Source organism: Nocardioidaceae bacterium, from assembly GCA_018672315.1.
GTDB lineage: Bacteria > Actinomycetota > Actinomycetes > Propionibacteriales > Nocardioidaceae > TYQ2.
The window spans coordinates 1,834,047-2,057,679 of sequence record CP076053.1 but is presented as its reverse complement, the minus strand read 5'-3'; the positions used below and the strand labels follow the sequence as shown (position 1 = coordinate 2,057,679).

The window sequence follows — 223,633 nt, the reverse complement described above, 5'->3', positions numbered from 1 at the left end:
GGCCTGGCTGTTGAGCAGCAGCCCCATGCCGACCAGCGTCAGGGACACGAAGATCGTGACGACGAGCGAGATCGTCATCGTCAGGTTGCGCCGCAGCACGGTGCCTAGCTCGGAGAACACGTAGGAGAACTGCAACGGACCTCCTCAGCCCTGGCCGTCGGTGCCGTAGACACCGCGGGAGTGGTCACGCACCAAGCGGCCGTGGGACAGCTCGATGACGCGCTTGCGCATCTGGTCGACCACGCCGGAGTCGTGCGTGGCCATCACCACCGTCGTGCCGGTGCGGTTGATGCGGTCGAGCAGCTTCATGATGCCGACCGACGTCGTCGGGTCCAGGTTGCCGGTCGGCTCGTCGGCGATCAGGATGCGCGGCCGGTTCACGAAGGCCCTGGCGATCGCGACCCGCTGCTGCTCGCCGCCGGAGAGCTGGTCGGGCAGCGACTTCGCCTTGCCCTCCAGCCCCACCATCTCGAGTGTCTCAGGCACCAGGCGCTTGACCTCCTTGCGCGGCGTGCCGATGACCTGCAGGGCGAAGGCGACGTTGTCGCGGACGTTCTTCGTCGGCAGCAGACGGAAGTCCTGGAAGACCGTGCCGACCTCCCGGCGCAGCTTCGGCACCCGCCAGGAGGACATGCGCGCCACGTCGCGCCCGTCGACCCAGACCTTGCCGCTCGTGGGCCGGTCCTCGCGCAGGATCAGCTTCAACAGCGTCGACTTGCCCGACCCCGAGGCGCCCACGACGAAGACGAACTCACCCTCGGCGACCTCGACGTCGATGTCCTCGAGGGCAGGGCGGCTCTGGCCCTTGTAGGCCTTGGTGACCTGCTCGAATCGGATCACGGGTGTCGGTGGCTCCACCTGCTCGGGGCGTCTCGAGGCGCTCTGGACGGCCATCGATGACGGGGTGTCGACGGGCAGCCGACGGGTCGGGATCGAGGATCCGGCGGCGCTCGGAGTCTAGGCGAGCACGCCTAGGGTGTCGGGGTGCCTCGCCGTCGTACGCTCCGCCGCGGCGCCGCCGTCGCCACCGCGACCGTCGCGCTCGCCGGCTGCAGCGTGCTCGGTGGCGAGCAGGACTCATCGACGGACGCACCGCGTCCGCGCACCGAGGCGCCGACGTCGACGAGCGGCGGGGCGGACCAGGACCCGGCGGCACGTCTGACCGAGCTCGCGAGGGCCGCGGATCTCGCCCGGGTCGACTTCTGCGAGCTGCTCGAGGTGGACGAGGTGCGGCGTACGCTCGGCCTCCGCCGAGGGACGCCGCTGCCGGCGTTGCAGCGCACCGTGCCCGGCGACCCGGTCGCGATCGAGACCTCGGCCGGGACGACGTCGCAACCGGTGGCGGAGTACGGCTGCCGGTGGGAGCTGCGCGACGGCGTCGTCCCCGGCCGGGCGCCGGGCGCCCGGGCCGCAGCCGTCACCGTGTTCGCCCCCGTCGTCAGCCCCCGCCGCGGCGTGGTGCTCACGCGCGCCGTCCGTGCCCGCGAGGACTGCGAGGAGCTGGCGGACCTGCCGAGGGTCGGCGTGCAGGCCGTCACCACCACCTGCGGCGACGGGCAGCTGCGCTCCGAGGGCCGCGTCGGCGACACCTGGATCGCGTGCGAGGTCGAGCGCCAGGACCTCACCGCCGAGGAGGGACCGCAGGCGCTGGAATCCCAGCTCGTGGCGTGGTGCCTGCACGCCCTCGAGCAGCTCGACACCCGCGCCGGCTGAACGGGCACGATCAGGCGTCGGCACCTCGACGCCAGCGGATGCCCGCCTCAAGGAAGGCGTCGATCTCACCGTCGAGCACGCCCTGGGTGTTGCCCGACTCCTGCTCGGTGCGCAGGTCCTTGACCATCTGGTACGGGTGCATGACGTACGAGCGCATCTGGTCGCCCCACGAGCCCTGCACGTCGCCGCGCAGGGCGTCGATCTCGGCGCGCTCCTCGGCCCGCTTCAGCGCCAGCAGCTTGGCCTTGAGGATGACCATCGCCGAGGCCTTGTTCTGCAGCTGGGACTTCTCGTTCTGGCACGAGACCACCGTGCCGGTGGGGATGTGCGTGAGGCGTACGGCCGAGTCGGTCGTGTTGACCGACTGACCGCCCGGGCCCGAGGAGCGATAGACGTCGACGCGGATCTCCTCGTCGGGGACGTCGATCTCGTCGGTCTGCTCCAGCACCGGCACGACCTCGACCGCCGCGAAGGAGGTCTGACGGCGGCCCTGGTTGTCGAAGGGGCTGATCCGCACCAGCCGGTGGGTGCCCATCTCGACGCTGAGGGTGCCGTACGCGTACGGGGAGTGCACCGCGAAGGTCGCGGACTTCAGCCCGGCCTCCTCGGCGTAGGAGGTGTCGAAGACCTCGACCGGGTAGTCATTGCGCTCGGCCCAGCGCACGTACATGCGCATCAGCATCTCGGCGAAGTCGGCCGCGTCGACACCGCCGGCCCCGGAACGGATCGTCACGAGCGCCTCGCGCTCGTCGTACTCGCCGTTGAGCAGGGTGCGGACCTCCATCGACTCGACCAGCTTGTGCAGCCGTCGCACCTCGGCCTCGGCCTCGGCGAGGGAGTCGGCGTCACCCTCCTCGCGGGCGAGCTCGACCAGCACGTCGACGTCGTCGAGGCGGCCCTCCAGGGAGGTGAAGCGCTCGAGCTGTCCCTGCAGGGTCGACAGGCGGCCGGTGACCCGCTGCGCGTTGGCCTGGTCGTCCCACAGATCGGGCGCGGCCACCTGCTCGCCGAGCTCTGCGATCTCCTGCCGCATCTCGTCGGGGTCGAGCACCTGCTCGATCGTGCGGAGGGTCGCGCGCAGCTGCTTGATCTGGGTCTCGAGGTCGGGTGCTGCCACGAGACGGAGCGTACGCGGTGCCCGGGGTCGTCCCGGTCGGTCCCTCTGGGCGCCCGTGTGCGCCGGCATGCGCTGCCCGGCGTACGCGTGGACGCCCGGGTCGGGGGAAGAGATGCTGGGTGAGGACGTGCGCCCGGGGTACGGCCCCCGACCCCGCATCGACTGGAAGGATGGGGACGTGACCACAGCACCCGACGCCACCCTGTTCGCCGACATGGCGAGGATCCTGGAGTCCTCACCCGACGTCGCGAGCACCGCGAGCCGCATCTGCGAGATCGCCCGCGACGCGATCCGCTGCGAGCACGCGGGCATCACGCTGCTCCACGGCCGGCGCCGTCTGGAGACGATCGCGGTGACCGACGAGCTCGTCCGCACCGCCGACGCCCTGCAGCAGGAGATGAACGAGGGCCCGTGCCTGCAGGCGATCTGGGGTCACGACACCCTGGTGGCCGAGGACCTATCCACCGAGGAGCGGTGGCCTGTGTGGGGGCCCAAGGTCGCCGAGCTGGGGATCTCGGCGATCCTCAGCGTCCGTCTCTTCACCCACTCCGAGACCCACGGGGCACTGAACCTGTACGCCTCCGGCACCCGACCTTCAGCGCCGACGACGTCGAGATGGCCAAGATCTACGGGGCGCACGCCTCGGTCGCGCTCGCCGCGGCCCGGGAGGGCGAGCAGCTGCGTGCAGCGGTCGACTCCCGCCACCTGATCGGGCTGGCCCAGGGAATCCTGATGGAGCGGTTCGACATCTCCGTCGACCGCGCCTTCGAGGTGCTGCGCCGCTATTCCCAGACCCGCAACGTCAAGCTGAGGCAGATCGCTGCCGAGGTCGTCGAGCGGCGCGGACTGCAGCTCGACCACACCTGAGTCGACCGGCCCGGACCGGGTCGACCCAGGTGCACCGATCAGGTCGGTTCGGGCACCTGCAGCTCGCCGCGCAGGTCCTTGAGGATGCGCGTCAGCAGCCGTGAGACCTGCATCTGCGTGACGCCGATGTCCTGCGCGATGCGCTCCTGGGTCCACCCCAGGCCGAAGCGCAGGGTGAGGATGCGCCGATCGCGGTCACTGAGCGCCTGCATCGCACTGCCCAGCAGCAGCCTGTTCTCGGCGTGCGCCAGGTCCTGGTCGTCGCTGCGGATGTGGTCTCCGACCGTCGACTCGTCCTCACCGACCGGGAGGTCGAGGGACGCCAGCCGGAAACAGCCGTACGCGCCGAGCGCCTCGATGACCTCGTCGAGGTCGATCTCGAGCTCGGCGGCGATCTCGGTGGGCCGCGCGGCGCGACCGAGACGCTGGGACAGGTCGTTGTTGGCACGGGAGACCCGTGCCTGCAGCTCCTGGATGCGACGGGGCGGGCGTACGACCCAGCCGGAGTCACGGAAGTAGCGCTTGACCTCACCGGTGACGGTGGGGACGGCGTACTGGAGGAAGTCGCTGCCGTAGGTGGGGTCGAAGCCGGCGACGGCCTTGACCATGCCCATGTAGGCGACCTGGCGGAGGTCGTCGACGTCGACGCCCCGGTTGGAGTAGCGCGACGCGATCGCCTCGGCGACCGGCATGTTGGTCTCGACGATCTCGTGGCGCAGGCGGGAACGCTCGTGGTCCGCCTCGCTGGCCACGAGAGCGTCGAAGAGCTCGACGGTGGCCTTGGCGCGGGCGGCGTGCTGGGTGGGACTGGACATCTCGACACTCCTGGTGCGGGCTGTGCAGGCGAAGCGGAGGGCTGGACCTCGCCACTAGCCGACTGCCCTCGGTTGAACACCGCAACCCCACCGAGGGGGCCAGACTTCCGATCCGGTCGAAATGTGTCAGGTCCGTCGCACGTCAGCGGTCCTCAGGGGTGGTGGCGCGTCGTCACGGGGTCTGGACGGGGTCGCCGTCGACGTACACCCAGCGGTGGGCGCGTCGCTCGAACCGGCTGCGCTCGTGCAGGGCGCCCGCTCCCCCGTCGACGTCGTGCCACGTCGCCCGGAACTCGACGACCCCGTGGGTGTCGTCGGGTCCGCCGTCGACCACGTCGAGCACCGTCAGGCCCGTCCAGGTCGTGCCCGGGGTGGCGGTCACCCGGTCCGGACGAGTGCGGGGGTGCCAGGTGCGGAAGAGGTGGTCCTCGCGGCCCGTGGCGTACGCGGCGTAGCGCGAGCGCATCAGCTCCTCGGCCGTCGTCGCCTCCCGAGCGCGGTCGTGCAGCGGGCCGCAGCAGGCGGCGTACGCGGCGGGGCGACCGCAGGGGCACGCGCCGGCGGCGGCACCGAGAGGGGTCGAGGTCGTCATGCGGCCTTCCTACCCGCCTCCGAGGGCTCAGCCGAGAGATGCCTGCGCCGCACCGGTCGCGGTGACGCGCACGGAGTCGGCCACGCCCGGCACCCCGAGCGGCAGGTCGAGCATGCCGCTGACCTGCACGGTCACCTCGTCACCGGTCGCGGAGACGGTCCAGTCGAGCCCCTCGACGTCGGTGGCGGCGCGGGCGAGGTAGGCGCCGACCTGCTGCTGCGCCGCGGCGTCGCTGAGCGGCAGGGACTCCCCCACACCCTGGGCGTACAGGGTGTCGAGGTCGACGGCGTCGGCCGCGGCGAGCGCGGCGCCGTCAGCGAGGTTCGCGAGTCGCTGGCGCTGCAGATAGGCCGCGGAGGCGTCGACGACCACGGCGACCAGGGTGGCGACGACGAGGAAGAAGCCCACCACCAGCACCGTGACCTGGCCGCGCTCGTCAGCGGCACGACCGCGGGCGGCCGCTGGGGCGCTCATCGGCTCTCCTGGAAGTCGCCGAGCGGGGTCAGCTGGGTGCTGCTCACCGAGACGCTCGGCTGCTCACCGAACATCGCCGGCAGCAGCGGGAGCGGGACCGCGGTCGTCACCGTGACCTCGACGACCGAGCCGGGCACCAGGCACGACGGACTGCAGGAGGTCGACACCGCAGCACGATCGGAGTCGACCCCCTGATCGGCCAAGGTCAGCTCGACCGTCGCCCGCGCCCGGCTGTCCGCGGTGGCGGTGTCGGGAGCGAGCGCGAACGCACGGCCGGCGGCCTGGGAGGCGGAGGTGACGGCGTACGCGGCGCGCTGGGTCTCGAAGACGGTCAGCACCACGTACAGCAGGGGCACCAGGAGCAGGACCACGAGCCAGGTGAGCTCCACCAGACCCGAGCCCCGCTCGTCACCGGCCCGGGTCACGGCAGCACCTCCTCGATCGCGCGGGCGTTGCCCGAGACCGGGATGCCGACCGAGCCGATGCCCAGCGGCGGGACCGTGGCCGAGACCTCGACCGACCAGGCCTGTGCCCCGGCCACCGTGGTCGGGGACACCGAGATGCTCGTGCCGAGGTCTCCGCCGAGGACGCCGGAGAGGCGGCTGCGTACGCGGGCCTCGGCGTCGACGGGGCCCCGGTCGTACGCGGCGGCCACCCGGGCTCCTTCGGAGGCGGCCGAGGTGAGGGTGTTGCGTACGTGGAGCACGAGGCCCAGCTGGATCAGTCCGAGGACGAGCGGGACGAGCACCGCCGCCACGAGCACGAAGTCGACGACGGCGACCCCGCTCTCCTCGCGTCGGGGCGTCCTGCGCACCGGTCAGCCGTTGACCGAGGAGAGCGCCGCCTGCAGCATCGCGTTGAGCTGCGGACCTGCGATGGCGGTGAGACCTGCCACCAGACCGGCGGTCATCACGGTGACGAGGACCCAGCCGGGCACGTCACCGCGCTCGTCACGCCGCCGGGCAGCGGCACCGAGGGTGGCGGCGAGGACCAGACGCGCGTACGCGGTCACCACGAGTGTCGTGAAGGAGGAGTTGCGCACCGAGGTGCTCCTTTCTGCAGTGGCGGCGTCGGCCGCCGGGAGGGGTCAGGGGGTCAGCTCCAGGCCGATGAAGCCCGGCCAGAAGGCGAAGACGACGGTCACCGGCAGCACGAGGAACACGACGGGGACCATCATCAGGACCTCGCGGCGCGCGGCCGACTCGATGAGCTGTCGGCGAGCGGCCTCGCGTACGTCGTGGGCCTGGGAGTGGAGCACGTCGGCCAGCGGGGTGCCGCGCTCGACGGACACGGCGAGGGTCTGTGCGAAGCGGGAGACCGGCGGCAGGCCGGAGCGTGCGGCCATCGTCTCGAGAGCGAGCGCGAGGGGGGTGCCCGTGCGGACCTCGCGGAGCACCCAGCCGAGGTCGTCGGAGAAAGCGCCGTCGGAGCGCTCGACGACCCGCGCGAGCGCCGTGACCGGCCCCTCCCCGGCGGCGACGGCGAGAGCCATCAGCTCGGCGAGGACCGGCAGCTCGAGCAGCACCTCGCGTTCGCGACGCTTCACCTGCGAGGACAGGGCGTTCTCCCGGAGCAGCACCCCCAGCACGAAGGCGACGCCGCAGAGCACCAGCAGGGACGGCGTACGCGACGGCGCACGCAAGGCGACCAGGAGAGTGACCTGGCCGGCGACGGCGAGTCCCACCAGCCCCCACACGGCCTGGGAGACCCGGAAGTCGAGCAGGGTCATCTCGGAACCGAGCTGGTCGAGCCGACGCCGCACGGAGTGGCTGCCGCCCATGGTGCGGTCTAGCTGGACGCCGAGACGGTGCACGACGGCGCGCCACCGGGCGGTCCACGAGATCGAGGGCGGGCGGTAGTCGGGGACGACGTCGCGCACGTACGGCAGCACCCGGTCGGCCAGGCTGGGACGACGCGCGGTCAGGACGGTGGCGGCGACCAGCAGCATGCCGGCACCGGCGACGAGGCCGAGGAAGGCTCCAGTGAGGCTCATGCCAGCACCCTCCGCTCGACGGGCAGCCGCCCGATGCGGACCATCAGCCGGTACGCGGCGACGCACAGCGCGGCACCGAACGCCAGCACCGCGACACCACCCGGCGAGGCGTACCGGGCGATGACGTCGGGCTGCGCGCTCAGGAGCAGCAGGACCAGCCACGGGGCTGCGACGGCCAGGCGGGCACCGTTCACGGTCCAGGCCTGGCGGCTCTGCAGCTCGGCGCGCGTACGCACGTCCTCGCGCAGGAACGCGGACAGGTTGCGCAGGAGCCGGCCCAGGTCGCCCCCGCCGACCTCCCGGGCCAGGCGCAGCGTCTCCACCACCCGGTCGCCGACCGGGTCGGCCAGGCGGTCCTTGAGCCGCTCGAGACTCTCGTGGAACCGGCCGCTGGACTGGTGGTCCGCGGCGAAGGCCGCGAACGCGGGCCGCAGGGGCTCGGGGCCGCGCGTCGCGAGGCTCGCGACGGCCTCGGCCAAGGACATGCCGGCGCGCACCCCCGAGGCGAGGTGGTCGACCGCCTCCGGCCACACCTCCGCGAGCTCCCGGGTGCGGCTCGCCGCACGTCCGGCGAGCCACGCGTACGGGAGGTAGCCGGCAGCCGCCGCGAAGACGAGGGCGACGGGCAGGGTGCGGGAGACGAGCAGCACGACGACGAACGAGCCGGTCACGAGCAGGACCGTCAGGGCACGGAACGACGCCGGACCCAACGAGGTGACACCCGCGCGGTCCAGACGCGCGGCGAGGCGACGGGGCGACGCCGCCACGGGGTGCTCCCGAGCGGCGGCGGGGCTCGACCACGCGTGCCAGAGCACGAGGAGTCCCGTGCCGAGCATGAGTCCGACGAGCACACCCATCAGGCGCCCTCCCCCAGCAGCGCCTGGACGTCGATGCCGCGACGCGCGAACCGCTCGGGGTGCGGGGCGGTGCCGCGGCCGCGCACCAACCCGTCCGCGGAGCGGTGGAAGAGCGTCTCGGTCTCGATGGTGCCCGCCTCCACGCGGCCGGGGACGGCGACGACCTCGTTGACGCGGCGTACGCCCTGCTCGTCGACGCCGAGGTGCACGACCACGTCGACGGAGGAGGCCACGGTGGGCACGACGAAGGCGGCCGAGATGTTCTCACCGGCCAGGAGCGGCAGCGTGCACAGCTTGACCAGGGCTTCGCGCGCGGAGTTGGCGTGGAGCGTCGCCATGCCGGGGAGTCCGGAGTTCAGCGCGAGGAGCAGGTCGAGTGACTCGGCGCTGCGCACCTCTCCGACCACGACTCGGCTGGGCCTCATCCGCAACGTCTCGCGCACGAGGTCGCGCAGGGTGACCTCACCGGTGCCCTCGAGGCCGGCCTGCCGTGTCTGCAGTGCGACCCAGTCGCTGTGCCGGAAGCGGAGCTCGAAGACCTCCTCCACGCTGATGACGCGGTCACCGCCCGGGACGGCGCCCGCGAGGCAATTCAGGAAGGTGGTCTTGCCGGCCTGCGTGGCCCCGGCGACGACGATGTTGAGGCCGGCGAGCACGGCCGCGTCGAGGAACGCAGCAGCCGGCTCGGTGAGGCTGCCCATGCTCACGAGCTCGCGCAGCGAGGAGGCGCGTACGACGAACTTGCGGATGTTGACCGCGACGAAACCGCGGGCGATGCCCTCCAGGACGACGTGCAACCGGTGGCCCCCGGGAAGCAGGGCGTCGACGAACGGCTGGCTGATGTCGAGACGACGACCGCTGGTCAGCAGCATGCGCTCGACCAGCTCGAGGACCTGCTCGCGATCGAGCACGACGTCGGTCAGCTCGTGGCGACCACGGCGCGCGATGAACACGCGCGTCGGTTCGTTGATCCAGATCTCCTCGACCTCGGGGTCCTCGAGGAACCGCTGCAGCGGCCCGAGCCCGGCCACGCGGTCGATGAGCTCGGAGACGGTGCCCGCCGGGTCCGCCAACGGCCTGGCCGCACCGGTGACCGCGCGCTCGTCGTGCGCCGCGACGACCGACTCGGCAAGCCGTCGCATGCCGGCGGCGTCGCGGAGCGGGTCGACCCCGTCGCGGCGTACGGCGTGCCGGAGCTGCTCGTCGAGCTGCTCCACGACACCGGTGTCGAGGCCTGCGCTGGTCGTCACTGTTGCTCCCCCGTCTCTCTGACGGGGCAGCACTTTGCCCGGTTTAGACCGATTTGCAAAGTCGGTGTGACGCGTCTGTGGACAACGACGTCGCACCAGTATCACCGCGTCACACGAGTCTCAGACGCCTCATCCACAGGCTCCGCGCGACGGCGCGACTCAGCTGCGCCGCCGCAGGGCCCCGCTGGCGCCGAGCGCGAGGAACACCACGCCGAGTGCCACGTACGTGGTCTCGCCCGCGACCCCGAGGACCAGGAAGACGACGCCGATGATCGTGAAGGCGATCCCGGTGCGGTCTCGGCTGTCGGGTCCCATGTGGTCACCGTACGAAGGGCTCTCGCACCACTGCAAGGACCGAGCAGCTGACCTGACACGATCACCCGGTTCCACCTCTCGCCCCATCGGAGACCCTCCATGCGCACCTGGCTGCTGCTGGTCGGCGCGATCCTCAGCGAGGTGACCGCCACCCTGTCGTTGAAGGCCGCCGTCGACCGACCCGCGTTGTACGCGCTCTCAGCGCTCGGCTTCACCTCCGCCTTCGCCTTCCTCACCCTCGTGCTGCGGCGCGGCACGGGTCTCGGCGTCGCGTACGGGGTCTGGGCCGCCAGCGGCGTCGCCCTCACGGCCGTCCTCTCCGCCGTGCTCCTCGACGAACGCCTCAGCGCCCTCACCGGCGCCGGGATCGCCGTGATCATCGTCGGGGTGCTCGCCGTCGAGATCGGCTCCCAGCAGGCACACACGCGTACGGCCGCCGCCGTCGCCGCCGACACCTGGGGAGAGCCAGGATGACCGTGTGGCTGCTGCTGGGCGGTGCCATTTTCTGCGAGGTCGCCGGCACGCTCTCGCTCCGGGTCGCCGCGATGGGTCGGGCCCGCTGGTACGCGCCTGTGGTCCTCGGCTACCTCGCAGCCTTCACGTTGCTCGCCCTGACCCTCGACGCGGGCATGCCGCTGGGGGTCGCGTACGGCATCTGGGCGGCCACCGGGGTCGCGCTCACCGCGACGGCGTCACGACTGCTGTTCGATGAGCCGCTGACCCCGCTCATGGTCGGCGGGATCGGGCTCATCGTGACCGGCGTGCTGCTCGTCGAGCTCGGCGCCAGCCTCTGAGGGCCGCCACAACGACAGGCCGGATCCCGGTCGGGCAGCACTTGGAACGTTCAGATCCGCGAAGCGCCTGTCGAGATGGCGGGGTGTCGCGCCGTCTGCCTCGGAGCCGGTGACAGGAGTCGAACCCGCGACATCCTCATTACAAGTGAGGCGCTCTACCAACTGAGCTACACCGGCACACCCGTCTCGCAGCCGCACGGGCCCCGACCGGGAGGCCACATCGTACGAGGCGCACTACGCTCGGTGTCGTGCGCATCGTGGCCCGCGGCTCCGACCCGGGGCTCGTCGCGCTGCCGTGGCACCTGCCGCTGGAGGAGTGGGGCGACCCGTACGTCGTGCCCGTCGCCCGGGGCCTGAGCCGCCACGTCGTCCGCATCGTCCGCGTCGGCGGGGTCGTGTGCGCGGTGAAGGAGACCCAGGAGCGGCCGGCCTGGCGCGAGTACGACCTGCTCGGTCGTCTCGGGCGCCTCGACCTGCCGACCGTCGTCCCGCTCGCGGTCGTCACCGACCGCACGAGCGCCGACGGGGAGGACCTCGGTGCCTGCCTCGTCACCCAGTTCCTGCCGCACTCGCTGCCCTACCGCGTGATGTTCAGCCGCGGGCTGCGCAGCGAGAGCATGCCGGCGCTGGTCGACGCCATGGTGGTGCTCCTCGTGCGCCTGCACCTCGACGGGTTCTTCTGGGGCGACGTGTCGCTGTCGAACGTGCTGTTCCGTCGCAGCGCCGGCGAGTTCGCCGCCTATCTCGTCGACGCCGAGACCGGCGACCTGCAGCCGACGCTCTCCACCGGGCAGCGCGAGCACGACCTGGTCGTGGCGAGCGAGAACGTCTTCGGCGAGATGCTGGACCTGCAAGGCGCCGGCCTGATCGACGCCGACCTCGACCTGCTGCCGGTGGTCGAGAGGCTGCGCGAGCAGTACGACGCCCTGTGGGGCGAGCTGACCGCCACCGAGGAGTTCTCCACGGCCGAGATGTGGCGCATCGAGCGGCGCGCAGCCCGCCTCAACGAGCTCGGCTTCGACATCGAGGAGCTCGACATCACCACCGCCGACGCCGGTTCGACGGTGCGCGTACGCCCCCGGGTCGTCGAGGCCGGCCACCACCGCCATGAATTGCGGGGACTGACCGGCCTGGACGTCGAGGAGGCCCAGGCCCGGCGTTTGCTCAACGACCTCGCCTCGTTCACCGCCGCCACCGGCAGCAACGACGAGGACCGCCACGTGGTGGCCTCGGTCTGGCTCAGCGAGGTCTACGAGCCTGTGGTCGGCATGGTGCCGCGCGAGCTCCGCGGACGCCTCGAGCCGGCCGAGGTCTTCCACGAGATCCTCGAGCACCGCTGGTACCTCTCGGAGCGCCACGGCCGCCAGATCGACATCTTCGACACCGCTGCGGACTACGTACGCACCGTGCTCCCCTACCGCAGCACGATGGCGCCGGAGTCCGACGAGATCGACGACGGCGTCGTCCGCGAGCTGCTCTTCGGCGTCTGAGGTCCGACCCGAAGAGCAGCCCGCGTGACGTCACCGGGCCGAGCGACCACCCGGGTCGAACGGTGTCGAGCGCGGATCGGCCGGGTTCGCGCCCAGCCGGATCTCACGGCGGTCGTTGCCCGCGGTGCCGTCGGTGTCACGGTCCATCGGGTCGGTCGGCATCCGCTTGTACGCGGTGTTGCGCTTGCCGAAGATCTCGGCGGCGTCGCGGATGCCGTCGCCGTCGGAGTCCTTGCGGCGCGGGTCGGAGACGAACGTGACCTTGTAGCGCTTGTTGCGGGTGCCCCGCCACTCCCGCCCGTCCTTCAGACCGTCACGGTCGGTGTCGGCGCGCAACGGGTTCGTGCGTACGCCGCGCCGGTCCTTGACCCGGTAGCCCCGCAGCTCGACGTTGTCGCGGATGCCGTCGCGGTCGGTGTCGACCCGCAACGGGTCGGTGCGGAAGTCGAGCACCTCGGTGCCGTCGAGCAGTCGGTCGCCGTCGGTGTCCGGGTTCAGCGGGTCGCTGCCCACGCGCACCTCGCGGCCGTCGAAGAGCCCGTCGTCGTCGGTGTCGGCGTCGAGCGGGTCCGTACGCCGCTCCTGCTCGTCGCCGTCGGTCAGACCGTCGCCGTCGGTGTCGGGGTTCTTGGGGTTGGTGTCGTCGACGACGACCTCCTGACCGTCCTCGATCCCGTCGTCGTCGGTGTCCTTGTCAAACGGGTCGGTGCCGATGACCCTCTCGGTGGTGTCGGGCAGGCCGTCACCGTCGCTGTCCCTGGTGCACATGCTGGCGTCGTCGAGGGGGTCCGAGCCGCAGGCGACCTCATAGCCGTCCAGCTCACCGTCACCGTCGGTGTCGGGGTTGGTCGGGTCGGTGTCGTTCTGCTCCTCCTCGTCGAGGTCCAGGCCGTCGCGGTCGTCGTCGACGTCGGGGTCTGTCGGCGGGTTCGGGTCGGGGTCCGGCGTCGGGTCCGGGTCCGGTGTCGGGCCCGGGTCGAAGCCACCCGCCGGGGCGGTGACCGCAGCGGTCATCGGCGCGACGTCGACGGCGGCCACGGTGACCCCGCCGAGGGTCAGGTCGACCGTCAGCATGGTCGCGTCGGCCTCGGCCGAGGTGCCGTCGGCGGCGACGTCCTGCTCGAACACGCCGGGGGCTCGCAGCGTCAGGCCGAGCAGCGGGTTGTCGGGGGCGGTGAAGGTCATGGACTCCCCGGTCGGCAGACCGGTCGGCTCACCGTCGGGTCCGACGATCTCGAGCACCGCGGGCTCGTACACCACAGCGGCGCCACCGGGGAGCCCCGAGGCGTAGGTGGTGAGCGAGGGCTCCTCGAGCACCTCGACGGAGACCATGTCGGCGAAGAGCGACAGGTCGGCGAGGCCGACGGTCGAGGTCGCCTCGACCACGACGGTCTCGTCGACGGTGTTGAGCAGGTCGCCGATCTCGAGGGCCCGCGTACGGTGCGCCGCCGACGCCGTGCCCGGGAGCCCGACGAGCGAGATCTCAGGACCGCCGGCGTCACTGCCGTCACCGTCGTCACCGCCTGCGCCGGGGATCATGTCGAGCACGTTCAGCACGCCGGCGTCGGCCGTGCGGACGCTGGCGCCGGTGAGCAGACGGGGCGCGTCGGCGAAGTCCTCGTCGCCCGGCCAGCGGGCCGAGCTCATCGTGCGGGAGACGTCGAGCGTGAGCAGCGGGGCCGCCTCGCCCGGGACGCCCTGGTCGCCGTCGCGGTCGACCACCTCGCCGTCGGCCCGCTCGTCGGCCTGGCTCGAGGAGGCGGACAGGATGTCGGTCAGGCTCTGCCCCAGCAGGCCCTCGCCGGCGAGGTTGCGGGCCGAGGACTCCGCCCGCGGCGCCCCGACGGTGCTGAACCCGCCGCGCGCGTCGCCGACGACGATGTCGGCGACCGACGTCGGCAGACCCCCGGGCAGCGGGAGCACGCCGTTGTTGCGGAGTGCCGAGACCCGCAGCAGCTGCGAGGTGGAGCTGGCAGATGCCGGCAGCAGGGTCGTGGCGGCACTCGCCACTCCCGGCTGAGCAGCGGCGACGGGCGCGCCGTCGGCGTACGCGTTCGCAGCTCCCAGCGGGCCCGCGATGAGCCCCGTCACGGCGATGGCCGCCAGACCACGACGGCCGTGGCCGGTCTTCGTTCGAATCATGTCTTCTCCCCCAGTAGGCACTTGCTGACACAACGCAAGCGGGGGATGTTCGGTACGGGAAGGCGGTCCAAGATGACCCGAGCCGGCTAGATAACCAGGCCCGCATGGTGGGGGCGGACTACGCCCGAGCCGGCCCGTCCGTACGCAGGAACTGGTCAGGCCCGGTTCTCGGGAGAGAGCCGGGCCTGACCAGCGGCGTTGCCTCAGCGGCGACGACCGTCGGGGTTGCGCGGCGTGGACCGCGGGTCCGCCGGGTTCGAACCCAGCCGGATCTCGCGCTTGTCGTTGCCGGCCGACTTGTCGGTGTCCCGACGCATCGGGTCCGTGGGCTGCCGGCCGTACGCCTTGTTGCGCTTGCCGAAGATCTCCACGATGTCGCGGAGCCCGTCGCCGTCGGAGTCCTTGCGGCGCGGGTCGGAGACGAACGTGACCTTGTAGCGCTTGTTGCGGGTGCCGCGCCACTCCCGCCCGTCCTTCAGACCGTCACGGTCGGTGTCGGCGCGCAACGGGTTCGTGCGTACGCCCCGGCGGTTCTTGACCCGGAACCCCTTCACCTCGCGGAAGTCGGAGATCCGGTCGTCGTCGGTGTCGACGTCGAGAGGGTTCGTGCCGATCTCGATGACCTCGGTGCCGTCCTGGAGCCGGTCGTCGTCGCTGTCCGGGTCGAGCGGGTCGGTGCGGGTGATCTGCACCTCCTGGCCGTCGGTGAGGGCGTCGTTGTCGGTGTCGTCGCTGAGCGGGTTGGTGCCGAGCTCGGCCTCCTGCTTGTCGTCGAGACCGTCGTCGTCGGTGTCTGCCTTGGACGGGTCGGTGCCCGCGCCGAGGACCTCCTCGCCGTCGGAGATGCCGTCGCCGTCGGTGTCGGGGTTGTTCGGGTCGGTGCCCAGGCGGTCCTCGTTGCCGTCGGTGAGGCCGTCACCGTCGGAGTCGGGGTTCGGCTGGCTCTCGGCGCTCATCGGGTCGGTGCCGTTGGTGACCTCGGCACCGTCGGTGAAGCCGTCGCCGTCGGAGTCGGGGTCGAGCGGGTCGGTTCCGGCCAGCTTCTCCTCGCCGTCGGTGAGGCCGTCGTCGTCGGTGTCGACGTCGTCCGGGTCGGTGCCGTCGGTGGCCTCCTGCTCGTCGGTGACGCCGTCGCCATCGGCGTCGGTGTTGCCGCCCCCGTTGTCGCCGCCCCCGTTGTTGTCGCCGCCCCCGTTGTTGCCGCCCCCGTTGTTGTTGCCGTTGTCGGGGTCATTCGGGTCGAGCGGGTCGCTGCCGTTGGCCAGCTCGGTGCCGTCCGAGAGACCGTCACCGTCGGTGTCGGTCTTGCGGGGGTTGGTGCCGGCGGCCTTCTCGGCGCCGTCGGAGAGACCGTCGCCGTCGGTGTCGGCCTTCGTCGGGTCGGTGCCGTCGAAGCCCTCCCGCTGGTCGTCGACGCCGTCACCGTCCGTGTCGGCCTTCAGCGGGTCGGTGCCGTCGGCCAGCTCCGCGGCGTCGGAGAGACCGTCACCGTCGGTGTCGGCCTTCAACGGGTCCGTGCCCGCCGTCGCCTCGGCGCCATCCGAGAGACCGTCACCGTCGGTGTCGGCCCTCAGCGGGTCGGTGCCGTCGGTCGCCTCCTGGCCGTCCGTACGCCCGTCGCCGTCGGTATCGGCCTCCAGCGGGTCGGTGCCGTCGGCCTTCTCCTGCCCGTCCGTACGCCCGTCACCGTCGGTGTCGGCCTTCAGCGGGTCGGTGCCGTCAGCCTTCTCCTGGCCGTCGCGCACGCCGTCACCGTCGGTGTCCGCCTTGGTCGGGTCGGTGCCGTCCAGGACCTCGGTGGCGTCGTCGACGCCGTCGCCGTCGGTGTCCACCGCGGGTGCGGCCGGGTCGTCGGGGTCGAGCGGGTCGGTGCCGTTGGTCTTCTCCTCGCCGTCGCTGAAGCCGTCGCCGTCGGTGTCGGCCTTCAGCGGGTCGGTGCCGTCGGTCTTCTCCTGACCGTCGCGTACGCCGTCACCATCGGTGTCGGCCTTCAACGGGTCGGTGCCGTCGGTCTTCTCCTGACCGTCGCGTACGCCGTCACCATCGGTGTCCGCCGTCAACGGGTCGGTGCCGTCGGTGACCTCGTCGCCGTCGGAGATGCCGTCCTCGTCGGTGTCTGCCTTCAGCGGGTCGGTACCGCGAGCGACCTCGTCTCCGTCGGAGAGGCCGTCACCGTCCGTGTCCGGCTTCAGCGGGTCGGTGCCGGTCTCGTCGACCTCGCGGCCGTCGGAGAGGCCGTCCCCGTCGGTGTCGGTCTTGAGCGGGTCGGTGCCTGCGTCCTTCTCCTCGCCGTCGGTGAGCCCGTCGTCGTCGGTGTCGGGGTCCAGCGGGTCGGTGCCGTCGGTGACCTCGACACCGTCGCGTACGCCGTCGTCGTCGGTGTCGGCCTTCGCCGGGTCGGTCCCGAGGTCACGCTCGGTCGCGTCGTCGAGGCCGTCACCGTCGGTGTCGACCGGCGCGACGCCGGCTGCCGGTGCGGAGGCCGAGGCGGCCATCGGCACGGCCTGCACGTCGGCGATCGTGATGCCACCCAGGCGGAGCTCGACCCGCAGCATGACCGCGGTGGCGCTGACGGTGCCGTCCTCGGCGACCTGTGTGTCCACCTCGGTCGTGCCCGGAGAGCTGATCCGCAGCGTCAGCAGCGGGTTGTCGGGGATCCCGAAGCTCATCGAGCCACCCGCCGGCAGCGGCACCGCGCCGCCCTGGGGGCCGGTGACGGCCAGCACCGCCGGGGTGTAGGAGACCGTCGAGCCCGCCTGGGTGCCATCGGTGGCGACGAGCAGCTCGGGCTGGGAGACGACCTCGACGCCGACGAAGTCGCCGAACAGCTGCAGGTCAGCGACCTGCGCGAGGGTCTGCGCCACGACCTGGGAGGTCTTTCCCGCCCGCGGGACGACGCGCGTGGTCTGGGTGACGCTCGCCGTGCCGGGCAGGGCCACGAGCGAGTCCGTGGGCCCCGGCAGCAGCGGGTTCGTGTCGATGGTCAGCAGCGCTGCGTCGATGGAGGAGGCCGTGCTCGAGGACAGCGCCGTCTGGCTGTCACCCAGCGCCGAATCGCCCGGGAACCGAGCGCTCGCCCGGGTCGAGCCGCCTCGCAACGACAGCAGTGGCCGCAGCTCCGCGGGCAGCTCGAGACGACTGCTCTGCTGCTCGAGCGGACCGTCGCTCGTCGCGGTCGAGGTCGTCAGCAGTCCGCTGAGGTCCTGACCGAGGAGGCCCTCGCCGCCCAGGTTCCTCGCCGTGGCGTACGACCCGGGGTCGCGCTCGACACCGAACTCGCCGTCGACGTCGCCGATCGCGATGTCCGCGACACCGGTCGGGAGGCCGTCGGGCAGCGGCAGGATGCCGGCCTGGTCCGCGAGCGCGGTGACGCGCAGCAGCTGGGCGGACGCCTCGGCCGCCGGGGTGCCGAGCCCGGTGTCGCCGACCGCGGCGGACGCGGGCGCGCCGACCGAGTGGACCAGGCCGGACGCAGCCAGGGCGAGCACCGCGGACGCGGCGAGTCCGCGCTTGCGGGAGAGTGGACGGGACATCGGAGGAACTCCTGTGGCAGACGACTCAGGTCGCCACGAGTAAAGGATTCCATCCGCGTTCGCGGAGGGGTTTGAGCTGCGAGTCACCCGTTCGCACGCTCGATATCCCCCGGACGGACTACGCCACCCACCGGGCTCTCACGGCGGTCAGGGCGGCGGTCAGGGCGGCGGTCAGGCGCGGCGCTGCGAGACCGCGTACAGCGCGACCGACGCCGCGACGCCCGCGTTCAGCGACTCCAGGCCGCTGGTCATCGGGATCGACACCAGCGCGTCGCAGGTCTCTCCCACCAGCCGGCCGAGGCCCTTGCCCTCGCTGCCGACGACGACGACGAGCGGACCGTCGGCCAGGTCGAGGTCGGGCAGGGAGATCTCGCCCTCCGCGTCGAGGCCCACCACCATGCAGCCCTCGTCCTTCAGATCGCCCAGGGCACGGACGAGGTTCGTCGCCTGCGCGACGGGGATGCGCGCCGCGGCACCCGCGGAGGTCTTCCACGCCGAGGCCGTCATGCCCGCTGCCCGCCGCTCGGGGATGAGTACGCCGTGGGCGCCGAACCCGGCCGCCGAGCGGACGATCGCACCGAGGTTGCGCGGGTCGGTGACCGAGTCCAGGGCCACGATCAGCGGCGGCTCGCCCGCCGCCTTCGCGGCGGCAACGAGGTCGCGGGGGTGGGCGTACTCGTACGCCGGCACCTTCGCCGCCAGCCCCTGGTGCACCGCACCGCGGGTGAGCCGGTCGAGCTCGTTGCGGGTGACCTCCATCAGGGCGATGCCGCGGTCGGCGGCCTGGCCGAACGCCTCGCGCAGTCGACCGTCGCGCTCGGCGCCCTCGGCGACGTACAGGGTCTGCACCGGCACACCCTCACGCAGCGCCTCGACCACGGAGTTGCGACCGGCGATCCACTCGGCGTCGGAGCCCGAGCGTCGCTTGGGCTGCGGTCGACCACGGCCGGAGCCGCCCGAGCCACCGGAGCTGCCGGATGCGCCCGAGCCGCCCTCGAAGCGGTCGCCCTGGAAGTTCTTGTGAGCGGGACGGTCCTTCGCCTTCGGCGTCGGACCCTTGCCCTCGAGCCCGCGACGACGGCGGCCGCCGGAGCCGGCGGTGGGGTTGCCCTTGCCGCTCTTCTTCACCGCGCCGCGTCGTGCGGAGTTGCCGGCCATGAGGTGTCCCGTCTCGAGTCTGGATCGTGCAGGAAAGTCAGTCGCCCAGCGACCAGGTCGCCCCGTCGCGGCCGTCGGCGACCTCGATGCCCGCTGCCTTCAGGCTGTCACGGACGGCGTCGGCCGCCGCGAAGTCCTTGGCGGCCCGGGCCTCGGCGCGCTGGGTGAGCAGGGAGCCGACCAGGGAGTCCAGCGCCACGGTGAGCCGCGCGTCGTCGGCGCTCCCGCCCCACGCTGCGTCGTGCGGGTCGCACCCGAGCACGCCCAGCATCGAGCGTACGGCCGCGACGGTGTCGGCGACAGCGGCCGGGTCCTCGGTGAGCTGCCGGTTGCCCTCGCGCACCGCCGCCTGCAGCGCAGCGACGGCCGCCGACGTGCCGAGGTCGTCGTCCATCGCGTCGACGAACGCGGCCGGCAGGGCGTCGTACGCCACCCCGACGTCGGCCCGGTGACCGGCGGCCGCAGCGCGCTCGAGGAAGCCCTCGACGCGTCGGAAGCCGGCCGCGGACTCCTCGAGCGCCTCGAAGGAGAACTCCACGTGGGAGCGGTAGTGCGCGGCGACCACGTAGAAGCGCAGCTCCACACCGCGGACGCGCTGCAGCACCGCCGGCACCGTCAGGGAGTTGCCGAGCGACTTGCTCATCTTCTCGCCGGCGGTGGTGATCCAGGCGTTGTGCAGCCAGTACGACGCGAAGTCGCGGCCCGCGGCCCGGGACTGGGCGAGCTCGTTCTCGTGGTGCGGGAACCGCAGGTCGAGACCGCCGCCGTGGATGTCGAAGGCGTCGCCGAGGTACTTGCCTGCCATGGCCGAGCACTCGATGTGCCACCCCGGGCGGCCGCGACCCCATGGGGAGGACCAGGACGCGGTCTCCGGCTCGCCAGGCTTGGCGCCCTTCCACAGCGCGAAGTCGCGGGGGTCGCGCTTGCTGCCGCTGTCGGGCGACTCGGTGGGCGACTCGGTGGACTCCACGGGCGTCTCGGCGGCGCGGCCGCCGCCCTGGGCGGTGAGGGCGCCGTACGCCTCGAAGCCGGCCACGTCGAACCAGACGTCGCCGGAGCCGTCCGCGGCGGCGTACGCGTGGCCGCGCTCGACCAGCTCGGCGATGAGGTCGGTCATCTCGGTGATGTGGCCGGTGGCCAGCGGCTCGTAGGTGGGAGGCAGGACGTTGAGCGAGGCGTACGCCGCGTCGAGCTGCCGCCGCACCGCGTACGCGTGGGCCCACCACGGCACCCCGGCCGCCTCGGCCTTGGCGATGATCTTGTCGTCGATGTCGGTGACGTTGCGGACGAAGGTGACCTCGTCCCCGCGGGCGAGCAGCCAGCGGCGCAGCACGTCGAAGTTCACCGCCGACCGCACGTGCCCGACGTGCGGCTCGGACTGCACCGTCAGACCGCACACGTACACCCCGACATGGCCGGGACGCAGGGGCGTGAAGTCACGCACCTGGCGGGAGGCGGAGTCGTGGAGCCGGAGGGTCACCGGCCAAGCCTAACGAGGCCGGGCTGTGGACGGACCGGCCGCCGGGGGCGGGACCGTCGGGGGCGACCTGCATGCTTGGCGACGTGACAGGCACTCCCCCGACCGGGCGCTCCGGCGCGACGCTGGGCGAGCGCGCCGCCATCGCGCTCGTGTTCGGCACCTCCGCCGCGGTGCTCGTCGTCGAGCTCGTGGCGCTGCGGCTGCTCGCTCCGTACCTCGGGCTCACCCTGGAGACCTCGACGCTGGTCATCGGCATCGCGCTCGCCGCGATCGCGGCCGGGTCGTGGCTCGGCGGGCGGGCTGCGGACCGGTTCGCCCCGCGGCTGCTGCTGGCCCCGGCCATCGGCGTCTCCGGGGCCGCGGTCGCCCTGACACCGTTCGTCGTACGCCTCGTGGGGGTCGCTGCCCCTGGACTGCTGGTGCTGGTCTCGGCGCTGTCGATCCTGGTGCCCGGCGCGCTGCTGGCGGCGGTGACGCCGATCGTCACCAAGCTGCGCCTGACCACGTTGGAGGAGACCGGCACGGTCGTCGGGAGGCTCTCCGGCATCTCCACCGCCGGGGCGATCGTCGGCACGGTGGTGACGGGCTTCGTGCTCATCTCCGCGGTGCCGGTCAGCGTCATCCTGGTCGGGCTCGGCGTGGTGCTGCTCGCGACGGCCGTCGTGCTGGCCGGATGGCTCGGCGGCTGGGCCCGTGGCGGCCAGGCCCTGGCCGCGGGGGCCGTGGTCATCGGTGGACTCGGCTCGCTCGCGGTCGGGTCGGGCTGCGACGTGGAGACGACCTACCACTGCGCGATCGTGGTCGAGGACCCCGACCTCGCGTCGGGCCGCACGCTGGTGCTCGACGGGCTGCGGCACTCCTACGTCGACCTCGCCGACCCCACCCACCTGGAGTTCTCCTACGTCAAGGCGGTCGCCTCGGCGATCGACGCACGGCTGCCCGGCGCCGACCCGCGCACGACGCACCACCTCGGCGCCGGAGGGGTCACGATCCCCCGCTGGCTGGCGCAGACCCGGCCGGGCACCAGCTCGACCGTCTCGGAGATCGACCAGGGCGTCGTCGACCTCGACCGCCGCGCGCTCGGGCTCGAGACCGGCGGCGACACCGGCATCGAGGTGCGGGTGGAGGACGGCCGGCTCGGGCTCCGCGAGCTCGCTGACGACAGCCAGGACCTCGTGGTCGGGGACGCCTTCGGGGGTGTGTCCGTGCCCTGGCACCTGACGACGGTCGAGGCGCTGGCGCAGATCGAGCGGGTGCTCGCGGGGGACGGCACGTACGTCGTCAACATCATCGACAACCCGCCGATGGCCTTCGCCCGGGCCGAGCTCGCCACGATGCAGCGGGTCTTCGCCGACGTCGCGCTACTGGCGCCGCCGGCGACGTTGAGCCTCCTCGACGGCGGCAACGTCGTGGCCGTGGCCTCGGCCGACGGCCCGCTCGACATCCCGGCGCTGCAGGCCTCCCTGGACGAGCGTGAGGTCGGGTGGACCGCCGTGGGCGGCACCGAGCTGGAGTCCTTCATCGGGGACTCCCCGGTGCTCACCGACGACTACGCGCCGGTGGACCAGCTGCTGACGCCGTACGGCCGCTGAGGGCGGCCCCGCCTGTCGTTCCCTCGGCTCACTCGCAGGCGATGCCGTCGCCATCGCCGTCCAGTGCCGGGGCGTACGCGTCCTCGCCGCGCTGGACCGGGGTGAGTCCGCGGGCGGCGAGGTCGGCGCAGCTGGAGTCGTCGGCGTCGCCGGCGAGGAAGGGGACGCTCGTGGGGGCGCCTGAGTCGACGGGCAAGGCCCGGCCGGGGCAACCGTCGAGGACCCGTGCGATGGCCATCCGCTCCGCAGCGGTGACCCACAGCGCGTACTTCGTCTTGACCGCCACCTGACGCGCGACGTACGCGCACCGGACCGACCGTCGCGGCGGCAGCCACGTGGCCGCGTCCCCGTCCCCCTTGGAACGGTTGGCGCCCGCGTCGACCGCGAGCAGGTTGAGCGGGTCGTTGGCCAGGGCGGCGAGCTCGGACGCGTCCCGTCCCGCGGCGCCGGTGACCCACGCGTTGCCCAGCGCGACCACGTGGTCGACGTCGATGCCGGACCCGTCGCCGTCGGCGTCGTCGAAGGCGATCGGCGCGCCGGTGTAGGGGTCCTCGAGCAGACCGGTGAGCACCTTGCAGTCGCGGGTGCCGGGCTTGAAGGTCGGGTCGTCCAGCTGCTCGCCGAGGATGTCGTTGCGGGTGTCGCAGCCGTTGCGGTCGGCGTCGAGCCACGGCTGGCCGAAGGCGTCACGGTCGTAGTCGGTCGGGGACGCGTGACGCTGCACCGGCAGGTCGCCCAGCGCCGCGGCCGCCGCGCCGTCGGTGCGGCTCGGCGCCTCGGCCGGGCCCGTCGGGGGGACGCAGCCGCTGAGCGCCAGGACGACCGTGGCGGCGAGGAGGCCGGGGGTCGTACGCCGCGTCATGGCTGCACCCTCACACGCCACACCGACACGAGCGGGGCTCGCGAAGGCTCGAGAGCTCGTGCTGATCACGTCGTAGCGAGTCGATTCCGTCGAGTCCCCGACTCCTGGGACGCGTGTGACGGATGTTGTCTACCGTGACGCCGTGAACCGACACCCCGCCGGCAGCACCCTGACCGTCGCGACCATGGTCGCCGCTCTCGCCGCGACCGCAGTGATCTCCACGGCCAACGCGGCACCCGCCGAGGCCGCGGGACGGCGCATCCTGGACACCTCGTGGGACACCGCCGCCGACTTCGCCCGCGGCACCGGACAAGGCATCGAGGCGCGCGGCGACACCGTGCGGGTCGGGCAGGGCGCGCGCCGTACGCGCTTCACCGACGTCGACGGCGTGCGGCGCCAGGCGTCCGTGGCCCGCTGGACCTCACCGTGGGTCGCGACGGAATTCGGCGCCACGGAGATGATCCCGTCGTGGCGGGCCCGGACCCCGCGCGGCACCCTGGTCGTGGTGCAGGCACGGGGTCGGGACGCCACGGGCAGCCAGGGCAGCTGGGACACCGTGGCGCGCTGGGCCGCGGGCGACCACACCGTGCTGCGCCGTTCCGGCGGGTCCCAGGTCGACGACCTGACCTCGCTGGCGACCGACACCCTGCGCGCCACGTCGGCTGCGGACGGCCGCATCGCCGGGTGGCAGGTGAGGATCTCGCTGGTCAAGGCCGACGACGCCCGGCGCGGGCCCGTGCTGCAGGCCGCCTCGTTGGTCGCGACACGCGTGCCGAGCGGTCCGAACGCGCGCGCCTCGCGACCCGCGGCCCGCGGTCTCGGCGTCGACCTGGACGTACCGGCGTACTCGCAGATGATCCACCGCGGTGAGTACCCGCAGTGGGGCGGCGGCGGCGAGGTCTGGTGCTCCCCCACCACCATGTCGATGCTGATGGCGTTCTGGGACCGGCTGCCCGCAGCCAAGCGGTGGCGCTGGGTCGACGACGCGTACGCGGACCCGTGGGTCGACCACGGCGCCCGCTCCACCTACGACTACACCTACCGCGGTGCCGGCAACTGGGCCTTCACGACCGCGTACGCCGGATCACGGCTGCCGGTGGCACGCGTGACGAGGCTGCGCAACCTGCGGGCGGCGCAGCAGTACGTCGCGGCCGGCGTGCCGCTGGGCATCTCCATCGCCTTCGACCGCGGCCAGCTCGACGGATCGCCGTTGACCAGCACCGGCGGCCACCTGCTGGTCATCCGTGGGTTCACCGAGTCCGGCGACGTGATCGTCAACGACCCGGCGGCCGAGTCGAACGCCGGCGTACGCCGCGTCTACGACCGCGCCCAGCTCGAGGCGGCGTGGCAGCGACGCTCCGGCGGCCTGACGTACGTCGTCGCGCCGAAGAGCGTCACCCTCCCCTGACCGCCGAGGGGGCAGAGAATCACGTCGAGAGGGCACAAAATCACGGGACGACGCGTGATTGTGTGCCCTCTCGCGGAAGCTTTGTGCCCTCTCGCGGGGATTGTGTGCCCTCTCGTCAGGTGGCGGTGAAGGAGAGGCCGTCCCAGCCGGTGGCACCGTCGGGGAAGTTGTCCTTCATCACCCGCGTCTGGGTGTAGCCCGAGCTGTCGGTGGCGCGGACGCGTACGTCGTGCTCCCCCGGCTCGACGCTCTCCCGCGCCGACCACTGCACCCAGGTGTCCACGCCGGGCACCGCACCGAGCTCGGCCTCGCGCCAGGGGCCACCGTCGAGCTGGTACTCCACCCGCTCGATGCCCGTGCCCTGCGCCCACGCGACCCCGCCGAGACCGACCTCCCCGGCCGACACCTCCGCCCCCGACCGGGGCACGTCGATGCGCGACATGGTCTTGATCGGCCCGCGCTCGTCCCAGCCGCGCTCGGTCCAGAACGCCTCCACCGCGTCGAAGCGGGTCACCTCGATGTCGGTGATCCATTTCGTCGCCGAGACGTAGCCGTAGAGGCCCGGCACGATCATCCGCACCGGGAAGCCGTGCTCGACCGGCAACGGCTCGCCGTTCATCGCGTACGCCAGCAGCGCCGACCGGTCGTCGGTGAGCGCCTCGAGCGGGGTGGCGCAGTTCCAGCCGTCAACGGAGGTCTGCAGCACCGCGTCGGCGTCGGCGGAGACGCCGAGCTCGGCGAGGATCGGCGCGATGCGTACGCCGGACCACCAGGCGTTCCCGATCAGCTCGCCGCCGACCGGGTTGGACACGCAGGCGATGGTGACCCAGTCCTCGAACGCGTCGCCGAAGCGGCCGCTGGTGAGGTCGTCGAAGCTGAGGGTGACCTCCCGGTCGACCATGCCGTGGATGCGCAGCGACCAGTCCTCGATGCGCACCTCGGGCAGCACGATGGCGGTGTCGATGCGGTAGAAGTCCTGGTTGGGCACGCGCCACGGGCCCAGGCCCTCCAACGGCAGCTCGGCACCTGCGGGCACGGTGCCGCGGGTGACGTCGGCGGTGGCGCGGAGCGTACGCGTCAGGCTGCGCCGCACCCGGTCGACCTGGCGCCTGTCCTGCGCCGCGCTGGTCGATCCGATGCCGAGGCCGGTGGCGGCCAGCACCGCGAGGCCGGCCCGTGCCAGGAACGAGCGGCGACCGCCGTCGTGGGCGACCAGACGGCGCCGACCGCCACCGGCACCTCCGGCACCTCCGGCGCCGCCGCGACGGGCCGCCTCGGCCCGTGCCAGCGGGTTGGTGAGCACGGTCAGCGCGAAGAGCCAGGTCATCAGGCCGAGCGCCACCGGCGCCAACGCCGTCAGCGACGCCCCGTCGCGGGCGACGACCGCGATGCCGGCCAGCACGCCGAGTGCGGCCAGCAGACCGGAGGAGAGCCCGCCGGACCGGCGTCGGAGCAACCCTGCGTACGCGCACGCCCCCACCGCGACCAGCACGATCCCGCCGATCAGGAGGGGCTTGTCCAGCGACCCCGTGGCCTCCACGGCGGCAACCGCTGCCTGGCCAGGGGTCAGCTCGATGGCGAGCTCGGCCATCGCCTCGACCGGCGAGGCCCGTGCGGTCAACGCGGACGTCGCCCAGGTCGCGACGAACAGCCCGAGCACCCCGGCGAGCGCACCGGCGACCAGCCAGGGCCAGGCCGGCGCGTCAGGCTGCGCGGATCCTGGCGGCGGTGCGGGCGTCTGCTCGACGGGGGTGGAGGCTGACATGACTCGATCATGACTCCCGGGCGGTGGCACGTCGGTCATACCGGTGGTTCGTCGTACGCCCCGTCGCGGCTTGGCCGTCCCGGGCGCCCGGGGCTCCATGATGGCTCCATGACCACCGAGCGGACCACCGAGCGACCCGCCCCGCCCGCGCTCCCCCGGACGGGCATCGGCACCGACGTGCACCGCCTCGAGCCAGGGGTACCCATGCATCTCGGGTGCCTGGCCTGGCCCGAGGAGGACGCCGGCCTCGCCGGCCACTCCGACGGCGACGTCGCCGCCCACGCCGCCTGCGACGCGCTGCTCTCCGCGGCGGGCCTCGGCGACCTCGGCACCCACTTCGGCACGGCCGAGCCGCAGTGGGCCGGCGCCTCGGGGGCGAGTCTGCTGGCCGAGACGGTTCGCCGCGTCCGCGAGGCCGGCTTCGAGGTCGGCAACGTCGCCGTGCAGGTCGTGGGCAACCGGCCACGGCTGGGCGTACGCCGCGCGGAGGCGCAGGACGCGATGAGCGCGGCGGTCGGGGCGCCGGTCTCGCTCTCGGCCACCACCACCGACGGGCTCGGCCTCACCGGTCGCGGCGAGGGGGTCGCCGCCGTGGCGACGGCGCTCGTGCAGTCGGTCACGCCGGGCTGACCCTTGTGCACGCAGACACCGGCCCGGGACGGCCGTAGCCGCCCCGGGCCGGCTGAAGCGCTACGCGCGGATCGATCAGCCTGATCTGCGCGGCCGCTCAGCGCCCCCTCACCGGTCGAACGAGAATCCGTCCTCGGTGTCGAAAGCACCGGAGGGGTGACCGTCGAAGCCCTCGAAGCCGAGGTCGCGGGTGTTGTCGGACTCCTCGGCGTCGCTCGACGAGCTGGACTCGGTGCCGTCCTGGTCGGTCTCGGTGACCGTCTCCTCGCCGGAGGACTGGCTCACGTCGCGCTCGACGAGTCGGAACCCGTCGTAGACGAACGGGCCCTCGGCACCCAGGCGAGTACGGTCCTCGCCGTCGCTGTCCTCGCCGTCGTCGTCGGTCGAGAAGCCGGACTCGTTCAGCAGGAAGCCGCCGGGGGTGCCGGCCGCGTCGCCGGACTCGCCCTGCACGCCGAAGCCGGTCGCATCCTGGTCCGAGCGCTCGACGGTGGTCGAGCCGTCCTCGTCGGAGTCGGTCTCGCTGCTCTCGGTGGCCTGGCTGCGCTCCTGCACGAAGTCGAACGAGCCGCCCTCGTAGGCGAACGGGATGCCCGCAGAACCCTCGCGCTGGGAGTCGACCGAGCCCTCGCCGTCCTCGTCGGCGCTCGAGGAGTAGAAGTCCTCGAACTGGGCGAACGGCCTCAGGTCGAGCGACCCGGAGTCGAAGCCGCCGCGGGTGGAGCTGTCATCGGCGCGACGCTCGGTGCTGGAGGACGTGCCGTCCTCGTCGGTCTCCGACGAGCGGTCCTCGCTGGCCGAGGAGCGGTCGTCGGTGAACGAGCCGGACAGGCCGTCGACCTGGACCGGCGAGCGGGCGTCGCCGCTGCGGCTGCTCGAGCCGTCGACCTCGTCCTCGTCACCCTCGGTCTCGTTCTGCTGCGACAACGCGGCGCCCGGGTCGACGTCGACACCGCCGGTGCCGAGGTCGTAGGTCGACTCGCTGCTCGAGCTCTGCGAGCTGCTGTCGGACTCGGTGCCGTCCTCGTCGGTCGAGGTCGAGGAGTCGCTGGACTGCGAGCTCGAGCTCGAGCTGCCGGAGACCGAGAGGCCGCCGATGCTGGTGGGGGCCTCGGCGTCGCCGGACTGCGTGCTGGTGCCGAAGAAGTCGTCGGCCTGCGCGGATCCGGCGCCACCGAGCACGATGGTGCCGGCGACCGCGGCTGCGGCCAGGGAGCGGTACGTCGTACGAGCGTTCATCTCACACCTCCAGGTGTGTCGATCGTCGTCCTTCGTGGACCTTGTCTGCCGCCCTCTCGGGGGCTGTCGCCACCCGGTCGGGCGACGGCACCCACCACAGTTCCGAAAGGTCACGGAACGGACACGTCCAGACCGCGTGGGCCACCCCACAGGACCTGCACCAATCCGCGGCCGCCCTCGGCGACACGCCGCCTGACCTGCAGCGACGCCCTGACCGTCGAGAGGACCCGGATAGATGGCGCGGCAGTCGAAGGCGCCCGTCCGTCCACGTCGCGAGATGTTCCTGAGACGTCCTCAGCCGCTCGCTCGGCCATGCTCAGGCGCTGCGCAGCACGGGCACCTGTAGCGTCATCGACCGCGACACGACGTCACAGGCGAAAGAGGCAGACCCGTGCACGTTCACACCACGACCCACGACGGCCTCCGGCTCCACGTGGACGTCGACGGCCCGCCCGACGCCGACGTCACCCTGGTGCTGGCCCACTGCTGGGTCTTGACGCGCGAGGCGTGGAACTACCAGCTGCGCGATCTGCGCCGTCATTTCGGCGAGCGCGTCCGCGTCATCGCCTACGACCACCGTGGCCACGGCAGGAGCGAGCGGACGCGCTACCGCGACGCCACGCTGATCAACCTGGCCCGCGACCTGCACGCGGTCATCTCCGACCACGCCCCCACCGGTGAGCTCGTGCTCGCCGGGCACTCGATCGGCGGCATGACGGTGATGACGTTCGCGCGGGAGTTCCCGCACGTCGTGCGCGACCGGGTCAAGGCCGTGGCGCTGGTCAACACCTCCGCCGGCGACCTCGACACCGTCACCCTGGGGCTGCCCGAGGCCGGCAAGCTCGTGCGCGCGCAGATCCCGCTCGTGCTGGCGTTGCGGTCGAAGATGTACACCGTCTCGGCGCGGATGCGTACGCCCACCATCGAGTCCTTCGTCGTGCGCCGCTTCGTCTTCGGCACCCCGATGCGGCTGCGCGACCACGCGCAGACCGTCGAGGGCGTCATCAACTCACCGCCCGCGACGATGCGCGGCTTCTACGACTCGATGATGGACCACGACGTGTACGACGCCCTCCCGGTGCTCTCGGGCCGACCGGTCAAGGTGCTCGTCGGCGAACGGGACCTGCTCACCCCGCTGAGCCACGCCCGTCGCATCGCGGACGGCATCGACGGGGCGGTCCTCACCGTCGCGAACGGCGCCGGGCACATGCTCCCCTTCGAGCGCGAGGAGCTCGTCACCGGCGCCCTGTGCGACCTGGTCGAAGGGGTCCTCGCCCGGCAGCCGGCGCCGTGACCGAGCCGGAGCCCGCAGCAGCCGTCGTGCTCGCCGGCGGATCGGGATCGCGGGTGGGGGCGGAGCGCAACAAGGTGCTCCTGGACCTCGCCGGGACGCCCGTGCTGGCGCACTCGCTGCGTACGGTCGCCTCGCTGCCCTCGGTGGTCCGCGTCGTCGTCGTGGCGCGGGAGGCCGACGTCGCCGAGGTGCGCGAGCTCGCCGACGCGTACGCCCCCGGCGCCACCGTCGTCGTCGGCGGCGCCGACCGGCCGAGCTCCGAGCGAGCCGCCTTCGCGGTGCTGGCCGAGGACGTCGAGGCCGGTCGCGTACGCCTCGTCGCCGTGCACGACGGAGCCCGACCGCTCGCCTCGACCGCGCTGTGGACGGCCGTGCTGGACGCCGCCGCCGCCCACGGCGGCGCGCTGCCCGCCCGCTCGCTCGGGGCGACCCTCGCAGATGCCCCGGGGTCGGACGGCTCTGCCGACTCGGACGGGCCCGTGCTGCACGAGGACCTGGTCGGGGTCTCCACCCCTCAGGCGTTCCGTGCCGACGCCCTGCTCGAGGCGTACGCCAGCGCGGCCACCGCGGGGTTCGCCGGCACCGACACCGCGTCGTACCTGGAGCGCCACCCGGGCGGGTGCCGCGTCGCGACCGTGCCCGACGAAGCGACCAACCTGAAGATCACCTGGCCCGGAGACATCGAGCGGGCAGTGCGACTCAGCGGGTCCGCGACGCCCGACGAGGGCTCCGGCTGAGCGACGCCGGCTCGGGCGCTCAGGAGTCGGGCAGCTCGACCAGCACCGGCGTGCTCGAGAGGGCCTCGCGCAGACAGGTGTCGAAGTCCCCCGCCGCTGGTGTCCCGGCGGGGAGGGCCACCGCGACCGGCGTACGCAACCCCTCGCGGTCGACCGTGCCGCGGACGAACCCGTCGGCGTCGACCTGCTTGACGGTGTCGGTCACGGGACGTACGCCCACCACGGGCCCCGCCGCGTCGGCCAGGGCGACCCGCAGTCGCTCGGCGACCGCGTCGGTCAGGTGCATCCCTGGACGCGCCACCAGCGCACCGCAGTCATCGCACTCGGACCCGGGCCCCGGACGCGACGAAGCCCCCGGCCGAGGGCCGGGGGCTTCGTCACATGGAGGCGTGCTCAGGAGGCGAGAACCTCGTCGAGCAGCGTCTCGGCCTTGTCCTCGTTCGTCGACTCAGCCAGGGCCAGCTCGGAGACGAGGATCTGGCGCGCCTTGGCCAGCATCCGCTTCTCACCCGCCGACAGGCCCCGGTCGCGATCCCGGCGCCACAGGTCGCGCACGACCTCCGACACCTTCATCACGTCGCCGGAGTGCAGCTTCTCGAGGTTCGCCTTGTAGCGACGCGACCAGTTGGTCGGCTCCTCGGTGTGCTCGGCACGGAGGATGTCGAAGACGCGCTCGAGACCCTCCTTGTCGACCACGTCGCGCACTCCCACGAGGTCGAGGTTGCACGCCGGCACCCTGACCACGAGATCCTGCTGAGCGATGATGCGAAGAACCAGGTACTGCCGGTCCTCCCCCTTGATCTGCCGCATCTCGATGTCCTCGATGACAGCGGCGCCGTGATTCGGGTAAACGACAGTCTCACCCACGGTAAATGTCATGCATGATCCCCTTTCGCGTGACTAGTCTAACACGCCGGTCGGCGTCATGCATCCCCATCCGTGCAGGTCAGAGGGCTGATCCGGGCTTGACAGCGGGGTCTCGCACGTGCTCCGCGCGGGTCGGTGTCAGGGGCTCGGACCAGGCCGTACGACCCGTCAGGACCATGCGCGGATGACCCGTCCGGGTCATCCGCACCGTGCTGTCTCCATTGTCGCTCACAACCACAACGAGTGCACGAGGCGCAGGTCACGTCCGGTCGGCGTGATCGTCTGCACGAGGGGCACAATCGCGCCATGAGCACTACCGCGACGGGTTCGCACGCCGCCGAGCACACCGGCGAGAAGTCCCCCGAGGACCACAGCCAGCTGCTCGGCCTGCTCTGGGTGGCCAGGCCGGTGCCCGCGGCCGCCTTCGCCGCCGCGATCGCGCTGGTCGCCGCCATTAGCGGTCGGACGGCACTCGGGGTGCTCCTCGCCGCAGCAGCCGCCTTCACCGGTCAGCTGCTGCTCGCGGTGCTCAACGACGTCGCGGACCGGCGTACGGACCGCGAGGTGGGCCGCCCCGGCAAGCCCGTCGCCGACGGGCGGCTCATCAAGGGCAACGCGACGTTCATGATCGCCCTGCTGGTGCTGCTCGTGGTGCCGCTGTCGCTGACCAACGGCACGCTGGCCGGCCTCTTCCACCTGGGCTTCCTCGCCGTCGCGGCGGTGGGCACGTTCGCGCTGCGGGCCTCGGTGCTCTCGCCGCTGCCGTGGGCGGCGTCGTACGCGCTGCTGCCGTTCTTCCTCTCCTACGGCGGCGTGGGCGGCGGCACCCACGGGTCCGTCCCCACGACCGCCGCGGTGGTGCTGGCCGCGCTGCTGGGCGTGGGCGTCCACTTCCTGCGCGCCCTGCCCGACCTGGTCGCGGACCACCGCGGCGACGTCACCCACCTCCCCCTGCGCCTGGGGCTGAGGATCGGCGCCACCCGCCTTCTCGCAGCGACCGTCGTGTACGTCGCCCTCGTGACCGCCGGGCTCGCGTACGTGCTGCTGGGTCCTGGGCTGGGCCGATGAGGTCCGGGCCGGGACGCTAGGCTGCTGCCGCTCGTGACGACTGCGCGGACCGCGCGCCGAAAGGACCTGACCGTGGCCCAGCCCTCCCGTCGAGCCGTGCGCGGCATCGCCGCCGCCGCCCTTCTCGCGATCAGCCCGTCACTGGTCGGCTGCGGGTTCGACCCGCAGACCAACCAGGTGTACCAGCCCGCCGTCGGCACCAACTTCCGCTCCTCGACCGTCGACGTGCTCAACGCCGTCGTGGTCGTCGGGGAGGACTCCGGCGAGGGCCGTCTGGTGGTGACCTTCGTGAACAACACCCAGACCCAGCCCGACGCCGTCACCGACATCTCCGGTGCGGGCGACGACAGCAACCTCGAGGTGGGCTTCGAGAACCAGATCGACCTGGCGCCCGGCTCACTGGTCAACCTCGCCTCGGTGGACCCGATCCTGGTCAGCGGCCGCGAGCTGGTCGCCGGGGCGCTGGTGAACCTGCGCTACACCTTCTCCGAGGCGGAGGCGGTCTCCTTCGCCGCGGTGGTCGTCTCCACCGAGGACGCGACGTACGCCAACCTCGGCCCCGACTCCGGGGACTCCGCGGTGGAGATCGAGATCCCGCCCGGTGAGGGCGAGGTCTTCGAGCTCGGCGCCGGCGGTGACGGCGGCACGCCGCCTCTGGAGACCGAGGAGAGCGCCGGCCAGGGTGGTCAGAACGGGCAGGGCGGGGAAGGCTGAGCGTCATGAGCGCTCCGTACACGCTGGTCCTGCTCCGTCACGGCGAGAGCGAGTGGAACGCAGCCAACCTGTTCACCGGCTGGGTCGACGTGCCGCTGACCGACACGGGGCGCCAGGAGGCGGCCCGCGGCGGCGAGCTGCTCGCCGAGGAGGGCCTGCTGCCCGACGTGCTGCACACCTCGGTGCTGCGGCGCGCCATCGTCACCGCCCAGCTCGCGCTCGACGCGTGCGACCGGCACTGGATCCCCGTACGCCGCCACTGGCGCCTCAACGAGCGCCACTACGGCGCGCTGCAGGGCAACGACAAGGCGCGGATCCGCGAGAAGTACGGCGAGGAGCAGTTCATGACCTGGCGCCGGTCGTACTCCACGCCCCCGCCGGAGATCGAGCGTGACGACGAGTACGCGCAGTACGGCGACCCGCGCTACGCCGACCTGCCGCCGGAGCTGATGCCCGCCACGGAGTGCCTGGCCGACGTCGTGGACCGGATGCTGCCGTACTGGTACGACGCGGTCGTGCCCGACCTGCGCGCCGGCAAGGTCGTCTGCGTCGCCGCGCACGGCAACTCGCTGCGGGCGCTGGTGAAGCACCTGGACGACATGGCCGAGGACGACGTCGTGGGCCTCAACATCCCCACGGGCATCCCGCTGGTCTACGAGCTCGACGAGCAGATGAAGCCCGTGGAGAAGGGCGGCCGCTACCTCGACCCCGAGGCCGCGAAGGACGCGATCGAGCAGGTCAAGAACCAGGGCAAGTAGACCCCGGTCCGGCTTGCTCGACGGCCCGGGCGCCGCTCAGCCGCTGAGGCCCTCGGGCACCAGCTCGCCGCGGGGGGTCTGCTCCCCGGTGACCAGGAAGATGACCCGGCGCGCGATCGAGGTGGCGTGGTCGGCGATGCGCTCGTAGTAACGGCCCAGCAGCGCGATGTCGATGGCCGGCTCGACGCCGTGGTCCCACGAGGAGTCCAGCACCTCGCGGAAGGTACGACGGCGCAGCTTGTCCATCTCCTCGTCGATCTCGATGAGGTCGCGCGCCGCCTCGACGTCGCGCCGCTCGATGACGATCCCGACGCGCGCGACCATCAGCTCCGCGATGGTGCCCATGCGCTCGACGACGGGCACGAGGTCCTCGGGCACCGCCGACTCCGGCACCCGCAGCCGGGCGATCTTCGCCAGGTGCACGGCGAGATCTCCCATGCGCTCCAGCTCGGCGACCATGCGGAGCGCGGCGACGAGCGTACGCAGGTCGGTGGCGACGGGCTGCTGCAGGCTCATCAGCTCGAAGCACGTCTGCTCGATCTGCTCGCGCCACTGGTCGACGGCCGCGTCGCCGGAGATGACCTCCTCGGCGATCGTGGCGTCGCCGTCGAGGAGGGCTCGGGTGCCCTGGTCGACCGCCTTGCGGACGAGTTCGGCCATCGTCACCAGGCCGTCGGTGACGGAATCGAGCTGATCGTGGAAGATGTCGCGCATGGTGCCGAGCATACGGTGAGGGCGCACCGGCACCTGTCGCCTGCGTGAACGCGTGGTGAACACGCCTCGGTGCCCCGGCCTCGGCGCGCAGGGGGTCGTCGGATCTGCGTACGCTGCGGTCACGTGACCACGTCCCTCGCCCTGCTCCTCGCCGGTCTCGTCGCCGGCGCACTGCTGGGCGCCCTCGTCACGGTGCTCGTGACGGGCGGACGCCGCCCGGACCCCGACGCGGAGGACCGGACGCGCCAGGCGACCGACCACGCCCGCGAGGAGGGCGTCGGGTCCGTGCTCGAGGTGCTTCGATCCGCGCCGGTCGTCCTCGACGCCGAGGGCGTGGTCGTCAGCGCGCCGGCCTCGGCGTACGGCACGGGGATCGTCAGCGGGCGACGGCTCGCACTGCCCCAGCTGGCGTCGCTGGTGCAGGACGTCCGCCGCGACGGGCGCGTCCGCGAGACCGAGGTCTCGATCACCGCGAACGGTGGGCCGGACCGTGTCGTCGGGGCCCGCGTGGGGCGCCTCGGTCGGCGGCGGGTGCTGGTGCTGCTCGACGACCGTACGCAGCAGCGCCGCGTCGAGGCGGTGCGCCGTGACTTCGTCGCGAACGTCTCCCACGAGCTGAAGACGCCCGTCGGGGCGATCCGGCTGCTGTCGGAGGCCGTGCAGGACGCCGCCGAGGACCCCGAGGCCGTGCAGCGGTTCGCGCAGCGGATGCACCGGGAGTCCGACCGGCTGACCGCGCTCGTGCAGCGCATCATCGACCTCTCCCGGCTGCAGTCCGACGACCCGCTGTCCGAGCCGACGCTGGTCGAGCTCGACGCCGTCGTCGCGAGCGTCATCGACGCCCACTCCACGGACGCCTCCGCCCGCGGCATCGACCTGGTGCACGGGGGCACCCCGGGGCTCGCGGTGTACGGCGACGCCGAGCAGCTCGGCCTCGCGGTGGGCAACCTCGTCTCGAACGCGATCGCGTACTCCCCCGACCGCTCCCGCGTCGCCATCGCGGCCCGCGAACGCGGCGACCGGATCCAGGTCACGGTGACCGACCAGGGCATCGGGATCGGTCCGGAGGACCAGGACCGCATCTTCGAGCGCTTCTACCGCTGCGACCCCGCGCGGCAGCGTACGACCGGCGGGTCGGGGCTCGGCCTGTCGATCGTCAAGCACGTGGTGGCGAGCCACGGGGGCGACGTACGCGTCTGGTCCGAGGTCGACGCCGGGTCCACCTTCACCCTGTCCTTCCCGCGCCACCACGCGGGCGAGCCCGACGGTGACGCCGAGGTCACCGACGACGGCGCCTCCGACGGCGCCTCCCCGGTCGCTGTGACCCCCGAGGTCCTGCCGACCCTCACCTCCCAGGAGAAGTCATGACGCGTGTGCTCGTCGTCGAGGACGAGGAGTCCTACTCCGACGCCCTGTCCTACATGCTCGGCAAGGAGGGCTTCGACGTCGCCGTCGCCGAGACCGGCACCGACGCGATCGCCCAGTTCGACCGCGACGGCGCCGACATCGTGCTGCTGGACCTGATGCTGCCCGGCCTGCCCGGCACCGAGGTGTGCCGCCACATCCGGGCGACGTCCAGCACGCCGGTGATCATGGTGAGCGCGAAGGACGACGAGGTCGACAAGATCGTCGGGCTCGAGCTGGGCGCGGACGACTACGTCACCAAGCCGTACTCCCCCCGCGAGCTCGCCGCCCGCATCCGCGCGGTGCTGCGTCGCGGTGGGGAGCCGGACCTGGTGCCGGACCTGCTCGAGGTCGGCCCGGTGCGCATGGACGTGGAGCGGCACACCGTGCACGTCCGCGGGGAGGAGACGCGTCTGCCGCTGAAGGAGTTCGAGCTGCTGGAGTTCTTCCTGCGCAATCAGGGCCGCGTGCTCACCCGTGGGCAGCTCATCGACCGCATCTGGGGCAGCGACTACGTCGGCGACACCAAGACCCTCGACGTGCACGTGAAGCGGCTGCGCTCGAAGATCGAGTCCGGTGACGGCGCGCCGGTGCACCTGATCACCGTGCGGGGGCTGGGCTACAAATACGAGGGGTGAGGTCGGCCTCCCCGCGCACACCCCTCCGGCTGGCGGGCGCACTGACCCGTGCGTGCGTCAGGTTCGTCGGGGCGTACGCCTGACTGGTGCACGGGTCAACGGCCAGCTGTCCACAGAGCGCGCCCGACCAGGAGCGTCGATGGCACGGGCAGCCCCACGACGGGCGGATGGATCAGCCGTTCACGCCACGTCTCGATCAGCTCGACGTGCGCCTGCCGTGCGGCATCGGCGACGTCGACGGCCCGACTCGGGGCGCTGCGTACGGGCCACGCTGGACTCCCACCGGCGGAGGACTGTTCGTGCCGACGGACCGGCCGGACACGCCCGAGCAGAGGGTGGTCGAGCGTGCGCCCGCCATGCCCCCGCACGGAGCGGTCACCGGTTGGGGCGCCTTGCGACTCAGAGGCGCGACGTACTTCACCGGCTCCGGGCGACCGGTCGACGTCACGGTTCCGGCCCACGCGAACCCGCGGTCGCGGCCAGGTGTCAGATGGCTGCGACGGGACCTCGACGGCGAGCTGCATCAGGTAGCAGGTCTGGCTGTCGTCGACGCGTCGATGACCCTGCTCGACCACGTCTCGAGCGAGCTTCGTGCCGGCCGTCGCCGTGAGGCCGTGGTGGCCGTCGACATGGCGATGGCCGCACAGCTCTGCTCCCTGGCAGGGGTCATCGCCCACGTCCGTTCGAGACGCCGGCTGCCGCGGCGGGAGCAGGTCGAGCGCGTCATGACGCTGGCCGCTGCCGGCAGCGCTTCCCCGCCGGAGTCGCGGCTGCGGCTGCTCTGGGTGCTCGACACGGCGCTGCCACCTCCGCTGGTGAACGTGTGGATCCTCGATGCGGACGGACGACACGTCGCGGTGCCCGATCTGCTGGAGCCCGTGTCCGGCCTGGTCGCCGAGTACGACGGCCTCGTGCACGCAGGCGCCCGTCGCCGGTCCCGGGACGCGGAGAAGGACGACCTCTATCGGGAGCTCGGTCTGGAGCCCGTCCGCGTGACGGCACCCGACATGACGAGACCGCTCGATGTCGCGGACAGGCTGTCTCGCGCGTACGCCCGAGCGCACGAGGCGTCGCGACCGCGGCGGTGGCAGCTCGGCCGGCCCTTCACCCGTGCGCCAGTCATGGGGCGAGAGTCCTGGGCCTGACAGGCGTACGGATCAGTGCGCGTCGTCCCGGGGCGCCTGGTCGTCCTTCTCGAGCCAGCCCCGGAAGGCCTCGAGGTTCTTCGTGGACTCGCCGCGCAGGTTGCGCCACTCCCACTCCTTGCGGATCGAGCTGGCGAACCCCAGCTCGAGGAGGGTGTTGAAGGAGCCGTCGGAGTACTCCAGCACCGACCCGAGCACCCGGTCGAGCTCGTCCGCGGTCACGCTCGAGAGGGGCACGCGACCGTCGAGGTAGATGTCGCCGGTGTGGTCGAGGGCGAAGGAGACCGCGTACGTGCGCAGGTTCTTCTCCAGCATCCAGCGGTAGACGCCCTCGTGGTTCTCGTCGGGCTGGCGGCACACGAAGGCGTGCACGGCCAGGGCGTGCGCGCCGACGTCGAGGCGTACGGGGGTCGTCAGCTTGCGCGTGCCCGGCAGGTCGACGGTGAAGACGCCGAGCGCGATCTCCTGCCACTCCACCTCGGCGTCCTCGAGGTAGGTGCGCAACGTGGCGGCGGCCTCCTCGGCCTGCGGCGGCAGCTCGTCACGGGGGGTCTCGCGGGTCATCTCCGACTCGGTCACGGGCTGGGTCGCTCCTCGGATCCGGTGGGGTGCGGTGGCGGTGCGGGCTCAGCAGCCGGCGACGGAACTCGCCAGCGGGTGGCGGGCGTCGTCGCGCCAGAGGTGCTCCTGGGCCCGGCGGTACGCATCGAGCGTCTCGCCGGCGGTGCGTTCCCAGGCGAACTCTGCCGCGTACGCCGTTCCTTCCCTGCCGAGCTGGGCCCGCAACGCGGGAGCGTCGACGAGTCGCTCGAAGGCGGCCGCGTACGCCTCGGGCTCGTGGCCCTCGACGAGGATGCCGGTGCGCCCGTCGCGGACGGCGGTGGTCAGGCCGCCGACCGCGGAGGCGACGACCGGCGTGCCGGTGGCCTGGGCCTCGACCGCGACGAGCCCGAAGGACTCGTTGTAGGACGGCACGCAGACCAGGGTGGCGGCGGCGTACCAGTCGACGAGCTCGAGGCGTCCGGCCGGCGGCTCGAAGCAGACCAGGTCGGAGATGCCGAGGCTCACCGCGAGCTCACGCAGCCGCCGCGGGTGCTCCAGCGAGGTGCCCGAGGCGCCGCCGACGACCGGGATGACGAGTCGGTCGCGCAGCTCGGGGCGACGCTCGAGGAGCCGGGCGGCGGCGCGCAGCAGCACGTCGGGGCCCTTCAGCGGCTGGATGCGTCCGACGAAGAGCAGCACGATCGCGTCCTGCGCCAGGCCGAGGCGCGCGCGGGCCTGCTCGGCCGGCCGCGGTCGGAAGCGCAGCAGGTCCACGCCCGGGTGCACGGTCTCGACGCGGCCGGGATCGGCGTCGTAGAGGTCGATCAGCTGCTTGGCCTCGGCGTCGGTGTTGGCGACGAGCACGTCGGCGGCGCGTACGACCTGCTCCTCCCCGATCACCCGCGACCACGGCTCGGGGGTGTCGCCCTCGGCGAGCGCCTCGTTCTTCACCTTCGCCATCGTGTGCATCGCGTGCACCAGCGGCACGCCCCACCGGTCGCGGGCCAGGGTGCCGACCTGGCCGGAGAGCCAGTAGTGGGAGTGGACGACGTCGTACCAGCCCGGCGGGCGGACGGCCTCGGCGCGCAGCAGCTCGCGCGAGAACGCACAAAGCTGCGCGGGCAGCTCGGACTTGGTCAACCCCTCGTACGGGCCCGCCACGAGGTGCCGCACGGTCACCCCGGGCGCAGCGCGCTCGGCGGCGGGCAGGTCCGAGGACGTGGCCCGCGTGAAGATGTCGACCTCGACGTCGGCCTGCGCGAGGCGCTTGGCCAGCTCCAGCACGTAGACGTTCATGCCGCCGGCGTCACCGGTGCCCGGCTGCTCCAGCGGGCTGGTGTGCAGGCTGACCATCGCGACGCGGCGCACATCGCGGCTCATCCCGCCCACGATCGGGTGCGGGTCGTTGCTGGTGTCCACGTGTGCCGCTGTGCCCATGTCGGTCGCCTCGCGCACGTACCCACCTGATGTTCCTCGACTGCCCTGTGCTCCGGCCGACCCAACACAGCGGGCGAACGGGATGTTCCCGAGTCTGCCCGGTCGCCCTCAGAGGTTCGGCGTCAGGCCCTGCACGCCGCGACGCTGGCTGAGGCCGAGGACGCCGAACACCAGGCCGAGGGCACCGGGGATGGCGTACGCGATGAAGATCTGCGACGGGGTGGAGTTGGTGCTGCCGCCGCCCTGGGTGACGTTCGTCGTCTGGATGGCGTAGAACGCCCAGAGGAACGAGAACAGGATCGCGAGGCCCGCGCCGAGGCCCCAGCTGGGCCAGTAGTCGAGATCGGTCTTGAGGTCCTTGCCGAAGATCGCCAGCGCCAGCGCCAGGCCGAGCGCTCCGAGCACCTTCAGCGGGATCAGCAGCACGGAGTTGTCCTGAAAGATCAGGTTCAGCAGCGCCAGCCCCACCCAGGCGCTGCCGCCACCCACGGCGAGCCAGGCTCCGATGCGGCCCAAGTGGATCGAGAACGTCATGGCCCCATCCTGTCCCCCGCGAGGCCGGTCCATACACCGAACACTCCGATTGGACCCGGCGGCCCCGCGGGCGCGTCGGACGGGTCAGCGACGGCGCGGGCGGACCGGGTTGCCCTCGATACCGAGGCGGGTGCGTACGCCACGGTTCGTCGCGACCTCGACCCAGGCGCCGGCGTCGGTGTAGGAGCGCGTACGCCGCAGCTGAGACTCGGTGGCGGCGGCGAGCTGCTCGGGATCACGCTGGAACGCCCCCGGCATCGGGGTGTTGCAGCCCTCGCCCCAGCAGTCGCGGTAGTCGACCGCGAGGCCGCGGAGACGGTCCTTCACGCCCGCGAACTCCGGGACGTCGGCGAGGTTGCGCAGCTGGTCGGGGTCGTTGTCGAGGTCGTAGAACGCCTCGGAGCCGTCGCGGAACCAGGCGTAGCTCCACCGCGGCGTACGCACCCCGATGCCGTCGCGCTCGGTGTCGAAGACGGTGTCGAGGCCGGCGGCGGTGGCGTCCATGTCGGGGATGTGGCCGGAGTAGAGCACCGGACGCGTCCACCCCTGGTCGCCCTGCTCGATCAGCGGTCGCAGCGACCGGCCGTCGATCGGGTAGGTGAAGTTGCCCGTGGCGTCGGCGTAGTCCGCCAGGGTGGCGGTGAGGTCGGCGGTGGTCACCGGGTCGAAGCGCAGCTGGCCGCGCGGGATGCCGGGACCGGCGATGAGCAGCGGCACCCGCAGCGAGGGCTCCTGCGGCTTGATCTTGCCGGGCATCTCACGGTGCTCGCCCATGAAGTAGCCGTTGTCGGAGGTGAACGCGACGATCGTGTTCTCGAGCTCGCCCGCGTCGCGCAGCTGGTCGACGGTGCGCTTGAGCTCGCGGTCGAGGATCAGCAGCGCCTCGCCGCGCTGCCGGCTGAGCTCGGTGTAGGCCTCGAGCTGCTCGTCGGTGCGTACGGGCTCCTGCAGCCACTCGGGCTGGTCGGAGATGTCGGGCTCGGGGTCGGACCCGTCGGCGGGGATGCCGGGAGCCTTCGGCGTGAGGTCGTCGACCTGGCCGCGGATGAAGCCGGGGCGGGCGGGGGTGAGGAAGATCTGCTTCTGCCCGTCGGCGTTGAGGATGCCGCAGGGGTCGTCCTTCTCGCAGTACGGCAGACCCCAGTGCGGCGCCGAGGGCGCGAGCACCGTGAACCACGGCTGCGCCTCGCGGGAGTAGCGCTCGAGGATCCCGCGGGTCTCGGTGCCGAGGAGGTTGGTCTGGTACTCCCGCGGGTGCGGCCGCAGCTCGCCGTCGACGTTGAGGGTGGTGTCGAAGTACTGGAACGGCCCACCCGCCAGCGGGTCCGCCCCCGCGAGGTTCAGGCCCGGCATCGCCCGCCACTGGTCCCAGCCCGCGGGCACGTAGCGCGCGGAGTTTCCGCCGGTGACGAACGAGGGCTGCTTGCCGTAGCCGTTGAGGTAGCGCCCGACGAACGCGTTGTTGTAGCCCGCCTCGCGCAGCGCGGTGGCGATGGTGCGGGAGTCGTCGAAGACGCCGAAGCCGAAGTCGCCGTTCGAGGTCAGCACACCGTGGTTCTGGGCGAGCTGGCCGGAGATGAACGACGCCCGCGCCGGGCAGCACCACGGGAAGGGGCTGAAGGAGTTGACGAAGGTGATGCCCGCGCGGTCGAAGAACCGCTGCGTGAACGGCATGTAGCGCAGGTCGTCGTAGCGCATGTCGTCGGTCATCACCACGAGCATGTTCGGGGCGTCCGCGTCGGCCTGGCCGAGCGCGACCTGCGGCACCTCGCGCTTGGGCTGCGGCTGGTTGATGCCGGTGCGGTCGAACCCGCTGCGGGTCTCCGCCCCGTCGTCGGGTCGGATGCCGAAGCCGTCGGCGAACCAGACCACGAGCGCCAGCGCCGCGATGGCGGCCAGGACCGTCAGGGGGCCGCGCGCGCGGCCCCTGCGTGTCGCCATCAGCCGGCGCTCGGGGAGGCCGCGCGTGCCGCGTCGGCAGGAGAGGTCGGAGAGGGCACAGCGACACGGGCCAGCTCGTCGGCGAGCCCGGTCAGGGCGGTGTCGAGGAGGGCGGCCACCTCGGCGTACACCTCGTCGGAGCGGCCGATCGGGTCGGGCACGTCGGCCTCCTCGCCGAGGGTCACAGCGGTGCGGTGGGCGGCGGCGAGGCGTACGAGGTCAGCCGGGCTCTGCGCGGCGGCGAGCTGCTCGGGCGCCTGGTCGGCCAGGTGCGCGAGCACGGCGGCGATCTCGCGGATCGTGAAGGTGCGCTTCATCAGCCCGGGGAAGGACTCCAGCACCTTGCTGCGCAGCTCGCGCGTCGCCACCAGCACCAGGTCGCTGCCCTTGTGCTCCCTCCCGAGCTGGGTGGCGGTGAAGTCGTCGGCGCTGCCGCCGCGGGCCTCCAGCTCGACCGCGGACTGGGGCGACATCGCCCTGCCCTCGAGCGCGCGGACGCCCGCGGAGCGCACGGCGTACGCGTCCGCGACGTCGCGCTCGGCCAGACGGTGCGTCAGCAGGCGCTCGCCGAGCGGGGAGCGGCACACGTTCGCCAGGCAGACCACCAGGACGGAGAAGGGCACCGAGACAGGGTACGGGCCCGCACCCACGTAGACTCCCCAGGTCGCGGCGGCCCGACGAGCGTCGGCGCCCGCCTCTGGACCGGCCGGTCCGCTGACTCATCCTCTTCTCGATTGGTTCTGTCGTGTCCGAGACCACCACCCGCACCGACCTGCGCAACGTCGCGATCGTCGCCCACGTCGACCACGGCAAGACGACTCTCGTCGACGCGATGCTCCACCAGGCGGGCGCCTTCACCGAGCACCAGGCCGAGGGGGTCGCCGAGCGGGTCATGGACTCCGGCGACCTCGAGCGCGAGAAGGGCATCACGATCCTCGCGAAGAACACCGCCGTGCGCTACGCCGGTCCGGCCGCCGGCGGTGAGCCGATGACGATCAACATCATCGACACCCCCGGCCACGCCGACTTCGGCGGCGAGGTCGAGCGCGGCCTCTCGATGGTGGACGGCATCGTGCTGCTCGTCGACGCTTCCGAGGGCCCCCTGCCGCAGACGCGCTTCGTGCTGCGCAAGGCGCTGAACGCGAAGATGCCCGTGGTGCTCGTCGTCAACAAGGTCGACCGCTCCGACGCGCGCATCAGCGAGGTCGTCGACGAGACGTACGAGCTGTTCATGGACCTGCTCGACGACAGCCACGACCAGGACGCGCTGGACTTCCCGGTGGTGTACGCCTCCGCCAAGGCCGGGCGCGCCTCGACCGAGCAGCCTGAGGACGGTGGCCTGCCGGACTCCCCCGACCTCGAGCCGCTGTTCTCGACGATCCTCGGGACGATCCCCGCGCCGGTCCACCACGAGGGTGCGCCGCTGCAGGCCCACGTGACGAACCTGGACGCCTCCCCCTTCCTCGGCCGGCTCGCGCTGGTGCGGGTGAAGGAGGGCACCCTGAAGAAGGGGCAGCAGGTCGCGTGGATGAAGCGCGACGGCTCCTCGCAGAACGTCCGCGTCACCGAGCTCCTGGTGACCGAGGCACTGGAGCGCAAGCCCGGCACGTCGGCCGGTCCCGGCGACATCGTCGCGATCGCGGGCATCCCCGACATCATGATCGGCGAGACGCTGGCCGACCCGGAGAACCCGGTGGCGCTCCCGCTCATCACCGTCGACGAGCCGGCCATCTCGATGACGATCGGCACCAACAACTCGCCGCTGGCGGGACGCGGACCGACGAAGAACACCAAGGTCACCGCGCGGCTGGTCAAGGACCGGCTCGACGCCGAGCTCGTCGGCAACGTGTCGTTGAAGATCCTGCCGACCGAGCGGCCCGACGCGTGGGAGGTGCAGGGCCGCGGCGAGCTGGCGCTGGCCATCCTCGTCGAGCAGATGCGGCGCGAGGGCTACGAGCTCACCGTCGGCAAGCCGCAGGTGGTCATCCGGGAGATCGACGGCAAGCGCCACGAGCCCGTGGAGCGGCTGACGATCGACGCCCCCGAGGAGTATCTCGGTGCGATCACCCAGCTGCTGGCGGTGCGCAAGGGCCGCATGGAGCAGATGACGAACCACGGCACCGGGTGGGTGCGCATGGAGTTCCTGGTGCCTGCTCGCGGACTGATCGGGTTCCGCACCGAGTTCCTCACCGAGACCCGCGGCACCGGCATCGCCAACCACGTCTTCGAGTCCTACGAGCCGTGGGCCGGCGAGATCCGCTCCCGCCACAACGGCTCGCTGGTGGCCGACAGGGCGGGTGCCGCCACGGCGTACGCGATGACCAACCTGCAGGAGCGGGGCATCATGTTCGTCGAGCCGACCACCGAGGTCTACGAGGGCATGATCGTCGGCGAGAACTCCCGTGAGGACGACATGGACGTCAACATCACCAAGGAGAAGAAGCAGACCAACGTGCGCTCCTCCACCTCCGACAACTTCGAGAAGCTGATCCCGCCGAAGAAGCTGTCGCTGGAGCAGTGCCTGGAGTTCTGCCGCGAGGACGAGTGCGTCGAGGTCACCCCCGACGCGGTGCGCATCCGCAAGGTGCACCTGGACGCCAACGAGCGCGGGCGCGCGGCGGCGCGGGCCAAGCGCGCCTGACCTCCTCATCGGGAGCACGAACCACAAGGACAGGTGCGATCGGCCGGATGCCGCGTCAGGCGGCCTCTCGGCGTGATCGCACCTGTTCTTGTGGTTCCGGATGCAGTGCCCCGGCCAGAGTCGCCTGGATGTAGGCGGGTTGGTGCGCATGCTCGTAGCCGAATCGCACGAGAGTGAGCGCCAGGCCGGCGGCCCGGTTGTAGCGCTCGATGTCGTTGAGCAGCGAGCCGCGGGAGCTGTGGAATCCGAAGCTGTCGCACTCGACGATCAGAGCCGTATCGACGTCGGCGAGATCTGCTCGACCGTATCCGGGGATGAACACCTGCGGCACCAGGTGCAGCCCTGGTACTTCCATCGCGTGGGCTCGCACCACCGACTCGAAGGGATTGTCCGCGAGCGGACTGGCTGCTCTCACAACCTCGAGCGCACGGCGCCGCCATGACTTGCCGAGACCGGAGGCAGCCTCGATGAGTTCGTGCTCTCCCACGGCGCCCGCACGAAGCGCTGAGTCGGCGATGGCCAGCGCCTCGTGGAGAGGTAGGCGGGACGCGCAGTCGAGCACGGTCTGGAGCGGTGTCGTGGCAAGTCCGTGCGCCTCGACGTCCTGCCAGATCACGTTCACCCCTTGCCGCCGGCGCGGGTCGACGTTGCGCTTGGAGGGAACGGTCACTGTCGGCCTCCGTGAGGGCTCTCAGGTCGGCCAACCGAGAGCCGTGGCCGCGGACGCCGCGGACGCCACCCCGTGCAGTCGGGCCGCGTGGGCGAACACGTCGTCACGACCGGGGAGTGCGTAGATGCCGCGACCCAGGCGGTCGATACGTCCGGCTTCGGCGGCTGCCCGCACGTGACCACGTGAGGTCGCCGCGATCAGCGCACGGTGACTGGCCACCCCACCGAGGCGGTAGAGCGCATCGACGACGTCCACGCGACCAGTGTCGGGCCCGGCACCGGTCAGCGGCCGGCCTCATCCACAGGGCTGAGATCCGCACCGGGGTGGGGCCGGGGCTAGCGTGCAGCCATGGAGCGCGCGGAGATCGATGGACGGACAGCAGTGGTCACCGGAGCCTCGTCCGGCATCGGTGAGGCCTCGGCCCGGGCGCTGGCGTCCGCGGGGTTCCGCGTGATCTGCGTGGCCCGCCGCACCGAGCGCATCGAGGCGCTCGCCGCCGACATCGGCGGCGTTGCCCTCGCGTGCGACATCACCTCGGACGACGACGTCGTGGCACTGGCAGCCGAGGTCGGTGACGAGCTCTCCGTGCTGGTCAACAACGCCGGTGGGGCACGCGGCCTGGACCCGGTGGCGCAGGCCGACCTCGACGACTGGCAGTGGATGTACGAGGTGAACGTGCTCGGCCTCGTGCGTGTCACCCGCGCCCTGCTGTCCGCCCTGGTCGCCTCGGGGGACGGGCTGATCGTCAACGTCGGCTCCACCGCAGGGCGGGTCGCGTACGAGGGCGGCGCCGGCTACACCGCCGCCAAGCACGCCGTGAAGGTCGTCACCGAGACGCTGCGCCTCGAGCTGTGCGGTCAGCCGGTGCGGGTCAGCGAGGTCGCCCCCGGGATGGTCGAGACCGAAGAGTTCAGCCTCAACCGCTTCGACGGTGACGCCGACAAGGCGGCCGGGGTGTACGCCGGCGTACCCGATCCGCTGGTCGCTCCCGACGTCGCCGACGCGGTCGCGTGGATCGCCACCCGTCCCGCGCACGTGAACATCGACGAGCTGGTCATCAAGCCACGCGCGCAGGCGGCCCAGCACAAGGTGCACCGGGTGGGGCAGTAGACGGGTCCGCGAGAAGTGACCCCTCGCGAGAAGTGACCCCTCGCGGGAAGTGACCCCTCGCGAGAAGTGACCCCTCACGGGAAGTGACCCCTCGGCGTCAGTAGGCGCCGCGGCCCGCAGCGACCGCACGCACGGTGCGGAGCATGATCATCAGGTCACCGGCGAGGGACCAGTTGTCGACGTAGTAGAGGTCCAGGCGCACCGACTCGTCCCACGACAGGTCCGAGCGTCCGGAGACCTGCCACAGGCCGGTCATGCCGGGGCGTACGAGCAGGCGCCGGTGGTGGTCGTCGGCGTACTGCGCGACCTCGCTGCCCAGCGGCGGCCGCGGGCCCACCAGCGACATGTCGCCCATGACCACATTCAGCAGCTGCGGCAGCTCGTCGAGGCTGAACTTGCGCAGCACCGACCCGACCCGGGTGATGCGGTGGTCCTGCTTGGACTTGAAGAGCACCCCGCCCTCGACCTCGTTGCCGGCGCTGACCTCGCCCAGCCGGTCCTCGGCGTCGGGCACCATCGAGCGGAACTTGATCATGCCGAAGTCCTCGCCGTCGCGACCCGCGCGCTGCTGGCGGAAGAAGACCGGGCCGCGGTCCTCGAGCTTGATGAGGAGGGCGACCAGCGCGAAGACGGGCGCGCCGAGCACGAGCAGGGTCGAGGCGACGGTGACGTCGAAGGCCCGCTTGCGCAGACCGGACGCGGCGCCCGCCTGCGGCTCCTCCACGTGCACCAGGGGCAGGCCGGCGACCATCCGCATGTGGATGCGCGTACCGGCCACCTCCGTCAGCGACGGCGTGACGACGAGGTCGACGTCGAGCCCCTCCAGCGCCCAGCCGACCCGGCGGAGCGAGGCGGCGGAGTCGAGCCCGCCGGTCACCAGCACGGTGTCGATGCGGTGCTCGGAGACGAGCTCGCGTACGTCCCGGGCGCGGCCCAGCACGGGCACCGACAGGCCGTCGACCGTCTGCGGGACGCAGGCACCGACGAGCTCGTACGCCGAGGCCTGGTTGCGGCGGACGACGCCCACGATCTCCTCGACGGCCGCGGGGGCGCCGAGCACGAGGGTGCGGTGGCGCAGGCGGCCGGCGGCGCGGACGCGGTTGAGCAGGCGGCGTACGAGCCAGCGACCCAGCAGCAGCGCGGGGAAGCCGACGGCGAAGGAGATCAGGTACAGCCCGCGCGAGAGCGTCGCCTGGAACAGGAACAGGATGACCCCGATGCCGGCGGCGGCCATCCACGAGGCGCGGGTGACGGCGGCGTACTCGGCCATGCCGGACCCGACCTGGCGCACGTCGTACGCCCCGCGGAAGAACAGCGCGACCAGCCACACCACCGCGAACGAGATTGCGGAGCCGACGATGAGGGCGTCGGAGAACTCCACGCCGTAGAAGAAGTCGAAGACCTCGCGCAGCCGGGCGGCCACGAGCACCGACAGGGCGATCATGATCGCGTCGACCACGACCATCAGCGCCACGAACGGCTGCAGCTTGCGCTGCAGCGCGCGTCGCGCTCCGCGGGCCGTGCGGCGGGTCGGTCGTCGCTCGGGCATCGACGGAGTCTGGCTCACGTCGAGATCGCCCCAATGGGTGAACGGGTGGCTGAGTGGCGCACCGGGAGGTGGAAGAAGCTGCGGTGCAGGCTGCTGCGTCTGCTTCTGGCCGACCTGTCCCGAGAAGGTCGTCGACATTCCGCCAGTATCGACCGATTCGGTCGCCTAGTCCAGATGAGCCGGGTCATACGTAGTCAGAACGGGCCATTGGTCCCCCGTCGATTCCCCGGTCGACTCAGCGCCGCAGCCGGGCGAGGGCGGGGCGCACGTCGAGCAGGTAGACGAACGCGGCGACCGTGCCGACCACGTTCAGCAGGCCGACGGGCTGCATGTCGATGAGGTGGGCGACCAGGGCGAGACCGAGGATCAGCAGCCACGCGGGCTTGGTGAGCTTGCCCGCGGCCTCGTACGCCTCGCTGGGGCGGGTCACGGCGTCGATGAGGGCCCACAGCTTCACAGCGAGCAGCGCGTACGCCGCGAGCAGGGTGATGCCGGTGATCAGCTCCATGGCTCGATCCTAGGCGAGAGGGCCCGCGAGGCGGGGGTGAGCGGACAGAACAGAGCCCCCGGGTCCGAGGGAGGGATGGACCCGAGGGCTCTGCGTGGTGCCGACCTGCCCGAGGAACGTCCTGGGAGAGGGACCGGGCGGTCAGGCACGACCGGCGCGAGGCGTCAGCGCCGGGGGAACTGGATCAGGAGCCGGCCTTGTCAGCGGCCGAGGAGGCAGCCTTCGAGGTCTTCGACGCGGTCTTCTTCGCCGAGGTGGTGGTGCGCTTGGCTCCGGACTTGGCGGTCGAGGTCGTCTTCGACGCGGTGGTCTTGGCGGTCTTGGCGGTCTTCTCCGCCTTCTCGGCCACCGTGCCCTCGGACTTCGCAGCCGCCTGGGTCTTCTTGACCGCGGTCTTGGCCTGGTTCTTCGTGGCGGTCGCCGCACCCTTGGCCTGCGCCTTGGTCTGCTTCGCGCCCTCGACGGCCTGCTCGGTGGCCTTGTCGCCGCGGATCTTCTCGACCAGCTTCTCGCCGCGGGTGGCGAGGTCGCCGTACACGGTCACGGTCTCGTTGAACCGCTTCTCGACCTCGCTGCGCGCGGTGGTCGGGAACGCCTCGGCCTGCTTCTGCAGGTCGGTGACGCGCTTCTCGATGTCCTTACGGCGGGTCTCGGCGGTGTCGCGGACCTCCTCGACGCGGGTCTTGACCAGGCCGCGGGCCTGCTCGACCAGCTTGTCGGCGTCGAACTCGACGTCGTTGATGCGGGTCTGCACGTCGGTGGAGACGGTGCGTACGCGCTCGACGACGACGTCGAAGGCGCCGACGGCGGCGAAGGGGAGCTTCGCGGCCTCGTCCTTGAGGTTGAAGTTCTTGGTGGCGTTCTTGGTGGCCATGTGAGTTCCTTCCGTGCCGCGGCTGCGGCTCGTGGCTGTCTGGGTGGTCCGGGTGGTCTGGGTGGTCTGGGTGGTCTGGGTGCCGGCGGCCGCTCAGGCGGTCAGCGGCTCGTCTACCGGCTGCGTGTCCGGCTCTGTGTCCGGCTGCGTGTCCGGCTCGTCCTGCTGGGCGGCCTCGCGCTCGGCTCGGGCCGGGGCGGTGAAGGCGGCGTACACCTCGAGCAGCGCGTGACGCTGCGCGGCGGTGAGGTCGGGGTCGGCGAGCACGGCGTCCTCGACGGTGACCGACGGGGTGCCGCGTACGTCGGCGCCGAGCTCGCCCAACTGGTCCGCGGAGATGCGCAGCACCTTCGCGAGCTGCTGCACGACATCTGCCGAGGGCCGCCGCAGACCGCGCTCGATCTGGCTGAGGTACGGATTGGAGATGCCCGTCTGCTCAGCCAGCTGACGCAGGGAGAGCTGAGCAGCCTGACGCTGCTCGCGCAGGTGGTCGCCGAGCGACTGCACCGCGTTGCTCACCTTCGTCTTCGCCATGACCACCACTATGCTTGCAACTGCTAGCAGATGCAAACCTGATACACGTGACTGCCATTACATATAACGCTCAAACCCCGCTTGCACAGTTAGCACCCACCGATGTGGGTGGCGTCTGTCACGGCAGCGGGGTGGCAGCGCGGCGGCACGGGGCGGGGTCGACCCGCTCACGCGGCTGGGGCCACAGCGCCGCGGTCTGGATCAGCGGCTCCTGCTGGTGCGAGGGGCGGGTGGTGGCGGTGGTGCGTACGACCACCTCCTCGCCGGCCGCGACGCTCACCTGGACGCGGATGAGCCGCCGTCCGGCCAGCACCGTCGTCTCCGCGTCGACGGCGACGCCGTCGACCTCGGGGCGTGAGGACAGGTCCCCGCCGGCCGACCCCAGCAGCAGGAGCGCACCGTCGGCGACCTCCGCCGTGCCGAGGGTGCCGCCGAGACCGACCTCGGACGCCGGCCCGGCCACCACCGCGGAGACGACCAGCTCGCGGCCCTCGGGAGCGCACGAGAGGGTGCGTACGCGGATGCTGCGGAGCCCGAGACGCGTCGCGGGCCCACCCTCGGGGGCGCCCAGATAGGCGCCGATCAGGGGTGCGCCGTCGCGGTCGCCCGTCGGCACGCCGGCGAGGCTCGACCGGGGAAGGCTGCGCTCGACCTGCGGATCGGCGGTCCACAGGTGCAGGCGGTCGACGACGCCCTCGGCGGCGAACGTGTCGAGGAGCGCGCCGGAGTCACCCGTTCCGGCGAGGACCTGCTCGAGAGTGCTGCGCAGGCTCGCGGCGAGGGTGGCGCGCTGCTCGGGCGAGTCCGCGGTCAGCAGGGGCTCGAGGGGTGGCTCGTCGGCGGTGTCGTCGAGCACGGCTGCCACGTCGGACAGGGCGACGCGGTCCAGGGCGACGACCCCGTCGACCTCGCCGGGTGCGGCCTGCTGCCACAGGGTGCGTACGAGCTGCGCGGTGCGGCGGAAGTCCGGCGTACGGAAGGCGTCGCCGAGCGTGTCGACACGGCGTACGCCCGCCACGGCCACCTCGGACGCCTCCAACCGGACGCCGGCCCCGCCTGCGAGCGTCGACGCCTCGACCGGTCCGCTGTCGGCGATCGTGAGCCGGCCCTCGTCGGCCTCGAGGAGGGCGTACGCGACCGGCTCCCCGCCGCCGGGGCGGGCGACCGTGGGGTCGAGGAGCAGCACGAGGTAGCGGCGGACGTCGGCGGCCCCGAGCGCCGGACCCATCGCCTGCGCGGCGTCCCGGACCTGAGAGACCAGGCCGCCGACCTCGGTGAGGGTGAACTGGAGCAGCCGCACCGAGTCCTGGATCTGGGGCACCACCTCGGCCAGCTCGACCTGCTCGAGCTCGATCGTGAGGCGCTGCAGGTCGGCCCCGGCCTCGGCGAGGGCCTCCCCCTGCTCGGCCAGCAGCTGCAGGTCGACGGCGCCGTCGACGGGTCGGAGCCGGTCGGGGGTCAGCTCGCGGGCGACCTCGAGCAGCGGGGGCCCGAGCGTGCCCGCCGCACGCGCGGCGAGGGCGGAGCTGCGGCGGACGGCCGCGATGTCGTCGCCGATGCCGGGCAGCCGCTCGGTCAGGCGCCACGTGGGGCCCTCGAGCCGCTCGGCCGCTGCGCTGCTGAACGCCTCCACCGCGGCGAGCTGCTGCCCGGCGGCGTCGACGTCACCGGCCTGGAGGGCCGCGCGCAGGGCGACGGCCGCGGTGCCGGCGGCGCGGATGTCGCGGACGGCCTGGGTCGCCTGCCAGCCGTTGCGCCCGATGAGCACGACGCCGACGACGATCGCGATGACCAGGGGAGGCAGCAGCAGTGCTCGCAGCACCCGCACGTGCAGCACCCCCCAGGGCTCGTGGAGCGCGACGCTCCCGAGGCGTCGTCGCGAAACGGTTCTACCTCATCGGTCCGACAGAACGCATCGCTCGATCCGCGGACCGGCCGCAGACCGCCTGGGACGCGACCTCAGACCAGGGGGCGCAGGCGACCGATGGGGCGTCCCCCGCCGAGCACCGGCGCGTCACCGAGCTGCAGCACGCGCTCGCGCACGGTGGGGTCGTCGAGGGCCACAGCCAGGTCGTCGAGAGCCCCCGAGGCGCGCAGCGTGGCGACGGCGGCAGGCGTACGCGCCCGATCGCCCCCGTCGTCGATCTTCAGCGCCAGCGCACCGCCGCCCGGCAGCGCCATGGCGTAGCAGGCGTCGGCGCCGGACTTCGCGATCAGCCGCGGCACCGCCTGCATCAGCGCGAGCTCGTCGCGGGTGGTGCCGCAGGTCATCAGCGGGTGCGTACGGAAGGCATGTGCCACCGACGCCGCCGCCGCGTCGGTCTCGGGTGTCGCGGAGCCGAGGGTGGCGTACGCCCGGGCGAGCCCGGTCAGTGAGCACCCCGGCAGCGGGGCGCCGCAGCCGTCGACGGAGGAGGCTTCGACGGGTTCGCCGACGTACGCCTCGAAGGTCCCCCGCACCGCGACCTGCAACGGGTGGGCCGGGTCGAGGTAGGTGCCGGTGTCCCACCCGGCCACGACGCACGTGGCGAGGAAGGCGGCGTGCTTGCCCGAGCAGTCCATGAACGCAGGCGCCTCGGGTCGCCCGTCGCGGACGGCCGCGTCGGCGGCGGCGGTGTCCATCGGCCGCACGGCGGGGGTCTGCAGGGCGTCGAGGTCGAGGCCGACGGTGGCGAGGATGCGGCGTACGCCCTCGACGTGGACGGGCTCCGCGGAGTGCGACGCGGTGGCCAGCGCGAGGAGCTCCGCGGGCAGGTCGAGGCGCTCGAGACCGTGACGCAGGCACGCGATGACCTGCATCGGCTTGTTGCACGAGCGCGGGAGCACCGGGCGGGTGACGTCCCCGACCGACCACCGCACCTGCCCCGCGGCGTCCAGCACGACCGCTGCCCCCCGGTGGGTTCCCTCGACGACGTCGCCCCGGACGACCTGCACGAGCGGCACCACCGCGTCGTCGCCGTAGGTGAGGAGGGCTTGCTCGGTGGGGGTCGGCACGCCCCGAACCTAGCGGCGGGTGAGTACCTCGCGGACCTTCCCAACGCGGGTGCCACGAGACCGGTACGACGGTAAAGTGCGTCACATGGGACGTACGCCGGCGCATCGGGCGCCGCGGCCTCGCCGGCTCACGCCCACCGCGGCCGGCGCTGCTGCCGCGGGCGCCGTCGCGTTCGTCGTGCTCGCCCAGACCGTGCTGCTGCCCGCCGGGGACTCCTCGGTGGCCACCGCCGCGACCGCGGCGACACCGGAGGGCGCCACTGACCGTTCCGCGGGCAGCGCGGGCAGCGAGGGCAGCGAGGGCGACACCGAGATGGCCTCCGTACGCGCCTCGGGGCTCGCCGGCCTGACGGGTCCGGTGCGCATGGCGCTGGTGGGCGACTCCTACCTCAACGGCAAGGGCGCCCCCGACGGCAAGGGCATGGGCGACGGTCTCGCCAAGCGCCTGGACGCCGAGCTGGTGAACTTCGCCGAGGGCGGCACCGGGTGGGCCGACGACGGCCCCGAGCCGACCGAGACCAGCAGCTACGACGAGCACGCCCCCGCCGTGGTGGCTGCCGACCCCGACCTCGTGGTGGTCGCGGGCGGCTACAACGACCACGCCGCGATCAACGCAGGCCTGGAGACCTACGACGAGGTCGCGGTCAACGCCCGCAGGCTGCTCGCGGACCTGGCGGACGCTGACGTACGCACCGTGGTGTTCGGCCCGTTCTGGGTCAACGGCGACCCGCCGGACTCGCTGCTGCAGCTGCGCGACGTGCTGCGCCGCGAGGCCGACCGGGCCGAGGTCGCGTGGGTCGACCCGATCGCCGAGGGGTGGATCGACGGCGACCGCCGCGACATGACGGGCAACGCGGCACGGTTCATCCGGGTGGACCGCATCCACCCCACGGGCTCGGGCCACCGCTACTTCGCCAAGCGCATGGCCGCGTCGATCCGCGCGCTCGGATAGCAGCGGGACGGCCGCGACCGGGCGCAACCCGGGCGATCCGACCGGATCCTCCCCGTCTGCGTGGCCGGGGCGCCTACGATGCCTGACGTGAATCTCGCGAAGGGCGCGCAGCTCGCCGGCCTCACCGCACTGTCGGTGCTGACGGTCGTGCTCGTGGTGCTCGCGATGACGCGGTCTGTCGCGACGACGGCCGAGGCGAGTGCGCCCCTGACCCCCGTCGCCGAGGAGGACACGGCGACCGTGGTCAGCGTGCTCGGCGACGGGCACGTGCTCGCCGAGGGGTCGTGGTTCTACCGGGCGATCCCGGCCGAGGACGGCGGTCCCGTCGAGCGCGGCGTCGTGCTCGCCGAGGAGGACGCCCGCGCCAGGTCGCTCGAGTCCCGCCTCGACCAGGTCGTCGCCGGCGACATCGTGATGATCGCGGCCGGGGCGGTCGACGTGAGCCTCGGGGAGCCCGCGCCGGAGATCGTCGCCGACATCAAGGTGCTGGTGCGTGGCGTACGCGAGCGGGACGCGACCCCCGTGCTGGTGCTGGTGCCGCCATCGAACGAGCGCGGCTTCCTCACCAAGCTGGTCAACCGCAAGCTCTCGGCGTACGGGGAGCGGCGCGACATCGCCGTGCTCGACATCTTCTCCCCCGTCGCGACGACGCCCGGCCGGTGGCTGAAGCGCTACACCGACGACGGTGAGTACGCGAACCCGGAGGGCGCCGCCCGGCAGGCGCAGGTCGTCATCGACCGGCTGGACTGGCTGATGCTCGCCCAGCAGCAGGCCGCCTGAGCCTCACGGCGCCGTGGTCGGGCGCTCGACCTGCTCGGGGGCCTCGCAGTCGCCGCACCACCCGAAGACGGTGAGGTGCCCGGTGTCGACGCGGAACCCGCGCTCCTCACGCAGCCGGGTCGCGAGGTCCTCGATCTCCTCGGCGTCGACGGAGATCACGTCCCCGCAGCCGCGGCAGACCAGGTGGAAGTGCTCGTGGCGGCCGCTCAGATCGATGGCGTGGTAGGTCGGGGCACGGTCGGTGAGGTGGGCGTGGCGTACGAGCCCGAGCGACTCCAGCAGCTCGAGCGTGCGGTAGACGGTCGAGATGTTCAGCGAGGCCGAGTCGCGGCGCACGTGGGCGAGGACCTCGTCGGGGGTGGCGTGACGCAGCTCGTCGACCGCGCGCAGCACCAGCTCGCGCTGGGGGGTGAGACGGCGGCCGGTGGCGCGCAGGCGCGTACGCCAGTCGTCCTCGCGGCCCGGGTCGGTCATGGCGTACGCGCCCTGCTCACTGTCCGGTGACGCGCTGCAGGCGCGCCCACAGGTGGGGCTGGAGCTCCTGGCCGACGGCGGCCATGTCGTAGGCGTACATCAGCTCGCCCTCGACGTTGCCGTAGAGCCGGTGTCCGCCGGTGACCTCCTTGGCGGACTCGGTGAAGCTCACGCCGGCGGTGCGGAGCTCGACCTTGCCGTCGGCCGCGGCGCCGTACCAGACCTCGCTGATCCCCGTGGAGTGGCTGAGCAGCAGCTCGAGCTTGCCCTGGGGCCGGGCCCGCAGGACTCCGGTCTCCAGCGCGCCCGGGCGCAGCCGGTTGCCCTCGGCGTCGGTGACCCACGACCGCGCCAGGTAGTGGAAGAAGGGGCGCCCGTCGTGGGTGAAGTGCAGGTGCTGCTCGAAGCCGAACGCGTCGATCGTGGGGTAGTCGCCGTGGCCGTTGCCGTGCCACTCCCCCAGCATCCACGCGATGGGACCGCAGTCGGGGTGCAGGTTGTCGGGGAGCTCGAAGGTGCCCATGGGACCGATCCTGCCAGGGCGCACGCCCCTACCGCTTCGACGGGCGCAGATCGTCGACCTTGCTCTTGAGCCGGCTCGGGTTGAGCAGCCCGAGCACGATCGCGACCATCAGGGCGATGCCGCCGACGAAGGCGAAGGCCCCCAGCAGGACGACGATCACGAGCTCCATGAGCTGACAGTACGCCGCCACAAGAACAGGAGGGATCAGCTTCGGATCGTGCCGATCGGGCGATTTTCGAGATCCCACCTGTTCTTGTGGTTCGGGAGGCCGCTTGCGAGCGTCACCCGGTGGTTGAGGAGCGAGCTTGCGAGCGTCTCGAAACCCCGCCAGGCTCATGCGATGCGTCCCCTCGTCGTCAAGGTCACCTGCGGGCTCGACTCCCCCGAGCGCGCCAACCAGGCGTTCACCGTCGCGGCCACCGCGATCGCCGCCGGGGCGGAGGTGAGCCTGTGGCTGACGGGGGAGGCCGTGTGGCTCGCGGTGCCGAACCGGGCGGAAGACCTGCAGCTCGACCACGCCACCCCACTGCCCGACCTGCTCGAGACGCTGCTGCAGGCGGGACGCGTGACGATGTGTACGCAGTGCGCCGCCCGCCGGTCGCTCGACGAGTCCAACCTGCTGCCGGGCGTGCGGATCGCGGGCGCGGCGGTGTTCGTGGAGGAGTCGCTCGCCGACGGGGTGCAGGCGCTCGTCTACTGAGCGAGGTCTACTGAGTGACGTGGGTGCGGGGGTCTCGCGGCTCGGGTAGCCCCTCGCTCCTCGACCACCGACGCGGCTGGGGTGGTTGCGAGACGCCCTCGCCTAGCGGCTCGAGCTCCTCAACCACCGGGGGACCTTCGGTCAGCTTCGCGGCCACGAGGGCGCCGATGACGGTGAGCAGCACCGCCCAGATGATGAGCTCTGGTTCGGTGCGCAGGGCGAGGAAGAAGCCGTGGTCGGTCCAGCGACTCTCCTCGCGCACAAGCCACGCCTTCTGCACCGCCCCCACCGAGATCTGCGCGACCTGCCACCCCACGAGGGCCCCCAGCAGCACCTGCCAGCGACGCGCGAGCATCGGCACCACCAGCAGGCACGCGGGCAGGAAGCAGGCCATGGGCTCGAGCATCAGCCGGTAGCCGTAGAAGCCCGACCCACCCGTGAAGCCGTTGATCTGGCCCTGCACGATCCCGTACGCGACGCCGCCCAGCGCGAGCCACAGCGTCCAGTCCGGCAGACGACGACGACAGGCGACGACGGCGGGCAGCAGCACGAGCAGGGCGGGTGACCAGGGCAGCAGTCCGACGATGGGTGAGACCCACAGGCCGACCTGGTCGAGCAGCTGGTCGACCGTGAACGCCCCCGACCCCAGGGTCTGCGACGTGACCTCGCGTCCGGAGTAGCCACCCTCGGCCGACCAGACGCCGTAGAGCCACCGGTTCCACACCAGCAGCACCACGAGCCACGCGCCGGACGCGAGCCCCATCTTCACCGCGATCATCGGCTCACGACGACGCACGGCGAGCCCGACGCCGAGGATCGCGACGACGAACGCGACGTGGGGGCGGCCGAGCAGTCCGATACCGCCGGCGAACCCGGTGGCCCACCAGCGGCCGCGGGAGGTGGCGTACGCCATGGCCAGGATGCCGAGCACCGTGAACCCGTGGGTCCAGAGCATGTCGGCGACCACGGACCAGATCGGGGTGGAGACGCCGACGACGGCGGTGACGAGGGCGGCGCGGGCGTCGCCCCACCACTGCCGGGTCAGCAGGTAGAGGAACCACAGGGCGAGCAGGGCGATGACGGAGCCGGTCCAGGAGCCGGGCGCGGTCTCGAAGTCGGCGGGGTCGGTGGAGCGGTTCAGGAGCGCGTACGCCGGGACGGCCGGCAGCACGGCGCCCATGGTGCGGGCGACGACGATGCGTCCGTCTTCACGGGTCTGCACAGAGAAGTCGGGGAACCGCACCTGGTCCGAGGGCAGCGCGTCGAGGTCGACCCCGTCGAGCCACGGCTCACCGGTGGAGGCGATCCGCCACGCGGCGATGCTCGCGGCGGAGGCGTCGGTGTTGGGGACGCTGCGCTCGGCGGTGAGCAGGAACAGCGGTGCGAGCGCGACGAGCACGAGGAGCCCGAGGCGGTACGGGCGCAGGCGTGCGAGCAGGGCGTCCACCGCTCGATGGTCACACGGGGAAGGGCCGCGTCGTGGCGGAATGTCCGAACCCGTGAACGTCTAGAGTGTGGCGACCCCGCACCCCCACCTGGGAGCTTTCCTCATGGAGCTGCGCGACTATCTGCGCATCGTCCGCCGCCGCTGGCTGATGATCGTCACGACCTTCTTGATCGTGGTCTCGGCTGCGGCGCTGGTGACGTACCAGCAGACGCCGCAGTACCAGTCCCAGACGAACCTGTTCGTCTCCACGCAGGCCAGCGACGTCTCCGAGGCGAGCGCGGGTGGCACGTTCTCCACGCAGCGGGTGGCGTCGTACGCCGACGTGGCGACCTACCCCGCGACCGCGGCGCTGGTGCTCGACCAGCTCGCGCTCGACGGTGTGAGCGCCGACGAGCTCGCCGGTCAGATCGAGGCGACGGTGCTGCCGCAGACCGTGAGCCTGCAGCTGACCGTCACCGACGAGGACCCGGTGGTCGCCCAGCGCATCGCCGCGACCCTCGCGACCGTGATGGTCGACCTGGTGGCCGAGCTGGAGACCCCGCCGAACCAGCGCCAGCCGCTGCTGAAGGCGACGATCACGCAGCCGGCGACGCTCGAGGTCGGCCCGGTCTCGCCGGTGCCGCTGCGCAACATCGGCCTCGGCATCGTGCTGGGCGCCCTGCTGGGTCTGGGCCTGGCGGTGCTGCGCGAGACGCTGGACACGAGCGTGAAGTCGGGTGAGGTCGCCTCCGAGGCCGCGGACGCGCCGCTGGTGGGCGGCATCGCGTTCGACGCGAACACCGCCGAGAAGCCGCTGGTCACCTCGTTGGACTCCCATGCGCCGCGGCTCGAGGCGTTCCGGGTGCTGCGCACGAACATGCAGTTCATCGACGTGGACTCCGCCCACAAGGTCTTCGCGGTCTCCTCCTCCTTGCCCGGCGAGGGCAAGTCGACGACCTCGACGAACCTCGCGATCACCCTCGCCCAGGCCGACCAGAAGGTGCTGCTCGTCGACGGCGACCTGCGCCGCCCGCAGGTGGCGCGCATGCTCGACCTGGAGCCCGCGGTCGGCATGACCACGGTGCTCACCGGCCAGGTCGACCTCGAGGACGCGGTGCAGCAGTGGAAGGTGCCGGGCCTGGACGTGCTCACCTCCGGTGCGCTGCCGCCGAACCCGGCCGAGCTGCTGCAGTCGACCTCGATGCGTGAGCTGATCACGCAGGTGCGGGAGGCGTACGACGTGGTCGTCATCGACTCCCCGCCGCTGCTGCCGGTCACCGACGCGGCACTGCTCGCGACGCACGCGGACGGGGCGATCCTCGTCGTACGCCACGGCAAGACCACGCGCGACCAGGTCGCCGGCTCCCGGGCCCGCCTGGACAACGTCGGCGGCCGCATCCTCGGCGTCGTGCTGAACATGACGCCGTCGGGCAAGCGGGGCGGCAAGTACGGCTACGGGTACGGCTATGGCTACGGGTACGGCTACGCCCCCACCGAGGCGGCGACCGACCACAAGGCGGCCAGGGCCGAGCGCAAGGCCCAGCGGGCGGCCGGCAAGCGCGCCTCGCGCGAGGAGAAGAAGAGCGAGCTCGGCAAGAAGCTCGACGACCAGTAGCTAGGGCGTCTCAAGCACCAACGTCACCGGCCCGTCGTTGACGAGCGACACGGCCATGTCGGCCCCGAAGACCCCGCGCGCCACGTGCAGCCCGACGCCCTCCAGGCCGTCACACACAGCCTCGTAGAGAGGCTCCGAGACCGCCCCGGGCGCCGCCTTCGACCACGAGGGCTTGCGCCCCTTCTTCACGTCGGCGTAGAGCGTGAACTGGCTGACCACCAGCACCGGTGCGGACGCCTCGAGCAGGCTCTGCTCCTCGCGGAGCAGCTTGAGCTCGGAGATCTTGCGGACCATCCAGGCGACCTGGTCCGCACCGTCGTCGTGGGTGACGCCGAGGAGCACGACGAGGCCGGGCTCGGCGATCTCACCGACGACGTCCCCGTCGACCGTCACGGACGCCTCGCTCACCCTCTGCACCACTGCTCTCACCCCGGAAGGCTGCCACAGCACGCGCTTTCCGATCCATCGAGTACGGAGACGCACGCGCTCGCGGAAAACGCTTGCAGCTGTGACTGCGCGCGACCTACCGTCGAGGAGAAGGCAGGCGACCACCCCCCCTCGGCGCCCCTTCACCTCCGAGCGTCACCCCTCCCCCCAACCTCTTCACAGGGTGGCCCTCGATGAGGCTCCCGTCCCGCACGCCTACCCCCCTTGTGCGGGACGGGAGCCGCCCATCGCCGCGCCTGAGAACGAGCGAAGAACTCCCCCAATCTGACTGCACCGGCCTTCGCACCCCGGGGTCCGCGACGCACCATGGAAGCCAGGGTCGACCTCCCAGCGACCCGCGAGCGCGGACCGTTCCGGCCCCGCGCTCGTGCCGCCACCCCCCTCAGGCGGCGCAGGGCTCGCGGTCCCGGTGTACTTCCTCGTCATCGGGACCGCGGGTCCGCTTGTCTGCCGCATTGGTCTGCGACCCCGCACGTGGGCACGATGGGGGCATGAGCGCCACCGACGACCGCACCGAGTCCGCGTACGCCTCGCCCCTGCTGTCCCTGCCCGACGCCGTCGCCGCGATGGGTGTCGACGCCGGCGTGCCGGCGCACTTCGGGTCGTTCACGACCGAGCAGCGGCGTCTGGTGGCCGGGGAGGGCTTCGTCGATCTCTCGCACCGCGGGGTGCTGCGGGTGACCGGTCCGGACCGTCTGAGCTGGCTGCACTCCCTGACCAGCCAGCACCTCGAGCAGCTCGGCCCCGAGACCTGGACAGGCGCCCTGATCCTCAGCCCGCAGGGCCACACCGAGCACGCGTTCTACGGCTACGACGACGGTGAGTCCTTCACCGCGCACACCGAGCCCGGCCGCGTGGGCGACCTGGTCGCGTGGCTGGACCGGATGCGTTTCATGACCCGCGTCGAGGTCACCGACGTCACCGACGAGCTCGCCACGGTGTGGCGGCCGGCGAAGGTCGTCGAGGGCGTCCCGTTCTCCGGGTTCGTCTTCGTGCCGCGCGCCGACCTCGGCACGTTCGGCGAGGCCGCAGGACCGGCGGCGGGGCTGTGGGCGTACGAGGCCCTGCGCATCGAGCGCGGCGAGGCCCGCCTGGGACTCGACACCGACGAGCGGACGATCCCCAACGAGGCCGGCTGGATCGACGCCGCCGTGCACCTCGACAAGGGCTGCTACCGCGGCCAGGAGACCGTCGCACGCGTGCACACCTTGGGCCGGCCCCCGCGCCGCCTGACGCTGCTGCACCTCGACGGCACGGAGAACAGGCTGCCCCCGGTCGGCTCCGATGTGCTCGTCGGCGACAAGCGCGTCGGCCGCATGGGCACCTCCGCGCGCCACCACGAGCTCGGACCCATCGGGCTGGCCCTGCTCAAGCGCAACACCGCCGTCGACGCCGAGGTCGTCGTCGACGGGGTGCCGGCGCAGCAGGAGGTCGTCGTGGACCCCGAGGTGGGCCTGCACGTACGCCCGCGGCTGCGCTGACGCGATCGCCACCGGTCTGGACGGGTTCGCCGCATCCCGCCCGAAGTGGTGCGTACGGTCGTGCCGGGGTAGTCGGCTAGGGACCGAACCCGACAGGAACCGAGGAGCAGACATGCAGGACGACCCGCGCCGCCAGGCCCGCCGGATGCTGCTGGCGACGATGCTCCGCAAGGTGCGCGACGACCGCTACCCCTCCTCGACGCAGATGGACATGATCGAGGACCTGCTCGAGCCCGACGACGTCCCCCTCTACGCCGAGATCCTGCTCGAGCACGTCGCCGACGAGCGCTTCCCGAGCGTCCCGATGATGCAGCGGCTGCAGCGGGTCACCGCCTGAGGCGTACGCGCCACTGACGCTGCCCGCCGGACGCTGTCCGCCGGACGCTGCCCCGTCACCTAGTCCGGCGGCGGCAGCAGCGTGCCCAGGGGTCCCAGGTCGAGGTTGAGGTCCTCGGCCTCCAGACCGAACTGGTCCTTGAGCTGCTCCATCGCGTCCTCGAGGTGCATCAGCCCCGTGCCCAGCTCCTCGATCTGCTCCTCGGTGAGGTCATCGCTGTCGACGCGGCGCAGCGCCTGCTTCTCCATGAGCTGGCGTACGAGCTCGATGATGGTGAGCACGAGCTTCATCAGGTCGCGCTGCACGGACTCGGCGTCGGTCTCGAGCCGCCGCTTGAACTCGCTCACGGTCGCTCCCCTCTCTCCCCTGGCTTCTCGACGTCCGGCGAGACCTGCCACAGCGGCCCGTCGGTGGACCCGCGGGAGAGCTCCGAGCGCACCGAGGTGATGAGGGCGTGCAGCCGCACCTCCACCAGGTCGACACCGGCCAGGGAGATGACCAGGTCGCCGGACAGCACCACGCCGGCTCCGAGGAGCCGGTCCAGCAGGTCGACCAGGGCGATCTGCCGCCCGCCGTCGGACGGTGTCGCCATCCCGTTGGCGGCGGTCACGTGCCGTCCAGCGTGACGAAGGAGTACGGCGGCCACGGCCCCGCCACGCTCACCTCGTCGGCGCCGGACTCCCCCGCGCGGTCCTGCACGGCCTTCAGCGCCTCGGCGAACCCGTTGCTGCTCTCCCGGCGTACGAGGTAGGCCGCATTGAGGGTCATCACCCCGTCGAGCGCGGACAGGCGCGGGTCCTGCGGCGCCAGCCTGCGCGAGGCGGCGGCCTCGGCCGCGAGAGCGTCGTGGACGGCGACGGCGAAGTCCGCGGCCGCCTGCTCGGCTCTGACCCGGTGGGCGGCGGCCTCGCGCTTGCGGCGCAGGTAGTCCGCCCCCGACGCCGGCCGGCTCTCCGCGCTGCTCGCCGCGGTCCCGGTCGACGAGGCGCGACGCAGCACCTTCACGCTGAACTCGTCGCAGCCCTCGACGGCGTCCAGCGCCGCCCCGAGCCGTGCACCGTCGGCGAGGAGCCGGTCGCGTACGCCGTCGTCGTCGTGGAAGATCGTCGCCAGGCTCAGCGGGGCCACGACCGCGGCGCCGTGGGCGGCGCGTACGACGTCGTCGTGGGCGCGCGCGACCTGCTCGACCCAGCGCAGGTCCTCCAGGTGGCGGCGCAGCGGCTCCTCGTCGAACTCCTCCAGCGGCACGTCGCTGACCAGCGCCTGCAGCTCACCGCGGGTGACGACCTCGACGGGGGCGCCGTGGATGCCGGTCGTGCCGGCGAGCGCTCCCTCGGCGGCACCTCGGGTGACGGCGTACGCGTAGCGGGCGGTGGCGGCCTCAGTCATCCTCACCCTCGCCCTCGCCCTTGCCCTCACCCTCACCCTCATCCGAGGACGGCCCGAGGCGCCGCTCCAACGCGGCGAGGCGCTCGCGCAGCTGCCGGTTCTCCTCCGCGACGTCCTCCGCGCCGGCCGAGAGCATCGGGTCACGACGCCACCAGTCGATGCCCATCTCCGCGGCCTTGTCGACCGAGGCGACGAGCAGCCGGATCTTGATGGTCAGCAGCTCGATGTCGAGCAGGTTCACGCGGATGTCGCCAGCGATGACGACGCCCTTGTCGAGCACGCGCTCGAGCACGTCGGCGAGGTTCGCCGGTCCTCCGCCTCCGCTGCGGTCGAGCTCGCTGCTGCGGCGTGGGGACATCTCACTCATCGCGACTCCCCGGAGACCTGGCCGCGGCCGAAGCGACGCGTACGCCGGTAGCCCATCAGCTCACCGTCGCCATCGACCTCGACCTCGTAGGTGGCGAGCACGTCGGTGGAGGTGGGCGTACGCCGCAGCTCGACGACGTCGATCTCGACGACCCAGCCGTCCTCGCTGCGCTCGACACCCACCACGCCCTCGATCTCGCGGCCGGTGAGCCCGGCGAGCTCGTCGACGGCCGTGCGGGCCACGGCACCGGCGCCGAGGCGGCGTCCGGACTCGGAGCCCTTGTCGGAAGTCTTGTCTGAGGTCTTGTCAGAGGTCTTGCCTGATGCCATCGTCATCTCCGCCTTCGGCGTCGGTCGTGGGCAGTGGTGAGCCGCTCGACGAGCTCGTCCTCGAGGTCGTCGGCCTCGTCGTCGGTGAGGGTGCCGGCCTGCCGGGCGGCGTCGACGGCCTCGAGCTCGCGGCGGATGCGGGCGGGGTCGTACAGCTCGTCCTCCGCGACCCTCATCACCTGCTCGGCGACGAGGACCGTGCCGCGCAGGGGCGCGGCGGGCAGCAGCAGCAGCTCCTTCATCAGGCCCACGTGTCACCACCGACGAACTCGTACGGCGCCATGGGTCCGGTCAGCTGCAGGCGGATGCGCGGGTGCAGGGCGGCGGCGAGCTCCTCGAGCCCGCCCTCGAAGTCCCCGCGCGCGGTGTTCTCGACGAGCACGAACACGTCGAGCACGTGGTCGATCTCGCCGCGCTCGTGCTCGGCACGGTCGACGACGAGAGGCTCGATCGCGTCGAGCACGCGAGCCCGGTCCTCGGCCCGGTGACGGCCGAGCGCGACCGAGACGAGCTCGCCGAGGCGTACGCGGTCGCCGTGGCCCACCTCCGGCGGCAGGTCCTGGGTGGCCTCGCGGAGCGCCGCGATGCGGGGGTCCTCGGTGACGATCTCGCGGAGCACGCGCTCCTCGTCGTAGAGAGCGCGGACGCGGAACTGGCGGCGTCCCTGCACCCGGTCGAGCTCGGCGGCCCACCGGTCGCGCTCCTCGCGCAGCACGGCGCGTACGTCCTGCTCACCCTCCAGCACCGTGCCGAAGCGGGCGGGCACCACGGCGCCGGCCGCGGCGAGCGCGTCGAGCACGGACCGGTGGCGGCGCGCCTGCCGCGAGGGGCGGACGGGCTCGTCGCCGTGTGATGAGACCACGGCGGCGAGACCGTCCTCCTCCACGACCGTGACGTCGAGGTCGGCCAGGGACGAGTGGTCCTCGCCCGCGCGGACGACGCCGTAGAAGTGGACCGGGTGGTCCCCGGCCGCCTGGGCTGTCTCGGACCCGGTGGCGGTCACGACTTCCTGCGGCTGCGCGAGCTCGAGGACGTCTCCTTCTCCTCCTCGTCGTCCTCGTCCTCGTCGTCGCTGTCGGAGCTGGTCAGGGCGTTCTTCGCGCCCTCGACGGCGCCGCCGATCTTGCCGCGGGCACCCTTCTGCTGGAGGCTCTCGACGGCGTCGGTGAGGCTCTCGCCGCCCTGCTCGTTGAGGTTCAGCCGGCTGGTCGCCTCGGCGAAGCGCAGGTAGGTGTCGACGCTGGCGATGACGATGCGGGCGTCGATGGTGAGCAGCTCGATGCCGACCAGCGAGACGCGTACGTAGGCGTCGATGACGATGCCCTTGTCGAGGATGACCTCGACGACGTCGGCGAGGCCGCTCGGCGCGGGACGCTCCAGGTAGCCGCCTGACTGACGACTGGTGGTGACTGTCATGCCGTTCCTCCTGCTGTCGGTGCGTGCGGCGGTCCGGACGGATCTGCCGGTCGTGCTCGACCCGGTGGTCGACTAGGTGCCGAGCTCCTCGGCGAGGTGCGCGACGGGGTCGTCGGAGTCGTTCTCGCGCGACAGCTCGGCCGGTCCCGGGTCCTCGTCGGCGAACGCTGCGGCGACGGGGTCCTCGGCGGCATCGGACTCGCTCGCATCGCCCGAGGAGTCGCTCGCGTCACTGGACATCTGGACCGTCGGATCCGCCGCGCTCTCGCTGCCTCGGTCCTGGTCGGGAGCCGCCTCATCGGCGTCCCTCGGCAGGTCGGGATCGACGCGTCGCCCGACCTCGGCGGCCACCCGACGTACGGGACGCGCAACCGGGTTGTCCCAGACCAGAGAGGTCGCGCGTACGCCCCGGGTCGCCACCCCTCGGGCGGCGGATGCGACAGCAGCGCTCACGCGAGCGGCGGCTGCTGCGCCGGCGCGGTCTGGTCGGAAGGCGATGACGACTCCTCTGTCGCGATCGATGGTCCCGAACCGTCTAGCCGTCCAGCCGTCATCACAAACCGGCAACAGGTCGCGAGAGGAGGCGTAGGCGTGGAGAGGGCTAGCCCTCCCCGCCCTGAGGGTGGTCGGGCCTCACTGTTCGTGCCGCCCGTGGGGGTGGTGCGCAGGTCCCCGCAGTCGTGATCGCCGACCACACGGGCCGAGGCACGAGCTGGCCCGTTTCGCACCGTTCGCGGTCATTGCGACACCGTGTCGCATCACGGTCCGATGTCCTAGGTGTGTCGTGACTTCCGGCCCTGTGATCCGGACTAAGCCGGACGTACGATTGACCCAGCAGCCGCCGCTCGCGTCATCCGGGTGTTCCTAGTCAGTCGCACGAGGACGCGGGCGGCGGCTCTTTCTGTGCTCAGGCGTCCGCACCAGCGCGCGACGCCTCGCGCCGACGCGGCGACCCGCGGTGGTACGTCGCCGCGTGCGGGCACACCGATCCGTGGCGCAGACGGCAGCGGAGTCGTCGGTAGTAGAACTTGGCCTTCATGATCCCGACGGTATGTAGAAGCCGGTCTGGACGGCAGGGCCGAAAGTCACATCTGCGCCGATTGTCACGTGAGTCTCACCTGGTCGACACACAGCGGCGACCGCCCAGCCACCGACCAGCCGCCGCGCCGCCCATCAATGCCGATCGACTCACTGCACTATGGGAGCATCGGGCGCATGTCTGAGGCTCCACCCGTCCCCCAGCACTGCCCGTCCCCGCGCGAGCTGGACGACCTCGAGCTGATCCTCAACGGCGCCCTGGGCCTCGACGGCTTCGAGGGTCCCAGCGGGTCGGTCACGCTCACCGTCCCCGCGGACGTCGCCGGGCAGGTCAACGCCGTTGGCGCGATCGAGCTCGTCGACCCCGAGGGCCTCCCGTTGGCGCACGTCGACGTCACCGCCACGCACCTGACCGACGCCGGCCCGGCCGGCGGCGTGCTGGTCGAGGGCCCGGCCACCAAGCGGGCGAAGGCGGCGTACGGACCCTTCCGGCGCCTCTACCTGACCCCCGGCCAGACGACGGGCCAGTACGCCGGTCGCACCATCGTCCCCGTTGCCGGCGCCCTGACCGAGAGCGACCTCGCCACCATCTGCCGCGAACGCTCCGACAAGGGCGTGCTGCTGCTCGCCCTCGCCGGCCACGGCACCCCCGAGGGCCTCTCCCCCGTCGGCCTGATCCGCGCGACGCGCACCGCTGCTGACCTGCTGGCCCGCGACGGCGTCACCGTCGACGTCGTCGTCGCTCCCCTGGCTTCGCGCGGTCCCGGACACCCCGAGGCCGACCGCATGCTCGGCGAGCGGGTCGTCGACGCGTACGCCGAAGGGCCCGTGCTCGCGGTGCCCGGCCGCGGCGCGCTGCCCGACGCGATCGCCGACGTCGTGGACGCCGATGCCCCCGCCCCCGGCGAGCAGGGCCTTGTCGTGTTCTTCACGGGCCTCAGCGGCTCGGGAAAGTCCACGATCGCCCGGGCGCTGCTCGACCACGTGCTCGAGCGCGGCGAGCGCACCGTGACCTCGCTGGACGGCGACGTCGTGCGCCGCAACCTCTCGGCCGGACTGACGTTCTCCAAGGCCGACCGCGAGACCAACATCCGCCGCATCGGGTGGGTGGCCGCGGAGATCGCGCGCCACCACGGGCTCGCGATCGTCTCGCCGATCGCGCCCTTCGCGGAGACCCGCGAGGCCGTACGCCAGATGGTCACCGAGGCCGGCGGCGCGTTCGTGTTGATCCACGTGGCGACGCCGCTGGAGGAGTGCGAGCGGCGGGACCGCAAGGGCCTGTACGCCAAGGCGCGACGCGGGGAGATCCCTGAGTTCACGGGCATCTCCAGCCCGTACGAGGAGCCGGACGCCCCCACCCTGCGTCTGGACACCACCGACCGCACCATCGAGGACTGCCTCGACGAGGTGCTCACCGTGCTGCGCCGAGAAGGGCACCTGAGCTGATGGACATCTCCGAGCTGTTGACCCAGGCCTCCCTGGGCATCGTGATCGCCGGGTTCCTCGTCGGCATCGTCGTCGGGCTGACCGGCATGGGCGGCGGCGCGCTGATGACCCCGGCGCTGATCTTCCTCGGCGTCGGCGACGCCGCCACTGTTGTGACGGCCGACCTCACCGCCGCGGCGGTGAGCAAGTCCGGCGGCGCGATCGTGCACGCCCGCCAGGGCTCCCCGAACCTGCAGATCGCCAAGTGGCTGATGCTCGGGTCGATCCCGATGGCGCTGATCGGACCGTTCCTCGTGCGCGCCCTGACCGACGACACCGACGCGGTCAACACCGTGCTGCAGTACGCCATCGGCTTCGCGCTTTTCTTCGCCGCCGGCACCTACGCCCTGCGGCTCTACATCAACCTGCGCCGCGTACGCCGCGGCAACCCCGACACCGACGAGAACCCGCCCGTCCGCCCCATCCCCACCCTGCTCGTCGGGATGCTCGGCGGACTGCTCGTCGGCATCACCAGCGTCGGCTCCGGGTCAGTCATCATGATCGCGCTGCTCACGCTCTACCCCGGCCTCAACGCCGTGCGGCTCGTCGGCACCGACCTCGTGCAGGCCGTGCCGCTCGTGCTGGCCGCGGCGATCAGCAACATCTACCTCACCGGACTCGACTTCGGCGTGCTCATCCCGCTGCTCATCGGATCGATCCCCGGCACCCTGCTCGGCGCGAAGATCGCCCCCAAGGTGCCCCAGTCGATCATCCGCCGCGGCATCGTCGTCGTGCTGACCGCCTCCGGCGTCGCCCTGCTCGGCAAGGCAGGCTTCCCGCCCCTGGTCGACGAGGCCGGGGACTTCGACCCCTTCATCGCCGCGTACGTCGGCATCGCCATGGTCATCCTCGTGCCGCTCGTGTGGGGGTTCATCCGCAAGAGCGAGGGGCTGCCCATGATGGGCGCGCCGTATGTCTATGAGCTCGAGAACGACCAGTGGCACAAGAAACGAGCCCGGTCGCACCACTGAGGCACCGTGGCGTTGGAGCGGCGCTACTTCGCGGTGACGGCGTGCCCTTGGCCGTCCTCGGCCTGACGACCGTAGTCGTCCTCGAGCCGACAGATGTCGTCCTCGCCGGTGTACGCACCGTGCTGGACCTCGAGGATGACGAGCTCCTCGGCGTGGTTGTTCATGATGCGGTGAGCCTGGCCCGTGGCGACATCGATGGACTCACCGGGACCCGCGACGACTTCTTCGCCGTCGATCACCGCGGTGCAGATGCCGAAGATGATTACCCAGTGCTCTGACCGGTGCTTGTGCGTCTGGTAACTGAGCCGATGGCCGGAGTGCACATGGATGCGCTTGACCTTGTAGCCCTGTCCGTCGTCGATGACGTGCCAGGAGCCCCAGGGGCGGTCTTCCGAGTAGAGCGACATGAGGCGTTTTCCTTCGAGTTCGAGGGTCGGCAAGAACAGTGATCTACGGACGGCCGAGCGCGCGGTATGTCCAGCCCGCCCCGCGCCAACGATCGGCGTCGAGGCAGTTGCGTCCGTCCAGCACGGCAGGTCGAGCCACCAGCGTCTTAAGTGCATGCGGGTCGGCGTCGACGAACTGCGGCCATTCGGTCAGCACGAGCACGACCTCAGCGTCTTGGACGGCTTCCTCTGCGCTGTCGACGAACGTCAGGTCCGGCCACTTCGCCGCCGCATTGGCGTTCGCCTCCGGGTCGGTGACGACGACATCGGCGCCTTGAAGCTGAAGCTGGGCGGCGACACTGAGGGCGGGTGAGTCCCTGACATCGTCGCTGTGCGGCTTGAACGCGGCTCCGAGCACGGCGAGCCGACGCTTCGCGATGGAGCCCCCGCACATCTCTCGCGCCAGGTCGACCATGCGCACACGGCGCCGCATGTTGATGGCGTCTACCTCACGAAGGAACGTGAGCGTCTGGTCGGCGCCGAGCTCGCCTGCGCGCGCCATGAAAGCGCGGATGTCCTTGGGCAGGCATCCGCCGCCGAACCCGAGACCGGCGTTGAGAAACTTTCGTCCGATGCGGTCGTCGTGCCCGATGGCGTTAGCCAGCGCGACGACGTCTCCGCCGGAGACCTCACATAGCTCAGCCATGGCGTTGATAAAGGAGATCTTCGTGGCGAGGAACGAATTAGCGGCGACCTTCACCAGCTGGGCCGTCGCGTAGTCGGTCTCGATCTTGGGGGTCTCTCGCTCCAGCATCGTCGAGTAGACCTCGTCGAGTTTAGTCGCGGCGGTGGGACCGGCATCACCTTCGGGGAGGCCGTAGACCAGTCGATCGGGTCGCAGTGTGTCGTTCACGGCATGACCTTCTCGCAGGAACTCGGGGTTCCAGATCAAGGTGGCCTCTGGATTCGACACATGGATCTGCCCGAGCAGGCGCTCGGCGGTGCCGACGGGCACAGTCGACTTGCCGACGACCACGTCGCCGGCACGCAGCAGAGGGCCGATGGCCTCCACCGCAGCGTCGACGTACTGCATGTCTGCTGCGTTCTCGCCCTTACGCTGGGGAGTGCCGACGCAGACGAAGTGGATGTCGCAGCCCTTTGCCTCGGCGGCGTCGGTCGTGAACGCTAGGCGCCCTGTAGCCTGAGCCTCAAGCAAGAGTTCCGGTAGACCGGGCTCGAAGAACGGCGCCTCCCCTCTACTGAGGGCTTCCACATGAGCCGGCAGAACATCGACGCCGACGACCTCGTGGCCGAGGCTCGCCATGGACGCTGCATGCACGGCACCGAGGTAGCCGCAGCCGAACACCGAGATTCGCATGTGGCGAGAGTAAGCGAACCCAGGCCCGACGTGCTGAGACCGTGGGCCATCCCACGGCTCAGGCGACGCTAGAGTGGCGCGCGGCAACCACCGAGGAGAGGCCGATCAGTTCCATGACGGACACCCACGCCGACTACCGGCTATCCCAGCTCGACCAGCTGGAGGCGGAGTCGATCTTCATCTTCCGCGAGGTCGCGGCCGAGTTCGAGAAGCCGGTGCTGATGTTCTCCGGCGGCAAGGACTCGATCTGCATGCTCGAGCTCGCGCGTAAGGCCTTCTATCCCGCGAAGATCCCGTTCCCGGTCCTGCAGGTGGACACGGGATACGACTTCCCGGAGGTGCTGGCCTGCCGCGACCGCTGGGTCGACCGATTGGGCCTGAACCTGCACATCGCCTCCGTCGAGCAGGCGATCGCCGACGGCATCGTCGTCGACGACGGCAAGACGCCGCGCAACCGGCTCCAGATCGGCACCCTGCTCAACGCCATCGAGACCCAGGGCTACACCGCTGCCTTCGGCGGTGGCCGGCGCGACGAGGAGAAGGCCCGGGCCAAGGAGCGGGTCTACTCACACCGTGACGACTTCGGCCAGTGGGACCCGAAGAATCAACGACCCGAACTGTGGAACCTCTACAACGGCCGCCTGCACGAGGGTGAGCACATGCGTATCTTCCCGCTGAGCAACTGGACCGAGCTCGACATCTGGGACTACATCGCCCGCGAGGAGATCGACATCCCGGAGATCTACTTTGCCCACCAGCGCACCGTCTTCCAGCGCAGCGGCATGTGGCTCTCGGTCAGTGAGTACCTCCAGCCGAAGGAGGGCGAGGAGCCCGTCACCAAGACGATGCGCTTCCGCACCGTCGGCGACATGACCCTCACTGGTTGTGTCGAGTCCGACGCCGACACCTACGACAAGATCCGCGACGAGGTCGCGGTCGCCACGATCACCGAGCGCGGCGCGACCCGCGGTGACGACAAGTTCTCCGAGTCCGCCATGGAGGACCGGAAGAAGGAAGGCTACTTCTAATGGACCTCCTCCGCTTCGCCACCGCCGGCTCCGTCGACGACGGCAAGTCCACCCTCATCGGTCGGCTTCTCATCGACTCCAAGGCCGTCATGGCCGACCAGCTCGAGTCCGTGGAGACCTCATCGAAGGCCAAGGGCTTCGACTACACCGATCTCTCCCTACTGACCGACGGACTGCGCTCCGAGCGCGAGCAGGGCATCACGATCGACGTCGCATACCGCTACTTTGCGACCCCCAAGCGCAAGTTCATCATCGCGGACACCCCCGGCCACGTGCAGTACACGCGCAACATGGTCACCGGCGCCTCCACCGCCGACCTTGGCTTGGTGCTCGTCGACGCGCGTCAGGGCCTCACCGAGCAGTCGCGTCGCCACGCGGTGCTGCTGAGCCTGCTGCGCGTGCCGCACCTGGTGCTTGCCGTAAACAAGATGGATCTCGTCGGCTACTCCGAGGATTCCTACCGCAAGATCGCGGACGAGTTCACCCAGTTCGCCACCAAGCTGTCGATCCCAGACCTTGAGATCATCCCGATCTCGGCATTGAAGGGCGACAACGTCGTCAACCGCAGTGAGAACATGGACTGGTACCAGGGCACCTCGCTCCTGCACCACCTCGAGAACGTGCACGTCGCCTCAGACCGTGAGCTGATTGATTCGCGCTTTCCCGTGCAGTACGTCATCCGTCCGCACAGCGACGAGTATCACGACTATCGCGGCTACGCAGGCCAAGTGGCCGGCGGCGTGATGAAGCCCGGTGACGAAGTGCAGGTGCTGCCGAGCGGCATGACCAGCACGATCAGCAAGATAGAGCTCGACGGCAAAGAGATCAGCGAGGCGTTCCCGCCCATGTCGGTCACTGTCAGCCTCGCTGACGACGTCGACGTCTCTCGCGGCGACATGATCTGCCGAGAGAAGAATGCCCCGACGCCGACGCAAGACATTGACGCCATGGTCTGCTGGATGCACAAGGACGCTATGAAGGTGCGCGACAAGCTCGCGATCAAGCACACAACGCGCACGGGCCGCGCACTCATCAAGAACCTGCAGTACCGCCTAGACGTCAACAGCCTTCACCGCGACCAGGATGCAAACAATCTCGGCCTGAACGAGATCGGACGGGTGCAGCTTCGGACGACTGCGCCACTGCTCGCAGACGAGTACGCCAAGAATCGAACCACGGGCTCCTTCATCCTGATTAATGAAGCCACAGGAGTAACGGTCGGCGCCGGAATGATTTTGTAGCGAACGCCTTCTTCGTAATTGGAACGTAATCAGTAGCAAAGATCTGACACAAGGAGAGCCGCATGAAGGCAGTAGTAACAGGCGCGGCAGGCTTTATTGGTAGTGCGCTTTGCCATCGACTACTGCACCTCGGGTGGGACGTCCAAGGGATAGATAACTTCGCGGATTACTACAACCCCGAACTCAAGCGCAGCCGAATTCAGGAACTTTCGACGCTAGAACACTTTGACTTCAGTGATGTAGACGTCAGTCGACTTACCGAGAAAGACCTGACATCGGGGGTGACACACATCTTCCATCTGGCGGGCCAGCCGGGCGTCAGACTCTCCTGGGGAAAGTCATTCCTCCCGTACGTCAACGACAACATCAGGGCTACGCAGAATCTCCTCGAACTAGCCATGTCTCTGCCTCAACTTCAAAGATTCGTGAATTCATCTAGTTCCTCTGTCTACGGTGAGCGAGCCTCTTTCCCAGCGCTAGAGACAGATTACACAGCGCCCCACAGCCCCTATGGAGTGACAAAACTAGCCGCCGAACACTTAGCATCGCTTTATGGCTCGAACTTTCAGTTGCCTACCGTTTCTCTCCGATACTTTACGGTCTACGGACCTGGACAAAGGCCCGACATGGCATTTTCTAGGTTTGTACGCGCCGCACTTTATGGTGAAACCATAGATATTTACGGATCCGGGAAACAAGTTCGTGACTTCACTTATGTTGATGATGCGGTCGAGGCGAACATACTGGCTGCAACTCGAGAGAACGTCGAAGCTGGGTCAGTATTCAATATCTGCGGCGCGACTTCCATCTCAGTCAACGACACCCTCGACATCATCGCCGCCATCACGGGAGAAACACTTCGCGTTAACCGCGTCGATCCTGTCCCCGGTGATGTAAGCCGAACTGGGGGTAGTAACAGCAGAGCTCAGGACATGCTTCTCTGGTCTCCCCAGATAGGCATAGAGCTCGGTTTGCGCCAACAGATCGAAGCCGCGCGGCGCTCGTGTTGACGTCCTCGCGACAACCGGGCAGTCGTTCCGTCGAAACACTCTTCGTCTCGTCGTCGGAACAGATGTGGGGCGGAGAACATAGTCTCCTGGCTCTCGCCGAAGAAATTACGCCACATCAAATTGATCCGCTCTTGTTGACCTGCAATCAGCGACTTGCGGACATGTGGCGTAACCGCGTGGGTCGCGAAGCGCGCATCTATCGTCGCCCCACAGGTCACTTGCGCATGAATTTGATCTTATTGCTGCAACTGCTCACGCATCGGCGAGCCAATACAATAGTCGCGTTCGACTTGTTCGTGCTGCCGGCCCTCGTTCTAAACAAACTATTGAGGCCTACATCAAATCAGGTCCTCATTATCGATCTGCATGACGCACCCCACCCCTCTCAAAGACTTGGAAAGATTGTTCGCCTGAGTCGATTTTGCGACCTATCTATATGTGTCAGCGAGTTCGTCGCCATGAACATCTCTCATTCGAGGAGTCGAACCGTCGTCTATCGCCCGATACCCCTGCCTGCCGCAAGGCCACTTTTCCATTCTCACGAGTGCCTCACCATAGGCGTGCTCGGTCGAATCGACCCTGAGAAGCGCATTGAGGACGCGATCCGAGGGGTGGCCGCTGCGAGCGAAGCCCACACTCTGGTTGTTCGCGGCACGCCTTCATACGGTGACTCAGGGTATTACAGGCAGGTCCTTGAAATGGGCGAAAGTCTCTTAGGAGATAGGTTCAAAATTCAGTCTCGCGTTCCCAGCGATAGAGTTTTTGATGGGATAGACGCTGTTATCGTCTGCAATCCTCGTGAACCTTCAGGCAGGATTGTGGCCGAGGCTCAGGCCGCTGGCGTCCCGGTGATCGTGCCTGACGAAGGTGGCGCTGCGGAGTTTGTCACAAATGGGGAAGACGGTCTCAAATACATCTCAGGCGACGTTATTAGCTTAGCCGAGACTCTCAAATTTATGACGTCTGAGTCAACGCGGATTCAGCTATCCTCCAGAGGCCGAGAGAAGGCTAGATCGGATTACGACCCGGCAGCACAAGCAAAAAAGTACGCCGACCAGATCCTTGGCGCAGTCAGACGGTCAGAACAATGACGAATAGCGAGAGCGTCGTATTTCCTGCCGTCACTGTACCTTTTGGTGGCCTGAAGGTTAGCTTAACAAACCTTCAAGAGTGTCAAACCGCGTTCAACGACCTCAATCTGATTCGGCGGTCACCTCCCCAGTTGGTGGTCACACCCAATATTGCGCACTTCCATCAAGCGCGACGAAGCCCAGATCTTCGCGCCGCATATGCTCGTGCCGACCTCGCCACTCCAGACGGGTGGCCGGTTGTGCTCGCGATGCAGCTGTTGCATCGAGATAGATGCGCTCGCCGAGCAGTATCACGGACGACGGGTGCCGACATGATCTACCGGTTACCGCGCGGTGCTCGCGTTCTGGTAGTCGGCGGCAAGAAAGATGCAGCGCATCTTGCAGCACGACACCTCAGTATGGCCATCGGTGTAGAAGCTCTACCTTCTGAGCCGGCTCCCCGCGAGGAACTCGTGGATAGACAGCGAGTGGCTGCTCTGTGCGAACGGGTTGCAGACGCGAGGCCCGACTTCATAATCGTTGGACTGGGCGTGCCACAACAAGAGCGCTTCGCCTTGCGGTTATTGCCCGCAATCGAGCATGGTGTGGTTCTCCTCGTCGGGGCATCAGTCGAATTTGCAGCCGGCTACGATCGTCGTGCTCCCAAAATCTTTCGTCACCTCGGCTTAGAGTGGCTCTTCCGTCTTGTTCGCGCGCCGCGACGCCTAGTGGGCCGCTACGCCCGCTCGGCGCCTTACTTTCTTTTGCTAGTATTTCGAGGATTGATACGGGGGTCCGGGTGACAGTCTCTGTGCTTCTCGATTGTCGTTCCGTAACTCTGCAGAGAACTACGGGTTGGGAGCGCTACGCACGAAACCTCCGACTGGCGGTTGAACAGATGGACTCGGTCACTTGTTTCTCGGCTTCTGCGTCCTCCGTTGCGCAGCGCTTGAAGAGCGACTTGTGGTCACTCCCCCTCGCTGCGCGTGATTACGATGCCGTCCATTATCCGACCTATCCTCCGATCATCGATCGTCCACAACGACGGCGCTGCGTGACAATACATGATTTGACATGGTGGAAGTTTCCCGAAACTGCGTCAAGGCTAGGCCTCCGCTACTATAAGCCGCGCGTTGAGGCGGCCATTAGACGCGAAGACCGGTTGGTTACAGTATCTCGAACCATGCAAGCGGAAGTGGCCGACTTCTTTCACTGCGATGTAGAACTCGTTCGGAATAGCGTCTTAATCGACAGTGTCCAGCCTGAACCGGTTCAGACGGCCCGGCCGTTCTTTCTGACCGTGGGAACACTTGAGCCGCGTAAAAATCTTTCGTCGCTAGTGAAAGCCTATGACGAGTCGGGGCTTTCCAAAGAGATTGATCTTGTGGTCGTGGGCAGAAAAGCGTGGGATGGCCCTCCGCCCGTAGGAGTAGTCTGGATGCATGGTCTGTCTGATGGACAACTCCGGTGGATGTTCGAATCAGCTCTTGCTTTTTTTTCGGCGTCGCTCTACGAGGGATTCGGTCTCCCAGTTGCTGAAGCTGCCGCGCTGGGAGTGCCGGCTTTCGTGTCTAACATTCCCGCTTACCGCGAGGTCGGCGGAGAGATCGTGAAGGCGTTCTTTGAGCCGCAAGACACAGCGACCATGGTCGACTGTCTTCGCTCTGCGGCCAGCGAGGGGCCGCAGAGACTGCCAAAAGTCAACAATTACTCGATCTGGCACATGAGGCAGGACTTCCAAGCACTTCACACCACTGTCTCATGAAACTCATCAGCAATGCGCCTGGCGTCAATAATGAGAGCGCACCTGACGGAGCCTATGCGGGAGATAGGCCCCCTAAACTTCTCATTGTATCCGTCGCGCTGGTTCCTCTCGACGCCTTGGGCGTGGATGTGGCGGGTCAGCAGATTCGGCTATACATGCTGTTCGCCGCAGCGGGCATTTTTCTTCACTGGATGAAGATCTTCCGAGGCGGCCGCTCGAACGTGTCGCGCCAACCAGTGATCTGGCTAGGTCTCTTGACAATAATGAGTCTGGCCAGTGCCGGTTGGTCCGAGGCGCGCGACGTCACGCTAGTAGTTGCGTTCGGCCAAATTTTTCTATTCGTCTGGATGCTAGTCACAATCTCTTGCTTTGCAGACCTCAAACGCGCTCGGCTTCCGTACCTCGCTCTATTGACGGGTCTACAGATCTCCGTCTCGATCAGCTGCATGCAAGTTCTCCTCTCCCTAGGAGGTTACGACTTCGGTGTCTGGCGAAACGTAGGTATCCCGTGGGCAAGACCCACTGGACTCACTGCCGAGCCGGTTTGGGCCGCTTTGAATGCATCAATCTTATTTTTGATGATGTCTTTTAGTAGTCAACATCTCCGGCGCCGCAGAGTTTGGGTGCTGTTGAGCTTATTTGTTTTAGTCATGACGTTTTCACGAGCCGCTATCGTGGCGACCCTCGTCGCTTACTTTGCCGCGATGCTTTTCTCTTTTTTCACATCCAAAAATGAGGAGCAGTTTCGTAGGAACATTGCGCGCCTCCTGTTGGCAACCGTGACACTCTTCTCTGCCATAGTCGTTGCCTATCCCTTCGTGCCAGAGTCGATCAAATCTCGTTTCGCCTTGATCCTGCAATTGTCGAACCCATCTTCACTGGCGGATGGGGGGTCGTATGCCTCTCGTAACGGCATCCAACGCTACGTTTTTGACAATTGGTCGGACAGTGCTTGGGTCGGTCACGGCGTCGGTAGTCTTGAGCCGGTGTCGCAAGACCCGTCCGTTCGACAACTCTATGCTGGGGGCGGCGAACTTAACTCAGGCGCTGGCTCCACAAACTTTTTCTTCACGCATCTGTATGATTTGGGCCTGATCGGCCTAGCATTCAGCATTTTGTTCGCACTTTCGCTGTTCGTCGCCGCGGTTGCGCTTCGCGGTGCTGGAACAGTCCCTTTTGCCATCACAATGAGTCTGGTGGTCCAATTCTCCGCCAGCAATGGCTTCCGTCTGGGCGTTGCGTGGATAGCAGTTGCGGTGGCTTTTAACCTGGCTCGCCACGATTATGCGGCCGGCCCCGACTCTCCTAACGTACTGACGAAGCATTCTGTCCGCTAGGCCTGACTATGAGGGCCGTCCTTACGCGTGGTTTTAGAGTACTCGTTGTCGTTGTTTCCAGCTTGCCGGGCTTCGCGCTTGCGCCGGCTTTGCTGCTAGTAGATCGACCGTCGGTTTCAGACCAGTTTTTCCTTCTGCTGTCGGCCGCTCAGCTTGGTGCTGCAATAACCGCGCATCCGTACGAGGGGCTTACCCTCGCTAACCTTTCGTTCCACATCGGTAGGTTCGGGGACTTCTCCAGCGACTTCTACAAAAGGTCGTTGCGTATCTCGCTGGTGCTCGGCTCTGTTGTGGCCCTGCCCACGGCTGCAATCGCGGCAGTCGTGCATTTATCCCTATACGACGCCACCTTCACGGCGTCTCTTGCGTTCGGTTCGACGCTCCTTCTAACAGTACCGGTCGTAGCTTGCGTCGCTAGTAGCTACGGCGCTGTACTAATTGCGTCGGAAGCGTACAATGTAGTGCTGTTCTCGAATTTTTTTCGAGGGGTATTTTCCGTAGCCGTTGCATTGCTAGTCCCCTCATATGTCGCGCTGTGTGGCGCCTACTTAGCTGGCGAAGTTGTGCGACTCTTTTTTCTTCTCGGTGCGAGCAGGCGACTGCACGTTGGCAAGAGTTTAGATGCAGTGCCTATGTTCATCGAGCTTCACAGCCTGCCCTCCCAAGTAGCTAGCGGTCTTATCGGACAGAGCCCGTTCACCTTAATTCGATCTCTACTGGCCCTAGGTCCACCTGGCCTGGTGTCGATCGGCGAGTTTGCGCTCCGCATCTTCATAGCTGTAAACCAGGTTGTCAGTGCCGCCGTCACGATGCCTTCCGTGGGGCGATTCCCGAAGATGGTGGCTCAAACTTTTGGAGGCAGTATTTCGTCGTTGTTTCGGGAAGAGCGTCGGAAATTGTTTTGGGAGTCGGCTGCGTGGACCTGCCTCGCTATGACAGCACTCTGGGTAACTTTGCTTTTCTCACCAGACGGCCTTCCGGATAACCTGAGGCGGGGCTCTGTTCTCGGGCTCTTCGCCCTTCTTGCGGTGCCGGTCAATAGCCTAGTTTTCTGGCAATCGCGGATTACTCTTTTTGCCGGATGGACACGAGGGCTTATAGTCGTTCCCTCGGTCTTTCTCATTGGCACAGCTGCTGCAGGCTTCTTTCTTCTCGCCTACAACGATGCAGCAGTCGTCCTGTCTTTCGTGTTTGGTCAGATTCTTGCAGTCGTCGCCAGCAGCGTCGCCGTGTCGCGCTTTGCGTTGCTGCAGATTCGGGTTAAACATCCCGAGTTGTTGCCGTAGACGCCAATGGAGACCGCGGGCCTCTACTAGTGTCGCATTCCTGATTTCCGCAGTCGGCGATTGGGGCCTGCCGCTGCGAAAGCGGCGCTTTCCCGATCGTGCCAAGATATGCCGCGAAAGTGCCGACTGTTCGAAAGACTTGCGAGTTTTGCGTCTCTAGCTCCTTTGACGACGAAGCAAGAGACAGTGGTACTCGCACACGAGTCCAGAGCTTGCCATCTATTTGCTCCGCCCGACCTTCCGGTATGCGTCAAAGGAGTACTGACAGCAGATCTCGGGCGACCTGCGACGCATCGACGGCGCCCCCTCGCACGAGACCAGTTGGGCGGCGTTTGCGAGGAGAAGTGGGTAGGCAGGACCTACCTCGACATCAGCCAGTTGTGGCGCGACGCCTAGCTGCAGTCACGCCGTTCTTCGACTACGACCCCTGGATCCGCAAGGTGCTGTGCTCGACGAACGCGATCGAGTCGCTGAACTCGCTTCCGCCGAGCGGCGAACGCCCGCCGGCACTTCCCGACCGAGGCGGCCACTATGGAGTGCCTTTCACATGGCGACAAGGACTACGGACCCTAGGGGCGCCGGTGGGACACGATGGACCGTGCGCTGAGAGAATGCCTCAACGCGTTGGCGATCACCTTTGCCGACCGCATGCCAGCCAACGACTGACCACTGCACGACCATGATGGTGCCTGCTGCTCACACCGAAGATGGGACAGTCCAAGGTGCGGCTGGTGATCTCCGATCAACACGCCCGCCTCGTTGTTGCGCTGAGCCGGTCGTGTCAGGGTGCCCGGTGCCGCCGGAGCAGACTTTCGATGAGTTCGCGTCCGCTTTCCCACGCTCAAGTCGCTACTGGACGCTGCGAAGCCCGAGTTGCGGCCCTCCACCGCCGCCTAATGGGAGCACAGCCGCACGACCTGATCGACCAAGTTCATCGAGCGGGCCTAGAAGACGATAGAGCGTCACACACCCGTAATGAATATTCCCTTCTCTGGAACTAGGCGCTGCGCTGCGACTTGTCGGGGCGGGACTGCCGCCGCTGTCTTCCGAGAGGGCGCCCCGACCGAGGTCGCCGCCCTAGGCGATACTGCGGAGGTCGTCACCATCCACGGCGGCGGGAGGGCACCAACGATCATCCCAGGACCCACTACCCAGCGCGTCTTTTTCACGGCTGTCGCGTCATCAACGTCCTACGCGGACTTGAAACCGGTCCGCCCGCGTGACGGGAGAGTATGTCGCGGCGCGGCGGCTGTGCTCAGGCTACGGATGCCTCCTCTTTAGGCACGCGATCCTGCTAGCGCATCGCGAGTCTACGTGAAAGAATTCTCGGTATGAGAGCAAACGAGCGGCCAGAGGTTGGGCAGCCGATCGATTTAGGCGCTAGCGGCGTCTACAAACGACTCGCTGCCTTCGAGCGGCATTGGGATCTTTCCGGAGGCGCACTTCTCGACCTCGGCTGCGGCAATGGGGCCTACACCGTCGAGCTGGCCAAGCGATACAACCACGTGGATGCGGTCGATCCGACGGCCGAGCACCTCGAGTTGTTCCGACGATCCATGCCCGAAAAGTCGCGAGAGAAGATCACACTCCACGAGGGCGTCGGCGAGAGTCTTCCATTCCCGGACGATCACTTCGATGCGGTGACGTGCATCGAGGTCCTTGAACACGTTTCAGACGTCGGAGCGACCGTTCGCGAGGTTCTGCGTGTCCTTCGGCCGGGCGGAGTCTTTCTCGTTACCGTTCCCAATAGAGGCTTTCCCTTCGAGACTCACATGGTGCACGTCGCAGGTAAGAGGTTTCCCGGCCGCAGGCTCCCCGGTCTACCTTGGGTCCCACCGCTGCATAGGAAGTGGGCTCAAGCGCGAATTTACACGGCGCGGACGTTGAGGCGCGAGGTCTTGTCGGAGGGCTTCATCGAGATCGGAATAGATTTCGTTATGCCCCCGTTCGATCGCTGGAAGAATGGCCGTCGGTATATCAAGCCAGTAGTTGATCGTCTAGAGCAGACGCGAGTCCGGCGGCTCGGTGTTTCCGTAGCCGGAATCTTCCAGAAGCCCCGCCTGTCGCATTGAATTTCGTGTCGAAGCATGCCTGAGAAGGGACGCTTTATTTGCGCCGTTTCTCAGGCTGGCTCATGAGCTAGAATGTTTGGTTTGTATTCAACAGTAACTCGATGGCAGCATCATGAAGCTGCGGGCAAAGACTTTCGGAGAATTTGTCCTTTCTAGCGCCGCCCTACGCGGCCCTTCCTCGCGGGATTAACAGCGTTTGGTAGGTCAAGCCATGTCCCCCACTCTTTGTCAGTTTCTGGCGGGCAAAAAGGTACGAAACCCGCGAAATGGTAGAATGTCAACTCGCCGAAATAGACTCTACCGTCGATTTCGTACAAATCAACTCTTATGTGCGGATGGCCGGCGGACAACTTCTCAGATATCATCAGCATCTGGTCAAATGCCAGCGGCTTTGGCGGCGCAGTCTGCGATCTCGGATAGGCTTGCCTTATATCGAGCGAATTGAAGTCCCGGTCGAAGTAATCAAACTTTGTATCTCCAGACAATCGGTCTGACGCAACGAACATCGCTTTGACTTCTCCATCGAAACAAAAGAACTTGTAGTCGCGCAGTTGCCCCTGTCGGCTATCCTCCAGGAACGGTTCCGCGATTATACGAGGCTCGACGTCCATATATTCTGGCTCCCGTGCAACGCGGTAGAAATCCTGACGCAAAGCCGCGGCCATCCTGCGTCGAATCGCCTTCACATCCGCTTCATTCTTCTCTCGGACAGCAATCACTCCACCCGAGTCATGGGTGCACTTAAGAACAAACGAACTTGGTAGCATCTGAAAATCTATATCGGCCGCAGACGCGAACACGGCCAACGTCGGAATCACATGTTCTTGCCCTACGATACGTGCGACCTTCTCCTTGACGGCGTATTTGTCGACCCAAGTAGCTCTTCCCGGGGGTCGATAATTCAACTTCAGCCACTGAAGTTTCTCATTGTAAGTCTCTGGCTTCTCCAGATCAGGCATCTTTCCGAACCTTCTGAAATAGTGGAGCCGGATATAATTCTCATCCGAGAGATACTGGAGTACGCGATTCAGAGATCGGAAGCGCTTCTGAGAGGCCATGCATCGTCCTTTGCTCTTCGTGACCAACAAGATAGGTGGTGGCCGCAGCAGCACACTCTACGGAATCAGATCCGACATAGAAGGTTCCAAGCTCTCACGATGGAGGTCATCACGCCAGGTTGGCGTTCGGGCGAAGCTCAACCGTAGGGACTTCGACCACGAAGCTCGCCGATGACGAAACCTCGACGCTCGATCCTCGCAATGGGCCGCTCGCTGGACAACGAAGATCAGCTTTTTGGTGCCAACAAGGAGGGGGCAGGTGGCGGTGCAACTCGCCGATCCCGGTGCACAGGGGGAGGCCGCTGGAAGATCCGTACGAGGTCGACTCCTCATGACCTCCCCACCGACGGGTCGGGAAGACCGCGAGGCGTCGGGACTGATCGGTGCGGCCGTCTCTTAAGAGCAGCCGCGTGGTCTCCCCCGGTTAAGTCGCCGGACGGATCGCCAGCAGCGCAGCGTCGGTTGTGCCTCCCGTGCGGCCGGAGTCTACTCAGGCAACGGCCGCGCTGGGCCCCGGGAGGCGACGAGGTGCTCGTCCAGCACACGACCTCCACAAGCAGGGGACGCGGCAAGCACGACCGCTGGCGCGTTTCAGCCTTTCGGACGAGAGCACACCACCCGACGTACGGGAACTTGTCGTACGCAAGCATTCCCGTACGAGAGACAGATCCCATGAGTCCCAGCACGCTCGTCAGCGCCGCGGCACCACCGGAGACGCAGGCGCTCACGCCCGGTCAGTACGACCTCATCACCTACGCCGTCGTCGTCGCGGGCTTCGCGCTCGTCGCCGGCTTCCTCTACTCCGCCAGCAGCCGCGGGGAGGTCGCGACGAAGTACCGCCCCGCCGTCACCGCCAGCATGATCATCTGCGGCGTCGCCGCGCTGTCGTACCTCGTGCTGTTCACGAAGGTCGACAGGGGCTACACGCTCACCGACGGCCTCTACCGTCCCAACGCCGACGCCGCGTTCTCGATCTCGGCGCGCTACATGGACTGGACGGTCACCGTCCCGATCCTCGTCGCCGAGCTGCTCGCCGTGTCCACCCTGGTCGGACGCAAGCTCAGCGCCGTCCGCGCCACCTCCATCGGTGCCGCCATCGCCATGATCGTCACCGGCTACCTCGGCACCCAGGTCTTCGACCAGGGCGGCAGCACCGCCTACCTGTGGCTGTGGTGGGGCATCAGCATGGTCTTCTTCGTCTACCTCTACGTGGCGCTGCTGCCGGCCGTACGCACCTCGATGGCGTCGATGGGCGCCGAGGCCGGGCGTACGTACGGGCTCGCGACCGCGGTGCTGCTGGTGACGTTCCTCGTCTACCCGATCGTCTACCTGATCCCGGTGTTCTTCGCCTCCGGTGCGTGGACCACCACGATGCAGTTCGCCTTCTCCACCGCCGACGTCATCGCGAAGGTCGGCTTCGGGATGCTGATCCACAAGGTCGCCAAGCTGCGTACGGCTGACGACCTCGCTGCCGGCACGTCCTCCTTCGACGGACCGGTGTGGATTAACTTCGAGCTGGCCACGCCCGCGGAGCTGCTCGGTGCGGGTGCGCGTGGTGCGGCTGCGGAGGCCAACGGGCACGGGCGCGTCGGTCAGACCACCTCCGGTCGGCGCTGACGGATCGTGACTGTCACGACGTCAGGTCGGGGTCTCGCGGCTCGGCTAGCGCCTCGCACCTCGACCACCGGCTTGGCGTCCGTGACGTGGCTGTCACGGGCCGCGGTGGGCGCCACGGCGCTCGCCGCGGCCCTCAGCCACCTCTTTCTCGACGGCGGCACCGCCGGCTGGGCACCCCTCGAGCTCCCGCTCGTGCTGCTCGCCCTGCTGGTCACGCTGCCGCACGGCGCGGCCGACGCGGCGGCGCCGTACCTGCGTTCGCTGCGGCTGACCTGGGGCACGTACGCCGGGCTCGGCCTCGCGTATGCCACCCTCGCCGCCCTGATCTGGACCGTCTCCCGCAGCGTCCCCCTGCTCGGGCTCACCCTGCTGGTGGTGCTGTCGGTCGCGCACTTCGGGGCCGGGGAGGTCACCTTCCACCGGGAGACCGGCGCCCCGCTCCCCCGCGCCTGGGGCGCTAGCGCTGGACTGATCAGCGGACTCGTCGTCGTGGTGCTGCCGTTGGTCGCGCACCCGGGACAGTCCGCGTCGTGGATCCTCCAGGTCGTCCCCGCGTGGCGGGACTCCCCTCCCCTGGGCGCCGACGGTCGACTTCTGATGATCGCGGCGGGTGGGGCTGCCGTGCTGATCGCAGTCGCCGGCGCAGGGCTGGCCGCGTACGCCTGGCGTACGGGACGCCGAGGGCCGGCCACCGAGCTCGCGCTGCTCACTGCGTGCGCGCTGCTCGCGCCACCGGTCGTGACGATCGCGGTGTACCTGGCGGCGTGGCACTCGCCGCGCCACCTGGCGTTGCTGAGGCGCGACGCGGCGTACGCGAGACGCCCCCTGCTGCCGCTGTGCCTCGCGGCGGCCGCGGCCACCGCCGGGGCGGTCGTCGCGCTGGTCGTGCTGGTGCGGCTGGCCGGGGACGCCGGACTCGCCTCCGTGCTGCGCGAGCAGATCTGGCTCGTCACCGCGCTGACCGTGCCGCACGGGCTCGTGGTGGCGTGGCTGGACCGGACGAGAGTCTCGCGGCTCAGCTAGCGCTTCGCTCCTCGACCACCCGTGGTCAGCGACTCGTGGCCTGGCCGCCGGTCGCGACCTGCTTCGCGCCCTTCTTGATCGTGAACCGCTGGTGCTTCGGTGAGAAGCCGTGCTTGATGCCCCACAGCACGGCCTGCGTACGGCTGGTGAAGCCCATCTTCTGGTACGCCTGCCGCAGGTAGGTCTTCACCGTGCTCTCGCCGAGGTAGACGCAGTGCGCGATGTCGGCGTTGCTGAGTCCCTGCACCACCAGGGCGATGACCTCGGACTCGCGCTCGGTCAGCCCGAACTGGCGTCCGGGCCAGTCGCTCTCGGCGGCCGAGTCCTCCTGACCGGTCACGAAGACCTCGGCGCCGCGGGCCGCCTTCTCCAGCGCCTCGACGAGCTCCTCGGCCTCCAGGTGCTTGCCGACACACCCCCGGGCGCCCGCCTCGCGGCTCGCCGCGACCATCTCGTCGTCGACGTGCCAGCTGTAGACGAGCAGGTTCCGGCAGTCGGCGTGGTCGAGCAGGCTCGAGACGATGTCCCAGTCGAACGCCTGACCCCGCGGCTGGGCGAACGTGTCGTAGAGGATCACGTCGACCGCCGCGTCCACCTCGCGCAGCCCGGCGTCGAGCTCGACGACGCGTACGCGGTCACCGAACGGCTCCAGCAGCGAGGCCAGACCGCGGATGACGACCTCGTAGTCGTCGACCAGGGCGACGCGTACGGGACCCGACCCGGTGTCATCCCGCGCGTGGTCGGTGTCGGCGGTGGGTGCCATGTCGTCCTCCTGTGGCTGCTCACGGGATCCGGAAGTCATCTCCCCCGAATCGTGGCGAGGCAAGCGACGGGCGTGACCGGACGGTTGCCTAGTGGCCGGCGAGGGCCTGACACCCCCGCCGGGTGACCTCGTCGGCGGGGAACCACTGCTCGATGCGCAGCTCGTCGAGCGCGACCTCGAGCGGTGCGAGCAGCGCGCTGAGCACGATGCGGAACGACCAGACCTCCTCACCGACCCGCAGATGCAGGTCCAGCGTGGGGTCGGACGGGGCGGTGGGGTCGGGGCGGCGCCAGTCCTCGGGGATGCCCGGGGTCGCGAGCAGGTCCTCGGCCACCGTACGCAGCCGCTCGTCGTCGGGGTCGGTGAGCAGCTCGCGCTGGACGCGCCAGAGCAGGTCGCGCGCGACCGCGTCGTGGTTGAGCACGATCTGCCCGCCGAGGGCCGGGTCGAGGGTGAGGCGGGCGAGGTTGAGCCGCTGCTGGTCGGGGGCGTCGGCGTCCGCGGTCGTGGCGAGGCCACCGGGCAGCACGCTGGAGAGCACGCCCGACAGCAGCCGGGCGGCGGCGTCGTTGAGGTCCAGCACGTCGTAGGCGCGGTCGAGCACGATGAGCGGGTACGGCTCGTGGTGCTCCTTCATCGTCTGCAGCGTCGCCGCCACGGCCGGGGGCAGGGCGCCGGTGTCCTCGAAGCGTGCCGGGTGACCGGCGGCGCGGAGCAGCACGTTGGTCTGGCGCAGCGGCACCTCCAGCGCCGCGGCGAGGCGCAGCACCATCTCCGCGCTCGGCTGGGACCGGCCGGTCTCGACGAAGCTGACGTGGCGGCTCGAGACGTCCGCCGCGATCGCCAGGTCGAGCTGGCTCATGCCGCGACGGCCACGCCAGTGACGCAGGAGCGCGCCGACGTGGGTGTCGGGTCTCGTCATGTCGTGAGCGTAGGGACGCCGGCGCCGGACGGCACCTACCTCGTGACGTCATTGCGAGCGCCCGCGTACGCACGAAGGCTGGCGGCGAGCCACTCATCACCCCGACCCAGGAGGACCCCGTGACCACGTTGACCGCTGCCGAGGCGAGCGAGATGTTCCGTGAGACCCCCGACCAGTTCGTCGACGTGGGGAACGGTGAGGTCGCCGTACGCTCCGTCGGCACCGGACCCGACGTGCTCCTCGTGCACGGCTGGCCGGTCTCCGGCGCCACCTGGCGCACCCTGCTCCCCCACCTCGCGGCGCACGTGCGCTGCCACGTGGTCGACCTGGTGGGCGCCGGGCAGAGCCGCTTCGACCGCGGCGCGCGCTTCGGGATCCTCGAGCACGCCGAGGCCGTACGCCGCGTCCTCGACGCCCTCGGGCTGCTCGAGCCCGGGTCGGTCGCGGTGGTCGGGCACGACTCCGGCGGCCTGATCGCCCGGCACGCGCTCGCCGACGACCCGCGCGTACGCGGATGGGGGCTGCTCGACACCGAGCTGTCGACGGGGATGGGGTGGCGGTTCCGGTCCTTCGTGTCCGCCCGGCACGTGCCTGGGGTCGAGCACGTGTTGGCGCGGCTGCTGAACGCGCCGAGGCTTCGGCGTACGCCGCTGCTGCTCGGTGGCGCGTTCGCCGACGCCGACCTGCTGGACGGCGAGTTCGCCGAATTCTTCCTGCAGCCCCTGCGCGAGGACCCCGAGCGGCGGTGGGCGGCCGGGGAGCTGCTGCGCGCCTTCGACCTCGATCTCGTGCGCCGGCTCGGCGAGGTGCACGCGCGGATGAGCGCACCGGTGCAGCTGGTCTACGGAGCCGAGGACCCGTTCTTCCCCGCGGAGGAGGCGCGGGCGATGCTGCCGAGCTTCGCGGGGCCGGCGCAGCTGCACGTCGTACGCCGGGGAGGGCTGTTCGCCCACGAGGAGTTCGGGGCTGAGGTGGCGGAGGTGCTGGTGCCGACGTTGAAGGGATAGATCGATCCCTGGACCATCGCAAGTGTTCGATGAATTGCTAGTGTTCGATAAGACCGAACATCGAGTCCTCATCGAAAGGGATCCTCGCGTGAGCGTGACCCCGTGGCTGACCGTCCTGCATCAGCTCGGACTCTCGACCGCAGACGAAGCCGATGGTGGCGATCGGGTCGTCCGTCTCGCGCGCTCGGGCTCAGGACAGGCGTTCCGTCTGCTCCAAGCGACCTCGCCGCCGGCGGGTGCATCGGTCGCGGAACAGCGCCCGCCGATCCTGCTGCTCCTCCGCCGCGTCAACGCGAAGCAGGCGGAGCGTCTGCGCGAGCAGCAGGCACAGTTCGTTGACCTCTCCGGCAACGCCTACATCAGTTTCGGCAACGTCCTCATCGACGTCCGCGGGGCGTCCCGGCCTGACGGCGACGCATCACGGGGTCGTCCCGCGAACCTCTTCAGCGGACGTAGATCTCAGATCGTGGCGGCCCTTCTCACCTGGCCGTTTCTCGTGGACGCACCCCTGCGCGACCTCGCCGGAGTATCAGGCACGTCGCTGAGCCTCGTGCATCAGACCAAGAACGCTCTAGGTCAACTCAGCTACGACCCCGCCGGGTCGACCCGCCACCGACTGCTCGACGCCTGGGCCGCGAACTACCCCCTCAACCTGGGACCGCAGCTCGAGATGACTGCATTCATGGCCGAGCGGCAAGAACTCGTCGTGCCCGCGGAGGTGCCGCCGGCGTACGTGAGCGGCGAGGCAGCGGCGCCGGCCATCCGCTCGCCGCTCACGCTCTCGTTGTACTCGGTCGAATTTCCCACCGCGTGGATCAGGCTCAATCGCTGGCGTCGCGACAGGAAGGCCGATGTGTTCTTGAGACGGCAGTTCTGGACCCCGCCGTCGGGCGCGGAGCCGGCGTACGAGGTCACGGTCCGGGGAGGGCGTCTGCCGGCCGCGCCCTGGCCGCTCGTGTATGGAGACCTGATGTCCTCGACCGACCCGAGGCTGATGCAAGCGGCCGTCGAGTGGCGCGAGTGCCATGCTGGGTGACCCCGCTGCTTTCCGGCCGGTGGACCTGCAACTGGTCGACACGATCGTCGCCGAGATGCTCGCGAGGGGCAGCGGTCTCGACGCGGAAAGCATCCTCCTGGTGGGCGCTGCCTACCGCGACGCGGTGCACGCGTCCCTCGGTACGCCGGTAGCGCTTCGCGCCACGAGCGACGTCGACCTTCCCTCATCGTGTCCGACCTCGAAGAGTTCGAGTCCGCCACGCGAGGCTTCGTACGCTTGGGCCACTCTGGCGTCCGTTTCGACATCGCCGGCATCCCCACCGACATCGTCCCGTTCGGCGACGTCGAGCACCCACCCGGTGTCGTCGCGCCGCCTCGTCGACCGGAAGGCCTCAATGTCTGGGGATATCGCGAGGTCTTCGCCACTTCCACCGCCTGTCAACTGCCCGGCGGAGCCGTGATCCGGGCCACGTGTCAGCGGCTACGCGGCGCTCAAACTGTCTGCCTTCATCGATCGCGCGCCGCGTGGCGACGACAAGGATGCCCAGGACCTCGCAGCCGTCCTGCTGTGGCACGAGATCGATGAAGACACTTCGGAGCGGCTCTGGGACGGAGACCTCCATGAGCTGACCGAACACGGATGGGACGTCGGCCTCGCCACGGCCCACGTCGTGGGCGAGGACGCTGCGCGAACCGTCGGAGCGACGCGGCAGGCCGAGCTCCTCGACAGAATGAACGACCAGTCCGTGCTGACGATGGCGCGAGCGCTACAGATCCCCGCGCAGCAGGGCGTCGTGCCCGACTCGGTCGATCGACGGATGGCCGTTGCGGCGGCACTGTGGCGCGGATTCTCGGTTCGTCTGTCACCGCCGTGACCGGAGCGCGTCGTGAACGTGAGACCGAGACGCAGATGGAGGCCGCCCGTCCCACCTGCCACCTGCCGCCGCTGGAGAGAACGACCGGCGGGCGCCGGGGCCACTGGCCCCGGCGCCCGCTGTGCGTCAGGCCGTCTGTCGGCTGCCGCGCAGACCGACCATGAGGTCGATCGCGAGGAACACCAGCAGGCTCACCCCCAGCACCGGGAGGAACCAGCCCACAGCGAGGGCCACCACCACGACGGCGGCTGTGCCGACCGGAGGAAGTGACCGCCACGCACCGCGGCGTACGGGCCGCCCCATTCGCAACGCGTGTCCCCGCGTGGGACGCCGCAGCCACCACGCCCGGTAGCCCGTCACGATCATCGCGACCAGCGCCAGCGCCAGTCCGAACATCGCGATCGCGCTGACCCACCCGAACAGCACACCCATGTGCAGGTCGATGCCCCACGAGGCCGCCTTCGCCATCAGCGGGATGCTGTCGAAGCGCACCGTGTCGACCACCGACCCGGTCTCCGGGTCGATCGAGGTCACGTCACCACGGGTCGGCCAGGTGGAGTCGGTCTGGGAGACGACGTACGTGCCGTTCAGCGCCGTCGGACCCGTCACCTCCACCAGACCGTCGAGCCCCTCGGCACGGGCCGAGGCGAGCGCGGCGTCGTATCCCACTCCCAGGCTGTCGACCGGGATGAATCCGCCCGCGGTGTCGCCGCCGTGGCCGCCGTGGCCGGCGTGGCCGGCGCGGCCCGCCTCCTCGCTCGAGCCGGGGCCGGTCTCGCTGATGACCGGCGGAGCCGTCCAGGACAGCGCGGAGCGGAGCTCGGAGACGTTCGCGCCCGCGTACGTCGACCACGTCAACCCGGTGACCGAGAGCATGAGGAAGCCGAGAGTGGCCCAGAGGCCGACGGTGCTATGCAGGGCGAGGGTGCGACGGCGAGGGCTTGTGCGCCGGGTCGCGCCCTGGGTCTCGCGGCTCGGGTAGCCCCTCGCTCCTCGGCCACCGAAGCGCCCTCGACCACCGGGGCGGGTCAGCCACAGGCCGAGCCCGGCGGCGACGACGACACCGAGCCAGGACGCGGCGAGCTCGGAGTAGAGCCGCCCGGGCTCACCGAGGTGCAGGTGGCGGTGCAGCTCGCCGACCCAGGTGCGCAGGGGCAGGGCGCCGGAGGAGCCGTACGAGGTGGACTCGCCGGTCACCTCCGCGGTGACCGGGTCGACGAAGACCGCGAGGCGACGGAACTCCTCAGTGCGGCCGTCGTCGAAGAGCAGGCGGGTCGTCTGCCCGACCTCCTCCGCGGGACGGATCGCCAGCAGCGGCAGCGTCGGCTCGACCTCGCGGGCGGAGGCGACCTGGTCGGCCAACGGCAGCGCCGGACCGCGGGAGTCGGTGGTGAGCTCGTCGGCGTACACGACCTGCTCGATCTGCGGCGCGAGGGCGTACAGGCCGCCGCTGAGCGCGGCGACGAGCAGGAACGGCGCGGCGAGGATCGCCGCGTAGAAGTGCAGGCGGAGGAGCAGCGGGCGCATCGAGCGGGACCGGGGTCTCGCGGCTCGGCTATCGCCTCGCTCCTCGACCACCGGTCGGGCTTTCGCACCTCGATCAGCGGGGTGTGGAGGTTGGACAGGGGTGGTCGTCATGACGGCCTCTCGAGAGGGCGTGGCCGCGTCCGGGCGCGGCTGCACGCAGGGGCCCGACAGGCCCCGGTCGAGGTCCGTCAGGTGAGGGAGATGAGGTACGTCGTGCGGCGCGGTGGTCCGCGGGGCGCTGCCGGCGTACGCGAGGGGGCCGTGGTCGGGGTCAGCAGCGGCGTGCTCGCCGCGGGGAGCGTCGGGCGCGGCACGAGGGTGAGGAGCACCGGCAGGAGCGGCAGCAGCCACTCGGTGAGCGCGGAGAGCACCGCCCGGTCGGCGCCGCGGGCGACGAGCGCGGTGAGCGCGGCGATGGCGAGGTGGGCGAGCAGCATCGAGACGCCGCCCGCGAGCACCATGCCGACCGCGTGGTCGAGGGCGCCGAGCAGACCGCTGCCGTGTCCGCTCATGTCGTGGGGCATCAGCCCGGCCGCCATGGCGTCGGAGTGCGACATCACGTGGCCCTCGCAGCCGGGGTGGTCACCGAGGACGCGGACGGGCCCGGCCTCGGCCATCGCCTGCCGCGTGGCCGCCAACGCCATCTGCGCCGGTGAGAGCAGGGCCATCGCGAGGTGGGCGGCGAACTGCAGGAGCACCGCCGCCCCGGCCAGCACCCCGAGGTGGGCGGGGCCGGCGCGGCGTACGAGGAGTGGTCCCAGCGCCACGCTGCCCGCGAGCACGACCAGGGCGAGGGAGAGCGGCACCGCGCCACCCCCGGCCAGCTGGTGCGCGACCACCGCGCCGACACCGCAGACGGCGCCCACGAGGACGCCGCGCGTGGCGGTGGCGGGTGGATGCACGCGACCAGGGTAAGACGCCTGACTTGCTCCGAGGGAGTCCTGCTCGCGCGCGGACCTACTGGGGACCGAGGGCCGCGGCGACTCTCGTCCTCAGCACCTGGAACGGCTGCTCCCCGGCGGAGGAGGGATCCCGGCCCACGAGCACTCGTCGCTGGTTGACGAGGGACTCGCCGGGGGCGAACTGGTCTCGCGTCAGGTCCACCTCGCTCCCGTCGGGCATCAGGTTCCAGTAGTGCACGCCCTCCACCTGACCTTCGTACGCCACGTCGGCGACCATCAGGTCGCCACCGAGCAGGTCCTGGACGACCAGAGCGGTCGTCCCGCACTGACCGCGCGAGGGCTTCCCGGGCGCCCGGGCCATGTAGTCGGTCGTGGCGAACGACGTGTCAGGTCCCCACGACGCCCTCACCGCTGCGTCGATCTCGGCCAGGGTCCATGTCTCCACGACGACGATCATGCCCCGGGGTGAGGACACTCGCCGGTTCTCGGTCCCTTGCGGTCTCTGTCCGCATTGGGCCCAAGGTCCTGTGTGTCGGACAACCGGTGACAATGTCCGGATTGTCTAGATAGGATGCGCGTGGCGCGCGGGAGGTCCGCGCCCTTCTCGCGACAGGTCAGCCTCATGTCTTCTCGGTCCCGCCGGCACGCACGTCTCTCTGCCGTCCCCGCCCGCGCTCTCGTCTCGACCGTGTCCGCCGCAGTCCTGCTGGGCGGGCTCGGCACGATCAGCCCCGCGTACGCCGAGGGCACCGAGACCGCCGCGGTGCCGGTCGCCTCGGGCCAGGCGAGCGCCCCGTCGCGCGTGGAGAACCTCCGCGCCGTCCTCGACGACGGCACCCTGACCGTCACCTGGGACCCGGCGACGCCCAACGGCACGCCGATCACCGGCTACACCGTGGCCGTACGCCCCGGCACCCGCACCGTCGAGCTCGGCCCCGAGGCCCGCTCCGCGACCTTCACCGGCCTCGCCACCGAGACGCGCTACACGATCTACGTGGTCGCGACCTCCGCGGTCAACGACGCCTCGGAGATCCCGCCGGGCACCGAGGAGATCGCCCCCGTACGCGCCCCCGGCATCCCCTCGCTGCACCTGGTCACCCGGGGCGGCACGTCGGTGAAGATGACCTGGAGCCCCTTCGTCGAGCGCGGTGCACCCGTGACCGGGTACCGCGTCACCGGTCTCCCGTCGGGCCCGGTGAACCTCGGTCCCGAGGCCCGCGAGATCTCCAGCGACGGGCTGGAGTGGGGCGAGACGTACCGCCTCGCGCTCACCGCCCTCAGCGACGCCGGCGCGAGCGAGCCGATCACCTACGTGGTGAACATGCCCGTGCTGCGACCCACGCGTGTGCAGGGCCTCGACGCCCGCGTACGCGCCCGCCGCGTCGTCGTCACCTGGGACCCTGCCCGCGAGCGGGGCGCGGCGATCACCGGGTACGCCGTCGTGCTGCGCGGCACCACCGAGAACGGTCGCACCGTCACCCGCCGCAAGGTCGTCGGACCGGACGCCACCCGCGCCGCGTTCGGCAAGCTGCCCCGCAACTCGCAGTTCCGCTTCGCGGTGAGGGCGCTGAGCTCGCTGGGCTGAGTCGCCCTGCACGGCGGCGCGATGTGACCGCGCCCTCGCGTCACTTTAGTCGTGAACAATCGTTTGTCTGATGTGCAGTCCGACGACGACCCCGAGAGATCTCCGCGCCCGCCGATGACCAGTCAGATGGCCGCCGTGATCGCGTTCTGTCTGCTCACGGGGTGCATCATCGGAGTGTTCATCCTGCGGCTGAGTTGAGGGAGCCGGGCTCGCGTCCCGCCTACCGGCCGGCCCTCGCACGTCCGAGAGCTGCGGTTGAGTCGGTGAGACCCGGACCACCCAGAAAGACCACGGATGAGCCCGCACCCGGCATCGTCAGGGAGCCGCCGTCGGCTGCGGTGAGCGGTCGCCGAGTGAGTACGCCACCACGTCCGTCGAGCAGCATCACCTCGCCCGTGACCGGGTCGCCGCCCGAGCTCGTCACGGTCACCGCGACGCGATTCCCGACCCTCTCGGCGGTCGTGGTCGAGAGGAGGTTGTCGATGCGTACGGGCACGGTCGGCACGAGCGCGGTCTCCGACCGTCCGGCCTGCGAGGTGACCACGGCCGCGACCACCGCCGCGATCTCGTGGCCGACGTCGCCGGACTGCACCCGGTAGGTGCGTCCCGTGGCTCCCGGGATCCGGATGCCGTCGCGCTGCCACGCGACCGACGTACGCACCTGGCCCGAGCTCGCGCCGGCACGCGGCGCCCACTCCCCGACGTCGGCGGTGAGCCTCTCGCCGACGACGGGATCGCCGTCGAGCGTGGGCGGGGTGGTCGCCGTCGGCGGGGCGGCCTGGCGCACCAGCTGCGGGAGCGCGTACGCCTCGGCGCTCACGCCGGCCACCGTGGCGCGGGTGCGGACGGAGATGATCGACCCGAGGTCGGCCTGGGCGACCCGGTAGGTGGGGGCGACCGCGTTCGCGATCTCCTCACCGTCGAGGAGCCATTGGTAGGTGAGGCCGGGGTCGAGCCCTTGGTTTCGAGACGGCTCGCTGGCGCTCGCCTCCGCGGCCGGGGTCGTGTTCCAGGTGCCATCGGCGACCTCGAGCACCGCCCCGACGCGTACGTCTCCCTCGATCGTCGGCGCCGTGACCGTCTCGATGCGCTCGGTGATCCGGATCGGGCCGAGTGTCACCTTCGAGGCACCCTCGCCCGCCGTCACCCAGCGAGCCTGCACGGACTCGGTGACGTCCCCGAACCACGCGTGACCGACCGGCAGCACCGTGCCCTCGGTGTCGGACCCCCCTCGGATCCGCACCGTGTAGCGCTCGCCGCGCGCCGCCAGCGGGAACTCGAACGCCCCCAGCTCATCGGTCATCGCGAAGTCGACCGGCACCATCGTCGCGCCGGCCTTGCGTACGAGCTGCACCACGACGTTCGGCACCATCGCCGCGCTCTCGTCCCAGACCAGCCCGCGGATCGTCACGGGTCGTGACCGCTCCATCTGCTGCGACGCCATGGCGATCCCCTCGCCCGGGTCCACCATGAAGGGCTCGCCGGCGGCGACGTCACCGTTGTAGTCGGCACGCCACGCCTGACCGCCCGGGGCCGGGCGGTAGCGCACGACGTAGCGACCGGCCGGCACCTCCAGGGCGTACGCCCCACGACCCGCCGCCGTGTCGCCGCTCAGCACCGTGGCCGCGACAGGCGCGCGGGTGAGCTCGTCACCCAGGGGCGTCCGCGGGCTCTGCACGGCGACGGCCTCCACGACGACGTTGTCGAGGCGCGCGCCGGACGGCGTGCGGACGACGCCGGAGATGGTCGCGGGGGGTGGCGGCGTGACCTTGGTGTCGAGCCCTTCGAGACGCTCGGCCGGCGTCTCGCTCCTCAGGGACCGGCCTGCCGGCGCATCGCTGTCGGACGCTCGGTCCTGGCCGGCCTGCGCGAGCTCGAGAGCCGCCTGGTCGGGGTCGACCGGGGCCTGCGCGGCCACCGGTGAGGAGTCTGTCGCCCACGGCACCTGGGCGGCCTCGTCGCCGCCGCTGTCGAGCGCGGGCATGAACCGGTCTCCGAGCTGACTGCCCGCGACGGCGATGACGGCAGCGACGATCAGCGCGTTGCGCTTGCCCGGTCGCGCTGCCCGGTGACTCCCCATGCGTCGAACTCTTGTCGAGCCGGCCGGGGCGCGCGGAAAGTCCGCAATAGATGGTCCGGGTGGATCAGACCATTCGGGACCTTGGTCCCGGACGTCCCGCTCTGCAGAACCAGCATCCCAGGCCCGACATCTGTCGTATTCGGGACTTTCGGCACCGCGTACTCGGAGAATGGAAAATAGTTGCCGTCAGACCTCGTCTCGGGTTGGCGCAAACGCTCTCGTGCGCCATAGTCGTAGTCGACCGCGCTGGTGACCCGAGACGCCAGCGCGGTCTTTTCATGTCCTCATGACGGCGCTGCGAGGCCTGCGTCACATCGACGCCACATGGCCCGTCATGACTAGCCCCTCTGAGTGAGGGCACCTAGTCTTCTGACGACGACGAGTCGGGGTTCCCCGGCCCAGCAACGACCGCGTCGACCGTGGCTCGCGACCTCCCACTGCGAGCCCGGTGGCCCGGCGGGTCTCCAGGTCCCCTCCCCGGACGACCCGCCGGGCTCCTCGGTCACTCAGGGCCCCGGCCCGCGCCGCCTGTATCCACGGACCATAGGTACTAATCCCCTAGACCCGTACGTCTTTCCGTGATGTGCTACTCCTCGCCCACGCACCCAGGCTTCTCGGAGGACACCACATGACCACCACCAAGCGCGCCGTCGGCGCCACCATCGCCACCGCCGTGGCCGGCACGATGCTCATGGGAGTCCCCCAGACCGCGCAGGCCGCACCGGGTGACCGCTACGTCCCGCCCGCTCCGGCCCGGGTCGTCGTCAACGTCCCCCGGCCCGCACTCGGCAAGAGCAACGCGATCAACGTGCAGCTCGTCAGCGACGCCGGCCGTCCCAAGGGCCTCGTCGTCGTGCGCGTGCGACGCCAGAACGGCAAGATCATCGCGAAGCGCACCTGCCGCACCCGGAGCGACAGCCAGTGCACCATCCGGTTCAAGGCCCCCAAGCGCGGCCGCGCCGGCTTCGTGACGGTGCGCTACCTCGGCAACGCGAACTACGAGAACGACGTCCAGACGCGCCGCTTCCGTTACAAGCGCCGCTGATTCACTGCTGCTCCTGACGAGTCCGTACGGCGAGGCCGTGCGGACTCGTCGTGCGTCCTGGCCTCTCGGCCCACCTGATCGCTGATCCCGGAAGGAAGTCTGCGTGCGCGTCGTCCGCTGGTCGCTCCTCGCCATCGTGCTCGTCGTGCTGGGCGCTCTCGGATGGGCCGGGTGGACCGGCATCCAGGCCGCCGAGGAGCTCCGTACGGCCTCCGTCGCCACCGACCGCCTCACCTCCGCCGTGCGGGACGGGCGCATCGCCGACGCCCGCGAGGACCTCGCCGAGGTGCGCACGAACGCCCGCGACGCGGCCGACCACGTCAGCGGCCCCGTCTGGGCGACCGCGTCGGTGCTGCCGAGCATCGGTGACGACGTCACCGCCGTCCGCGAAGCCGCCGACCTCGTCGCCGATGCTGCCGAGGGCGTCGGCACGGACCTGCTCGCGGTCGTCACCGACCTCGAGCCCGGCAACCTGATCCCCACCGACGGACGCATCGACCTCGACCCGCTCGCCGCCGCCGCACCTCGGCTCGACCGCGCGTCGACCCAGCTCGTGGACCTCGGCGCCCGCGCCCGGGGCATCGACCTGGCCGGCGTACGCCCGATCATCGCCGACCCGCTCGCGACGTTGAAGGAAGAGATCACCAGGATCGAGGGCATCACCGGGGAGGCCGCCACCGCGGCCCGGCTGCTGCCGCCGATGCTGGGCAGCGAGGAGCGGCGGCGCTACCTGCTGCTCGTGCAGAACAACGCCGAGCTGCGCGCCACGGGCGGCATCCCCGGGGCGTACGCCGAGCTGCGCGCCGACGACGGCCGCCTCCGCCTGGGCGAGCAGGGCAGCGCTCAAGGTCTGGGGAACTACGACGAGCCGGTGGTGCCACTGACCGACGAGGAGCAGGCCATCTACGGGGACATCCTCGGCCAGTTCGCGCAGGACGTGAACCTGACGCCACGGTTCCCGCGGTCCGGTGAGCTGGCGGCGGCGATGTGGGCCGACACCCACGACACCGAGGTCGACGGGGTCGCCTCGGTCGACCCCGTGGCCCTGTCCTACCTGCTGCGGGCCACCGGCCCGGTCACCGTCGAGCTGCCCGACGGCGAGACCGTCGAGCTGACGGCGGACAACGTCGTGCCGTACCTGCTGAACCAGGTCTACCTCGACAACCCCGACGACCCCGCCCGTCAGGACGCCGTCTTCGCGACCGCGGCCGGCGCCGTCTTCGACGCCGTGACCGCCGGAGGCGCGGACCCCCGTGCACTGCTGGACGCCCTCACCCGCGCGGTGACCGAGCGTCGCCTGCTGCTCTGGTCGACGCGTCAGGCCGAGCAGGCGGAGATCGCCCGCGCCCCCATCGCCGGCGACCTGGACGGCAGCCAGGACGCGAATCCCTACGTCGGGGTCTTCTTCAACAACGCCTCCGGATCGAAGCTCGACTTCTACCTCGAATCGGAAGTCACCACCCGCTCGATCCGCTGCGAGGCTGACGGATCGGACCGGCCACGGCAGCGCGTCGAGGTCGCGGTGACCCTGACGTCGCGCGTGCCCGAGGACCCCTCCCCGCTCGGCGCCTACATCCTGGGACTCTCGCGGCCCCGGGGCTTCAACGTCACGAATCTTTACGTCTACTTCCCGACCGGGTCCACAGTGCTCGCAGACGAGGCGGTCACCGAGAAGACTTCCGCTCAGGGAAAGACGACGACGAACCCCAGCACCACCGATGAACACACGGACGGCGGGTTCCCGGTCCAGGTCTTCGGTCTCGGGCTCGATCCCGGCCAGACGGGAACGATCACGATTCCGTTCCTCGCCCCTCCTGGCCTCACCGGTCCGGTCGACCTGCAGGTCACGCCACAGGTGCGGCCCGTGCCTGTGGAGATCGGGCGCACCACCTGCTGACGACCGCCTGTAGACAGGTCTACAGCAATACCGCGCGTTTCGAGACCAGGATGTGAAGTGCGCGTGGTTGTCGTGCACAATCAGTATCGGCCGCGCCGGTGACCCGAGACACCGGCGCGGCCTTTGTCTGTCCGCGTGGAGAGCGTCGGCACCCACGCCGTACGCGCGTGACTTTGTGCCCTCTGGGCGGAACTTTGTGCCCTCTCGGCGTGACTTTGTGCCCTCTCGGCGGAACTTTGTGCCCTCTGGGCGGTCAGACCTCGACGACGACCTCTGCCACGGAACCCACGGCCGCTGTGACCGGGGTGTCGACCGCGTCCTTGCCGGGCGCGAGCGTACGCAGGGTCCAGTCGCCGTCGGAGGCGAAGAACCGGAAGTGACCGGTTGCCGAGGTCGGCACCTCGGCGGTGAACTCACCGCTGCGGTCCAGGAGCCGCACGTACGCCGGGCTCACCGGCTCGTCCGCGGCGAGGCTCCAGACTTGGCCCTGCACCACGGCCTCCTTGTTCACGTCGACACCGTCGAGCGGCAGTCCGCCGCGCTGCGCGCCGCACATCAGGCTGCACCCGCGGAGTCGCCGAGGGCGACGGGCACGCCGACGAGCGAGCCGTACTCGGTCCAGGACCCGTCGTAGTTCTTCACGTTCTCCTGACCGAGCAGCTCCTTGAGCACGAACCACGTGTGGCTCGAGCGCTCGCCGATGCGGCAGTAGGCGATGGTGTCCTTGCTGAAGTCCACGCCGGCCTCCTCGTAGATGCGGCGCAGCTCCTCGTCGGACTTGAAGGTGCCGTCGTCGTTGGCGGCCTTGCTCCACGGCACGCTCGCGGCGGTCGGGATGTGGCCGGCGCGCTGCGCCTGCTCCTGCGGCAGGTGGGCCGGGGCCAGCAGCCGGCCGGCGTACTCGTCGGGGCTGCGCACGTCGACCAGGTTCTGCGTGCCGATCGCGGCGACGACGTCGTCGCGCCAGGCGCGGTAGGTCGGGTCCTGCTCGCGCACCGGGTAGGTCGTGGCCAAACGCTCGACCGTCTCGTCGGTCAGCTCGCGGGCCTCGAGCTCCCACTTCTTGCGGCCACCGTCCATCAGCCGCACGTCGGCGTGGCCGTAGAGGGTGAAGTACCAGTACGCGTACGCCGCGAACCAGTTGTTGTTGCCGCCGTAGAGCACCACCGTGTCGTCCTCGGCGATGCCCTTCTCGCTCAGCAGGCTCGCGAACTGGTCGGCGTCGACGAAGTCGCGGCGCACCTGGTCCTGCAGGTCCGTCGTCCAGTCGAGCTTGATCGCCCCGGCGATGTGGCCGCGGTCGTACGCGGCGGTGTCCTCGTCGACCTCGACCAGCACGACCGTGTCGTCATCGAGGTGCTCGGCGACCCAGTCGGTGCTGACCAGGGAGTTCTCGCGGCTCATGGGTGTCCTTCGGTTGCGGTTGCGGTTGCGGTGGGAGTTGTTCGGGGGTCAGCGGGCGCGGAGGCGGGCGAGGAGCAGGTACATCTCGCAGCCGAGGCAGAACGCGAAGGCCGCGTTCAGGAACGCCGCAGCGAGGGCGAAGCCGACGAAGACCTGGCCCAGCACGACGGCGCCGGCGACGTAGGAGACCAGGCCGGCCACCGCGAAGCCCAGCCCGACGGCCTGGGCGAAGCGGGGAGGCCGCGGGTCCTCGAGCTCGCTCGGCGCGCCGAGGCGCGGGCGCACCAGGTTCTTGAAGAGCCACGCGTACGGCGTGCGCGCCACGCCGAGGCCCACGCCGAGACCGAAGAGCACCGTCTGGAACGCCAGCAGGCCGATCGCCACCGGGGTCGGCACGAGCAGCACGGCCGCCAGGATCACGGTGGTGAGGGCGGCGCCGAACTGCGGCCCGCGCGGGTCGATGCCGCCGGCCGCCTGCGGTGCCGGTGCAGCCGGGGCGGGGGTGGTGGAGTCGGAGAGGGTGGACATGACGTTGCTCCTGAAGCACGACGGGATCGACCGGCGCGGGACGCGCGGGCCGGCTGAAGCACCGACGCGACGGGATGCCGTCAGCGAGAAGCGGTGCCTGTCAGGGCATTCGACACAGTGAGGAGCGCACGAGGCAGTGGTCGACTGCCCGTCGCTTCGTCAGCGGTGTCGTGAACATGGGAGCGAGCGTAGGGGCATCCGCGCCGCAGCGCGCGTTGGCGTCCTGCATCGTGAGATGCGATCCCAATAGTTGAGACCTGCTCATCGGAGTTCCGCGAGCGAGGCGCTGACCTGCGCCTTCGTGGGCGCACCGCTTGCGCGTGCCACCTCGCGTCCGGCGGCGTCGAGCACGAGGGTGGTGGGCGTACGCATCACACCGGCCGCTCGCACGAGCTCGAGGTGGGACTCGGCGTCGATCTCGACGTGGCGTACGCCGGCCTCCTCCGTCGCCACCTCACCCAGCACGCGGCGGGCCACGCGGCACGGGGCGCAGAAGGCGGAGGAGAACTGCACCAGCGTCGCCCGCTCGCCGAGCGGACCGTCGAGGTCCGCCTCCCCGAGGGTCAGCACCGCGTCGTCGGACGCGGGCTCCTCACCCGTCTCGACGGCCTTCTCGCCGGTGGGCTGGGCGGAGTCCGCCGCCCTGTCGGCCCCGTCGGCCCCGTCGGCCCCGCGGACGGCGCGCGTGCCGGTGAACCGACCGTCCGTGCCTGTGCGGTAGAGCCCGAAGGCCGTGGCGGCGACGAGAGCGATCACGAGGACGATGAAGCCGGTCATGACGGGACAACCCCTGTGGTCCGCGTGGTGTTCCGCGGGTCGCTCAGCCGGTGAGGCGCTTCACGCGCTCGCGCGGGACGAGCCCCGCCGCATCATCGCCCCACCGCCGGCCACGAGGGCCACGGCGAGCGCGAGCACGGGGAGGTCGACGTCGGAGGGTCCCGTCGCCGGGAGCCGGCGCACCGCCGGGGCGGAGCCGCTCCCCGCAGGCTCGGTGCCCGCGTCGCCTGACGGGGCTTCAGTGGTGACGGTGGTGACGGTGGTCGTGGAGACCGTGGCGGTCGGCGGGCCGTCCGCGTTCGCCCCGGACGGCGGCTGACGGGAGGGACCGCGGTGCGGACCGGGCTCGGGCGTGGGCTCGGGCTCGGGGATCGGCTCCGCGGTGGGCTCGGGCTGCTCGGTGAGCTCGGGCTGCTCGGTGGGATCGGGTTCAGCCGGCGCCGGCACCTCCCCCTCACCCATCTGCGCCTCGAAGCAGACCTCGGTGGGCGGCTCCCCCGGTGCACCCTCGACGAGGTGGCAGGTGACGACGAGCACGGGATCGCGGTTGTCGTCCTCAGCGCCGTCGGCGATGGATCCGTACGCCGCTCCCGCCGAGGCCAGCGAGAGCGCGAGCGTGCCGAGCGCGACCCTGGCCGCGTACGCGACCCTCCTCGTGTCCCGCATGCGCCTCACCCCTCCCGAGCTCAGGGTGGCCCAGCCCCGCGGGCACGACCAGTGCCGAAGGTCTGCATCCCGACATGTCGGACATACGGACCTCGGGACCGAGGTGGCGACGGCCGCGGACCGAGAAGGGTGGCGGCCACCAGGGGGACTGGGGCCGCCACCCGGACGTCGGCCCACGAGGGGGTGGGGCCGGCGTCCGCCATGGCTGGATCGGGCCACGGCGTACGCGCGTCGGCGAAGGCCTGCAGACCCGGTCCGACCGCCGCTCGTACGCTGGCGAAATTAGTGACGGCGGACTGGACCGTCAAGGCACGAATGTCCGTTCCTGTCCGAATCGGTGTCGGAATCGGCGTCGTTCCTGTCAGTCCGAGCAGCGTCTCGCCGTCGCTCACGCGTGGACGTGTGACAGCAGCCGAAGCTGTGATCTGGCACACGCAAACGCGTGCTCAGCCGCCTGCGAAGGGTGGGAGCAGGTCGACGACCGAGCCGGGGCGGGCCAGCGCGACACGTACGTCCGGGCCGTGCACGGCCGTCTCGTCGAGCAGCACCGAGCAGATCGCGACGACCGCCGCGAGCCGTGGCGTACCCCGCTCGGTCACCCCTGCCAGCAGCTCGCTGATCGTGACCCCCTCGGCCGGCACCTCGACGCGCTCCTCCGCGACGCCGCGCGCCGCGCGGGCCGCCGCCCAGTAGCGCACCAGCACGACGCCCGCACCGGCGTCCGGGCCTGTGACGTCGCCCTCGCCGGGCCCCGTGCTGATCTTCGCCGAGCTCATCTGCCCTATTCTGCTGTACGCAGCTCAGCGACCGTCCACTCCTGAAGCGAAGGTGCCCGCGTGGCCACACTCCTTCTGCTGACCTCGAGCCTCCAGGCCAGCGCCGAGGTCCTGCCCGCGCTGAGCCTGCTCCCCCACCAGGTGCGGGTGATGCCGGCCGAGGGCGCGGCCCTGCTCGAGGCCCCCGCCGCGGACGCGCTGCTCGTCGACGGCCGCAACGATCTCGCCCACGCCCGCGACCTGTGCCGCCTGATCCGCACGACCGGCGCCGAGGCCCCGGTGCTGCTGATCCTCACCGAGGGCGGTCTCTCGGTCGTGCAGGCCAACTGGGCCACCGACGACGTGCTCCTCTCCACGTGCGGGCCCGTCGAGCTGGAGGCCCGCCTGCGCATCGCGATCGGCCGGGCCGCCGAGGCCGTCGAGGACGACGGCGAGGCCCACCTGATCCGATCCGGGGAGATCGTGGTCGACGAGGTCACCTACACCGCGCGGCTGGGCAAGCGGGTGCTGGACCTGACGTTCAAGGAGTTCGAGCTGCTGAAGTACCTCGCGCAGCACCCCGGCCGCGTCTTCACCCGCGCGCAGCTGCTGCAGGAGGTCTGGGGCTACGACTACTACGGCGGCACCCGCACCGTCGACGTGCACGTACGCCGGCTCCGCGCGAAGCTCGGCCCCGACCACGAGTCCCTCATCGGGACGGTCCGCAACGTCGGCTACCGGCTGGTGCTGCCGCCGCGCTCGGGCGAGCCGGCCGAGGCCGAGGTCAACGCGTGAGCTCGACCGGGTCGCACCTGGAGCACGTACGCCGCCTCGCCGAACGCGCGACCGCGCACGACGGCACCGCCCCCTTCGACGAGGCCGTGCTGCTGCAGCTCGAGCGCGACGGACTGCCCGAGCAGCTCTCCTCGGTCGACCAGCACGCCGCGGCCTGGGTCACCCACGACGAGCACGGCGGCGCCGACCTGCACTTGGTCGTCGACCCCGACGTACGCGGCGAGGGCGTCGGCAGCGCACGCACCGCGATCCTCCTCGACGAGGTGACCGCCACCGTGCGCGCCTGGTCCCACGGCGACCACCCCGCCGCGCGGGCGCTGGCCGAGCGGCACCACTTCGCGCGGGCGCGCGCCCTGTGGGTCATGCGGCGCGGCATCGAGCACCTGCCCTCGCTCGCGGACCTGCGTGAGAGCCCCGGCGTACGCCTGCGACACCTCGGGTCCGAGGAGTCCGCCGGTGGCCCGACCCGCGAGGACGACCGCGACGCGGTGCTGACGATCAACGCCGCCGCGTTCGCCGACCACCCCGAGCAGGGTGCGCTCGACGTGGACGGCTTCGAGCAGCGAGCGGACTCCGACTGGTTCGACCCGCGCGGGCTGCTGCTCGCCGTCGAGGAGGAGTCGGGCGAGGTGCTGGGCTTCCACTGGACCAAGCTCGATCCGGGGGCCGGGAACGACGGTGAGATCCCTGGTGAGATCTACGTGCTCGGCATCGCCCCCGCGGCCCAGGGCCGAGGGCTGGGCACGCTGCTGAGCCTCGCGGGGCTGCACCACATGGTCGACGCCGGCGCCTCGGAGCTGCTGCTCTACGTCGAGGGCGACAACGCCGCGGCGATCCGCACGTACGAGAAGCTCGGCTTCACCCACGCCGACCTCGACACCCACGTGCAGTACGTACGCGAGGCCCGCGGCTCCTGAGCCGCGCCGTCCGGCTGCGAGGTGTGGGCCACCTCGCACGCCGTCGACGTTCAGCCGGACATACCGGGGGAATGTACTCCCTATGCGCCGACGCGGCGGCACCCGCCGACCGTGACAGGCGCACCACGCACGCACCCGACACACGAGGAGCACCCATGTCCGTCATCCCGTCCGTCAGCCCCAAGAACGTCGCCGGCATCGCCGACAAGGTCATCGGCCTCGGCAAGGAGGTCGTCGGTGAGGTCATCGACAACGAGAACCTCGTGCAGGCTGGCGAGGCCCAGCAGACCAAGGGCACCGAGCGCCTGAAGGCTCTCCGTGCCGAGGCGAAGGCCGAGGCCCACAACGCCAAGGCCGAGACCCAGGAGAAGCGCGAGAAGGCGGCCAAGAACGCGAAGAAGTGACGCGTACGCGCCACCGCTGAGCACCACCCGGCACCGCACCGCACCAGATCTGAAGGAGGCCCCCATGGGCATCGGAGACGCAGTCGCAGGCAAGGCCAAGGAGGCCGCGGGCGCGGTCACCGGCAAGGACGAGCTCCAGGAGGAAGGTGCCGCGCAGTCCGAGAAGGGCGTGCAGGACCTGAAGTCCTCCAAGGAGGAGACCAAGGCCGACGCGCACGAGTCGAAGGCCGAGATGGCCGAGGCGAAGCAGGAGGCCGCAGAGGAGAACCTCTGAGGCACCGCGCGCAGCAGGGCCCCGCACCGGTCGGTGCGGGGCCCTGCTGCGTCGTGCTCACCCGCGGGAGGTCACAGCGCCGCGGTCAGCGGTGCGATCGCCGCGGCGGCGCAGCGACGCATCTCCGATCCCACGCCCACGGCGTTGAAGAAGCCGTGGATCATCCCCTCGAACCGGTCGCAGGTGACCTGCACCCCGGCTTGGCGCAGGGCCACGGCGTACGCCTCGCCCTCGTCGCGCAGCGGGTCGAACCCGGCGGTGACCACATGGGCGGGAGCGAGCCCCTCGGGGAACTCCTCGCGGGTGAGGATCGAGGCGTACGGCTGGCTGCGCATGCCCTCCTCGGGGAAGAACGAGGCGCCGCCACGGTCCATGTAGGCCGACTCCAGGAAGAACCCCTGGGCGAACATCTCGCGGCTGCGTGAGGTGCGGACGAAGTCGGTGACGGGATAGATCAGCAGCTGGAAGGCCATCTGCAGGCCCTGCTCGGCGGCCCGCAGCGCCGTCGTGGCCGCGAGGTGGCCACCGGCGGAGTCGCCCGCGACGGCGAGACGGTCGGGGTCGCAGCCCAGGCCGCGGGCGTTGTTGAGCGCCCAGACGTACGCCTCGAAGCAGTCCTCGACGGCCGCCGGGTACGGGTGCTCGGGCGCGAGCCGGTAGTCCACCGCGAGCACCCGGTGCCCCGACTCCTCGGCGAGGTGACGGCAGGCCGGGTCGTGGGAGTCGAGGCTGCCCCAGACGTGGCCGCCGCCGTGGAAGTAGACGACCAGGCCGCCGCCGTCGGAGTCGGCGGAGTCGCGCAGGGCGCGGGGGACGTACAGGCGTGCGTCGAGGTCACCCTCGGCGCCCGCGACCCGCAGCGCGCGGACGGCGCCGACGGGCTGGCGACCACCCGCGGCCAGGGCCTGCACCTCGGTCGCGCTGCGCCCCGCGGCGAGCTCCAGGGTCGGCACCTGCGGCTCACGGGTGAGTCTCATCAGGCGCAGCATCAGCTGCGGCTCGGGGTGCAGGCGCTGGCCGTCGAGGTCGACGGGTGCGCCCGCGAGGCGGCGTACGACCGGGGCCGGCAGCGACAGGGCGCCGTCGAGCGCCGCGTTCTTCAACCGCGCGACCGCAGGCGGGTCGCCGAGCAGACGGTGGCCGCGAGGAGGGACGGGGACGGGCAGCCGGGCGGCGAGCCGACCGGGCAGTCGTGACAGCGAGACCATGACCGCAGCCTTCCAGAGCGGCGTACGCGACTCACCTGTCGTTCACCTGCACGTGCCACGATCGGTCCATGAGTGCTGGCACCACCGACACCTCCGCTGCTGAGCCCGTGACCGACGAGACCGCGTCCTCGACGGAGCACGCCGACCAGCGAGGGGTGCCGGCGGCGGGCACGTCGGGCACCGAGGCCATCGGGCGGCCCGCGGACGCCGAGGCGGTCGCGAAGGGCGGCGCGGGCATCGAGATCCTGCCGGTCGAGGACGGTGCAGCGGACGTCGAGGAGCCCGTCGACCTCGACGAGCTCGGCTTCACCGACCGGTTCCTCGACCGGGAGCTGTCGTGGCTGCGCTTCAACAGCCGCGTGCTCGAGCTCGCCGAGGACACGACGCTGCCCCTGCTGAACCGGGTGCGGTTCCTGACGATCTTCACCTCGAACCTCGACGAGTTCTTCATGGTGCGGGTCGCCGGCCTGCGTCGCCGGATCGCGGCGGGGGTCGCCCAGCGCGGCGTCTCCGGCCTGCTGCCGCGGGACCTGCTCAACGAGATCCTCGACGAGGCCGAGGCGCTGATGAAACGTCACGCCGACCTGTTCGTCGACGACATCGCCCCGGCCCTGGCCGAGGAGGGCATCGAGGTCGTGCGGTGGGACGACCTCAGCCGCGACGAGCAGAAGTACTGCAAGAAGTTCTTCAAGGACCGGGTCTTCCCCGTGCTCACGCCGCTGGCGGTGGACCCGGCGCACCCGTTCCCGTACATCTCGGGGCTCTCGCTCAACCTCGCCGTGCTCGTACGGCACCCGAAGACGAAGAAGGAGCACTTCGCGCGGGTCAAGGTGCCGAGCAACGTCTCGCGCTTCGTGCAGGTCGGCGACCAGCGGTTCGTGCCGATGGAGGACATCATCCACGAGCACCTGCGCCGGCTCTTCCCGGGCATGGAGGTGCTCAGCGCCCACTTCTTCCGCGTCACCCGCAACGAGGACCTCGAGGTCGAGGAGGACGACGCGGAGAACCTGCTCAAGGCGCTGGAGAAGGAGCTGATCCGGCGGCGCTTCGGTCCGCCGGTGCGGCTCGAGGTCGCCGTGGACATCGACGAGCACGTGCTCGAGCTGCTCATGGCCGAGCTCGACGTCACCGAGTCGGAGGTCTATCGGCTCCGCGGACCGCTGGACCTCCGCGGCCTCGGCGACATCGCCGACCTCGACCGCGGCGACCTGAAGCTGCCGCCGTTCCTGCCCAAGACGCACCGTTCGCTGGCCGAGGTGGAGAGCTCCTCCCCCGTGGACATTTTCGGGGCGGTGAGCCGGCGCGACGTGCTGCTGCACCACCCGTACGACTCCTTCGCCACCTCGGTGCAACGCTTCATCGAGCAGGCCGCGGCCGACCCGAACGTGCTGGCGATCAAGCAGACGCTCTACCGCACCTCCGGTGACTCCCCCATCATCGACGCCCTCATCGACGCCGCCGAGGCCGGCAAGCAGGTCATGGCGCTGGTGGAGATCAAGGCGCGCTTCGACGAGTCCGCCAACATCCGGTGGGCGCGCAAGCTGGAGGAGGCCGGGTGCCACGTGGCGTACGGCCAGGTCGGGCTGAAGACGCACTGCAAGCTGGCGATGGTCGTACGCGACGAGCCCGAGGGCATCCGGCGCTACACCCACATCGGGACGGGCAACTACAACCCGAAGACCGCGCGGCTCTACGAGGACATCGGCCTGCTGACCACCGACCCCGACATCGGGGAGGACGTCGCGCACCTGTTCAACAACCTGTCCGGCTTCAGCCGCAACTACCGCTACTCCCAGCTGCTGGTCGCGCCGGACACCGTACGCACCGGGATCGTCTCCCGGATCCGCCGCGAGGTCGCCCACCACCTGGAGGGCCGGGCCGCACGCATCCGCATGAAGTGCAACGCGCTCGTCGACGAGGTGATCATCGACGAGCTGTACCGCGCGTCCATGGCCGGTGTGCCCGTGCAGCTGCTGGTGCGCGGCATCTGCTGCCTGCGCCCCGGCGTGGAGGGGCTGAGCGAGAACATCGAGGTGCACTCGGTGCTCGGACGCTTCCTGGAGCACTCCCGGGTCTTCGCCTTCGACAACGGCGGTGACCCGGACGTGCTGATCGGGTCCGCCGACATGATGCACCGCAACCTCGACCGTCGCGTGGAGGTGCTGACGCCGCTGCGTACGCCCGAGCTGAGCTCGCAGGCCACCGAGCTGCTCGACGTGGCCTTCGACGCCGACACCTCCACCTGGGAGCTCGACGCCGACGGCACCTGGACGCGCAGCGCCGGGCAGGTGGACCTGCAGGAGTGGGCCATGGAGCGCGCGCGGCGTCGACCCAAGCGGCGTACGCGCTAGGCCCCCGGCCCCGGGCCCCGGGCCCCGGGCCCGTCCCCCGGCCCGTCCCCGGCCCTCCTGAACGCCCGCGTATGCGGGCAATCCCGAAGATCTGCGGGTCTGTAACCCCGCGCAGGTTCAGAAGTGCCCGCGTACGCGGGTGTTCGAGAGGGCGAGAGCGCGCGACCGTTGTCCACAGGGCCGGATGCCAGGGGTCGGAGAATGCCGATTCGTCGCGCACCCTTCTCGGATGCACATCGATCTCGAGATCCAGGCCGCGGCGCGCGGTGGTGTCTTCACCCGCGGGGAGGTCCTGGCGACCGGCTACACCGACGACGACATCAAGCACCTCGTACGCTCCGGCGACTGGCGGCGCGTACGCCGGGGCCGCTTCGTCACCAGCGACGCCTGGAACGCAGCCGACGAGGTCCAGCGACTCGCGATGCGCTGCCACGCGTGCGTGGTCACCGGCCGACGCTGCGTGCTCAGTCACGAGACCGCCGCAACGCTGTCCCACCTCCCCGTCGTGCTGCCACATGCCGCCCCGGTCGACGATGACCTCATCCACCTCACCGTCCCGACACCGCGAGGCAGCAGACCGCGCGTACGCAGCCGAGCCCACGTCGCCGCCGTGCCGGAGCATCACCGCGCCCTCGCACACGGCCTGGTCGTCACCAGCCCGCTGCGCACCGCCCTGGACCTCGCGCGACGGTACGGCGAGCTCACCGGAGTCGTGGCAGCCGATGCCGCGCTGAACCGTGGCGCCCAGCTCGACGAGCTACGAGACATGGTCGAGGAGACCGCTCACTGGCCGGGCGCGTCGCACACGCGCCGACTCGCCGAGCTGACCGACGCCGGCAGCCAGAGCCCCGGCGAGACCGTGTCACGGCTGATCGTCGCCGCCCTCGGCCTGGGACCGGTGACGACCCAGGCCCGCATCGAGCACGGAAACCGTCACGCGGACGTCGACCTGCTGCTCGGACGGCTCGTCATCGAGTTCGACGGGCGCTCGAAGTACGGCGACCTCAGACGCTTCGGACGCGACCGTACGCCCGAGGAGCTGTTGTGGGACGAGAAGCAGCGCGAGGACTGGCTGCGGTCACTGGGCTACACCGTCGTACGCCTGACCTGGTCCGACCTGTGGCCCCCGCGTCGGGAGGCGACGATCAGGATGTTGCGCGAGAAGTTCTTCCTCGCCGAGCGCGCTCCCGTCTGATCCGTACGGGTGCCGCCTTTTGCCCGGGCTGCGCCCGCCCTGAACGCCCGCGTACGCGGCTGATCCTGGACCTGCGCGGGTTCACAGCAACGCGCAACTTCTGGAATGCCCGCATACGCGGGCGTTCAGGAGGCCGGAGGCCGGAGGCCGGGAGCCGGACTCACCCACAGGTGGCGAACCCGACCGGACCCTCGACGAACGCGGTCATCAGGTTCGTGCGCGGACGCACCTGGGCGTCCAGCACCACGAGCTCGTCCTCCGCGCGGGCGGCGGTGAGGTCGAAGCGGTCGGCGAGCCGCCCGCCCTGTCCGTACGCCGGTCCCGAGGCCAGCTCGGCCCGCACCTGCAGGTTGCCCTCGGCCTGGGAGGCGGAGTCGAAGGCCATCGCGATGGTGAGGTCGCGGCCGGTCCGCCCGAACCAGTAGCCCTCCATCGGCGTCGCTCCGTCGTCCACGGCGTCCAGCGCCACCTGGTCGTCGGGCGCCGCGGTGGTCATCGACAGGGCCTCGCACACGTAGTCCTGTGCCAGCAGCGCGCCCGCGGTCGGTGCGCCCGCCGCCGCGACCAGCTGCTCGACGTGCTCGACCGAGGCGAGCGACGGCGTCTCCCCGGCGATCACCTCCAGCGTCTGCTGCAGGTAGACGTCGGAGGTGGAGAACGCCACGAGCCTCTCCTCGGGCAGCACCGCCACGACTTGCACGATCGGGGTCAGTCCGTCCTCGAGACCCGCCACCAGGTCCGACCCCCCGATCCACAGGCCACCGGAGCCGGGGCCGCCGCTGGGCTCGCTGTACCCGAGCGCCGCGAGCCGTCGCTCGACCTCGGCGAGGTCGACCGAGTCGTCCACGGCGAGCAGGTCCACGTCGCCCTCGCGGGACTGGCCGAGCGCTTCCCACCTGGCGCTCAGCACCGAGACGCCGAAGGTGCGCTGGTAGAGGTCGATCTCGTCGCCCAGCGCGGTCAGGGGCGCGGCGTCGAGCTCGTCCACGCGGCGTACGAACCGGGCGATCTCGCGCTCGGAGGCGTCGATGCCGGGGTCGGCTGAGGCGGCGCGTACGGACTGCCAGTCGACGTAGGAGACCCGCAGCACGTCCTCGGGCAGGCGTTCGACGGCCTGCTCCAGCGACGACCCGGCTCCTCGCGGCACCAGCACCGACACCACCGCGCCGACGACAACGAGCACGATCAGCACGGGCAGGAGCACGCGTCCTCGCCTCATCGCAGCCCTCCCTCGTGATGGCCTCGGGTCGATCTCGCGTCCACGTCGGGTCGATTCCGTGGCGACCGTCACCGACCCTACGGACCGATCTCCCACCCTCGACTCACCATTGGGCGTACGTCACCTGCTCAATGCTCCAGTCAGGTGGTGGGACCGCCCCGACGGGTGTGAGACTAGCTGTCATGCCCGGTGCCGCAGCCTCGCGAGCAGATGTCCTCAGCGCCGGCGCCGTGGTGACGCGGCCGGGCAGGCGCGGCACGGAGGTGCTGCTCGTGCACCGCCCGCGCTACGACGACTGGTCCGTCCCGAAGGGCAAGGTCGACCGCGGCGAGCACCCGCTGGTTACCGCCGTCCGCGAGGTCGAGGAGGAGACGGGGCTGCGCGTACGCCTCGGCGCCCGTCTGCCCGACTCCACCTACGAGACCCAGGGCAGGAGCAAGCGGGTGCTGTGGTGGACCGGTCGGGTGCTCGGCGACCCCGAGGCCGCGGAGGTCAGGGGCTACACCCGCGGCACCGAGATCGACGAGGTGCGCTGGGTGCCGGCCGCCGAGGCGCGGGGCCTGATCGACTTCGAGCTCGACTCGCTGCTCGTCGACGAGGCGACGCAGCGGCCGCAGGACACGCACACGCTGCTGGTCGTACGCCACGCGAAGTCCCGCTCGCGCAAGCGCTGGAAGGGCGACGACACCGAGCGCACGCTGACCGCCACCGGCACCGACGACGCCCGCGCGCTGCCACCGCTCCTCGGCTCGTACGCCCCCACCCGCGTCGTCTCCAGCTCCAGCACGCGGTGCGTCGACACCGTCCGGCCGTACGCCAAGGTGAGCGGCCAGAAGCTGCACACGACCCGCTGGCTCGCCGAGGAGCACGCCACGAAGGGCAAGGTGCGCCGCGTGGTCGCGGACCTCCTGGCCCGCGACGCCTCCACGGTGCTGTGCAGCCACCGCCCGGTGCTGCCGCTGGTGTACGCCGCGCTGGGCATCGAGGCCGAGGCCCTGGAGACCGGCGACTTCACGGCAGTCACGCACGTACGCGGCCAGGTGCTGGCGGTCGAGACCCACTCCCTGCGCACGGCGTACCTGCTCGACGGCTCCGGCTCCCCCGTGCCGGGTGCAGCGGCGGCCCGCATCGACCGTCCCGCCTGAACCGGCGACCAGCGTCACACGATCCACCCGGCTGCGTTCACCTCCTGTTCACCGACGGACGGGCATCGCGACACCTGCGATCAGCAAGATCCCGTTCGTCCGACGACACTGCGACTGCGAGCCCGGACCGGGCCGTCGCCGATCACCAGGAGAACACCAGATGCGTTCCATGCGCACCCCGCTCCACCGCGCCGCCGTGGTCGGCGCCGCCCTCAGCCTCAGCTTCGTCACGGCGTGCTCGGCGGGCAACGCCGGCGGTGAGGGTGACACCGGCGGCCCGAACGCCGCCCCGCAGGTCGAGGGCCTCTCCGGCACCCTGAACGGCGCCGGCGCCTCCACCCAGGAGGCCGCGATGGGCGCCTGGTCCGCCGGCTTCCAGACCGCCAACCCCGACGTGCAGGTCAACTACGACCCGGTCGGCTCCGGAGGCGGCCGCGAGTCCTTCGTCTCCGGCGGCGTGGACTTCGCCGGCTCCGACGCGCCTCTCGAGGACGAGGAGCTGGCCACCGCCCAAGAGCGCTGCGGCGGATCGGTCATCGAGGTCCCCAGCTACGTCAGCCCGATCGCCCTGGTCTTCAACCTCGAGGGCGTCGACAGCCTCGACCTCTCCCCCGAGGCCATCGCCGGCATCTTCGCCGGCGAGATCACCCAGTGGGACGACCCGGCCATCGCCGAGACGAACCCGAACGTCGACCTGCCCTCGAACGCGATCACCCCCGTGCACCGCGCCGACGACTCGGGCACGACGGAGAACTTCACCGAGTACCTCGACGCCGTCGCCCCCGACACCTGGACCTTCGGTGTCGTCGAGACCTGGCCGCTGGGCGGCCAGCGCGGCGGGTCGGCCGCCCAGGGCACCTCGGGCATCATCGACGCCGTCTCCAGCGGTGCCAACACCATCGGGTACGCCGACGCCTCGCAGGCCGGCGACCTGTCGGTGGCCAACGTCGGTGTGGGCGGCGAGTTCGTCGAGCCGAGCGCCGAGGCCGCTGCCAACATCCTCGAGGCCTCCCCGCGGGTCGAGGGTCGCGACGCCAGCGACATCGTCTTCGAGCTGGACCGTCAGACCGAGGAGGCCGGCACCTACCCGATCGTGCTGACCTCCTATATTCTGGCCTGCCCCCAGTACGACGACCAGGAGACCGCCGACCTGGTCAAGGGCTACGTCGGCTACGTGCTCAGCGACGCGGGCCAGCAGACCGCCGCGGAGAACGCCGGCTCGGCTCCGCTGCCGCAGTCCCTCCAGGACGAGGCCGAGGGCATCGTCGAGAGCATCACCGCCGCCGGCTGATCCACGGACCGGACGGACCCGAGCACCGGGTCCACCCGGTTCGCCAATCGGCACGTCCCGGGGCCATGCTGGCTCCGGGACGTGCTGATCCGGCCCGCTCCACCCGCTGCCCCCCACCGCCACACTCGAGGAGCCCTCCGGTGAGCGACACCAGACCACGCGACACGGCGAGCGACGCCGACGTCGTCACGAGCCGCGAGAAGAAGCGCGCCGGTGACGTGATCTTCGCCGGCATCTCGCGCGGAGCGGGCTTCACCATCCTGGTCGCCCTCGCGGGCGTCGGCATCTTCCTCACGGTGCAGGGCATCCCCGCCTTCGGCGCGGAGGACTACAAGGGCGCGGGCAACCTCTTCAGCTACACCTGGCCGCTGGTGTACGGCACGGTGCTCGCCGCGGCCATCGCCCTGCTGCTCGCCACGCCGCTGAGCATCGCCGTGGCGCTGATCAGCTCGCACTACGCACCCCGCAGGCTCGCGGTGCCGATCGGGTACATCATCGACCTGCTCGCCGCCGTGCCCTCGGTCGTGTACGGCCTGTGGGGCATCGGCTTCCTCGGTCCCCAGCTGGTGCCGATCTACCAGTGGCTCAACGAGAACGCCGGGTTCCTCCCCTTCTTCGCGAATCCCGCGGACCCCGGCGGGCGCACCATCCTCACCGTCGGCATCGTGCTGGCGATCATGATCCTGCCGATCATCTCGGCGATCATGCGCGACATCTTCGCCCAGACGCCGACCCTGCACCAGGAGGCGGCCCTCGCGCTCGGCGCGACGCGCTGGGAGATGATCCGCATGACCGTCTTCCCGTACGCGAAGTCCGGCATGGTGAGCGCCACGATGCTCGGCCTCGGGCGCGCGCTCGGCGAGACCATGGCGGTCGCCATGATCCTCTCAGCGACCGGCACGGTGACGATCAACCTCATCGGGTCCGCCAACCCCGACACCATCGCGGCCAACATCGCCCTGGACTTCCCCGAGTCGAGCGGTGTCGCCGTGAACGTGCTCATCTTCTCCGGCCTGGTGCTCTTCGCCCTCACCTTCGTCGTCAACTTCGCCGCGCGAGCCATCGTCGAGCGGTCCGGGAGGAGCTCCTGATGACCACCACGAACCCGACGCCCGGGCCCGGTGAGGACGTGGTGACCGACTCGGTCACCGACCAGTTCGACGCGATCACCGCCGACATCGTCAGGCCGACACTGCCCGGCCGGGCCCCGCTCATCGCGCTGATCGGCTCGCTCGCCGTCGGCGCCGGCATCGCCTTCCTGCTGGGCGGCGGCATCGTCGCCACGGTCGTGCTCGGCATCGTCCTCTTCAACCTCGCGCTACCCCTGTGGTCACGCGCCGTGGAGGGCAGCCGCGCCGCGGTCGACCGTGCCGCGACATCCCTGATGTGGACCGCGTTCGTCATCGCGATCATCCCGCTGGGGTCGCTGGTCTTCACCGTCGTCTCCAAGGGCGTCGGCGTGCTGAGCCCGACGTTCTTCACCTACGACATGCGCAACGTGCTCGGCGAGGGCGGCGGCATCTACCACGCCCTGATCGGCACGCTGCTGATGACCGCGGGCGCCACCGTGATCTCGGTGCCGGTCGGCATCATGGCGGCGATCTACCTGGTGGAGTACGGCAAGGGCTCGCGCGCCGCCAGGATCACGACGTTCCTCGTCGACGTCATGACGGGCATCCCGTCCATCGTCGCCGGCCTCTTCGCCTTCGCGCTCTTCTCGATCTTCTTCGGTCCCGGCATCCGCTTCGGCTTCGGTGGCTCGGTGGCGCTGAGCCTGCTGATGATCCCGATCGTCGTACGCGCCACCGAGGAGATGCTCAAGCTGGTGCCGGACGAACTGCGCGAGGCGTCGTACGCCCTGGGCGTGCCGAAGTGGCGCACCATCGTCAAGGTCGTGCTCCCCACCGCGATCGGCGGCATCATCACCGGTGTCACGCTGGCCGTCGCCCGCGTCGCCGGTGAGACCGCCCCCTTGCTGATCATCGCCGGGTCGACCGACTTCCTGAACTGGAACCTGTTCCAGGACCGCATGATGGCGCTCCCGCTGTTCATCTACTACCAGTACACCCAGCCCGGCTTCCCGCCCGATCCGGCCCGCGACCGCGCGTGGGGTGCCGCCCTGGTGCTGATCGCGATCGTCATGGGGCTGAACCTGCTGGCACGATTCGCCGGACGCTACTTCGGCACCAAGTCGATCAAGAAGTGAGAGGCACGCAGATCTGATGGCCAAGTCGATCACCATCGAGGACCTCGACATCTACTACGGCGACTTCCGCGCCGTCGAAGGTGTCGACATGACGATCCCCGCGAAGTCGGTGACCGCCTTCATCGGTCCCTCCGGCTGCGGCAAGTCGACGTTGCTCCGTTCGCTGAACCGCATGCACGAGGTCATCGACGGCGCGTACGTCGACGGCAAGGTCACCGTCGACGGGCAGTCGATCTACGCGCCCGACGTCGACCCGGTCGACGTACGCCGCCAGATCGGCATGGTCTTCCAGCGGCCCAACCCGTTCCCCACCATGTCGATCTACGACAACGTGCTCGCCGGCAACCGGCTGAACTCCAAGCGGATGAGCAAGCAGGAGTCCGACGACATCGTCGAGCGGTCGCTGCGCGGGGCGAACCTGTGGGGCGAGGTGCACGACCGTCTCAACAAGCCCGGTGCCGGCCTCTCCGGCGGTCAGCAGCAGCGGCTGTGCATCGCCCGTGCGATCGCGGTGGAGCCGCAGGTGCTGCTGATGGACGAGCCGTGCTCGGCCCTGGACCCGATCTCGACCTCGGCGATCGAGGACCTGATCCACGAGCTGAAGAGCAACTACACGATCGTGATCGTCACCCACAACATGCAGCAGGCCGCACGCGTCAGCGACGACACGGCCTTCTTCAACCTCAAGGGCGCCGGGCAGCCCGGACAGCTCGTGGAGATGAACCCGACCAAGAAGATCTTCTCCAACCCCGACCAGCAGGGCACCGAGGACTACATCTCGGGTCGCTTCGGCTGATCCGCTCCACCAGCGGGCCGCAGACGACGACGGCGCCCTCCCCGAGCGGGGAGGGCGCCGTCTCTCGTTCAGAGGCCCAGGAGTCGATCGATCTCCTCCTGGGAGAGGCCCGAGTCGCTCTCGGTGGCCGCGATGATCAGGCTCGTGGTGAGCTCGACCTCCTCGAGCAGATCCGAGTCCTCCAGGGAGACGTCGAACTTGTCGCTCACAGGACGCGTCTCCTTCAGCTGCAGTCGGGTGCGGCGAGCCGGTCGGCGCGCCGATTGTCGGGGCACGAAGCGGCGTCGTACGCCGGGCCTCGTCGAGTCGACGGCTGGTCCTGTCATCGCTGGTGCCATGGTGACGATCCCCCGCGTCGCTCGATCCACTCTATGGTCAAAGCCTCCCCCGGCCCCGGCTTCTCCACAATGGGCCGAAAGTCACCTGTGTGCCCGGATCGCCCACGTCCGAGGCGACTCGGGGCATCTGCGTGCATGCCACACGGGGGCCCGGCGCACTCGCGCCGGACCCCCGTGTGGGTCGATCTGCTCGGGTCGGACCCGAGAACGCTCTCAGAGCGGGCGGACGTTCTCCGCCTGCGGGCCCTTGGGGCCCTGCGTGACGTCGAACTCGACCTGCTGGTTCTCGTCGAGGGACTTGTAGCCCTGGGTCTGGATGGCGGAGTAGTGGACGAAGACGTCGTCGCCGCCGTCCTGCTGAGCGATGAAGCCGAAGCCCTTCTCAGCGTTGAACCACTTCACGGTGCCCTGTGCCATGTTGCTTCTCTTTCCTTGCGGTGGGGGGACGTCGCCGTGTTGCGACGCCCGCACCAGATGACTCCTGGCGGTATCCCTGACGCGTTGGAAGGACGCGGAGGAACGCCGTGGACTGACAAACTCCAACGACGTTCGTGAACTGCTGGAACTTGCACCTGCTGCTGGCTCCCCACCTTAGCAAGCCGGACGCCGATCACCCACTCCTGACGCCGACCCTCCCGCGGCCGGGGTCTCCCGCGCCCCGCCGTGCTCGGCAAAATCCTCCGCGTTCCTCCGCGCGGCCCCGGCGGCCGTCCATACCGTCAGGACCTGAGACCTGAAACGGACATGTCACGGGGGATACACCGATGGTCACTGCACGCGTACGCCGCCGGCTCACACGCGCCGTTCCCCTCGTCCTGGTCGCCGGCCTCCTGGCGGTCGGCCAGGTGGAGGACTACGCCGGGTACGAGGGCCAGTCCGTGTGCGCCACGAAGGTGCAGCCGGGCACGCAGTACCTCGCCGACCACGTCTCCCGCACCTACGGCGGCTCGATCGTCAGCCTGCTGCGCGCCTGCACCGACGGCGCGAGCGAGCACAAGGACGGCCGCGCCGTCGACTGGTCGGCCAACGCCTCGAACCCTGCCGACGTGGCCCGGGTCGACCGGCTCCTCACCGACCTCTTCGCCACCGACAGGGCCGGCAACGACAACGCGCTGGCCCGCCGCATGGGCATCATGTACGTCATCTGGGACGACCAGATGTACAGCGCCTACCGCGGCTTCGCCCCCGAGAAGTACGTGTCCTCCTCCTGTCGCGGCAAACCCCTGAAGCAGTGCTCGCCGACCCTGCGGCACCGCGACCACGTGCACATCTCGCTGTCGCACGCGGGCGGCGCCGCGCAGACGAGCTTCTACCGCGACCGCGACGTGGCCTCGCTGCCGGTCTTCGTGCCCGGCACCCGGTTCGTGGACCCCGAGCGCACCCAGCTGGTCACCACCACGGTCGGAGCCGACGAGGGCCCCGTACGCCTGCCCTGGCGGATGCAGAAGGGCCGCACGTACCGGATGCTCGTCGTGGGTCGCATCCGCACCGGCGCGGGCGGTCCACCCACCGACGCCGCCTGCCGGCGCGAGACCGCCACCCGCAGCTGGGTGCCCGCGGCGGACGGCCTGACGATCGGCCGCAAGGGCAAGCCGTGGCGGCGTACGCCCTGCACCGGTGGCCGCGTCCAGGAGCTCAGCTGGACCGCCAAGCGCGACGGCAAGCTGCTGCTCACCGCCGGCGACGCGACCCCGGCCGACAACCGGGGCCGGTTCGTCGTGGCGATCGTGAGCCCGGACCTCGACGTGACCGGCGCCGACGTGGCGGCGGCCGCCCCGCGGGGCTGACCGTGTCCACCACGGCCGACGGGCGGACCCTCCCGGACTCCGTGACCGCCTCCCGCGACCGGGACGGCCGGCTCGTCTACGCGATCGACCGGGGCAGCCGGCACGGCTTCGTGCTCGTGCTCTCGTTCTTCGGCGTCGCCGTCGCCGCCGCGCTGGCCACGGTGCAGGCGATCCGCAGCCGCGCGGTGGACGACATCGGCATCGCCCTCAGCTTCACCTCGCTCGCGCTCGTGCTGTGGGCGGCGTTCCTCGGGGCCGACCGCACCCGCGTACGCGTCGTCGCCGGCGTCCTCCTGCTGCACCGCAGCGACACCGAGCAGCGCTTCGACCTCCGCGACCCCCAGGTGAGCCTCGAGGAGACCGGCGACCGACGCTCCAAGAAGTGGCGTACGCACCTGACCGGCCCCGGCGGCCGCACCGCGACGCTGACCCGCAGCCAGGTCGACCCGGACGGCCTGGCCGCCGTGGTCGCGCAGTACCGCCTAGGCTCGGCGCCCGAGGGCCTCTAGCTCAACCGGCAGAGCAACGGACTTTTAATCCGTGGGTTCAGGGTTCGATCCCCTGGGGGCCCACCTCACCGCACCTTGAAGGCGCCCGCGAGGCGTCCCCGGGGCAGCCCTGCCAGCACGGGGCCGATGGCGTCCGCGATCTCGTGGGGCATCGGCCGGTCGGCCGGGTCGTGGGCCAGCCCGGCGAGGAGCACGTCGGCGAGCTCCCGCGGGAACCCGGACGGCAGGCGCGGTGCGAGGTCGTCGACCGCGCTGCCCGTGACCTGCGGCAACGTCGCCGCACGACCCTCCTCGGTGGCTCGCTGTCCCGCGAAGACCCGGGTGCCGGTGATGGCGACGGCGAGGGTGGCGCAGATGCCCCACACGTCCGAGGCGTACGACGGCTCCCCCAGCTGCTGCGGGACGCACTGCTCGGGTGCCATGTAGGCGTCGGTTCCCACGGCGTAGGTCAGCGCTCGTGCCTCGAACTCCGGCCGCGCCACCGACAGGTCGATCAGCTTCGCCGGCGCACCCATGATGATGTTGCTCGGCTTGATGTCCAGGTGCACCCAGCCCAGGTGCCGCAGGTAGTGCGCGGCGGCGGCGAGCTCGACCCCCAGCGGCAGGTACTGCTCGGGCTGCAGCGGACCGTAGCGGCGGATCAGCGAGGACAGGCGCGGCCCGTCCAGGGCCTCCAGCACCAGGTGGGGCCGCTCGCTGTCCAGGTCGTGGCGCAGGGCGCGCACGACCGCGGGGTGGCGTACGAGCTCCAGCGCCTCGACCTCGCGGGCCAGTCCGCGCAGCGTGCTCGCGTCCTGGACCTGGTCGGGGCGGACGAGCTTGACGACCACCGGTCCGAGGGTGATCTCGTCGAAGGCGAGCACGGCCTCGTACGCCGCCCCGCCCCCGAGCCGACGGACGGTCGTCAGCTCGGGGGTGATGGCGTCACCCTCGGCGAGGCCCCAGGCGTCCTTCTCCATCTCGAGGGCGGACACGGCTCAGCGGCCCCCGCGGGTGTCGTTGCGCGACCGGTCGTTGGTGGCGTTCTTCGTCCAGTCGCGGGTGCGGTCCCCGCCGTCACGGGTGAAGTCCTTCGTCAGGTCCCCGCGCGAGACGTCCCGGTCGCGGCTGACGGCCGTGAACCGGCTGTTGGTGTTGTCGTTGCGCGAGCGGCTGTCGCCGGTGGCGTCGTTGGTGGCGTCGTTGGTGGCACCGCCGCGGGTGCGGGTGCCCCGGGTCCTGTTGGTGTCGTCGTCGTCGTCGTCGACGAGCACGATCTCCACGACGTCCTCGTCGCGCTTGACCGCGGGGTCGGCGTCGGCCGAGGCGACGGTCGGCGTCGAGAAGCCGATGAGTCCGACGACGGTCGCGGCGGCGACCCCGAGCAGGGTGGTCGGGATGATGCGGCGCAGCAGGCCGGTGCGGGTGTGGGTCTCGTTCATGGTGTCCTCCTGTGGTGGGTTGCTGACGAGATGACTCTGCGGCGTCACGATGAGGTCACCGTGAGGCCACGATGAGAACGCCCTCATCCAGCTCTGGCGCGGCGGTCGGACCCGGGCCTAGCGTGCGGCCATGGGGACCGAGCCGCGCGACATCGACCTGACCAGCCACGGCGTACGCCTGGGGGCGTGGCACCTGCGCGCCGACCACGACCGGTGGGCGACCGGGGCGGGCCGGCCGTGCGTGGTGATGGCGCACGGCTTCGGCTGCACGAAGGACTCGGGCCTGCTGCCCTTCGCCGAGCGCTTCGCCGCGGCGGGCGCGGACGTGGTGCTCTTCGACTACCGCGGCTTCGGCACGTCGGACTCCGACGACGGCACCGACGCGACCCGGCAGCGCGTCGACCACCGCCGCCACCGTGAGGACTACGTCGCGGTGCTCGACCAGGTGCGGGACCTCCCCGACGTCGACCCCGACCGCGTCGTGCTGTGGGGCAGCTCCTACTCCGGCGGCCACGTGGTCGCCGTCGCAGCCGCCGACCGGCGGGTGGCCGGTGTGATCAGCCAGGGCGCGGCGATGGACGGGGCGCGCGCGGTCGCGCAGATCCTGTCCTACGCCGGGCCCGCCCAGCTCGCGAAGCTCAGCGGCGTCGCGCTGCGGGCGGCCGCCATGCGCGCGGCGGGACGGCCCGAGCCCGAGATCCCGATCGTCGCGGAGCCCGGCACGCTGGCCGCGATCACCGCGTCCGACGCCCTACCCGGCTACTCCGCCATCGCAGGGCCGACCTTCGAGAACCGCATGAAGGCCTCAGGCATCCTGCCGATCTCGATGAACCGTCCGGTCAGCGCGGCGGCGAGCCTGACGATGCCGGTGATGCTCGTGATCGCCGAGCAGGACTCGATCGCCCCCGTGGCCGCGGTCGAGGCCGTCGCCGAGAAGGCCGCCGGACCCGTGACCGTCCACCGGGAGGCGGTCGGCCACTTCGACATCTACCTCGGTGAGCCGTTCGAGCGGTCGGTGGCCGCGCAGGTGGACTTCCTCCGCGGCGTCGTCGGCACCGAGGGGCGCTGAGACCGACAGGCATCACGGCGACCGACGCGGCACGCCGAGCGGGGCGCACCCCGGCGGACGACGGTGATGCCTGTTGCTCTCAGGTGGCTCCTCGCGTGCCCGCAGCGTGCCCGCAGGTGCGGAGGGGAGGATGGGTCCGTGTCCGCGCTGAGCTACGTCCCACTGGAGCTGCTGCTCCTCGCGGTCGTCGCCGGCTGCGCCGCGGCGTACGCGGTGGCGCGTCCCGCCTGGCTGCGCGGTGACCCGTACTCCGCCGTCGCCCGCGCCAGCCGGGTGCTGCTGCTCGGGGCCATCGCCGCCGTGCTCGTGGTGACCCTGACCGGCGGGGAGCCGGGCGGTGCGGCCAACGGCGTCAACCTGATGCCCGGTGACGGCATCCGCCGGGCCCTGCTCAACAGCAACCGCGACCTCGGCCTGCTGAACCTCGCCGGCAACGTCGTGATGTTCGTGCCCGTCGCCCTGCTGCTCCCGGTCGCGACCGGCCTCCGGTGGCGCCACTGCGTGTCCCTGTGCGTGCTGGGCTCGCTGGCCATCGAGACCGCCCAGCTCAGCCTCGGCCGGGCCTTCGACATCGACGACGTGCTGCTCAACGGTGTCGGCGCCCTGCTCGGGGCAGCCCTCGGCGTCGTGGTGGCCGGGGGCTTCCGCCGTGCGCGCCGGCGCGACGCGCACCGGCAACGCTCCTGACCCGACCGGACACGACGCGACACGCCGTACGCATTCCTGTCTTTACCGCCGAATCTGCGGTAAGGGAGACGCGCGCCGCGATGGCCCCTAGCGTCGAGTCCCATGGGTCACTCGACACACCACGCGTCCCACGCGTCCCTGTGCCGACACCAGGGCAGACCCCGGTGGCGAACTGTCGCGGCGCTGGCGGTCGCGACCCTTGCTCTCGCCCCTCTCACCGCCTCGCCGGCGCAGGCGCGCGTCGGTGTCGACGACTACCCGAGCCGCCTGAAGAACGTCGTGCAGGACGGCGTCGCGGACCCGTGGAACTTCTGGAACCGCGAGTGCACCTCCTTCGTCGCCTGGCGTCTGAACAACGACAAGGGCGTCGCGTTCCACAACTACTTCCTCGGACCGCGCTGGAGCGACGCCGGCTACTGGGCCGGGGTCGCCCGCGGGCTCGGCATCCAGGTCAACAACGCTCCCACCCGCGGGGCGGTCGCCTGGTGGCCCCAGAACTCCCCGGGCTCCACGCCGGGGCACGTGGCGTACGTGATGGCCGCCGGCGCCGGGTGGGTGAAGATCGAGGAGTACAACTACGCCACCCGCGGCGGGTACGGCCAGCGCACCCTGTTCCGCGGCACCTCCTCCTACCCGGAGGGCTTCATCCACTTCAAGCCCCTGCGCTTCAAGGCCCTGGAGAAGCCGTCGCTCGAGGGCGTCACCCAGGTCGGGGAGGCGCTCGTCGCCGACCGCGGCCGCTGGTGGCCGACGACCATCAGCCCCGAGCTCAGCTACGCCTGGTTCGCCGACGGTCGTCGCATCCCGGGCGTCGAGGGCAGACGCCTGCGCCTGTCCGGTGAGCTGGCCGGCGCGCGCATCACGGTGCGGACCGTCGCCCGTGGCGACGACGTCAAGACCGGTGTCGCGCAGAGCCCCCGCACTCCCAAGGTCAAGCGCGGGCTGCTCGAGCTCAAGCGCGAGCCCGTGGTGCGCGGCACCCCCGAGGTGGGCGTGCCCCTGACGGCCGCCACCGGGCGTACGCGACCCGCCGCCGCCCCCGCGCTGCAGTGGTTCGTCGGCGGCCGGCCCGTGCCGGGAGCGACCGGGGAGACGTACACGCCCCGACCCGAGGACCTCGACAAGCCCATCACCGTGCGCGCACGCCAGGACCTGCTCGGCTACAAGCCCCTCGCCGCGGCCTCCGCGCCCAGCGCCCGCGTCGCACCCGGGACGCTGACCCAGACCGCGCCGCCCACCCTGCCCGACGACCCGCGGGTCGGCGCCAGGCTGCGCGCCGAGCCCGGCGGCTGGCCCGCGGGCACCTCCTTCAGCTACCAGTGGCGCGCCGACGGCACCGCGATCCCCGAGGCGACCTCACGCGGCTTCACCCCCGCCGTGGAGCAGCTCGGCGCTCGTCTGAGCGTGACGGTCACGGCGACCAAGGACGGCTACCGCACCGCGTCGGCCACGACCCGGGCCAGCACCCCGGTGGACCTCGGGACCCTGGTCACGCAGAAGGCGCCCACGGTCACCGGGACGCCGAAGGTCGGTCGTGAGCTCGGCCTGGACCTCGGCCGCTGGTCGCGCACGCCCACCTTCGGCGTGCAGTGGATGGCCGACGGCACCGACATCCCCGGCGCGACGGGTCGCACCTTCACCCCGGCGGCGAGCCACGTGCACACCCGCATCTCGGCACGGATCACCGCCTCCCGTCCCGGCTACCGCGACGTCGTGGCGTACGCCTCCGCCCTCACCGGCACCGCCCGCGGCGACGTGCGACGCGTCACCCGGCCGGGCATCGAGGGCACGGCCTGGACGGGTCAGACCCTGACCTCGACCCTCGGGGAGTGGTCGGTGGAGCCCGACGAGGTGCGCTACCGCTGGCTCGCCGACGGCATGCCGATCACCGGGGAGACCGGCCGGACCCTGCGCCTGACCCGCGACCTGGTGGGTGCGGAGGTCGTCGTCGAGCAGCGGCTCACCGCGGCCGGCTACCGGCCGATCAGCTCGACGTCACGGCCGGTGGTGCCGACCTACGGACGTCTCGCCTGGACCACCGACCCCCGTGTGGAGGGCCGACCGGTCGTCGGTCGCACCCTGTCGCTGCGGCGCGGTGAGATCGACGCGCGGGGCGTACGCACGACACTGCGGTGGCTGCGCGACGGCGAGCCCGTCGCGGGGGCGGACGAGGCGACGTACACACTCACTCCCGCCGACGTCGGCCACCGCATCTCCCTGCGGGTGCGGGCCACGGCGACCGACTGGGACCGCGGCGAGATCGTCGTCCCGGTGCGCCGCGCGGTGCTCGCGAAGCCGTCGATCTCCGCGCGCGTGAGCACCGAACGCCGCAGGGCGACCCTGAGCATCGGCGTACGCACACCCGGGCTGCGGCCGACGGGCACCGTGACGGTGCTGCTCGACGGCACCGAGAAGGCGACGCGCGCGGTCACCGGCGAGCGGTCGACCGTCCGGCTCGGACGGCTGTCGGCCGGCTCCCACGTGGTGGTCGTGCGCTACAGCGGCGAGGGCGCGACGAAGGCCTCGGAGCGTCTGCGGTTCCGCGTCGGTCGGTGAGTCGCGGGGCGGTCCTCCACAACGTGATCTAATCTCTAGTAAGTCGATAGTCTTTATCGCTTACCAGAGGAGACAGCCGTGGTCCTTCCCCCCGCACGTCCCACCCCTCCCCCGCCGCTGCGCGTCGTGGTCGTCGGCGGTGGAGCCGCCGCCGTGATGGCCGCCCGGGCCGTGCTCGACCGCGCCGACGCCGCGACACCCGTCGCCGTGACCGTCGTCGAGCGCCACGGGCCGGTGGGCCCCGGACTGCCCTACCGCAGCGAGCACCCCTGGCACCTGCTGAACAACTACGCCGGGCGCCTCAGCGCCGTCGACGGCGACCCCGACCACCTCGTCCGCTGGGCGGCCCGACGCGGGCTCGGCGTCACCGGCACCTCCTTCGTCCCGCGAGCGCTCTACGGCCGCTACCTGCGCGACCTCGCCGACACCACCCCGGTCCCGCCGGGGTCCCTCTTCGCCCGCACCGTGGGCGAGGCCGTCGACCTGCGACGGCTGCGGGACTCCACGCGCGGCGGTCGCCGACGGCGTACGCACCTCGTGGTCGTGCGCACCGGCGGCCAGCGACGCGAGCTCGTCGCCGACCACGTCGTGCTTGCGCTCGGCACGCCTCCCCCGGCCCGGCTGCCTCACCTCGAACGCGCGGTCGGGGGGCTGCCGGGAGCCCGCTACGTGCCCGACCCGTGGGCGACCGACCTCACCGCCGCGGCGGCATCCGCCCGGGAGGTGCTGGTCATCGGGTCCGGTCTCACCATGGTCGACGTCGTCTGCGCCCTGCACCACGACCGACCCGACCTGCGCTTCACGGTCTGCTCCCGCACCGGCGCGCTCCCGACCGCGCACACCACGGCCACGCGCCGTCTCGACCACGTGCCGGCACCCGGCGGTGAGCGACTCGACGACGTCGTCGCAGCGCTCACGGCACAGCTGGCCGCGTGCCGGGAGACCGGCACGCCGTGGCGGCCGGTCGTCGACGCCGTGCGCGCCCGCGCGAACTCGCTGTGGGCGGGCTTCACCGCCGCCGAGCAGCACCGCTTCGTCGCCGAGCACGCCCGCACCTGGGAGACGCTGCGGCACCGCATGGCGCCCGACAGCGCCGACCTGATGCGTCGGCTGATGCGCGACCGGACCGTCGTGCTCGACCACCCCGACGCGGTCGACCCCTCGGCGGCGGGTCTGGTGGTCAACGCGACCGGCCCCCGCCCCGTCCCGACTGCCGGGTGGAACCCGCTGGTGGACAGGCTCCTCGAGACAGGCACCCTGCGTCCCCACCGGCTGGGGCTCGGCGTGGACGTCGACGTCGACGGTCACCCCCTGGACGCCTCCGGCCGCGCCGAGATCGGACTCACCGTGCTCGGGGCCGGACGACGCGGCGCCCACGAGTGGGAGGTGACGGCCGTCCCCGACCTCAGGACGCAGACCACCCGGCTCGCCCACGAGCTGCTCCCGTCGCGCCGCCACCCTCTGGCCCCCGCCTCCGCGGGCTGACGGGCCGGTCAGGAGTCCTGGGCGTCCTGGGCGTCCTGGGTGGGCGGCAGCGTACGCACGACGCGAGCCCGCTCGGCCTGGGCTGCGAGCTCGTCGTCGTCGGGGTAGCGGACCTCCTCGAGCGTGAGCCCGTGCGCGGGAGCGACGCGCACGGCGGGGTCGCGTACGCCGGCGGCGAGCACCTGCCCGGCCCACTCCGGCGGCCTGTTGCCCTCCCCGACGACGAGGAGACAACCGACCAGGGCGCGCACCATCGAGTGGCAGAAGGCGTCCGCGCGCACCGTCGCGGTGGCGACGCCCGCGGCGTCCCGCTCCCAGCGGAGCTCCAGCAGCCTACGGATCGTCGTGGCCCCTTCACGGCGCTTGCAGAAGGCCGCGAAGTCGTGCTCACCGACGAGCCGGCTCGCCGCCTCGTCGAGCAGGTCGAGGTCCAGCGGACGCGGCCAGGCGAGCACGTGCCCCCGCGTGAGGGGGTCGTGGCGTACGCCCGCGTCGGCGACGCGGTAGGCGTAGCGCCGCCACAGGGCACCGAAGCGCGCGTCGAACCCCGGCGGGGCCTCCTGCACGTCGTGGACGCGCACGTCCGCGGGCAGCACCCCGTGCAGGCGCCGGCGCAGCGACGTGGGCGCGTCGTCGGGGCCGCGGCCTCGGGCTCCCTCGAGCACCGGACGGTCGACGTCGACGTGCACGACCTGACCGCGGGCGTGCACCCCGGCGTCCGTACGCCCGGCGCACGTCACCGCCACCTCGGGGACACGCAGCACCGTGGCCAGGCCGGCCTCGAGCTCGCCCTGCACGGTGCGCAGGCCGGGTTGGGCGGCCCAGCCGTGGAAGTCGGTCCCGTCGTAGGCCAGGTCCATCCGGAGCCGCATCCCCCCATCCTCCCAAACGGCGCTCCTCGCCCCGGACACACCACAGGCCCGCCCCCGGTCGGGGACGGGCCTGCGAAGTGACGCCGTGACTGACGTCGTGGTGCGGGTGCTGCTCAGTCCTGCTTGTCGGCGTCCTCGGGGGTGGCCTCGATGCCCCCCTCGGGGGACTCGACCTCGTCGGCCTCGCCCTCGGAGTCGACCTGCACCGGGTTGTCCGGGGTGCCCGGGAGCGCGTCGTCGTCGGACGCGGTCTCGGCGGTCGGCTCCTCGGCAGGCGCCGTGGCCCGGCCGGACTGCACGTTGCCCGCACCGGTGCCTGCCTTCGGCTCGTACGCCTCGGTCACCAGCTCGATGACGGCCATGGGGGCGTTGTCGCCCTTGCGGGGGCCGATCTTGGTGATGCGGGTGTAGCCGCCGGGACGCTCGGCGAACATCGGGCCGATCTCGGTGAAGAGGGTGTGGACGACCGACTTGTCGCGGATGGTCTTGAGGACCTCGCGGCGGTTGTGCAGGTCGCCCTTCTTCGCCTTGGTGATCAGCTTCTCGGCGTGCGGGCGCAGCAGCCGGGCCTTGGCCTCGGTCGTACGCACGGCGCCGTGCTCGAAGAGCTGCGTCGCGAGGTTGGCGACGATGAGCCGCTGGTGGGCGGGGCTGCCGCCGAAGCGGGTGCCCTTCTTGGGGGTAGGCATTATGTCTCTCGTTCCTCCCGAGCCGTGTCAGGTACTCGGGCTAGAGGGGTGCTGCTGGTGTCAGTACTGCTCGTCCTCGACGAAGGACTCGTCCTCGTCGTAGGCCGCGAGCGCGGTGGCCGGGTCGAAGCCGGGGGCGGAGTCCTTGAGCGAGAGGCCCATCTCGTGCAGCTTCAGCTTGACCTCGTCGATGGACTTGGCGCCGAAGTTGCGGATGTCGAGCAGGTCCTGCTCGGAGCGGCCGATGAGCTCTCCGACGGTGTGGATGCCCTCGCGCTTGAGGCAGTTGTAGGACCGGACGGTGAGGTTGAGGTCCTCGACCGGCAGGGCCAGGTCGGCGGCGAGCTGCTCGTCGACCGGGCTCGGGCCGATGTCGATGCCCTCGGCCTCGACGTTGAGCTCGCGGGCGAGGCCGAAGAGCTCGACGAGGGTCTTGCCGGCGCTGGCGAGGGCGTCGCGCGGAGCGATCGAGGGCTTGGTCTCGACGTCCACGATCAGCTTGTCGAAGTCGGTGCGCTGCTCGACTCGGGTGGCCTCGACCTTGTAGGTCACCTTCAGCACGGGGCTGTAGATCGAATCGACCGGCATGCGGCCGATCTCGTTGTCGCCGATCTTGTTCTGCGCCGCGGAGACGTAGCCGCGGCCGCGCTCGACGACGAGCTCCATCTCCAGCGAGCCGGAGTCGTTGACGGTGGCGATGTGCAGGTCGGGGTTGTGCACCTCGACGCCTGCGGGCGGGGCGATGTCGGCGGCGGTGGCGGTGCCCGCACCGTCCTTGCGGAGGTACATCGTGACCGGCTCGTCGTGCTCGGAGGAGACGACGAGACCCTTGAGGTTCAGGATGAGCTCGGTGACGTCTTCCTTGACGCCCTCGATGGTCGAGAACTCGTGGAGCACCGAGTCGATCTTGATGCTGGTCACCGAGGCCCCCGGGATGGAGGACAGCAGGGTGCGACGCATCGAGTTGCCGAGGGTGTAGCCGAAGCCCGGCTCGAGCGGCTCGATGGTGAACCGGGAGCGGTACTCGTCGACGACCTCTTCGGACAGGGTGGGGCGCTGAGCAATGAGCACTGGTTGTTTCCTTTCCGAGCCCACCCGCTATATGACGGGCTCGAACCGCAGCGTGGGAGAAGGGTGTGGAGCGGGGCGAGGTCGGCCGCGCCGGGGCGCGACCGACCTTGCAGAGTCACTTCTTGGAGTAGAACTCCACGATGAGCTGCTCGGTGACGGGGATGTCGATCTGCTCCCGCGTCGGCAGCTGGTGGACGAGGATGCGCATCCGCTCGGGGAAGGCGTCCATCCAGCCGGGGACGACGCGCTCGCCGTGGGTCTCACGGGCCACGATGAACGGCGTCATCTGCAGCGACTTCTCGCGCACGTCGATGATGTCGTACTGCGTCACCTGGAAGGAGGGGATGTCCACCTTCTTGCCGTTGACCCGGAAGTGCCCGTGGTTCACGAGCTGGCGGGCCTGACGGCGGGTGCGGGCGAAGCCGGCGCGGTAGACGACGTTGTCGAGGCGGCACTCGAGCAGCTGCAACAGGTTGTCACCCGTCTTGCCCTCGCGGCGCGACGCCTCGTTGTAGTAGTTCGCGAACTGCTTCTCGAGCACGCCGTAGGTGAAGCGGGCCTTCTGCTTCTCCTGCAGCTGGTTGCGGTACTCGGACTCCTTGATGCGGGTGCGTCCGTGCATGCCGGGGGCGTACGGGCGCTTCTCGAACGCCTGGTCGCCGCCGATGAGGTCCACGCCCAGGCGGCGGGACTTGCGGGTGATCGGGCCGGTGTAGCGGGCCATGGGTCACGTCTCCTGTTCTGGGAAAAAGGTCGGGCGCGTCAGACGCGACGGCGCTTGGGCGGGCGGCAGCCGTTGTGCGGCGTGGGGGTGACGTCGGCGATGGTGCCGACCTCGAGCCCGATGGCGCCCAGCGAGCGGATCGCGGTCTCACGGCCGGAGCCGGGACCCTTGACGAAGACGTCGATCTTCTTCATGCCGTGCTCCTGGGCACGGCGGCCGGCGGCCTCGGCGGCCATCTGCGCGGCGAAGGGGGTCGACTTGCGCGAGCCCTTGAAGCCGACGGTGCCGGCGCTGGCCCACGAGATCACCGCACCGGTCGGGTCGGTGATCGTGACGATGGTGTTGTTGAACGTCGACTTGATGTGGGCTTCGCCCTGGACGACGTTCTTCTTCTCCTTGCGGCGCACCTTCTTGGCGCCGGAAGCCTGTCGGCTCTTGGGAGGCATGAACTGCTCCTTGGAAGTTCTGGTGGTTGCTCAGATCGGTGTCGACGCCTGACGGCGTCGGAGGTGGCAGCGCGTCAGCGGGTCTTCTTCTTGCCGGCCACGGTGCGCTTCGGACCCTTGCGGGTGCGGGCGTTGGTCTTGGTGCGCTGACCGCGGACCGGGAGGCCCTGGCGGTGACGGCGACCCTGGTAGCTGCCGATCTCGACCTTGCGACGGATGTCGGCCTGGACCTCACGACGGAGGTCACCCTCGATCTTGAAGTTCGCTTCGATCTCGTCGCGGAGCTTGACCAGCTCCTCGTCCCCCAGCTCGTGCACCCGGACGTTCGGGTCGACGCCGGTGGCGGCGAGGAGCTGCTGGGAGCGGGTACGGCCGATGCCGTAGATGTAGGTGAGTGCGATCTCGACGCGCTTGTCGCGCGGGAGGTCGACACCAACGAGGCGTGCCATGTCTGGCTGTCCCTTCGGTTCGCTGGAGGTGTCTGGTCGTGCAGCGTCCTCGGTGTCCCCCGGACGTCCGGGGGGAGGCCCCGGCCTCCAGACCGGGGGTGACGCCGGGAGCTCCTGAACAGGTCAGGAGCCCGGCGAGCTGACACGTCGTGGGATTCAGTTGTCGTGCTGGTGCTGCTGGTCGTGCGGGGTGGTGCGGTGCTGCCCTCTGCTCAGCCCTGGCGCTGCTTGTGGCGCGGGTTGTCGCAGATGACCATGACGCGGCCGTGGCGACGGATGACCTTGCACTTGTCGCAGATCGGCTTGACGCTGGGGTAGACCTTCATCGCAGGTCCTTTCGGTGTCGGCTCACTTGTACCGGTAGACGATGCGACCTCGGGTCAGGTCGTACGGGGAGAGCTCCACGACGACCCGGTCCTCAGGGAGGATGCGGATGTAGTTCTGGCGCATCTTGCCGCTGATGTGGCTCAGCACCTTGTGGCCGTTGGAGAGCTCCACGCGGAACATCGCGTTCGGCAACGCCTCGATGACGGTGCCTTCGATCTCGATGACGCCTTCCTTCTTCGGCATGTCCTCCGCAATCTGTTCGTCTGGTGTCTACCGTCGGTCCGCAGAACCTCCTCCGGATGGCCGGAGTGGACCTCGTGGACGCCGCTACGTGGTGCCGCTCCCTGCGCGCGACGGCACCTCGACCAAGGCGAGACACCGGCGTACGACGAGCAGCCGCGTGGCACCACGAAACACGGCCCACGTGGGACCGACATGTCAGTCTAGGGGTCGGGGTGTGGAAAACACCAATCCGCGGGGACGGGTGCGCGTGACGGACCGGTCACACCCCGGCCGGCACCCCGGCCCGTGCGGCGAGCAGCTCCAGGGTCTGCACCCGCCCCGGTGTGGTGGCCGGCTCCTCGTCGGCGAAGCCGCCGCTCACCGGGTGCAGCATCACCTCGTCGACGTCGTGCTCCGCGGCGAAGTCGCTCAGGCGGGCGCTGACCTCCTCGACGGGACCGACGAGCCAGCGGCGGCGCATCGCGTCCACGAGGTCGCGGTGCTGCTCGGGCAGCTCGGCGTACGCCGCCTCCGCCGCCTCGACCGTGTGCTGGGCGTGCAGCGGCTGACCCGTCATCAGGGTCAGCATCGACATCGCCTGCGGCAGCGCGCGCCGGTGGGCCTCCTCGGCGGTCGGCGCGGCGGCCGCGTTGACGGTGAGGAACGTACGCGGGGCGTGCTCGTGGCCCGCCTCGGCCCATCCCTGCCGGTACAGCGCGAGCGCCTCGGCGGTGCCCTTGCCCTGGAAGTGGTGGGCGAAGACGTACGGCAGGCCCAGGCGCGCGGCCAGGCGCGCGGAGTAGTCCGAGCTGCCCAGCAGCCACGGCTGGGCACTGCCGGTGGCCGCGGGCGTGGCGCGCAGGGCGTGCGTACGCCCCGACAGCTGCAGCCCGACCCCCTCGGGGCTCATCATCGCGACGATCTGCTCGACGTAGGTCGGGAACTGGTTCACCGCGTCGTCGGTGACACCGGCGGCACCGTGCCGCAGCGCCCACGAGGTGACCGGGTCGGTGCCGGGCGCGCGGCCGATCCCCAGGTCGATCCGGCCCGGGTACGCGGCCTCGAGCAGCGCCATCTGCTCAGCGACCACGAGCGGCGCGTGGTTGGGCAGCATCACACCGCCCGAGCCGACCCGGATCCGCTCGGTCGCGCCGGCGAGGATGCCCATCAGCACGGGCGGGTTCGTCGAGGCGATCGCCGGCATGTTGTGGTGCTCGGCCACCCAGTAGCGCTCGTACCCCAACCGGTCGGCGGTCTGCGCGAGCGACCGCGAGGCAGCCACCGCATCGGCGCTGGTGCCGTCGGCGCGGACGGGGACGAGGTCGAGCACGGACAGGCGGAGATCACTCATGGACACACAACCCTCCGATGCGACCCGCCATTCCACCCATCCCCATCTAAAACGTTTGTGGTGTCGCTCCGCTGGTCGCCGGCGCCGCGCGGAGCGACGACAACATGGGGTTACATGCCGCCGAAGGGGACGCCGAGGGCCTCGAGACGCTGCTTGCCGCCGTCGAGGGCGGTCAGCACCCAGGTGCCGGTCTCGGTCAGGGTGAAGGTGTGCTCGTAGTGCGCGCCCACCGACCGGTCCTCGGTCACCACCGTCCAGTCGTCCTCGAGCGTGACCGTCTCGGCGGATCCCAGGGTGATCATCGGCTCGACCGCCAGCGCGAGTCCCGGCACCAGCTTCGGTCCGCGACCGGGGCGTCCGTAGTTCGGCACGTTCGGGGGCAGGTGCATGGCGGTGCCGATGCCGTGACCGGTGTAGTCCTCGAGGATGCCGTAGTCACCGGCGGCGCGTACGTGCGTCTCGACCGCGTGCCCGATGTCGGTCACCCGCCCTCCGCGGCGCGCGGCCGCGATGCCGGCCCACAGGGAGTCCTCGGTGACCCGCATCAGCTCGGCGACCTCGTCGGGCACCTCCCCCACGGCGAGGGTCAGCGCCGCGTCACCGTGCCAGCCCTGCACGATCGCCCCGCAGTCGATGGAGACGACGTCGCCCTCGGCGATGACCCGCTCGCCGGGGATACCGTGCACGACCTCCTCGTTCACCGAGCAGCAGATCGACCCGGGGAACCCGTGGTACCCCTTGAACGACGGCGTCGCACCGGAGGAGCGGATGCTCTCCTCGGCGATCGCGTCGAGCTCGCCGGTGGTCATGCCGGGTGCCACCGCCGTGCGCAGCAGCTCCAGCGTGCGCCCGACGACCAGGCCGGCCTCGCGCATCAACGCGATCTGCTCGGGCGTCTTGATCTCGACGCCGCGGTCGCGGAACCCCACCGGGTGCGGCTCAGCTCTCCAGCGCTGCGCTGATGCGCTCGCGGACCTCGTCGACCGAGCCCATGCCGTCGACGCGGCAGAGCAGGCCACGCTGCTCGTAGATGTCCATCAGCGGTGCGGTCTCGGCCTTGTAGACGGCCATGCGCTCGCGGACGACCTCCTCGGAGTCGTCGCTGCGGCCCTCGTTCTCGGCACGCTGCATCAGGCGGGCCACCAGCTCGTCCTCGTCGACCTCGAGCACGACGGCGGCGTCCAGCGATGCGCCCTGCTCGGCGAGCATGCTGTCGAGCTCGGCAACCTGCGCCTCCGTACGCGGGTAGCCGTCGAGCAGGAACCCGGCCTTGGCGTCGGGCTCGGCGAGGCGGTCCGCGACCATCGAGTTCGTGATCTCGTCGGGGACGTACTTGCCGGCGTCCATGTACTCCTGGGCCTTCTTGCCGAGCTCCGTGGAGTCCTTCACGTTGGCGCGGAAGATGTCGCCGGTCGAGATCGCCGGGATGTCGTGGGTCGCGGCCACGGCCTTGGCCTGGGTGCCCTTGCCCGCCCCCGGGGGGCCCATCAGGATCAGTCGCTTGCTCACCGGAGGAACCCTTCGTAGTTGCGCTGCTGCAGCTGGCTCTCGATCTGCTTCACCGTATCGAGGGCCACGCCGACCATGATCAGGATCGAGGTGCCGCCGAAGGGGAAGTTCTGGTTCGCGCCGATGGCCACGAAGGCGACCAGCGGGATCAGCGAGACCAGGCCGAGGTAGATGGCGCCCGGGAAGGTGATGCGGGAGACGACGTAGGAGAGGTACTCCTCGGTCGGGCGTCCCGCACGGATGCCGGGGATGAAGCCGCCGTACTTCTTCATGTTGTCGGCGATCTCGTTCGGCGGGAACGTGATCGAGACGTAGAAGTAGGTGAAGAAGACGATCAGCAGGAAGAACGTCAGCATGTAGAGCGGGTGGCTGCCGTCGACGAAGTAGGTGCTGACGAAGCCCGCGAAGGCCGACTCCTGGTTGAACTGGCTGCCCAGCGCCGGCAGGTAGAGCAGGCTCGAGGCGAAGATGACCGGGATGATGCCCGCCTGGTTGACCTTCAGCGGGATGTAGGTCGAGGAGCCGCCGTACATCTTGCGGCCCACCATGCGGCGGGCGTACTGCACCGGGATGCGGCGCTGGGCCTGCTCGATGAAGATGACCGCGGCGACCACGACGAGACCGACGAGGATCACGGCACCGAGGAGGAAGAAACCGCCGCCGGCCGAGCTCTGGTTCGCCGTACGCACCGACCACAGGGCTGCGGGGAAGGTCGCGACGACCTGGGTGAAGATCAGGATCGACATGCCGTTGCCGACGCCGCGGTCGGTGATGAGCTCACCGAGCCACATGATGACCGCGGTGCCGCCGATCATCGTGATGACGACGGTCAGGAACGTCAGCAGACCGTCGTCGATCAGCAGGTCGTTGGGGCACTCGGGGAAGAGCTGGCCGGCGCGGGCCACGGCGACGATGCCCGTCGCCTGGAGCGCGGCCAGGCCGAGGGTCAGGTAGCGCGTGTACTGCGTGATCTTGGTCTGACCGGCCTGGCCCTCCTTCTTGAGGGCCTCCAGCCGGGGGATCACGACGACCAGCAGCTGCAGGATGATGCTCGCGGTGATGTAGGGCATGATCCCGAGCGCGAACACGGTCAGCTGCAGCAGCGCGCCGCCCGAGAAGAGGTTGATCAGGCCGAAGACGCCCTCGTTGCCGGCCTGGGTGAAGCACTGCTGGACGTTGCCGACGTCGACACCCGGGGCAGGGACCTGCGAGCCCAGCCGGAAGATCACGATGATCCCCAGCACGAACAGGATCTTCTTGCGCAGGTCCGGCGTGCGGAAAGCGTTGGCGAAGGCGCCTAGCACCGTGGTCCTCTCCTCGGTTCACAGGGCTCGGCGGACGCGCGCCGCGAGACCCGGGTGACTGTAACAAAGCGAGCGGATCGGCCGAGACGGCCGTGCCCGCCCGGGACCAGAAGAGGGCGGGGACGCGCGTTGCGTCCCCGCCCTCTCGTGGATGTTCAGACGGTGGTGGTCGACCCGCCGGCGGCCTCGATCTTGGAGACCGCGCTCGCCGAGAACGCGTCGGCGGTGACCTGCACGGCCACGTCGATGTCCCCGGTGCCGAGCACCTTGACCGGCTGGCCCTTGCGGACGGCACCGGCCGCGATGAGCTCCTTCACGCCGACCGTGCCGCCCTGCGGAAACAGGGCGCCGATGCGCTCGACGTTGACGACCTGGAACTCGACCTTGAACGGGTTCTTGAAGCCTCGCAGCTTCGGCAGCCGCATGTGGATGGGCATCTGCCCACCCTCGAAGGCAGCGGGCACCTGGTAGCGGGCCTTGGTGCCCTTGGTGCCGCGACCGGCCGTCTTGCCCTTGCTGGCCTCACCGCGACCGACACGGGTCTTCGCGGTCTTGGCGCCGGGAGCCGGCTTGAGGTGATGGATCTTCAGGGTCATGTCAGTCGACCTCCTCCACGGTCACCAGGTGGCGTACCGCGTGGACCATGCCCCGGAACTCGGGACGGTCCTCCTTGACGACGGTGTCACCGATGCGCTTCAGGCCGAGCGAGCGCAGGGTGTCGCGCTGCTCCTGCTTGCGGCCGATCGGGGACTTGATCTGGACGACCTTCAGCGTGGCCATCAGGGCGACACCTCCTCGCGCGCCTTCAGCAGCGCGGCGGGAGCGACGTCCTCGACGGGGAGGCCACGGCGCGAGGCGACGGCCTCCGGCGTCTCGAGCGAGCGGAGCGCCTCGACCGTGGCGTGCACGATGTTGATCTGGTTCGAGCTGCCGAGCGACTTGCTGAGCACGTCGTGGATGCCGGCGCACTCGAGCACCGCACGCACCGGGCCACCGGCGATCACACCGGTACCGGGTGCGGCGGGACGCAGCAGGACGACGCCTGCGGCCTTCTCTCCCTGCACCGGGTGGGGGATGGTGCCCTGGATGCGGGGCACGCGGAAGAACGCCTTCTTGGCCTCCTCCACGCCCTTCGCGATCGCGGCGGGCACCTCCTTGGCCTTGCCGTAGCCGACGCCGACCATGCCGTCGCCGTCGCCGACGATCACCAGGGCGGTGAAGCTGAAGCGACGACCACCCTTGACGACCTTCGCGACGCGGTTGATCGCCACGACGCGCTCGATGTACTGGTTCTTCTCCGCGCCCTGGCCGCCGCGTCGGTCGTCACGACCGCCACGACCGCCACCGCCGGCGCGTCCGCGCTGGGGTCCGCTCATGAGACTTTCCTCTTCTCTTTCTCGGTCTTCGCTGCCGTAGGCCTGGACTGACCCGGGGTCAGAACGTCAGCCCGCCCTCGCGGGCAGCGTCGGCGAGGGCCGCGATGCGGCCGTGGTACTTGTTGCCGCCGCGGTCGAAGACGACCGTGTCGACACCGGCTTCCTTGGCGCGTGCAGCGACGAGCTCGCCGACCTTGGTGGCCTGCGCGGTCTTGTCGCCCTCGGCGGCGCGTACGTCGGTCTCCATCGTGGAGGCGTACGCGAGGGTGTGGCCCCGGCCGTCGTCCACGACCTGCGCGCTGATGTGGCGCGAGGAGCGGGTGACCACCAGGCGCGGCCGCTCGGCCGTGCCGGTGATCTTCTTGCGGACGCGCACCTGACGGCGCAGCCGCGCACGCTGGCGGCTGGACGTGTGCTTGTTGTTCTTCAGCGAGATGGCCATCACTTGCCAGCCTTTCCGACCTTGCGGCGGACGTGCTCGCCCGCGTAGCGGACACCCTTGCCCTTGTACGGCTCGGGCTTGCGGAGCTTGCGGATGTTCGCGGCGGTCTCGCCGACGAGCTGCTTGTCGATGCCGACCACGCCGAGCTTCGTCGGCCCCTCGACGCTGAAGGTGATGCCCTCGGGCGCGTCGAAGATGATCGGGTGGGAGTAGCCGAGCTGGAACTCCAGCTTGGTCGGACCCTGCGACAGCACGCGGTAGCCGACGCCCTGGATCTCGAGCTTCTTCTCGAAGCCCTCGGTCACGCCGTGGACCATGTTGGCGATCAGGGTGCGGGTCAGGCCGTGCAGGGCCTTGGAGTTGCGGTGGTCGTCGGGACGCTCCACCACGACGGTGCCGTCGGCGACCTGTGCGGTGATGGGTGCGGCCACCGTGTGGCTGAGGGTGCCCTTCGGGCCCTTCACCGTGACGACAGCGTCGGAGACGGTGACGTCCACGCCGGACGGGACCGGGACGGGGTACTTGCCAATGCGCGACATGTGCGTGTTCCTTCCTCTGGTCTCGTCGTCACCAGACGTAGGCGAGGACTTCCCCACCCACGCCGTTCTTGTTCGCCTGGCGGTCGGTCTGCAGGCCCTGGCTGGTGGAGATGATCGCGATGCCCAGGCCGCCGAGGACCTTCGGCAGTCCGGTGGACTTCGCGTACACCCGCAGGCCGGGCTTGGAGATGCGGCGCACGCCGGCGAGGGCACGCTCGCGGTTCACGCCGTACTTCAGCGTGATCGTGAGCGTCTTGCCGACGGTGTCGGCCTCGTCGGTGGTCTCGAAGGAGGCGATGTAGCCCTCCCGCTTCAGGATCTCGGCGACGCCGACCTTCAGCTTGCTGTGCGGCATCGAGACCTCGTCGTGGAACGCCTGGTTGGCGTTGCGCAGACGCGTGAGCATGTCTGCGATGGGGTCTGTCATCGTCATGGCCTCATCGGCCCTTTCCCACCGTGGTTTCGCGTGCGGCTGCGCCGTCGCGACCTTCGGAGATCGTGTGTGGAGTAGGGGGGTGGGTCACCAGGAGGACTTGGTGACGCCGGGCAGCTCGCCGCGGTGGGCCATCTCGCGCAGGCAGATGCGGCACAGGCCGAACTTCCTGTACACCGAGCGGGGCCGGCCGCAGCGCTGGCAGCGCGTGTAGCCGCGGACCGCGAACTTCTGCTTGCGGGCCGCCTTGACCTTCAGGGACGTCTTCGCCATGGGGTTTCCTCGATCCTCAGCGGGTGGCGAACGGGAAGCCGAGCTGCCGGAGCAGGGCGCGGCCCTCGTCGTCGTTGGTGGCGGTCGTGACGACCGTGATGTCCATGCCGCGGGAGCGGTCGATCCGGTCCTGGTCGATCTCGTGGAACATGACCTGCTCGGTCAGACCGAAGGTGTAGTTGCCGCGACCGTCGAACTGACGGTCCGACAGGCCCCGGAAGTCACGGATGCGGGGAAGCGCCAGGCTCAGCAGCCGGTCGGCGAACTCCCACATGCGGTCGCCGCGCAGCGTGACGTGCGCGCCGATCGGCATGCCCTCACGCAGCTTGAACTGCGCGATCGACTTGCGGGCCTTGGTGACCTGCGGCTTCTGACCGGTGATCGCGGTCAGGTCGCGGACGGCGCCCTCGATCAGCTTCGAGTCGCGGGCGGCCTCGCCGACACCCATGTTCACGACGATCTTCACCAGGCCGGGGACCTGCATGACGTTCTGGATGTCGAACTCGGACTGCAGCGCGGGGATGATCTCCTCGCGGTACCGCTTCTTCAGGCGCGGGTACGGACGCTCGGTGGCGGTCTCGGTCATCAGATCTCCTTGCCCGTCTTCCGCGAGACGCGGACGCTGCGCTGGGCGGTGTACGTCGAGCCGTCGGGACGGCGCTTGGTGACCTCGTCACGGCGAGCGCTGACGCGGGTCACGCCGTCGCCCTCGACGAGCATCACGTTCGACACGTGGATCGGCGCCTCGGTGGTGACGATGCCTCCGGTCGCACCGGGCGCGGTGGCCCGGGTGTGCTTCTGGATGCGGTTCACGCCCTCGACGATCACGCGGTCGGCCTCACGGAGCACCTGGATCACACGACCCTCGGCACCCTTGTCCTTGCCGGCGATCACCTTCACGGTGTCGCCCTTCTTGATCTTGGTCGCCATGACTCAGAGCACCTCCGGTGCGAGCGAGACGATGCGCATGAACCGCTTGTCACGCAGCTCGCGGCCCACGGGGCCGAAGATGCGGGTACCGCGGGGCTCACCGTCGTTCTTGAGGATCACCGCGGCGTTCTCGTCGAAGCGGATGTACGAGCCGTCGGGGCGCCGGCGCTCCTTCACGGTGCGCACGACGACAGCCTTCACGACGTCGCCCTTCTTGACGTTGCCGCCGGGGATCGCGTCCTTGACGGTGGCGACGATGGTGTCGCCGATACCGGCGTAGCGGCGACCCGAGCCGCCGAGCACGCGGATGCACAAGATCTCCTTGGCACCCGTGTTGTCGGCGACCTTGAGCCGCGACTCCTGCTGGATCATCGATTTCTCCTGGTTGTCGTGCCGGTTCTCACCGCCTGCGGCGGCGAGCCTGGCCGAACTTCGTTGGAACTGGGGCCGGTCGAGCGGACCGGCAGGAAGGTGTTACTTGGCCTTCTCGAGCACCTCGACGACGCGCCAGCGCTTGGTGGCCGACAGCGGACGCGTCTCCATGATGAGGACCCGGTCGCCGGTGCCGCACTCGTTGCCCTCGTCGTGGGCCTTGAGGTTCGTCGTGCGCCGCAGGACCTTGCCGTAGAGCGCGTGCTTGACGCGGTCCTCGACCGAGACCACGACGGTCTTGTCCATCTTGTCGCTCACGACAAGACCCTCGCGGACCTTGCGCGCGGAGCGCTCGGTGCTGTCAGTGGTGGTCTCGCTCATGCGGCACCGTCCTCGTTCTCTGCGCTGCCTGCGCCGTCCTGGCCCGGGGTGCTGCGGATGCCGAGCTCGCGCTCACGCACCACGGTGTAGATCCGGGCGATGTCCTTCTTGACCGTCCGCAGACGGCCGTGGCTCTCGAGCTGACCGGTCGCGGCCTGGAAGCGGAGGTTGAACAGCTCCTCCTTGGCCTCGCGAAGCCGGCTCTCGAGGTCGACGTCGTTGAGCTCGTCGAGCTCGTGCGCCTTGGTTGCCATCAGAAACCCTCACTCTCACGGGTCACGAACCGGCACTTCATGGGCAGCTTGTGGATGGCGCGGCGCATCGCCTCGCGGGCGACGTCCTCGGGCACACCCGACAGCTCGAACATGACGCGGCCCGGCTTGACGTTGGCGACCCACCACTCCGGCGAGCCCTTGCCCGAACCCATGCGGGTCTCGGCGGGCTTCTTGGTGAGCGGACGGTCCGGGTAGATGTTGATCCAGACCTTTCCGCCACGCTTGATGTGACGGGTCATGGCGATACGAGCGGACTCGATCTGCCGGTTGGTCACGTAGTGACCCTCCAGCGCCTGGATGCCGTAGTCACCGAAGGCGAGCTTGGTGCCGCCCTTGGCCTGGCCGGTCCGCTTCGGGTGGTGCTGCTTGCGGTACTTGACCCTGCGGGGGATCAACATGTGCTCAGCCCTCCCCGGACGTGGTGGTGGCCGCCTCGGCCACGGGGGCCTCGGCGGGGGTGTCGGTCTGCGGTGCCCGGTCGCTGCGGCTGGGACGGTCGCCCCGGCTCGGACGCGACGGACGGTCTCCGCGCGGCGGGCGGCCGCGGCCCGGGGCGCCGGCGCGCTGGGCGGCCTGCGCCTCACGCTCGGCGCGGGTGCCCGCGACCTCGCCCTTGTAGATCCAGACCTTCACGCCGATGCGGCCGAAGGTCGTCTTGGCCTCGTAGAAGCCGTAGTCGATGTCGGCCCGGAGCGTGTGCAGCGGGACGCGTCCCTCGCGGTAGAACTCCGAGCGGGACATCTCCGCGCCGCCGAGGCGGCCCGAGCACTGGATGCGGACGCCCTTGGCGCCCGAGCGCATCGTGGTCTGCAGCGCCTTGCGCATCGCGCGGCGGAAGGCCACACGACCGGCGAGCTGCTCGGCCACGCCCTGCGCGACCAGCTGCGCGTCGACCTCGGGCTGCTTGACCTCGAGGATGTTGAGCTGCACCTGCTTGCCGGTGAGCTTCTCGAGGTTGCCGCGGATCTTGTCGGCCTCCGCGCCGCGACGACCGATGACGATGCCCGGTCGGGCGGTGTGGATGTCGACGCGGACCCGGTCACGGGTGCGCTCGATCTCGACCTTGGAGATGCCGGCCCGCTCCATGCCCTTGGAGAGGCTGCGACGGATCGCGACGTCCTCGCCCACGTAGGCGGAGTAGAGCTTGTCGGCGTACCAACGGCTGCGGTGGTCGGTGCTGATACCCAGGCGGAAGCCGTTCGGGTTGATCTTCTGGCCCATCAGGCCTTCCGTCCCTTCTCGATCGCGGACGCGGGCTGCACGACCAGCGTGATGTGGCTGGTGCGCTTGTTGATGCGGGTGGCTCGGCCCTGGGCCCGCGGGCGCCAGCGCTTCATCGTCGGGCCCTCGTCGACCATGGCCTTGGAGACCACCAGGTCGCCGCGCTCGAGGCCCTCGCCGGTCTCGGCGTTGGCCACGGCGCTCTCCAGGACCTTGTAGACGGTCTCGCTGGCGGCCTGCGGCGCGAACTGCAGGAGGGCCAGTGCCTCGTCGACGCCCAGGCCGCGGACCAGGTCCACGACGCGGCGGGCCTTCATCGGCGCGATGCGGGTGAATCGGGCGCTCGCGAAGGCACCCGGGGCGTCGCCCAGGAGGCTCTCGCGGCGGGCGCTCGTGCGCCGGCGCTCAGTCACACTCATGTCTCAGTACCTATCCGTTGTCTTCGCAGCGAGGTCGCCGGGCTCAGCGCCGGCGGCCCTTGCGGTCGTCCTTGATGTGGCCCTTGAACGTGCGCGTGGGTGCGAACTCGCCCAGCTTGTGGCCGACCATCGAGTCGGTGATGAACACCGGCACGTGCTTGCGGCCGTCGTGGACGGCGATGGTGTGGCCGATCATGTCGGGCACGATCATCGAGCGCCGCGACCACGTCTTGATGACGTTGTGGCTGTTCTTCTCGTTCTCGGCGTCCACCTTCTTCTGCAGGTGGTCGTCGATGAAGGGGCCCTTCTTGAGGCTGCGTGGCATGGGTCAGTTCCCTTCTCAGCGCTTCTTGCCGGAGCGGCGGCGACGGACGATCATGGCGTCGGAGGCCTTGCGCTTGCGCGTACGGCCTTCCGGCTTGCCCCACGGGCTGACCGGGTGGCGACCACCGGAGGTCTTGCCCTCACCGCCACCGTGCGGGTGGTCGACGGGGTTCATCACGACACCGCGGACGGTCGGGCGCTTGCCCTTCCACCGCATGCGGCCGGCCTTGCCCCAGTTGATGTTGGACTGCTCGGCGTTGCCCACCTCGCCGACGGTGGCGCGGCAGCGCACGTCGACGTAGCGCATCTCGCCCGAGGGCATCCGCAGCTGCGCGCGGTTGCCCTCACGGGCGACGAGCTGGGCACGGATGCCGGCGGAGCGGGCGATCTTGGCACCGCCGCCGGGCCGCAGCTCCACGCAGTGCACCTGGGTGCCGACAGGGATGTTGCGCAGCGGCAGGTTGTTACCGGGCTTGATGTCGGCGTTCGGTCCGGACTCCAGCCGTGTGCCCTGCGCGACACCGACCGGCGCGATGATGTAGCGCTTCTCGCCGTCGGCGTAGTGCAGCAGCGCGATGCGCGCCGTGCGGTTGGGGTCGTACTCGATGTGCGCGACGCTGGCCGGCACGCCGTCCTTGTCGTAGCGCTTGAAGTCGATGACGCGGTAGGCGCGCTTGTGCCCCCCACCCTGGTGACGGGTGGTGATGCGGCCCTGGTTGTTGCGACCGCCCTTCTTCGGCAGCGGCTTGACCAGGGACTTCTCGGGGAAGTCGCGGGTGACCTCGACGAAGTCGGCCACCGAGGAGCCGCGACGGCCCGGGGTGGTCGGCTTGTACTTGCGAATTGCCATGTGTTCTCAGTCCTCGCTCTGCCCGGTCAGCCGACCGCGCCGAAGATGTCGATGCGCTCACCGTCGGCGAGCGACACGATCGCGCGCTTGGTGTCGGGACGCTTGCCCAGACCGTTGCGCGTACGACGGGTCTTGCCGGGACGATTCAGCGTGTTGACCGCCGTGACCTTGACGCCGAAGACCTTCTCGACGGCGATCTTGATCTCGGTCTTGTTGGCGTCCTTGCGCACGAGGAACGTGTACTTGTTCTCGTCGAGGAGGCCGTAGCTCTTCTCGCTCACCACGGGTGCGAGCAGCACGTCACGGTGGTCCTTGTGCAGGGTGCTCATCAGGCGTCTCCCTCGGTGGTCTTGCCGGCACCGGAGCGGGCGGCGACGAACGCGTCGAACGCGCCCTGGGTGAAGATGACGTCGTCGGCGACCAGCACGTCGTAGGTGTTGAGCTGGTCGACGGCCACGACGTGCACGCTCGGCACGTTGCGCAGCGACAGCCAGCTGAGCTGGTCGGTGCGCTCGAGCACGACGAGCTGCTTGGCACGGGTGCTGAGCGAGGTCAGCGCGGAGATCGCGGACTTCGTCGACGGCTTGTCGCCCTCGACGAACGCCTCCACGACGTGGATGCGGTTGTTGCGCGCCCGGTCGGTGAGGGCCCCGCGCAGGGCGGCGGCCTTCATCTTCTTGGGGGTGCGCTGGTCGTACGAGCGGGGCGTCGGGCCGTGGACGGTGCCACCGCCGACGAACTGCGGCGCGCGGATCGAACCCTGACGGGCGCGACCGGTGCCCTTCTGCTTGTACGGCTTGCGACCACCGCCGCGGACCTCGCCGCGGGTCTTGGTGTCGTGCGTGCCCTGGCGGGCGGCGGCCTGCTGGGCCACGACGACCTGGTGGATCAGCGGGATCGACACCTTCGCGTCGAAGATCTCCGCGGGGAGGTCGACCTGCACGGTCTTGGCGCTCACTTGGCGGCCTCCTTCTCGAGCTGCTTCGCGGCCGAGCGCACCAGCACGAGCGCGCCCTTGGGGCCCGGGACGGCACCACCGAGCAGCAGGAGCCCGCGCTCGGCGTCGACACCGACGACGGTGACGTTCTGCGTGGTGACCTTCTCGCCACCCATGCGACCGGCCATCCGCATGCCCTTGAACACGCGACCCGGCGTCGCGCAGGCACCGATGGAGCCCGGCTTGCGGTGGTTGCGGTGGGCACCGTGCGAGGCGCCGACGCCGGAGAAGCCGTGGCGCTTCATGACACCGGCGTAGCCCTTGCCCTTGCTGGTGGAGGTCACGTCGACCACGTCGCCGGTGGCGAAGGTGTCGACCGGGACCTCCTGGCCGATCTCGAAGGAGCCGGCGTCCGCCGTACGCACCTCGACGAGGTGACGACGGGGGGTGACCCCGGCCTTCTCGAAGTGACCGGCCTGGGGCTTGGCGACCTTGCGGCCCTCGATCTCGCCGAAGCCGAGCTGGACGGCGTTGTAGCCGTCGACCTCGGCCTTGCGGACCTGGGTGACCACATTGGTGCCGGCCTCGACGACCGTCACGGGGACGATGCGGTTGTCCGCGTCCCACATCTGGGTCATGCCGATCTTGCGACCGACGATGCCCTTCACGTTTCTCTCAACAGTGCTCATGGCTACCGACCTCAGAGCTTGATCTCGATGTCGACACCGGCAGGCAGGTCGAGACGCATCAACGAGTCGACCGTCTTGGGGGTCGGGTCGAGGATGTCGATCAGACGCTTGTGCGTCCGCATCTCGAAGTGCTCGCGGCTGTCCTTGTACTTGTGCGGCGAGCGGATCACGCAGTACACGTTCTTCTCGGTCGGCAGCGGCACCGGGCCGGCGACCTTCGCACCCGTACGGGTGACGGTGTCCACGATCTTCCGCGCCGAGGTGTCGATCACCTCGTGGTCATAGGCCTTGAGCCTGATGCGGATCTTCTGTCCCGCCATAGGTCTCGTCTGTCCTTTGCTCGTCGTGCCGCGTGCTCACGGTGTTGTCACGGGTCCTGCGCTACCTCGAACTGCTGAGGCACGCTCTGCTCCCGCCGACCCCCGAGGTCGGGCGTGTCGTGGCCTTCGAGCCAGCGACGTGCCGGATCCTGCGGGTGGTGGCTGCCCCGACATGACGTTCTCGTCGGGTCGAACGAGGCCTCCTGCGACGGCGCGGACACAGCACTGACCACCATCGAGCTGGAGAAGCCTGTTCAGTAGTCAAGTCGTGCCGCACCCCGGCGACCTCGCCGGAGCAACCGGACTATCTTGGCAGACATCGCTCACCTCGCCAAATCGAGGCCGCGGAGGGCAGGACCGCAGTCAGGGCGGGTGGCCGCACCGGCCGACAGCGAGCGTCGGCGCCTCCTGAGAGGATGCCGGTATGAGCAGCTTCCCGCCACCCGGTGACGCGGCCCCTCCCCCGGGGGACAGCGACCCGGGGCCCACCTCGCAGCAGTCGTGGGGCGCCCCCACGGGCGATGCGCCGACGTCTCCGCGACCGGCAGGTGCGGCGACAGGATGGACGGCGCCGCCCACGACCCGGGCGACGGTGCCGCTGCGGCCCCTGGGGCTCGGTGACATGTTCGACGGGGCCTTCCGCACCATCCGGCAGAACCCCGGCGCCACCCTCGGCGTCGCGTTCCTGGTGAACCTGGTCTTCCTCGCCATCCCGGCCGTGGGTCTGGCCCTGCTCTCGCTCTCCGGACAGCTGGGCCCGCTCGTCCCCGACGTCGCCTCGCTGGAGGCAGGCACCGCGGAACCCTTCGGCACCGCGCCCGTGGTGAGCGGTCTGCTCACCTTCCTGGCCTCGACCCTCGCCGGGGTCGTCGTCACGGGCCTGGTCGTGCAGGTCGTCGCCCGCGCCGCGATCGGTGAGAAGCTGCGTGCCGGGGAGGCGTGGCGGCGTACGCGACCGCGGTTGTGGCGCCTGCTCGGCCTCACGATCGTCTCGGGTCTCCTCCCCCTGGTGGCGACGGCTGTCGTGGTCGGCGTCGCCGTCGCCGTCACCGCGGCCGCCGGCACCGTGGTGGGGGCGCTGACCGGGGTCGTGCTCGGGGTCGGTGCGTTCGTCGCCGTCGTGTGGTTCTGGACGCGCTTCTTCCTGCTCGCCCCCTGCGTCCTGGTGCTGGAGGGCTCCGGCGTGGTCGCGTCGGCGCGCCGCAGCCGCACCCTGAGTCGTGGCAGCTTCTGGCGTCTGCTCGGCATCTACCTGCTGATCAGCGTGACGGCGTACCTCGTGGCCTCCATCGTCTCGATCCCGCTGAGCCTGATCGGTGTGGCCAGCCTGTTCCTCCTCGGCGACGACACGTGGGGCACCGTGCTCGTGCTGGTCTCCGACAACCTCTCCGCGGTGGTCTCCGGCGCGTTGGCCACGCCCTTCGTCGGTGCCGTGGTCGCCCTGCAGTACATCGACGTGCGGATCCGTCGCGAAGGACTCGACGTACGTCTGCGGCAGCAGGCCGCCCGGCGAGCCCAGGGCGGCCAGGGCGGCGAGGGCGGCCAGGGCGGCCAGGACAGCCCGCGCTGATGCTCGCCGCGACCGTGACGGCGCCGGGGGCGCTGCTGCCCGACCCCGGGCCGGCGCGGGACCTGTTGCGCCGGGAGCTCAGCGGCAGCGAGTACCGTCCCACGCTCCTGGAGCAGGCCCGTGACTTCGTCTTCGGCCTGATCGAGGACGCGCAGCAGGCGGTCGCCGAGGCCGGCGCGTTCAACCTCCTGACGCTCACGGTGGCGGCCGTCGCCCTGGCCGTCGTGCTGCTGTGGCTGCTCTCGCGACTGCGCCCGGAGACACGGGCCCGTGCCGTCCCCGCCGTCCTCGGCGACTCCACGGCGACGGCAGCCGAGCACCGTGACCGGGCGCGGGCGGCGTACGACCAGGGGCGCTTCGACGACGCCGTGCGCGAGGCGCTGCGGGGCCTGGCCCGCGACCTCGAGCAGCGACCCGGCTCGAGCGACGTGCGACCCGGGTCGACCGCCCGCGAGGTCGGGGCGCAGGCGACGCGCTGGTTCCCCGACCGCGCCGGCGACATCGACGCAGCCGTCCGGTCCTTCGAGGACGTCGTCTACGGCGACCGGCGTGCGACGCCCGAGGAGGCCGAGCGGGCCCTGCGCACCGGCGAGACGCTGGCCGAGCAGCAGCCGCGCCCGGGCGAGGGCGCGTCGGTGGCGGCGGTGCCGCAGTGAGCCCGGGGACCGCGGCGGCTTCGGCGACGGCGGGGGCCGCAGACCGCGCAGGACGTCCGCGCCCGGGCACCCGAGCCCGCCTGGTCGGGCTGGTCGCGGCCGTACTCGCGGTGCTGGTGATCGTCTCGCTCCTCACTGCCGACCGAGCCGACCGCGACGGCTACCTCGACCCCGACAACCCCGGGGACCAGGGCGCCCAGGCCCTCGCGCGCGTGCTGGCCGACGAGGGTGTCGTGGTGGAGGTCGTCCGTGATGCCGCGGCGCTCGAGGCGGCCGACCTGAGCGGCGCCCAGGTGGTCGTGACCGACCCCTCACGGCTGGGCAGGAGCACGCTCGCCGGTCTGCGCCGCAGCGTCGCCGACGCACCGGCCTCGCGGCTGCTCCTGATCGGTCTGAACCCGCAGCTGCCGCTGCTCTCCGGCGCCCCCGACACGGTCACCGGGAGGGTCTCCGCACAGTGCGAGGACCCGGCGTACGCGGGGCTCACCCTCGCCACCGCCACGACCGCCCCCGTGGTCGCGACCGCCGCCGTGCCGGCCGGTGCGGACGCGTGCTTCGAGACCTTCTCGGGGCCGCTGCTGGTGTCCGACGCCGCGTCGACCCGCTTCAGCGCGGGGTCGGCCCTCCGCAACGACGAGGTGCTGCGCGCCGACAACGCCGCCGTCGCGCTCCGTCTGCTCGGGGCGGAGGACCGGCTCGTGTGGTACGTGCCGGACCCGGCCGACACCCGGCCGACCGACGGGGTGTCCCTGCGTACGCTGCTGCCGCCCTGGACCGGCGGGATGGTGCTGCTCGGGGTCCTCGCCTTCCTGGCGTTCCTGCTGTGGCGGGGGCGGCGTCTGGGGCCGTTGGTCGAGGAGCCCGTGCCCGTGCGCGTGCGATCGGCCGAGAGCACGATGGCGCGGGGCCGCCTCTACGCCGCGGCACGCGACCGCGGTCACGCCGCGGAGGCGCTGCGGGCGGGGAGCCGTGCGCGGCTCGCGTCCCGCACCGGGCTCGGACCGCGGGCCGACCTGGACGCCCTGATCGGGCGGCTCGGTGAGCACGGGCAGGATGAGGGCCGGGCCCGGGCCCTGCTCGAGCACGCCCCCGTGAACGACGACCGTCAGCTGGTGCAGCTGGCGACAGACCTGACCCGACTCGAGGACGAGGTGGCACGCACGTGACCGAGAGCCAGCACGACGACCGGCCCCAGGACGCTCGACGGGACACCCCGCAGGACGCCCCGCTGGGTGGGGCGGTGAGCGAGACCGAGGCCCGGGAGGCGCTGCACGCCGTACGCCGCGAGGTGGGCAAGGCGGTCGTCGGTCAGGACGCCGCCGTCTCCGGCCTCCTCGTCGCCCTGCTGTGCCGGGGGCACGTGCTGCTCGAGGGGGTGCCCGGCGTCGCCAAGACGCTGCTGGTGCGCACCCTCGCCGCGGCGCTGGACGTCGGCACACGGCGCGTACAGTTCACCACCGACCTCATGCCGGGCGACATCACCGGTTCGCTCGTGCTCGAGGACGGTCACCTCGTCTTCCGCGAGGGCCCGGTCTTCACCCAGCTGCTGCTGGCCGACGAGATCAACCGCACCCCGCCGAAGACCCAGTCGGCGCTGCTGGAGGCGATGGAGGAGGGGCAGGTCTCCGTCGACGGGCAGACGCGGCCCCTGCCCAGCCCCTTCCTGGTGGCCGCCACGCAGAACCCGGTGGAGTACGAGGGCACGTACCCGCTGCCCGAGGCGCAGCTCGACCGCTTCCTGCTCAAGCTGCAGCTGGGCCTGCCCGCCCGCGACGACGAGGTGTCGATCCTGCAGCGTCACGCCCGCGGCTTCGACCCGCGTGACCTCGCCGGGGCCGGGGTGCGGTCGGTCGCGCGGCCCGAGCACATCGCCGCGGCCGTCGCGGGAGCGGCACGGGTGCGCGTCTCGGACGAGGTGGCCGGCTACGTCGTCGACCTCGCCCGCGCCACGCGGCAGTCGCCGTCGCTGCGTCTGGGGATCAGTCCGCGCGGCACCACGGCCCTGCTGCGGTCCGCGCGGGCGTGGGCCTGGCTCAGCGAGCGCGACTACGTCACACCCGACGACGTGAAGGTGCTCGCTCCCCCGACCTGGGCGCACCGCCTCGGCCTGCGTCCCGAGGCAGAGGCCGAGGGCGTCGAGGCACGGCAGGTGCTCGCCGGGGCCATCGACTCCGTGCCCGTCCCCCGGTGAACCCCGTCGGTCGCGCGGTGATCCGGAGGCCTGCATGGCACTGACCGGTCGCGTCGCGGTGCTGCTGCTGCTCGGAGCGGTGCCGGTGCTGCTGCGTCCGGAGCTCTCGACCGCGTGGCTCTGGGCGCTCGTCGTCGTGGCCGCGGTCGGCCTCGACCTCGCGCTCGCACCCTCCACTCGCCTCCTCGAGCTCGGGCGGTCCGCGCCCACCCGGGTCAGGCAGCACGAGGAGTCCCAGACGCAGCTGCACCTACGCCACACCGGTCGGCGCCGGGCACGCGTGCTGCTGCGGGACGCGTGGCAGCCGTCGGCCGGCACGATCGGCGAACGGCACCGCGTCGTGCTGGCCGCGCAGGAGTCCGCCACGCTCGTGACGCGCCTGGTGCCCACCCGGCGAGGGGTGCGGCGAGCCGACCGGGTGACGATCCGTACGCACGGCCCCCTCGGGCTCGCCGCGCGGCAGCGCGCCCGCGAGGTCGCCGGCTCGGTGCGTGTCGTGCCGCCGTTCTGGTCCCGCCGACTGCTGCCCAGCCGACTCGCGCGCCTCCGCGAGCTCGACGGACGCACCGCGGTGCAGGTGCGCGGAGCGGGCACGGAGTTCGACTCGCTGCGCGAGTACGTGCGCGGCGACGACACGCGCTCGATCGACTGGCGGGCCTCGGCGCGCAGCCGCACCACCGTCGTCCGCACCTGGCAGCCCGAGCGTGACCGCCGGGTCGTCCTCGTGCTCGACACCGCTCGCACGTCGGCGGGCCGTGTCGCCGGCGTCCCACGTCTCGACGCCGCCATGGAGGCCGCGCTGCTCCTCACCGCGCTGGCCTCACGCGCCGGTGACCGCGTCGACCTCGTCGCCGGCGACACCGAGGTGCGGCGCCGGGTGCGGGGCGCCACCGGGTCCCGCCGCACCGTCGTCCGCGAGGTGGAGGACGCGCTCGCCGACCTCGAGCCCCGCCTGGTCGAGGCCGACTGGGACCGGCTGGCCGCCGGTGTGAGCACGCTGGGACGCGACCGGGCGCTCGTGGTGCTCCTGACACCGCTGGAGCCCGAGGCCGTGCTCAGCGGCCTGCTCCCCCGCCTGCCGCAGCTGACCGCGCGCCACCAGGTGGTGCTCGCGTCGGTCCGCGACCCCGAGCTCGAGGAGGTCGCCCGGCGGCGCGAGGACGCCCAGGCGGTGTACGCCGCGGCCGCCGCCGAGCGTGATCTGGCGCGGCGCCGCGAGGTGGCGAGGTTGCTGGGGTCGCTCGGGGTGGAGGTGCTCGACGTCGATGCCGATGCGCTGCCCGCGGCCCTGGTGGACCACTACCTGGCGTTGAAGGCCGCCGGGCGGCTCTGACCGACGGCCCGCCGCTGCCCCCGGTCGCCCGACTCAGGCGGCGACGGCGACGGTGTCCTCGAGCCGGTCGGCCTCGATGTCGCCGCCGTGCCCCGCCCGGTGGGCGCGCCTGCCGATGACGAACACCCAGGCCAGGAACGCCACCTGGACACCGACCCCGATCGCGATGCGCGCCCAGGTGGGCAGGCCCGAGGGCGTCACGAAGCCCTCCACGAGGCCGCTGACGCCGAGCACGAGGACCAGGCCCAGGGCCACGCCAGCGGCCGTCCGGCCCTCGACGGCCACGGCCCGCCCACGGGGCAGGGGGCCCGGCGCGACCAGCGCCCAGAACACCCGCAGTCCCACGCCGGCGGCGACGAACACGGCCGTCAGCTCGAGCAGACCGTGCGGGAGGATGAGCCCGAAGAACACGTCACCGCGGTCGTTGCCGATCATCAGCGACGCGACGATCGCGAGGTTGCTCATGTTCTGCCAGAGCACGTAGACCACCGGCAGACCGAGGATGCCCGCCCCGAGGCACAGCGCTGCGACCCACACGTTGTTCGTCCACACCTGGGCGGCGAACTCGCTGGGAGCCGACTCGGAGTAGTAGTTCGCGAAGTCGCTGTTGACCAGCTGGTTCACCTGTGCGGGGTCGAAGAAGCTCGTCTCGACGACGGGGTTGGACAGCAGCCACCAGACCATGAGTGCGGTGAGGGCGTAGGACAGACCCATCGCCGTCAGCCACCACCACCGCAGCCGGTACAGGGCCGCGGGGAACCGCCGCCAGAAGAACGAGGCGACATCGGCCGTACGCACCGAGGACGTGCCGACCGCGCGGAGACGCGCGCGGGACAGGATGCCCGAGAGGTAGGAGACCAGCGTGGCGTCCGGCGTACGCGACCGAATGAGCGACAGGTCGGTGCCCACCCGGCGGGTGAGGTCGATCAGCTCGTCGGCCTCCGCGCCGCTCGGGCGACGGCGGGCGGTGAGCTGCTCGAGCCGCTGCCAGTCGGGCTGGCGTGCGGAGACGTACGCGTCGAGGTCCACGCCCCCAACCTACGGCGGGAGGTCAGACCGTGAGGCCGAGAGGGCACCCGATCAGGCGCAACTGTGTGCCCTCTCGTCAGTCGAGGAGGCCCTCGGACTGCAGGAAGTCCTCGGAGACGGCCTCGGGGGTCTCACGGTCGACGGAGACACGGTTGTTGAGCTCGGCGAGCTTGTCGGTCGTGAGCGCGGCCATGAGGGGGTTCAGGATCTCCTCGATGGCCGGGTTGGCCTCCAGGAACTCCGTGGACACGATCGGCACGAGGTTCTGCGCGGGCTGGATGCCCTGGTCGTCCTCGAGCAGCACGAAGCCCTGCGCGTCCAGCGAGCCGTCCGTGGTCGCGGTCTGCCCGAGCTCGGCCTCACCGGAGGACACGGCCTCGTAGGTCTGCTGGCTCGCGAAGCCCAGCGGCAGCACCTGGTCGATCTCGATGCCGTACGTGTCGGACAGGCCGCCCTCGCAGTCGGCGCGGCCCTCGCAGTCGGGCGCCGCGGCGAGCGTGATGGGCCCGTCGACGTCGGCCAGGTCGGACAGGGTCCGCAGGTCGTTCTGGTTCGCGTACTCCTCGGTCACGAAGTACGCGTTCGTGTCGGCGGCGTCGCTGGGGTCGAGCACGCTCAGGCCCGCCTGCTGGGCGAGCGGACCCAGCTCGGCGATCATCGCCTGGGTCTCGGAGTCGGTGATCGGCTCGGCGTCGTCGCCGTTCTCCCGGGCGTTCAGGAAGTTGGCGATGCCGCCCGAGTACTCCGGCACGACGTCGATGCGTCCCGGGAAGTCGGCCATGTAGACGTCACGGCTCTGCACGAGGTTCGCCTCGACGGTGAACCCGGCGTCCTCGAGCAGGTCGGTGTACATCGCCGCGACGAGCGCGGCCTCGTCGAAGGCCTGACCCGAGAGGTTCACGGTCACGCCCTCACCGGGCTGGGAGGAGTCCTCCGAGCCGCCGCCAGAACCGCCGGACCCGCCCGAGCCGGAGCCGAGGTCGTCAGCGGCGCACCCACCCAGGGTGAGGACGGCGGCCGCGGCGAGGGCGGCCAGGGACGAAGGGCGGAGCAGCGTGAGCGCCATGACAGGGATCCTCGCAGTCGTGCGTCGGGCAGTCCCCGACGTCAGGTCGTGGGGGTCCAGGTGCCCCACGGCGTCCAACCCAATCATCACCGGCGACCGATCTCGCGCAGGTGCGGCGTACGTCTCAGGCGCTGCGCATCCCGGACGGCGTCGCGAGGCGCTGCCCCCGGGCCGCCAGCAGCTCCAGCGCCAGGGCCACCAGCGCGACGACCAGCGCGCCCGCGAGCCCCTTGCCGTACTGGGTGTTGAAGAAGCCGTCGGTGATCACCCGGCCGAGACCGGGGCCGGCGACGAGCGCCGCGATCGTGGCCGTGGCCCAGACCTGCACCAGCGCCAGCCGGAGACCGGAGACGATCAGGGGCAGCGCCTGGGGCAGCTCGACCCGCCGGAAGATCTCCCTCTCGCCCATGCCCATGCCGCGGGCCGCGTCGCGCACCGGCTCGGGCACCTCGGAGACCGCGACGTACGCGTTGGTCACGATCGGCGGCAGCGCGAAGAGCGTGAGAGCCACGAGGGTGGCGAGCCCCGCCCGACCGTACGGACCGAAGGTCGCGTTGCCGATCGGCCCGAGCGCCAGCAGCACGAGCACGGCGAAGGTCGGGACGGCGCGGCCGATGTTGGAGATGTTGACCGCGAGGAACCCGAACTGTCGTCGATGACCGAGCCACAGGGCGATCGGCAGCGCCGTGACGCAGGCGATGCCCATCGCGGTGACGGTCAGCAGGAGCTGCTCGACGAGCAGCTGCAGCATGCCGCCCTGCCCGGTCCAGGAGGTGGGGTCGGTCAGGTAGGCCCACATGTCGGAGAAGACGAGCATCAGGCCACCACCGACCGGCTCCACGGCGCCGCGAGACGTCCGAGCACGAGGATCAGGGCGTCCAGCACGAAGGCGATGACCAGGCACAGCACGCTCGCGGCCAGCACCTGGGCCTTGAAGTCGGTCTGCACGCCGTTGTAGAGCAGGTTGCCCAGACCACCGTAGGAGACCAGCGCTCCCACCGTCGTCAGCGCGACGGTGGAGACCGTCGCCACCCGCAGCCCCGCGATCATCGTCGGCAGGGCCAGCGGCACCCGTACGCGCCACAGCCGCGCCACGGGCCCGAGGCCCATGCCCGTCGCCGCGTCCAGGGCGCCCTGGTCGACGCTCCCGAGCCCGTCGATCATCGCGCGCACCAGGATCGTGAGGCTGTAGAGCGCCAGCCCGACCACCACGGTCGTGGCGGTGAGACCGGTGAAGGGCACCAGCAGCGGGAACAGCGCCAGCGACGGCACCGTGTACAGCGCCGTCGAGAGACCGAGCACCCCGGACTGCGTACGCCGCGACCGCTGTGCCAGCAGCGCCATCGGGAAGGCGACCAGCAGACCCAGCACCACCGCCGACCCGGTGATCAGGAGGTGCTCGACCGTCGCGTCGACGAGCTCGCCGCTGCGGTCGGTGAGGTAGGCGGGGCAGATCCAGTCGTTGACGGTGCGGGCGTAGCAGGACGGATCGGCGGCAACCGGCGGCAGCACCGCTGTCGACGGGGACACACGGGCACCTTAGCCGCGTTCGCGCATCACCCGCGGAAACGGACACCGTCGCGGTTGCAGAATCCTGTGCTCTCGGCTCCGCCGCCGGGCTCGCACGCGCCGTCGACGAGCACGCGGTCGCCGATCGGAGCCTCGAGTCGTACGTCGGCCGGCACCAGGGCGTTGCCTTGGCAGGTCACCGGCAGGCGGGCGGACGGGGCGACCGCGAACGTCACCACCACCCGATCGTCGGTCTCGACCACCGTGGGCGCGAAGACCTCGCCCGTCACGCCACTGTTGCAGTCGAGCCGCGTGACCTCGGCGGTGAAGGCGTCCATGTCGGTATCGATCATCGTGCCGCGGGCGACCCGCCAGGTCGCGACGGCACCGGTAGCCGATGGCTCGCTGGGTGTGCTGCCCGGTGCGGTCGGCGTGGGGTCGATGCTCGCGGATCCGCCGCTCGGCCCTCCTCCCGTGTCCCCTTCTGAATCCGGCTCCGGCACGTCACCGGAACAGCCGAGCGGGATGAACAGCAGGGGTGCGGCCAGGGCGGCGAGCAGAATGCGCGCGTACGGCGGGGTCGAGGTCCTCATGCTGCTCGGACGTGTGACGGTCACCATCGGTTCCGTCCGTCCCGGTCTCTACAGTCGTGCCATGGCGATCAAGGTGGCGCTCGAGCACCGCACGACGTACACCTTCGACCGGCGCGTGCAGCTGCACCCGCACACCGTGCGACTACGACCGGCGCCCCACACGCGCACGGCGATCGAGGCGTACACGCTCGACGTCAGCCCGGGCGAGCACTTCCTGAACTGGCAGCAGGACCCGTACGGCAACCACCTCGCTCGTCTGGTGTTCCCGGAGAGGACCGACCACCTCGAGGTGACCGTCGGCCTGGTCGCGGACCTGCAGGTCGTGAACCCGTTCGACTTCTTCGTCGAGGAGTACGCCGAGCACCACCCGTTCACCTACCCGGGGCAGCTGGCCGGCGACCTGGAGCCGTACCTGCGACCGGTCGCCGAACCGGGCGCCGCGGCGTCCTCGTCGTCGGGACCGGGACCGCTGGCGACGGCCTTCACGGCCGGCATCGAGGGACTGGAGGGGCAGGCGATCGTCGACTTCCTGGTCCGGGTGAACCAGGCGGTGCACGAGGCGGTGGCGTACACGATCCGGCTCGAGCCGGGTGTGCAGAGCCCGGACGAGACGCTGGAGAAGGGCATCGGGTCCTGCCGCGACTCCGCATGGCTCCTGGTCTCGGTGCTGCGGCAGCTCGGCGTCGCCGCGCGCTTCGTCTCCGGCTACCTGGTGCAGCTGACCAGCGACCAGGCGAGCCTCGACGGTCCCGACGGGCCGGCGGCCGACTTCACCGACCTGCACGCCTGGACCGAGGCGTTCGTGCCCGGTGCCGGCTGGATCGGGTTGGACCCGACGAGCTCGCTGTTCGCCGGCGAGGGGCACATCCCGCTCTCGGCGACGCCGCACCCGTCCTCGGCGGCCCCGATCAGCGGAGCGCTCGAGCCGTGCGAGGTCAGCCTGGACTTCGCCAACGTCGTCACCCGGTTCCACGAGGACCCGCGGGTGACCCTGCCGTACACCGACGAGCAGTGGGCCAGGGTGCGCGAGGTCGGTGCGCACGTCGACGACCGGCTCGCCGCGGCCGACGTGCCGCTGACGATGGGGGGCGAGCCGACCTTCGTCTCCATCGACGACATGACCTCCGCGCAGTGGAACACCACGGCCGACGGGGAGGAGAAGCGCGAGCTGGCGGGCCGGCTGGCCGAGCGGCTCCGCGTGGCGTTCGGTCGCGGCGCGCTGGTGCAGCGCGGGCAGGGCAAGTGGTATCCCGGGGAGCCGTTGCCGCGCTGGCAGATCGGCCTGCTGTGGCGTACGGACGGCATCGCGCTGTGGCGCGACCCGTCCCGGCTGGCCGACCCGTGGGGCGAGGAGCCCGACGAGGACGCACCCGCGGTGGCCGAGCGTCTGGCGCGTCGTCTCACCGAGGCGCTGGGGTTGCCGCCCGAGCAGCTGCACCCGGCGTACGAGGACCCCTTGGAGCGGGTGGCAGCCGCGCTGCGGCTGCCGGACGGTGAGGCGCCCGACGGCGAGCCGCGGGCCGACGACGTGGCGGCGATGGACGAGGGCGAGGACCCGGTGGCCTGGGTGCTCCCCCTGCACCCCCTCGAGGTCGCAGCTGAGGACGAGGGAGCGCCGGCGTCTGCAGGGCCGAGCACGGAGCCGGACGAGGCGCCAGCCGAGGCGGGCTCCGCGCGCAGGACCGAAGACGTCGGTCCGAGCGACCGAGCTCCGAAGCCATCAGCACAGCGGATTAATTGGGGGTCGCCCACCTGGCGCTTCCGCCGCGGCCGCCTCGTGCTGTTGCCCGGCACCTCCCCCGCGGGCCTCCGCCTACCCCTCTCGGCCGTCGCCTGGGAGCCCCCGGAGCCCACTCCGGAGCCGTCGTGGTTCCACACCCCCGCACCGTTGGAGGGCGCCCCGGTCGCGGCGGTGCCGGTCCCCGTCGAGGACGCACCCCTGTACGCCGTGGCCGTCGAGCCCCGGGAGGGGTTCGTCCACGTGTTCCTGCCGCCGACGGACCGGCTGGAGGACTTCACCGGACTGGTGGAGATGCTGGACCGACTCGTGACCGAGATCGACGCCCGCGTGGTGGTCGAGGGGTACGGACCGCCGCCGGACCCGCGGGTCACGAACCTCATGGTCACCCCCGACCCGGGCGTGATCGAGGTGAACCTGCAGCCGACGTCCTCGTGGGAGGAGCTGGTCGCGGTGACGGAGACGCTCTACGAGGAGGCGCGGCAGTGCCGCCTCGGCACGGAGAAGTTCGACCTCGACGGCCTGCACACCGGCACCGGGGGCGGCAACCACCTGACCCTCGGGGGCGCCACCCCGGAGGTGAGCCCGATGCTCACGCGTCCCGACCTGCTGGTCAGCCTGCTGACGTGGTGGCAGCACCACCCGTCGCTGTCGTACCTGTTCTCCGGACGGTTCGTGGGTCCGACCTCGCAGGCGCCCCGGGTCGACGAGGGTCGTCCCGAGCAGCTCTACGAGCTGGAGATCAGCTTCGCCGAGATCGAGGACCAGGTCCGCGAGGACGGCACCTGCCCGCCGTGGATCGTCGACCGGGCACTGCGCCACCTGCTGACCGACCTGACCGGCAACACGCACCGCGCCGAGTTCTGCATCGACAAGCTCTACTCCCCCGACTCCTCCCGGGGCCGCCTCGGGCTGCTGGAGCTGCGCGGCTTCGAGATGCCCCCGCACCCGCGGATGGGGCTGGCGCAGGCGCTGCTGGTCCGTGCCCTGGTGGCACGGTTCGCCGAGGAGCCGTACACCGCGCCGCTGGTGCGCTGGGGCACCGAGCTCCACGAACGGTTCCTGCTGCCGTGGGGGGCGGAGAGCGACCTCGCTGCGGTGCTGCGAGACCTGCGGGCTCACGGGTTCGAGCTCGACGACGCCTGGTACGCGCCGTTCCTGGAGTTCCGGTTCCCGCGCATCGGCACCACGCAGCTCGGCGGTCTCGGCGGACCGGTACTGGAGCTGCGTCAGGCCGTCGAGCCGTGGATGGTGCTCGGGGAGGAGTCCGCGGTCGGCGGCACGAGCCGCTTCGTGGACTCCAGCGTCGAGCGGATCCAGGTGACCGTCGACGGTGCGCTGGAGGGACGTCACGTCGTCACCTGCAACGGCGTGCCCGTGCCGCTGGTGCCCTCGGGACGTACGGGCCAGCTGGTCGCGGGGGTGCGCTACCGCGCCTGGCAGCCGCCCTCGGCGCTGCACCCCACGATCGAGGTGCAGGCCCCGCTGACCTTCGAGGTGGTCGACCTCGCGCAGCGGCGCAGCCTCGGCGGGTGCCGGTACCACGTGACACACCCCGGCGGACGCTCGTACGACACTCCGCCGGTCAACGCCGCCGAGGCCGAGTCGCGGCGCGCGGCGCGCTTCGAGCACCTCGGCCACACACCCGGCGAGATCGACGTCGCCGCCCTGACCGAGCTGGCCCGGACGACGCGTGCTCCGGAGTACCCCTTCACGCTGGACCTGCGACGGCGTACGCCTCGACGCTGGGGCGGCTGAGGTGCTCGAGGAGGCCTACCGTCACGCGCTGACCCGCGCCGAGGCGGCGGGGCGGGGTGACCGTGCGCTGGGGCAGGAGCAGGGGCAGGCGTACGACGAGCTCGACCGGGCCTCCGGCAACGCCGCCGAGACCTGGGCACGTGTGGGGATGGCGACGTGGTCCGGTGAGGACCTGCGCCGCTTCCGCGACACCGCCGCGCGCCTGCTGGAGGACGACGGCGTCTTCCACGCCCCGCTCTCCCCGCTGTCCCTGTCGAGCCCCCTCGGCTCCGGTGGAGTCATCCCGAACGCGCCGACCTCGGCGGTCCGGCTCACCCCCTGGCGGCTGGACCCCGTCCCCCTGGTCGTGGAGACCGACGAGTGGGCCTGGCTCGAGCGCGGCCTGCAGCAGCGGGCGAAGCTGCTCGAGCTCGTCCTCGACGACCTGTACGGCGCGCGTCGCACCCTGACCTCCGGCCTCGTCCCGCCCGAGCTGCTGTGGCGCTGGTCGGGGCGGCTGCGTCCGGTCTGGGGGGCCCAGCCGGCAGGTCGACCACGGCTGGTGCTCACCGGGCACGACGTCGGCCGCGGGGCCGAGGGCACCTGGCAGGTCATCGCCGACCGTACGCAGAGCCCACGGGGCCTGGGCTTCGCCGCCGAGAACCGCAGGGTCACCGCACGGGTGCTGCCCGAGGCGTTCCGCGGCACGGAGGTGCGTCGGCTCTCCGGCTTCTTCGACCGCATCCGCGCGGCGCTGTCCGACCTGGCACCGGCCGGCACCGAGGACCCCCGTGTCGTCGTGCTCACCCCCGGGGCCGCGGGCGACAACAGCTTCGACCAGGCGCACCTGGCCAACCTGCTCGGTCTCCCGCTGGTCACCGGCGACGACCTGAAGGTCGACCGCGGCCGCCTGTGGAGCCGCGACGTCGCCGGCGACACCGAGGTCGACGTCGTGGTGCGCCGCATCGAGGAGGAGTGGTGCGACCCGTTGGAGCTGCGGCCGGACTCCCGCCTCGGAGTGCCCGGTCTGCTGTCGGCCTGCCGGCGCGGCAGCGTGGTGATGGCCAACGCGCTGGGTTCGGGGCTGGCGGAGTCCCCTGCGGTCACCGCCCTGCTCGGCGACCTGGCCGAGGCGCTCCTCGACGAGCCCCTGCAGCTGACCTCCGCGCCGGCGTGGTGGTGCGGGGAGCCGCGCAACCTCTCGCACGTACGCGCCCACCTCTCCTCGATGGTGCTGCGCCCGGTCGACCCCTCCCACGGAGAGGTCGTCGTCGGGTCCTCCCTGACCCGGGGCGGGCGAGAGGAGTGGGACGCCCGGCTGGCCGACGAGCCCGGCGCCTGGGTCGGCCAGGAGCAGCTGCCGCTGTCCACGGCTCCGACCGCCGCGCGCCTCGCCCTGGAACCGCGTCGGGTCACGATGCGGCTCTTCGCCGTCGCGCGCGAGGGGTCGTACGCCGTCATGCCCGGCGGGCTCGGCCGGGTCGTGCCCGACGTCCTGGACCCCACGACGCGACGCCGCGACCGCGTCGCCGTCAGCAAGGACATCTGGGTGCCCGCCGCCGCCGGCACCCCCGCCCCCGTGGTGCCGCCCCGGCCGGAGCGCGCGCTGCTGCGAGCGGTCAACCTGCCGGTGGTGCCACGGGCGCTGGAGCACCTCTACTGGTTCGGCCGGTACGCCGAGCGCGCGGAGTCCCACGCCCGCCTGGTGCTGGCGATCTCGGCGCTGGTCGACGAGAACTCCTACGGCGGCTCCGCCAGCGGTCAGACCGCCATCGAGGACCTCCTGCTCGCCCTCGAGCAGCTCTTCGACGAGGTCCCCTGGACGGGGCCGGCCGCCGAGCCCGAGCACACCCGGCCGGTGCTGCCGTTCTCCCCGGGGCGTACGGACGCCCGCCTGCGCGACCTGATGGTCGACCACGGCCGGGACGGGTCGCTGACCGCGACGTTGGACGACCTGCTGCAGTGCGCCGGCGCGGTGCGCGACCAGCTCTCCGGCGACGTCTTCGCCGTGCTCGGCGACGTCGAGCGAGCCTGCACCGAGCTCGAGGAGATCGGCACGCCGCGCCTCGCCGAGCCCGCCGACCCGGGCGACCCGGGCGACCCGGGCGACCCGGGCGCCAGGGGCGGGCCGTCCGCGCGTGGGTCGCGTCGCGCCCTCGGCGTCCAGGTGCGCGAGACCGCCTCGGCGACCCTCGTCGGCACGCTGGCGCTGACCGGCATCACCGCGGAGAACATGATCCGCGACACCGGCTGGCAGTTGCTCGACGCGGGACGGGCGCTGGAACGGTCCATCACGACGCTGCGCCTGGTGCGGCGCGCGTTCGGCGAGCCCTCGGCGCCCGAGGTGGAGCCGGCCCTCGTGCGCGCAGTGCTGCTCACCTCCGAGTCCGTCGTGACGCACCGACGGCGCTACCCGGGCCGGGGCGACCTGGCCTCACTGGTCGAGCTGCTGCTGCTGGACGTCGGCAACCCCCGGTCCGTCGCCTTCCAGCTGCGTCGCCTGCGGGCCGCGATCGAGGCCCTGCCGCGCACCACCACGACCACGCGCATGATCAACGAGGTCACCGACGCCGTGGGGGTGCTGGGGGCCCGCGGACCCGAGACCCTCGCCGCGGTGACGGTCTCCGAGCCGGACGAGGACGGTGTCGTCTCGGCGCCCGCACGCGTCGACCTGCTGGCCGTCGGCGAGATCGTCGGCGACTGCCTCGAGCGGCTCGCCGCGGACCTCGCCGGGGCGTACTTCCGCCATGCCGGCCCGCCGCGCCGCCTGGGGTCGGGGCTGTCGCCGCAGGCACCGTGGGAGGCCGGGCGGCTGGGGCGTACGCCGTGAGCGGGACCAGGCCCGGCCCGGCCCGCTGGTACCGCATCAGCCACGACACCGTCTACGACTACGACGACGACGTCGTCGACTCCTACGGCATGGTCGCGGCCCGCCCCCGGGACATGACCGGGCAGCAGGTGCACGAGCACGAGCTCCTCCTCACCCCCGCCGCCAGCGACCGGCACGAGCACTCCGACTCCGAGGGCAACACCGGGTCCTACTTCCACGTGACCGCCCGGCACCGCCGGCTCGTGGTCGCCGCCCGCAGCCTCGTCGCGGTGACGGCGCAGCCCCTGCCCGACGACGCCACCTCGTGGGAGGAGGCCCGTCCTGCGACCCGCCTGGACCTGCCGGACGCCGCCCTCGCCGGGGAGCACGCCGTGCCTTCACCGCTCGTGGAGATCGCCGACGGCGCCACGGCGTACGCGGCGGAGTCGCTGGGCCCGGGTCGCCCCTTGCTCGACGCGGTCGTCGAGCTGACCAGCCGCGTGCACGCCGACTTCGAGTACCTGCCCGGCTCGACCGACGTCTCGACCCGCGTCCCCGACGTGCTCGCCCAGCGCAGCGGCGTGTGCCAGGACTTCGCGCACCTGATGATCGCCGGGCTGCGCGGGCACGGTCTCGCCGCGCGGTACGTCTCCGGGTACCTCTCCACCGACCCGCCCCCCGGTCGCGAACGGGTCGTCGGGGCCGACGCCACCCACGCCTGGCTCGCGGTCTGGCTCCCCGCGCGCGGGTGGATCGCCGTGGACCCCACCAACGACTGCGTCGTCGGCGACCGCCACGTCACCGTGGGCTGGGGACGCGACTACGCCGACGTGCCGCCCGTCAAGGGCGTCATCTTCACCGAGGCGACCACCTCGACGATCACCGTCACCGTCGACGTCGAGCCCGTCACCGCACCGGCACCCGAGCCGTCGGCCGGCTGACCCGCACCCCTCGGCCGAATCAGACGAATCACGCATAAGCCACGCCGACCCGACGTTTACCGCGCCCCCCGCAGACGCAGGAACAGCAGGTGCAGCCCTTCACCTGTCCCGTCTGCGACGCGACCCTCTACTTCGAGAACTCCGTCTGCGTCACCTGCCAGAGCCCCGTCGCGTACGCCCGCGCCGACCGCGCCTTCGTCGCCCTCACCGACGGGCTGACCCCGTGCGTCAACCTCGACCTCAACGGCTGCAACTGGCTGCCCGAGATCGCCGACACCCCCTGCTTCGCGTGCTCGCTGACCCGCACCCGACCCGCCGACTCCGACCTCGAGGGCCTCCCCCAGTACTACCGCGCGGAACAGGCCAAACGACGCCTCCTCCACGAGCTCGACGGCCTCGGGCTGCCCGTGCAGCGCAAGGACAGCGACGACGGCCCCGGCGTCATCTTCGACCTCCTCTCCAGCGTCGAGGAGAACGTCATCACCGGCCACGCCGACGGCGTCATCACTCTCGACCTCGCCGAGGGCGACACCCTGCACCGCGAGCAGGTGCGCCTCCAGCTCGGCGAGGCCTACCGGACCCTGCTCGGCCACTTCCGCCACGAGATCGGGCACTACTACTGGACCGTCCTCGTCGAAGGCCGCGACGAGGACGCCTTCCGCGCCATGTTCGGCGACGAACGCGCCGACTACCAGGCCGAGATCGACCGGCACTACAGCGAAGGACCGCCCGCGGACTGGGCCGAGAACTATGTCTCCGAGTACGCCACCATGCACCCCTGGGAGGACTGGGCCGAGACCTTCGCCCACGTGCTCCACATCCGCGACGCCCTCGACACCGCCCACCACTTCGGCCTCGCCGTCGACCCCAACGTCTCCGTACGACGCTTCGCCGACGTCGTCGTCGGCACCTGGCTGCCGATGAGCACTGCCTTCAACCAGATCAACCGGTCACTCGGACAGGGCGACCTGTACCCCTTCGTGCTGCCGCCCGCGGTGATCGACAAGCTCGACCGGGTCCACACGCTCATCGCCGAGGAGGGCGAACGGCGCCGGGCGGAGGAGATCGAGGCGGTCACGAGCGGGATGACGGCGGGCGCGTCCCAGGACATCGCAGGTGGGGCGGAGACGAACGACCCGCAGTACTGATGGGCTGTATTGATGGGCTGCGGCTGACGCGCTGAGACCGGCGTGCCCACGGGCTGCGGCGGGTTCGCTCAGACCGTCGTCTTCCCTCCTGCGCGCGGACGTCCGCTCGTTCCTCGCGGACGTCCGTGCTCGTCAGTCCAGACGACGGCGCTCACCCGTCCTCGCCGAGCCCAGTGAACGTGTGCCACGACTCGGTCTCGTAGCTCGTCTCCCAGCCCAGGCCCCGGTAGAGGCGGTCCGCTCCCGTCGGTGAGTCCGCGTCCACCTCCAGGCCCACGCGGTTGCGACCCGAGACCGCCGCGTCGGCGATGATCGTGTGGAGCAGGCCCTTCGCGACGCCGCGGCCGCGGGCGGCCTCGGTGACGCCGATGTAGGAGACGTACGACCCGTCCGGCTCGTCCCCCTCACCCTCGGAGAGCGTTCCGGCCAGGCCACCCACCGGCTGCCACACGCCGCTGTCGCCGTCCTCGGCGAGCTCGGCCAGCCACCAGTGGTCCCACCGGTGGCCCGGGTCCTCGCGGAGCCGGTGGAGCCACTCGGCGAAGGACTCCGGGGTGGAGTTGAAGTGGTCGAGGAACGCCGACTCGAGCACGTCGTGCATCCCGCGCAGGTCCTCCTCGGGCGGCATACCGTCCGGTCCGCGCTCCAGCTGCCGGATGCGCGCGCCGGCATCGATGCTCCAGCCCGTCGGGTCCGGCACGAGACCGGCGTCCTCCGCCGTCACCGGCCGCGACATCTGCCACCACGTGCGGACGTGCTCGAACCCGCCCGCGCGCAGCTCGGCGCGGAACTCCTCGTCCGCCGCGAACGCCCCGGTGTCGATCTGCTGCACCTCCAGCCCTCGACCGTGACCGAGCTCGCGGGCCTGGGCGCGCGCCCACGCGAACAGCACCGCGCACACCGCGCGGCGTGGTCCGGGCTCCAGCGTCCGGTCCGGCACCACGACCAGCAGCATGCGACCGATCGAGCGGTCGTGCACGCTGCCCCAGCCGCGGGCCCGCCCCTCGGCGTCGACCACCAGGACGTTCTCGCGCATCCGCAGGCCACGCCGCGAGAGCTCCACCTCGACGTCCTCGGGACCGGCCGAGGCGTGACCTCGGCCCGCCTCCTCGTGGGCTCGCAGCAACGCGAGCACCTCCGGCCCGTCGTCCGGCTCGGCGCGGCGCCACCCCCACCCCGCGGGCAGGTCGTGCGACACCCCCGCCAGGGCCACGTCCGGATCGGTCTCGAAACGGCTCTCCTTCGGCACGGTCGCCTCGGGGTCGACCTCGTACGCCGGGTGCTCGTCAGCGGCTGTCACGCCACCATGATCGCGCACGCCCGCTCAGGCGGGGCGGCGACCACCCCCGGCGGCCCACGCGGACAGTCGTACGACGCCCTCGGGCGTGATCTCCTGTCCTTGCTCGGCCAGCTGCGCGGCGGCCGTCTGCTGCGCGACCAGCGCCTCCTCGAGTGACCTCACCTGCTCGCGGAGCCCGTCCGCCTGACGCCGGTAGGAGCCCGCCAGGCGTCGCGCCCCCGCGGCCTCGGCGTACGCCGCCCCCAGCTCGCGGCGGCCGTGGTCCAGACGACGGCTCAGCGCAGCCACGACGACGGTGTGCTCCGCGCTGCGCGCGAGGCTCTCGGCCGAGAATCGCTCGGCCTGCCGGGCCCGGTCGTACGCAGCCGCCTGACGCGTCGCCCTCACCTCGTACCAGACCAGGCGCGCCGCGAGGGCGCCCAGCAGCACCGAGGCCGCGGCCGCGCCCGAGAGCCACGCGGCCTCACCGCGAAGCGTCGCCGCGAGCACCAGCCCGGCGCCGAGGAGGACTGAGGCGCCGGCCAGGACCGCGCGCGTGCTGCGCAGCCGATGACGTGCGCGCGAGGGACCGGTGCTGTCCGACATGTCCGTCAGGCTAGGTCGGGCTCACCGGGGTCCTGCGTGCGACACGCCCGCTCCAGCAGCACCCCGGCCACGAGCAGCGCCAGACCACCGGCGGCAGCGACCAGGGAGTGCAGCACGCGCTCGCCGTCCAGCTGACGTTCGACGCCGCCCAGGGCGGCCACCGCGAACCCGACGTACGCGCCCGCGCACACCGCTCCGGCCAGGGCCGCCGCCTTGCCGAGCACCAGACGGTTCACGGCCTGGTGCGGCGCCAGCCGCCGACCCACACCCACCTGGCCGGGTCGGGACGCGCGAGGCCGCCCGTCCTCGCGCGACTCGTCCTCGCGCGGGCGCGGCGGACGGTCGGGAGTGCGACGCCACGGCGGCTCCCCGCCGACGAGACGCCAGGTCTGCCAGGCCGCGAGGCCCACCACCAGGGCGAGGAACCACGGGCTCGCGACGGTCGACCACGGCACGCGAGGCACCGCACCGCCGGTCCACTGCACCAGCGGACCGATCGCGGCCCCCGCCGGGGCGGACACGGCCGCGGTGACGACCAGGGCCGACACCGACGTCGTCCGCAGACCGCTCACACCACCACGCCCCGGCCGGTCAGGACATCAGGGGGAACGGTCCAGGGCGAGGTCCTCGCGCAGCCGCACCGTGGAGACGTCCACCTGCTCGACGAGGTCCGCGATCGCACCGACGCCCGGGATCTCGGCGTCCGGCTCCAGCTCGTGCCACGGCACCAGCACGAACGCACGGTCCTTCGCCCGCGGGTGGGGCAGGGTGAGGTGCTCGTCGTCGGCCGTGCGACGCCCGACCACGATGATGTCGACGTCGAGGGGTCGGGGCTCGTTGGCCTCGCCGGACCGCTCGCGTCCGTACGCCTCCTCGACGGCCTGCGCGCGGTCGAGCAGACGGTGCGCCGACAGCGTCGTGTCGATGAGGACGATCGCGTTGAGGAAGTCCTCGGAGCCCTCGGGGGCGTCGACCGGGTCCGTCTCGTACACCGAGGAGACACCGGTGACCCAGCACTCGGGGGTGTCGGCGAAGGAGTTCACCGCACCCTGCAGGTTCTGCAGCCGGTCCCCGAGGTTCGAGCCGACGCTCAGGACCACCCGGCGGATCGGGTGCATCTCACCGGTGAGGGTGTCGGCGTCCACGATGTTCGGGTTCGGGGTCTCAGTCACTGCGGCTCCGGGTGATGGTGAGGACGACGTCGTCGAACGTCGCATCGATCGGTGCGTGGGGTTTGTGGAGGGAGACCACCACACGCTGCACGCGTGGGTCAGTCAAGCAGACCTCGGCAACACGCTGGGCGACCGTCTCGATCAGGTCGACCGGGTCGCGCTCCACCGCCGCCACGACCTCCCCGACCAGGGCGCCGTAGTCCACGGTGTCCTCCAGGCGGTCGGTCTGGGCCGCCAGGCTCGTGCCGAGTCCGAGCGTCAGGTCGACGCGGAACGTCTGCCCCTCGCGGCGCTCGGACTCGAGCACGCCGTGGTGGGCGAAGACCTCGATGCCACGCACGGTGAGCTCGTCGAGGTCGGTCTGCGGGTCGCGCACGGGACTCCTCTCACGTCACGGCCCGTCGGTCGGGCCGCCGGTGGCAGCCTCCCACGCCCCGAGGACCGCGATCGCGTCACGGTGCGCCTCCGGCTCGTGGACCCGCACCGCCCAGACCCCGCGGCTCGCGGCCAGGACGGTCACCGCCACCCCGGCGGCCTCCCGCCGCTCGACCGGGCGAGGCTCCCCCGGCGAGCCGTGCGGTGGCAGGGCCCCGAGGAACCTCTTGCGGGACGCGCCCACCAGGAGCGGCTGACCGAGCCGGGCGAGCCGGGGCAGCGCTGCCAGCACCTCCCAGTTCTGGGTGGCCGTCTTCGCGAACCCGACGCCCGGGTCGAGCACCAGGCGGTCACGGAGGATCCCGGCGGCGAGCGCGGCGTCGCGGCGCGCGGCCAGCTCGTCCACCACCTCCGCGCCGACACCCGCCGGGTAGCTGGCGAAGTCGTCCATGCGGTCGCTGTGGGCCCGCCAGTGCATCGCGACGTACGCCGTGCCCAGCTCGGCGACGCAGCCGTGCATCGCCGGGTCGGCCAGTCCACCCGAGACGTCGTTGACGAGCACCGCGCCGGCCTCGACGCACGCGACCGCGACCTCGGCGCGGGTGGTGTCGACGCTGACCGGCACGCCGGCGGCGGCCAGCTGCTCCACCACCGGCACCACGCGGGCCAGCTCCTTCTCGGCGGGGACCCGAGCGGCACCCGGACGCGTCGATTCCCCGCCCACGTCGACGATGTCGGCCCCCGCCGCGACCAGCGCCGTGCCGCGCTCGACCGCAGCGGCACGGGTCGACCAGCGGCCACCGTCGGAGAAGGAGTCGGGGGTGACGTTCAGGACGCCCAGGACCAGGCAGCGGCCCGCGGGCGGCTCACCTCCGAGGCCCGGCAGACGCGGGGGCGTCACGACCGCCTCAGCGGCCCACGATCAGGCTCATGGCCTCGGCCCGCGTCGCGGCGTCCTTCATGCAACCGCGCACCGCGGAGGTGATCGTGCGGGCACCGGGCTTGCGTACGCCACGCATGGCCATGCACAGGTGCTCGGCCTCGATGACGACGATCGCGCCGCGTGCCTCGAGGATCTCCATGAGCGCATCGACCACCTGGGTGGTCAGGCGCTCCTGCACCTGCGGGCGGCGTGCGTACAGGTCGACCAGGCGGGCCAGCTTGCTCAGGCCGGTGACCCGGCCTCCCTCCCCGGGGATGTAGCCGACGTGCGCGACGCCCGAGAACGGCACCAGGTGGTGCTCGCACAGGCTCCACAGCTCGATGTCGCGCACCAGCACCATCTCGTCGTGCCCGACGTCGAAGGTGGTCGCCAGCACCTCGGCGGGGTCCTGCCGCATGCCCGCGAGCAGCTCGGCGTACGCGCGGGCCACACGGGCCGGCGTCTCCTGCAGACCCTCCCGGTCGGGGTCCTCACCCACGGCGAGCAGCAGCTCCCGGACGGCCGCCTCGGCGCGCGGCGCGTCGAAGGCCGGCGGTGCGACCCTCGAGGTCTCGGTGCGCAGGGCCGTGATGTTCTCGCTCTGTTCCACGCTCACGCGGGACTCCTTCAGCTCGGACCCGGGGCGCCCGGCTCGGGCGGGCTCGGGCGGTCGTTGCCGCCACCCTCGACGAGCGGGTCACCGTGGACGTCGCCGTCGGGGCCGGGCGGGGTGAGAACGACCGCGTCGGTCGGCTCCTCGGGCTTCGTGCCGTTCGCCATCGCGGCCTTCTCGCGCGCCGAGCGCGGCACGTCGACCGGGGGGACGGTGGACGGCACCCGGGAGTCCGACCCGGTCCACGCGGGGCGTACGGGGCGGCGCCGCAGCGGCTCGAAGATCGCGGCGATCTCGGCCTTGTCGAGGGTCTCCTTCTCCATCAGCGAGAGCACCAGCGCGTCGAGCACGTCGCGGTTCTCCTCGAGGATGTCGAAGGCCTCCTGGTGCGCGGTCATCAGCAGCGACCGGGTCTCGGCGTCCACGACGGCCGCGATGTCCTCGGAGTAGGTGCGCTGGTGGCCCATGTCGCGACCGAGGAACGGCTCGCCGCCGGACTCCCCGAGCTTGATCGCGCCGAGCCGCTCGGTCATGCCGTACTCGGTGACCATGGCCCGGGCCAGGTTGGTGGCCTTCTCGATGTCGTTGCCGGCCCCGGTCGTGGGGTCGTGGAAGATCAGCTCCTCCGCGGCCCGGCCGCCGAGCATGTACGCCAGCTTGTCGAGCATCTCCGAGCGCGACTGGCTGTACTTGTCCTCGTCGGGCAGCACCATCGTGTAGCCCAGCGCGCGGCCACGCGGGAGGATCGTCACCTTGTGCACGGGGTCGGTGCCCGGCAGCGCCGCCGCGACCAGCGCGTGGCCGCCCTCGTGGTAGGCGGTGATGAGCTTCTCCTTCTCGCCCATCAGACGCGTGCGCTTCTGCGGACCGCCGATGACACGGTCGATGGCCTCGTCGAGCTCCTCAGGGCCGATCAGCTGCTTGCCGTTGCGGGCGGTCAGCAGCGCGGCCTCGTTGAGCACGTTGGACAGGTCGGCGCCGGAGAACCCGGGCGTACGCCGTGCGATGCCCAGCAGGTCGATGTGCTCGGCGAGCGGCTTGCCGCGCGCGTGCACCTTCAGGATCTCGTGCCGACCCGCGAGGTCGGGCGGCTCCACGCCGATCTGCCGGTCGAAGCGACCGGGTCGCAGCAGGGCGGGGTCGAGGATGTCGGGGCGGTTGGTCGCGGCGATCAGGATGACGCCGCCGCGCACGTCGAAGCCGTCCATCTCCACCAGCAGCTGGTTCAGCGTCTGCTCACGCTCGTCGTGGCCGCCGCCCATGCCGGCGCCGCGGTGGCGACCCACCGCGTCGATCTCGTCGATGAAGACGATGGCCGGGGCGTTCTCCTTGGCCTGCTCGAACAGGTCGCGGACCCGGGAGGCGCCCACGCCGACGAACATCTCGACGAAGTCCGAGCCCGAGATCGAGTAGAACGGCACGCCCGCCTCACCCGCGACCGCGCGGGCGAGCAGGGTCTTGCCGGTGCCCGGGGAGCCGTAGAGAAGCACGCCCTTGGGGATGCGGGCCCCGACGGCCTGGAACTTCGGCGGGTCCTGCAGGAACTCCTTGATCTCGCCGAGCTCCTCGATGGCCTCCTCGCAGCCGGCGACGTCGGAGAAGGTCGTCTGCGGCATGTCCTTGGTGATCATCTTCGCCTTGGACTTGGCGAACTGCATGACCCGGCCGCCGCCGCCCTGCACGTTGTTCAGCAGGAACAGGAAGATCGCGATGATGATGATGAAGGGCAGCAGGAAGCTGAGCAGCCCACCCAGGAAGGACGGCTGCGGGTTCTCGGAGTCGGAGAAGGAGATGTTGCCCGCCTCGACCTGACGCTGGGCCTCCGCGACCATGCCCTCCTGCTGGCCGGTGACCCAGTGCGTGGAGATCTTGCGGCCGGGCACCTCCTGGTCGGGGTCGTCGCTCTCGGGGGCGTCGAGCGTCGCCTGGACCTCCTGGTCGCCGTCGATGAAGGTGATCTCGTCGACGTTGCCCGACTCGATCTGGGAGATCATCTCGGAGGTCTCGACCTCCTCGTACCCCCCGTTGGGGGCGAGGAAGGAGAAGGCGACCAGCACGCCGACCGCCACGATGACGATCCACACGACGGGGCCGCGGAAGATCTTCTTGAAGTCCATGCGCTCGGGGCCTGGCCCCGCCTCCTCGTGGGTTTCTGGGCGTCCCGCTGCCCTGGTGGGGGCGGAGTGGGGCGGACGCCGGAGACTCTCAGACGTTACACGGGGCCCCGGAGGCCGGGACCTGCTCCTGCCAGGCACAACGGCTCGGGCGGCGGACACGTTCCCGCGCCGGCGTCACCGTGCTGCGCCTCACGCCGTGCGAGCCTGGTCGCGTGGCTCCCGATCCCGGCCCTCCCCCGCCCCGGCTGCGCGGTGAGCGGGTCGTGCTGCGCGCCCTCACCGAGCAGGACCTGCCGCGGCTGGTGCAGGCCGTCACCGACACCGACTCCACGTGGGCGACGACGGTGCCCACGCCCTACGGCGCGCGCGAGGCGGAGCAGTACCTGGCGTACGTCCGACGCGGCTGGGCGGAGAACACGCACTGGGTCTTCTGCCTGGAGGACACGGCGACCCCGGGGACGTACGCGGGCGGGATCGACCTGCACTCGACGGGCGCGGGCCGCGCGGCGATCGGCTTCCTGACCCACCCCGACGCGCGTGGGCGCGGGCTGACCACCGACGCCGTGCGCACCATCCTGCGGTGGGGCCTCGGACCGATGCGTCTGACCTCGGTGGAGTGGCGGGCCCGGGTCGGCAACGCCGCCTCGGCGCACGTCGCGCGGGCGGTGGGGTTCGCGTACGAGGGCCGGATACGCGAGGGCTTCGAGCAGCGGGGCGTACGCCACGACTGCTGGGCCGCCACGGTCCTCGCCGGCGAGCCGCTGCGCGACGGCGACGGCTGGCCGGACGAGGTCCTCGACCCCGCGGGCGTCCCGGTCAGGTGACCCGCAGCGCCTCGATCGGGGTGAGCCGCAGCGCCTGCTCGGCCGGCGCGCGGGAGGACAGCACGACCAGCACCGTCGCACCGGCGGCGATCAGCGCGAGGGACGCCCACGGCACGCCGACTGCCAGCCCGGTGCCGAGACTGCCGACGAGCGACTGGGCGCCCACGACTCCGAACAGCACTCCGAGCGCGAGCCCGAGCACGATCGCCGACCCGGTCATGGCGACGGCCTCGCCGGTCACCATGGCGCGCACCTGGGAGGGGGTGAAGCCCAGCGCCTGCAGCAGGCCCATCTCGCGGCGACGCTGCAGTACCGTGGTCGACATCGTGGCCACGAACCCGACCGCCGAGAGCACGGCCGAGATCACGACGATGCCGATCATGATCGCCGAGGCGATCGAGAGGAACCGCTCCGCCAGCACCTGGTCCTCCCCGGTGAAGCCCATCCGGGGCAGGGCGGCGGCGAGCGAGGCGGATCCGGTGGCGAACGTCGTGACGAGCCCGACGCCGACGACCAGACCCAGCAACGAGCGGGTGGTGCGGTCGGGGTCGTCGACCGCGTTGCGTCGCGCGATCCGCGCCGACGGAGAGGTCCCCAGGGCCCGACCGCAGACCGCGACGACCCGGGGCAGCACCGTACGGCCGCCCGTCACCACGCCGGTGCCGAGCGCGACCGCGCCGGCGAAGGCCGTCATGACCGCGAGACCGCTCTGCGTGAGGCTCTCGCCGAGCACCATCCCCGCGACCAGCAGCAGCGCGCCGCCCCCGAGGAGGCCGGCCGTGGCGAGCCGGCGCAGCAGGCGCAGGCGCCGGGGCGCCGAAGGGGTGCGGGCCTGCTCCGCCGCGCTCATCGCCTGCGCCGGGGGAAGCCGCAGCACCTGGCGTGAGCCCGCACGACCCGCGAGGCCGCCGACGGTGCCGACCACGACGACCAGCGCCAGCACCTGGGCGGCCATGGCCACCGACACCCACGGGTACGCCTCGTCCGGGAGTGCTCCGGTCATCACGAGCAGGGACCGCCCCCCGTGTCCGACGGCGACCCCGACCGCCGCTCCGACGGCTGCGGCGGCGGTGGCCGCCCGAGCGACGGTGCCCACGACGACGCTGCGCAGCTCGCGCTCATCGGCGCCGATCATGCGCAGCAGCGCGACATCGCGTCGACGGCCGGCCATCACGGTGGCCACCGCATTGGTCATCGTCAGCGTCGCGACGTACAGCGCGATCGCGACGAACACGGACGCCACGGCCGGGAGGACCAGCCCGCTCCTCTCCCCGGTCACCAGGGCCGACAGACCCGCCGCCGACACGATCATCACCGCGCCGTACGCCCCCGACAGACCGGCGATCAGCCGGGTGGTGGTCAGCTCGCCGCGCTCACCGAGCACCACCTCCGGGCTGAGCCCCCGCCCCGCCGGCGTCGTCGGGCTGATCGCGCTCATCGCTCCTCACCCGTCTCGCCGGTCTCCACCGCGACCAGCAGCGAGGCGATCTGCTGGGCCGACCGGGCCGGGGAGTCCGAGACGACCCGGCCGTCGGCCAGCACCACGACACGGTCCGCGTAGGACGCGGCCACCGGGTCGTGGCTGACCATCACGATGCTCTGCCCGTACTCCGCCGCCGCGGTGCGCAGCAGGGCGAGCACCTCGCGCGAGGACCGGGCGTCGAGGTTACCGGTGGGCTCGTCGGCGAAGACGACGTCGGGCCGGGGCGCCAGGGCGCGCGCGATCGCGACGCGCTGCTGCTGACCGCCGGACAGCTCGGCCGGTCGGTGACCGCGGCGCTCACCCAGACCGAGGACCGTCACGAGGTGGTCGATCCACGCCTCGGTCCCACCCCCGGTGCCGCGACCCGCGAGCTCGAACGGGAGCCGGATGTTCTCCTCCACCGTCAGCGCCGGCACCAGGTTGAAGGCCTGGAAGACGAAGCCGACGTGCTCCCGGCGCAGCTCGGTGCGACGCCGCGCGTCGAGCAGGTGCAGCGGGTTGCCCGCGAGGAGGACCTCACCGCCGGTGACGTCGTCGAGGCCCGCGGCGACGTTCATCAGGGTCGACTTTCCCGATCCGGAGGCACCCATCACCGCGGTGAACGCGCCGCGGGCGATGGACAGGCTGAGGTCGTCGAGGGCGCGGACGACGGGCCCCGAGTCGCTCGAGCCGTAGTGCCGCATGACGTGCCGCAGCTCGACGACGGTCTGGTCGGGGTGGTGGCCGGTGCGTCCCCGGCCGGAAATGTGCTCGGTGGCGGCTGTGGCGGCTGTGGCGGGGGTGCCGGCGCGTGGTGTGCTCATGGGCACGAGTCTTCGCGGCGTACGCCCTGCGCACATCGGTCGCGAGAGGGAACCTGCCTCTGCCGCGAGTGGGAGATCCGTCGGACCGGACCCGCGACTCAGGTCAGACCGTGCTCGTAGGCGTACACCACGACCTGGACGCGGTCGCGCAGCCCGAGCTTGGTCAGGACGGCCGAGACGTGGGTCTTCACGGTGCCCTCGGTGAGGTGCTCGGCCGCGGCGATCTCGGCGTTCGAGAGCCCGCGGGCGGTCAGCAGCAGGATCTCGCGCTCGCGGGCGGTGAGGCTGTCGTACTCGGGGCCGGGCGAGGTCGGTCTCCGCCCGCGGACGGTCTCGAAGAGGGTGCGGGTGGCACCGGCCGCCACCACGTGGTTGCCCGCCGCGACCGCGCGGACGGTCGCGAGGAGCAGCTCCGGCTCGGCCTGCTTGAGCAGGAACCCGCTGGCGCCGGCGTCGATCGCGTCCACCACCGAGTCGTCACCCTCGATCGTGGTCAGCACCAGCACCTTCGGGGCCTCGTCCCCCAGCCGCTCGAGGAGCCGACGGGTGGCGGCGACGCCGTCCAGCCGAGGCATCCGGACGTCCATCAGCACGACGTCCGGCCCGGTCGAGACGACCAGGTCGAGCACCTCGTCGCCGTCGCCGGCCTGCCCGACGACCTCCAGGTCGGGCTGGCTGTCCAGCACCATGGCGATGCCGGCCCTGAACAGCGCCTGGTCGTCGACCAGCAGGCAGCGTACGACCGCGGTCATGCGGACCCCTCACGTCGGGGCAGCCGGGCCCGGACCGCCCAGGTGTCGCCCTCGGGACCCGCGCTCAGGTGCCCGCCCACGGCCGCGGCACGCTCACGCATGCCCACCAGGCCGTGCCCCGTGCCCGCGGCGGGTGGGCGGTCCCGGTGGAGGCTCGAGCGGACCTCCATCGTCACGTCGGCGCCCCGCCGGCGGGTGAGCGTGACCGGTCGAGCCAGGTCGGCGTGCTTCAACGCGTTGGTCAGGGCCTCGCGGAGCAGGTGGTGCTCGGTCTGGCGCAACAGCGGTGAGTCCGGCGGGTCGCCGTCGTCGTGGACCTCCAGCTGCATGCCCGAGGCGCGCATCCGGTCCAGCAGGCGGGCGTCCTGCTCGTCGTCGTGCGCGGACCCGTACGCCCCCTCCGCGAGGAGTGTCCCGGTCGCGGGGTCGTCGGGGTCGTCGGTCTCGGTGCGCCGGAGCCGGCGGACGATCGTGTTGAGGTCGGCCATGGCGGTGCGCGCGGTGTCGGCGATGACGTCGAGGGCCTGCTCGGTGGTCGCGGGCGAGCTCGCGTACCGGGCGCCCGTGGCCTGGGCGGCCACCACGGCCCAGGAGTGGGCCACGAGGTCGTGCATGTCGGCGGCGATGCGGGAGCGTTCGGCCTGCTGCTCGTACGCCTCGGCGAGCCGGCGACGCTCGACCGCGTCGACCTCGCTCTGCACGGCGATGCGCAGGTTCTCCCGTCGGGTGCGCTGGAGCTGGCCGACCGTCCAGGGTCCGACCGTGAGCAGTGCGGTGGTCGCGCTCACCAGGACGACCGTCAGGGCGTTCTCCCGCAGTCCCCCGGCCCCGGTCAGGACCGCCGTCACCGCTCCCGCGGTCACCGTCGCTGCGAGGGAGCACACGAGGCCCACCCGCCGCACCGTCGCCGACGCACTGGCGCCGAGCGCCAGGCACAGGGGCGCGTACGCCAGGTCGGCCGGCACGGCGATGACCAGCGAGGCGGCCTGGACGACGCCGGCCGTCACCCCCAGACCCATGGCGACCCACGGGGCTGCGCGCCGCAGCGTCACCGCGAGCACCAGCAGGGCGACGTGCCCCAGCGCCGGCGGGCCGTCGAACGAGGCCGTGGAGAACACCAAGGCGACGGCGCCGATCGCGGCGGCGATCAGCCCATCGACCAGCAGCAGGCGTCGTGGCGGGGGCGGCGCAGGCTGCCACCGCACGCGCCCGGGCTCCTCCGGCGGCGACATCGACGTGCCCGTGGCGCGCCGCGTCAGCGGTAGACGTGCGGCGCGAGCGTGCCGATCTGGCGCAGGTTGCGGTACTTCTCGGCGTAGTCCAGGCCGTAGCCGACGACGAACTCGTCGCCGATGTCCCAGCCGACGTACTCGACGTCCACGTCCATCGCGTGGGCCGCGGGCTTGCGCAGCAACGTGACGATCTTGATCGACGCCGGGTTGCGCGAGGCGAGGTTGGAGACCAGCCACTTCAGCGTCAGCCCCGAGTCGATGACCTCGTCGACGATCAGCACGTGCCGGCCTGCGATGTCGGTGTCGAGGTCCTTGAGGATGCGGACGACGCCCGAGGACTTCGTGCCCGACCCGTAGGAGCTCACCGCCATCCAGTCGGTCTCCACGTGCCGGCCGAGGTGGCGCGAGAGGTCCGCCATCACCATGAGCGCGCCCCGGAGCACGCCGACGAGGAGCAGCTCCTCGCCCTCGTAGTCGCGCTCGATGTCGGCAGCGAGCTCGGCGAGCCGGGCCTGGATCTGGTCCTCGGAGAAGAGGACCTCGACGAGGTCTCCCTCGACGTGCTGGGCGTCCATGCGCAGACCTTCGCACAGGTCCGGCCACGACACACCGGCCGGGGGCCGGAGGGCCGTGTGCCCGGTCAGGGCGCGCCGAGCGCCTCGGCCACGGCGACGGCCTCCGGCAGCACCTCGCGGGCGTGGTCGAGACTGACCTGCGAGGTGCGGACGACGAACGTCAGGTTCTCCGCGAGCTGTCGCACGGCCATCCACCGCGCGACCACACCGATGCGTCCTCGCTGCTCCGCGCTCGCGGAGCCGAGGAGGCTCTCGAGCAGCTGGTCGCGCAGCGACCGCTCGGGGAGCGAGACCCACATCCGCAGCACGTCGCTGAACTCCGGGCCCTGACCGCGGAACTCCCAGTCGACGACCGCGGGCCGACCGGCGGCGTCCACGGGCACGTTGAGGTAGTAGAAGTCGCCGTGCACCGGCTGGTCGTGCGGGAGGCTCCGGTAGGCCTCGCGAGCACGCAGGAAGAGCGGGACCGGCAGGCCGTGCGTGGTGGCCAGCCCGGCGTTGAGCAGCCGAGCGACGGGCGGCGCCTGCCACGACCGGCTGTCCTCCCCGGGCGGTGGCGCCGGTGCCGCCGCGATCAGGCGCGCCTGGGCGACCACCGTGTCGACGTACGCCGGGTCGGGCTCCACCGGCGTCGCCGCCTCCCCGACCATCCACTCCCCCGCCGTGTCGTGCGCGAGGACGCGCGGGGTGTTCACACCTGCGGTGGCGGCCCATCGCCGGCCGGCGACCTCGTTACGCAGAGACCGGTTCCCCGCACGGCGTACGGCGAGCTCCACCAGCAGATCGGGGTGACCGGTCCCCGCGGCGGACCGGTGCCGCCACCGCACCACCGAGGGGCGGCGGGAGGTGGTGAGGGCCTCCAGGGCTTCCAGGGCTCCGGGGGCGCCGGGATCGACGGAGAGGTCGAGAAGCACCTCTCGAAGCCCGTCGTGCTGCGCCACGCACCGCAGGAGCAGGTCGCGGTGCTGCGCGCTCCGGGTCGTTCTCACGACGCGCCGCCGGCGGTTCTCGTCGGCCGCCGGTCCCGCACCCTCTCCCGCGCCGTCAGCAGCGCCGGCACCACGCGCGCGGCGAGCGGACCACTCAGGCGGTTCAGCGGGACGGCCAGGGTCGCCAGCGCCAGACGGTCCGCGAAGAGCATGTTGGGCAGGTCGCCGTCCGGACTGGCGCACGCGTCGAACCGCACGCGATCACCCCTGTCGACCATCGACTGGAGCTCCTCGACCTGCAGCAGCAGCCCCGGGGAGTGGCGTGCGTACGCCGGGTCGTAGGCGACCTTGAACCCGAAGCCGTGGTCCTGCGCGGTGACGTTGCAGGTGTAGGCCACCGCGGTGCCGTTCGCGCCGAGTCGCAGCATCTCCAGCCGCCCGCGGCGTGCGGCCTCGCGGCAGAAGGCGCGGAAGAACGCGGCGTGCCCCGGGCGGACGTCCATCGCGCCCCCGTCCTCGCCCTTCCAGCCGGCCGCCTCGAGCTCGAGGAAGTGCTCCACGGCGGCGAGCAGCTCGGTCTCCGAGGCGAGGGCGAGGTCGTCGACCTCGACCGGCGCCCCGAGCGCGTCGGAGAGCCGGCGCCGGTGGCGGCGCAGGGTCTTGCGCCGCGACGCGCTGAGGCGCGTGGCGACGTAGTCGGCCGGCAGCTCCCGGTCGAGCGTCGCCCGCGAGGTCGAGGCCAGGGTCGTCAGCGTGGTGCCGTGCCTGCCGCAGGCCTCCTGCAGCGCACGGACCACCGGACCCTCCGCACGGACCTCCTCGAGGCAGAACCACGCGGCCGACGCGGCGTCGCGCAGGAAGTGCAGGACCGCGGACCACGTCGAGACCGGCGAGGTCGGCGCGACCAGGGGGGCGCCGAGGAAGTTGTGGGCGTGGGACCAGGTGCGGAGCGTACGGACGGGCACGCGTCGGTAGCGAGACGTGCGGTGCACCGGTGCGAGGAACCGCAGCTCGTCGGCGGCCTCGGCCACGACGAGCCGGATCGACGGGTCGTCCGCGAGGTGTGCCAGGGCCGCCCCGAGCATCGGCGGCTCGAAGTAGGGGTTGGGTTCCAGGGCCCGGGCGGCGAGGCCGTCCCAGCGGGCCACGAAGGCCTCGTCGACGTCAGCGGGTTCCATCAGCCTCACGCGGACGTCCGTCATCACGCAGACCGTAGTCGACCGGCCATCGCTGCGCGCCGAATCGGCGCAGCCCGGTGCCTCCTGACAGCCTCAGCCGGGTCGTACGAAGCGCAGCAGATCGCCGTCGCGCACCGCGCGCCGTCGGCCGGGCAGGTCCACACCGGCCTGGCCGCGCCAGGCGACCAGCAGCGCGTCGATGCCGAGCACGTGCTCGTGGGTGAGCTCCGCGGCCGGGCTCCCCGCCTCGAGGGCGGCGCGGTGCAGCACGCGGCGTCGCAGCGCCGGCGGCAGGTCGGCTGCCGCGACGTCCACGCCGCCGTCGGGGCGGAGGAGCCGGGCGGCGGCGTCGTCCGCGGCGTCCTCCAGGTAGGCGACGTCGTCGCGCAGCATGGCTGCCGTGCGGGCCAGCGTCGCGGCGATGCCCGGCCCCAGCTCGCGCTCGAGCACCGGCAGCACCCGGTCGCGGACGCTGACGCGGGTGAAGCCCGGGTCGTGGTTGTGCGGGTCGTGCCAGACCGTGAGGTCCAGGGCCGCGCACGCGGTCACGGTCTGCTCGCGGGTGATGCCTAGCAGAGGCCGACGGAACCGGTCGAACCCCGGTCTCATGCCGGCGAGCGCGCGTGCCCCGGCCCCGTGCGTCAGCCCGAGCAGCACGGTCTCGGCCTGGTCGTCGAGCGTGTGGCCGAGCAGCACGAGGCGCGCGCCGACGTGGTCGGCGACCTGCTCGAGCACGGCGTACCGGGCCTGCCGCGCGGCGGCCTCGGGGCCCACGCCGGGCGCGTCGACGACCACGCGCGAGGAGAGGGTCTCGTCGGCGCCGATCTCCGCGGCGCGCGCGACCGTCGTGGCGGTGACCTCTGCGGAGTCGGCCTGCAGCCCGTGGTCGACGGTGGCGGCGACGACGCGCGCCCGGCGTACGCCCCGCCGCGACGCCTCGTGCACGGTCGCCGCCAGCAGAGCGGTCGAGTCGGGGCCTCCCGAGCAGGCGACCACCACCGTGGGGAGGCTGCCCGGCTCCCCGTCGAGGGCCGGGAGGCCGGGCGCCGGGAGGTCGGCGTCGAGCACACGGCGTACGCCCAGCCTCGTCGCCGCGACGGCGGGGTGCGGGCCTGCCACCGCCGGCCTCAGCCGTGCACCCGGCGCACCCAGGCGGCCGGGTCGTGGATCTCGGCCTTGCTCGGGAGCGTCTCCGGACCGGTCCACACCGCGTTGAAGCCGTCCATCCCGACCCGGTCGACGCAGTGGCGTACGAAGACCGCGCCGTCGCGGTACTGCGCCATCTTCTGGTCCAGCCCCAGCAGGCGCCGCAGCAGCTTGTCGAGGACCCCCAGGCCGTCGCGACGCTCCTCGAAGGAGGCCCGAATCGAGTCCACCGTGGGGATGACCTCGGGGCCGACACCGTCCATCACGACATCGGCGTGGCCCTCCAACAGGCTCATCACACCGGTCACGCGGTCGATGACCGCGCGCTGCTCCTCGCTCGCGAAGATCTCCATCAGGCCGACGGGGCCGGCCTCCTCGCGCTCGTCCCGGCCGGCACGCACCGCGGCGACGACACGCTTCGCGCCGTCGGCGAGCAGGGCGGCCGTGTCGGTCTCCATGCTGTCGGTGAGCGCCCGGACCTGTGCGGAGAGATGGTCGCGCAGCCAGGGGTTCGCCGTGAACTGCACCCGGTGGGTCTCCTCGTGCAGGCACACCCACAGCCGGAAGTCCGAGGGCTTGGCCCCGAGGGCCTGCTCGGTCGCGACGATGTTCGGCGCCACGAGCATCAGCCGACCGTGGGGGTCGTGGAACGGGTCGAACTGACCGAGCACCTTGCCGGCGAGGAACCCGAGCAGACCACCGATCTCGGCTCCGGTGATGCGGGACCCGATCGCGCGGGCGAGCGCCGGGGGCGCCCCCTTCTGGTCCACCAGCCGGTCGGTGACGGGGCCGATGACCGAGGCGAAGGCGTCGACGTTGGCCTGCACCCAGCCGCGCCGGTCGACGACCAGCAGCGGCGCGGTGTCGGGCGGGGCGTCAAGCCCGGTGAAGTCGCGCACGAGGTCCGTCGAGCGCTTCGCGCCACGGCGGAGCTCGGAGACCGCACGCCGCGCGCCGACACCGCTGACCTGCGGACCGTCGCCCGCGAGGCGGGAGCCCAACGAGACGGCCACGTCCCAGTCGATCATCGCCGAGCCCGGCAGCGGGCCGTGCTCCTCCGCCCCGCTCATGACCAGCGCCTGTCCATGCCCCGACCCTAGGCCGGACCCCGAGCGGACCGTCCGGTCGGAGCAGCGACGGGCCCTAGCCGACCGGGTTAGCGCGGCCGTCGCCGCAGCGACAGGCCGCGAGACGGGCAGTGAGACGGGCCAGCAGGTCCCGGGCGGCGAGCGTCTGGTCGAGGCGTACGCGGTCCGCCACCGCGACGAACAGCATCTCGGTGCCGTCGCGGTCGACGACGGTGCCGGCCAGGCCGTGGACGCCGGTGAGCGTGCCCGTCTTGGCGCGTACGGTGCCGAGCCCCGCGGCGGGCGCGTCGGCGTACCGGCCCGCGAGGCTGCCCGTGAAGCCCGCGACGGGCAGACCCGTGAGCACGGGCCGCAGGGCCGGACGATCGGCCGAGGCCGCCTCGTGCAGCACCCCGATGATCGTCGCCGGCGCGACACGGTTGCGCCGGGAGAGCCCCGAGGCGTCGCGGAGGACGAGGCCCTCGAGGGGGACACCCAGGCTCCGGAGCACCTCGCGGCTGGCATCGGCGGCACCGGTGAAGTCCGGCGTACGCCCCTGCGCGATCGCCAGGTGGTGCGCGAGCGTCTCTGCCACGACGTTGTCGCTGACCTCCAGCATGTGCCGCACCATCAGGTCCAGCGGGGCGCTGCGTACGACACCCACGCTCACGGGGGCACCGTCGGTGCCCGGACCGTCCGCCGCCGGCGCGGTGGCCGGCTGCGGGCGGCCCCGCACCGTGATGCCGGCGGCCTCGAGCGCGGTCGCGTACACCTCGGCTGCCGCGACGGAGGGGTCGGCGACCATCCCGAACCCCGTGCCGCTGCGTCCCTGGTCGACCATCAGCGCGGTGATCGGAGCGACCACGTCGGCGTAGTAGTCCGCCGGCCAGGCGGCGTTGCGCCCGTCGCCCGAGAAGAGAGTCGCGTCGTAGCGCAGCCGCACGGTGTCGACCCCGACGGCGGTGAGGTTGCGGGCGCTGGTGCGTGCCAGCGTGGCGAGGTCGGCCACAGGCACGTCGCCCGGCCCCTCGTCGCGGGCGGAGGCGAGCAGCGGGTCGCCGCCGCCGACCAGATGGAGCAGGGGTCGCGCGCCCGTGCCCGGCTCCAGCCGCGCCTCGGTCGCGAAGCGCCGGTCCCGGGGCAGGCCCTCGGTGACGGCGGCCGCGGTCATGAGCTTGGTCAGAGACGCGGGGATGAAGGTGCCCGAGCCGACCGTGACGAGCGGGTCGCCGTCGGTGCCCGCGACCACCAGGTGCACGCGGGGCCCCAGGGTGCCGCGGCGACCGGCGAGGGGGCGTACGACCTCGGCGACGTCGACCGGATCCGCCGTCGAGGGCGACAGCGGCTGCGCGACCGGCGCCTCGACACCGAGCGGCGGGAGGTCCAGCCCGCTCGGCGGCGGCAGCGCGGCGGGCTGCTGCCGCGCGAGCACGTCGGGGTCCGGCGGTGGGGTGGTGTCGGGCGTGCCTCCGATGATCGTCAGCAGCGCGGCGCCGAGGAAGCCGGCGACCGCGGCGCTGATCAGGATGGTCCACAGCGGTCGGCCGTGACGGGTGCGACGGGGCGGGTCGGGCCGAGCCATGACGCCTCCTGACCCGGTCGCAGCGGTGGGGGGTGTTCAGGGGCCTGGGTGGCCCGTGGTCGACGGATAGGCAACACTGTGCACCGGCGAGCCGACGTGAGGCACGCCCGCTTCTGAGCGTTCGACGTAGGAGAAGGGTAGATCAGGTGGAGTTCGACGTCCTGGTGGAGATCCCCAAGGGGAACCGCAACAAGTACGAGCTCGACCACAAGACGCACCGCATGCGTCTGGACCGCACCCTGTTCACCGCCACGCAGTACCCGGCCGACTACGGCTTCATCGAGGAGACCCTCGGCCTCGACGGCGACCCGCTGGACGCGCTGGTGATCCTGCCGGAGCCGACGTTCCCCGGCTGCCTGATCCGCTGCCGCGCGATCGGCATGTTCCGCATGACCGACGAGGCCGGCGGCGACGACAAGGTGTTGTGCGTGCCCGCGGCCGACCCGCGCCAGCAGCACCTGCGCGACATCTCCCACGTCTCGAAGTTCGACCGGCTCGAGATCCAGCACTTCTTCGAGGTCTACAAGGACCTCGAGCCGAACAAGTCCGTCGAGGGCGCCGAGTGGGTCGGGCGGCTCGCCGCCGAGGAGGAGGTCCGCGCCTCCTTCAAGCGGTACGAGGACAACGGCGGCTACTGACCCCGAGAGGGCATCACCTCGGGCCGAGAGGGCACCACCTCAGGCCGAGAGGGCGCTACTTCAGGCCGACGGGGCAGCACCTCGAGTCCTGCTCACACCCCTCGGCGCTCTCGGCGCCTCTCGCGGAACGCTCGGGACAGGACGCCCTCCACGTTCGCCTGCCGCCCGAAGACGTTCTCGTCACGCAGCACGTTGACGGCCCAGTCCTCGCCGGCGACGAGACCACGTCTCCACATGTCGTGCTCAGCTCGGTCCGGGCCGTGGAACTCGCGGCCGTCGTACTCAAATGCGAGCTTGAGGTCCTCATCGGCGAGGTCGAGGCGGAAGACGTGACCACCGACCCGGACCTCCACCTGCAGCTGCGGGGTCGGCAGGCCCGGGATCATCCGCCAGACGTACCTGACTGCCGACTCGCCGTAGGACTCCGACCGGCCATCTGCCCAGCGTACGAGCGAACGCGCGCGCACCACGTGCCGGAAGCCCCGGAACCGTTCGAGCGTCTCGATCAGCTCCTGCTGGTCCACGGCTCCGGCGGCCAGCAGACTGTCGAGCGAGGCCAGGGCCCGCTGCGGGCGCTGTAGACGGGCGACGTCTGTGGCGGTGCGCAGAGCCGTCGTGACGCGGAGACCGTCGATCTCGATCACGTCCTCGTCGCGCATGTCCCGCGTACCGCTGTCGACTCCTCGGCGGCGCATGCGGCACCCTCGCCGGTCGTCGAAGACCCGCGGGGGCAGCAGCTCTCGGTGCTCACCCGGCGCCAGGGCGCGATCGCCGGCGAAGAACCACGTGGCCGTGCCGTCGACGACGATCGAGGACTCCTTGACCACGAGTTTCAGCGCCTGCAGCCGGAGGGCTTGCGTGTCGGCGGCCGACGCGTCGACGTACACCCCTTTGAACATCGGCCTGACCGCCCCAGCACCTATGAGCGCGTCGAGGTGGTGACGTGAGAGACCGTGATCGTGTGCTTCGGCTGTGGTCCATGGACGGTCTGCGGGGAGAGGCGTGCATGGTGGGACAGAGGCAGTGAGTTCGGACATGCCCAAACCGTGATGCCGCTGCGACTCCTCGACCAGTGGAGCGGGACGCATCGGGGGATAAGCCCCGGACGCGCGCTGCCGGGACAGCAACCGGCCCGACGGACGCCCGAGGTGATGCCCTCTCGGCCTGAAGTGGTGCCCTCTGAGCCTGAAGTGGTGCCCTCTCGGCCTGAAGTGGTGCCCTCTCGGCGGGTCAGGCGGTGTAGGTCGAGGGGCGGGGTAGGTTCTCCGCCTCGGAGGCCTGGCGGAGCATCTCGGCGTCGCGCATCTCCGGGGGCACCCCGAAGGCGTCGACCAGCTGCTGGGCGACCGGGCGGGTGCGCTGGCACAGCACGTCGACCGCCTTCGTGACGGCCTTCGATCGCTGCGAGGAGAGCCGGCCGTGCTCCATGAACCACGCGCGCTGCTCCTCGATCACCTTCAGGGCGTACAGGTCGCACATCAGCTGCAGCGCCTCGTGCTCGGGGGTGCCCTCGGTCTCGCGCAGCTTGGCCGCGAAGTCCTCGATGATGAGCTTCTCGACGTGGGCGCGGGCCGCGTTGATGACGTGGTCCTGGCAGCGGCTGAAGACCGCACCGGGGTCCTCTCCCGCGTCGATGCCGGCCTTGAGCCGTCGCGCCGCCCCGACGAGGGTGTGATCGGCGCGGTAGCGGAACAGGTTGACGTGCCAGGCGGTGTCGTACACGCCCGAGTCCTCGTCGAAGTCCACGTCGTGGTCGGTAGGGCCGCCGGTGAGCATGTCGCGGACGCCCTCGACGACCTTCTGCAGCGCGGTGCGCTCGATGACGGTGTCGACGGCCATGCCGCCGACGAACAGCGCCATGCCGATCTGGTCGAGCTCACCGAAGTTCGTCGAGTAGTTCGTCAGCAGACCCTTGGCGACCAGCTGCAGCAGGATGTGGTTGTCGCCCTCGAAGGTGGTGAAGACGTCGGTGTCGGCGCGCAGCGAGCCGAGCCTGTTGGCCGAGAGGTAGCCGGCACCTCCGCAGGCCTCGCGGCACTCCTGGATGACGTGGCTGGCGTGCCAGGTGCCGAAGGCCTTCGTGCCGGCGGCGCGGGCCTCTAGCGCCCGCTGCTCCTCCTCGGCGTCGTCGTCACGTGAGCCGTCGGCGTCGAAGCGGAACAGGCTCTTGAAGTCCTCGCGCAGGCGGTCCTGGGCGAAGTGCATGGCGTACGTGCGGGCGATCAGCGGGAACAGCCGCCGCTGGTGCAGCCCGTAGTCGATGAGCAGCTGCTCGGGCTGGTCGTCGCTGGTGGCGAACTGGCGCCTCAGGTGGGCGTACTCCACCGCGATCGCCAGGGCGACCTTGGAGGCGTAGATGCCGCCGCCGCCGACGCAGATGCGGCCCTGCACGAGCGTGCCGAGCATCGTGAAGAAGCGGCGGTCGGGGTTGTCGATGGGCGAGGAGTACACGCCGGTCTCGGAGACCTGGCCGTAGCGGTCGAGCAGGTTCTCCCGCGGCACGCGCACGTGGTCGAGCCAGATGCGGCCGTTGTCGACGCCGTTGAGGCCGATCTTGGGGCCGTCGTCGGCGATGCGTACGCCGGGCAGCGGCTCGCCCTCCTCGTCGCGGATCGGCACGACGAAGGCGTGCACGCCGCGGCCCTCGCCGCCGACCTCGAGCTGCGCGAAGACGACCGCGATCGTGGCGTGCTCGGCGGCGTTGCCGATGTAGTCCTTGCCGGCGTACTCGTGCGGCATGTTCAGCACGAACTCGCGCGCCTCGAGGTCGTAGGTCGCGGTGGTGTCGATGTGCTGCACGTTGGAGCCGTGACCGGTCTCGCTCATCGCGAAGCAGCCGAGCAGCTCACCGTCCATCGTGGGCTTCAGGTATCGCTCGTGGTGCTTCTCGGTGCCCAGCTGGATCAGCGCCCCGCCGAACAGTCCGAACTGCACGCCGAACTTCACCAGCACCGACAGGTCGCCGAAGGCGAGGGTCTCGAACGCCGCGACGTTCGCGCCGACGTCGCCCTGGCCGCCGTACTCCTCGGGGAAGCCCATGGAGCACAGGCCCTCACCGGCCATCTGCTGCACCATCTCGAGCACCTTCCGGCGGTACGTCGGGGTGTCGAAGTGGATGGCGTTCTGGACCATGTCCGCGTGCTCGCGGAGCTTGCCGCGCACGACGTCGCGCATCTCGGCGTACTCGCCGTCGAGCAGGTGCCGCATGCGGGCGACGTCGACGGAGACGGACTCGGACGTGCGGGGCAGCGTGCTGGTCATGCCAGGGAGGTACCCCGTCACAGGCGTGCACTCACCCGCGTCGATCCACCTCACACGCGAAAAGCCGCCCCGAGCACACGGAGGAGAGGGCGCCCTGAGTCGCTTCCCCTTCGTCTCAGGGCGCCGGATGAGAACGTAGGGCACCCCAGCCCCACGGGAAACACGGGCGGCGGCGCCGTCACCTTTTCGTGATCGACACGCCGCGGCTCAGCGTGGACCGACGGGCGCGGTGCGGCTCAGGTCCACCCGCGAGGTCACGGTCTCACCGATCTGCGGGGCCGTGTCCGCGTACGCCCCCAGGCGCCCCCACCCCTCCACCTCGAGCTCGACCACGACCTGCTCGGGCGCCGGACGGACGCCGACGACACGTCCTCGCACCTCGCCGGCCGGGTCGAGTGCCAGCACGCCCGGGCGCACGGCGAGCGGGCGCTCGTCGGCCGGGCCGGCACCGGCCGCTCGCACCCCGGTCGCGGCCGCGCCCTCCAGCACGCGGTCGAACCCCAGGAAGCGCGCCACCTCCACCGAGACCGGAGCGCGCCAGACCTCCGCAGGCTCGCCACGCTGGGCGACCGCGCCGTCGCGCAGCAGCGCGACCTCGTCGGCCAGCGCGAACGCCTCGGCGTGGTCGTGGGTGACGGCCACCGCGGTCGCGGCCGCATCGGTGAGGATGCGGCGCAGGTCGACCGCCAGACGCGTCCGCAGCGCGGCGTCGAGGCTGGAGAGCGGCTCGTCGAGCAGCAGGAGCCGCGGTCGGGCGGCCAGGGCACGAGCGAGCGCGACCCGCTGCTGCTCCCCGCCCGAGAGCGTCGCCGGGCGACGCGCGGCGTACCCCGGCAGGCCCACCAGCTCCAGGAGCTCCCCGACCCGCGTACGGCCGCTGGCCGAGCCGCGGTCGCGCCGCGGCAGGGCGTACGCCACGTTGTCGCCGACCGTGCGGTGCGCGAAGAGCTGGCCGTCCTGGAACATCAGCGCGAACCCCCGCCGGTGCACGGGCACCCCGGCGAGGTCCTGCCCGTCCCACCGCACCCGCCCGGCCTCGGTCGGCTGAAGGCCGGCGACGGCCCGCAGCAGGGTCGACTTGCCCGACCCGGACGGGCCCAGCACCGCCAGCACCCGACCGGGCTCGAGTCGCACGTCGACGTCGTCGAGGGCGAGCGTGTCGTCCAGGCGCACGGTCACGCCCTCGACCGCGAGACCGCTCACAGCGCCCCCACCGACCGCACCTGCCACCGCTCCACGAGCAGCATCGTCCCCGCGCACAGCACCGCGAGCAGCACCGACCCCGCGAGCGCGGTGGTCAGGTTGTCCTCACCGGGGCGTCCAAGCAGCCGGTAGACGAGGACGGGCAGCGTGGGCCGGTCGGACCCCGCGAGGAAGGCCGTGGCTCCGAACTCGCCCAGGGAGACCGCGAAGGCGAAGCCTGCAGAGGCCAGCAGACCGCGCCAGGCCAGCGGCAGGTCGACCGTCATCGCCACCCGCCACGGCGGCGCCCCGAGGCTCGCCGCGGCCTCGCGCTGGCGGGTCTCGACCGAGCGCAGCACCGGCACCAGCGTGCGCACCACCAGCGGCAGCGCCACCAGCGCCTGCGCGATCGGCACGAGCACGAGGGAGTCGCGCAGGTCCAGGGGCGGACGCCCCATCGTGACGAGGAAGCCGAAGCCGATCGTCACCGCCGAGACGCCCAACGGCAGCATCACGAGACCGTCGAGCGCCTTCACGACACGACGACGTACGCCGCCCGACGTCGCCGAGCCGGCCGCCCCGGGGCCCGCGGCCCCCGGACCCCGCGCCACGAGCCAGGAGACGAGGACGCCCAGCGTGAGCGCGAGGAGGGTCGCGTCCACCGCGACCCGCAGCGAGAGGCCCACCGCCTCGTACGCCGACCCCCCGCTGCCCGGCACGACGGTGCCTGAGGCCGCGTCGGCCGCGGCGCCGAGGCCGAGCAGCCGCTCCCATCCGGCGAGCGTCCACTCACCGCCCGACCGCACCGACCCCAGCATCAGGGCCGCGACCGGAGCCAGCACGAGGACGAGCACGACGGCCGCGAGGGCGAGCACGGGCGCATCCGTACGCCCCAGCCGTGGCGCCGGCCCGCCGGCACCGCGGGCCAGCCCCGTCTCCGTACGCCGCCGGCCCACCCTGGTGAGACCCAGCAGCAGCGCGACCACCGCCACCTGGAGAAGCGACAGGGCAGCAGCCCCCTGCAGGTCGAGGAACTGGGTCGTGAGCAGGTAGATCTGCGTCTCCACGTTGGCGTACTGCAGGCCGCCGAGGGTCAGCACGACTCCGAAGGCGGTGGCGCAGAAGAGGAACACCACCGACGCCGCCGAGATCAGCACCGGCATCAGCGCCGGGAGGGTCACGGTGCGTGCGACCCGCCACGGCGACGCCCCGAGCGAGGCGGCGGCCTGAGCCGGACGCGGGTCCAGCCCCTCCCAGAACGACCCGACGGTGCGTACGACGACCGCGACGTTGAAGAAGACCAGCGCGAGCACGATGCCGACGGCGGAGCCGTCGAGCCCCGTCCAGTCCAACGGGCCGGTGAACAGGCGCCGGAAGGCGATGCCCACCACCACCGTCGGCAGCACGAACGGGGCGACCACGATGCCGCGCAGCAGGGTCCGGCCGGGGAAGCGTCGCCGGAAGAGCAGGTGGGCCAGCGGGACGCCGAGCAGCAGGGAGCCCACCGTGCCGAGCGTCGCCGACCACAGCGTGAACCAGACGACCTCGGCGATGCGGGGCCGTGCCAGCGCCTCGACCACGCCACCGACGTCGAGGCCGCCGGCGTCGCCGAGCAGCCCGAGGCGGAGCATCGCGATCAGCGGCAGGCCGAAGAACACGACGAGGAACGCCGCGGGCAGCAGCACCGCGGCTCCCCAGCCGAGCGATCCGAGAAGCCGCACCGGGCCGGGCGGACGCGACCGAGCGCTGCTCACCCGCCGACCACGTCCTCCCACTCGCGTAGCCAGGTCTCGCGGTTCTGGCTGACCTGCTCCGGGTCGAGCTGCAGCGGGTCGTCGGCGAGCTCGGCGAAGCGCTGCCAGTCCTGCGGGAGCGACACCTCGTCGTCGACGGGGAACACGTACATGCTCTCCGGCAGCGTCTGCTGGAAGGCCGGGGAGACCATGAAGTCGACCAGCGCCCGGGCCCCCTCGGGGTTCTCGGTGTCGGCGAGCACGCCGGCGTACTCGACCTGCCGGTAGCAGGTGTCCAGCAGCGCCGAGGTCGTCGCCTCGCCCGACTCCTCGTCGATCGTGAAGGGGGGCGAGGAGGCGTAGGAGAGCACGATCGGACGGTCGCCGTCACCGCCACCGGCGGTGAAGTCGACGTAGTAGGCGTCCGACCAGCCCGAGGTCAGCTGCGCCCCGTTGTCCTCGAGCTGCTGCCAGTACTCGGCCCAGCCGTCCTCGCCGTACTCCGCGACGGTGGCCAGCAGGAACGCCAGCCCCGGCGAGGAGGTCGCCGCGCCGGGCGTGACGAAGAGATCGGCGTACGTCGGGTCGACGAGGTCCTCGAAGGTCTCTGGCGGCCGGATGCCGCGCTCGGCGAACCAGGTGTCGTCGATGTTGACGCACACGTCCCCCACGTCGACGGGGGTGAGGTCCTCCCCGGCAGACCCGGGCAGCTCGTAGGTCCCGGCGGAGTCCGGCTGACCGGCCGGGGCGTACGCGGCCAGCACCCCGGCGTCCACGGCGCGGGAGGCGAAGGTGTTGTCGATGCCGAAGACGACGTCGGCGTCGGTGTCACCCGCGGTCAGGGCCAGGGTGTTCACCAGCTGTCCGGCGTCACCGGCCGACTGCACGTCGACGGTGTAGCCGGTCTCCTCGGTGAAGGCCGCCAGCGTCTGCTCGGGCACGGCGAACGAGTCGTGCGTACGCAGCACCACGGTGCCGCCCGACTCCGCGGCCGACGGCGACCCGCCGGACCCGCCGGCCCCGCCGTCGGCGGGGGGCTCCGAGCCCGCGCCGAGGGAGCACCCGGCCAGGGCGAGACCCAGCACTCCGGCGACGGCGAGGCGCACCGTGGTGGGTGCGGGACGTGAGGTGGTGCTGGAACGCATACGTGTCTCCCGGTGGGTGGGAGGGGACCGCTCGCACGGTCGAGACTCGACTTCCTTCGCCGGTGCTAACCGGAGCAGGTTCGAGGGTCTGCGGCGAGGCCACACTCTCAGCGCCCTGGTGGCGCTCCCCTGTCGTGTCCCGAAGGCTACCGGGCGTCACCCACCGGAGACCACCGCGGCGATCTCGGCCGCCGTGGCCCGCGCCTCGGGCAGCAGGTCGATCAGCATGAAGCAGTGCACCATGCCGGGCACCTCGCGGGTGGCGACGTCCCACCCGGCCGCGGCGGCCCGGCGCGCGAGCTCGCGCTGGTCGGCCACGACCTGGTCGCGGTCACCGCACCACGAGGTGATGCGCAGCCCGGCGAGGTCGGCGTGCACGGGGCTCACGCGAGGGTCGGCGACCCCGGGCGCGCCCGCGTACATGCGACCGGCCTCGAGACCGGCGACCCGGTCGAGCATCGGGTCGTGGCGGTCCAGGGCGATACCGCCCGGCGAGAGTCCGGCGACGTCGAGCCACGGCGAGAGCAGCGCGACCTCGTCGGGCACCGTGAGCCCCGCGTCACGCGCGGCGACGGCCGTGGTGAGGGCGAGGTTGGCGCCGGCGGAGTCGCCCATGAGAACGACCCGGCGCCCCTGGGCCCGCGCGGAGGCCGCCGGCTCCGCGTACGCAGCGACGCTCCACGGCAGCGTCTGCTCCACCGTCGCGGGCGGGGTGAGGGGATACTCCGGTACCAGCACCTCAGCGCCGGTACGGGCGATCAGGCCGGCGACGAAGCGCCAGTGGAACGGGTCGATGCCGTTGAGGAACGCGCCGCCGTGCAGGTAGACCACGAGCGGGACTGCGCCCCCGGTGGCGGGGGGCGCGAGAGGCTGCAGCCGCCACACCGTGTGCCCGTCGAGCGGGTAGGAGGTCACCGCGGCGACGTCGCGCACCCTCGCCGCCGGCGGGGCGCTGGTGGGCAGTCGTACGCCGGCCACCCGCTCGCCGAGGCTGCGCCGGCGGCGGGTCGCGGTCAGGAAGGCAGCGACGGCCAGCGCCTGCGGGCTGCGTCCGCGTCGCGGGAGACCGGTGGGCGCGACGGAGGGCAGGGGTCGCGACGTCATCGGCGTCATCCCGCCTGGATCCGGCCGCTCCAGGCGGCCTGCGCGCCGGTGTCGCCGATCCACACGACCATCCCGATCGTGGCGACGGCGAGCACCACGGTGAGCGCGGCGACGGCCGTGCCGAGACCGCCCGAGAGTCGGCCGGAGTCGCGGCGGGCGTACCAGGTCATGGCCGCGATCAGGAGCGTCAGCGGGATCATGAACCAGATGAGGAGCTCGCCGAGCTCGGCGTGCTGTCCGGGGTCGCCCACGCGCTCCTGGAGCGCCTCGCCGCTGGAGGTGGCGACGGGGCACAGCACGGTCGCGACCAGCGCGATGCCGGTCAGCAGAGGGCCGTAGGTGCGCCGCCACGACGACTTGAGGGCGATCGCGACGGCGCCCAGCGCGCTGAGCGGCACCAGCACCACCACGGCGTGGATCACGAGCACGTGGACGGGCAGTCCGTTGACCAGGTCGAACACGAGCACTCCTTCTTCGGTCGACGGGGACTGCTCCGATCGCAGCCCGCACCCGTCACCGCTGGGGAGATGGTGCCCCATGCCGGACGTTCACGCCTGAACGGATGTCGTGAACTCGCCGAGACTTCCGCGCCGGATCCGTCGTCCGGCCCGGCCGCGGTCCGGGCCGCGACGGCGGGTCAGCTGCGGCGGTCACTCTCGACGAGAGCCCGGTCCAGGGCGCGGACGAGGTCGGCGCCACCGCGCATGACGGCCTTGGCGCCGGGGGGCGTGCCGGGCAGCTGACGGACGGCTGTCAGCATCTGCCGCACCTCGGCGAGCTCCTCGTGGTCGCAGGTCACCAGCACCCCGAGCAGATCCCGGCACACCGACAGCGCCTCGCGCGGGAGCTGTGCGGCCATGGTCATGATCTCGACCAGCAGAGGGTCCGACAGCGGCGGAGGCACCTCGTCGCCGGCACCGTCCTGAGCCAGCCGCGCCGTGGGTACGCGATCGCCTGGCGCGCGTTCCTGATCCATCAGCTGCCTCCCCTGGTGCACGTCGGGTCGTCGGCGACATGCCGATCATCCCCTCCACTGTAGGACAAAAGGCCTGTGCCGAGGCAGAAACCGGACATCGGGGTGCGAGCGAGGCGACTCCGTGCCCGGGGCGCTCAGGACTCCAGGGCTGCGTCCAGCGTGATGTCGACGCCGGTGAGCGCCTTGCTGATCGGGCAACCCTGCTTCGCGTCCTGCGCGGCCTTGGCGAAACCGTCGGCGTCGAGGCCCTCGACCTCGCCCCGGACCGTGAGCGTGATGCCGGTGAGCTTGAAGCCGCCCTGGTCCCTGTCGGGGCCGAGAGACACCTCGGCTGTCACGTCGAGGGACTGGGTCGTGCCGCCGGCCTCGGCGATGAAGGCGGAGAGCTGCATGGCGTAGCACGCCGAGTGCGACGCCGCGATCAGCTCCTCGGGGCTCGTGGTGCCGCCGGCGTCGTCGGCGGCACGCTTGGGGAACGACACGTCGTAGGTGCCGACGCCGGAGCTCGTGAGCTCGACCTGACCGGAACCGTCTTCCAGTCCGCCGTTCCAGGCGGTGCGGGCAGTGCGTGCGGGCATCTTTGCTCCTCTCAGCGCGGCGCCCCTGTGCTGGACGCCTCGGGTCACCTGTCCCCTACCCGGTTCCATTGCGGACAACCGAACCGGGTGGGACGACAGCGAATCAGGTCGTCAGGACCATCCGGAACCGGGCCCTGCCGTCCATCATGGCCTCGTACGCTGCCGCCGCCTCCTCCAGCGGGGCGGTCTCGATGGAGGCGCGCACGTCGGTGAGTGCCGAGAAGTTCATCGTGTCCTCGGAGTCGGCCGCGGTGCCCGAGGCGTGACCGGTCACCGACGCCTCGCCACCGATGAGCGCGAAGGCAGGGACGCTCAGCGGGTCCTCGGCCGCGCCCGCGACGACCAGCTCGCCGTCCGGGCCGAGCCCCCCGAGGCAGGCCGAGGCGGCCTCGCCGCTGGTGATCGTCGAGAGCACCACGCGCGCGCCGCCGAGCTTGCCGAGCTCCTCGGCGGGGTCGCTGGCGTTCGTGTCGATGTAGTGGTGCGCGCCGAGGTCGGTCGCGAGGTCGGCCTTCTCGGTGCCGCGATTCATCGCCACGACGCGGAACCCCATCTTCTTCGCGTACTGCACACCCAGGTGACCCAACCCGCCGATGCCGAGGATCGCCACGAGGTCGCCGGGGCGCGCCCCGGTCTTGCGCAGGGCGTTGTACGTCGTCACGCCCGCGCACATCAGCGGCGCCGCCTCCGCCGCGCTCAGCTCCTCGGGGATGGCGGCGAGCGCGTTCGCGCGGACCTTGACGTAGTCGGCGTACCCGCCGTCGAAGGTCACGCCCGGGACACCCATGTCCTGGCACTTGATGAGCTTGCCGGCTCGGCAGGGGCCGCACTGACCGCAGGAGCCGCCGTACCAGCCGACGCCGACCCGCTGCCCCTCACTCCATCCCGTGACGCCCTCACCGAGCGCGGCCACCGACCCGGCGACCTCGTGACCCGGGATGACCGGGTAGCCGACGCCGGGGTAGACGCCCTCCTTCGCGAACATGTCGGAGTGGCAGATGCCGCACGCGTCCACCTTGACCAGCGCCTCGCCCGGGCCGATCTGCGGCACGTCACGCTCCACGACCTCGAAGCCGCCGCCCTTCTCCGAGACCTGCACTGCCCGCATCGTCCCTGCTGTGTCTGCCATGTCTGTCTCCTCCGACCCGCCACCGGCGGGGCCTGGTCCGTTCCTCGGGCGACGGGGTGGCCGCCCGAGGAGACTCTTTCCAGACCCGGGCCGCCGGAACCGTGGCCGGCCCTCGAGGGCACACTCGGCTCGTGCTCATCCGTGACGTCGCGCCCGAGGACCACCGGGCCGTGGCTGCGATGCTGGTCGAGGCGTACGCGGCCGGCGACACCTACTGCGAGCCGACCGACGCGGGTCCCGACCACGCCTTGCGCGGCTGGCTGGACCATCGCGTCGTCCGGGTGGCCGAGGACGCGCGGGGGCGTGGGCTCGCGGGCACCTACCACCTCGGACCCAACCGCTTCGGTCCGGGCGCGCACGTCGCGAACGCAGGCTTCGTCGTCTCCGCGGCCGCACGCGGTCAGGGGACGGGGCGCGCCCTCGCCGAGGAGTGCCTGCGCACCGCCCGCGCCCTGGGCTTCCGGGCCATGCAGTTCAACGCGGTCGTGGCCACGAACCGGCCGGCCGTACGCCTCTGGCACACGCTCGGCTTCGAGGTCGTCGGCCGCGTGCCGGGCGCCTTCGAGCACCCCGCTGAGGGCGAGGTGGACCTGCTCGTCATGCACCGCCGCCTGTGACCCGGGTGCTCGATGGGGCTGGTGCACGATGGGGCTGTGGATCTCGGCTACTCCTTCGGCTTCGACCTCACCACGGCGCTGACCGTGGTGGTCTCCACGACCGTGCTCTACTTCGTCTTCGTCGGGGTGCTGGCGCTCTCCGGTCAACGTCTGCTGGCCGTGCCCACGAGCCTGGAGCTCGCCCTCTTCACGGTGCTCGGCGCCGTCGTCGGCAGGTCGCTCCTCGGTCCCGAGCCCTCACTGGGAGCCGGGCTGGTCGCCATCGCCACGCTGTTCAGCCTCGAGGCGGTCTCGGGACGGCTGCGTACCCTGAGGAGCCGGCACGCCGAGGAGCGGCGCTCCCACGCCGAGGGCCGCGCGGACAAGGACCGGGCCAAGGCCGTCGCCCTCGTCGTGGCGGGGCGGCCGGTGAACGAGGAGCTGCGACGTCGCCGGGTCACCGAGGTCGCGCTGTGGAGCGTGCTGAGGCAGGCGGGGATCCGCTCGTACGCCGAGGTGGCACTCGTCGTGCTCGAGGTCAACGGGAGGTTCTCGGTGCTGCGCACCGGCGAGCCGATCCACCCCTCCGCGCTGGCGGGGGTGCGCGACGCGAACGGGATCCGCGCGCGCCTGGAGGGTCACTCCACGACGTAGAGGTGGCCCTCGGAGTCCTCGTCGTCAGGGTCGTGGTCGGGGTTCTCCTCGACGTACCACCGGCCGGCGGTGAGGACGCCTGCGACCACCAGCTCCGAGAAGATCGCGTCCAGTGTCTCGCCCGGCGTGCGGTCGACGACCCCGCCGAGGGCGGTCGCGACGTACGCCGCCTCCTCCTCGGACAGGCGCATCACGACGCCTGCGTCGGTGCGTTCCAGCTCCATGCCGCCAGTCAAGCACGCGTACGCCGGAAGGCCTCGCTGCGGCGGTAGGCGGTCAGGTTCTCCGCGTACGTGGGACGGCGAGGTCGGCGGCGCAGGGCGCTGGTTGCGGCGGACTCGGAGTCCGGGTCCGCGGCGCCCGGCTCCCGCACCGCCGGTCGCAGCAGCCGGTAGACGCCGGTGCGTGACTCGTGGAGCACGCCGTCGGGGTCCGGACGGGCGGCCGCCAGCACGTCGGGGTCCAGGGTGAGGCCGCAGTCCGCCGCGCGACCGGCGAGCCACGTCCAGGACAGGTCGGCCAGTCCCCGCTCGGCGTACCCGCCCCCGACGTCGGAGTGCACGCCCGCGAACCAGACCTGCTCGACCTCCTGCCGGGCGGTGCCGTCCGTACGCCACATCGCCGGGGTGAACGGACCGCGCCGTTCGTCGATCGCCACGGCGTGGACGGCGGTGTCGATGCGACTCGACAGGTCGGTGTCGTGGAACTGCCAGCGACGGTTGACCAGGGCGGCCAGGCCCACCCCGCTCAGCGGGATGCCGAGGGACCCGACGGTGTCCCAGACACCGACGAACCGGATGCGGGTCTCGTGGCTGTGGGTGCGGCGGAAGGCGACGACGTCGGGGTCCTCCGGGTGCTGGCCGGTGCGGTAGAGCGCGTACGCCTCCGCCACCCGCGCGTCGAGACCACGCCGGTCGCCGCGCCCATCACCGGGCAGGTCGCGACGCAGCACCCCGGCCTTGCGGATGAGCCCCGCGGTGCTGCGCGCGGTGTAGGCGCCGCGTGAGAAGCCGATCAGGAAGATCTCGTCGCCGGGCTCGAAGTGCTCGACGACGAAGCGGTAGGCGTCGCGCACGTTGTCGGAGAGCCCGAAGCCGAAGACCCCGCCGAGCACCCGCTCCCACGGCTTCGTGCCCACGCCCGCCACGTAGTGGGCGAGCTGCGGTGCGCCGTCCTCGCCGCGCGGCAGCACGGCCTCGTGGGTGCGGACGACGTTGGTGCGGTCGGCCTGGCGCGCGGTGTTCCAGGTGCCGTCGCAGGCCACGAGGATGCGCTTCATCGACCGCAGACTAGCGATCGCAGGGAGCCTCGCGACAGGTCCGGGGCCGCTCAGCGACCGGCGGCGTAGACCAGCAGCGCCAGCACCGGCGCACCGATCGTGAGCAGCACGAGCCAGCGCGGCACGGGGACCATGCCGGCCTCGCGGACCGCCTCGCGGTCGTGGTGCCTGGCCGCGTCGTAGGTGGTGGCGAGCTCGCGGACGAGGCCGACGCCGGCGGCTCCTGCCACCACGAGCCCGACGACCACGGCGACGACGCCGCCGAGGGTCAGGATGCCGCCCTCGAGGAGTCGCGCGAGCAGCGCCGGCAGGAGCAGCACCGCGACGAGCACCACGGCCCCGCCGAGCAGACGCAGCTCGTGCCGCGGACCGGGACGCGTGATCACCGAGAGGGCCGGTCCGACGCCGAGGAGGGCTCCGCCGAGCAGCACCACGCCGAGCGTCTCGCCCAACCCGAGAGTGGCCTCGCCGCCCCCGACGAGAGCCTGGACGCCACGGACGACGAGGGTGAGACCCAGGCCGAGGGCGGCCCCGAAGGCGCCTCCCAGCCAGGCCCACCCGGTCGAGCGACGGCCGGGGTCGAAGACGCCGCGGGCGTGCCGGACCGGGTCGCCGAACTCCTCGGGCTCGGCCCGACCGGTCGCCGCACACCGCCGCTCGACGTGCCGGATCGCGCGGGAGACCTGGTCACCCGGCATGCCCTGGGCACGCAGCTCGGCGACGAAGCGACGACGCCACTCCCGTGCGCGCTCCGAGGCGTCGCCGGCGCCCGGCTCGGGGGCAGCGCTCACCGCGGCATCACGCGGGGCGGCGGCGGTCGACACACCTGCCACGATAGGTGGCGGGTCGCCGGTGCGCGGCGAGATGTCGACTTTCGCACCGGCACCGGTCCCACACACCCAGCACCGCCTGCGTCGGAGGAGCACCCATGGCCGGTCAGAGTCACGACAGCCGCCCGAGCACCATCCTGTCGCGCCGCGACCTCGACTTCCTGCTGCACGAGTGGCTCGACACGGCCGGCCTGGTGGAGCGGTCCGCGTACGACGACCACGACCTCGAGACCGTCGACGCGGTGCTCGACCTGGCCGGGACGCTCGCGACGGAGAAGTTCGCGCCGCACAACCGGGCGGCGGACCTCACCGAGCCGACCTTCGACGGCGAGCGGGTCCACCTCGTGCCCGAGGTGGCGCCCGCGCTGGCGGCGTTCACCGACGCCGGGTTCCTCGCCGCACCCTTGCCGGAGCGGGTCGGCGGCGCCGGGCTGCCGCAGTCGGTCTACTCGGCGTGCATGGCGTGGTTCCACGCCGCCAACGTCGGCACGACCGGCTACGCCCTGCTGACCCTCGCCGCAGCCAACCTGCTGACGCGCTTCGGCGACGAGGAGCTGGTGCAGCGGTTCGTGCCGGCGATGACGCGCGGGGAGTGCTTCGGCACCATGGCGTTGTCGGAGCCCCAGTCTGGCTCGAACCTCGCCGACATCACCACCCGCGCCGAGCCGGCCGACGACGGCACGTACCGGCTCTTCGGGCGCAAGATGTGGATCTCCGGCGGCGACCACGAGCTCAGCGACAACATCGTGCACCTCGTGCTGGCGCGCACCCCGGACGCACCCGCGGGCACGAAGGGCATCTCGCTCTTCGCCGTGCCGAAGTTCGTGGTCGACGCCGACGGCGCACCTGGCGAACGCAACGACGTGGTGCTGGCGGGCATCAACCACAAGATGGGGTTCCGCGGCACCGTCAACACCGCGCCGGTCCTCGGCGAGGGCGCGCACACCCCGGGTGGCCGCGCGGGTGCCGTGGGCCACCTCGTGGGCGAGCTGCACCGCGGACTGCCGGTGATGTTCGCGATGATGAACGAGGCCCGCATCGGGGTCGGGCTCGGCGCCGCGTCGCTGGGCTACACGGGCTACCTCACCTCCCTGGCGTACGCACGTGACCGCCTGCAGGGCCGCCACGTCGGCGCCGCCCCGACCGAGCCGCAGGTGACGCTGACCGAGCACGCGGACGTACGCCGGATGCTGCTGGCGCAGAAGGCGTACGCCGAGGGCGGCCTCGCGCTGGTGCTGCTGTGCTCGCGGCTGGTCGACGACGCGGCCTCGCTGCCGGACGACCGGGAGCGGGCCGAGGCCGAGCAGCTCCTGGGGTTGCTGACCCCTGTCGCGAAGAGCTGGCCCAGCCAGTGGTGCCTGGCCGCCAACGACCTCGCGATCCAGGTGATGGGCGGCGCCGGCTACACCCGGGACCACCCGGTCGAGCAGTTCTACCGGGACAACCGGCTCAACCCGATCCACGAGGGCAGCCACGGCATCCAGGCCATCGACCTGCTGGGGCGCAAGGTGCTCGGTGACGGCGGCGCCGCCCTTGCGGCGCTGGGCGCACGTGTCGCACGCACGGCCGAGCGGGCCTCGGCCGCCGGAGGCGAGGGAGAGGCGTACGCCGCCGCGCTCCTCCGCGCCGTCGGCACGCTCACCGACGCCGTGGAGCGGGTGGGGACGCAGACCGACCCGCGGATCGCACTGGCCGAGGCGACGGCGTTCCTGGAGGCGACCGGCCACGTCGTCGTGGCGTGGGTGTGGCTCGAGCAGTGGCTCGCGGCGGCCGACCGCGACGGTGCGTTCTACGACGGCAAGCGGGCGGCGACGGCGTACTTCCTCACCCGCGAGCTGCCCAAGGTCGACGTCATGCTGGCCCGCCTCATCGACCCCGACACGCTGCTCACCGACCTGGACCCGGACGTGCTCTGACGCGGCGGCGGGTAGGACCTCCGGCGTGAGCACCTCGTCGTACCCCTCGGAGTACGCGTTCGCCTTCTCCCGCCGCTACCGGGTCGCTGCGCTCCCGTTCGGCGTCACGGCCCGCACCAGCGGCGTGCGGCTGGACCCGGACGGGCTGCACGTGCGCTTCGGTCCCTGGCGCCTGCACTCGGAGCTGGAGAACCTGCGGAGCGTGTCGCTGACCGGCGACTTCTCCTTCGCCCGGGCAGCCGGCCCGCCGCGGTTCCTCACCGGTGACCGCGGCGTCGCCTTCACCCCGAACGGCGACGCCGCGGTCCGCGTACGCTTCCGCGCCTCGGTGCCCTGCCTGGACCCCACCGGTCTGGTGTGGCCCCTGCGTCACACCGCAGCGGTCCTCGGCGTCGCCGACGTGGCCGACTTCCTCGGCCGCGCCGACGAGCTCGGCCTCGCTGTGGAGTGAGGCGACCCGGCGGGGGTCGGGATCAGGACCGTCGGTCCTTCAGCCCCGAGGCCACCAGGGTGAGCCCGGCCCCGACGAGCCAGATGTCCTTGGCGATGCCGATGCCGTCCTGGCTCGGCTTCACCCTCGAGCCCTCCTCGGTCATGCCGGGGGTGTTGAGGTACATCCGCACCAGCCCGCCTCCGAAGGCGGCCAGCGCCGCACCGGCGACCGTGGAGGGGACCACCGGGGCCAGCAGCGCCGCGCCGAGAGCGATCTCCCCGGTGCTCAGGGTGCGCCCGAAGGTCGAGGGGCTCATCTTCTTCACGGCGGGGACGCCGTTGGCGGCCATGCCCTGCATGCCCGCGGCGGCCTCCTCGGGCAGGCCGCGCTTGCTCAGGCCGCTGTTGAGGATGAAAGCGCCGGTGGCCAGGCGCAGCGGGATGTCGGTCGTGTTCATGGGGTCTCCTGGGGGATCGCTCCTGCGCTCGAGCCGAGGGTGGCCGGCGCGTCGGTCGACCGGTCGAACCAGTCGGACCTGGCCGTCATTCCCGTCGGGGGTCAGTGCTTCCAGAGGTAGCGGTTCTCCGGGCGGCCGGCGCCGTAGCGCGGTGCGACCTCGGCCAGCTGCTCGACGACCAGGTGCTCGAGGTAGCGGCGCGCACTGACACGCGAGATGCCCACCCGCTCACCGATCTCGAGCGCCGAGGCCGACCCGTCGTGGGACTCCAGGGCGCCCCGCACCGCGCGCATCGTGACCTGGGAGAGTCCCTTGGGCAGCGTCTCCTCGACGACCCTGGGCCCACGGGGCCGACGCCGCGCGTCCAGGAGCCGGTCGACCTGGACCTGGTCCAGCTCCGCGTCCTCCGAGCGCGCGGTGCGCTGCACCTCCGCGCGGTGGTGGAGGTAGTCGTCCAGGCGGCTGCGCAGCTCAGCGGCCGTGAAGGGCTTGACGAGGTAGTGCAGGACCCCTCCGGCCATGGCCGCGCGGACGGTGTCGAGCTCGCGGGCGGCCGTGATCGCGATGACGTCCACGGAGCCGTCGAGGTCACGCAGCCGCCGCAGGACCTCGAGACCTGTCGTGTCGGGCAGGTGGATGTCCAGCAGCACGAGGTCGGGTGAGGTCTGCTCGGTCAGCCGGAGGGCGGTGGCGCCGTCGTGGGCGACCCCCACGACCCGGAGGCCGCCGTGCGCCTCGACGATCGCGACGTGCAGACCGGCGACCGCGACGTCGTCGTCGACCACCAGCACCCGCGGCGCCGTCACCGGTGCTCGTCCCGTGTCGGTGCGCCGGCGGTCACGGCGACCTGCGTGGTCCCCAGGTGCGCCTCGAAGCGCGCCCCGCCGGAGGCTGCCGTCCCGAGGGTCACGTCGCCGGCGCGGCGGCGGGCGACCCGTCGCGCGAGCGCCAGGCCGATCCCCCGGGTCCCCTGGTCGTCCTTGGTGCTCCAGCCGGTCTCGAAGATCCGCTCGCGGTCCTGAGGGCGTACGCCGGAACCCTCGTCCTCCACGACGAGCCGGATGCCCCCGTGGTCCTGCTGGAGCGAGATCGTGACGGTGCCGCCGACCGGCGAGGCGTCCACGGCGTTGTCGATGAGGTTGCCCAGCACGGTGATCAGGTCCTCGGCCTCACCATCGGCGCCGGCGCCGTCGGGACCGGCGACGGAGGAGGTCGGGTCGACCGCGAGGGTGATGCCACGTTCCTCGCTGCTCGCGGTCTTCGCCATCAGCAGGGCCGCGACGTCGGGGGCGAGGATGCCCGGCGTCCGCATCCCTCCCGACACCGCGCCACCGTGCCCGGCGCGAGCGATGAAGTCGACCGCGTCGTCCGTACGCCCCATCTCGATGAGGCCGGAGACGACGTGCATGCGGTTGGAGAACTCGTGGGCCTGGGCCCGCAGGGCCTGCGTGGTGTCGCGAGCGCCGTCGAGCTCACGCATCGTGCGCTCCAGCTCGGTGCGGTCGCGCAGCACGAGCACGGTGCCGACACGCTCCCCGTCGACCCGGGCCTCGGTGCGCCGGCCCAGCAGCACGCGCTCGCCCACCAGGAGCATCCGCTCGCTGGTGGCCGCCTCCGCGTTCAGGAGTGCCAGCAGGCTCGGCTCGAGCACCTCGGCCGCAGGCCGCGCGACCAGGCCCTCGGGGTCGGACGTGAGACCCAGCAGGTCGGCCGCCTGGTCGTTGACCATGCTGACCCTGTCCCGCTCGTCGACCGCGAGGACCCCCTCGCCGATGCCGTGCAGCATCGCCTCGCGGACCTCGAGGAGCGCGGCGATCTGCTCGGGCTCGAGGCGGTGGATGCGCCGCCAGACCAGCCGGGAGACCCACGCCGCGCCGAGCACCCCGAGCAGGGCTGCGCCGACGAGCCACAGCACCAGCCAGGGCAGGTCCTCCAGCAGCGCCGCCTGCAGCTCGCTCTCCAGGATGCCGACCGAGGCGGTGCCGATCACCGCGCCGTCCTCGTCCCGGACCGGCAGCTTCACCCGCCAGCTCTCCCCCAGCGTGCCGGTCTCGGTGCCGACGAACGTGGCCCCGGCCAGCACCGCGGAGGGGTCGGTGGAGACGCGCTCGCCGATGCGGTCCGGCTCGGGGTGGGAGTAGCGGATGCCGCGGTCGTCGGTGAGCACGACGTAGGTGACGCCGGAGGCCTGCCGGATCAGCTCCGCGATCGGCTGAATCGTCGCCGCGGGGTCGGCGTCGTCGTAGGCCGCGACCACCGAGGGCAACGTCGCGACGCTGCGGGCGACGCCTGCCATCTGCTGCTCGTAGGAGTCGCGGATCTGTTGGGCCTGCAGCATCGTCGCGACGACCCCGACCAGGACGACCGCCGTGGTCACGATGAGGACCTGCAGCCACAGCAGCTGCGTGCGGAGCGGGACCCTGCGCGGCATCGGTCCATTGTGCCCGACCTCACAGGACACCTCGTGGGGCGTGACCACAAGTTCCATTACGACCAGTACCACCGCAAGGTTCCCGCCGGACCGCTCCCGTTCGTACGTTCAGCGCGATGTGACGGCCGTCATGTGGCCGCAGACACAGACGTACGGACCCGGGAGGGACCATGACCGATCCGACCAGCGAGCGAGCCACGGGCACGCGCAGCGGCCGCGTCCGCCTCGCCCGCGCCACCGGCGCGGTGGTCGCCGCAGGCGTCGTCGCAGCAGCCGTCGCCACCTCGGCCCAGAGCGCCGGCGTCTCGACGGGCCTGCGGACGAAGGCGACACTCATCGCACCGGCGTCCGCGGGCGGCGGCTGGGACACCTTCATGCGTGAGAGCCAGAACGCCATGCGTGAGAACGGCATCGGCACCAACGTGCAGGTGCTCAACGTGCCCGGCGCCGCCGGCACGATCGGGCTCACGAACCTCGCGCGCCGCTCCGGCGAGGCCGGCACCGTCATGGTCGGCGGCACGGGCCTGGTGGCCGGGGTCGAGCAGCTCGACACCGGGGTCACGATGGACGACGTCACCCCGGTGGTCCGGGTGGTCGAGGAGTACGACGTGGTCGTCGTGCCCGCCGACTCGTCGCTCCGCACCCTGGAGGACCTCATCGAGGCATGGACCGCCGAGCCCGGTGCCGTGCCCTTCACCGGCGGGGGCAGCTTCGACCAGCTCGTGATGGCCGAGCTCGCGATCTCCGCGGGGCTGGACCCCACCGAGGTCAACTACATCCCCGCGTCCGGGGGTGGCGAGGTCGCCCAGTCGCTGGTGACCGGGACCGCCGCCGCCGCGACGTCGGGCTTCCCCGACGTCGACGACCAGATCGCGTCGGGGCGACTGAGGGCGCTCGGGCTGGTGGCCGAGGACCGGCTCGACGGTGTCGACATCCCGACGCTGCGCGAGCAGGGCCACGACGTGACCCTGTCGAACTGGCGCGCGGTCTACGCCCCGCCGGGGGTCACCGATGCCCAGGTGCGCGAGATCCGTGCGGTGTACGCCGACATCGTCGAGACCCCTGAGTGGAAGGACGCGGTGCGCCGCAACCAGTGGAGCACTGTCTGGCTCGAAGGCGCCGAGCTGCGCCGCTTCGCCCGCGACGAGCAGCAGCGCGTCGCCGACCTGTACGAGGAGCTGGGACTGTGATGCACGTAGCCGCCCCGCGCACCCGGGCCGACGCCCGGGACCCCCGGGACCCGCGCGCCACCCTCCCCCGCGGCCACGGCGCGCTGATCGTGCCGGCAATCGTGGCGCTGGTCAGCACGCTGCTGGTGGTCGGCCTGGTGCAGATGGAGGTGCCCGAGGACGCCGACTTCCCCGGCCCACGCTTCTTCCCGACCATCCTCGCCGTCGCCGGCTACGTGCTCAGCGCCCTGCTGGTCGTGCACTACCTGCGCGCACCGGACGCGGCCGACCGCGGTGAGCACCGCACGTACAGCGACTGGACCGCCTTCGCCTGGATCGCCGGCGGCTTCGCGGCCTTCGCCTCGCTGCTCGACCTGCTCGGCTGGGTCATCGGCGCCGCCCTGCTCTTCTGGTGCGTCACCCGCGCCTTCCGCAGTGTCCGCCCCGCGTACGACCTCGGGCTCGGCCTGGTCCTGTCCAGCGCGGTCTACCTCGTCTTCGGAGCGGGCCTCGGCCTGCCCCTGCCGTCCGGGATCCTGGGAGGTCTGTGATGGATCAGCTCGACCTGCTGCTCGGCGGTTTCGCCGGCGCCTTCACCCCGATGAACCTGCTGTGGGTCGTCGTCGGGTGCCTCATCGGCACCGCCGTCGGCGTCCTTCCGGGCCTGGGCTCGTCGATGGCCGTGGCGCTGCTGCTGCCGATGACCTTCGCGCTCGACCCGACCGCGGCCTTCATCCTCTTCGCGGGCGTCTACTTCGGCGGCCTCTTCGGCGACTCGACCATGGGCATCCTGATGAACACCCCGGGGCAGGCCTCGGCGATCGCCTCGACCTTCGAGGGTCATGCGATGGCCAAGGCCGGACGGGCACCCCAGGCCCTCGCGGTCGCCGCCATCGGTGCCTTCGTCGGAGGCATGAGCGCCTCGGTCGTGGTGGTCTTCCTCGCCCCGACGCTGGCCGACTGGTCGACCGCGTTCGGGCCGGCTGAGTACTTCGCGCTCTCGCTCCTTGCGTTCATCGCCATCTCCTCGGTGGTCGCGGAGTCCGTGGTCAAGGGGCTTGCCTCCCTCGTGCTGGGGCTGTCCTTCGCCACCGTCGGCGTCGACGCCTTCTCCGGGGCGGACCGGTTCACCTTCGGCTCCCCGCAGCTCTTCGACGGCGTCTCGCTCGTCGTGGTCGCCGTCGCGCTGCTGGCCCTCGGCGAGGTGCTGAAGGTCGCCACCCGGTTCGCGCGCGAGGCACGCCCGCCCCAGCTCGGGACCAAGGGCGAGCGGGCCCACCTCTCGCTCGCCGAGGTGAAGGAGGCAGCGCCGGCCATCGCCCGCGGCACCGCGATCGGCCTGCCCTTCGGTGTCATCCCCGTCGGCGGGGCCGACGTCCCCACGTTCATGGCGTACGACGTGGAGCGCCGCCTGGACCGCCGGTCCGGGTCGCCGAAGTTCGGCACCGGCGCCCTGCGCGGCCTGGCCGCCCCGGAGGCGGCGGGCAACGCGACCACGGGGATGGCGATGGCCGCGCTGCTCGCCCTCGGGCTGCCCGTCTCCGCGACCGCCGCGATCATGCTGGGCGCGTTCCGGCAGTACGGCCTGCAGCCGGGCCCGCTGCTCTTCGACAACTCCGCCGACCTGGTCTGGTCGCTGCTGGCCAGCTTCTTCCTCGCGATGGTCGTGCTACTGGTGATCAACCTGCCGTTCGCGCACCTGTGGTCGCGGCTGCTGCTGATCCCGGCGCCGTACATCTACGGCGGGATCGTCGTCTTCTGCGGCCTCGGCATCTATGCCACCGCCCAGTCGACCTTCGACCTGTTCGCGTTCCTCGTGCTCGGGGTGCTCGGCTTCGTGATGCGGCGCTACGACGTGCCGGTGGCGCCCGCGCTCATCGGCATGGTGCTCGGCCCGCTGGCCGAGTCCAGCATGCGCGAGGCGTTGCTGAGCTCCAACGGCGACTACGGCGTCTTCGTGGGCGGGCCGATCCCGCTCGTGCTGTACGCCGTGCTCCTGCTGCTGGTGCTGGTCAAGGCCGCCCAGAGCCTCCGCAGCCGCGCGTCCGTCGACGTCTGACCTCACCCCGGTCCACCCGGCCCACCCCGGCCGCCCCACCTCTGCACCACTCCTCTGAACCGATCGGAGTCACCATGACCGTCCTCGTCGCCCACCTCCCGACCAGGGAGAGCACCGCCGCGCTGCACGCCGGCGCGGAGGAGGCCCGCCGCCGTGAGGAGGACCTCGTCGTCTTCGACCTCGGCGACGGGACCGGCCGCGCGGCCGGTGAGTCCCTCGTGCGGGAGAGCGGCGTACGGGTCGTCGTGGAGCAGCGCGACCCGCGTCAGCCCGACGCTGCCGGCGCCCTGCTCGACGCCGCCACCCGGCACGACGCCTCCGTGATCGTCATCGGCGTACGCCACCGCAGCCCCACCGGCAAGCTGCTCTTCGGGTCGCTCGCGCAGCAGATCCTGCTGGACGCCACGATGCCGGTGCTGGCCGTGAAGCCCTGATCCGGCCCGGCTCCGCGGCCCCCTCAGACGATGGCGCGTTCGAGGCGCACGTCCTGGGCCGCGAAGCGCTCGGCCGACAGCCCACTGACGTCGACGCACGGCGTACGCCCGAGCACCAGGTCGCGCACCACCTCGCCGACCGCGGGGCCCATCAGGAAGCCGTGCCCGGAGAAGCCGGTGGCGTAGAGGAACCGGGAGACCTCGGTCGCCTCGCCGATCAGCGCGTTGTGGTCGGGCGTGACCTCGTAGAGCCCGGCCCACCCGCCGGCGATGCCCACGTCGGCGAGGGACGGGGCCCGGCGCTCGATGACCTCGGCGAGGCGGGGCAGCCAGGCGTCGGAGCGTCCCGTGCGGAAGCCCGGGGTCTCCTCGGGGTCGCTCATCCCGAGCAGCAGTCCCCTCCCCTCGCCGTGGAAGTAGAAGCTGGTCGAGAAGTCGATCGTGAACGGGGTGGCCGGGTCGAGTCCCGGCACGTCGTCGGTGGTGAGGATCTGACGGCGTACGGGCTCGACCGGCAGGTCGACGCCGACCTGCGCGGCCACCTGGCCCGACCAGGCGCCGGCGGCGCAGACCACGGTGTCGGTCGCGATCGTGCCGACCGCGGTGCGCACGCCGACCACGTCGCCACCGTCCAGCTCGATCCCCGTGGCACGGCAGCCGCGCAGCAGCGTGGCGCCGGCCCGGCGCGCGGCGCCGGCGTACCCCAGCACCACGGACTCCGGCGTGCAGTGACCGTCCCGCGGCGTCCAGGCGGCGGCGAGGAGCCCGTCGGTGTCCACGAGCGGTGAGAGCCGTCTCGCCTCGGCGACGTCGATGACGTGGCTCTCGATGCCCATCGACCGCTGCAGCGCGGCGGCGGCCTCGAAGGCGACCACGTCGTCGGGGTCGTCGAGGAGCATCAGGTAGCCGACCTGGTGCAGGTCGATCTCCTGCCCGAACTGCTCGCCGAAGGTCTCGAAGGTGCGCAGGCTGCGCCGCCCGAGCTCGACGTTCACCGCGTCGGAGAACTGGGCGCGGACGCCACCAGCGGCCTTGCACGTCGAGCCGGACCCCAGCGCGCCGGCCTCGAGCAGCACGACGCGTACGCCCGCCCGGGCCAGGTGGAAGGCGCTGCTGACCCCGATGACGCCGCCGCCGACGACGACCACGTCGGCCCGGGACGGCCACGCTCCCCGCTCGGCTGGGCTCACGTGGACCTCCTGCTCCCGGGCACGGTCCGGGCCGTGCGGCCCGGTGGACGGATGCTCCGGGTCCACGCCCTCCACCGTCAAGCGCGGCGCGCGGCGCGCGGCGCGCGGCGCGCGGCGCCGCCGGGGGCCGCCGTACGTTGGGCGGCGTGAGTGCCTCCGCGTTCTACGTCCCCCTCGGCGACGACACCTTCGAGTCGACGCCGGCCACCGCCAGCCCGTGGGACGAGAGCCTCCAGCACGGCGGACCGCCCTCGGCCCTGCTCGCCCACGCCATCGAGGGGGTGCGCAGCAGCGACGACCTGCAGGTCGCACGGTTCACGGCGAACTTCCTCGGCGGGATCCCCCAGGGGCGCGTCCGCGTGGAAGCCTCCGTGGTGCGACCCGGCCGTCGGGTCGAGCTGGTCGAGGCGACGCTGTGGGCGGGCGACCGACCCGCCGTCACGGCGAGCGCCTGGTTGATCAGGTCGACGCCGGGCGCGACGGCCGAGCACTGGAGACCCGACACCGCGGTCCCGGACATCGGGCCGGAGGGGCCCGAGCGGTTCTTCGACGGCGTCAGCCCGACCTGGGGTTACGGCCGTGCGATCGACTGGCGCTTCGTCGAGGGCGGCTACGAGCCCGGTCCGGCGCTGGTGTGGACCCGCCTGCGGATCCCGCTGATCGAGGGCACGGAGACCTCGCCGCTCGAGCGTCTGTTGGTCGTCGCGGACTCCACCAACGGCCTGTCGCTGACGCTCCCGCTCGCCGAGTGGTGGGCGATCCCGCCGACGCTCATGGTGAGCGTGGAGCGCGCCCCGGCCGGGGAGTGGGTCCTGCTCGACGCCTGCAGCACGATCGGGCCGGACGGGGTGGGAACGGCGTCCGGGACCGCGTCGGACGACCGCGGCGTCGTGGCCCGGATCCTGCAGCCGCTCATGGTCGCTCCGCGCTGACGATCGTCAGCTCGGTGATCCGGTCCCCGATCACGGCGAAGCGGTAGTCCAACACCGCGACCCCACCGGGGAAGTCACCCTCCAGGCGCTGGGTCACCACCCACCGGTCCTCACCGTCGGGTCGGGCACCGAGCAGCGTCGTGGTGTAGCTGAACTCGCTGCCTGCCGTGGTGAGGAAGCCCCTCACCCGGTCGGTGCCGGCGAAGCTCTCCCCCTGGTCGACCACGACGGCCCCGGGGTCGAAGGTCGCGAGCGCCGTATCGGTGTCGCCGGCGGTGTGTGCGGCGACGAAGGTGCGGATCGCCGTGGGCAGTGCGGCGAGCTGGGTCCGGGTCTGGGTGTCGGGCTCATGTGTCATGCCAGGCAGGGTGCGGCATCCGTCGGTCGGAGGGTCAAGCGCTGGACTCTCCCCCCGCGGGAGGGTGCAGACTCGGCCCGTGTCAGGGCGGATGAGCATCGGGGAGTTCTCGCGGGTGACGCACCTGAGCGTGCGTACGCTCCGCCGCCACCACGAGGCCGGGCTGCTCGTCCCGGACCTCGTGGACCGCTCCTCCGGCTACCGGTACTACCGGGCCGAGCAGATCCCGACGGCGCAGGTGATCCAACGGCTCCGCGAGCTCGACGTGCCGCTGCCCGACGTCCGACGCATCCTGGCCCCCCAGACCGCACCCGTCACCGTCGAGCTCCGCTCCGTGCCCGCCACGAGAGTGGCTGCCGTCGAGGCCGACCTGACCCGCGAGGAGCTCGTGGGCTGGTACGCCGGCGCGATGGCCGAGCTCGACGCGACGCTCGCGCTCGACGGGGACCTGCCCGGGCCGCCGGGCGGTCTCTACGACAACAGGCTGTTCGAGGTGGGCCGGGGTCACGCCGTCGTCCACCGCCCGTGCTCCCACCCTCCTGCACGGGGGAGGGTCGGAGCCGTCGACCTGCCCGCGGTGGAGTTGGCCGTGGCCTCGCACGTCGGTGAGCACGACGACATCGAGGTGACCTACGGCCAGGTGGGTGCCTGGATCGCCGACAACGCCCTGACTGTGGCAGGTCCCGTGCGAGAGACCTACCTCATCGGGCCGCGCGACACCGACGACGTCGGCCGGTGGCGTACGGAGATCGGCTGGCCGGTCTTCCGGCTCAGCCGTCCCTCGAGATCCCCGAGCCGTCCGCGCGGACCCGGCCGGACTCGACGGTGCGCAGGTCCTCGGCGTCGTCGAGGTCCTGACGCAGACCGGTCAGCTCGCCCGTCGCGGGCACGTAGCCGGCGCGTGCGTGGGCGGCGGCGGAGTCGTCGCCGAAGAGGATCGGGGACGCCGCGCCCGCGCGGTGCAGCAGCATGGTGGTGCCCGTGCCGAGGTGGTCGGCGACGAAGAGCCCGGCGGCCGCCGCGGGCGCTGCGGGCAGCTGGACCGCGACGGCGTCGAGGTCCTCGGCCCGGAGCAGCGGCAGGTCCGTGACGAGCAGGCCCACGGGTGCACCGGGCGTACGCCGCCGTGCCACGTCGCGACCGGTGGCCAGGCTGGGGCGGAGCCCGGGGTCGGTCGCGGTGCGGAGGACCGTCACGCCCGTGCGATGCGCGACGAGATCGGCCAGGTCGGGGTCCGCGGTGACCACGACGACGCCGCCGACGGACGCGGCGCCGAGGGCCGTGTCGACGACGTGGGCCAGCATGTCGCGCGCCCACCGGGCCCGTCCGGCCTCGTCGACGCCGAGCCGGCTCTTGGCGTGCGCCAGCGGCTTCGCCGTCATCACCAGCGACAGCGGCCGCTCACCGACCGGGCGCTCAGGAGACCCGGGCAAGAGGCTCTTCGTAGGTGGTGGTGCGCTCCCGCACGGGTCGACCGATGCCGTCGCCCATCGCGCGCAGCTCGGCGACGGTCTTCGCCGACCCGTGCTGGGAGCCGGCCATGCGCGAGATCGTCTCCTCCATCAGGGTGCCGCCGAGGTCGTTGGCACCCGCCCGGAGCATCGCGCGCGTGCCGTCGACACCGAGCTTGACCCAGGAGGTCTGGATGTTGTCGATGCGCCCGTGCAGCAGGATCCGCGCCATGGCGTGCACCGCGAGGTTGTCGCGCATGCCGGGGCCGGGGCGGGCGACGCCGGCCAGGTAGATCGGGGCCGAGGTGTGCACGAAGGGAAGCGGCACGAACTCGGTGAAGCCCGCCCCACCGCGGCCCGCGTGCTCGCGCGCCCGGTCCTGGAGCTGCGCGATCAGACGCAGGTGGCCCACCCAGTGGCGTGGGTGGTCGACGTGGCCGTACATCATCGTCGAGGTCGTCGGGATGCCGAGCCGGTGCGCGGTGGTGACGACCTCGACCCACGTCCGCGTGGGCAGCTTGCCCTTGGTGAGCACCCAGCGGACCTCGTCGTCGAGGATCTCCGCGGCGGTGCCGGGCAGTGAGCCGATGCCGGCCTCGCGCAGGCCGACCAGGAAGTCCTCGATCGACTGCCCGGTGCGGGAGGCTCCGTTGACGACCTCCATCGGCGAGAAGGCGTGCACGTGCATGCCCGGCACGCGCTGGCGCACGGCGGCGACGAGGTCGGCGTACGCGGTCGCGGGCAGCTCGGGGTCGATGCCTCCCTGCATGCAGACCTCGGTCGCCCCGAGGTCCCACGCCTCCTCGGCGCGGTCGGCGACCTGCGCGAGCGACAGCGAGAAGGCGTCGGCGTCGCTGCGGCGCTGCGCGAACGCGCAGAACCGGCAGCCGACGTAGCAGACGTTGGTGAAGTTGATGTTCCTGTTCACCACGTAGGTGACGTCCTCGCCGACCGTCTCGCGGCGCAGGTCGTCGGCCAGCCGGCAGACCTGGTCCAGCAGCGGGCCCTCGGCTGTCATGAGGGTCAGGGTGTGCTCCTCGGAGAGCCGCAGCGGGTCCGGTGCGGACCCGCCCACGGCCGCCTCCGCAGCGGCGAGCGCCTCGCGGCCCTCGGCGTGCAGCCGCGCGGGGACCCCGGTGACGGCGGCGGCGTCGGCGACGGACTCCCAGTCGCCGTAGACGCGGGAGAAGTCCGAGCGACGGTCCTCGGTGCGTCCCTCGACGTCCACGGCGGCGTGCAGGTCGGTGCGACCGGCTGCGACGAAGCCACCGTCGGGCTCCTGCCACGGCAGCCCGACCGGTCGCGCGTCCCGACGTGCCAGGCCGTCGGGCGCGGCGAGCGCCGCGACGTGGGCGGAGACGCGCGGGTCGAGCCACGGCTCGCCCTCGCGTACGTAGGAGGGGTGGACGGTCAGCCGCGGCGCCAGGTCGAGGCCGGCGGTCGCGGTGACCGTACGGAGGGCATCGAGGTGGGGCCAGGGGCGCTCGGGATTCACGTGGTCGGGCGTGACCGGTGAGACGCCGCCCCAGTCGTCGACGCCGGCGTCCAGGAGGAGGCGGCACTCGTCGAGGTCGACGAGGTTCGGCGGCGCCTGGACCCTCATCCGCGGGCCGAGGACGAGCCTGGTGACGGCGATCGCGGCGCGGTACTCCGCGAGCCCCAGGTCATCGACGTGACGCATCGCGGTGTCGGGCTTGGCGCGGAAGTTCTGGACGATGACCTCCTGCACGGCCCCGTACGCCGTGCTCGTCGCGCGCAGCGCGAAGATCGTCTCGGCCCGTTCGGTGAGGGTCTCGCCGATGCCGACGAGCAGGCCGGTGGTGAAGGGGATCGAGAGACGCCCGGCGTCCTCGAGCACGCGGAGGCGTACGGCGGGGTCCTTGTCCGGTGACCCGAAGTGCACCTCACCCCGGTGCTCGAACAGGCGCCGTGACGTGGTCTCGAGCATCATCCCCATCGACGGCGCGACCGGCTTGAGGCGGTTAAGCTCCTCCCAGGTCATGACGCCGGGGTTGAGATGGGGCAGCAGCCCGGTCTCCTCGAGCACCAGCACCGCCATGGCGCGCACGTACGCGAGCGTCGAGTCGTACCCCTGCTCGTCGAGCCACGCTCGCGCCTCGGGCCACCGGTCCTCGGGGCGGTCCCCGAGCGTCATCAGCGCCTCCAGGCAGCCCGCCTCCGCGCCGGCTGAGGCGATGGCGACGATCTCCTCGGGGGTCAGGAACGGCGCTCGGCCCTCGCGCGCCGCCTGCCCGGGGGTCTCGACGAACGTGCAGTAGTGGCAGCGGTCGCGGCACAGCCGCGTGACCGGGATGAAGACCTTCGGGGAGTAGGTGATGACCCCGGGGCGTCCCGCGGCGACCAGCCCGGCGTCGCGGACGCGTGCGGCGGCTGCGGTGAGCCGGTCGAGATCCGGTCCCGTCGCGGCGAGCAGCGCGGTGGCCTCGCCGACGTCGAGGGCGGCTCCGCGTTCGGCGCGTACGAGGGCGCGACGCACCTGGCGGTCGGTGACCGCCGGCTGCTGCGGGGACGTGGTCATGCGCGACCTCTCTCGCTGCTCGCGTGGTCTGTCGGGCCGGTCAGACGCCGTCAGGCGGCGTCAGATGCCGTGGATGCGGATGCCGGAATGCGTCCCGTACCCGGAGTTGATGGAGATCAGCACGGCGGTGAGCGGCTCGAGCTGTCGAGCGAGCCGCAGGGCTCCCGCATCGATGCCGGGACGTCCGGTGACCGTGGCGGCGAGTGCCATGCCCGCCTGCTTGGCGCCTGCGTCGTCACCGACGACCAGCACGTCCTCCTCGTCGAGGTACTCGGCGTCCGACCACAGACTCGCCGCGGCGACGTGGTGGAAGGCACCGACGACGGCCGCTCCGGGCTGGAGCCTCTGGGCGGACTCAGCCGCCGATCCCCCGCCGCCGTCGACGAGCAGGCCGTACGCCCCTCGCTCGTCGAAGGCGAGCGGGTTCACGCAGGAGATGACGATGCGGCCGGCGAGCGGCAGGCTCGCGACGAGGTCGTCGTGGCCCTCGTACGGGACCGCGAGCACGACGAGATCGGCGTCGGCGCACGCGTCCTCGTTGCTCGTCCCCGTCACCTGTCCCGCCCCCGGCCCGGCGGTCAGCCGCTCGGTCACCTGCGCGGCGGTGCGCTCGGCGCGTGCCGCCTGCCGCGAGCCGATGGACACGGTGTGGCCAGCTCGCGCGAAGCGGTAGGCCAGCCCCCTGCCCTGGGGGCCGGTGCCGCCGACGACGGCGATGTGGTGCGAGGTCTGCGAGGTCATGGGGTCAGTCCATCACCACCGTGATCGGGGCACCCGAGATGCCTCGGGGCCTCCCCCTCACGTCGTCGCGGTGATCACCGCCACGACCGGAACGAGCACGTCGGGCGGCAGCTCCGTCGAGTGGTGCCGTGCGAGCAAGGCGCGCTGAGCAGAGTCGTGCACGCCTGTCACTCCACCGACGCGGTCGCCGAGAAGGTGTGGTCGACGACGGACCGAGCGGGGCACAAGAGCGCGAGATCGTGCGAAGACACGTCGCCCCAGGCCGGCGCACAGTGCCGTGACCTGGGGCGGGAGAGCCGCCTGTCGGAATCGAACCGACGACCTTCTCATTACGAGTGAGACGCTCTGCCGACTGAGCTAAGGCGGCGGGACCCGCCTGGGCGAGCACCGCGGTGCAGCATACCGAGGGGGTCGGGGCGGGAGCCAACCAGGTCGACCGCGTCTGGCGGGTGCGGCCGGCGCCCCAGCGGGGGAGGCTCGAGCCATGCAGTCCACGGAGCAGCAGCGCGAGCTCGTCGGCGTCGTCTTCGACCTCGGCAACGTCGTCATCGACTGGGACCCGCTCGCCGCGATCACCGAGGGGGTCGGCGAGGCCGAGGCGGCCAGCTTCCTCTCCGCCGACGACTTCGACTTCGCGGCGTGGAACCACGGCCCCGACTCGGGACAGACGTGGAAGAAGGCGCTGGCGTACGTCGAGGAGACCTACGAGCACTGGCTCGAGCACGCGAAGGCGTACGTCGACCACTTCCCCGCCTCGCTGCTCGGCGAGGTGCCCGGCACCCCCGACATCGTGCGTGAGCTGGATGACGCCGGCGTCCCGATGTGGGGTCTGACGAACTGGTCGGCCGAGCTGTACGAGCACGCCCCCGAGCGCTTCGAGGTGCTCAGCCGGTTCCGTGACGTCGTCGTCTCCGGTCACGAGGGGGTCGCCAAGCCGGACCCGGCGATCTACCACCGTCTCGCCGACCGGGCGGGTCACCCGCTGACGTCACTGGTCTTCGTCGACGACAAGCAGGTCAACGTCGAGGTGGCCGAGGCGATGGGCATGGATGCGCTGCTGTTCACCGACGCCGAGCGACTCCGCGCACAGCTCGTCGAGCGCGGGCTGCTCGCCGGCTAGGGTCTCGCGGCTCGCCCAGGGGCTCGCACCTCGACCACCCATCAGCAGCGCACGGTCTCCTCGGGCACCTCACCGCTGACCAGGAACGCCTCGACGGTCTCGTCGACGCACGCGTTGCCCTGGGAGTAGGCCAGGTGCCCGTCACCGTCGCGCTCGAGCAGCACCCCGGAGTCCAGCTGCTCGGCGAGCGCCCGGGCCCACTTCAGCGGCGTGGCGGGGTCCCGCGTCGTGCCCACCACCAGGATCGGCGCGGCGCCCTCGGCCGTGATGGGTGCCGGCTCCCGCCCGGAGTCGACCGGCCACTCACGGCAGCCCACGAGCCCGTACGCGAAGACCTCGCCCCACGTCGGTGAGATCTCCTCGAAGCGCGGCACCAGCTGCGCCGCCTCCTCGGTCTCGATGCCGCCGGAGTGGTCGAGGCAGTTGATCGCCACCAGCGCCTCGGTGGCGTTGGAGACGTAGCCGTTCGGTGACCGCTGCACGTACGCGTCGCTGAGCTGCAGCAACGTCGTGCCGTCACCCTGCAGCGCCTGAGCGAGCGCTGCATCCAGGGCCGGCCAGGACGCCTCGTTGTAGAGCGCCGCCCACACGCCGTAGACGGCGTTGCCGATCTCCAGGCGGCGCGGCGAGGCCGTGGGCAGCGCTTGCTCGTCGATGCCGTCGAGCAGGTCACGCAGCGCCTGCCCGGCGGCGTCGACGTCGTCACCGAGCGGACAGTCGCCGGTGTCGACGCAGCCCTGCAGGTACGCCTGGGTCGCGGTCTCGAAGCCCTGGGCCTGCGTGAGGTTGAGGTCCAGGTTCGACACGGCCGGGTCGATCGCGCCGTCGAGCACCATCCGACCGACCCGGTCGGGGAACAGCCCGGCGTACGTCGCCCCGAGGAAGGTGCCGTAGGACAGTCCCAGGTAGGACAGCGTGGAGTCCCCGAGTGCGGCCCGCAGCACGTCCATGTCGCGCGCCGCCTCCTCGGTGCCGATCTCGCCGGTGAGCTCACCGCTGCGCTCGACGCACCCCTCGCCGAAGGCGGTGAGCAGACGCTCCGAGGTCTGCCGCTCGGCCTCGGTCTCCGGCGTGGGGTCGGAGGCGACGAACGCGTCCAGCTCGTCGTCGGCCAGGCAGTCGATCGGCTCGGACCGGCCGACCCCACGGGGGTCGAAGCCCACCACGTCGTACGCCGCCCGCAGGGACTGTCCCAGGAACTCCGGCGACTGCGCCACGAACTGCACACCCGACGCACCCGGCCCGCCCGGGTTCGTCACCAGCGACCCGAGCCGCATGCCGTCACCGGTGGCGCGGCGGCGGATCACCGCGATGTCGATGGTCTGCTCCTGCGGCGCCTCGTAGTCCAGCGGCACCGTCAGCGTCGAGCACTGAGCACCGTTGCCGCACGCGCGCCACTGCAGCCGCTGCTCGTAGAACGCGCTGAGGTCGGGCTCGGGCGGCTCGGTCGGCGCGACGTCCGAGGCGGGCTCCTCCAGCGGCACCGGCGTCGGGCTCGCCGCGGAACCGTCGCCCGGCCCCGCCGAGCAGGCCGCGAGGGTCACGCTCGCGGCCGCGAGCGGGAGCGCCAGCAAGCGGGTGCGGCGCCGTCCGGACCGCCAGGACAGGGCACGCCGCATCATGCGCCCAGCGTACGGAGCGGCCCCGCGCACATCCTCCGACACAGCACGCCGTCAGGTCACGATCCGGCACCCGGCTCGACACGGCACGGCCGGAGGCACGCGCTGCGTACGCACTGCTCAGCGCGCCGCGGCGACTCCGGACCTCGGCGGCAGCATCAGCACCGTCATCATCGACTCCAGCGCCAGCTGCGGCTGCACGTTGAACTCGAGCATCTGCTCCCGCGCGGTGAAGATCGCCTCGATGCGACGCAGCGCGCCCTCGGCACCGATGCGCCGCGCGAGCGTCTCCACCTCGGCACGGTGCTCCTCGTTGACCAGGTCGCCCCCGGCGTGCACGGCCACCGCGACGACGTCGCGGTAGTAGGAGACCAGGTCCATCAGGCAGCGGTCGACGACGTCGAGCACCCGACGCTTCGCGCGGGTCTTCTGGTTCTTCTCGATCTCCGAGAGGTCGCGGTTGTAGGTGCTCGAGCGCCGACCCCGGGCGACCAGCCCGTGCGCGAGGTCGAGGTCGGACTTCTCCCGGGCGTCCAGCGCGGCCGTCAGCTCCTCGGCCTCCTCCTTGGTCGCCTCGACCAGGTTGGTGGCGGCGTTCATCGCATCCGCGAGCTTCTCCAGCTTCGGCGGCAGCCGTACGACGTCCTCGCGGCGGCGACGCACCTGCTCCTGGGTCGCCAGCGCCCGTGCCCGGCCGACGTGGCCCTGGGAGGCCCGGGCGGCGTACGCCGCGACCTCCGGGCTCACCTGCGCCTCGCGGGCCAGGAAGTCGGCGACCGCCGCCGCGGTCGGCGTCGTCAGCGTGACCAGGCGCGTCCGGGACCGGATCGTCGGCAGCACGTCCTCGACCGTGGGGGCGCACAGCAGCCACACGGTGCGGGCGCTCGGCTCCTCGACCGCCTTCAGCAGGGCGTTCGCGGCCTGCTCGGTGAGCCGGTCGGCGTCCTCGACGACCATGACCTGGTAGCCGCCCCCGACCGGTGCCAACGCGGCGTGGCGTACGAGGTCGCGCACCTCGTCGACACCCAGCGAGAGCCGTTCGGTGCGCAGCACCGTCACGTCGGCGTGCGAACCGGCCAGCGTGGTGCGGCAGTCCTTGCACTTCCCGCACCCGTTGCGGGGGCAGTGCAGCGCGGCGGCGAAGGCGACGGCGGCGTTGGAGCGACCCGACCCGGGCGGGCCCGTGAAGAGCCAGGCGTGGCCCACGCGCGGCTGGCCGACGGCTCGCGCCAGCGTCTCCACCGCGCGGTCCTGACCGACCAGGCGGTCCCAGACGCTCACGAGGACACCCCGTGGCGTACGGCCCCGGCGAGCAGCGGCTCCAGACGCGCCAGCACCCGCGCGGTGATCTGCGCCGGGTCGGCTGCGGCATCGAGCACGAGGTAGCGGTCGGGGTCCTGCGCCGCGAGCCGCCGGAAGCCCTCGCGGACGCGCTCGTGGAACCGAGCGCCGGCCGACTCGATGCGGTCGCGTCCCTCGAAGCGCGCGAAGGCGGCCGCCGGGTCCAGGTCGAGCAGCACGGTGAGGTGGGGGCGCAGGTCGCGGGTCGCCCACCGTGCGACGGACTCCACCTCGGCGACGTCCAGCACCCGTCCCGCGCCCTGGTAGGCCAGCGTCGAGTCGACGTACCGGTCGGTGACCACCACCGCCCCCCGCTCCAGCGCGGGCAGCACGAGCGTGTCGACGTGCTCGGCTTTGTCGGCGGCGTAGAGCAGCGCCTCGGTGCGCGGCGACATCTCGCCCGTGGCGGTGTCGAGCAGGAGCGAGCGCACCTGCGCGCCGACGGGGGTGTCGCCCGGCTCGCGGGTCAGCACCACCTCGTGGCCCCGGGCCGCGAGCGCCTCGGCGAGGGCCCGGGACTGGGTCGACTTGCCGGTGCCCTCCCCGCCCTCGAGGGCGATGAAGACGCCGGTCTCGGCGTAGCGACCCGGCACCGGATCAGGCCTTCTTCGTCGTCTTCTTCGTCGCCGTCTTGGTCGTCGACTTCGCGGTGGACTTCTTCGCCGTCTTCTTGGTGGTCTTCTTCGCGGCGGTCTTCTTCGCGGCGGTCTTGGTCGTCTTCTTCGACTTCTTCGCCGGGCCCTTCGCCCGACGCTCGGCGAGCAGGTCGGCGGCACGCTCGAGCGTGATCGCCTCGACGGAGTCGTCCTTGCGGAGCGTGGCGTTGTACTCCCCGTCGGTGACGTACTCCCCGAAGCGACCCGCCTTCACGATGACCGGGTTGCCCGAGACCGGGTCGTTGCCGAGCTCCTTCAGCGGCGGCGTGGCCGCACCGCGACCCCGCTGCTTGGGCTGGGCGTAGATCGCCAAGGCCTCGTCGAGGTCGATCGTGAGCAGCTGCTCCTCGCTGCCGATCGTGCGCGAGTCCGTGCCCTTCTTCAGGTAGGGCCCGTAGCGGCCGTTCTGCGCGGTGATCTCGTCACCGGACTCGGGGTCGACGCCCACCACCCGTGGCAGCGAGAGCAGCCTGACCGCGTCCTCGAGCGTGATGGTGTCCAGCGACATCGTCTTGAACAGCGAGCCCGTGCGCGGCTTGGACTTCTTCGGCGCGTCCTCGGGCAGCTTCTCGGTGACGTACGGACCGTAGCGGCCGTTCTTGGCCACGACCTCCAGTCCCGTCTCGGGGTGCTCGCCCAGCACGGTCTCCTCGCCTGCGGGGTTGGCCAGCAGCTCGACGGCCTTCTCGGTGGTCAGCTCGTCGGGCGGCAGGTCGTCGGGCACGTTGGCGCGCTTGGCGTACGCGGTGCCGTCGTCGCCGGGACCCTCGACGTAGGGGCCGTAGCGACCCACGCGCAGGTGGATGCCGGAGTCCGGCGAGCCGACGGGGAACGTCGCCATCTCGCGGGCGTCGATGTCGCCCAGCTCGGTCACCAGCGTCTTGAGGCCCTCGAGCTGCTCGGAGCCGAAGTAGAACTCCGCCAGCTCGGTGTTGCGGTCCTTGCGGCCGGCGGCGATCTCGTCGAGCACGTCCTCGAGCGCGGCGGTGAACTCGTAGGACACCAGCCGCTCGAAGTGGTCCTCCAGCAGCCGGGTGACGCTGAAGGCGAGCCACGCAGGCACCAGCGCGGTGCCCTTCTTGTAGACGTAGCCGCGGTCGAGGATGGTCTTGATGATCGAGGCGTACGTCGAGGGCCGTCCGATCTCGCGCTCCTCGAGCTCGCGGATCAGCGTGGCCTCGGTGTAGCGGGCCGGGGGCTTGGTCTCGTGGCCGTCGGCGAGCAGGTCGCTCGCCTCGACGGTGTCGCCCTCGGCGAGCTGCGGCAGCCGGGTGGACGCGTCGTCCTTGGCGGCGTCGGGGTCGTCGGATCCCTCGACGTAGGCCTTGAGGAACCCGGCGAAGGTGATGACGCGACCCGAGGCGCCGAAGACGACGTCGCGTGCTGCCGCACCCTCCCCGACCGTCGTGCCGAGGCGGATCGAGACCGACTGCCCCGTCGCGTCCTTCATCTGCGAGGCGACGGTGCGCATCCAGATCAGCTCGTACAGCCGGAACTGCTCGCCGGTCAGCCCGGTCTGCGCCGGCGTGCGGAAGTGGTCGCCGGCCGGTCGGATCGCCTCGTGGGCCTCCTGGGCGTTCTTGACCTTCGAGGCGTACGTGCGCGGCGCGTCCGGCAGGTAGTCCTCCCCGTAGAGCTGACGGACCTGCTCACGAGCGGCGTTCACGGCCGTGCCGGAGAGCGTCGTGGAGTCCGTACGCATGTAGGTGATGAAGCCGTTCTCGTACAGGCGCTGCGCGACCGACATCGCCACCGAGCTGCTCATGCCGAGCTTGCGCGAGGCCTCCTGCTGCATCGTGGTGGTGCGGAAGGGCGCGTACGGCGAGCGGCGGTACGGCTTGGACTCCACCGAGCGCACCGTGAACGCGGCGCCCTCGAGGCTGCTCACCAGCGACCGCGCGGCGGCCTCGTCGAGGTGCGCGACGGCCTTGGCGCCGGAGGCGGCGGAGGCCACGAGCCGGCCGTCGGCCCCGAAGTCGCGGCCGGCGGCGACCCGCTTCTCCTCCAGCGAGACCAGCCGCGCCGGGAACGTGCGCGGGTCCGCCTCGACGCCCGCGTCGAAGGTGGCGGTGGCGTCCCAGTACGACGCCGGCACGAACGCCATGCGCTCGCGCTCGCGGTTGACCACCAGGCGGGTAGCGACGGACTGCACCCGGCCGGCGGACAGGCCGGACATGACCTTCTTCCACAGCACCGGGGAGACCTCGTAGCCGTAGAGACGGTCGAGGATGCGCCGCGCCTCCTGCGCCTCGACGAGGTCCATGTCGATGTCGCGGGGGTTGTCGACGGCGGCCTGGATCGCCGCCGGGGTGATCTCGTGGAAGACCATGCGGCGGACGGGTATCTTCGGCTTCAGCTCGTCGAGCAGGTGCCACGCGATGGCCTCGCCCTCGCGGTCCTCGTCGGTGGCGAGGTAGAGCTCGGAGGCCTCCTTCACCAGCTTCTTCAGCTTGGTGATGTGCGGCTTCTTGTCGCGGCTGACTACGTAGTAGGGCTCGAAGCCGTTGTCGACGTCGATCGCGAGCCGCTTCCAGGGCTTGTCGGCGATCTTCGCCGGCACGTCCGCGGCGGTGCTGGGGAGGTCGCGGATGTGCCCGATCGAGGACTCGACGACGTAGCCGTCGCCCAGGTACCCCGCGATCGTGCGGGCCTTGGCCGGCGACTCGACGATGACGAGCTTGGTGCCGTCGGTGGTGGTTGCCACGGAGAAATGTGCTCCTGCTGAGGTCTGGTGCCACCAGTGTCACGGGTGGACTGCGCCGCCACGGTAACGCGCAGCACCGTCGAGACCGTCCTACCGGGTCCGCGGCTGTGGACTCCACCCTGCTGCGTCGTCCAGCGCCGAGGCCACCAACGGCGCCTGCGCGGTGTCGTCCCGGCCGACCACCGTGAGCCCTCCCTGTCGCTCGAAGAGCACGTAGCGGACCTCACCGAGGTCGCGGACCCCCTGCAGGCGCAGCCTCTCCTCCAGGTCCGCCGGCGTCAGGCCGCAGCGGCGCAGCTCGCGGTGCCGCACCTGCTCCTCGGCCACCAGCACGCGGACGCGGTGGTCGGTCACCCGCCGCACGCCGGGCAACCGCCGCGCCTCGATGACCAGGGCGTGCAGCGCCACCAGGGTCACCAGCGCCACGAGCCCGGTCAGCACGGACTCGGAGTCGGCCGTGGCCGTACGCCCCACCACCGACCCGATCGAGACGGCCGTGACGACGTCGACCACCGTCCACTGCGCCACCGTGCGACGTCGCGCCATCCGCAGCAGCACGACCGCGGCGAGGAAGATCAGCGCCGAGCGGGCGATGGTCTCGCCGAGCTGCGACCAGGAGTCCGTGAGCCAGCCCATGCCATCAGTCATGCCATCAGTCTGGACCTCGACCCCGCTCGATCAGACCAGCCGCAGGTAGTCCTCGGTCACCAGGTCGCGCACCTGCGGCAGGTGCGCCGCGCGCAGTGCGAGGGGATCGGTCTCGGTGAGGCTCGCCAGCGCGTCGAGGATCTGCCCGACGCTCAGCTCGCCGTCGCAGGCGCCGACGAGCGCGGCGACCACCGTGTCGGCGGTGCGCGCCCGGCGCAGCAGCACCTGCTGACGCAGCACGATCGTCTCCGGGTCCGCGGCGCCCGGGGCGCCGTGGGTCTCCTGCACCACGTCGGGGCGGCGTACGGGGCGGGCGGCGAGGAGGTCCTCGTCGCTCATCCCCGCCAGGCCGGTCACGGCATCGATCCAGGCGGCGTACGCCGGCGCCACCGGCTGCTCCACCGCGTGCGGCCACTCCTCGAGGCGCACCTGCGGGGACGGCGCCCCGGGCGCGTCGTCGACGCGCTGCAGGTTGATCCAGCCGAAGCCGATCGCCTCGACGCCCTGGTCCTCGAACCACGAGAGCCAGGTGTCGTACCGCTGCACGTAGTCCTCCCCGCCGTGGTGGCCGGAGTCCTTCAGCCACAGCTCGACGTACGCCGCCGGGTCCATCAGCTCACGCTGCACCACCAGCGCGTGGCACCCCGACGCCTCGACCATCGCGCCGAGCCGCTCCTCCCACGGCACCCCGCGCTGCACGACCCAGTCGGCCAGCAGGTGACAGCGGCCGCCGACGGTCAGGTGCCGCGGCGCGGTGCGCACCATCTGCTCCACCGCCCGGTCCCCGGGCAGCCCGGAGTCGCGATAGACCAGCTGCTCCCCGGTCGCCGGGCTGATGACGAACGGCGGGTTCGAGACGACCAGGTCGAAGCGCTCGCCGGCGACCGGACCGAACCAGCTGCCCTCGCGCACCTCGATCGACTCCACCCCGTTCATCGCGGCCGTGAAGTCGGTGAGCCACAACGCCCTGGTGTTCACGTCGGTCGCGACCACGTGGTCGGCGTGGGTGGAGGCGTGCAGGGCCTGCAGACCCGACCCGGTGCCGACGTCGAGGGCGGAGGCGACCCGGTCACGGGTGGTGATCTGCGCGAGGCTGATCGAGGCCGCGGAGACCCCGAGCACGTAGTCCGCGCGCATCCGGTTGGGCGACCCGTCCATCCCGGGCGTCAGGTCCGAGACGAGCAGCCAGCCGTGCTCACGGCCGTCGGCCCCGGTCTCGGCGTACGGGGAGACGTCCACGCGCGCGACGACCTCACCCACCGAGGTGGCGAGGATGCCCTCGACGCAGAGCCGGTCGACCATCCCGGGGAGCGCTGCCTCCACCTCGCTCAACGGCACGGGCGACTGCAGGGGCCACAGGCGTACGAGCGTCTCCAGGGGACTTCGGCCCCTCGTCACCCTTAGGCCCGGCGTCGTCTCGTCGCGCTCGAGCGCGGCGGACGCCATCGGGCCGAGGAGCGTACGCACCCCGTCGTGGGTGTAGCCGGCAGCCCGGAGGGCCTCCCCGAGCTCGGCGGCGAGAGCACGCGAGGAGTCGGTGAGAGGCCGGTGCATCAGAGCTTGATCCCGACGTACTTGGTCTCCAGGTACTCCTCGATGCCCTCGAACCCGCCCTCGCGCCCGAAGCCGGAGTGCTTGACCCCGCCGAACGGCGCGGCCGGGTTCGAGACCGAGCCCTGGTTGATGCCGACCATCCCGTACGCCAGCCCCTCCGCGACGCGGATCATCCGCGAGGCGTCGGTGGTGTAGGCGTAGGCGACCAGCCCGAACTCGGTGTCGTTGGCCTTCTCCAGCGCCTCGGCCTCGTCGGTGAACGTGTAGACCGGGGCGACCGGACCGAAGATCTCCTCGGTGCGTAGGCGGGCCTCGTGGGGCACGTCGGTGAGCACCGTCGGCTCGAAGAAGTGGCCCTCGCCCTCCACGCGGTGACCACCGCAGGCGACGACGGCGCCGCGGTCGACGGCGTCGGCGACGAGCTCGGCCACCTTGTCGCGCTGGTCGTCGTCGATGAGCGGGCCGACGTCGACCCCGTCCTCGGTGCCGCGTCCGACCTGCAGCGCGCTCATCCGGTCCACCAGCTTGCGGGTGAACTCCTCGGCGACGTCGTCGTGCACGAGGAACCGGTTGGCCGAGGTGCACGCCTCTCCGATGTTGCGCATCTTCGCGAGCATCGCCCCGTCGACCGCGGCGTCGAGGTCGGCGTCGGGGAAGACCAGGAACGGCGCGTTGCCACCGAGCTCCATCGAGGTGCGCAGCAGCTGGGTCGCCGACTGCTCGACGAGCATCTTGCCGACCGGGGTGGAGCCGGTGAAGGTCAGCTTGCGCAGCCGCGGGTCGGTGATGATCGGCTCCATCACCTCCCCGGTCGAGGACGTCGTCACGACGTTCAGCACGCCGTCGGGCAGGCCGCACTCGGCCAGCACCTTCGCCAGCAGCAGCATCGTCAGCGGGGTCTGCCCGGCGGGCT

235 protein-coding genes, 3 tRNA genes, 2 pseudogenes and 1 riboswitch (2 of these 241 only partly in view) are annotated in these 223,633 nt (G+C 71.5%); of the genes and pseudogenes, 83 read left to right on the top strand and 157 right to left on the bottom strand.

Annotation, left to right across the window (positions count from 1 at the left end):
• Together ftsX and ftsE are read right to left on the bottom strand one after the other, a co-directional pair.
• On the bottom strand, nt 1-135 hold the beginning of the coding sequence (gene ftsX, locus KLP28_09925) for a permease-like cell division protein FtsX (GenBank protein QWC83946.1). 786 nt of this gene lie to the left of the window's left edge; the window shows 135 of its 921 coding nt (coding positions 1-135); it begins with the start codon at nt 133-135; its stop codon lies off the left edge, out of view.
• Nucleotides 136-144: 9 nt separating this feature from the next.
• Nucleotides 145-840 carry a cell division ATP-binding protein FtsE gene (ftsE, locus tag KLP28_09920; protein QWC86911.1) on the bottom strand — a complete coding sequence of 232 codons (696 nt, stop codon included), beginning with the start codon at nt 838-840 and terminating at the stop codon, nt 145-147.
• A 144-nt stretch (nt 841-984) separates the two neighbouring features.
• On the opposite strand from ftsE, the gene KLP28_09915 reads away from it, so the two are divergent.
• Nucleotides 985-1,713 carry a hypothetical protein gene (locus KLP28_09915; GenBank protein QWC83945.1) on the top strand — a complete coding sequence of 243 codons (729 nt, stop codon included), beginning with the start codon at nt 985-987 and terminating at the stop codon, nt 1,711-1,713.
• Nucleotides 1,714-1,723: 10 nt separating this feature from the next.
• On the opposite strand, the gene prfB is transcribed toward KLP28_09915, so the two are convergent.
• Complete coding sequence (gene prfB, locus KLP28_09910) at nt 1,724-2,830, bottom strand: peptide chain release factor 2 (GenBank protein QWC83944.1); 1,107 nt, start codon at nt 2,828-2,830, stop codon at nt 1,724-1,726.
• 178 nt (nt 2,831-3,008) lie between these two features.
• Between prfB and KLP28_09905 the strand changes: the two genes are divergently transcribed.
• Nucleotides 3,009-3,539: a GAF domain-containing protein gene (locus KLP28_09905; GenBank protein ID QWC83943.1), complete on the top strand. Its 531-nt coding sequence runs from the start codon at nt 3,009-3,011 to the stop codon at nt 3,537-3,539.
• Complete coding sequence (locus tag KLP28_09900; GenBank protein ID QWC83942.1) at nt 3,446-3,697, top strand: ANTAR domain-containing protein; 252 nt, start codon at nt 3,446-3,448, stop codon at nt 3,695-3,697. The genes KLP28_09905 and KLP28_09900 overlap by 94 nt, the downstream gene beginning before the upstream one ends.
• A 38-nt stretch (nt 3,698-3,735) precedes the next feature.
• Here the strand turns inward: KLP28_09900 and KLP28_09895 are convergent, their stop codons facing one another.
• The 10 genes from KLP28_09895 to KLP28_09850 all read right to left on the bottom strand — a co-directional run bounded on the left by KLP28_09895 (nt 3,736) and on the right by KLP28_09850 (nt 9,993).
• Nucleotides 3,736-4,512, bottom strand: a complete 777-nt coding sequence (locus tag KLP28_09895) for a SigB/SigF/SigG family RNA polymerase sigma factor (GenBank protein ID QWC83941.1) — start codon at nt 4,510-4,512, stop codon at nt 3,736-3,738.
• A 172-nt stretch (nt 4,513-4,684) separates the two neighbouring features.
• A complete protein-coding gene (locus KLP28_09890) occupies nt 4,685-5,104 on the bottom strand; it encodes a hypothetical protein (GenBank protein ID QWC83940.1) in 420 nt (139 codons plus the stop codon).
• A gap of 27 nt (nt 5,105-5,131) precedes the next feature.
• On the bottom strand, nt 5,132-5,578 hold the full coding sequence (locus KLP28_09885; protein QWC83939.1) for a hypothetical protein: 447 nt from the start codon (nt 5,576-5,578) through the stop codon (nt 5,132-5,134).
• Nucleotides 5,575-6,003, bottom strand: coding sequence for a hypothetical protein (locus tag KLP28_09880; protein ID QWC83938.1), 429 nt, complete (start codon nt 6,001-6,003; stop codon nt 5,575-5,577). The genes KLP28_09885 and KLP28_09880 overlap by 4 nt, the downstream gene beginning before the upstream one ends.
• Nucleotides 6,000-6,392, bottom strand: coding sequence for a pilus assembly protein (locus KLP28_09875; protein QWC83937.1), 393 nt, complete (start codon nt 6,390-6,392; stop codon nt 6,000-6,002). Before KLP28_09875 ends, KLP28_09880 begins: the two co-directional genes overlap by 4 nt.
• Nucleotides 6,393-6,395: 3 nt before the next feature.
• A complete protein-coding gene (locus KLP28_09870) occupies nt 6,396-6,620 on the bottom strand; it encodes a hypothetical protein (protein QWC87076.1) in 225 nt (74 codons plus the stop codon).
• Nucleotides 6,621-6,665: 45 nt separating this feature from the next.
• Nucleotides 6,666-7,571, bottom strand: a complete 906-nt coding sequence (locus KLP28_09865; GenBank protein ID QWC83936.1) for a type II secretion system F family protein — start codon at nt 7,569-7,571, stop codon at nt 6,666-6,668.
• Nucleotides 7,568-8,428, bottom strand: coding sequence for a type II secretion system F family protein (locus KLP28_09860; protein ID QWC83935.1), 861 nt, complete (start codon nt 8,426-8,428; stop codon nt 7,568-7,570). The genes KLP28_09865 and KLP28_09860 overlap by 4 nt, the downstream gene beginning before the upstream one ends.
• Nucleotides 8,428-9,570, bottom strand: a complete 1,143-nt coding sequence (tadA, locus tag KLP28_09855) for a Flp pilus assembly complex ATPase component TadA (GenBank protein QWC86910.1) — start codon at nt 9,568-9,570, stop codon at nt 8,428-8,430. The genes KLP28_09860 and tadA overlap by 1 nt, the downstream gene beginning before the upstream one ends.
• 267 nt (nt 9,571-9,837) lie before the next feature.
• Complete coding sequence (locus KLP28_09850) at nt 9,838-9,993, bottom strand: hypothetical protein (GenBank protein ID QWC83934.1); 156 nt, start codon at nt 9,991-9,993, stop codon at nt 9,838-9,840.
• A gap of 99 nt (nt 9,994-10,092) precedes the next feature.
• Here KLP28_09850 and KLP28_09845 point away from each other — a divergent pair, with 99 nt between their 5' ends.
• Together KLP28_09845 and KLP28_09840 are read left to right on the top strand one after the other, a co-directional pair.
• Entirely contained in the window at nt 10,093-10,467 is a 375-nt protein-coding gene (locus tag KLP28_09845) for a QacE family quaternary ammonium compound efflux SMR transporter (protein QWC83933.1), read from the top strand.
• Nucleotides 10,464-10,787 (top strand): QacE family quaternary ammonium compound efflux SMR transporter, encoded by a 324-nt coding sequence (locus KLP28_09840; protein ID QWC83932.1) that lies wholly within the window; start codon nt 10,464-10,466, stop codon nt 10,785-10,787. The genes KLP28_09845 and KLP28_09840 overlap by 4 nt, the downstream gene beginning before the upstream one ends.
• Before the next feature lie 104 nt (nt 10,788-10,891).
• Here KLP28_09840 and KLP28_09835 read toward each other — a convergent pair.
• A tRNA-Thr gene (locus KLP28_09835) sits at nt 10,892-10,964 on the bottom strand.
• A 71-nt stretch (nt 10,965-11,035) separates the two neighbouring features.
• Between KLP28_09835 and KLP28_09830 the strand changes: the two genes are divergently transcribed.
• On the top strand, nt 11,036-12,277 hold the full coding sequence (locus KLP28_09830; protein QWC83931.1) for a DUF4032 domain-containing protein: 1,242 nt from the start codon (nt 11,036-11,038) through the stop codon (nt 12,275-12,277).
• A 30-nt stretch (nt 12,278-12,307) separates the two neighbouring features.
• On the opposite strand, the gene KLP28_09825 is transcribed toward KLP28_09830, so the two are convergent.
• The 4 genes from KLP28_09825 to cysS form a co-directional block, all read right to left on the bottom strand.
• Nucleotides 12,308-14,419, bottom strand: a complete 2,112-nt coding sequence (locus KLP28_09825) for a hypothetical protein (protein QWC83930.1) — start codon at nt 14,417-14,419, stop codon at nt 12,308-12,310.
• Between the two features lie 203 nt (nt 14,420-14,622).
• Nucleotides 14,623-17,952, bottom strand: a complete 3,330-nt coding sequence (locus KLP28_09820; GenBank protein ID QWC83929.1) for a hypothetical protein — start codon at nt 17,950-17,952, stop codon at nt 14,623-14,625.
• A gap of 171 nt (nt 17,953-18,123) precedes the next feature.
• Nucleotides 18,124-19,110, bottom strand: coding sequence for a 23S rRNA (guanosine(2251)-2'-O)-methyltransferase RlmB (gene rlmB / locus KLP28_09815; GenBank protein QWC83928.1), 987 nt, complete (start codon nt 19,108-19,110; stop codon nt 18,124-18,126).
• A 37-nt stretch (nt 19,111-19,147) separates the two neighbouring features.
• Nucleotides 19,148-20,590 (bottom strand): cysteine--tRNA ligase, encoded by a 1,443-nt coding sequence (cysS, locus tag KLP28_09810; protein QWC83927.1) that lies wholly within the window; start codon nt 20,588-20,590, stop codon nt 19,148-19,150.
• Between the two features lie 71 nt (nt 20,591-20,661).
• On the opposite strand from cysS, the gene KLP28_09805 reads away from it, so the two are divergent.
• Entirely contained in the window at nt 20,662-22,182 is a 1,521-nt protein-coding gene (locus tag KLP28_09805) for a fused MFS/spermidine synthase (GenBank protein QWC83926.1), read from the top strand.
• A gap of 28 nt (nt 22,183-22,210) precedes the next feature.
• Here KLP28_09805 and KLP28_09800 read toward each other — a convergent pair whose 3' ends face one another.
• A complete protein-coding gene (locus tag KLP28_09800) occupies nt 22,211-23,044 on the bottom strand; it encodes a DUF1524 domain-containing protein (protein ID QWC83925.1) in 834 nt (277 codons plus the stop codon).
• A 142-nt stretch (nt 23,045-23,186) separates the two neighbouring features.
• Here KLP28_09800 and KLP28_09795 point away from each other — a divergent pair, with 142 nt between their 5' ends.
• Nucleotides 23,187-24,452, top strand: coding sequence for a C39 family peptidase (locus KLP28_09795; protein QWC83924.1), 1,266 nt, complete (start codon nt 23,187-23,189; stop codon nt 24,450-24,452).
• Between the two features lie 115 nt (nt 24,453-24,567).
• Here the strand turns inward: KLP28_09795 and KLP28_09790 are convergent, their stop codons facing one another.
• Nucleotides 24,568-26,217 (bottom strand): molybdopterin-dependent oxidoreductase, encoded by a 1,650-nt coding sequence (locus KLP28_09790; GenBank protein QWC83923.1) that lies wholly within the window; start codon nt 26,215-26,217, stop codon nt 24,568-24,570.
• A 108-nt stretch (nt 26,218-26,325) separates the two neighbouring features.
• On the opposite strand from KLP28_09790, the gene ispF reads away from it, so the two are divergent.
• Nucleotides 26,326-26,847 carry a 2-C-methyl-D-erythritol 2,4-cyclodiphosphate synthase gene (gene ispF, locus KLP28_09785; GenBank protein QWC83922.1) on the top strand — a complete coding sequence of 174 codons (522 nt, stop codon included), beginning with the start codon at nt 26,326-26,328 and terminating at the stop codon, nt 26,845-26,847.
• A 108-nt stretch (nt 26,848-26,955) separates the two neighbouring features.
• Here ispF and KLP28_09780 read toward each other — a convergent pair whose 3' ends face one another.
• Entirely contained in the window at nt 26,956-28,086 is a 1,131-nt protein-coding gene (locus KLP28_09780; GenBank protein QWC83921.1) for a hypothetical protein, read from the bottom strand.
• Between the two features lie 391 nt (nt 28,087-28,477).
• Here KLP28_09780 and KLP28_09775 point away from each other — a divergent pair, with 391 nt between their 5' ends.
• Complete coding sequence (locus tag KLP28_09775) at nt 28,478-29,380, top strand: alpha/beta hydrolase (GenBank protein ID QWC83920.1); 903 nt, start codon at nt 28,478-28,480, stop codon at nt 29,378-29,380.
• Entirely contained in the window at nt 29,377-30,117 is a 741-nt protein-coding gene (locus KLP28_09770) for a 2-C-methyl-D-erythritol 4-phosphate cytidylyltransferase (protein ID QWC83919.1), read from the top strand. The genes KLP28_09775 and KLP28_09770 overlap by 4 nt, the downstream gene beginning before the upstream one ends.
• Before the next feature lie 19 nt (nt 30,118-30,136).
• Here the strand turns inward: KLP28_09770 and KLP28_09765 are convergent, their stop codons facing one another.
• On the bottom strand, nt 30,137-30,418 hold the full coding sequence (locus KLP28_09765) for a 2-C-methyl-D-erythritol 4-phosphate cytidylyltransferase (GenBank protein ID QWC83918.1): 282 nt from the start codon (nt 30,416-30,418) through the stop codon (nt 30,137-30,139).
• Nucleotides 30,419-30,510: 92 nt separating this feature from the next.
• Nucleotides 30,511-30,996 carry a CarD family transcriptional regulator gene (locus tag KLP28_09760; protein QWC83917.1) on the bottom strand — a complete coding sequence of 162 codons (486 nt, stop codon included), beginning with the start codon at nt 30,994-30,996 and terminating at the stop codon, nt 30,511-30,513.
• Between the two features lie 294 nt (nt 30,997-31,290).
• Here KLP28_09760 and KLP28_09755 point away from each other — a divergent pair, with 294 nt between their 5' ends.
• From KLP28_09755 to KLP28_09745, 3 genes are all read left to right on the top strand, one after another.
• Nucleotides 31,291-32,052, top strand: a complete 762-nt coding sequence (locus KLP28_09755; GenBank protein ID QWC83916.1) for a UbiA family prenyltransferase — start codon at nt 31,291-31,293, stop codon at nt 32,050-32,052.
• Between the two features lie 72 nt (nt 32,053-32,124).
• Nucleotides 32,125-32,766: a hypothetical protein gene (locus KLP28_09750; GenBank protein ID QWC83915.1), complete on the top strand. Its 642-nt coding sequence runs from the start codon at nt 32,125-32,127 to the stop codon at nt 32,764-32,766.
• 5 nt (nt 32,767-32,771) lie between these two features.
• Nucleotides 32,772-33,524 carry a phosphoglyceromutase gene (locus tag KLP28_09745; GenBank protein QWC83914.1) on the top strand — a complete coding sequence of 251 codons (753 nt, stop codon included), beginning with the start codon at nt 32,772-32,774 and terminating at the stop codon, nt 33,522-33,524.
• Between the two features lie 36 nt (nt 33,525-33,560).
• Here KLP28_09745 and phoU read toward each other — a convergent pair whose 3' ends face one another.
• Entirely contained in the window at nt 33,561-34,238 is a 678-nt protein-coding gene (phoU, locus tag KLP28_09740; GenBank protein ID QWC83913.1) for a phosphate signaling complex protein PhoU, read from the bottom strand.
• 141 nt (nt 34,239-34,379) lie between these two features.
• On the opposite strand from phoU, the gene KLP28_09735 reads away from it, so the two are divergent.
• The 3 genes from KLP28_09735 (at nt 34,380) to KLP28_09725 (ending at nt 37,425) form a co-directional block, all read left to right on the top strand.
• Nucleotides 34,380-35,606, top strand: a complete 1,227-nt coding sequence (locus KLP28_09735) for a two-component sensor histidine kinase (protein QWC86909.1) — start codon at nt 34,380-34,382, stop codon at nt 35,604-35,606.
• Nucleotides 35,603-36,280 (top strand): response regulator transcription factor, encoded by a 678-nt coding sequence (locus tag KLP28_09730; protein ID QWC83912.1) that lies wholly within the window; start codon nt 35,603-35,605, stop codon nt 36,278-36,280. Before KLP28_09735 ends, KLP28_09730 begins: the two co-directional genes overlap by 4 nt.
• A 167-nt stretch (nt 36,281-36,447) precedes the next feature.
• Nucleotides 36,448-37,425 carry a hypothetical protein gene (locus KLP28_09725; protein QWC83911.1) on the top strand — a complete coding sequence of 326 codons (978 nt, stop codon included), beginning with the start codon at nt 36,448-36,450 and terminating at the stop codon, nt 37,423-37,425.
• Nucleotides 37,426-37,437: 12 nt separating this feature from the next.
• Here KLP28_09725 and KLP28_09720 read toward each other — a convergent pair whose 3' ends face one another.
• The 5 genes from KLP28_09720 to KLP28_09700 all read right to left on the bottom strand — a co-directional run bounded on the left by KLP28_09720 (nt 37,438) and on the right by KLP28_09700 (nt 42,503).
• The gene (locus KLP28_09720) at nt 37,438-37,989 is read right to left on the bottom strand and encodes a YbjN domain-containing protein (protein QWC86908.1); all 552 of its coding nucleotides are present in this window, start codon (nt 37,987-37,989) and stop codon (nt 37,438-37,440) included.
• Between the two features lie 63 nt (nt 37,990-38,052).
• Entirely contained in the window at nt 38,053-39,348 is a 1,296-nt protein-coding gene (mshA, locus tag KLP28_09715) for a D-inositol-3-phosphate glycosyltransferase (GenBank protein QWC86907.1), read from the bottom strand.
• 165 nt (nt 39,349-39,513) lie between these two features.
• Nucleotides 39,514-39,939: a hypothetical protein gene (locus tag KLP28_09710; GenBank protein ID QWC83910.1), complete on the bottom strand. Its 426-nt coding sequence runs from the start codon at nt 39,937-39,939 to the stop codon at nt 39,514-39,516.
• Between the two features lie 84 nt (nt 39,940-40,023).
• On the bottom strand, nt 40,024-41,880 hold the full coding sequence (locus tag KLP28_09705) for a sulfatase-like hydrolase/transferase (GenBank protein QWC83909.1): 1,857 nt from the start codon (nt 41,878-41,880) through the stop codon (nt 40,024-40,026).
• Nucleotides 41,880-42,503: a hypothetical protein gene (locus KLP28_09700; GenBank protein QWC83908.1), complete on the bottom strand. Its 624-nt coding sequence runs from the start codon at nt 42,501-42,503 to the stop codon at nt 41,880-41,882. Before KLP28_09700 ends, KLP28_09705 begins: the two co-directional genes overlap by 1 nt.
• 122 nt (nt 42,504-42,625) lie before the next feature.
• Between KLP28_09700 and typA the strand changes: the two genes are divergently transcribed.
• Complete coding sequence (typA, locus tag KLP28_09695) at nt 42,626-44,521, top strand: translational GTPase TypA (protein QWC83907.1); 1,896 nt, start codon at nt 42,626-42,628, stop codon at nt 44,519-44,521.
• Nucleotides 44,522-44,576: 55 nt separating this feature from the next.
• Here the strand turns inward: typA and KLP28_09690 are convergent, their stop codons facing one another.
• Nucleotides 44,577-45,191, bottom strand: a complete 615-nt coding sequence (locus KLP28_09690) for a hypothetical protein (protein ID QWC83906.1) — start codon at nt 45,189-45,191, stop codon at nt 44,577-44,579.
• A gap of 21 nt (nt 45,192-45,212) precedes the next feature.
• Entirely contained in the window at nt 45,213-45,446 is a 234-nt protein-coding gene (locus KLP28_09685; GenBank protein ID QWC83905.1) for a hypothetical protein, read from the bottom strand.
• Between the two features lie 93 nt (nt 45,447-45,539).
• Between KLP28_09685 and KLP28_09680 the strand changes: the two genes are divergently transcribed.
• Nucleotides 45,540-46,301 carry an SDR family NAD(P)-dependent oxidoreductase gene (locus KLP28_09680; GenBank protein ID QWC83904.1) on the top strand — a complete coding sequence of 254 codons (762 nt, stop codon included), beginning with the start codon at nt 45,540-45,542 and terminating at the stop codon, nt 46,299-46,301.
• A gap of 97 nt (nt 46,302-46,398) precedes the next feature.
• Here KLP28_09680 and KLP28_09675 read toward each other — a convergent pair whose 3' ends face one another.
• The 6 genes from KLP28_09675 to KLP28_09650 form a co-directional block, all read right to left on the bottom strand.
• Nucleotides 46,399-47,850, bottom strand: a complete 1,452-nt coding sequence (locus KLP28_09675) for a sugar transferase (GenBank protein ID QWC83903.1) — start codon at nt 47,848-47,850, stop codon at nt 46,399-46,401.
• Between the two features lie 235 nt (nt 47,851-48,085).
• Complete coding sequence (locus KLP28_09670; GenBank protein QWC83902.1) at nt 48,086-48,358, bottom strand: DUF2516 family protein; 273 nt, start codon at nt 48,356-48,358, stop codon at nt 48,086-48,088.
• Between the two features lie 184 nt (nt 48,359-48,542).
• Nucleotides 48,543-49,232: a hypothetical protein gene (locus KLP28_09665; protein QWC83901.1), complete on the bottom strand. Its 690-nt coding sequence runs from the start codon at nt 49,230-49,232 to the stop codon at nt 48,543-48,545.
• Between the two features lie 93 nt (nt 49,233-49,325).
• On the bottom strand, nt 49,326-49,766 hold the full coding sequence (locus tag KLP28_09660; protein ID QWC83900.1) for a helix-turn-helix domain-containing protein: 441 nt from the start codon (nt 49,764-49,766) through the stop codon (nt 49,326-49,328).
• 118 nt (nt 49,767-49,884) lie between these two features.
• Entirely contained in the window at nt 49,885-51,603 is a 1,719-nt protein-coding gene (locus tag KLP28_09655; GenBank protein QWC83899.1) for a DUF4012 domain-containing protein, read from the bottom strand.
• A gap of 122 nt (nt 51,604-51,725) precedes the next feature.
• The gene (locus KLP28_09650; GenBank protein QWC86906.1) at nt 51,726-52,709 is read right to left on the bottom strand and encodes an asparaginase; all 984 of its coding nucleotides are present in this window, start codon (nt 52,707-52,709) and stop codon (nt 51,726-51,728) included.
• Nucleotides 52,710-52,845: 136 nt separating this feature from the next.
• On the opposite strand from KLP28_09650, the gene KLP28_09645 reads away from it, so the two are divergent.
• Nucleotides 52,846-53,712, top strand: a complete 867-nt coding sequence (locus KLP28_09645; GenBank protein QWC83898.1) for an SGNH/GDSL hydrolase family protein — start codon at nt 52,846-52,848, stop codon at nt 53,710-53,712.
• 87 nt (nt 53,713-53,799) lie between these two features.
• On the top strand, nt 53,800-54,492 hold the full coding sequence (locus KLP28_09640) for an SGNH/GDSL hydrolase family protein (protein ID QWC83897.1): 693 nt from the start codon (nt 53,800-53,802) through the stop codon (nt 54,490-54,492).
• 3 nt (nt 54,493-54,495) lie between these two features.
• On the opposite strand, the gene KLP28_09635 is transcribed toward KLP28_09640, so the two are convergent.
• The 3 genes from KLP28_09635 to KLP28_09625 are packed head-to-tail and all read right to left on the bottom strand — an operon-like array spanning nt 54,496 to nt 55,658.
• Nucleotides 54,496-54,966: a transcriptional repressor gene (locus KLP28_09635; GenBank protein ID QWC83896.1), complete on the bottom strand. Its 471-nt coding sequence runs from the start codon at nt 54,964-54,966 to the stop codon at nt 54,496-54,498.
• Nucleotides 54,967-54,982: 16 nt separating this feature from the next.
• A complete protein-coding gene (locus KLP28_09630) occupies nt 54,983-55,489 on the bottom strand; it encodes an FABP family protein (protein QWC83895.1) in 507 nt (168 codons plus the stop codon).
• Nucleotides 55,490-55,517: 28 nt separating this feature from the next.
• Nucleotides 55,518-55,658 carry a hypothetical protein gene (locus tag KLP28_09625; protein QWC83894.1) on the bottom strand — a complete coding sequence of 47 codons (141 nt, stop codon included), beginning with the start codon at nt 55,656-55,658 and terminating at the stop codon, nt 55,518-55,520.
• 171 nt (nt 55,659-55,829) lie between these two features.
• Between KLP28_09625 and KLP28_09620 the strand changes: the two genes are divergently transcribed.
• Entirely contained in the window at nt 55,830-56,189 is a 360-nt protein-coding gene (locus KLP28_09620; GenBank protein ID QWC83893.1) for a DsrE family protein, read from the top strand.
• A gap of 7 nt (nt 56,190-56,196) precedes the next feature.
• Here the strand turns inward: KLP28_09620 and KLP28_09615 are convergent, their stop codons facing one another.
• The gene (locus KLP28_09615) at nt 56,197-57,636 is read right to left on the bottom strand and encodes a hypothetical protein (GenBank protein ID QWC83892.1); all 1,440 of its coding nucleotides are present in this window, start codon (nt 57,634-57,636) and stop codon (nt 56,197-56,199) included.
• A gap of 103 nt (nt 57,637-57,739) precedes the next feature.
• On the opposite strand from KLP28_09615, the gene KLP28_09610 reads away from it, so the two are divergent.
• A complete protein-coding gene (locus KLP28_09610) occupies nt 57,740-59,230 on the top strand; it encodes a polysaccharide biosynthesis tyrosine autokinase (protein QWC83891.1) in 1,491 nt (496 codons plus the stop codon).
• Here KLP28_09610 and dtd read toward each other — a convergent pair whose 3' ends face one another.
• Nucleotides 59,231-59,659: a D-tyrosyl-tRNA(Tyr) deacylase gene (gene dtd, locus KLP28_09605; protein ID QWC83890.1), complete on the bottom strand. Its 429-nt coding sequence runs from the start codon at nt 59,657-59,659 to the stop codon at nt 59,231-59,233.
• Nucleotides 59,660-60,168: 509 nt separating this feature from the next.
• Here dtd and KLP28_09600 point away from each other — a divergent pair.
• Both KLP28_09600 and KLP28_09595 read left to right on the top strand, forming a co-directional pair.
• Nucleotides 60,169-61,158, top strand: coding sequence for a folate-binding protein (locus tag KLP28_09600; GenBank protein ID QWC83889.1), 990 nt, complete (start codon nt 60,169-60,171; stop codon nt 61,156-61,158).
• Between the two features lie 112 nt (nt 61,159-61,270).
• Nucleotides 61,271-61,495 carry a hypothetical protein gene (locus tag KLP28_09595; GenBank protein QWC83888.1) on the top strand — a complete coding sequence of 75 codons (225 nt, stop codon included), beginning with the start codon at nt 61,271-61,273 and terminating at the stop codon, nt 61,493-61,495.
• 59 nt (nt 61,496-61,554) lie between these two features.
• Here the strand turns inward: KLP28_09595 and KLP28_09590 are convergent, their stop codons facing one another.
• The 9 genes from KLP28_09590 to KLP28_09550 form a co-directional block, all read right to left on the bottom strand.
• Complete coding sequence (locus tag KLP28_09590) at nt 61,555-61,842, bottom strand: gas vesicle protein K (protein ID QWC83887.1); 288 nt, start codon at nt 61,840-61,842, stop codon at nt 61,555-61,557.
• Nucleotides 61,839-62,105, bottom strand: a complete 267-nt coding sequence (locus KLP28_09585; GenBank protein ID QWC83886.1) for a gas vesicle protein — start codon at nt 62,103-62,105, stop codon at nt 61,839-61,841. Before KLP28_09585 ends, KLP28_09590 begins: the two co-directional genes overlap by 4 nt.
• Entirely contained in the window at nt 62,102-62,884 is a 783-nt protein-coding gene (locus KLP28_09580) for a GvpL/GvpF family gas vesicle protein (GenBank protein QWC83885.1), read from the bottom strand. Before KLP28_09580 ends, KLP28_09585 begins: the two co-directional genes overlap by 4 nt.
• Nucleotides 62,877-63,242 carry a gas vesicle protein gene (locus tag KLP28_09575; protein QWC86905.1) on the bottom strand — a complete coding sequence of 122 codons (366 nt, stop codon included), beginning with the start codon at nt 63,240-63,242 and terminating at the stop codon, nt 62,877-62,879. The genes KLP28_09580 and KLP28_09575 overlap by 8 nt, the downstream gene beginning before the upstream one ends.
• Nucleotides 63,243-63,247: 5 nt before the next feature.
• On the bottom strand, nt 63,248-63,580 hold the full coding sequence (locus KLP28_09570; GenBank protein ID QWC83884.1) for a gas vesicle protein: 333 nt from the start codon (nt 63,578-63,580) through the stop codon (nt 63,248-63,250).
• Between the two features lie 2 nt (nt 63,581-63,582).
• On the bottom strand, nt 63,583-63,831 hold the full coding sequence (locus KLP28_09565) for a gas vesicle protein GvpG (protein QWC83883.1): 249 nt from the start codon (nt 63,829-63,831) through the stop codon (nt 63,583-63,585).
• Entirely contained in the window at nt 63,822-64,583 is a 762-nt protein-coding gene (locus KLP28_09560; protein ID QWC83882.1) for a GvpL/GvpF family gas vesicle protein, read from the bottom strand. Before KLP28_09560 ends, KLP28_09565 begins: the two co-directional genes overlap by 10 nt.
• Nucleotides 64,580-64,996 carry a gas vesicle protein gene (locus tag KLP28_09555; GenBank protein ID QWC83881.1) on the bottom strand — a complete coding sequence of 139 codons (417 nt, stop codon included), beginning with the start codon at nt 64,994-64,996 and terminating at the stop codon, nt 64,580-64,582. The genes KLP28_09560 and KLP28_09555 overlap by 4 nt, the downstream gene beginning before the upstream one ends.
• A 72-nt stretch (nt 64,997-65,068) precedes the next feature.
• Nucleotides 65,069-65,449, bottom strand: coding sequence for a hypothetical protein (locus KLP28_09550; GenBank protein ID QWC83880.1), 381 nt, complete (start codon nt 65,447-65,449; stop codon nt 65,069-65,071).
• Nucleotides 65,450-66,211: 762 nt separating this feature from the next.
• Between KLP28_09550 and cysC the strand changes: the two genes are divergently transcribed.
• The gene (gene cysC / locus KLP28_09545) at nt 66,212-67,480 is read left to right on the top strand and encodes an adenylyl-sulfate kinase (GenBank protein QWC83879.1); all 1,269 of its coding nucleotides are present in this window, start codon (nt 66,212-66,214) and stop codon (nt 67,478-67,480) included.
• 5 nt (nt 67,481-67,485) lie between these two features.
• A complete protein-coding gene (locus tag KLP28_09540) occupies nt 67,486-68,490 on the top strand; it encodes a sulfite exporter TauE/SafE family protein (protein ID QWC86904.1) in 1,005 nt (334 codons plus the stop codon).
• Between the two features lie 23 nt (nt 68,491-68,513).
• Here KLP28_09540 and KLP28_09535 read toward each other — a convergent pair whose 3' ends face one another.
• The gene (locus KLP28_09535; protein QWC83878.1) at nt 68,514-68,897 is read right to left on the bottom strand and encodes a phosphomannose isomerase type II C-terminal cupin domain; all 384 of its coding nucleotides are present in this window, start codon (nt 68,895-68,897) and stop codon (nt 68,514-68,516) included.
• A 43-nt stretch (nt 68,898-68,940) separates the two neighbouring features.
• Nucleotides 68,941-70,254, bottom strand: coding sequence for a UDP-glucose/GDP-mannose dehydrogenase family protein (locus KLP28_09530; protein QWC83877.1), 1,314 nt, complete (start codon nt 70,252-70,254; stop codon nt 68,941-68,943).
• Nucleotides 70,255-70,367: 113 nt separating this feature from the next.
• On the opposite strand from KLP28_09530, the gene cysD reads away from it, so the two are divergent.
• The 9 genes from cysD (at nt 70,368) to KLP28_09485 (ending at nt 81,063) form a co-directional block, all read left to right on the top strand.
• Nucleotides 70,368-71,282: a sulfate adenylyltransferase subunit CysD gene (gene cysD / locus KLP28_09525; protein QWC83876.1), complete on the top strand. Its 915-nt coding sequence runs from the start codon at nt 70,368-70,370 to the stop codon at nt 71,280-71,282.
• Nucleotides 71,282-72,523 carry a 50S ribosome-binding GTPase gene (locus KLP28_09520; GenBank protein ID QWC83875.1) on the top strand — a complete coding sequence of 414 codons (1,242 nt, stop codon included), beginning with the start codon at nt 71,282-71,284 and terminating at the stop codon, nt 72,521-72,523. Before cysD ends, KLP28_09520 begins: the two co-directional genes overlap by 1 nt.
• 62 nt (nt 72,524-72,585) lie before the next feature.
• Nucleotides 72,586-73,533 (top strand): NAD-dependent epimerase/dehydratase family protein, encoded by a 948-nt coding sequence (locus KLP28_09515; GenBank protein QWC83874.1) that lies wholly within the window; start codon nt 72,586-72,588, stop codon nt 73,531-73,533.
• A 560-nt stretch (nt 73,534-74,093) separates the two neighbouring features.
• Nucleotides 74,094-74,624, top strand: a complete 531-nt coding sequence (locus KLP28_09510; GenBank protein ID QWC83873.1) for a glycosyltransferase family 4 protein — start codon at nt 74,094-74,096, stop codon at nt 74,622-74,624.
• Nucleotides 74,621-75,406, top strand: coding sequence for a WecB/TagA/CpsF family glycosyltransferase (locus KLP28_09505; protein ID QWC83872.1), 786 nt, complete (start codon nt 74,621-74,623; stop codon nt 75,404-75,406). Before KLP28_09510 ends, KLP28_09505 begins: the two co-directional genes overlap by 4 nt.
• Nucleotides 75,407-75,786: 380 nt before the next feature.
• Complete coding sequence (locus KLP28_09500) at nt 75,787-76,368, top strand: glycosyltransferase (GenBank protein QWC83871.1); 582 nt, start codon at nt 75,787-75,789, stop codon at nt 76,366-76,368.
• Nucleotides 76,365-77,705 (top strand): O-antigen ligase family protein, encoded by a 1,341-nt coding sequence (locus KLP28_09495; protein QWC83870.1) that lies wholly within the window; start codon nt 76,365-76,367, stop codon nt 77,703-77,705. The genes KLP28_09500 and KLP28_09495 overlap by 4 nt, the downstream gene beginning before the upstream one ends.
• Before the next feature lie 8 nt (nt 77,706-77,713).
• Nucleotides 77,714-78,991 (top strand): hypothetical protein, encoded by a 1,278-nt coding sequence (locus tag KLP28_09490; GenBank protein ID QWC83869.1) that lies wholly within the window; start codon nt 77,714-77,716, stop codon nt 78,989-78,991.
• A 1,331-nt stretch (nt 78,992-80,322) separates the two neighbouring features.
• Entirely contained in the window at nt 80,323-81,063 is a 741-nt protein-coding gene (locus KLP28_09485) for a class I SAM-dependent methyltransferase (GenBank protein ID QWC83868.1), read from the top strand.
• 152 nt (nt 81,064-81,215) lie between these two features.
• Here KLP28_09485 and KLP28_09480 read toward each other — a convergent pair whose 3' ends face one another.
• Nucleotides 81,216-82,022, bottom strand: coding sequence for a hypothetical protein (locus tag KLP28_09480; protein ID QWC83867.1), 807 nt, complete (start codon nt 82,020-82,022; stop codon nt 81,216-81,218).
• A gap of 771 nt (nt 82,023-82,793) precedes the next feature.
• On the opposite strand from KLP28_09480, the gene KLP28_09475 reads away from it, so the two are divergent.
• Together KLP28_09475 and KLP28_09470 are read left to right on the top strand one after the other, a co-directional pair.
• Nucleotides 82,794-83,738, top strand: a complete 945-nt coding sequence (locus KLP28_09475; GenBank protein QWC83866.1) for a bacteriorhodopsin — start codon at nt 82,794-82,796, stop codon at nt 83,736-83,738.
• Nucleotides 83,739-83,819: 81 nt separating this feature from the next.
• Nucleotides 83,820-84,761: a Brp/Blh family beta-carotene 15,15'-dioxygenase gene (locus KLP28_09470; GenBank protein ID QWC83865.1), complete on the top strand. Its 942-nt coding sequence runs from the start codon at nt 83,820-83,822 to the stop codon at nt 84,759-84,761.
• A 25-nt stretch (nt 84,762-84,786) separates the two neighbouring features.
• On the opposite strand, the gene KLP28_09465 is transcribed toward KLP28_09470, so the two are convergent.
• Entirely contained in the window at nt 84,787-85,524 is a 738-nt protein-coding gene (locus KLP28_09465) for a response regulator transcription factor (GenBank protein QWC83864.1), read from the bottom strand.
• Between the two features lie 88 nt (nt 85,525-85,612).
• Entirely contained in the window at nt 85,613-86,446 is an 834-nt protein-coding gene (locus KLP28_09460; GenBank protein QWC83863.1) for a helix-turn-helix transcriptional regulator, read from the bottom strand.
• 119 nt (nt 86,447-86,565) lie between these two features.
• Between KLP28_09460 and KLP28_09455 the strand changes: the two genes are divergently transcribed.
• Entirely contained in the window at nt 86,566-87,453 is an 888-nt protein-coding gene (locus KLP28_09455; protein ID QWC83862.1) for an alpha/beta hydrolase, read from the top strand.
• 22 nt (nt 87,454-87,475) lie between these two features.
• Nucleotides 87,476-88,489: a hypothetical protein gene (locus KLP28_09450; GenBank protein QWC83861.1), complete on the top strand. Its 1,014-nt coding sequence runs from the start codon at nt 87,476-87,478 to the stop codon at nt 88,487-88,489.
• 961 nt (nt 88,490-89,450) lie between these two features.
• Here KLP28_09450 and KLP28_09445 read toward each other — a convergent pair.
• The 3 genes from KLP28_09445 to KLP28_09435 form a co-directional block, all read right to left on the bottom strand.
• The gene (locus tag KLP28_09445; GenBank protein ID QWC83860.1) at nt 89,451-90,851 is read right to left on the bottom strand and encodes a PepSY domain-containing protein; all 1,401 of its coding nucleotides are present in this window, start codon (nt 90,849-90,851) and stop codon (nt 89,451-89,453) included.
• Nucleotides 90,852-91,039: 188 nt separating this feature from the next.
• Nucleotides 91,040-91,753: a hypothetical protein gene (locus KLP28_09440; GenBank protein QWC83859.1), complete on the bottom strand. Its 714-nt coding sequence runs from the start codon at nt 91,751-91,753 to the stop codon at nt 91,040-91,042.
• Between the two features lie 55 nt (nt 91,754-91,808).
• Nucleotides 91,809-92,228 (bottom strand): hypothetical protein, encoded by a 420-nt coding sequence (locus KLP28_09435; protein ID QWC83858.1) that lies wholly within the window; start codon nt 92,226-92,228, stop codon nt 91,809-91,811.
• Between the two features lie 213 nt (nt 92,229-92,441).
• Between KLP28_09435 and KLP28_09430 the strand changes: the two genes are divergently transcribed.
• The gene (locus KLP28_09430) at nt 92,442-93,338 is read left to right on the top strand and encodes a fibronectin type III domain-containing protein (protein QWC83857.1); all 897 of its coding nucleotides are present in this window, start codon (nt 92,442-92,444) and stop codon (nt 93,336-93,338) included.
• Between the two features lie 220 nt (nt 93,339-93,558).
• Here the strand turns inward: KLP28_09430 and KLP28_09425 are convergent, their stop codons facing one another.
• Entirely contained in the window at nt 93,559-95,418 is a 1,860-nt protein-coding gene (locus KLP28_09425; GenBank protein ID QWC83856.1) for a hypothetical protein, read from the bottom strand.
• A 628-nt stretch (nt 95,419-96,046) separates the two neighbouring features.
• Between KLP28_09425 and KLP28_09420 the strand changes: the two genes are divergently transcribed.
• Nucleotides 96,047-96,463, top strand: coding sequence for a hypothetical protein (locus tag KLP28_09420; GenBank protein QWC83855.1), 417 nt, complete (start codon nt 96,047-96,049; stop codon nt 96,461-96,463).
• A gap of 103 nt (nt 96,464-96,566) precedes the next feature.
• Nucleotides 96,567-98,360, top strand: a complete 1,794-nt coding sequence (locus KLP28_09415; protein QWC83854.1) for a DUF4012 domain-containing protein — start codon at nt 96,567-96,569, stop codon at nt 98,358-98,360.
• A 253-nt stretch (nt 98,361-98,613) separates the two neighbouring features.
• On the opposite strand, the gene KLP28_09410 is transcribed toward KLP28_09415, so the two are convergent.
• The 6 genes from KLP28_09410 to KLP28_09385 all read right to left on the bottom strand — a co-directional run bounded on the left by KLP28_09410 (nt 98,614) and on the right by KLP28_09385 (nt 102,511).
• Complete coding sequence (locus tag KLP28_09410; GenBank protein ID QWC83853.1) at nt 98,614-98,916, bottom strand: DUF1416 domain-containing protein; 303 nt, start codon at nt 98,914-98,916, stop codon at nt 98,614-98,616.
• A complete protein-coding gene (locus KLP28_09405) occupies nt 98,916-99,764 on the bottom strand; it encodes a sulfurtransferase (protein QWC83852.1) in 849 nt (282 codons plus the stop codon). Before KLP28_09405 ends, KLP28_09410 begins: the two co-directional genes overlap by 1 nt.
• A 48-nt stretch (nt 99,765-99,812) precedes the next feature.
• Nucleotides 99,813-100,292 (bottom strand): DUF4395 domain-containing protein, encoded by a 480-nt coding sequence (locus KLP28_09400; GenBank protein QWC83851.1) that lies wholly within the window; start codon nt 100,290-100,292, stop codon nt 99,813-99,815.
• 261 nt (nt 100,293-100,553) lie between these two features.
• Nucleotides 100,554-101,069: a thioredoxin family protein gene (locus tag KLP28_09395; GenBank protein QWC83850.1), complete on the bottom strand. Its 516-nt coding sequence runs from the start codon at nt 101,067-101,069 to the stop codon at nt 100,554-100,556.
• Nucleotides 101,070-101,129: 60 nt separating this feature from the next.
• On the bottom strand, nt 101,130-101,735 hold the full coding sequence (locus tag KLP28_09390; GenBank protein QWC83849.1) for a hypothetical protein: 606 nt from the start codon (nt 101,733-101,735) through the stop codon (nt 101,130-101,132).
• A gap of 446 nt (nt 101,736-102,181) precedes the next feature.
• A complete protein-coding gene (locus tag KLP28_09385; protein QWC83848.1) occupies nt 102,182-102,511 on the bottom strand; it encodes a MoaD/ThiS family protein in 330 nt (109 codons plus the stop codon).
• Nucleotides 102,512-102,571: 60 nt separating this feature from the next.
• Between KLP28_09385 and KLP28_09380 the strand changes: the two genes are divergently transcribed.
• From KLP28_09380 to KLP28_09365, 4 genes are all read left to right on the top strand, one after another.
• A complete protein-coding gene (locus tag KLP28_09380; protein ID QWC83847.1) occupies nt 102,572-103,285 on the top strand; it encodes a response regulator transcription factor in 714 nt (237 codons plus the stop codon).
• The gene (mshD, locus tag KLP28_09375; GenBank protein ID QWC83846.1) at nt 103,282-104,202 is read left to right on the top strand and encodes a mycothiol synthase; all 921 of its coding nucleotides are present in this window, start codon (nt 103,282-103,284) and stop codon (nt 104,200-104,202) included. The genes KLP28_09380 and mshD overlap by 4 nt, the downstream gene beginning before the upstream one ends.
• A 155-nt stretch (nt 104,203-104,357) precedes the next feature.
• Nucleotides 104,358-104,606 carry a hypothetical protein gene (locus KLP28_09370; protein ID QWC83845.1) on the top strand — a complete coding sequence of 83 codons (249 nt, stop codon included), beginning with the start codon at nt 104,358-104,360 and terminating at the stop codon, nt 104,604-104,606.
• A gap of 64 nt (nt 104,607-104,670) precedes the next feature.
• Entirely contained in the window at nt 104,671-104,880 is a 210-nt protein-coding gene (locus KLP28_09365; GenBank protein ID QWC83844.1) for a hypothetical protein, read from the top strand.
• 71 nt (nt 104,881-104,951) lie between these two features.
• Here the strand turns inward: KLP28_09365 and KLP28_09360 are convergent, their stop codons facing one another.
• Nucleotides 104,952-106,088: an alpha/beta hydrolase gene (locus tag KLP28_09360; GenBank protein QWC83843.1), complete on the bottom strand. Its 1,137-nt coding sequence runs from the start codon at nt 106,086-106,088 to the stop codon at nt 104,952-104,954.
• A 68-nt stretch (nt 106,089-106,156) separates the two neighbouring features.
• On the opposite strand from KLP28_09360, the gene KLP28_09355 reads away from it, so the two are divergent.
• Complete coding sequence (locus tag KLP28_09355) at nt 106,157-108,439, top strand: RNA degradosome polyphosphate kinase (GenBank protein ID QWC83842.1); 2,283 nt, start codon at nt 106,157-106,159, stop codon at nt 108,437-108,439.
• A 229-nt stretch (nt 108,440-108,668) separates the two neighbouring features.
• Nucleotides 108,669-109,634 carry a type IV toxin-antitoxin system AbiEi family antitoxin domain-containing protein gene (locus KLP28_09350; protein ID QWC83841.1) on the top strand — a complete coding sequence of 322 codons (966 nt, stop codon included), beginning with the start codon at nt 108,669-108,671 and terminating at the stop codon, nt 109,632-109,634.
• A 160-nt stretch (nt 109,635-109,794) separates the two neighbouring features.
• On the opposite strand, the gene KLP28_09345 is transcribed toward KLP28_09350, so the two are convergent.
• The gene (locus KLP28_09345) at nt 109,795-110,853 is read right to left on the bottom strand and encodes a hypothetical protein (GenBank protein ID QWC83840.1); all 1,059 of its coding nucleotides are present in this window, start codon (nt 110,851-110,853) and stop codon (nt 109,795-109,797) included.
• Nucleotides 110,854-111,035: 182 nt separating this feature from the next.
• Between KLP28_09345 and KLP28_09340 the strand changes: the two genes are divergently transcribed.
• From KLP28_09340 to KLP28_09320, 5 genes are all read left to right on the top strand, one after another.
• Entirely contained in the window at nt 111,036-111,998 is a 963-nt protein-coding gene (locus tag KLP28_09340; GenBank protein QWC83839.1) for an NUDIX hydrolase, read from the top strand.
• A 160-nt stretch (nt 111,999-112,158) separates the two neighbouring features.
• On the top strand, nt 112,159-113,289 hold the full coding sequence (gene pstS, locus KLP28_09335) for a phosphate ABC transporter substrate-binding protein PstS (GenBank protein QWC83838.1): 1,131 nt from the start codon (nt 112,159-112,161) through the stop codon (nt 113,287-113,289).
• A 65-nt stretch (nt 113,290-113,354) separates the two neighbouring features.
• Nucleotides 113,355-114,380 (top strand): phosphate ABC transporter permease subunit PstC, encoded by a 1,026-nt coding sequence (pstC, locus tag KLP28_09330; protein QWC83837.1) that lies wholly within the window; start codon nt 113,355-113,357, stop codon nt 114,378-114,380.
• Nucleotides 114,380-115,495 (top strand): phosphate ABC transporter permease PstA, encoded by a 1,116-nt coding sequence (pstA, locus tag KLP28_09325; protein QWC83836.1) that lies wholly within the window; start codon nt 114,380-114,382, stop codon nt 115,493-115,495. Before pstC ends, pstA begins: the two co-directional genes overlap by 1 nt.
• A 16-nt stretch (nt 115,496-115,511) precedes the next feature.
• Entirely contained in the window at nt 115,512-116,291 is a 780-nt protein-coding gene (locus KLP28_09320) for a phosphate ABC transporter ATP-binding protein (protein QWC83835.1), read from the top strand.
• Nucleotides 116,292-116,359: 68 nt separating this feature from the next.
• On the opposite strand, the gene KLP28_09315 is transcribed toward KLP28_09320, so the two are convergent.
• Both KLP28_09315 and KLP28_09310 read right to left on the bottom strand, forming a co-directional pair.
• Nucleotides 116,360-116,500 carry a hypothetical protein gene (locus KLP28_09315; protein QWC83834.1) on the bottom strand — a complete coding sequence of 47 codons (141 nt, stop codon included), beginning with the start codon at nt 116,498-116,500 and terminating at the stop codon, nt 116,360-116,362.
• Between the two features lie 342 nt (nt 116,501-116,842).
• The gene (locus KLP28_09310) at nt 116,843-117,046 is read right to left on the bottom strand and encodes a cold-shock protein (GenBank protein QWC83833.1); all 204 of its coding nucleotides are present in this window, start codon (nt 117,044-117,046) and stop codon (nt 116,843-116,845) included.
• A 347-nt stretch (nt 117,047-117,393) separates the two neighbouring features.
• Between KLP28_09310 and KLP28_09305 the strand changes: the two genes are divergently transcribed.
• From KLP28_09305 to KLP28_09295, 3 genes are all read left to right on the top strand, one after another.
• The gene (locus KLP28_09305) at nt 117,394-118,416 is read left to right on the top strand and encodes a hypothetical protein (protein ID QWC83832.1); all 1,023 of its coding nucleotides are present in this window, start codon (nt 117,394-117,396) and stop codon (nt 118,414-118,416) included.
• A 2-nt stretch (nt 118,417-118,418) separates the two neighbouring features.
• Nucleotides 118,419-118,925 carry a hypothetical protein gene (locus KLP28_09300; GenBank protein QWC83831.1) on the top strand — a complete coding sequence of 169 codons (507 nt, stop codon included), beginning with the start codon at nt 118,419-118,421 and terminating at the stop codon, nt 118,923-118,925.
• A tRNA-Lys gene (locus KLP28_09295) sits at nt 118,916-118,988 on the top strand. The genes KLP28_09300 and KLP28_09295 overlap by 10 nt, the downstream gene beginning before the upstream one ends.
• Nucleotides 118,989-118,990: 2 nt before the next feature.
• On the opposite strand, the gene KLP28_09290 is transcribed toward KLP28_09295, so the two are convergent.
• Together KLP28_09290 and KLP28_09285 are read right to left on the bottom strand one after the other, a co-directional pair.
• Nucleotides 118,991-119,884, bottom strand: a complete 894-nt coding sequence (locus KLP28_09290; GenBank protein ID QWC86903.1) for a serine/threonine protein kinase — start codon at nt 119,882-119,884, stop codon at nt 118,991-118,993.
• 18 nt (nt 119,885-119,902) lie between these two features.
• On the bottom strand, nt 119,903-120,346 hold the full coding sequence (locus tag KLP28_09285) for a hypothetical protein (protein ID QWC83830.1): 444 nt from the start codon (nt 120,344-120,346) through the stop codon (nt 119,903-119,905).
• Between the two features lie 130 nt (nt 120,347-120,476).
• Between KLP28_09285 and KLP28_09280 the strand changes: the two genes are divergently transcribed.
• The 4 genes from KLP28_09280 to KLP28_09265 all read left to right on the top strand — a co-directional run bounded on the left by KLP28_09280 (nt 120,477) and on the right by KLP28_09265 (nt 126,143).
• Nucleotides 120,477-121,415: an alpha/beta fold hydrolase gene (locus KLP28_09280; protein ID QWC83829.1), complete on the top strand. Its 939-nt coding sequence runs from the start codon at nt 120,477-120,479 to the stop codon at nt 121,413-121,415.
• Nucleotides 121,416-121,553: 138 nt separating this feature from the next.
• A complete protein-coding gene (locus KLP28_09275; protein ID QWC83828.1) occupies nt 121,554-122,102 on the top strand; it encodes a VanZ family protein in 549 nt (182 codons plus the stop codon).
• A 102-nt stretch (nt 122,103-122,204) separates the two neighbouring features.
• Nucleotides 122,205-124,658: a CHAP domain-containing protein gene (locus KLP28_09270; protein ID QWC83827.1), complete on the top strand. Its 2,454-nt coding sequence runs from the start codon at nt 122,205-122,207 to the stop codon at nt 124,656-124,658.
• 78 nt (nt 124,659-124,736) lie between these two features.
• Nucleotides 124,737-126,143 (top strand): FAD/NAD(P)-binding protein, encoded by a 1,407-nt coding sequence (locus KLP28_09265; GenBank protein QWC83826.1) that lies wholly within the window; start codon nt 124,737-124,739, stop codon nt 126,141-126,143.
• Between the two features lie 8 nt (nt 126,144-126,151).
• On the opposite strand, the gene truA is transcribed toward KLP28_09265, so the two are convergent.
• The 33 genes from truA to rpsJ form a co-directional block, all read right to left on the bottom strand.
• A complete protein-coding gene (truA, locus tag KLP28_09260; protein ID QWC83825.1) occupies nt 126,152-127,015 on the bottom strand; it encodes a tRNA pseudouridine(38-40) synthase TruA in 864 nt (287 codons plus the stop codon).
• Between the two features lie 113 nt (nt 127,016-127,128).
• Nucleotides 127,129-127,704 (bottom strand): 50S ribosomal protein L17, encoded by a 576-nt coding sequence (rplQ, locus tag KLP28_09255; protein QWC83824.1) that lies wholly within the window; start codon nt 127,702-127,704, stop codon nt 127,129-127,131.
• A 60-nt stretch (nt 127,705-127,764) separates the two neighbouring features.
• Complete coding sequence (locus KLP28_09250; GenBank protein ID QWC83823.1) at nt 127,765-128,775, bottom strand: DNA-directed RNA polymerase subunit alpha; 1,011 nt, start codon at nt 128,773-128,775, stop codon at nt 127,765-127,767.
• A 115-nt stretch (nt 128,776-128,890) separates the two neighbouring features.
• Nucleotides 128,891-129,499: a 30S ribosomal protein S4 gene (gene rpsD, locus KLP28_09245; GenBank protein ID QWC83822.1), complete on the bottom strand. Its 609-nt coding sequence runs from the start codon at nt 129,497-129,499 to the stop codon at nt 128,891-128,893.
• 38 nt (nt 129,500-129,537) lie between these two features.
• Nucleotides 129,538-129,945 carry a 30S ribosomal protein S11 gene (gene rpsK, locus KLP28_09240; protein ID QWC83821.1) on the bottom strand — a complete coding sequence of 136 codons (408 nt, stop codon included), beginning with the start codon at nt 129,943-129,945 and terminating at the stop codon, nt 129,538-129,540.
• Between the two features lie 74 nt (nt 129,946-130,019).
• Nucleotides 130,020-130,394, bottom strand: coding sequence for a 30S ribosomal protein S13 (gene rpsM, locus KLP28_09235; protein QWC83820.1), 375 nt, complete (start codon nt 130,392-130,394; stop codon nt 130,020-130,022).
• Between the two features lie 212 nt (nt 130,395-130,606).
• The gene (gene rpmJ, locus KLP28_09230) at nt 130,607-130,720 is read right to left on the bottom strand and encodes a 50S ribosomal protein L36 (GenBank protein ID QWC83819.1); all 114 of its coding nucleotides are present in this window, start codon (nt 130,718-130,720) and stop codon (nt 130,607-130,609) included.
• 22 nt (nt 130,721-130,742) lie between these two features.
• Nucleotides 130,743-130,964: a translation initiation factor IF-1 gene (infA, locus tag KLP28_09225; GenBank protein QWC83818.1), complete on the bottom strand. Its 222-nt coding sequence runs from the start codon at nt 130,962-130,964 to the stop codon at nt 130,743-130,745.
• 259 nt (nt 130,965-131,223) lie between these two features.
• Nucleotides 131,224-132,294, bottom strand: coding sequence for an LLM class flavin-dependent oxidoreductase (locus KLP28_09220; protein ID QWC83817.1), 1,071 nt, complete (start codon nt 132,292-132,294; stop codon nt 131,224-131,226).
• 110 nt (nt 132,295-132,404) lie between these two features.
• Nucleotides 132,405-133,223: a type I methionyl aminopeptidase gene (gene map, locus KLP28_09215; GenBank protein QWC83816.1), complete on the bottom strand. Its 819-nt coding sequence runs from the start codon at nt 133,221-133,223 to the stop codon at nt 132,405-132,407.
• Between the two features lie 10 nt (nt 133,224-133,233).
• The gene (locus tag KLP28_09210) at nt 133,234-133,791 is read right to left on the bottom strand and encodes an adenylate kinase (GenBank protein QWC86902.1); all 558 of its coding nucleotides are present in this window, start codon (nt 133,789-133,791) and stop codon (nt 133,234-133,236) included.
• 8 nt (nt 133,792-133,799) lie between these two features.
• Nucleotides 133,800-135,107, bottom strand: coding sequence for a preprotein translocase subunit SecY (gene secY, locus KLP28_09205; protein ID QWC83815.1), 1,308 nt, complete (start codon nt 135,105-135,107; stop codon nt 133,800-133,802).
• 155 nt (nt 135,108-135,262) lie between these two features.
• Nucleotides 135,263-135,703, bottom strand: a complete 441-nt coding sequence (rplO, locus tag KLP28_09200; protein QWC83814.1) for a 50S ribosomal protein L15 — start codon at nt 135,701-135,703, stop codon at nt 135,263-135,265.
• A 1-nt stretch (nt 135,704) separates the two neighbouring features.
• Nucleotides 135,705-135,887 carry a 50S ribosomal protein L30 gene (gene rpmD, locus KLP28_09195; protein QWC83813.1) on the bottom strand — a complete coding sequence of 61 codons (183 nt, stop codon included), beginning with the start codon at nt 135,885-135,887 and terminating at the stop codon, nt 135,705-135,707.
• Nucleotides 135,887-136,483: a 30S ribosomal protein S5 gene (rpsE, locus tag KLP28_09190; protein QWC83812.1), complete on the bottom strand. Its 597-nt coding sequence runs from the start codon at nt 136,481-136,483 to the stop codon at nt 135,887-135,889. Before rpsE ends, rpmD begins: the two co-directional genes overlap by 1 nt.
• Before the next feature lie 58 nt (nt 136,484-136,541).
• Nucleotides 136,542-136,925: a 50S ribosomal protein L18 gene (rplR, locus tag KLP28_09185; GenBank protein QWC83811.1), complete on the bottom strand. Its 384-nt coding sequence runs from the start codon at nt 136,923-136,925 to the stop codon at nt 136,542-136,544.
• On the bottom strand, nt 136,925-137,464 hold the full coding sequence (gene rplF / locus KLP28_09180; GenBank protein ID QWC83810.1) for a 50S ribosomal protein L6: 540 nt from the start codon (nt 137,462-137,464) through the stop codon (nt 136,925-136,927). The genes rplR and rplF overlap by 1 nt, the downstream gene beginning before the upstream one ends.
• A 28-nt stretch (nt 137,465-137,492) precedes the next feature.
• Nucleotides 137,493-137,897 (bottom strand): 30S ribosomal protein S8, encoded by a 405-nt coding sequence (rpsH, locus tag KLP28_09175; protein ID QWC83809.1) that lies wholly within the window; start codon nt 137,895-137,897, stop codon nt 137,493-137,495.
• Nucleotides 137,898-137,984: 87 nt separating this feature from the next.
• Entirely contained in the window at nt 137,985-138,170 is a 186-nt protein-coding gene (locus tag KLP28_09170; GenBank protein QWC83808.1) for a type Z 30S ribosomal protein S14, read from the bottom strand.
• A gap of 16 nt (nt 138,171-138,186) precedes the next feature.
• On the bottom strand, nt 138,187-138,756 hold the full coding sequence (gene rplE, locus KLP28_09165; GenBank protein QWC83807.1) for a 50S ribosomal protein L5: 570 nt from the start codon (nt 138,754-138,756) through the stop codon (nt 138,187-138,189).
• The gene (gene rplX / locus KLP28_09160; GenBank protein QWC83806.1) at nt 138,756-139,100 is read right to left on the bottom strand and encodes a 50S ribosomal protein L24; all 345 of its coding nucleotides are present in this window, start codon (nt 139,098-139,100) and stop codon (nt 138,756-138,758) included. Before rplX ends, rplE begins: the two co-directional genes overlap by 1 nt.
• Nucleotides 139,101-139,103: 3 nt before the next feature.
• Entirely contained in the window at nt 139,104-139,472 is a 369-nt protein-coding gene (gene rplN, locus KLP28_09155) for a 50S ribosomal protein L14 (GenBank protein ID QWC83805.1), read from the bottom strand.
• A 102-nt stretch (nt 139,473-139,574) separates the two neighbouring features.
• On the bottom strand, nt 139,575-139,853 hold the full coding sequence (gene rpsQ, locus KLP28_09150) for a 30S ribosomal protein S17 (GenBank protein ID QWC83804.1): 279 nt from the start codon (nt 139,851-139,853) through the stop codon (nt 139,575-139,577).
• Nucleotides 139,850-140,107 (bottom strand): 50S ribosomal protein L29, encoded by a 258-nt coding sequence (gene rpmC, locus KLP28_09145; GenBank protein ID QWC83803.1) that lies wholly within the window; start codon nt 140,105-140,107, stop codon nt 139,850-139,852. The genes rpsQ and rpmC overlap by 4 nt, the downstream gene beginning before the upstream one ends.
• Nucleotides 140,107-140,526, bottom strand: coding sequence for a 50S ribosomal protein L16 (rplP, locus tag KLP28_09140; protein QWC83802.1), 420 nt, complete (start codon nt 140,524-140,526; stop codon nt 140,107-140,109). Before rplP ends, rpmC begins: the two co-directional genes overlap by 1 nt.
• A gap of 4 nt (nt 140,527-140,530) precedes the next feature.
• Nucleotides 140,531-141,349 (bottom strand): 30S ribosomal protein S3, encoded by an 819-nt coding sequence (gene rpsC / locus KLP28_09135; protein ID QWC83801.1) that lies wholly within the window; start codon nt 141,347-141,349, stop codon nt 140,531-140,533.
• On the bottom strand, nt 141,349-141,768 hold the full coding sequence (gene rplV / locus KLP28_09130; GenBank protein ID QWC83800.1) for a 50S ribosomal protein L22: 420 nt from the start codon (nt 141,766-141,768) through the stop codon (nt 141,349-141,351). The genes rpsC and rplV overlap by 1 nt, the downstream gene beginning before the upstream one ends.
• 43 nt (nt 141,769-141,811) lie before the next feature.
• Nucleotides 141,812-142,093 carry a 30S ribosomal protein S19 gene (rpsS, locus tag KLP28_09125; protein QWC83799.1) on the bottom strand — a complete coding sequence of 94 codons (282 nt, stop codon included), beginning with the start codon at nt 142,091-142,093 and terminating at the stop codon, nt 141,812-141,814.
• Nucleotides 142,094-142,108: 15 nt separating this feature from the next.
• A complete protein-coding gene (rplB, locus tag KLP28_09120; GenBank protein ID QWC83798.1) occupies nt 142,109-142,942 on the bottom strand; it encodes a 50S ribosomal protein L2 in 834 nt (277 codons plus the stop codon).
• A 26-nt stretch (nt 142,943-142,968) separates the two neighbouring features.
• Nucleotides 142,969-143,271, bottom strand: coding sequence for a 50S ribosomal protein L23 (gene rplW, locus KLP28_09115; protein QWC83797.1), 303 nt, complete (start codon nt 143,269-143,271; stop codon nt 142,969-142,971).
• Complete coding sequence (rplD, locus tag KLP28_09110) at nt 143,271-143,900, bottom strand: 50S ribosomal protein L4 (protein ID QWC83796.1); 630 nt, start codon at nt 143,898-143,900, stop codon at nt 143,271-143,273. The genes rplW and rplD overlap by 1 nt, the downstream gene beginning before the upstream one ends.
• Nucleotides 143,897-144,568, bottom strand: a complete 672-nt coding sequence (gene rplC / locus KLP28_09105) for a 50S ribosomal protein L3 (protein ID QWC83795.1) — start codon at nt 144,566-144,568, stop codon at nt 143,897-143,899. The genes rplD and rplC overlap by 4 nt, the downstream gene beginning before the upstream one ends.
• Before the next feature lie 11 nt (nt 144,569-144,579).
• Nucleotides 144,580-144,888 carry a 30S ribosomal protein S10 gene (gene rpsJ / locus KLP28_09100; GenBank protein QWC83794.1) on the bottom strand — a complete coding sequence of 103 codons (309 nt, stop codon included), beginning with the start codon at nt 144,886-144,888 and terminating at the stop codon, nt 144,580-144,582.
• A gap of 424 nt (nt 144,889-145,312) precedes the next feature.
• On the opposite strand from rpsJ, the gene KLP28_09095 reads away from it, so the two are divergent.
• The 5 genes from KLP28_09095 to KLP28_09075 all read left to right on the top strand — a co-directional run bounded on the left by KLP28_09095 (nt 145,313) and on the right by KLP28_09075 (nt 150,638).
• Entirely contained in the window at nt 145,313-146,458 is a 1,146-nt protein-coding gene (locus KLP28_09095; GenBank protein ID QWC83793.1) for a hypothetical protein, read from the top strand.
• Nucleotides 146,458-147,114 (top strand): DUF4129 domain-containing protein, encoded by a 657-nt coding sequence (locus KLP28_09090; protein ID QWC83792.1) that lies wholly within the window; start codon nt 146,458-146,460, stop codon nt 147,112-147,114. Before KLP28_09095 ends, KLP28_09090 begins: the two co-directional genes overlap by 1 nt.
• Nucleotides 147,111-148,280 (top strand): hypothetical protein, encoded by a 1,170-nt coding sequence (locus tag KLP28_09085; protein QWC83791.1) that lies wholly within the window; start codon nt 147,111-147,113, stop codon nt 148,278-148,280. Before KLP28_09090 ends, KLP28_09085 begins: the two co-directional genes overlap by 4 nt.
• 62 nt (nt 148,281-148,342) lie before the next feature.
• Nucleotides 148,343-149,305 (top strand): MoxR family ATPase, encoded by a 963-nt coding sequence (locus KLP28_09080; GenBank protein QWC86901.1) that lies wholly within the window; start codon nt 148,343-148,345, stop codon nt 149,303-149,305.
• Between the two features lie 34 nt (nt 149,306-149,339).
• Nucleotides 149,340-150,638: a DUF58 domain-containing protein gene (locus KLP28_09075; GenBank protein ID QWC83790.1), complete on the top strand. Its 1,299-nt coding sequence runs from the start codon at nt 149,340-149,342 to the stop codon at nt 150,636-150,638.
• A 33-nt stretch (nt 150,639-150,671) separates the two neighbouring features.
• Here KLP28_09075 and KLP28_09070 read toward each other — a convergent pair whose 3' ends face one another.
• The 5 genes from KLP28_09070 to KLP28_09050 all read right to left on the bottom strand — a co-directional run bounded on the left by KLP28_09070 (nt 150,672) and on the right by KLP28_09050 (nt 154,835).
• Nucleotides 150,672-151,667: a stage II sporulation protein M gene (locus KLP28_09070; protein ID QWC83789.1), complete on the bottom strand. Its 996-nt coding sequence runs from the start codon at nt 151,665-151,667 to the stop codon at nt 150,672-150,674.
• A 76-nt stretch (nt 151,668-151,743) separates the two neighbouring features.
• Nucleotides 151,744-152,733 carry an ABC transporter substrate-binding protein gene (locus KLP28_09065; protein QWC83788.1) on the bottom strand — a complete coding sequence of 330 codons (990 nt, stop codon included), beginning with the start codon at nt 152,731-152,733 and terminating at the stop codon, nt 151,744-151,746.
• A gap of 124 nt (nt 152,734-152,857) precedes the next feature.
• Complete coding sequence (locus KLP28_09060) at nt 152,858-153,550, bottom strand: ABC transporter permease subunit (protein ID QWC86900.1); 693 nt, start codon at nt 153,548-153,550, stop codon at nt 152,858-152,860.
• Nucleotides 153,550-154,245 (bottom strand): ABC transporter permease, encoded by a 696-nt coding sequence (locus KLP28_09055; GenBank protein ID QWC86899.1) that lies wholly within the window; start codon nt 154,243-154,245, stop codon nt 153,550-153,552. The genes KLP28_09060 and KLP28_09055 overlap by 1 nt, the downstream gene beginning before the upstream one ends.
• Nucleotides 154,246-154,289: 44 nt before the next feature.
• Entirely contained in the window at nt 154,290-154,835 is a 546-nt protein-coding gene (locus tag KLP28_09050) for a hypothetical protein (protein ID QWC83787.1), read from the bottom strand.
• A gap of 61 nt (nt 154,836-154,896) precedes the next feature.
• On the opposite strand from KLP28_09050, the gene KLP28_09045 reads away from it, so the two are divergent.
• The 4 genes and pseudogenes from KLP28_09045 (at nt 154,897) to KLP28_09030 (ending at nt 163,208) form a co-directional block, all read left to right on the top strand.
• Entirely contained in the window at nt 154,897-158,331 is a 3,435-nt protein-coding gene (locus KLP28_09045) for a transglutaminase family protein (protein QWC83786.1), read from the top strand.
• On the top strand, nt 158,267-161,140 hold the full coding sequence (locus KLP28_09040; GenBank protein ID QWC83785.1) for a circularly permuted type 2 ATP-grasp protein: 2,874 nt from the start codon (nt 158,267-158,269) through the stop codon (nt 161,138-161,140). Before KLP28_09045 ends, KLP28_09040 begins: the two co-directional genes overlap by 65 nt.
• A 29-nt stretch (nt 161,141-161,169) precedes the next feature.
• Nucleotides 161,170-162,060 (top strand): annotated as a pseudogene (locus KLP28_09035) (transglutaminase family protein).
• Nucleotides 162,061-162,149: 89 nt separating this feature from the next.
• Nucleotides 162,150-163,208: a putative zinc-binding peptidase gene (locus tag KLP28_09030; protein ID QWC83784.1), complete on the top strand. Its 1,059-nt coding sequence runs from the start codon at nt 162,150-162,152 to the stop codon at nt 163,206-163,208.
• A 151-nt stretch (nt 163,209-163,359) separates the two neighbouring features.
• Here KLP28_09030 and KLP28_09025 read toward each other — a convergent pair whose 3' ends face one another.
• From KLP28_09025 to ftsH, 8 genes are all read right to left on the bottom strand, one after another.
• Nucleotides 163,360-164,508: a GNAT family N-acetyltransferase gene (locus KLP28_09025; GenBank protein ID QWC83783.1), complete on the bottom strand. Its 1,149-nt coding sequence runs from the start codon at nt 164,506-164,508 to the stop codon at nt 163,360-163,362.
• Nucleotides 164,509-164,532: 24 nt separating this feature from the next.
• On the bottom strand, nt 164,533-165,093 hold the full coding sequence (locus tag KLP28_09020) for a hypothetical protein (GenBank protein ID QWC83782.1): 561 nt from the start codon (nt 165,091-165,093) through the stop codon (nt 164,533-164,535).
• 5 nt (nt 165,094-165,098) lie between these two features.
• Nucleotides 165,099-165,665, bottom strand: a complete 567-nt coding sequence (locus tag KLP28_09015; protein QWC83781.1) for a DUF3180 family protein — start codon at nt 165,663-165,665, stop codon at nt 165,099-165,101.
• 27 nt (nt 165,666-165,692) lie between these two features.
• A complete protein-coding gene (folK, locus tag KLP28_09010) occupies nt 165,693-166,265 on the bottom strand; it encodes a 2-amino-4-hydroxy-6-hydroxymethyldihydropteridine diphosphokinase (GenBank protein ID QWC83780.1) in 573 nt (190 codons plus the stop codon).
• Nucleotides 166,258-166,641: a dihydroneopterin aldolase gene (gene folB, locus KLP28_09005; protein QWC83779.1), complete on the bottom strand. Its 384-nt coding sequence runs from the start codon at nt 166,639-166,641 to the stop codon at nt 166,258-166,260. Before folB ends, folK begins: the two co-directional genes overlap by 8 nt.
• A gap of 15 nt (nt 166,642-166,656) precedes the next feature.
• Complete coding sequence (gene folP, locus KLP28_09000) at nt 166,657-167,481, bottom strand: dihydropteroate synthase (GenBank protein ID QWC86898.1); 825 nt, start codon at nt 167,479-167,481, stop codon at nt 166,657-166,659.
• Nucleotides 167,482-167,548: 67 nt separating this feature from the next.
• Complete coding sequence (gene folE, locus KLP28_08995; protein QWC86897.1) at nt 167,549-168,154, bottom strand: GTP cyclohydrolase I FolE; 606 nt, start codon at nt 168,152-168,154, stop codon at nt 167,549-167,551.
• A 35-nt stretch (nt 168,155-168,189) separates the two neighbouring features.
• Complete coding sequence (gene ftsH, locus KLP28_08990) at nt 168,190-170,292, bottom strand: ATP-dependent zinc metalloprotease FtsH (protein ID QWC83778.1); 2,103 nt, start codon at nt 170,290-170,292, stop codon at nt 168,190-168,192.
• A gap of 212 nt (nt 170,293-170,504) precedes the next feature.
• Here ftsH and KLP28_08985 point away from each other — a divergent pair, with 212 nt between their 5' ends.
• Nucleotides 170,505-171,116, top strand: coding sequence for a GNAT family N-acetyltransferase (locus KLP28_08985; protein ID QWC83777.1), 612 nt, complete (start codon nt 170,505-170,507; stop codon nt 171,114-171,116).
• Here KLP28_08985 and KLP28_08980 read toward each other — a convergent pair.
• The 10 genes from KLP28_08980 to dacB form a co-directional block, all read right to left on the bottom strand.
• A complete protein-coding gene (locus KLP28_08980) occupies nt 171,109-172,554 on the bottom strand; it encodes an FtsX-like permease family protein (GenBank protein ID QWC83776.1) in 1,446 nt (481 codons plus the stop codon). The two genes, KLP28_08985 and KLP28_08980, sit on opposite strands and share 8 nt — an antisense overlap.
• The gene (locus tag KLP28_08975) at nt 172,551-173,282 is read right to left on the bottom strand and encodes an ABC transporter ATP-binding protein (GenBank protein ID QWC86896.1); all 732 of its coding nucleotides are present in this window, start codon (nt 173,280-173,282) and stop codon (nt 172,551-172,553) included. Before KLP28_08975 ends, KLP28_08980 begins: the two co-directional genes overlap by 4 nt.
• Nucleotides 173,283-173,500: 218 nt before the next feature.
• The gene (locus KLP28_08970; protein ID QWC83775.1) at nt 173,501-174,154 is read right to left on the bottom strand and encodes a response regulator transcription factor; all 654 of its coding nucleotides are present in this window, start codon (nt 174,152-174,154) and stop codon (nt 173,501-173,503) included.
• Entirely contained in the window at nt 174,151-175,359 is a 1,209-nt protein-coding gene (locus KLP28_08965) for a hypothetical protein (protein ID QWC83774.1), read from the bottom strand. Before KLP28_08965 ends, KLP28_08970 begins: the two co-directional genes overlap by 4 nt.
• Nucleotides 175,360-175,409: 50 nt before the next feature.
• Complete coding sequence (hpt, locus tag KLP28_08960; GenBank protein QWC83773.1) at nt 175,410-175,961, bottom strand: hypoxanthine phosphoribosyltransferase; 552 nt, start codon at nt 175,959-175,961, stop codon at nt 175,410-175,412.
• Nucleotides 175,962-176,026: 65 nt separating this feature from the next.
• Entirely contained in the window at nt 176,027-176,950 is a 924-nt protein-coding gene (locus KLP28_08955; GenBank protein QWC83772.1) for an aminoglycoside phosphotransferase family protein, read from the bottom strand.
• A complete protein-coding gene (locus KLP28_08950) occupies nt 176,947-178,092 on the bottom strand; it encodes a GNAT family N-acetyltransferase (protein QWC83771.1) in 1,146 nt (381 codons plus the stop codon). The genes KLP28_08955 and KLP28_08950 overlap by 4 nt, the downstream gene beginning before the upstream one ends.
• Before the next feature lie 69 nt (nt 178,093-178,161).
• On the bottom strand, nt 178,162-179,199 hold the full coding sequence (gene tilS, locus KLP28_08945) for a tRNA lysidine(34) synthetase TilS (GenBank protein ID QWC86895.1): 1,038 nt from the start codon (nt 179,197-179,199) through the stop codon (nt 178,162-178,164).
• Nucleotides 179,196-180,242, bottom strand: a complete 1,047-nt coding sequence (locus KLP28_08940; GenBank protein ID QWC86894.1) for a zinc-dependent metalloprotease — start codon at nt 180,240-180,242, stop codon at nt 179,196-179,198. The genes tilS and KLP28_08940 overlap by 4 nt, the downstream gene beginning before the upstream one ends.
• A gap of 115 nt (nt 180,243-180,357) precedes the next feature.
• Nucleotides 180,358-181,863 (bottom strand): D-alanyl-D-alanine carboxypeptidase/D-alanyl-D-alanine-endopeptidase, encoded by a 1,506-nt coding sequence (gene dacB / locus KLP28_08935; protein QWC83770.1) that lies wholly within the window; start codon nt 181,861-181,863, stop codon nt 180,358-180,360.
• A 146-nt stretch (nt 181,864-182,009) separates the two neighbouring features.
• On the opposite strand from dacB, the gene KLP28_08930 reads away from it, so the two are divergent.
• Nucleotides 182,010-182,501, top strand: coding sequence for an inorganic diphosphatase (locus KLP28_08930; protein QWC83769.1), 492 nt, complete (start codon nt 182,010-182,012; stop codon nt 182,499-182,501).
• A gap of 92 nt (nt 182,502-182,593) precedes the next feature.
• On the opposite strand, the gene KLP28_08925 is transcribed toward KLP28_08930, so the two are convergent.
• From KLP28_08925 to KLP28_08880, 10 genes are all read right to left on the bottom strand, one after another.
• Entirely contained in the window at nt 182,594-183,400 is an 807-nt protein-coding gene (locus tag KLP28_08925; protein ID QWC83768.1) for a hypothetical protein, read from the bottom strand.
• 331 nt (nt 183,401-183,731) lie between these two features.
• Nucleotides 183,732-185,762: an acyl-CoA dehydrogenase family protein gene (locus KLP28_08920; GenBank protein QWC83767.1), complete on the bottom strand. Its 2,031-nt coding sequence runs from the start codon at nt 185,760-185,762 to the stop codon at nt 183,732-183,734.
• A gap of 207 nt (nt 185,763-185,969) precedes the next feature.
• Nucleotides 185,970-186,941, bottom strand: a complete 972-nt coding sequence (locus KLP28_08915; protein QWC86893.1) for an ABC transporter ATP-binding protein — start codon at nt 186,939-186,941, stop codon at nt 185,970-185,972.
• Between the two features lie 20 nt (nt 186,942-186,961).
• A complete protein-coding gene (locus KLP28_08910; GenBank protein QWC86892.1) occupies nt 186,962-188,575 on the bottom strand; it encodes an iron ABC transporter permease in 1,614 nt (537 codons plus the stop codon).
• Nucleotides 188,576-188,694: 119 nt separating this feature from the next.
• On the bottom strand, nt 188,695-189,822 hold the full coding sequence (locus KLP28_08905; GenBank protein ID QWC83766.1) for a thiamine ABC transporter substrate-binding protein: 1,128 nt from the start codon (nt 189,820-189,822) through the stop codon (nt 188,695-188,697).
• 34 nt (nt 189,823-189,856) lie between these two features.
• A riboswitch (TPP riboswitch) is annotated at nt 189,857-189,963 on the bottom strand.
• Nucleotides 189,964-189,978: 15 nt separating this feature from the next.
• A complete protein-coding gene (locus KLP28_08900; protein ID QWC83765.1) occupies nt 189,979-190,926 on the bottom strand; it encodes an alpha/beta hydrolase in 948 nt (315 codons plus the stop codon).
• Between the two features lie 5 nt (nt 190,927-190,931).
• Nucleotides 190,932-191,387 carry a hypothetical protein gene (locus KLP28_08895; protein ID QWC83764.1) on the bottom strand — a complete coding sequence of 152 codons (456 nt, stop codon included), beginning with the start codon at nt 191,385-191,387 and terminating at the stop codon, nt 190,932-190,934.
• A 176-nt stretch (nt 191,388-191,563) separates the two neighbouring features.
• Nucleotides 191,564-191,902, bottom strand: a complete 339-nt coding sequence (locus tag KLP28_08890; GenBank protein QWC83763.1) for a hypothetical protein — start codon at nt 191,900-191,902, stop codon at nt 191,564-191,566.
• A 134-nt stretch (nt 191,903-192,036) separates the two neighbouring features.
• Nucleotides 192,037-192,480, bottom strand: coding sequence for an OsmC family protein (locus KLP28_08885; GenBank protein QWC83762.1), 444 nt, complete (start codon nt 192,478-192,480; stop codon nt 192,037-192,039).
• Nucleotides 192,481-192,583: 103 nt separating this feature from the next.
• Entirely contained in the window at nt 192,584-193,609 is a 1,026-nt protein-coding gene (locus KLP28_08880; protein QWC83761.1) for an alcohol dehydrogenase catalytic domain-containing protein, read from the bottom strand.
• A gap of 131 nt (nt 193,610-193,740) precedes the next feature.
• Here KLP28_08880 and KLP28_08875 point away from each other — a divergent pair, with 131 nt between their 5' ends.
• Both KLP28_08875 and KLP28_08870 read left to right on the top strand, forming a co-directional pair.
• Entirely contained in the window at nt 193,741-194,226 is a 486-nt protein-coding gene (locus KLP28_08875) for a GNAT family N-acetyltransferase (GenBank protein QWC83760.1), read from the top strand.
• A gap of 36 nt (nt 194,227-194,262) precedes the next feature.
• Nucleotides 194,263-194,859, top strand: a complete 597-nt coding sequence (locus KLP28_08870) for a DUF421 domain-containing protein (protein ID QWC83759.1) — start codon at nt 194,263-194,265, stop codon at nt 194,857-194,859.
• On the opposite strand, the gene KLP28_08865 is transcribed toward KLP28_08870, so the two are convergent.
• The 3 genes from KLP28_08865 to KLP28_08855 are packed head-to-tail and all read right to left on the bottom strand — an operon-like array spanning nt 194,844 to nt 196,962.
• Nucleotides 194,844-195,083: a hypothetical protein gene (locus KLP28_08865; GenBank protein QWC83758.1), complete on the bottom strand. Its 240-nt coding sequence runs from the start codon at nt 195,081-195,083 to the stop codon at nt 194,844-194,846. The two genes, KLP28_08870 and KLP28_08865, sit on opposite strands and share 16 nt — an antisense overlap.
• Before the next feature lie 8 nt (nt 195,084-195,091).
• Entirely contained in the window at nt 195,092-196,138 is a 1,047-nt protein-coding gene (locus KLP28_08860; GenBank protein ID QWC83757.1) for a DUF2235 domain-containing protein, read from the bottom strand.
• Nucleotides 196,139-196,188: 50 nt separating this feature from the next.
• Entirely contained in the window at nt 196,189-196,962 is a 774-nt protein-coding gene (locus KLP28_08855) for a hypothetical protein (protein QWC83756.1), read from the bottom strand.
• A gap of 104 nt (nt 196,963-197,066) precedes the next feature.
• On the opposite strand from KLP28_08855, the gene KLP28_08850 reads away from it, so the two are divergent.
• Together KLP28_08850 and KLP28_08845 are read left to right on the top strand one after the other, a co-directional pair.
• Nucleotides 197,067-198,884, top strand: coding sequence for an acyl-CoA dehydrogenase (locus KLP28_08850; GenBank protein ID QWC83755.1), 1,818 nt, complete (start codon nt 197,067-197,069; stop codon nt 198,882-198,884).
• A 25-nt stretch (nt 198,885-198,909) separates the two neighbouring features.
• Nucleotides 198,910-199,335 (top strand): hypothetical protein, encoded by a 426-nt coding sequence (locus KLP28_08845; protein ID QWC83754.1) that lies wholly within the window; start codon nt 198,910-198,912, stop codon nt 199,333-199,335.
• A 22-nt stretch (nt 199,336-199,357) separates the two neighbouring features.
• Here the strand turns inward: KLP28_08845 and KLP28_08840 are convergent, their stop codons facing one another.
• The 3 genes from KLP28_08840 to KLP28_08830 all read right to left on the bottom strand — a co-directional run bounded on the left by KLP28_08840 (nt 199,358) and on the right by KLP28_08830 (nt 202,205).
• Nucleotides 199,358-199,774 carry a hypothetical protein gene (locus tag KLP28_08840; GenBank protein ID QWC83753.1) on the bottom strand — a complete coding sequence of 139 codons (417 nt, stop codon included), beginning with the start codon at nt 199,772-199,774 and terminating at the stop codon, nt 199,358-199,360.
• Nucleotides 199,775-199,875: 101 nt separating this feature from the next.
• Nucleotides 199,876-200,580, bottom strand: a complete 705-nt coding sequence (locus tag KLP28_08835) for a response regulator (protein ID QWC83752.1) — start codon at nt 200,578-200,580, stop codon at nt 199,876-199,878.
• On the bottom strand, nt 200,577-202,205 hold the full coding sequence (locus KLP28_08830) for a sensor histidine kinase (protein ID QWC83751.1): 1,629 nt from the start codon (nt 202,203-202,205) through the stop codon (nt 200,577-200,579). Before KLP28_08830 ends, KLP28_08835 begins: the two co-directional genes overlap by 4 nt.
• A gap of 170 nt (nt 202,206-202,375) precedes the next feature.
• On the opposite strand from KLP28_08830, the gene KLP28_08825 reads away from it, so the two are divergent.
• The 4 genes from KLP28_08825 to KLP28_08810 all read left to right on the top strand — a co-directional run bounded on the left by KLP28_08825 (nt 202,376) and on the right by KLP28_08810 (nt 205,867).
• Entirely contained in the window at nt 202,376-203,395 is a 1,020-nt protein-coding gene (locus KLP28_08825; GenBank protein ID QWC83750.1) for a tripartite tricarboxylate transporter substrate binding protein, read from the top strand.
• Nucleotides 203,392-203,925: a tripartite tricarboxylate transporter TctB family protein gene (locus tag KLP28_08820; GenBank protein QWC83749.1), complete on the top strand. Its 534-nt coding sequence runs from the start codon at nt 203,392-203,394 to the stop codon at nt 203,923-203,925. Before KLP28_08825 ends, KLP28_08820 begins: the two co-directional genes overlap by 4 nt.
• Nucleotides 203,925-205,433 (top strand): tripartite tricarboxylate transporter permease, encoded by a 1,509-nt coding sequence (locus KLP28_08815; protein QWC83748.1) that lies wholly within the window; start codon nt 203,925-203,927, stop codon nt 205,431-205,433. Before KLP28_08820 ends, KLP28_08815 begins: the two co-directional genes overlap by 1 nt.
• Before the next feature lie 74 nt (nt 205,434-205,507).
• Nucleotides 205,508-205,867, top strand: a complete 360-nt coding sequence (locus KLP28_08810; GenBank protein ID QWC83747.1) for a universal stress protein — start codon at nt 205,508-205,510, stop codon at nt 205,865-205,867.
• Between the two features lie 23 nt (nt 205,868-205,890).
• Here KLP28_08810 and KLP28_08805 read toward each other — a convergent pair whose 3' ends face one another.
• Nucleotides 205,891-207,057 carry an FAD-binding oxidoreductase gene (locus tag KLP28_08805; protein ID QWC83746.1) on the bottom strand — a complete coding sequence of 389 codons (1,167 nt, stop codon included), beginning with the start codon at nt 207,055-207,057 and terminating at the stop codon, nt 205,891-205,893.
• Nucleotides 207,058-207,203: 146 nt separating this feature from the next.
• Here KLP28_08805 and KLP28_08800 point away from each other — a divergent pair, with 146 nt between their 5' ends.
• Nucleotides 207,204-207,989: a thioesterase family protein gene (locus KLP28_08800; protein ID QWC83745.1), complete on the top strand. Its 786-nt coding sequence runs from the start codon at nt 207,204-207,206 to the stop codon at nt 207,987-207,989.
• Here KLP28_08800 and KLP28_08795 read toward each other — a convergent pair.
• The gene (locus tag KLP28_08795) at nt 207,970-208,347 is read right to left on the bottom strand and encodes a nuclear transport factor 2 family protein (protein ID QWC83744.1); all 378 of its coding nucleotides are present in this window, start codon (nt 208,345-208,347) and stop codon (nt 207,970-207,972) included. The two genes, KLP28_08800 and KLP28_08795, sit on opposite strands and share 20 nt — an antisense overlap.
• Nucleotides 208,348-208,438: 91 nt before the next feature.
• Between KLP28_08795 and KLP28_08790 the strand changes: the two are divergent.
• A pseudogene (locus tag KLP28_08790) lies at nt 208,439-209,122 on the top strand (MerR family transcriptional regulator).
• Here KLP28_08790 and KLP28_08785 read toward each other — a convergent pair.
• The 4 genes from KLP28_08785 to KLP28_08770 all read right to left on the bottom strand — a co-directional run bounded on the left by KLP28_08785 (nt 209,118) and on the right by KLP28_08770 (nt 213,445).
• Nucleotides 209,118-209,780: an NTP transferase domain-containing protein gene (locus tag KLP28_08785; GenBank protein QWC83743.1), complete on the bottom strand. Its 663-nt coding sequence runs from the start codon at nt 209,778-209,780 to the stop codon at nt 209,118-209,120. The pseudogene KLP28_08790 and the gene KLP28_08785 sit on opposite strands and share 5 nt — an antisense overlap.
• On the bottom strand, nt 209,764-212,337 hold the full coding sequence (locus KLP28_08780; protein ID QWC83742.1) for a bifunctional FO biosynthesis protein CofGH: 2,574 nt from the start codon (nt 212,335-212,337) through the stop codon (nt 209,764-209,766). The genes KLP28_08785 and KLP28_08780 overlap by 17 nt, the downstream gene beginning before the upstream one ends.
• A 60-nt stretch (nt 212,338-212,397) precedes the next feature.
• Nucleotides 212,398-213,078, bottom strand: coding sequence for an NADPH-dependent F420 reductase (gene npdG, locus KLP28_08775; GenBank protein QWC83741.1), 681 nt, complete (start codon nt 213,076-213,078; stop codon nt 212,398-212,400).
• 294 nt (nt 213,079-213,372) lie between these two features.
• Nucleotides 213,373-213,445 (bottom strand) — tRNA-Thr (locus tag KLP28_08770).
• A gap of 117 nt (nt 213,446-213,562) precedes the next feature.
• Between KLP28_08770 and KLP28_08765 the strand changes: the two genes are divergently transcribed.
• The gene (locus tag KLP28_08765; protein ID QWC83740.1) at nt 213,563-214,198 is read left to right on the top strand and encodes an HAD family phosphatase; all 636 of its coding nucleotides are present in this window, start codon (nt 213,563-213,565) and stop codon (nt 214,196-214,198) included.
• A gap of 41 nt (nt 214,199-214,239) precedes the next feature.
• On the opposite strand, the gene KLP28_08760 is transcribed toward KLP28_08765, so the two are convergent.
• From KLP28_08760 to KLP28_08730, 7 genes are all read right to left on the bottom strand, one after another.
• On the bottom strand, nt 214,240-215,817 hold the full coding sequence (locus KLP28_08760) for an alpha/beta hydrolase (GenBank protein QWC86891.1): 1,578 nt from the start codon (nt 215,815-215,817) through the stop codon (nt 214,240-214,242).
• Between the two features lie 120 nt (nt 215,818-215,937).
• The gene (locus tag KLP28_08755) at nt 215,938-217,098 is read right to left on the bottom strand and encodes a DNA polymerase III subunit delta' (GenBank protein ID QWC83739.1); all 1,161 of its coding nucleotides are present in this window, start codon (nt 217,096-217,098) and stop codon (nt 215,938-215,940) included.
• On the bottom strand, nt 217,095-217,751 hold the full coding sequence (gene tmk / locus KLP28_08750; GenBank protein ID QWC83738.1) for a dTMP kinase: 657 nt from the start codon (nt 217,749-217,751) through the stop codon (nt 217,095-217,097). Before tmk ends, KLP28_08755 begins: the two co-directional genes overlap by 4 nt.
• A 4-nt stretch (nt 217,752-217,755) precedes the next feature.
• Nucleotides 217,756-220,518, bottom strand: coding sequence for a type I DNA topoisomerase (topA, locus tag KLP28_08745; GenBank protein ID QWC83737.1), 2,763 nt, complete (start codon nt 220,516-220,518; stop codon nt 217,756-217,758).
• A gap of 90 nt (nt 220,519-220,608) precedes the next feature.
• The gene (locus KLP28_08740; protein QWC83736.1) at nt 220,609-221,166 is read right to left on the bottom strand and encodes a DUF421 domain-containing protein; all 558 of its coding nucleotides are present in this window, start codon (nt 221,164-221,166) and stop codon (nt 220,609-220,611) included.
• Between the two features lie 30 nt (nt 221,167-221,196).
• Entirely contained in the window at nt 221,197-222,720 is a 1,524-nt protein-coding gene (locus KLP28_08735) for a methyltransferase (protein ID QWC83735.1), read from the bottom strand.
• Nucleotides 222,720-223,633 carry the 3' portion of an NAD-dependent succinate-semialdehyde dehydrogenase gene (locus tag KLP28_08730; GenBank protein QWC83734.1) on the bottom strand. Its footprint extends 586 nt past the window's final position, so the window shows 914 of its 1,500 coding nt (coding positions 587-1,500); the start codon falls outside the window, past its right edge; the stop codon is at nt 222,720-222,722. Before KLP28_08730 ends, KLP28_08735 begins: the two co-directional genes overlap by 1 nt.

Excerpts from the sequence above, each read along its gene's own strand:
- phoU (QWC83913.1), bottom strand. The coding sequence starts at position 34,238 with ATGCGCGACATCTTCCACGATCAGCTCGATTCCGTCACCGACGGCCTG.
- KLP28_09850 (QWC83934.1), bottom strand. The coding sequence starts at position 9,993 with ATGGGACCCGACAGCCGAGACCGCACCGGGATCGCCTTCACGATCATC.
- KLP28_09840 (QWC83932.1), top strand. The coding sequence starts at position 10,464 with ATGACCGTGTGGCTGCTGCTGGGCGGTGCCATTTTCTGCGAGGTCGCC.
- rpsK (QWC83821.1), bottom strand. The coding sequence starts at position 129,945 with ATGCCTCCCAAGAGCCGACAGGCTTCCGGCGCCAAGAAGGTGCGCCGC.
- KLP28_09320 (QWC83835.1), top strand. The coding sequence starts at position 115,512 with ATGGCCAAGTCGATCACCATCGAGGACCTCGACATCTACTACGGCGAC.
- KLP28_09745 (QWC83914.1), top strand. The coding sequence starts at position 32,772 with ATGAGCGCTCCGTACACGCTGGTCCTGCTCCGTCACGGCGAGAGCGAG.
- KLP28_09595 (QWC83888.1), top strand. The coding sequence starts at position 61,271 with ATGCAGGACGACCCGCGCCGCCAGGCCCGCCGGATGCTGCTGGCGACG.
- KLP28_09520 (QWC83875.1), top strand. The coding sequence starts at position 71,282 with ATGGACCTCCTCCGCTTCGCCACCGCCGGCTCCGTCGACGACGGCAAG.
- KLP28_08950 (QWC83771.1), bottom strand. The coding sequence starts at position 178,092 with ATGACGGACGTCCGCGTGAGGCTGATGGAACCCGCTGACGTCGACGAG.
- KLP28_09365 (QWC83844.1), top strand. The coding sequence starts at position 104,671 with ATGGGCATCGGAGACGCAGTCGCAGGCAAGGCCAAGGAGGCCGCGGGC.
- KLP28_09390 (QWC83849.1), bottom strand. The coding sequence starts at position 101,735 with ATGCGGGACACGAGGAGGGTCGCGTACGCGGCCAGGGTCGCGCTCGGC.
- KLP28_08810 (QWC83747.1), top strand. The coding sequence starts at position 205,508 with ATGACCGTCCTCGTCGCCCACCTCCCGACCAGGGAGAGCACCGCCGCG.
- KLP28_08860 (QWC83757.1), bottom strand. The coding sequence starts at position 196,138 with ATGAAGCGCATCCTCGTGGCCTGCGACGGCACCTGGAACACCGCGCGC.
- KLP28_09865 (QWC83936.1), bottom strand. The coding sequence starts at position 7,571 with ATGAGCCTCACTGGAGCCTTCCTCGGCCTCGTCGCCGGTGCCGGCATG.
- KLP28_09405 (QWC83852.1), bottom strand. The coding sequence starts at position 99,764 with ATGAGCCGCGAGAACTCCCTGGTCAGCACCGACTGGGTCGCCGAGCAC.
- KLP28_09755 (QWC83916.1), top strand. The coding sequence starts at position 31,291 with ATGAGCACTACCGCGACGGGTTCGCACGCCGCCGAGCACACCGGCGAG.
- KLP28_09705 (QWC83909.1), bottom strand. The coding sequence starts at position 41,880 with ATGGCGACACGCAGGGGCCGCGCGCGCGGCCCCCTGACGGTCCTGGCC.
- KLP28_09675 (QWC83903.1), bottom strand. The coding sequence starts at position 47,850 with ATGCCCGAGCGACGACCGACCCGCCGCACGGCCCGCGGAGCGCGACGC.
- KLP28_08735 (QWC83735.1), bottom strand. The coding sequence starts at position 222,720 with ATGCACCGGCCTCTCACCGACTCCTCGCGTGCTCTCGCCGCCGAGCTC.
- KLP28_09610 (QWC83891.1), top strand. The coding sequence starts at position 57,740 with ATGGAGCTGCGCGACTATCTGCGCATCGTCCGCCGCCGCTGGCTGATG.
- KLP28_09620 (QWC83893.1), top strand. The coding sequence starts at position 55,830 with ATGCGTCCCCTCGTCGTCAAGGTCACCTGCGGGCTCGACTCCCCCGAG.
- KLP28_09075 (QWC83790.1), top strand. The coding sequence starts at position 149,340 with ATGGCACTGACCGGTCGCGTCGCGGTGCTGCTGCTGCTCGGAGCGGTG.
- KLP28_09860 (QWC83935.1), bottom strand. The coding sequence starts at position 8,428 with ATGGGTGTGCTCGTCGGACTCATGCTCGGCACGGGACTCCTCGTGCTC.
- infA (QWC83818.1), bottom strand. The coding sequence starts at position 130,964 with ATGCCGAAGAAGGAAGGCGTCATCGAGATCGAAGGCACCGTCATCGAG.
- KLP28_09065 (QWC83788.1), bottom strand. The coding sequence starts at position 152,733 with ATGGCGCTCACGCTGCTCCGCCCTTCGTCCCTGGCCGCCCTCGCCGCG.
- KLP28_09345 (QWC83840.1), bottom strand. The coding sequence starts at position 110,853 with ATGAGGCGAGGACGCGTGCTCCTGCCCGTGCTGATCGTGCTCGTTGTC.
- KLP28_09645 (QWC83898.1), top strand. The coding sequence starts at position 52,846 with ATGGGACGTACGCCGGCGCATCGGGCGCCGCGGCCTCGCCGGCTCACG.
- KLP28_09305 (QWC83832.1), top strand. The coding sequence starts at position 117,394 with ATGGTCACTGCACGCGTACGCCGCCGGCTCACACGCGCCGTTCCCCTC.
- KLP28_08925 (QWC83768.1), bottom strand. The coding sequence starts at position 183,400 with ATGTTCAAAGGGGTGTACGTCGACGCGTCGGCCGCCGACACGCAAGCC.
- KLP28_09500 (QWC83871.1), top strand. The coding sequence starts at position 75,787 with ATGCAAGCGGAAGTGGCCGACTTCTTTCACTGCGATGTAGAACTCGTT.
- KLP28_09515 (QWC83874.1), top strand. The coding sequence starts at position 72,586 with ATGAAGGCAGTAGTAACAGGCGCGGCAGGCTTTATTGGTAGTGCGCTT.
- KLP28_09060 (QWC86900.1), bottom strand. The coding sequence starts at position 153,550 with ATGCTCGTCTTCTCCGACATGTGGGCCTACCTGACCGACCCCACCTCC.
- KLP28_09805 (QWC83926.1), top strand. The coding sequence starts at position 20,662 with ATGCTTGGCGACGTGACAGGCACTCCCCCGACCGGGCGCTCCGGCGCG.
- hpt (QWC83773.1), bottom strand. The coding sequence starts at position 175,961 with ATGGACGCCCAGCACGTCGAGGGAGACCTCGTCGAGGTCCTCTTCTCC.
- KLP28_09385 (QWC83848.1), bottom strand. The coding sequence starts at position 102,511 with ATGAGCTCGGCGAAGATCAGCACGGGGCCCGGCGAGGGCGACGTCACA.
- KLP28_08880 (QWC83761.1), bottom strand. The coding sequence starts at position 193,609 with ATGGCAGACACAGCAGGGACGATGCGGGCAGTGCAGGTCTCGGAGAAG.
- pstC (QWC83837.1), top strand. The coding sequence starts at position 113,355 with ATGCTGGCTCCGGGACGTGCTGATCCGGCCCGCTCCACCCGCTGCCCC.
- KLP28_08830 (QWC83751.1), bottom strand. The coding sequence starts at position 202,205 with ATGCCGCGCAGGGTCCCGCTCCGCACGCAGCTGCTGTGGCTGCAGGTC.
- KLP28_09570 (QWC83884.1), bottom strand. The coding sequence starts at position 63,580 with ATGGCATCAGGCAAGACCTCTGACAAGACCTCAGACAAGACTTCCGAC.
- KLP28_09290 (QWC86903.1), bottom strand. The coding sequence starts at position 119,884 with ATGGAGAAGGACGCCTGGGGCCTCGCCGAGGGTGACGCCATCACCCCC.
- KLP28_09845 (QWC83933.1), top strand. The coding sequence starts at position 10,093 with ATGCGCACCTGGCTGCTGCTGGTCGGCGCGATCCTCAGCGAGGTGACC.
- KLP28_08865 (QWC83758.1), bottom strand. The coding sequence starts at position 195,083 with ATGGAGCTGGAACGCACCGACGCAGGCGTCGTGATGCGCCTGTCCGAG.
- pstS (QWC83838.1), top strand. The coding sequence starts at position 112,159 with ATGCGTTCCATGCGCACCCCGCTCCACCGCGCCGCCGTGGTCGGCGCC.
- rplN (QWC83805.1), bottom strand. The coding sequence starts at position 139,472 with ATGATCCAGCAGGAGTCGCGGCTCAAGGTCGCCGACAACACGGGTGCC.
- rpsM (QWC83820.1), bottom strand. The coding sequence starts at position 130,394 with ATGGCACGCCTCGTTGGTGTCGACCTCCCGCGCGACAAGCGCGTCGAG.
- KLP28_09780 (QWC83921.1), bottom strand. The coding sequence starts at position 28,086 with ATGAACGCTCGTACGACGTACCGCTCCCTGGCCGCAGCCGCGGTCGCC.
- pstA (QWC83836.1), top strand. The coding sequence starts at position 114,380 with ATGACCACCACGAACCCGACGCCCGGGCCCGGTGAGGACGTGGTGACC.
- KLP28_09670 (QWC83902.1), bottom strand. The coding sequence starts at position 48,358 with ATGGAGCTGATCACCGGCATCACCCTGCTCGCGGCGTACGCGCTGCTC.
- KLP28_09280 (QWC83829.1), top strand. The coding sequence starts at position 120,477 with ATGGGGACCGAGCCGCGCGACATCGACCTGACCAGCCACGGCGTACGC.
- rpmJ (QWC83819.1), bottom strand. The coding sequence starts at position 130,720 with ATGAAGGTCTACCCCAGCGTCAAGCCGATCTGCGACAAGTGCAAGGTC.
- truA (QWC83825.1), bottom strand. The coding sequence starts at position 127,015 with ATGCGGCTCCGGATGGACCTGGCCTACGACGGGACCGACTTCCACGGC.
- KLP28_09495 (QWC83870.1), top strand. The coding sequence starts at position 76,365 with ATGAAACTCATCAGCAATGCGCCTGGCGTCAATAATGAGAGCGCACCT.
- KLP28_08885 (QWC83762.1), bottom strand. The coding sequence starts at position 192,480 with ATGCCCGCACGCACTGCCCGCACCGCCTGGAACGGCGGACTGGAAGAC.
- KLP28_08910 (QWC86892.1), bottom strand. The coding sequence starts at position 188,575 with ATGCTCCGCCTCGGGCTGCTCGGCGACGCCGGCGGCCTCGACGTCGGT.
- KLP28_09170 (QWC83808.1), bottom strand. The coding sequence starts at position 138,170 with ATGGCGAAGACGTCCCTGAAGGTCAAGGCGGCCCGCAAGCAGAAGTTC.
- KLP28_09465 (QWC83864.1), bottom strand. The coding sequence starts at position 85,524 with ATGGCACCCACCGCCGACACCGACCACGCGCGGGATGACACCGGGTCG.
- rplF (QWC83810.1), bottom strand. The coding sequence starts at position 137,464 with ATGTCGCGCATTGGCAAGTACCCCGTCCCGGTCCCGTCCGGCGTGGAC.
- KLP28_08940 (QWC86894.1), bottom strand. The coding sequence starts at position 180,242 with ATGATCGACTGGGACGTGGCCGTCTCGTTGGGCTCCCGCCTCGCGGGC.
- rpsH (QWC83809.1), bottom strand. The coding sequence starts at position 137,897 with ATGACGATGACAGACCCCATCGCAGACATGCTCACGCGTCTGCGCAAC.
- KLP28_09630 (QWC83895.1), bottom strand. The coding sequence starts at position 55,489 with ATGGGCACCTTCGAGCTCCCCGACAACCTGCACCCCGACTGCGGTCCC.
- KLP28_08765 (QWC83740.1), top strand. The coding sequence starts at position 213,563 with ATGCAGTCCACGGAGCAGCAGCGCGAGCTCGTCGGCGTCGTCTTCGAC.
- KLP28_09050 (QWC83787.1), bottom strand. The coding sequence starts at position 154,835 with ATGAGGACCTCGACCCCGCCGTACGCGCGCATTCTGCTCGCCGCCCTG.
- rpsQ (QWC83804.1), bottom strand. The coding sequence starts at position 139,853 with ATGAGCGAGACCACCACTGACAGCACCGAGCGCTCCGCGCGCAAGGTC.
- KLP28_09635 (QWC83896.1), bottom strand. The coding sequence starts at position 54,966 with ATGACCGACCCGGGCCGCGAGGACGACTGGCGTACGCGCCTGCGCGCC.
- KLP28_09355 (QWC83842.1), top strand. The coding sequence starts at position 106,157 with ATGAGTGCTGGCACCACCGACACCTCCGCTGCTGAGCCCGTGACCGAC.
- KLP28_09600 (QWC83889.1), top strand. The coding sequence starts at position 60,169 with ATGAGCGCCACCGACGACCGCACCGAGTCCGCGTACGCCTCGCCCCTG.
- KLP28_09825 (QWC83930.1), bottom strand. The coding sequence starts at position 14,419 with ATGATTCGAACGAAGACCGGCCACGGCCGTCGTGGTCTGGCGGCCATC.
- KLP28_09425 (QWC83856.1), bottom strand. The coding sequence starts at position 95,418 with ATGGGGAGTCACCGGGCAGCGCGACCGGGCAAGCGCAACGCGCTGATC.
- rpsJ (QWC83794.1), bottom strand. The coding sequence starts at position 144,888 with ATGGCGGGACAGAAGATCCGCATCAGGCTCAAGGCCTATGACCACGAG.
- rpsE (QWC83812.1), bottom strand. The coding sequence starts at position 136,483 with ATGAGCGGACCCCAGCGCGGACGCGCCGGCGGTGGCGGTCGTGGCGGT.
- KLP28_08905 (QWC83766.1), bottom strand. The coding sequence starts at position 189,822 with ATGCGTTCCAGCACCACCTCACGTCCCGCACCCACCACGGTGCGCCTC.
- KLP28_09445 (QWC83860.1), bottom strand. The coding sequence starts at position 90,851 with ATGCGCCCGCTGCTCCTCCGCCTGCACTTCTACGCGGCGATCCTCGCC.
- KLP28_08780 (QWC83742.1), bottom strand. The coding sequence starts at position 212,337 with ATGACCACGTCCCCGCAGCAGCCGGCGGTCACCGACCGCCAGGTGCGT.
- KLP28_09720 (QWC86908.1), bottom strand. The coding sequence starts at position 37,989 with ATGACCCGCGAGACCCCCCGTGACGAGCTGCCGCCGCAGGCCGAGGAG.
- ispF (QWC83922.1), top strand. The coding sequence starts at position 26,326 with ATGACCACCGAGCGGACCACCGAGCGACCCGCCCCGCCCGCGCTCCCC.
- KLP28_08890 (QWC83763.1), bottom strand. The coding sequence starts at position 191,902 with ATGGATCAGGAACGCGCGCCAGGCGATCGCGTACCCACGGCGCGGCTG.
- KLP28_09360 (QWC83843.1), bottom strand. The coding sequence starts at position 106,088 with ATGGTCTCGCTGTCACGACTGCCCGGTCGGCTCGCCGCCCGGCTGCCC.
- KLP28_08740 (QWC83736.1), bottom strand. The coding sequence starts at position 221,166 with ATGACTGATGGCATGGGCTGGCTCACGGACTCCTGGTCGCAGCTCGGC.
- KLP28_09555 (QWC83881.1), bottom strand. The coding sequence starts at position 64,996 with ATGACAGTCACCACCAGTCGTCAGTCAGGCGGCTACCTGGAGCGTCCC.
- rplC (QWC83795.1), bottom strand. The coding sequence starts at position 144,568 with ATGAGCACTGTTGAGAGAAACGTGAAGGGCATCGTCGGTCGCAAGATC.
- rplR (QWC83811.1), bottom strand. The coding sequence starts at position 136,925 with ATGGCCATCTCGCTGAAGAACAACAAGCACACGTCCAGCCGCCAGCGT.
- KLP28_09790 (QWC83923.1), bottom strand. The coding sequence starts at position 26,217 with ATGTCAGCCTCCACCCCCGTCGAGCAGACGCCCGCACCGCCGCCAGGA.
- KLP28_09895 (QWC83941.1), bottom strand. The coding sequence starts at position 4,512 with ATGTCCAGTCCCACCCAGCACGCCGCCCGCGCCAAGGCCACCGTCGAG.
- KLP28_08850 (QWC83755.1), top strand. The coding sequence starts at position 197,067 with ATGGCCGGTCAGAGTCACGACAGCCGCCCGAGCACCATCCTGTCGCGC.
- KLP28_09490 (QWC83869.1), top strand. The coding sequence starts at position 77,714 with ATGAGGGCCGTCCTTACGCGTGGTTTTAGAGTACTCGTTGTCGTTGTT.
- ftsH (QWC83778.1), bottom strand. The coding sequence starts at position 170,292 with ATGGACTTCAAGAAGATCTTCCGCGGCCCCGTCGTGTGGATCGTCATC.
- KLP28_09270 (QWC83827.1), top strand. The coding sequence starts at position 122,205 with ATGGGTCACTCGACACACCACGCGTCCCACGCGTCCCTGTGCCGACAC.
- rplB (QWC83798.1), bottom strand. The coding sequence starts at position 142,942 with ATGGCAATTCGCAAGTACAAGCCGACCACCCCGGGCCGTCGCGGCTCC.
- KLP28_09370 (QWC83845.1), top strand. The coding sequence starts at position 104,358 with ATGTCCGTCATCCCGTCCGTCAGCCCCAAGAACGTCGCCGGCATCGCC.
- KLP28_08815 (QWC83748.1), top strand. The coding sequence starts at position 203,925 with ATGGATCAGCTCGACCTGCTGCTCGGCGGTTTCGCCGGCGCCTTCACC.
- KLP28_09535 (QWC83878.1), bottom strand. The coding sequence starts at position 68,897 with ATGTCGCTCTACTCGGAAGACCGCCCCTGGGGCTCCTGGCACGTCATC.
- rplX (QWC83806.1), bottom strand. The coding sequence starts at position 139,100 with ATGGCGACCAAGATCAAGAAGGGCGACACCGTGAAGGTGATCGCCGGC.
- KLP28_08970 (QWC83775.1), bottom strand. The coding sequence starts at position 174,154 with ATGACCGCGGTCGTACGCTGCCTGCTGGTCGACGACCAGGCGCTGTTC.
- KLP28_09020 (QWC83782.1), bottom strand. The coding sequence starts at position 165,093 with ATGTCGGACAGCACCGGTCCCTCGCGCGCACGTCATCGGCTGCGCAGC.
- KLP28_09340 (QWC83839.1), top strand. The coding sequence starts at position 111,036 with ATGCCCGGTGCCGCAGCCTCGCGAGCAGATGTCCTCAGCGCCGGCGCC.
- KLP28_09090 (QWC83792.1), top strand. The coding sequence starts at position 146,458 with ATGCTCGCCGCGACCGTGACGGCGCCGGGGGCGCTGCTGCCCGACCCC.
- KLP28_08795 (QWC83744.1), bottom strand. The coding sequence starts at position 208,347 with ATGACACATGAGCCCGACACCCAGACCCGGACCCAGCTCGCCGCACTG.
- rpsC (QWC83801.1), bottom strand. The coding sequence starts at position 141,349 with ATGGGCCAGAAGATCAACCCGAACGGCTTCCGCCTGGGTATCAGCACC.
- dacB (QWC83770.1), bottom strand. The coding sequence starts at position 181,863 with ATGGCTCGGCCCGACCCGCCCCGTCGCACCCGTCACGGCCGACCGCTG.
- KLP28_09410 (QWC83853.1), bottom strand. The coding sequence starts at position 98,916 with ATGTGCGGCGCGCAGCGCGGCGGACTGCCGCTCGACGGTGTCGACGTG.
- KLP28_08980 (QWC83776.1), bottom strand. The coding sequence starts at position 172,554 with ATGAGCGCGATCAGCCCGACGACGCCGGCGGGGCGGGGGCTCAGCCCG.
- mshA (QWC86907.1), bottom strand. The coding sequence starts at position 39,348 with ATGAGCCGCGATGTGCGCCGCGTCGCGATGGTCAGCCTGCACACCAGC.
- rplQ (QWC83824.1), bottom strand. The coding sequence starts at position 127,704 with ATGCCTACCCCCAAGAAGGGCACCCGCTTCGGCGGCAGCCCCGCCCAC.
- KLP28_09725 (QWC83911.1), top strand. The coding sequence starts at position 36,448 with ATGGATCAGCCGTTCACGCCACGTCTCGATCAGCTCGACGTGCGCCTG.
- KLP28_09480 (QWC83867.1), bottom strand. The coding sequence starts at position 82,022 with ATGCCTGATCTGGAGAAGCCAGAGACTTACAATGAGAAACTTCAGTGG.
- cysC (QWC83879.1), top strand. The coding sequence starts at position 66,212 with ATGTCTGAGGCTCCACCCGTCCCCCAGCACTGCCCGTCCCCGCGCGAG.
- KLP28_09485 (QWC83868.1), top strand. The coding sequence starts at position 80,323 with ATGAGAGCAAACGAGCGGCCAGAGGTTGGGCAGCCGATCGATTTAGGC.
- KLP28_09730 (QWC83912.1), top strand. The coding sequence starts at position 35,603 with ATGACGCGTGTGCTCGTCGTCGAGGACGAGGAGTCCTACTCCGACGCC.
- KLP28_09890 (QWC83940.1), bottom strand. The coding sequence starts at position 5,104 with ATGACGACCTCGACCCCTCTCGGTGCCGCCGCCGGCGCGTGCCCCTGC.
- KLP28_09475 (QWC83866.1), top strand. The coding sequence starts at position 82,794 with ATGAGTCCCAGCACGCTCGTCAGCGCCGCGGCACCACCGGAGACGCAG.
- KLP28_09460 (QWC83863.1), bottom strand. The coding sequence starts at position 86,446 with ATGACGAGACCCGACACCCACGTCGGCGCGCTCCTGCGTCACTGGCGT.
- rpmD (QWC83813.1), bottom strand. The coding sequence starts at position 135,887 with ATGGCCACGCTGAAGGTCGTCCAGATCAAGTCCCCGATCGGCCGCAAG.
- KLP28_09680 (QWC83904.1), top strand. The coding sequence starts at position 45,540 with ATGGAGCGCGCGGAGATCGATGGACGGACAGCAGTGGTCACCGGAGCC.
- KLP28_09660 (QWC83900.1), bottom strand. The coding sequence starts at position 49,766 with ATGGCGAAGACGAAGGTGAGCAACGCGGTGCAGTCGCTCGGCGACCAC.
- KLP28_09575 (QWC86905.1), bottom strand. The coding sequence starts at position 63,242 with ATGTCCCCACGCCGCAGCAGCGAGCTCGACCGCAGCGGAGGCGGAGGA.
- KLP28_09760 (QWC83917.1), bottom strand. The coding sequence starts at position 30,996 with ATGACATTTACCGTGGGTGAGACTGTCGTTTACCCGAATCACGGCGCC.
- rpsD (QWC83822.1), bottom strand. The coding sequence starts at position 129,499 with ATGGCCCGCTACACCGGCCCGATCACCCGCAAGTCCCGCCGCCTGGGC.
- KLP28_09665 (QWC83901.1), bottom strand. The coding sequence starts at position 49,232 with ATGGCCACCAAGAACGCCACCAAGAACTTCAACCTCAAGGACGAGGCC.
- KLP28_09580 (QWC83885.1), bottom strand. The coding sequence starts at position 62,884 with ATGACTGAGGCCGCCACCGCCCGCTACGCGTACGCCGTCACCCGAGGT.
- rlmB (QWC83928.1), bottom strand. The coding sequence starts at position 19,110 with ATGGCCGGCAACTCCGCACGACGCGGCGCGGTGAAGAAGAGCGGCAAG.
- KLP28_09800 (QWC83925.1), bottom strand. The coding sequence starts at position 23,044 with ATGACGCGGCGTACGACCCCCGGCCTCCTCGCCGCCACGGTCGTCCTG.
- KLP28_09095 (QWC83793.1), top strand. The coding sequence starts at position 145,313 with ATGAGCAGCTTCCCGCCACCCGGTGACGCGGCCCCTCCCCCGGGGGAC.
- KLP28_09625 (QWC83894.1), bottom strand. The coding sequence starts at position 55,658 with ATGGAGCTCGTGATCGTCGTCCTGCTGGGGGCCTTCGCCTTCGTCGGC.
- rplP (QWC83802.1), bottom strand. The coding sequence starts at position 140,526 with ATGTTGATCCCCCGCAGGGTCAAGTACCGCAAGCAGCACCACCCGAAG.
- KLP28_09900 (QWC83942.1), top strand. The coding sequence starts at position 3,446 with ATGGCCAAGATCTACGGGGCGCACGCCTCGGTCGCGCTCGCCGCGGCC.
- cysD (QWC83876.1), top strand. The coding sequence starts at position 70,368 with ATGACGGACACCCACGCCGACTACCGGCTATCCCAGCTCGACCAGCTG.
- KLP28_08920 (QWC83767.1), bottom strand. The coding sequence starts at position 185,762 with ATGACCAGCACGCTGCCCCGCACGTCCGAGTCCGTCTCCGTCGACGTC.
- KLP28_09530 (QWC83877.1), bottom strand. The coding sequence starts at position 70,254 with ATGCGAATCTCGGTGTTCGGCTGCGGCTACCTCGGTGCCGTGCATGCA.
- KLP28_09400 (QWC83851.1), bottom strand. The coding sequence starts at position 100,292 with ATGTCCACCCTCTCCGACTCCACCACCCCCGCCCCGGCTGCACCGGCA.
- rplV (QWC83800.1), bottom strand. The coding sequence starts at position 141,768 with ATGAGTGTGACTGAGCGCCGGCGCACGAGCGCCCGCCGCGAGAGCCTC.
- KLP28_09885 (QWC83939.1), bottom strand. The coding sequence starts at position 5,578 with ATGAGCGCCCCAGCGGCCGCCCGCGGTCGTGCCGCTGACGAGCGCGGC.
- rpsS (QWC83799.1), bottom strand. The coding sequence starts at position 142,093 with ATGCCACGCAGCCTCAAGAAGGGCCCCTTCATCGACGACCACCTGCAG.
- KLP28_09045 (QWC83786.1), top strand. The coding sequence starts at position 154,897 with ATGGCGATCAAGGTGGCGCTCGAGCACCGCACGACGTACACCTTCGAC.
- KLP28_09505 (QWC83872.1), top strand. The coding sequence starts at position 74,621 with ATGACGAATAGCGAGAGCGTCGTATTTCCTGCCGTCACTGTACCTTTT.
- KLP28_08840 (QWC83753.1), bottom strand. The coding sequence starts at position 199,774 with ATGAACACGACCGACATCCCGCTGCGCCTGGCCACCGGCGCTTTCATC.
- rpmC (QWC83803.1), bottom strand. The coding sequence starts at position 140,107 with ATGGCAACCAAGGCGCACGAGCTCGACGAGCTCAACGACGTCGACCTC.
- KLP28_08825 (QWC83750.1), top strand. The coding sequence starts at position 202,376 with ATGACCGATCCGACCAGCGAGCGAGCCACGGGCACGCGCAGCGGCCGC.
- KLP28_09420 (QWC83855.1), top strand. The coding sequence starts at position 96,047 with ATGACCACCACCAAGCGCGCCGTCGGCGCCACCATCGCCACCGCCGTG.
- KLP28_09710 (QWC83910.1), bottom strand. The coding sequence starts at position 39,939 with ATGACGTTCTCGATCCACTTGGGCCGCATCGGAGCCTGGCTCGCCGTG.
- KLP28_09285 (QWC83830.1), bottom strand. The coding sequence starts at position 120,346 with ATGAACGAGACCCACACCCGCACCGGCCTGCTGCGCCGCATCATCCCG.
- KLP28_09395 (QWC83850.1), bottom strand. The coding sequence starts at position 101,069 with ATGACCGGCTTCATCGTCCTCGTGATCGCTCTCGTCGCCGCCACGGCC.
- KLP28_09310 (QWC83833.1), bottom strand. The coding sequence starts at position 117,046 with ATGGCACAGGGCACCGTGAAGTGGTTCAACGCTGAGAAGGGCTTCGGC.
- npdG (QWC83741.1), bottom strand. The coding sequence starts at position 213,078 with ATGACCTCGCAGACCTCGCACCACATCGCCGTCGTCGGCGGCACCGGC.
- KLP28_08975 (QWC86896.1), bottom strand. The coding sequence starts at position 173,282 with ATGCGGCACTACGGCTCGAGCGACTCGGGGCCCGTCGTCCGCGCCCTC.
- rplW (QWC83797.1), bottom strand. The coding sequence starts at position 143,271 with ATGAGCACCCTGCACAAGGACCACCGTGACGTGCTGCTCGCACCCGTG.
- KLP28_09350 (QWC83841.1), top strand. The coding sequence starts at position 108,669 with ATGCACATCGATCTCGAGATCCAGGCCGCGGCGCGCGGTGGTGTCTTC.
- KLP28_08900 (QWC83765.1), bottom strand. The coding sequence starts at position 190,926 with ATGACGTCGCGACCCCTGCCCTCCGTCGCGCCCACCGGTCTCCCGCGA.
- KLP28_09220 (QWC83817.1), bottom strand. The coding sequence starts at position 132,294 with ATGAGTGATCTCCGCCTGTCCGTGCTCGACCTCGTCCCCGTCCGCGCC.
- KLP28_09820 (QWC83929.1), bottom strand. The coding sequence starts at position 17,952 with ATGTCCCGTCCACTCTCCCGCAAGCGCGGACTCGCCGCGTCCGCGGTG.
- rplO (QWC83814.1), bottom strand. The coding sequence starts at position 135,703 with ATGACCCTGAAGATCCATCACCTCAAGCCGGCTCCCGGCGCCAAGACC.
- rplE (QWC83807.1), bottom strand. The coding sequence starts at position 138,756 with ATGACCGAGACCGCCACCGAGCGTCCGTACCCGCGCCTGAAGAAGCGG.
- tadA (QWC86910.1), bottom strand. The coding sequence starts at position 9,570 with ATGCGACGGCTTGCCGAGTCGGTCGTCGCGGCGCACGACGAGCGCGCG.
- KLP28_08760 (QWC86891.1), bottom strand. The coding sequence starts at position 215,817 with ATGCGGCGTGCCCTGTCCTGGCGGTCCGGACGGCGCCGCACCCGCTTG.